General features: G+C 44.0%; 185 protein-coding genes, 1 tRNA gene and 1 riboswitch. Of the genes, 73 read left to right on the forward strand and 113 right to left on the reverse strand.

Going from position 1 to position 229,946, the window contains the following annotated elements; all coding sequences use genetic code 11:
* Nucleotides 1–34 precede the first annotated feature (34 nt).
* Nucleotides 35–1,318: a Y-family DNA polymerase gene (locus LZ23_RS12250; protein WP_045215412.1), complete on the reverse strand. Its 1,284-nt coding sequence runs from the start codon at nucleotides 1,316–1,318 to the stop codon at nucleotides 35–37.
* Nucleotides 1,319–1,788: 470 nt separating this feature from the next.
* Between LZ23_RS12250 and LZ23_RS12255 the strand changes: the two genes are divergently transcribed.
* Together LZ23_RS12255 and LZ23_RS12260 are read left to right on the forward strand one after the other, a co-directional pair.
* Complete coding sequence (locus tag LZ23_RS12255; RefSeq protein ID WP_045214606.1) at nucleotides 1,789–2,436, forward strand: GOLPH3/VPS74 family protein; 648 nt, start codon at nucleotides 1,789–1,791, stop codon at nucleotides 2,434–2,436.
* Nucleotides 2,437–2,444: 8 nt separating this feature from the next.
* Complete coding sequence (locus LZ23_RS12260) at nucleotides 2,445–4,046, forward strand: Na/Pi cotransporter family protein (protein ID WP_045214608.1); 1,602 nt, start codon at nucleotides 2,445–2,447, stop codon at nucleotides 4,044–4,046.
* Nucleotides 4,047–4,204: 158 nt separating this feature from the next.
* On the opposite strand, the gene LZ23_RS12265 is transcribed toward LZ23_RS12260, so the two are convergent.
* Both LZ23_RS12265 and LZ23_RS12270 read right to left on the reverse strand, forming a co-directional pair.
* On the reverse strand, nucleotides 4,205–5,578 hold the full coding sequence (locus LZ23_RS12265) for a heterodisulfide reductase-related iron-sulfur binding cluster (protein ID WP_045214610.1): 1,374 nt from the start codon (nucleotides 5,576–5,578) through the stop codon (nucleotides 4,205–4,207).
* A gap of 74 nt (nucleotides 5,579–5,652) precedes the next feature.
* Nucleotides 5,653–6,771 carry a two-component system sensor histidine kinase NtrB gene (locus LZ23_RS12270; RefSeq protein ID WP_045214613.1) on the reverse strand — a complete coding sequence of 373 codons (1,119 nt, stop codon included), beginning with the start codon at nucleotides 6,769–6,771 and terminating at the stop codon, nucleotides 5,653–5,655.
* A 936-nt stretch (nucleotides 6,772–7,707) separates the two neighbouring features.
* Here LZ23_RS12270 and LZ23_RS12280 point away from each other — a divergent pair.
* From LZ23_RS12280 to LZ23_RS12290, 3 genes are all read left to right on the forward strand, one after another.
* Nucleotides 7,708–8,616 (forward strand): hypothetical protein, encoded by a 909-nt coding sequence (locus tag LZ23_RS12280; protein WP_045214616.1) that lies wholly within the window; start codon nucleotides 7,708–7,710, stop codon nucleotides 8,614–8,616.
* Between the two features lie 1,080 nt (nucleotides 8,617–9,696).
* On the forward strand, nucleotides 9,697–10,545 hold the full coding sequence (locus LZ23_RS12285; protein ID WP_045214617.1) for a PilZ domain-containing protein: 849 nt from the start codon (nucleotides 9,697–9,699) through the stop codon (nucleotides 10,543–10,545).
* A gap of 321 nt (nucleotides 10,546–10,866) precedes the next feature.
* A complete protein-coding gene (locus tag LZ23_RS12290; protein ID WP_045214619.1) occupies nucleotides 10,867–11,085 on the forward strand; it encodes a hypothetical protein in 219 nt (72 codons plus the stop codon).
* Here LZ23_RS12290 and rsmG read toward each other — a convergent pair.
* Nucleotides 11,061–11,687 (reverse strand): 16S rRNA (guanine(527)-N(7))-methyltransferase RsmG, encoded by a 627-nt coding sequence (gene rsmG / locus LZ23_RS12295; RefSeq protein ID WP_052507350.1) that lies wholly within the window; start codon nucleotides 11,685–11,687, stop codon nucleotides 11,061–11,063. The two genes, LZ23_RS12290 and rsmG, sit on opposite strands and share 25 nt — an antisense overlap.
* A gap of 943 nt (nucleotides 11,688–12,630) precedes the next feature.
* Here rsmG and fabD point away from each other — a divergent pair.
* The 6 genes from fabD to LZ23_RS12325 all read left to right on the forward strand — a co-directional run bounded on the left by fabD (nucleotide 12,631) and on the right by LZ23_RS12325 (nucleotide 19,077).
* The gene (gene fabD / locus LZ23_RS12300) at nucleotides 12,631–13,572 is read left to right on the forward strand and encodes an ACP S-malonyltransferase (protein WP_232300487.1); all 942 of its coding nucleotides are present in this window, start codon (nucleotides 12,631–12,633) and stop codon (nucleotides 13,570–13,572) included.
* On the forward strand, nucleotides 13,573–15,228 hold the full coding sequence (gene argS / locus LZ23_RS12305) for an arginine--tRNA ligase (protein WP_045214621.1): 1,656 nt from the start codon (nucleotides 13,573–13,575) through the stop codon (nucleotides 15,226–15,228).
* Between the two features lie 21 nt (nucleotides 15,229–15,249).
* A complete protein-coding gene (locus LZ23_RS12310; protein WP_045214623.1) occupies nucleotides 15,250–15,915 on the forward strand; it encodes an SPOR domain-containing protein in 666 nt (221 codons plus the stop codon).
* Between the two features lie 73 nt (nucleotides 15,916–15,988).
* Nucleotides 15,989–16,543: a pyruvoyl-dependent arginine decarboxylase gene (locus LZ23_RS12315; RefSeq protein WP_045214624.1), complete on the forward strand. Its 555-nt coding sequence runs from the start codon at nucleotides 15,989–15,991 to the stop codon at nucleotides 16,541–16,543.
* 322 nt (nucleotides 16,544–16,865) lie between these two features.
* Nucleotides 16,866–17,732 (forward strand): agmatinase, encoded by an 867-nt coding sequence (gene speB / locus LZ23_RS12320; RefSeq protein ID WP_045214626.1) that lies wholly within the window; start codon nucleotides 16,866–16,868, stop codon nucleotides 17,730–17,732.
* Between the two features lie 259 nt (nucleotides 17,733–17,991).
* Complete coding sequence (locus LZ23_RS12325) at nucleotides 17,992–19,077, forward strand: deoxyhypusine synthase family protein (RefSeq protein WP_045214628.1); 1,086 nt, start codon at nucleotides 17,992–17,994, stop codon at nucleotides 19,075–19,077.
* Between the two features lie 534 nt (nucleotides 19,078–19,611).
* Here LZ23_RS12325 and hisA read toward each other — a convergent pair.
* The 15 genes from hisA to LZ23_RS12400 all read right to left on the reverse strand — a co-directional run bounded on the left by hisA (nucleotide 19,612) and on the right by LZ23_RS12400 (nucleotide 34,478).
* Complete coding sequence (hisA, locus tag LZ23_RS12335; protein ID WP_045214631.1) at nucleotides 19,612–20,343, reverse strand: 1-(5-phosphoribosyl)-5-[(5-phosphoribosylamino)methylideneamino]imidazole-4-carboxamide isomerase; 732 nt, start codon at nucleotides 20,341–20,343, stop codon at nucleotides 19,612–19,614.
* Entirely contained in the window at nucleotides 20,340–20,969 is a 630-nt protein-coding gene (locus LZ23_RS12340; protein WP_045214633.1) for a hypothetical protein, read from the reverse strand. The genes hisA and LZ23_RS12340 overlap by 4 nt, the downstream gene beginning before the upstream one ends.
* Nucleotides 20,970–20,972: 3 nt before the next feature.
* Nucleotides 20,973–21,572, reverse strand: a complete 600-nt coding sequence (gene hisB, locus LZ23_RS12345; RefSeq protein ID WP_045214635.1) for an imidazoleglycerol-phosphate dehydratase HisB — start codon at nucleotides 21,570–21,572, stop codon at nucleotides 20,973–20,975.
* Nucleotides 21,565–22,329: a twin-arginine translocase subunit TatC gene (gene tatC / locus LZ23_RS12350; protein WP_045215417.1), complete on the reverse strand. Its 765-nt coding sequence runs from the start codon at nucleotides 22,327–22,329 to the stop codon at nucleotides 21,565–21,567. Before tatC ends, hisB begins: the two co-directional genes overlap by 8 nt.
* A 53-nt stretch (nucleotides 22,330–22,382) precedes the next feature.
* Nucleotides 22,383–22,718, reverse strand: a complete 336-nt coding sequence (gene tatB / locus LZ23_RS12355) for a Sec-independent protein translocase protein TatB (protein ID WP_045214637.1) — start codon at nucleotides 22,716–22,718, stop codon at nucleotides 22,383–22,385.
* 4 nt (nucleotides 22,719–22,722) lie between these two features.
* Nucleotides 22,723–24,270, reverse strand: a complete 1,548-nt coding sequence (gene guaA, locus LZ23_RS12360; protein WP_045214638.1) for a glutamine-hydrolyzing GMP synthase — start codon at nucleotides 24,268–24,270, stop codon at nucleotides 22,723–22,725.
* Between the two features lie 17 nt (nucleotides 24,271–24,287).
* Complete coding sequence (gene guaB, locus LZ23_RS12365; protein WP_045214640.1) at nucleotides 24,288–25,745, reverse strand: IMP dehydrogenase; 1,458 nt, start codon at nucleotides 25,743–25,745, stop codon at nucleotides 24,288–24,290.
* A gap of 553 nt (nucleotides 25,746–26,298) precedes the next feature.
* Nucleotides 26,299–26,883: a tetratricopeptide repeat protein gene (locus LZ23_RS12370; RefSeq protein ID WP_045214641.1), complete on the reverse strand. Its 585-nt coding sequence runs from the start codon at nucleotides 26,881–26,883 to the stop codon at nucleotides 26,299–26,301.
* Entirely contained in the window at nucleotides 26,876–27,004 is a 129-nt protein-coding gene (locus tag LZ23_RS23590) for a CcmD family protein (RefSeq protein WP_084591049.1), read from the reverse strand. Before LZ23_RS23590 ends, LZ23_RS12370 begins: the two co-directional genes overlap by 8 nt.
* Nucleotides 27,005–27,026: 22 nt before the next feature.
* Nucleotides 27,027–27,716 carry a cytochrome c biogenesis protein gene (locus LZ23_RS12375; RefSeq protein WP_045214643.1) on the reverse strand — a complete coding sequence of 230 codons (690 nt, stop codon included), beginning with the start codon at nucleotides 27,714–27,716 and terminating at the stop codon, nucleotides 27,027–27,029.
* 157 nt (nucleotides 27,717–27,873) lie between these two features.
* The gene (locus LZ23_RS12380; RefSeq protein ID WP_045214645.1) at nucleotides 27,874–28,575 is read right to left on the reverse strand and encodes a heme exporter protein CcmB; all 702 of its coding nucleotides are present in this window, start codon (nucleotides 28,573–28,575) and stop codon (nucleotides 27,874–27,876) included.
* Nucleotides 28,550–29,227, reverse strand: coding sequence for an ABC transporter ATP-binding protein (locus LZ23_RS12385; RefSeq protein ID WP_045214647.1), 678 nt, complete (start codon nucleotides 29,225–29,227; stop codon nucleotides 28,550–28,552). Before LZ23_RS12385 ends, LZ23_RS12380 begins: the two co-directional genes overlap by 26 nt.
* 1,046 nt (nucleotides 29,228–30,273) lie before the next feature.
* On the reverse strand, nucleotides 30,274–32,187 hold the full coding sequence (locus LZ23_RS12390) for a heme lyase CcmF/NrfE family subunit (RefSeq protein WP_045214648.1): 1,914 nt from the start codon (nucleotides 32,185–32,187) through the stop codon (nucleotides 30,274–30,276).
* Between the two features lie 634 nt (nucleotides 32,188–32,821).
* A complete protein-coding gene (locus LZ23_RS12395) occupies nucleotides 32,822–33,271 on the reverse strand; it encodes a cytochrome c maturation protein CcmE (protein WP_045214650.1) in 450 nt (149 codons plus the stop codon).
* A gap of 166 nt (nucleotides 33,272–33,437) precedes the next feature.
* Nucleotides 33,438–34,478, reverse strand: a complete 1,041-nt coding sequence (locus LZ23_RS12400; protein WP_045214652.1) for a hemolysin family protein — start codon at nucleotides 34,476–34,478, stop codon at nucleotides 33,438–33,440.
* A gap of 331 nt (nucleotides 34,479–34,809) precedes the next feature.
* Between LZ23_RS12400 and LZ23_RS12405 the strand changes: the two genes are divergently transcribed.
* Genes LZ23_RS12405 through LZ23_RS12415 form a run of 3 tightly spaced genes read left to right on the forward strand, consistent with a single transcriptional unit; the run spans nucleotide 34,810 to nucleotide 37,443 of the window.
* Nucleotides 34,810–35,400: a D-glycero-alpha-D-manno-heptose-1,7-bisphosphate 7-phosphatase gene (locus LZ23_RS12405; RefSeq protein WP_045214654.1), complete on the forward strand. Its 591-nt coding sequence runs from the start codon at nucleotides 34,810–34,812 to the stop codon at nucleotides 35,398–35,400.
* 29 nt (nucleotides 35,401–35,429) lie between these two features.
* Nucleotides 35,430–36,458, forward strand: coding sequence for a glycosyltransferase family 9 protein (locus LZ23_RS12410; RefSeq protein ID WP_045214655.1), 1,029 nt, complete (start codon nucleotides 35,430–35,432; stop codon nucleotides 36,456–36,458).
* Entirely contained in the window at nucleotides 36,451–37,443 is a 993-nt protein-coding gene (locus LZ23_RS12415) for a glycosyltransferase family 9 protein (protein WP_052507351.1), read from the forward strand. Before LZ23_RS12410 ends, LZ23_RS12415 begins: the two co-directional genes overlap by 8 nt.
* A gap of 27 nt (nucleotides 37,444–37,470) precedes the next feature.
* Here the strand turns inward: LZ23_RS12415 and LZ23_RS12420 are convergent, their stop codons facing one another.
* The 5 genes from LZ23_RS12420 to LZ23_RS12445 all read right to left on the reverse strand — a co-directional run bounded on the left by LZ23_RS12420 (nucleotide 37,471) and on the right by LZ23_RS12445 (nucleotide 46,064).
* Nucleotides 37,471–39,231 carry an ATP-binding protein gene (locus LZ23_RS12420; protein ID WP_045214659.1) on the reverse strand — a complete coding sequence of 587 codons (1,761 nt, stop codon included), beginning with the start codon at nucleotides 39,229–39,231 and terminating at the stop codon, nucleotides 37,471–37,473.
* 601 nt (nucleotides 39,232–39,832) lie between these two features.
* Entirely contained in the window at nucleotides 39,833–40,528 is a 696-nt protein-coding gene (locus tag LZ23_RS24705; protein WP_045214662.1) for a PD-(D/E)XK nuclease domain-containing protein, read from the reverse strand.
* Nucleotides 40,518–41,567, reverse strand: coding sequence for an AAA family ATPase (locus LZ23_RS24710; RefSeq protein ID WP_045214664.1), 1,050 nt, complete (start codon nucleotides 41,565–41,567; stop codon nucleotides 40,518–40,520). The genes LZ23_RS24705 and LZ23_RS24710 overlap by 11 nt, the downstream gene beginning before the upstream one ends.
* Nucleotides 41,568–41,684: 117 nt before the next feature.
* The gene (locus LZ23_RS12440) at nucleotides 41,685–43,490 is read right to left on the reverse strand and encodes an AAA family ATPase (protein ID WP_045214665.1); all 1,806 of its coding nucleotides are present in this window, start codon (nucleotides 43,488–43,490) and stop codon (nucleotides 41,685–41,687) included.
* A 732-nt stretch (nucleotides 43,491–44,222) separates the two neighbouring features.
* Nucleotides 44,223–46,064 carry a UbiD family decarboxylase gene (locus LZ23_RS12445; RefSeq protein ID WP_045214667.1) on the reverse strand — a complete coding sequence of 614 codons (1,842 nt, stop codon included), beginning with the start codon at nucleotides 46,062–46,064 and terminating at the stop codon, nucleotides 44,223–44,225.
* 100 nt (nucleotides 46,065–46,164) lie between these two features.
* On the opposite strand from LZ23_RS12445, the gene LZ23_RS12450 reads away from it, so the two are divergent.
* On the forward strand, nucleotides 46,165–47,133 hold the full coding sequence (locus LZ23_RS12450; protein WP_045214668.1) for a bile acid:sodium symporter family protein: 969 nt from the start codon (nucleotides 46,165–46,167) through the stop codon (nucleotides 47,131–47,133).
* Here LZ23_RS12450 and LZ23_RS12455 read toward each other — a convergent pair.
* The 3 genes from LZ23_RS12455 to LZ23_RS12465 form a co-directional block, all read right to left on the reverse strand.
* Nucleotides 47,121–47,549 carry an FxsA family protein gene (locus tag LZ23_RS12455; RefSeq protein WP_269745184.1) on the reverse strand — a complete coding sequence of 143 codons (429 nt, stop codon included), beginning with the start codon at nucleotides 47,547–47,549 and terminating at the stop codon, nucleotides 47,121–47,123. The two genes, LZ23_RS12450 and LZ23_RS12455, sit on opposite strands and share 13 nt — an antisense overlap.
* A gap of 579 nt (nucleotides 47,550–48,128) precedes the next feature.
* Nucleotides 48,129–49,532 carry an MATE family efflux transporter gene (locus LZ23_RS12460; protein ID WP_045214670.1) on the reverse strand — a complete coding sequence of 468 codons (1,404 nt, stop codon included), beginning with the start codon at nucleotides 49,530–49,532 and terminating at the stop codon, nucleotides 48,129–48,131.
* 357 nt (nucleotides 49,533–49,889) lie between these two features.
* On the reverse strand, nucleotides 49,890–50,816 hold the full coding sequence (locus LZ23_RS12465) for a rhomboid family intramembrane serine protease (RefSeq protein ID WP_052507352.1): 927 nt from the start codon (nucleotides 50,814–50,816) through the stop codon (nucleotides 49,890–49,892).
* Nucleotides 50,817–51,393: 577 nt separating this feature from the next.
* Here LZ23_RS12465 and glnH point away from each other — a divergent pair.
* The 8 genes from glnH (at nucleotide 51,394) to LZ23_RS12510 (ending at nucleotide 64,372) form a co-directional block, all read left to right on the forward strand.
* Nucleotides 51,394–52,155 carry a glutamine ABC transporter substrate-binding protein GlnH gene (glnH, locus tag LZ23_RS12475; RefSeq protein WP_045214674.1) on the forward strand — a complete coding sequence of 254 codons (762 nt, stop codon included), beginning with the start codon at nucleotides 51,394–51,396 and terminating at the stop codon, nucleotides 52,153–52,155.
* Between the two features lie 116 nt (nucleotides 52,156–52,271).
* Nucleotides 52,272–52,928: a glutamine ABC transporter permease GlnP gene (gene glnP, locus LZ23_RS12480; protein ID WP_045214676.1), complete on the forward strand. Its 657-nt coding sequence runs from the start codon at nucleotides 52,272–52,274 to the stop codon at nucleotides 52,926–52,928.
* Nucleotides 52,925–53,653 (forward strand): glutamine ABC transporter ATP-binding protein GlnQ, encoded by a 729-nt coding sequence (gene glnQ, locus LZ23_RS12485; RefSeq protein WP_269745185.1) that lies wholly within the window; start codon nucleotides 52,925–52,927, stop codon nucleotides 53,651–53,653. The genes glnP and glnQ overlap by 4 nt, the downstream gene beginning before the upstream one ends.
* An 11-nt stretch (nucleotides 53,654–53,664) precedes the next feature.
* Complete coding sequence (locus LZ23_RS12490; protein ID WP_045214677.1) at nucleotides 53,665–54,576, forward strand: diguanylate cyclase; 912 nt, start codon at nucleotides 53,665–53,667, stop codon at nucleotides 54,574–54,576.
* Between the two features lie 90 nt (nucleotides 54,577–54,666).
* Nucleotides 54,667–57,798: a hypothetical protein gene (locus tag LZ23_RS12495; protein WP_052507353.1), complete on the forward strand. Its 3,132-nt coding sequence runs from the start codon at nucleotides 54,667–54,669 to the stop codon at nucleotides 57,796–57,798.
* A 775-nt stretch (nucleotides 57,799–58,573) separates the two neighbouring features.
* The gene (locus tag LZ23_RS12500) at nucleotides 58,574–60,502 is read left to right on the forward strand and encodes an AsmA family protein (RefSeq protein WP_045214679.1); all 1,929 of its coding nucleotides are present in this window, start codon (nucleotides 58,574–58,576) and stop codon (nucleotides 60,500–60,502) included.
* A 451-nt stretch (nucleotides 60,503–60,953) separates the two neighbouring features.
* Nucleotides 60,954–62,495, forward strand: a complete 1,542-nt coding sequence (locus LZ23_RS12505) for a mucoidy inhibitor MuiA family protein (protein WP_269745186.1) — start codon at nucleotides 60,954–60,956, stop codon at nucleotides 62,493–62,495.
* 14 nt (nucleotides 62,496–62,509) lie between these two features.
* Nucleotides 62,510–64,372 carry a flagellar assembly protein A gene (locus LZ23_RS12510; protein WP_045214682.1) on the forward strand — a complete coding sequence of 621 codons (1,863 nt, stop codon included), beginning with the start codon at nucleotides 62,510–62,512 and terminating at the stop codon, nucleotides 64,370–64,372.
* A 575-nt stretch (nucleotides 64,373–64,947) separates the two neighbouring features.
* Here the strand turns inward: LZ23_RS12510 and LZ23_RS12515 are convergent.
* From LZ23_RS12515 to LZ23_RS12535, 6 genes are all read right to left on the reverse strand, one after another.
* The gene (locus LZ23_RS12515; protein ID WP_045214684.1) at nucleotides 64,948–65,268 is read right to left on the reverse strand and encodes a hypothetical protein; all 321 of its coding nucleotides are present in this window, start codon (nucleotides 65,266–65,268) and stop codon (nucleotides 64,948–64,950) included.
* 26 nt (nucleotides 65,269–65,294) lie between these two features.
* Nucleotides 65,295–65,735 carry a hypothetical protein gene (locus LZ23_RS12520; RefSeq protein ID WP_045214686.1) on the reverse strand — a complete coding sequence of 147 codons (441 nt, stop codon included), beginning with the start codon at nucleotides 65,733–65,735 and terminating at the stop codon, nucleotides 65,295–65,297.
* A 132-nt stretch (nucleotides 65,736–65,867) separates the two neighbouring features.
* Nucleotides 65,868–66,041: a hypothetical protein gene (locus LZ23_RS24160; protein WP_157493216.1), complete on the reverse strand. Its 174-nt coding sequence runs from the start codon at nucleotides 66,039–66,041 to the stop codon at nucleotides 65,868–65,870.
* A 197-nt stretch (nucleotides 66,042–66,238) separates the two neighbouring features.
* Nucleotides 66,239–66,526: a hypothetical protein gene (locus LZ23_RS12525; RefSeq protein WP_045214688.1), complete on the reverse strand. Its 288-nt coding sequence runs from the start codon at nucleotides 66,524–66,526 to the stop codon at nucleotides 66,239–66,241.
* Nucleotides 66,527–66,528: 2 nt separating this feature from the next.
* Nucleotides 66,529–66,774 (reverse strand): sulfurtransferase TusA family protein, encoded by a 246-nt coding sequence (locus LZ23_RS12530; RefSeq protein ID WP_045214690.1) that lies wholly within the window; start codon nucleotides 66,772–66,774, stop codon nucleotides 66,529–66,531.
* Nucleotides 66,775–67,682: 908 nt separating this feature from the next.
* The gene (locus LZ23_RS12535; protein ID WP_045214691.1) at nucleotides 67,683–68,879 is read right to left on the reverse strand and encodes a YeeE/YedE thiosulfate transporter family protein; all 1,197 of its coding nucleotides are present in this window, start codon (nucleotides 68,877–68,879) and stop codon (nucleotides 67,683–67,685) included.
* Between the two features lie 653 nt (nucleotides 68,880–69,532).
* Between LZ23_RS12535 and LZ23_RS12545 the strand changes: the two genes are divergently transcribed.
* Nucleotides 69,533–69,916: a cereblon family protein gene (locus tag LZ23_RS12545; protein WP_045214695.1), complete on the forward strand. Its 384-nt coding sequence runs from the start codon at nucleotides 69,533–69,535 to the stop codon at nucleotides 69,914–69,916.
* A gap of 370 nt (nucleotides 69,917–70,286) precedes the next feature.
* On the opposite strand, the gene LZ23_RS12555 is transcribed toward LZ23_RS12545, so the two are convergent.
* The 9 genes from LZ23_RS12555 to LZ23_RS12600 form a co-directional block, all read right to left on the reverse strand.
* Entirely contained in the window at nucleotides 70,287–71,120 is an 834-nt protein-coding gene (locus LZ23_RS12555; RefSeq protein WP_045214698.1) for a M23 family metallopeptidase, read from the reverse strand.
* A 349-nt stretch (nucleotides 71,121–71,469) separates the two neighbouring features.
* Nucleotides 71,470–73,557 carry a transglutaminase TgpA family protein gene (locus LZ23_RS12560; protein WP_084591051.1) on the reverse strand — a complete coding sequence of 696 codons (2,088 nt, stop codon included), beginning with the start codon at nucleotides 73,555–73,557 and terminating at the stop codon, nucleotides 71,470–71,472.
* 522 nt (nucleotides 73,558–74,079) lie between these two features.
* Nucleotides 74,080–75,024 (reverse strand): DUF58 domain-containing protein, encoded by a 945-nt coding sequence (locus LZ23_RS12570; RefSeq protein ID WP_045214703.1) that lies wholly within the window; start codon nucleotides 75,022–75,024, stop codon nucleotides 74,080–74,082.
* Entirely contained in the window at nucleotides 75,011–75,919 is a 909-nt protein-coding gene (locus LZ23_RS12575) for an AAA family ATPase (RefSeq protein ID WP_045214705.1), read from the reverse strand. The genes LZ23_RS12570 and LZ23_RS12575 overlap by 14 nt, the downstream gene beginning before the upstream one ends.
* A gap of 6 nt (nucleotides 75,920–75,925) precedes the next feature.
* Nucleotides 75,926–77,329, reverse strand: coding sequence for a YcjF family protein (locus LZ23_RS12580; RefSeq protein WP_045214706.1), 1,404 nt, complete (start codon nucleotides 77,327–77,329; stop codon nucleotides 75,926–75,928).
* A 253-nt stretch (nucleotides 77,330–77,582) separates the two neighbouring features.
* On the reverse strand, nucleotides 77,583–78,914 hold the full coding sequence (locus tag LZ23_RS12585) for a YcjX family protein (protein WP_084591052.1): 1,332 nt from the start codon (nucleotides 78,912–78,914) through the stop codon (nucleotides 77,583–77,585).
* A 207-nt stretch (nucleotides 78,915–79,121) separates the two neighbouring features.
* On the reverse strand, nucleotides 79,122–80,489 hold the full coding sequence (locus LZ23_RS12590; RefSeq protein ID WP_045214710.1) for a sodium:solute symporter family protein: 1,368 nt from the start codon (nucleotides 80,487–80,489) through the stop codon (nucleotides 79,122–79,124).
* An 810-nt stretch (nucleotides 80,490–81,299) separates the two neighbouring features.
* Entirely contained in the window at nucleotides 81,300–81,929 is a 630-nt protein-coding gene (locus LZ23_RS12595; protein ID WP_045214712.1) for a LexA family transcriptional regulator, read from the reverse strand.
* Nucleotides 81,930–82,129: 200 nt separating this feature from the next.
* Complete coding sequence (locus LZ23_RS12600; RefSeq protein ID WP_045214713.1) at nucleotides 82,130–82,924, reverse strand: ion transporter; 795 nt, start codon at nucleotides 82,922–82,924, stop codon at nucleotides 82,130–82,132.
* Between the two features lie 856 nt (nucleotides 82,925–83,780).
* On the opposite strand from LZ23_RS12600, the gene LZ23_RS12605 reads away from it, so the two are divergent.
* On the forward strand, nucleotides 83,781–84,140 hold the full coding sequence (locus LZ23_RS12605) for a hypothetical protein (protein ID WP_045214715.1): 360 nt from the start codon (nucleotides 83,781–83,783) through the stop codon (nucleotides 84,138–84,140).
* 91 nt (nucleotides 84,141–84,231) lie between these two features.
* Here the strand turns inward: LZ23_RS12605 and LZ23_RS12610 are convergent, their stop codons facing one another.
* Nucleotides 84,232–85,515, reverse strand: coding sequence for a diguanylate cyclase (locus LZ23_RS12610; protein WP_045214716.1), 1,284 nt, complete (start codon nucleotides 85,513–85,515; stop codon nucleotides 84,232–84,234).
* A gap of 845 nt (nucleotides 85,516–86,360) precedes the next feature.
* On the opposite strand from LZ23_RS12610, the gene LZ23_RS12620 reads away from it, so the two are divergent.
* The 4 genes from LZ23_RS12620 to LZ23_RS12635 all read left to right on the forward strand — a co-directional run bounded on the left by LZ23_RS12620 (nucleotide 86,361) and on the right by LZ23_RS12635 (nucleotide 90,024).
* The gene (locus LZ23_RS12620; RefSeq protein ID WP_045214719.1) at nucleotides 86,361–87,428 is read left to right on the forward strand and encodes a TRAP transporter substrate-binding protein; all 1,068 of its coding nucleotides are present in this window, start codon (nucleotides 86,361–86,363) and stop codon (nucleotides 87,426–87,428) included.
* A gap of 136 nt (nucleotides 87,429–87,564) precedes the next feature.
* Nucleotides 87,565–88,056, forward strand: a complete 492-nt coding sequence (locus tag LZ23_RS12625) for a TRAP transporter small permease subunit (protein ID WP_045214721.1) — start codon at nucleotides 87,565–87,567, stop codon at nucleotides 88,054–88,056.
* Between the two features lie 4 nt (nucleotides 88,057–88,060).
* Nucleotides 88,061–89,368, forward strand: a complete 1,308-nt coding sequence (locus tag LZ23_RS12630) for a TRAP transporter large permease (protein ID WP_045214722.1) — start codon at nucleotides 88,061–88,063, stop codon at nucleotides 89,366–89,368.
* Between the two features lie 215 nt (nucleotides 89,369–89,583).
* The gene (locus tag LZ23_RS12635) at nucleotides 89,584–90,024 is read left to right on the forward strand and encodes a host attachment protein (RefSeq protein WP_045214724.1); all 441 of its coding nucleotides are present in this window, start codon (nucleotides 89,584–89,586) and stop codon (nucleotides 90,022–90,024) included.
* Between the two features lie 889 nt (nucleotides 90,025–90,913).
* Here LZ23_RS12635 and LZ23_RS12640 read toward each other — a convergent pair.
* Entirely contained in the window at nucleotides 90,914–91,666 is a 753-nt protein-coding gene (locus tag LZ23_RS12640; RefSeq protein ID WP_045214726.1) for an ABC transporter ATP-binding protein, read from the reverse strand.
* A complete protein-coding gene (locus tag LZ23_RS12645; RefSeq protein ID WP_045214727.1) occupies nucleotides 91,663–92,736 on the reverse strand; it encodes a FecCD family ABC transporter permease in 1,074 nt (357 codons plus the stop codon). The genes LZ23_RS12640 and LZ23_RS12645 overlap by 4 nt, the downstream gene beginning before the upstream one ends.
* A gap of 670 nt (nucleotides 92,737–93,406) precedes the next feature.
* Between LZ23_RS12645 and mgtE the strand changes: the two genes are divergently transcribed.
* The 4 genes from mgtE (at nucleotide 93,407) to LZ23_RS12665 (ending at nucleotide 99,475) form a co-directional block, all read left to right on the forward strand.
* The gene (mgtE, locus tag LZ23_RS12650) at nucleotides 93,407–94,840 is read left to right on the forward strand and encodes a magnesium transporter (protein WP_084591053.1); all 1,434 of its coding nucleotides are present in this window, start codon (nucleotides 93,407–93,409) and stop codon (nucleotides 94,838–94,840) included.
* 644 nt (nucleotides 94,841–95,484) lie between these two features.
* Nucleotides 95,485–96,444 carry a TAXI family TRAP transporter solute-binding subunit gene (locus LZ23_RS12655; RefSeq protein ID WP_045214729.1) on the forward strand — a complete coding sequence of 320 codons (960 nt, stop codon included), beginning with the start codon at nucleotides 95,485–95,487 and terminating at the stop codon, nucleotides 96,442–96,444.
* A 323-nt stretch (nucleotides 96,445–96,767) separates the two neighbouring features.
* Nucleotides 96,768–98,984, forward strand: a complete 2,217-nt coding sequence (locus LZ23_RS12660) for a TRAP transporter permease (protein ID WP_045214730.1) — start codon at nucleotides 96,768–96,770, stop codon at nucleotides 98,982–98,984.
* Between the two features lie 17 nt (nucleotides 98,985–99,001).
* Nucleotides 99,002–99,475 (forward strand): universal stress protein, encoded by a 474-nt coding sequence (locus LZ23_RS12665; protein WP_045214732.1) that lies wholly within the window; start codon nucleotides 99,002–99,004, stop codon nucleotides 99,473–99,475.
* A 593-nt stretch (nucleotides 99,476–100,068) separates the two neighbouring features.
* On the opposite strand, the gene LZ23_RS12670 is transcribed toward LZ23_RS12665, so the two are convergent.
* Nucleotides 100,069–100,674 carry a FlgO family outer membrane protein gene (locus LZ23_RS12670; RefSeq protein WP_157493217.1) on the reverse strand — a complete coding sequence of 202 codons (606 nt, stop codon included), beginning with the start codon at nucleotides 100,672–100,674 and terminating at the stop codon, nucleotides 100,069–100,071.
* Between the two features lie 1,243 nt (nucleotides 100,675–101,917).
* On the opposite strand from LZ23_RS12670, the gene LZ23_RS12680 reads away from it, so the two are divergent.
* The 10 genes from LZ23_RS12680 to LZ23_RS12730 all read left to right on the forward strand — a co-directional run bounded on the left by LZ23_RS12680 (nucleotide 101,918) and on the right by LZ23_RS12730 (nucleotide 111,586).
* Nucleotides 101,918–102,652: a hypothetical protein gene (locus tag LZ23_RS12680; protein WP_045214737.1), complete on the forward strand. Its 735-nt coding sequence runs from the start codon at nucleotides 101,918–101,920 to the stop codon at nucleotides 102,650–102,652.
* A gap of 14 nt (nucleotides 102,653–102,666) precedes the next feature.
* On the forward strand, nucleotides 102,667–103,497 hold the full coding sequence (locus LZ23_RS12685) for a FlgO family outer membrane protein (RefSeq protein WP_045214738.1): 831 nt from the start codon (nucleotides 102,667–102,669) through the stop codon (nucleotides 103,495–103,497).
* An 84-nt stretch (nucleotides 103,498–103,581) separates the two neighbouring features.
* Nucleotides 103,582–103,887, forward strand: a complete 306-nt coding sequence (locus tag LZ23_RS24165) for a hypothetical protein (protein ID WP_157493219.1) — start codon at nucleotides 103,582–103,584, stop codon at nucleotides 103,885–103,887.
* A 314-nt stretch (nucleotides 103,888–104,201) separates the two neighbouring features.
* Nucleotides 104,202–104,633 carry an arsenate reductase ArsC gene (locus LZ23_RS12690; protein ID WP_045214739.1) on the forward strand — a complete coding sequence of 144 codons (432 nt, stop codon included), beginning with the start codon at nucleotides 104,202–104,204 and terminating at the stop codon, nucleotides 104,631–104,633.
* A 394-nt stretch (nucleotides 104,634–105,027) separates the two neighbouring features.
* The gene (locus tag LZ23_RS22675) at nucleotides 105,028–105,654 is read left to right on the forward strand and encodes a GAK system XXXCH domain-containing protein (protein ID WP_052507355.1); all 627 of its coding nucleotides are present in this window, start codon (nucleotides 105,028–105,030) and stop codon (nucleotides 105,652–105,654) included.
* A gap of 495 nt (nucleotides 105,655–106,149) precedes the next feature.
* Nucleotides 106,150–107,346 (forward strand): hypothetical protein, encoded by a 1,197-nt coding sequence (locus tag LZ23_RS12710; RefSeq protein ID WP_232300489.1) that lies wholly within the window; start codon nucleotides 106,150–106,152, stop codon nucleotides 107,344–107,346.
* 37 nt (nucleotides 107,347–107,383) lie between these two features.
* Entirely contained in the window at nucleotides 107,384–107,671 is a 288-nt protein-coding gene (locus LZ23_RS12715; RefSeq protein WP_045214744.1) for an amphi-Trp domain-containing protein, read from the forward strand.
* Nucleotides 107,672–109,318, forward strand: coding sequence for a PhoU domain-containing protein (locus LZ23_RS12720; protein ID WP_045214746.1), 1,647 nt, complete (start codon nucleotides 107,672–107,674; stop codon nucleotides 109,316–109,318).
* A 176-nt stretch (nucleotides 109,319–109,494) separates the two neighbouring features.
* Nucleotides 109,495–110,376, forward strand: a complete 882-nt coding sequence (locus LZ23_RS12725; protein ID WP_045214747.1) for a GAK system ATP-grasp enzyme — start codon at nucleotides 109,495–109,497, stop codon at nucleotides 110,374–110,376.
* Nucleotides 110,377–110,392: 16 nt separating this feature from the next.
* The gene (locus LZ23_RS12730; protein WP_045214749.1) at nucleotides 110,393–111,586 is read left to right on the forward strand and encodes a GAK system CofD-like protein; all 1,194 of its coding nucleotides are present in this window, start codon (nucleotides 110,393–110,395) and stop codon (nucleotides 111,584–111,586) included.
* Between the two features lie 756 nt (nucleotides 111,587–112,342).
* Here the strand turns inward: LZ23_RS12730 and LZ23_RS12735 are convergent.
* The 9 genes from LZ23_RS12735 to panB all read right to left on the reverse strand — a co-directional run bounded on the left by LZ23_RS12735 (nucleotide 112,343) and on the right by panB (nucleotide 124,007).
* The gene (locus LZ23_RS12735; protein WP_045214750.1) at nucleotides 112,343–113,899 is read right to left on the reverse strand and encodes a flagellar hook protein FlgE; all 1,557 of its coding nucleotides are present in this window, start codon (nucleotides 113,897–113,899) and stop codon (nucleotides 112,343–112,345) included.
* Between the two features lie 16 nt (nucleotides 113,900–113,915).
* Nucleotides 113,916–114,629 carry a flagellar hook assembly protein FlgD gene (locus LZ23_RS12740; RefSeq protein ID WP_052507356.1) on the reverse strand — a complete coding sequence of 238 codons (714 nt, stop codon included), beginning with the start codon at nucleotides 114,627–114,629 and terminating at the stop codon, nucleotides 113,916–113,918.
* A 101-nt stretch (nucleotides 114,630–114,730) separates the two neighbouring features.
* Entirely contained in the window at nucleotides 114,731–116,773 is a 2,043-nt protein-coding gene (locus tag LZ23_RS12745) for a flagellar hook-length control protein FliK (protein ID WP_045214751.1), read from the reverse strand.
* Nucleotides 116,774–117,004: 231 nt separating this feature from the next.
* A complete protein-coding gene (locus LZ23_RS12750) occupies nucleotides 117,005–118,402 on the reverse strand; it encodes a glycosyltransferase family 9 protein (RefSeq protein WP_045214753.1) in 1,398 nt (465 codons plus the stop codon).
* On the reverse strand, nucleotides 118,395–120,095 hold the full coding sequence (locus LZ23_RS12755) for a CgeB family protein (RefSeq protein ID WP_045214754.1): 1,701 nt from the start codon (nucleotides 120,093–120,095) through the stop codon (nucleotides 118,395–118,397). Before LZ23_RS12755 ends, LZ23_RS12750 begins: the two co-directional genes overlap by 8 nt.
* 355 nt (nucleotides 120,096–120,450) lie before the next feature.
* A complete protein-coding gene (locus LZ23_RS12760) occupies nucleotides 120,451–121,797 on the reverse strand; it encodes a diguanylate cyclase domain-containing protein (RefSeq protein ID WP_045214756.1) in 1,347 nt (448 codons plus the stop codon).
* Nucleotides 121,798–122,198: 401 nt separating this feature from the next.
* Nucleotides 122,199–122,813, reverse strand: a complete 615-nt coding sequence (locus LZ23_RS12765; protein ID WP_045214757.1) for a chemotaxis protein CheC — start codon at nucleotides 122,811–122,813, stop codon at nucleotides 122,199–122,201.
* Between the two features lie 15 nt (nucleotides 122,814–122,828).
* Entirely contained in the window at nucleotides 122,829–123,188 is a 360-nt protein-coding gene (locus LZ23_RS12770) for a response regulator (protein ID WP_045214758.1), read from the reverse strand.
* A 21-nt stretch (nucleotides 123,189–123,209) separates the two neighbouring features.
* Entirely contained in the window at nucleotides 123,210–124,007 is a 798-nt protein-coding gene (gene panB / locus LZ23_RS12775; protein ID WP_045214760.1) for a 3-methyl-2-oxobutanoate hydroxymethyltransferase, read from the reverse strand.
* Between the two features lie 386 nt (nucleotides 124,008–124,393).
* Between panB and LZ23_RS12780 the strand changes: the two genes are divergently transcribed.
* The gene (locus LZ23_RS12780; RefSeq protein ID WP_045214762.1) at nucleotides 124,394–125,089 is read left to right on the forward strand and encodes an efflux RND transporter periplasmic adaptor subunit; all 696 of its coding nucleotides are present in this window, start codon (nucleotides 124,394–124,396) and stop codon (nucleotides 125,087–125,089) included.
* 45 nt (nucleotides 125,090–125,134) lie between these two features.
* Here the strand turns inward: LZ23_RS12780 and cls are convergent, their stop codons facing one another.
* The 4 genes from cls to LZ23_RS12800 all read right to left on the reverse strand — a co-directional run bounded on the left by cls (nucleotide 125,135) and on the right by LZ23_RS12800 (nucleotide 131,371).
* Nucleotides 125,135–126,565 carry a cardiolipin synthase gene (cls, locus tag LZ23_RS12785; protein ID WP_045214763.1) on the reverse strand — a complete coding sequence of 477 codons (1,431 nt, stop codon included), beginning with the start codon at nucleotides 126,563–126,565 and terminating at the stop codon, nucleotides 125,135–125,137.
* A gap of 1,108 nt (nucleotides 126,566–127,673) precedes the next feature.
* On the reverse strand, nucleotides 127,674–128,453 hold the full coding sequence (locus LZ23_RS12790) for a sulfide-dependent adenosine diphosphate thiazole synthase (RefSeq protein WP_045214764.1): 780 nt from the start codon (nucleotides 128,451–128,453) through the stop codon (nucleotides 127,674–127,676).
* A 108-nt stretch (nucleotides 128,454–128,561) separates the two neighbouring features.
* Nucleotides 128,562–128,665, reverse strand: a riboswitch (TPP riboswitch).
* 80 nt (nucleotides 128,666–128,745) lie between these two features.
* Complete coding sequence (locus LZ23_RS12795) at nucleotides 128,746–129,978, reverse strand: Ig-like domain-containing protein (protein WP_045214766.1); 1,233 nt, start codon at nucleotides 129,976–129,978, stop codon at nucleotides 128,746–128,748.
* Nucleotides 129,979–130,078: 100 nt separating this feature from the next.
* Complete coding sequence (locus tag LZ23_RS12800; RefSeq protein ID WP_045214768.1) at nucleotides 130,079–131,371, reverse strand: collagen binding domain-containing protein; 1,293 nt, start codon at nucleotides 131,369–131,371, stop codon at nucleotides 130,079–130,081.
* 62 nt (nucleotides 131,372–131,433) lie between these two features.
* Here LZ23_RS12800 and LZ23_RS12805 point away from each other — a divergent pair, with 62 nt between their 5' ends.
* The 3 genes from LZ23_RS12805 to LZ23_RS12815 all read left to right on the forward strand — a co-directional run bounded on the left by LZ23_RS12805 (nucleotide 131,434) and on the right by LZ23_RS12815 (nucleotide 136,412).
* Nucleotides 131,434–134,430 carry a DEAD/DEAH box helicase gene (locus LZ23_RS12805; protein WP_198145990.1) on the forward strand — a complete coding sequence of 999 codons (2,997 nt, stop codon included), beginning with the start codon at nucleotides 131,434–131,436 and terminating at the stop codon, nucleotides 134,428–134,430.
* 192 nt (nucleotides 134,431–134,622) lie between these two features.
* Nucleotides 134,623–135,669 (forward strand): hypothetical protein, encoded by a 1,047-nt coding sequence (locus LZ23_RS12810; protein ID WP_045214769.1) that lies wholly within the window; start codon nucleotides 134,623–134,625, stop codon nucleotides 135,667–135,669.
* A gap of 107 nt (nucleotides 135,670–135,776) precedes the next feature.
* A complete protein-coding gene (locus LZ23_RS12815; RefSeq protein WP_045214770.1) occupies nucleotides 135,777–136,412 on the forward strand; it encodes a YkgJ family cysteine cluster protein in 636 nt (211 codons plus the stop codon).
* A gap of 1 nt (nucleotide 136,413) precedes the next feature.
* Here the strand turns inward: LZ23_RS12815 and LZ23_RS12820 are convergent, their stop codons facing one another.
* The 5 genes from LZ23_RS12820 to LZ23_RS12840 all read right to left on the reverse strand — a co-directional run bounded on the left by LZ23_RS12820 (nucleotide 136,414) and on the right by LZ23_RS12840 (nucleotide 145,360).
* Nucleotides 136,414–137,439: a hypothetical protein gene (locus LZ23_RS12820; RefSeq protein WP_045214772.1), complete on the reverse strand. Its 1,026-nt coding sequence runs from the start codon at nucleotides 137,437–137,439 to the stop codon at nucleotides 136,414–136,416.
* A 55-nt stretch (nucleotides 137,440–137,494) separates the two neighbouring features.
* Nucleotides 137,495–140,365: a DEAD/DEAH box helicase gene (locus LZ23_RS12825; RefSeq protein ID WP_045214773.1), complete on the reverse strand. Its 2,871-nt coding sequence runs from the start codon at nucleotides 140,363–140,365 to the stop codon at nucleotides 137,495–137,497.
* Between the two features lie 175 nt (nucleotides 140,366–140,540).
* Nucleotides 140,541–141,914 carry a sigma-54-dependent transcriptional regulator gene (locus LZ23_RS12830; RefSeq protein ID WP_045214775.1) on the reverse strand — a complete coding sequence of 458 codons (1,374 nt, stop codon included), beginning with the start codon at nucleotides 141,912–141,914 and terminating at the stop codon, nucleotides 140,541–140,543.
* 165 nt (nucleotides 141,915–142,079) lie between these two features.
* On the reverse strand, nucleotides 142,080–143,516 hold the full coding sequence (locus LZ23_RS12835) for an ATP-binding protein (RefSeq protein ID WP_045214776.1): 1,437 nt from the start codon (nucleotides 143,514–143,516) through the stop codon (nucleotides 142,080–142,082).
* A gap of 662 nt (nucleotides 143,517–144,178) precedes the next feature.
* Nucleotides 144,179–145,360, reverse strand: a complete 1,182-nt coding sequence (locus LZ23_RS12840; protein WP_045214778.1) for a pyridoxal phosphate-dependent aminotransferase — start codon at nucleotides 145,358–145,360, stop codon at nucleotides 144,179–144,181.
* Between the two features lie 241 nt (nucleotides 145,361–145,601).
* On the opposite strand from LZ23_RS12840, the gene LZ23_RS12845 reads away from it, so the two are divergent.
* From LZ23_RS12845 to LZ23_RS12860, 3 genes are all read left to right on the forward strand, one after another.
* On the forward strand, nucleotides 145,602–146,024 hold the full coding sequence (locus LZ23_RS12845; RefSeq protein ID WP_045214779.1) for a 4Fe-4S binding protein: 423 nt from the start codon (nucleotides 145,602–145,604) through the stop codon (nucleotides 146,022–146,024).
* Nucleotides 146,017–147,780, forward strand: coding sequence for an aldehyde ferredoxin oxidoreductase N-terminal domain-containing protein (locus LZ23_RS12850; protein WP_045214781.1), 1,764 nt, complete (start codon nucleotides 146,017–146,019; stop codon nucleotides 147,778–147,780). The genes LZ23_RS12845 and LZ23_RS12850 overlap by 8 nt, the downstream gene beginning before the upstream one ends.
* 200 nt (nucleotides 147,781–147,980) lie before the next feature.
* Complete coding sequence (locus LZ23_RS12860) at nucleotides 147,981–148,412, forward strand: pyridoxamine 5'-phosphate oxidase family protein (protein ID WP_045214784.1); 432 nt, start codon at nucleotides 147,981–147,983, stop codon at nucleotides 148,410–148,412.
* Between the two features lie 170 nt (nucleotides 148,413–148,582).
* Here LZ23_RS12860 and LZ23_RS12865 read toward each other — a convergent pair whose 3' ends face one another.
* A complete protein-coding gene (locus LZ23_RS12865) occupies nucleotides 148,583–149,446 on the reverse strand; it encodes a YitT family protein (RefSeq protein WP_045214786.1) in 864 nt (287 codons plus the stop codon).
* Between the two features lie 626 nt (nucleotides 149,447–150,072).
* Here LZ23_RS12865 and LZ23_RS12870 point away from each other — a divergent pair.
* Nucleotides 150,073–151,359 (forward strand): CBS domain-containing protein, encoded by a 1,287-nt coding sequence (locus LZ23_RS12870; RefSeq protein ID WP_045214787.1) that lies wholly within the window; start codon nucleotides 150,073–150,075, stop codon nucleotides 151,357–151,359.
* Between the two features lie 143 nt (nucleotides 151,360–151,502).
* On the opposite strand, the gene LZ23_RS12875 is transcribed toward LZ23_RS12870, so the two are convergent.
* Nucleotides 151,503–153,140 (reverse strand): glutamate synthase-related protein, encoded by a 1,638-nt coding sequence (locus LZ23_RS12875; protein ID WP_045214789.1) that lies wholly within the window; start codon nucleotides 153,138–153,140, stop codon nucleotides 151,503–151,505.
* A 513-nt stretch (nucleotides 153,141–153,653) separates the two neighbouring features.
* Here LZ23_RS12875 and LZ23_RS12880 point away from each other — a divergent pair.
* Together LZ23_RS12880 and LZ23_RS12885 are read left to right on the forward strand one after the other, a co-directional pair.
* On the forward strand, nucleotides 153,654–153,881 hold the full coding sequence (locus LZ23_RS12880; protein ID WP_045214790.1) for a hypothetical protein: 228 nt from the start codon (nucleotides 153,654–153,656) through the stop codon (nucleotides 153,879–153,881).
* A 402-nt stretch (nucleotides 153,882–154,283) separates the two neighbouring features.
* Nucleotides 154,284–154,544 carry a hypothetical protein gene (locus LZ23_RS12885; RefSeq protein WP_045214792.1) on the forward strand — a complete coding sequence of 87 codons (261 nt, stop codon included), beginning with the start codon at nucleotides 154,284–154,286 and terminating at the stop codon, nucleotides 154,542–154,544.
* Between the two features lie 53 nt (nucleotides 154,545–154,597).
* Here LZ23_RS12885 and LZ23_RS12890 read toward each other — a convergent pair.
* From LZ23_RS12890 to rimI, 20 genes are all read right to left on the reverse strand, one after another.
* Nucleotides 154,598–155,720, reverse strand: a protein-coding gene (locus tag LZ23_RS12890; RefSeq protein ID WP_435050740.1) for an IS3 family transposase whose coding sequence is annotated in 2 segments (ribosomal slippage) — nucleotides 154,598–155,449 and nucleotides 155,451–155,720 — 1,122 coding nt in all. Because the reading frame shifts where the segments join, the coding sequence is not laid out codon by codon here.
* Between the two features lie 601 nt (nucleotides 155,721–156,321).
* On the reverse strand, nucleotides 156,322–158,367 hold the full coding sequence (gene brxL, locus LZ23_RS12905) for a BREX system Lon protease-like protein BrxL (protein WP_045214796.1): 2,046 nt from the start codon (nucleotides 158,365–158,367) through the stop codon (nucleotides 156,322–156,324).
* Nucleotides 158,368–158,664: 297 nt separating this feature from the next.
* Nucleotides 158,665–160,032 carry a BREX-1 system phosphatase PglZ type A gene (gene pglZ, locus LZ23_RS12915; RefSeq protein WP_052507358.1) on the reverse strand — a complete coding sequence of 456 codons (1,368 nt, stop codon included), beginning with the start codon at nucleotides 160,030–160,032 and terminating at the stop codon, nucleotides 158,665–158,667.
* A complete protein-coding gene (locus tag LZ23_RS25670) occupies nucleotides 160,016–160,495 on the reverse strand; it encodes an AAA family ATPase (protein ID WP_052507359.1) in 480 nt (159 codons plus the stop codon). The genes pglZ and LZ23_RS25670 overlap by 17 nt, the downstream gene beginning before the upstream one ends.
* 78 nt (nucleotides 160,496–160,573) lie before the next feature.
* Nucleotides 160,574–161,164 carry an AAA family ATPase gene (locus LZ23_RS25675; protein WP_052507360.1) on the reverse strand — a complete coding sequence of 197 codons (591 nt, stop codon included), beginning with the start codon at nucleotides 161,162–161,164 and terminating at the stop codon, nucleotides 160,574–160,576.
* A gap of 12 nt (nucleotides 161,165–161,176) precedes the next feature.
* Nucleotides 161,177–161,860, reverse strand: coding sequence for a hypothetical protein (locus LZ23_RS12925; RefSeq protein WP_198145991.1), 684 nt, complete (start codon nucleotides 161,858–161,860; stop codon nucleotides 161,177–161,179).
* A complete protein-coding gene (locus LZ23_RS12930) occupies nucleotides 161,835–162,416 on the reverse strand; it encodes a DUF1819 family protein (protein ID WP_198145992.1) in 582 nt (193 codons plus the stop codon). The genes LZ23_RS12925 and LZ23_RS12930 overlap by 26 nt, the downstream gene beginning before the upstream one ends.
* Nucleotides 162,417–162,658: 242 nt before the next feature.
* Nucleotides 162,659–162,744 (reverse strand) — tRNA-Leu (locus LZ23_RS12935).
* A gap of 66 nt (nucleotides 162,745–162,810) precedes the next feature.
* Nucleotides 162,811–163,155 (reverse strand): preprotein translocase subunit SecG, encoded by a 345-nt coding sequence (secG, locus tag LZ23_RS12940; RefSeq protein WP_045214801.1) that lies wholly within the window; start codon nucleotides 163,153–163,155, stop codon nucleotides 162,811–162,813.
* 70 nt (nucleotides 163,156–163,225) lie between these two features.
* Nucleotides 163,226–163,978: a triose-phosphate isomerase gene (gene tpiA / locus LZ23_RS12945; RefSeq protein ID WP_045214803.1), complete on the reverse strand. Its 753-nt coding sequence runs from the start codon at nucleotides 163,976–163,978 to the stop codon at nucleotides 163,226–163,228.
* A 290-nt stretch (nucleotides 163,979–164,268) separates the two neighbouring features.
* Nucleotides 164,269–165,447, reverse strand: coding sequence for a phosphoglycerate kinase (locus tag LZ23_RS12950; protein WP_045214804.1), 1,179 nt, complete (start codon nucleotides 165,445–165,447; stop codon nucleotides 164,269–164,271).
* 236 nt (nucleotides 165,448–165,683) lie between these two features.
* On the reverse strand, nucleotides 165,684–166,949 hold the full coding sequence (locus LZ23_RS12955; RefSeq protein ID WP_045214806.1) for a phenylacetate--CoA ligase family protein: 1,266 nt from the start codon (nucleotides 166,947–166,949) through the stop codon (nucleotides 165,684–165,686).
* A 29-nt stretch (nucleotides 166,950–166,978) separates the two neighbouring features.
* Entirely contained in the window at nucleotides 166,979–167,776 is a 798-nt protein-coding gene (locus LZ23_RS12960) for an ABC transporter ATP-binding protein (protein WP_157493226.1), read from the reverse strand.
* A gap of 315 nt (nucleotides 167,777–168,091) precedes the next feature.
* Complete coding sequence (locus tag LZ23_RS12965; protein ID WP_052507361.1) at nucleotides 168,092–169,255, reverse strand: ABC transporter substrate-binding protein; 1,164 nt, start codon at nucleotides 169,253–169,255, stop codon at nucleotides 168,092–168,094.
* A 27-nt stretch (nucleotides 169,256–169,282) separates the two neighbouring features.
* Nucleotides 169,283–170,329, reverse strand: a complete 1,047-nt coding sequence (locus tag LZ23_RS12970) for a branched-chain amino acid ABC transporter permease (protein ID WP_045214807.1) — start codon at nucleotides 170,327–170,329, stop codon at nucleotides 169,283–169,285.
* Between the two features lie 2 nt (nucleotides 170,330–170,331).
* A complete protein-coding gene (locus LZ23_RS12975; RefSeq protein WP_045214809.1) occupies nucleotides 170,332–171,219 on the reverse strand; it encodes a branched-chain amino acid ABC transporter permease in 888 nt (295 codons plus the stop codon).
* Nucleotides 171,220–171,301: 82 nt separating this feature from the next.
* Nucleotides 171,302–173,191 carry an AMP-binding protein gene (locus tag LZ23_RS12980; protein ID WP_045214811.1) on the reverse strand — a complete coding sequence of 630 codons (1,890 nt, stop codon included), beginning with the start codon at nucleotides 173,189–173,191 and terminating at the stop codon, nucleotides 171,302–171,304.
* A 490-nt stretch (nucleotides 173,192–173,681) separates the two neighbouring features.
* Nucleotides 173,682–174,464 carry an ABC transporter ATP-binding protein gene (locus LZ23_RS12985; protein WP_045214812.1) on the reverse strand — a complete coding sequence of 261 codons (783 nt, stop codon included), beginning with the start codon at nucleotides 174,462–174,464 and terminating at the stop codon, nucleotides 173,682–173,684.
* A 4-nt stretch (nucleotides 174,465–174,468) separates the two neighbouring features.
* Nucleotides 174,469–175,122 (reverse strand): CBS domain-containing protein, encoded by a 654-nt coding sequence (locus LZ23_RS12990; RefSeq protein WP_045214814.1) that lies wholly within the window; start codon nucleotides 175,120–175,122, stop codon nucleotides 174,469–174,471.
* 245 nt (nucleotides 175,123–175,367) lie between these two features.
* Complete coding sequence (gene rimI, locus LZ23_RS12995; protein ID WP_045214815.1) at nucleotides 175,368–175,820, reverse strand: ribosomal protein S18-alanine N-acetyltransferase; 453 nt, start codon at nucleotides 175,818–175,820, stop codon at nucleotides 175,368–175,370.
* Between the two features lie 228 nt (nucleotides 175,821–176,048).
* On the opposite strand from rimI, the gene LZ23_RS13000 reads away from it, so the two are divergent.
* Nucleotides 176,049–176,594 carry an NUDIX domain-containing protein gene (locus LZ23_RS13000; protein WP_045215441.1) on the forward strand — a complete coding sequence of 182 codons (546 nt, stop codon included), beginning with the start codon at nucleotides 176,049–176,051 and terminating at the stop codon, nucleotides 176,592–176,594.
* Between the two features lie 217 nt (nucleotides 176,595–176,811).
* Here the strand turns inward: LZ23_RS13000 and LZ23_RS13005 are convergent, their stop codons facing one another.
* The 4 genes from LZ23_RS13005 to LZ23_RS25110 form a co-directional block, all read right to left on the reverse strand.
* Nucleotides 176,812–177,837 (reverse strand): rod shape-determining protein, encoded by a 1,026-nt coding sequence (locus LZ23_RS13005; RefSeq protein WP_045214817.1) that lies wholly within the window; start codon nucleotides 177,835–177,837, stop codon nucleotides 176,812–176,814.
* 43 nt (nucleotides 177,838–177,880) lie between these two features.
* Nucleotides 177,881–178,834, reverse strand: a complete 954-nt coding sequence (locus LZ23_RS13010; protein ID WP_045214819.1) for a GAF domain-containing protein — start codon at nucleotides 178,832–178,834, stop codon at nucleotides 177,881–177,883.
* Nucleotides 178,835–179,089: 255 nt separating this feature from the next.
* Nucleotides 179,090–179,323, reverse strand: coding sequence for a hypothetical protein (locus LZ23_RS13015; protein ID WP_045214820.1), 234 nt, complete (start codon nucleotides 179,321–179,323; stop codon nucleotides 179,090–179,092).
* Nucleotides 179,316–179,531 carry a DUF6485 family protein gene (locus LZ23_RS25110; RefSeq protein WP_084591055.1) on the reverse strand — a complete coding sequence of 72 codons (216 nt, stop codon included), beginning with the start codon at nucleotides 179,529–179,531 and terminating at the stop codon, nucleotides 179,316–179,318. The genes LZ23_RS13015 and LZ23_RS25110 overlap by 8 nt, the downstream gene beginning before the upstream one ends.
* Nucleotides 179,532–180,053: 522 nt before the next feature.
* Here LZ23_RS25110 and LZ23_RS13020 point away from each other — a divergent pair.
* Genes LZ23_RS13020 through LZ23_RS13030 form a run of 3 tightly spaced genes read left to right on the forward strand, consistent with a single transcriptional unit; the run spans nucleotide 180,054 to nucleotide 183,671 of the window.
* Nucleotides 180,054–181,781, forward strand: coding sequence for a hypothetical protein (locus LZ23_RS13020; protein WP_045214822.1), 1,728 nt, complete (start codon nucleotides 180,054–180,056; stop codon nucleotides 181,779–181,781).
* A gap of 50 nt (nucleotides 181,782–181,831) precedes the next feature.
* Nucleotides 181,832–182,905: a glycine cleavage system aminomethyltransferase GcvT gene (gene gcvT, locus LZ23_RS13025; protein ID WP_045214823.1), complete on the forward strand. Its 1,074-nt coding sequence runs from the start codon at nucleotides 181,832–181,834 to the stop codon at nucleotides 182,903–182,905.
* Nucleotides 182,906–182,927: 22 nt separating this feature from the next.
* Nucleotides 182,928–183,671, forward strand: coding sequence for a 16S rRNA (uracil(1498)-N(3))-methyltransferase (locus LZ23_RS13030; protein ID WP_045214825.1), 744 nt, complete (start codon nucleotides 182,928–182,930; stop codon nucleotides 183,669–183,671).
* Between the two features lie 166 nt (nucleotides 183,672–183,837).
* On the opposite strand, the gene metG is transcribed toward LZ23_RS13030, so the two are convergent.
* The 6 genes from metG to LZ23_RS13065 all read right to left on the reverse strand — a co-directional run bounded on the left by metG (nucleotide 183,838) and on the right by LZ23_RS13065 (nucleotide 189,929).
* Nucleotides 183,838–185,763 (reverse strand): methionine--tRNA ligase, encoded by a 1,926-nt coding sequence (gene metG, locus LZ23_RS13040; RefSeq protein WP_045214827.1) that lies wholly within the window; start codon nucleotides 185,761–185,763, stop codon nucleotides 183,838–183,840.
* A complete protein-coding gene (locus LZ23_RS13045) occupies nucleotides 185,760–186,605 on the reverse strand; it encodes a PSP1 domain-containing protein (protein WP_045214828.1) in 846 nt (281 codons plus the stop codon). Before LZ23_RS13045 ends, metG begins: the two co-directional genes overlap by 4 nt.
* Before the next feature lie 142 nt (nucleotides 186,606–186,747).
* On the reverse strand, nucleotides 186,748–186,996 hold the full coding sequence (locus tag LZ23_RS13050) for a DUF2442 domain-containing protein (protein ID WP_045214830.1): 249 nt from the start codon (nucleotides 186,994–186,996) through the stop codon (nucleotides 186,748–186,750).
* 7 nt (nucleotides 186,997–187,003) lie between these two features.
* Nucleotides 187,004–187,303: a DUF4160 domain-containing protein gene (locus LZ23_RS13055; RefSeq protein WP_232300492.1), complete on the reverse strand. Its 300-nt coding sequence runs from the start codon at nucleotides 187,301–187,303 to the stop codon at nucleotides 187,004–187,006.
* 104 nt (nucleotides 187,304–187,407) lie between these two features.
* Nucleotides 187,408–188,841, reverse strand: coding sequence for an NADPH-dependent glutamate synthase (gene gltA / locus LZ23_RS13060; RefSeq protein ID WP_045214831.1), 1,434 nt, complete (start codon nucleotides 188,839–188,841; stop codon nucleotides 187,408–187,410).
* 254 nt (nucleotides 188,842–189,095) lie between these two features.
* The gene (locus tag LZ23_RS13065; protein WP_045215446.1) at nucleotides 189,096–189,929 is read right to left on the reverse strand and encodes a sulfide/dihydroorotate dehydrogenase-like FAD/NAD-binding protein; all 834 of its coding nucleotides are present in this window, start codon (nucleotides 189,927–189,929) and stop codon (nucleotides 189,096–189,098) included.
* Between the two features lie 128 nt (nucleotides 189,930–190,057).
* On the opposite strand from LZ23_RS13065, the gene LZ23_RS13070 reads away from it, so the two are divergent.
* On the forward strand, nucleotides 190,058–190,426 hold the full coding sequence (locus LZ23_RS13070; RefSeq protein ID WP_045214833.1) for a hypothetical protein: 369 nt from the start codon (nucleotides 190,058–190,060) through the stop codon (nucleotides 190,424–190,426).
* Nucleotides 190,427–190,663: 237 nt separating this feature from the next.
* Here LZ23_RS13070 and alaS read toward each other — a convergent pair whose 3' ends face one another.
* The 8 genes from alaS to LZ23_RS13110 form a co-directional block, all read right to left on the reverse strand.
* Nucleotides 190,664–193,318 (reverse strand): alanine--tRNA ligase, encoded by a 2,655-nt coding sequence (alaS, locus tag LZ23_RS13075; protein ID WP_045214835.1) that lies wholly within the window; start codon nucleotides 193,316–193,318, stop codon nucleotides 190,664–190,666.
* Nucleotides 193,319–193,330: 12 nt separating this feature from the next.
* Nucleotides 193,331–194,401, reverse strand: a complete 1,071-nt coding sequence (gene recA / locus LZ23_RS13080; RefSeq protein WP_045214836.1) for a recombinase RecA — start codon at nucleotides 194,399–194,401, stop codon at nucleotides 193,331–193,333.
* Between the two features lie 345 nt (nucleotides 194,402–194,746).
* Nucleotides 194,747–195,538: a GTP cyclohydrolase FolE2 gene (folE2, locus tag LZ23_RS13085; RefSeq protein WP_045214838.1), complete on the reverse strand. Its 792-nt coding sequence runs from the start codon at nucleotides 195,536–195,538 to the stop codon at nucleotides 194,747–194,749.
* Complete coding sequence (gene nikR, locus LZ23_RS13090; RefSeq protein ID WP_045214839.1) at nucleotides 195,538–195,957, reverse strand: nickel-responsive transcriptional regulator NikR; 420 nt, start codon at nucleotides 195,955–195,957, stop codon at nucleotides 195,538–195,540. The genes folE2 and nikR overlap by 1 nt, the downstream gene beginning before the upstream one ends.
* Nucleotides 195,958–196,000: 43 nt before the next feature.
* On the reverse strand, nucleotides 196,001–196,669 hold the full coding sequence (locus LZ23_RS13095) for a class I SAM-dependent methyltransferase (protein WP_045214841.1): 669 nt from the start codon (nucleotides 196,667–196,669) through the stop codon (nucleotides 196,001–196,003).
* Complete coding sequence (locus LZ23_RS13100) at nucleotides 196,662–197,537, reverse strand: cell division protein FtsX (protein ID WP_045214843.1); 876 nt, start codon at nucleotides 197,535–197,537, stop codon at nucleotides 196,662–196,664. Before LZ23_RS13100 ends, LZ23_RS13095 begins: the two co-directional genes overlap by 8 nt.
* Nucleotides 197,534–198,217 carry a cell division ATP-binding protein FtsE gene (gene ftsE, locus LZ23_RS13105; protein WP_045214845.1) on the reverse strand — a complete coding sequence of 228 codons (684 nt, stop codon included), beginning with the start codon at nucleotides 198,215–198,217 and terminating at the stop codon, nucleotides 197,534–197,536. Before ftsE ends, LZ23_RS13100 begins: the two co-directional genes overlap by 4 nt.
* 195 nt (nucleotides 198,218–198,412) lie before the next feature.
* Entirely contained in the window at nucleotides 198,413–200,656 is a 2,244-nt protein-coding gene (locus LZ23_RS13110; RefSeq protein WP_045214847.1) for a vitamin B12-dependent ribonucleotide reductase, read from the reverse strand.
* A 917-nt stretch (nucleotides 200,657–201,573) separates the two neighbouring features.
* On the opposite strand from LZ23_RS13110, the gene LZ23_RS13115 reads away from it, so the two are divergent.
* Nucleotides 201,574–202,395: an alpha/beta hydrolase gene (locus LZ23_RS13115; protein ID WP_232300493.1), complete on the forward strand. Its 822-nt coding sequence runs from the start codon at nucleotides 201,574–201,576 to the stop codon at nucleotides 202,393–202,395.
* 117 nt (nucleotides 202,396–202,512) lie between these two features.
* Here the strand turns inward: LZ23_RS13115 and LZ23_RS13120 are convergent, their stop codons facing one another.
* Nucleotides 202,513–203,685: an osmoprotectant NAGGN system M42 family peptidase gene (locus LZ23_RS13120; protein WP_045214849.1), complete on the reverse strand. Its 1,173-nt coding sequence runs from the start codon at nucleotides 203,683–203,685 to the stop codon at nucleotides 202,513–202,515.
* Between the two features lie 127 nt (nucleotides 203,686–203,812).
* Nucleotides 203,813–204,769, reverse strand: coding sequence for a sensor histidine kinase (locus tag LZ23_RS13125; protein WP_157493227.1), 957 nt, complete (start codon nucleotides 204,767–204,769; stop codon nucleotides 203,813–203,815).
* 807 nt (nucleotides 204,770–205,576) lie between these two features.
* Here LZ23_RS13125 and LZ23_RS13135 point away from each other — a divergent pair.
* From LZ23_RS13135 to LZ23_RS13165, 7 genes are all read left to right on the forward strand, one after another.
* Complete coding sequence (locus LZ23_RS13135) at nucleotides 205,577–206,305, forward strand: pyridoxine 5'-phosphate synthase (RefSeq protein WP_045214854.1); 729 nt, start codon at nucleotides 205,577–205,579, stop codon at nucleotides 206,303–206,305.
* A 75-nt stretch (nucleotides 206,306–206,380) separates the two neighbouring features.
* On the forward strand, nucleotides 206,381–207,952 hold the full coding sequence (locus LZ23_RS13140; RefSeq protein WP_045214856.1) for a bifunctional ADP-dependent NAD(P)H-hydrate dehydratase/NAD(P)H-hydrate epimerase: 1,572 nt from the start codon (nucleotides 206,381–206,383) through the stop codon (nucleotides 207,950–207,952).
* Nucleotides 207,953–208,048: 96 nt separating this feature from the next.
* A complete protein-coding gene (locus LZ23_RS13145) occupies nucleotides 208,049–208,504 on the forward strand; it encodes a CBS domain-containing protein (RefSeq protein ID WP_045214857.1) in 456 nt (151 codons plus the stop codon).
* Between the two features lie 3 nt (nucleotides 208,505–208,507).
* Nucleotides 208,508–208,978 carry a tRNA (adenosine(37)-N6)-threonylcarbamoyltransferase complex ATPase subunit type 1 TsaE gene (gene tsaE, locus LZ23_RS13150; RefSeq protein ID WP_045214858.1) on the forward strand — a complete coding sequence of 157 codons (471 nt, stop codon included), beginning with the start codon at nucleotides 208,508–208,510 and terminating at the stop codon, nucleotides 208,976–208,978.
* 253 nt (nucleotides 208,979–209,231) lie between these two features.
* Complete coding sequence (locus LZ23_RS13155) at nucleotides 209,232–210,467, forward strand: aspartate kinase (RefSeq protein WP_045214860.1); 1,236 nt, start codon at nucleotides 209,232–209,234, stop codon at nucleotides 210,465–210,467.
* Between the two features lie 18 nt (nucleotides 210,468–210,485).
* Nucleotides 210,486–212,111: a citramalate synthase gene (gene cimA / locus LZ23_RS13160; protein WP_045214861.1), complete on the forward strand. Its 1,626-nt coding sequence runs from the start codon at nucleotides 210,486–210,488 to the stop codon at nucleotides 212,109–212,111.
* Nucleotides 212,112–212,174: 63 nt separating this feature from the next.
* Nucleotides 212,175–213,377, forward strand: a complete 1,203-nt coding sequence (locus tag LZ23_RS13165; RefSeq protein WP_045214863.1) for a replication-associated recombination protein A — start codon at nucleotides 212,175–212,177, stop codon at nucleotides 213,375–213,377.
* Between the two features lie 30 nt (nucleotides 213,378–213,407).
* Here LZ23_RS13165 and radA read toward each other — a convergent pair whose 3' ends face one another.
* The 6 genes from radA to LZ23_RS13195 form a co-directional block, all read right to left on the reverse strand.
* Nucleotides 213,408–214,769: a DNA repair protein RadA gene (gene radA, locus LZ23_RS13170; protein WP_157493229.1), complete on the reverse strand. Its 1,362-nt coding sequence runs from the start codon at nucleotides 214,767–214,769 to the stop codon at nucleotides 213,408–213,410.
* A 6-nt stretch (nucleotides 214,770–214,775) separates the two neighbouring features.
* Nucleotides 214,776–215,606 (reverse strand): DUF3426 domain-containing protein, encoded by an 831-nt coding sequence (locus LZ23_RS13175; protein WP_045214866.1) that lies wholly within the window; start codon nucleotides 215,604–215,606, stop codon nucleotides 214,776–214,778.
* A gap of 31 nt (nucleotides 215,607–215,637) precedes the next feature.
* On the reverse strand, nucleotides 215,638–216,156 hold the full coding sequence (gene hpt / locus LZ23_RS13180) for a hypoxanthine phosphoribosyltransferase (protein WP_045214868.1): 519 nt from the start codon (nucleotides 216,154–216,156) through the stop codon (nucleotides 215,638–215,640).
* A 65-nt stretch (nucleotides 216,157–216,221) separates the two neighbouring features.
* The gene (locus tag LZ23_RS13185) at nucleotides 216,222–216,689 is read right to left on the reverse strand and encodes an N-acetyltransferase (RefSeq protein WP_045214870.1); all 468 of its coding nucleotides are present in this window, start codon (nucleotides 216,687–216,689) and stop codon (nucleotides 216,222–216,224) included.
* Between the two features lie 45 nt (nucleotides 216,690–216,734).
* Complete coding sequence (locus tag LZ23_RS13190) at nucleotides 216,735–217,211, reverse strand: TlpA disulfide reductase family protein (RefSeq protein WP_052507364.1); 477 nt, start codon at nucleotides 217,209–217,211, stop codon at nucleotides 216,735–216,737.
* 104 nt (nucleotides 217,212–217,315) lie between these two features.
* Nucleotides 217,316–219,724, reverse strand: a complete 2,409-nt coding sequence (locus LZ23_RS13195; protein WP_045214871.1) for a homocysteine S-methyltransferase family protein — start codon at nucleotides 219,722–219,724, stop codon at nucleotides 217,316–217,318.
* A gap of 1,022 nt (nucleotides 219,725–220,746) precedes the next feature.
* Between LZ23_RS13195 and LZ23_RS13210 the strand changes: the two genes are divergently transcribed.
* From LZ23_RS13210 to tkt, 7 genes are all read left to right on the forward strand, one after another.
* A complete protein-coding gene (locus LZ23_RS13210; RefSeq protein WP_045214876.1) occupies nucleotides 220,747–221,703 on the forward strand; it encodes a sigma-70 family RNA polymerase sigma factor in 957 nt (318 codons plus the stop codon).
* Complete coding sequence (locus LZ23_RS13215; RefSeq protein ID WP_232300494.1) at nucleotides 221,696–222,451, forward strand: HD domain-containing protein; 756 nt, start codon at nucleotides 221,696–221,698, stop codon at nucleotides 222,449–222,451. The genes LZ23_RS13210 and LZ23_RS13215 overlap by 8 nt, the downstream gene beginning before the upstream one ends.
* Nucleotides 222,452–222,493: 42 nt before the next feature.
* A complete protein-coding gene (locus tag LZ23_RS13220; RefSeq protein ID WP_045214878.1) occupies nucleotides 222,494–224,182 on the forward strand; it encodes a tetratricopeptide repeat protein in 1,689 nt (562 codons plus the stop codon).
* A 16-nt stretch (nucleotides 224,183–224,198) separates the two neighbouring features.
* A complete protein-coding gene (locus LZ23_RS13225; protein WP_045214880.1) occupies nucleotides 224,199–224,963 on the forward strand; it encodes a hypothetical protein in 765 nt (254 codons plus the stop codon).
* Nucleotides 224,964–225,149: 186 nt separating this feature from the next.
* On the forward strand, nucleotides 225,150–225,515 hold the full coding sequence (locus tag LZ23_RS13230) for a hypothetical protein (RefSeq protein WP_045214882.1): 366 nt from the start codon (nucleotides 225,150–225,152) through the stop codon (nucleotides 225,513–225,515).
* Between the two features lie 3 nt (nucleotides 225,516–225,518).
* A complete protein-coding gene (rpiB, locus tag LZ23_RS13235) occupies nucleotides 225,519–225,974 on the forward strand; it encodes a ribose 5-phosphate isomerase B (protein WP_045214884.1) in 456 nt (151 codons plus the stop codon).
* A gap of 593 nt (nucleotides 225,975–226,567) precedes the next feature.
* The gene (gene tkt / locus LZ23_RS13245) at nucleotides 226,568–228,550 is read left to right on the forward strand and encodes a transketolase (RefSeq protein ID WP_045215453.1); all 1,983 of its coding nucleotides are present in this window, start codon (nucleotides 226,568–226,570) and stop codon (nucleotides 228,548–228,550) included.
* Between the two features lie 152 nt (nucleotides 228,551–228,702).
* Here tkt and LZ23_RS13250 read toward each other — a convergent pair whose 3' ends face one another.
* Nucleotides 228,703–229,356 carry a lactate utilization protein gene (locus LZ23_RS13250; RefSeq protein ID WP_045214887.1) on the reverse strand — a complete coding sequence of 218 codons (654 nt, stop codon included), beginning with the start codon at nucleotides 229,354–229,356 and terminating at the stop codon, nucleotides 228,703–228,705.
* Between the last annotated feature and the right edge of the window lie 590 nt (nucleotides 229,357–229,946).

Below are 229,946 nucleotides of genomic sequence, written 5' to 3' on the forward strand. Positions count from 1 at the left end.
TGATCTCTGACCTCTGCCTTCTGACCTCTGACAATCAATTCGCCAGAACCACCGGAACCTGTTTCCAGCAGGTGGTATATCTTGGGGAAAGCATACTGCGCTGCATGGTCCATGATCCTGATTTTTCCAGACCTGCAGCTGCATAGTGAATGGTATTGCTGCCCCACTTGCCATTAATCATGTCCATAGTTTTCATGATCTTTTTTTCTTTCTTTCGTCTTTCAGGTCCGGGACTGAAAAAGGTAAGCTGTACACGTTTGCTTGACTCTATACCAGAAAGCATGACCCCAGCTTTTTTGTAACTATATCCGAATTTGTAAATTTTTTTCAATATATCACGGGCGTATCGGATCAGATCAGGGGTATAGGCAGTGGGATAAGGCATACGCATTGTCTGATGATTTTTATACTGGGGCAGGTCTTTCCGAAAACGATTGGTATGTACAAACACTGACAGCAGGGAACATATGGAACCTTGTGCTCTCAGTTTTTCTGCTGCCCTGGACACATAACAAGCCAGAGCCTCCTCAAGTTCTTCAAGTGACTCAACGCTTTTGCCAAAGGATCTGGAGCTGATAATGCTCTTATTGGTAACTGGAGTCTTTTCTAAGTTAAAACATGGCATGCCCTGCACCTCCAACAGCGTCTGCAAACCGGTTACAGTCATCTTGGACTCCACCCAGTGTCTGGACTGCTCCATAAAATCCAGAGCATTACGCACGCCATAGCTTTTAAGCAGCAGGCTGTACTTGCGGCCAATACCCCAGATATCTTCTATATCTGTCTGACGCAGGTACATTTCGAAATCTGGATTATTGATCAAATCCAGCACACCAGAATGCTCAGGGTGCTTTTTGGCAAAACGGTTGGCAATCTTGGCCAAAGTTTTAGTAGCGCCGATACCTATGGATACAGGTATGCCCGTCCATTTGAATATTTTTTCGGATATGTTCAAAGCGAACTCACGGGGATTTTCCGGCAGATTATTAAGGAGCAAAAAAGCTTCATCAATGGAGTAAACCTCTACATCAGGCACAAGACGACCAAGGGCGTTCATCACCCTGGCGGACATATCTCCATACAGGGAGTAGTTGGAAGAAAAAACCTGAACTCCATGTCTTTTAAACATCTCTTTGTGTTTGAAAGCCGGTGCCCCCATGGCAATGCCCAAAGCCTTGGCCTCGTTGGAACGGGCAATAATACAGCCGTCATTATTGGATAAAACAACGACCGGAATACTATTTAAACCTGGATCAAAGGCCCTCTCGCAGGAGACGTAAAAATTATTACAATCTACAAGAGCAAAAATTGTTCGCATAAAACCTGGCCCTGTGAGCATTAGTTGTGTCTGCCGGTAAAATCATCATCCAACGTAACTATTCACCACTCAGCTAACTTCTGACAAATCGAAATGCAAAAATACAACCTCTGAACCAGGAGCAGAAATCAAGGGTGTTTGAATAGCCATACGCAGTATATGTGGTGAATAATTATCCTTTAGAAAGCTTAAATTGAACACTCCTGCCCAGTTAACAAAAGTAAAAAAGACAGTCAAATAATATTATCTCTCAGGCTGCAGATGATATCATTTGCAGCCTAAGAATGACGTTATACTTGCTAAGGTCAGACAAGTAAGATATCTAACCATATCACAACGATGTGAGCGCATATCAAAGTCAGAGCAATTTCTATCAATCCAAACCTGTCCAGCAGCGATAACTGCCTCAAAAATGGCCAATAATATCCATAAAAATATCGTTGTTGTATAGACTATAAGGGAGAAAATCCATGCTGACCTTTGCCCAGGAAATTCTTTTGCTTGCCTTGGATGACAAAAAAGGCACCATCAAACCCCTGCCCTTTCACAGTCTGCGTTTTGCACTTGCTGGTTCTTTACTTATGGAGCTCGCCTTTTGTGACCGCATTGACACTGATCTGGATTACCTGACTGTGGTCAATTCAGAGCCTACAGGAAGCCCACTGCTGGACAAGGTACTTGCAAGGCTGCAAGAATCCGATAAGCCGCAAAGCACTGAGTACTGGCTGGATGAACTGGCCTGGAACATGGAAAATATCAAGGAAAAGACACTTGAAGAACTGGTGCAGAACAACATTCTCAAGCTTGAAAACCGCAAAATCCTCTGGGTGTTTGAAACTCGCCGCTACCCCTTGATTGATGATGAGGAAGTCAAGGAAGTTCGTTCCCGTCTGCGGGAGATTATTGCCAATAAAGAAGTTCCTTCTCCACGTGATGCTGTACTCATCAGCCTTGTGCATGCGTGTAACCTGTTTCAGGAAATATTCACACCTGAAGAGCTGGAAAAACATCTGATCTGGATAAACAAAATCGCAAAGCTTGATCTCATTGGCCGGGAGGTCAACCAGGCCATCAGCAAAATATATGAAACCATCACTTCTCACAGCATAATGTACTGATTCGCATTATGGAAGCTTTAGGGCATATCATTGGAGGCATTGGCGTTTTTTTTGTAGGCCTCTACCTGCTCAGCACAGCTTTAAAGCTTATGGCTGGCAGAAGTTTTCGCCTGCATTTTGCAAAATGGGTAGGTACGGACCTCAAAGCTACAGCTGTTGGCTTCTGGGGAGGGTTTTTCTGTCAATCCATGTCTGCACTGTCATTTATCATTGGCAGCATGGTAGGGGCTGGGATGCTGCATGTGCGGCGGGGAATGCTCATAATTTTCTGGGCCAATGCCGGTACAGGCATCATGATCGTCCTGGCAGTGCTGAATATCAAGTTAGTAGTGCTGTTTTTGCTTGGTTTTGCCGGCATATCCTTTGCGATGAAAATGCCTGCCAGGCATATTAATATTTCCCAGGCCCTTTTTGGGGGTGCTCTACTTTTCTACGGTCTTATCATGTTACGCGCAGGCGCAGCTCCTCTTGCAACAACACCTTTTTTTGCCCAATTTTTGGAAATGGGGCAATCCTCTTACATGTTATCCTTTATTGCCGGTGCTCTTCTAACAGCCATCAGTCAATCCTCAACAGCAGTTTCTATTCTTGCCATCTCCCTGACTCAAGCAGGTATAATATCCATGGAACAGACCATCATGGTCATTTACGGAGCAAACCTCGGTTCTGGCTTGATCAGCTGGCTTCTGGCAGCAGGCATCAAAGGCAAACCCAAGCAACTCATAATGTCTCAGGTGTTCTTTAACTTTGCAGCTGCAATGGTATTTGTGCCCTTGTTTTACCTGGAACTTTTAACTGGCATTCCAGGGATATATTCTCTTGTAGTCAGCCTGCCATTTCCCATAGAGCAGCAGGCAGCCATGGTTTTTCTGATATTCAACTTTGGTGGAGCAATTTTTCTATCATTGATAGTTAACCATTTCTTCAGGCTCATAGAGCATATCTGGCCGGAAACTGTTAAAGAAAAATGGTCTCAACCCGAATATATAAGAGACGATATCCCTTCAACTCCAGAAATCACCATGGCCCTGATTCATAAAGAACAGCAAAGTATGCTGCAGCGCTTAACCCATTATTCAGCCATTATGATTGGACAGGAAAAAAACAAGGATATCAGTGCAGATGTACTCCACAAATCTTTTTCGGATATTTCTAAGGAGATTAACAGCCATGCTGCTGAAACAGCAAGACAGAACTTATCTTGCGACGGCACACAGCAATTGCTCATTACGCAGGATAAACAAAAGCAAATGGAATCCTTGGAAGAGCTTCTTTATAGCTTGAATCAGAAATATGAGGATCTTTCACAGTCATTAAAATACAAATTCCAGGATACTTTCCTGCAAAGCCTTGATTTTCTTCTCCAAACTCTTATGGAAGCGGAAAAGTCCAGCCAACCCGATGATGCCGGACGCATCATTGAAATGACCAGGGACAAGGGCCAAGTCTTTCAATCCATCAGAAAGGCTTACCTGAGCAAGGAAGCAAGCCTGAGCCATACTGAACGTAACCGCATCTTAGAGCTGACCAGTATATTCGAACGTATCATCTGGAGCATTGGAGCCATAGCAAGGCAACAACATTCTCAGAAGATATCATCCCTGAGTTGATAGTTTGTAAAGATGCAGGCTCTGGTATTTATAAGCTTTTCACCTGGGGGCCCGGGACCGAACCTGCAAGTAACTTATACCCCTCGTTCCCAGGCTCCAGTCTGAGAACGAGGGGCAAAACAATCCGCACCTGCAGCATAGTGAATAGTTACCAAAAATTAGTACTGCATCAACTCCAAAGGATGGGCCTGCTGATAAGGCAGGGCATGGCTGAATTGCAACCTGCAGCTCAAGCAGTCTGTACAAAGAATATCAGGGGCAATTTCTTTGATACTTCTAAACAGAGGATCTGCCATTTCTAAGGATTTGTGATGGTAATCCTTTTTATACCCCATTATCCCTGCCATGCCACAACAAAAATATGGATCATCCAGCACTTTTAATTCTATGCCAGGAATAAGCTTTAAAAGCTTCACGTAAGGCATGCCCGCACCCTGTTCCCGAACATGACATGGTGGAAAATACGCCACTTTGACGGGCATTTTTACAAAATCAGTACTCAATCGTCCGGCATCCAAAAGCTCAGTCAAATATTGCCCGAGATCCCGGGAAGATTCAGAGATGCGGATTCTTTTAAGAGCTGGCAGGGAAGAAAAAGGTCCATCATCTTTAAGAATATTGGCATACATGGACTTATGCAGACGATGATGCTTTCTCAGGCGCGGTGTTGCATAATCATGCTCCACCGGATGAAGAACATAAGGGCCATCTTCTGCCCCGGCCTCCTGCTGATAATCTGACGAGTAATAGGCCTTATGGCTTAAAAGCTTTTTGAATAGATATCCGCAGGTTGGGCAGGAAAATATCAGATCGCGGCGGGACTTTACAGCATCATAAAGCGAGTCAAGGTTATAGCCTGCAAATTCTATTGATAACGGCTCATCACCCTCAAGCAAGGTAGGCATGGAACAGCATTTTTGTGGGGGATAAAAGACATCAACATTATTTCTCTTCAAAAAATGCACGACTGCTTTGGCTACTTCAGGAAAAAAGTGCCTTGCATTGCAACCGGCAAAATAGGCGACCCTGAGCTGGTCAGGCTCTATGTGATCATTGTTATTGCATATCCCATTATCCCTGGCCCAGGTTGAAAATTTACTGACTGGAATTTCAGGCAGACTTCTGTGAGTATGGATGCCTGCAATTTTTTTTAATAAAAACGAGGCGGCCTTGTTTTGCAGTAAAGAGTTGCCCCACCGAGGCGTTCGGCTCAGGTAAGCTGCAAGACTTTCTACATCTTGCAGTATTTTTATAAAGGCGGGCATTCCATCCCTGCTGACAAATGAACTTTTTGCCTGCAATGTTTTAACGCGAATATCTAAGCAGGGACAAAGACCACAAAAATTGCACTGATCAGTCAAATAACGCAATTTTGCAGAAGACACCTGAACTTTAGTCTGTTGTTCCTGGTCATACAAATCATAGAGCTCAGCAAAAAAAGGACATACATCCCGCATTGTATCGCGGCATTGATCACAATCAGCACATTGGTCCAAAACTTCCCTGCTCAATTTTTCCGGAGATTTATTCATTTAGACTCACTCCACCTTGTCGGACAGGGACAAAACCGACAAATGACTTTAAAATACAGTCTCATTGCTGGAAATCAGGACAGACCTTTTTCTGGATCCTGTTGAACATCGCCCAGAAGGTTGGTTCTGATCTTTTTGCGGCGTTCATGAGGGATTTCGATATAAAAGCAGGTCCATTCACCTTCACGCGATTCTACATGCACCTTTCCCTGGTGATTTTCTACAATGCGTTTAAGGATGGATAGATCAATACCTGCTCCATCCGGCTTGGTACTGAAAAAGGGGTGAAAAACATAAGGAAGAACATTGGCTGCTATGCCGCGTCCACTGTCGCTAACGCTGATCCTGCAGACATTGTCCTGCGCATAGGCCTTGATAGTTATCCGAGGAATGCCTGAACAGGATTCAATGGCATTTTCCACAAGAATTCGCAAAGCTCTAATAAGAAATTCAGGGTCAGCCATAAATTCAAAAGGCTCGACATCCAACTCTAAAGCACAGCCTCCACTCTTGATTTGAGAAGCCAATTCCTGATAAACACCATCTGTAATGTCAGTGATGTTGACTTTGCGCATGACAGGGTCAGGCATACCTGCAAAAAACTCAACTTTTTCCACTATGCTCTCAATCTTTTTGAGATTAGAATTGATAAGATTGTAATACTCTTCGTCTTCAACCGAGGCAACACATGACTTGTAAAGCTTTCTAAGAAATCCACCGATGCCCACTAAGGGATTTCTGATTTCATGGGCCACTCCATTAGCCAGTTTTACCAGATCCTCATAATTGATTTGATTAAAAACCTTTTCCATTTTTTTGGTCTTATCAATGTCGATTATGGAAAAAATATTCATTGCTGTCTGAGAATCCCGGCATGAGGTCATACGCATATCTGCAAAAAAACGAACCTGGTTGCGCCTTAAAAGCATAATCTCGTCGTCATAAACCTGACATTGATTGGCAAGGTAAAGAAGATTCGGGTACAGAAAGTTCTGATCTTCGGGAGTAAAAAGTATTGACATGCTTTTGCCGGTAAGACCATCAACAGTATAGCCAAAAACGTCTCTGACCTTGGAGTTGGCATCCAGTATATTACCTTCAGGGTCAGTAATGATTACTGCGCTTTGAACGGTAAGAAGAATATCTCTACTTATTTCTTTATACTTAAATACTGAGTCACAATCTAAGGCCATACATTATCTCCTGTTTATGATATGACTTGTGGGGGTGCCAGTCTTGGCAAGCACTGCAGTGTTTTCTACCTGTTCACTCTATTTATTTTATCCATGCCCTGCAAGCATGTTTTTTGAAGATCTAATGATTAGTGCGTGTTTGAATTCACAGTCAAAAACTGAATTATTTTGGATGGTTACCACTAATGTGGGCTGCGCCTACAGCGTTAAAGGCTGAAGGCGGAAGGCGGAAGAATAGGGGGCTTGGGCATCACTGCTCTTTCAAGTAACTGGAATCGTTTTGATAATAAATTCAAATGGTTACAATTTTCACATTTTTATGATTTTTGCTTATGATTCATGCACATTTGCCAGCAAAGTTCCGTCAAAGATGGGAACTTTGTGCCTGGCACAGCTTCCTGCCCGGAGGCTTACAGCCCGGAGGGGGACTGTCCCTCGCTGTGTAAATTTTGTCATCAAAGAAAATCTCTTCCAGGAACCAATGCAGCATCAATCTTTTTTAAAGTACCTCGCGGGGACTGTCCCAATTTCCAGAAAAGTGACAGTATCCTATAGTTACTCGCAGGTTCGGTCCCGGGCCGCCCGGGTGAGGAGCTTTCAAGTAACTGGAATCGTTTTGATAATAAAATCAGGTTATTATGGCTTTACCATATAGATTGCTTCGGTCGAATAGGCTCACTTGTTGGTGACAGGTTTTGAGCAACTACATCCCTGACACCTCAGGTGTCATTGCGAGCGAGTCTTATTACCTCATTGAATTCACGCAGTGTAGGCGCAGCCATTCAACTGGGGCGAGCGCGGCAATCCTTGTTGCGAGCCAAGCAAAGCAATCTCGCGCTAAGGCTGTTTTTCTTGTATTTTTATGACAGGATTTCAGGAGTAAGTTACTAAAGTAATGCGGTAGATAATCCGATAACAGAATAAGGAGTATATACTATGGCATTAAACGATCTGGAAAGATATCTTATTTTCAATACGCACAATCATCTATGGCAGCAGGATATGCTCATGAATGCCTATTTTCGTGGCTCCAGCGTAGGTGCCAACCTGCGGGAAATGATGATTGGCCGACCGCCTGTTCAACCTTTGACCAATCCCTTTGATGAAGCCATTACTGGGCAATTGCGCTCAGACAGCAGGGCCATCCGCAGAAATGCGGCCAATGTTCAGGAAGCAGCACAGGTTATGGGTGTAGCCTCTGAGGCAGTGAGTACCATGAAAACCGTTCTGGAAGAAATGGAAGAGCTTCTTAAAAAAATCAAGGAAGAAAGAGATCTGTATTATGACGATGAGGAAAATCAAGATAATGGCGATCCTGACGGTACTTTTGAAACCTCTGATGCCAATAAGGAAGATTACAAATCCCTGAAAAACCGGCTCACAAGCATTATTGAATCAACCACATATAACAGCATTCCATTGCTGGACGGAAGCCAATGGCCAGGCACTGAACAGATAGACGATGATGGCAATATTTTTATCAAGGGTCTTCCAGGAAGGGATAATGGATTCAACATTACGTTCAGGGACCTGGACTCCATGCAATGGGATGAACTAGATGAATCAGAACTGGATGATAGTGACAGAGGTGATTGGAAAACAAAAAACGTAGAAAGTCAACTTGAACTGGTCAGCGACCTGCTGGGGGATATCACGCTTACACAGGACCTCTATTCCAGTCGCAAGTCCAGCCTTGAATTTCAATCAGCTTCTCTCGAATCACAGGCAGACCTTCTTGACCAGGCTGTTGAAGCCAGAAGGCAAACCCCTACCTTGTCCTTAGAAGAAATTCTTGTGGATCTCCTGCTCAGATACTCAGGCAATATCATGAATCAGATCGGATAGTTGCGAATCAGCATGCGTATACTTTGCTTTTAGTACAAGTAAATACAATCGTATATGTAATAACATCAGGGCATTATGGTTTTACCATACAGATTGCTTCGGTCGCTTAGGCTCACTCTTGGTGACAAATTTTCAGCAACCACATCCCTGACAGCTCAGGTGTCATTGCGAGCGAGTCTTCGAGCGCGGCAATCTCAAACGTGTTGAGGTTATTACCTCTTTTTTTGTGGCTTAAGCCACATTTCAAAGAAGCGGCTGGAGCCGCAAGAGTAAGACGTCCCCAGGCTGGAGCCTGGGAACGAGGGGTATAAGCTACTCACACGTTCGGTCCCGGGCCGCCCGGGTGAGAAGCTTACAAGCAACTATAGTCGTTTTGCTAATAAAATCAGACGTTTATAATTTTCATATTTTTACGATTTTTGCCTATGATACATGAACATTTGCCAGAAAATTTCCGTCAAAGATGAGAGCTTTGCGCCTGGCACAGGGACTGTCCCTCGCTGTGTAAATTTTTCCATTTAAGCAAATTTCTTCCAGGAACCAATGCAGCATCAATCTTTTTTATAGTACCTCGCGGGGACTGTCCCAATGTCCATAGAGGAGACTCATTTTCAGTTACTCGAAGGTTCGGTCCCGGTCCCTCCGGGTGAGGAGCTTCCAAGTAACTTCAAAAAAAACTGGACCCCGGATCAAGTCCGTGGTGACGGTTAAAGCAAGTTTTTACTCTTTACCGTCATTCCGGCGAAAGCCGGAATCCAGGCTTTGGTATGAAGAAGCGGCTGGAGCCGCAAGAGTAAGACGTCCCCAGGCTGGAGCCTGGGAACGAGGGGTATAAGCTACTCACACGTTCGGTCCCGGGCCGCCAGGGTGAGGAGCTTCTAAACAACTATAATCCTGGACATTCAAGGCGCTAAACAGCCACAAAAAAATTCTACTTAGCTTTGACTTGCAATTAATGCATAAATAATTTAAGTATTATTGCTATTCTAAGTTAGGTACAAATCACATTTTTTTAAAAACCAACCAGCTGACAACTTTTTCACTCTCAAACTAACAAATAGCATTATAGAAACTCAGCCTATGATCAATTCTGCAGAAAAAATCAGAACTTTTCTTAACGCTTCCATGGATCAGCGTTCCAGGTTCATCATTGTATTGCCCAAGGAAACTACAAGTGTAGGAGATCTTGGCGGCTATCTCGTGGACTTTGATGATAACAATCTCAAGTTTGAGCTTGTAAACAAAAATTTCAGTCCAAAGTGGAAAGGCCTGACAGTTACCTGTTACTTCAGAGTTGTTGACATGAAGGGATCACGCAAGGAAGTATTTTTTAACTTTGAGTCTAAAATATTAAAATTTACTTCAGACATATCAGGCCAAACCAGTCTTTTGTTAAGTTTTCCCATGAACATGACAATTGGACAACGCAGAAAAAGCATGCGCATTGGTATGGATATTCGATTGCTTCTTGGATTTTCCATATGGGAAGAAGATAAATTTATCAAGGAATCATCCAACTCAAATCAAAAGTGCCTGTATCCCCCTCTGATCACAGCTAAGTGTATAAACTCAGGAAAAGTAAGGGTTGTAAACATATCTGCCGGTGGACTGAGAAAAGAGATCAATGCCGAATTAATCCAGGAACTGGGAATAAACTGGAAAAAAAATCATCCCTTCATAATATGGATGGTTTTACTTGAGCCAAGTACAGGCAAAAAACAAGATTTATGGCTTAAGGCAAGGATAAAATACAAGCATGAGGATCCTGCTGAAAAAGATCAGTCACTGGGAATTGAGTTTGTAAGTTATGGAACAATCAACTCAAGTAAAAAAATGATCTGGAACCGGGTCAAAAATTTTAATATTGACCAGATTGGGAATTGGACGTATCAGAGGTACCTTGAGGAATTCAGGCAGGAGTGCACATAAAATGATTTATAGTAGTTTACCCCTTTTATCAGGTAAGCAGGAGCCAGGCACTCCAGACCCACTTGAGCATCAACTTATGTTTCCAACGTCTCACTGTTGATGCAGATGAATCCCGTCAAAGTCAGCAGCCGAGCCACATGCAAAAAGCTAAACTTACCACTACAGCGACATTTTATGGAAATTACTGCCTCGGCCATTGGGGACAGGCACTTTTGCCGACCTTAAACCGCAAAACAGCCGGACTATCCGGCAGCAAAAGAGCCAGGCACTTTAAAGCTTCACTACAGTGTTGTTGCAGTGCTACAAATCCAGGAATAAAATATGTTTAATGAAAAGTTTATCAACGAGCTGGAAAAACATCTTATATCAGGCGAGTTGGAAGATATTTTTAAGCACTCATCAGAAGAGAGAAGAGGTGAAATTCTGGATTATTTGGAGAGAATCATGGAACTGGGTGACTTAGCTGATGAAGTAGCTACTAAATTGATTTTTGCTCACTCAGGTCTTGGCAATATTTATAATTCCAGCCCCCACAAATAACGTTTTTTTCCTTTTACCTTGTAAACATGCTCACACTTAAGTCCAAAATCGTCTAATTTTTGCCCACGGTACTTATCAGAAGAAAGTATTATAATTCCTCCTTTTTTGGCCAGCATTTCTTTTGTCTGAGGCAATAGTTCAGACCAGGGCATAAAGGCCCTGCTGATAATTAACCTGGCAGGCAAGATGCTCTTTTCTATTTGTTGAAATCTGCAATTCAGCACAAGTGTGTTATTGAGCCTGACGCTTGCCAGTGCTCTGTTCATAAAGGCAGCCCTTCTGGTTCTACTCTCCACAAGATAATATCTGCCACTGTTCCATACTATTCTTAAAGGAATCCCGGGCAGACCGGCACCCGCTCCGAGATCCAGAACCCTGTCGTCTTCTGCAATCTGATAATTTTCATCAATAAATTTCCAGAGAAAAAAACTGTCCAGAACAAGCTCTTCAAGAACTCTACCCCACTCATAAGGACCTACAAGGTTCATCACCTTATTCCACTGCATTAGAAGATCCAGATATGAGAATAAGCTCTGTATCTGATTCTGATTCAGGTTGAATCCGTAATGCTGCACAACGTCAGCAAGCACATTCTGGTTCATAAATTCACTATTCGTATTTCGCATCTTGTGTAACTTAAAAGCGCCTCACCCGGGAGGACCGGGACCGAACTTGTGAGTAACTTATACCCCTCGTTCCCAGGCTCCAGCCTGGGGACGTCTTACTCTTGCGGCTCCAGCCGCTTCTTCAAAATGTGGCTGGAGCCTGGGAACAAGAAAAACAGCCTTAGCGCGTTTGGGATTGCCGCGCTCGAAGACTCGCTCGCAATGACACCTGAACTGTCAGGTATGTAGTTGCTCAAAACCTGTCACCCACGAAGGAGCCTAAGCGACCGAAGCAACCCCTAAGGTAAAGCTATAAACATCCGATTTTATTAGCAAAATGATTGTAGTTACTTAGAAGCTCCTCACCCGGGCGGACCGGGACCGAACCTGCGAGTAACTCTAAGAGTCTGTCACTTTTTTGGAAATTGGGACAGTCCCCGCGAGGTGCTACAAACAAGACTGATGCTGCATTGGTTCCTGGAAAAAATTTGCTTAAATGATAAAATTTACACAGCGAGGGACAGTCCCCCTCCGGGCTGTAAGCCTCCGGGCAGGAAGCTGTGCCAGGCGCAAGGTTCCCATCTTTGATGGAACTTTTCAGGAAATTGAGAATCAATCATATGTAAAAATTATAAAAATTGTGAAAATTATAACCGTCTGATTTCATTAGAAAAACGATTATAGTTACTTGTAAGAAGCTTAAGGCGCTATACTCGGACGCCCTCGAAGCAAATCAAGATGTGAGGGCGTCTTGGACCGGGCGGTTATTGGGCTAATAAAACTTCTCGACTTTCAACCTGAAAAAGGTTAAATTAAAAAGTTATTTGATTGGACACGAAAAATATTATTTGGCAGATTGTTCATCAATTTCATTTACTTGTATCAAGAAACTTAAAAGCGCATTACCTGAATTTTCAATACATGCCCAGTGGAGGACTACTTGAAACATCAAAACCTTGCAATTCTTTTTCCTGGTCAGGGATCACAGGAAAAAGGCATGGGTCGCGATCTGGCTGAAAAAGACAGCCAGTACATGGAGATATGGAAAAAGGCTGAAAAAATCTGCAGCCATTCCTTGAGAGAAATATTCTGGGATGGTGAGCCTGAGGACATGGCTCAAACTCAAGCATTGCAACCTGCTTTAACTGTGGTCAACCTTAACTTGTGGTTTTACCTGAAAAACCAGTTCAATCCCCAGGCAGCAGCCGGCCACAGCCTTGGAGAGTTTTGCGCCCTTTGTGCTTCTGGTGTTCTTGATTTGGACACAACCCTCAAACTTGTTTCTTTGCGTGGCAAGCTAATGTCTGAAGCCGGCAAAGACTCCAATGGAGCCATGGCTGCTATTCTCAAGTTAGATCAGGATACAGCCAAGGCTATTGCAGCTGATATTGCCCATGAAACCGGCAAAACTATCCTGGTGGCCAATTTTAATACACCGAAACAGTTTGTCATCAGCGGGCACAAGGATGCCATCAAGGCAGCAGAGCCAAAGGTCAAGCAGTGCAGCGGCAGGATGGTTGTACTGCCTGTCAGCGGTGCTTTTCACAGTCCCATGATGCAGGAGGCAGCCGTGGAATTATCAAAATTTATGGAAAAAGTCAGCTGGAAGGAGCCAGACTTTCCTGTTTATTTTAATGCTACTGCCAAACCTGAAAATAATCCCCATGAAATAAAAAAGATTATGCAGAAGCAGATGATATCTCCTGTATTATTTGTACAGCTCATCAACAACCTTTATGATTTTAGCATAAATAGCTTTGTAGAGCTCGGCCCCAAAGGAGTGTTATCCAAAATGGTTTCACAAATCCTCAGTCCAGAAAAAGACTTTAATACTTCGAACATAGGTTCTCTTCAGGATGAGTCAAAAATGGGGGACATATAAATGTATGCCAAAATCCAACTGAAGAAATTACTTCAGGCTGCAATAAGCAAACTTGGTCTATCATGGCCTGAAAAGGCTAATATCGAGCCTCCAAGAGATCTCAAGTTTGGTGATCTGGCCTGCAATGTGGCCATGATGCTCAGTAAAGAGGCTGGAAAAAATCCGAGACAACTGGCCCAGGAAATCAAAGAAATTCTTTCTAACCTGGAATCGCCACTGGAAAAAATTGAAATTGCCGGGCCAGGATTTCTAAACTTTACTTTTAAAAAATTTTACTGGTTGGAAATTATCAACACCATTGCTGAACAAAAAGACAGGTATGGTGCATCAACTTTTGGCAAAGGCGCAAAGGTGCAGATTGAATATGTTTCAGCCAACCCTACCGGCCCCCTGCACATCGGACATGGACGCGGAGCAGCAGTTGGTGATTCTTTAACCAGGATCATGCGTTTTGCAGGTTATGATGTATCAACTGAGTATTATCTCAATGATGCTGGAATACAGATGAATATCCTCGGTGAATCCACCTGGATCAGGTACCAGAATTTATGCGGGGTCAAGGCCTCCCTTGAAGAGCACCACTACCAGGGAGAATACCTCATTGAAACTGCGCGTCAAGTCTTTGAAGAGCACGGACGTGCCCTCCTGGACATGGACCTTGATCATGGGATATCCATTTGCAGGAAAATGGCTATGGACGTAATTCTCAACGGTATCAAGGAAGACTTGAATCTTTTCAGGGTTGAGCATCAGCACTGGTTTTCCGAGTTGAGCCTCATTCAGAAAGACAAAGTTTCTTATACTCTTGAATGGCTTCAGGACAAAGACCTGGCTTATGAAAAAGATGATGCTCTATGGTTTAAAAGTACTGATTTCGGTGATGATAAAGATCGGGTTTTGAAAAAATCTGATGGCTCCCTGACCTACTTTGCTTCAGACATAGCCTATCACCAGAACAAGTTTGACCGAGGATTTGAACTTGCAGTGGATATTTGGGGTGCCGACCATCATGGTTATGTGCCCAGAATGAAAGCAGCCGTCCAGGCTCTTGGGAAAACTGAAAACAGCCTGCAGGTCATTCTGGTCCAGCTGGTTAATCTGCAAAGAGAAGGTCACCAGATAGCCATGTCTACAAGAGCCGGCAAGTTCGTGACCTTGAAGGATGTAATTCAGGAAGTTGGTATTGATGCGTGCCGATTTATATTTCTCAGTCGTAAAAGCGACAGCCACCTTGATTTTGATCTGGAGGTTGTCAAGAGAAAAACTATGGACAATCCAGTCTATTATGTTCAATACGCTCATGCCAGGATATGTTCACTTTTTGCTAAAGCCCAGGAGATGGGCATTACACCTCCGACAGATGATACCCTGGTACTTAACGGTCTTGATACACCTGAAGATATCGAGCTTCTAAAAAAACTGCACGATTTTCCCGAAACAGTATCTTCATCTGCTACAAATTTGAGTCCACACTATATATCGTTCTATTTAATGGATCTTGCCGGATGTCTGCACAAATACTATACTGTGCATTCAGTCCTGAAGGCAGAAAGTTCTGAACTGATTCAGGCCAGAATGACTCTGTTTCAGGCAGTGGCCAGAGTAATCAGGAACGGTTTGAATCTTCTCGGAGTTTATGCCCCGGAAAAAATGTAACATAATGGCTTTATCTTAACTATGGCAAAAGGAAACAGCAAAAAAAGAACCACCAGGAGCAAGAGCAAGAGCAAATTCAAACTGGAGCTTGGTTTTACCAAAACCCTGTCTCTTGGTGCTTTTATTATTCTGGCCATGGTCTGGTCGTTTATTCTGGGTGTTTTTATCGGGCGCGGATATAATCCTGAAGATGTGATCCCTGAAATCGCCCGGGTAATGCCCGACAGTTCACAACGTTCTGTGGAGCGCATATTGACACCGGAAGAACTCGAGTTTCTGGAACAGCTTCGTGCAGGCGATGCTCCACAGGCAGCACCCATAATTGACAGAACTCCTGCCAGAACACCTGACAGAACCACTCCGGAAACTCCGGTTCAGCCAGCACCCGAACCAAGGCCGGAACCTCGTCCTGCACCAGCTGCAGAACCCCAGCCAGCTGTGGAAACTTTTATATACACGTATCAGGTAGGATCATTTCAGACCATTGAGCGGGCAAGCGAGCTGCAGCAAAGTCTTATGCGGGATGGATTCACTGCCAGCATAACAGACGCTTTTGTAGGCAATGAGCCGTGGTATAGAGTTCTTGTTGAATTTGAAACATCGTCAGCCAATGCTGATCAGATGGTAGAGAGAATCCAGAGCCACGGCATAAGCAATCCATTGCTTCGTGGAAAAAGACCATCTTAACTCTGCAGCAAGCAATATAACAGAGAAAACGATACTAAATAGTAAAACACAATTATTATGGAGGATTCAATAAATGTTTCAGGATACTTTTGTTCCCTCAAGAGCTTTCTTCACTCGGGGGATTGGACGTCACAAAAATAAACTTCAGTCTTTTGAGCTTGCTCTGAGAGACGCGGGCATTGAAAAGCAGAATCTGGTTTATGTTTCCAGCATTTTCCCTCCTAATTGTCAGATGTTGTCCTTAGATGAAGGAGTTAAACAGCTTCTGCCAGGACAGATTACCTTCTGTGTAATGGCCAGAAATGCCACAAACGAAAAAGGTCGTCTTGTAGGTTCTGCTGTAGGCATGGCATTTCCTGCTTCCAAAAGCCAATACGGATACATTTCAGAACATACAGCCTTTGGAGCTGATGAAAACGAGATTGGTGATTTTGCTGAAGACCTTGCCTCCACTATGCTGGCGACTACTCTTGGTATCGATTTTGATCCTGAAAAAGATTATGATCAGCGCAGACAAATATATATGATGAGCGGACAAATTGTAGATTCAGCTTCAGCACCGTGTGTTACTACCGGAGTAGCAGGACTTTGGTCTACAACTATATCTGCTGCTGTATTCCTGCCCTGAAGATAAACAGGCAAACGTGAGATTTGCCTTGTTGATTTCTTCATTTAAGCACCCACAGATACGTCTGTTCATTACGCCCGTCTAAGGACTTTGCCCTTAGACGGGTTTACCCATTTTAATAACTTACTGTTTCAATCCTGTAAAAAAAAACAAGATATTTTTTTAACCTTGAAAGAGCAATAATGCCCAAGATACTTATTCTTCAGCCTTCAGCCTGAAAAGTACGGTTTTCGCTCCAACTTAAAGATACTTGTTGAAATTGGGTTTTGGGCACAGCCCGGATTAGAGAATATCTGTTAAATGATACGAGAAAGCTAATAACATGTACAATAATTTTCTGGACCTTGATCCTCGTGATTGTGGTCCCAATATCATTAATGTCTGGCCAGTGCCTTACCAGGGTACAGTCAGCTACAGTCACGGTACCGGGTTAGCGCCCGAGGCTATTCTAAAGGCCAGCTATCACATTGAAACCTATGATCCGGAACTTGATGTGGATATATCCAGGTACTGTACTTTCAATACTCTGCCCTTCCAGAGAGTCAACGTATCAGGTCCGGAAGCAGTCTGCAGTGAAATGACCTCGCTACTACAAAACTATTGTGCGCAGGATTTTTTTCTGACCTTGGGCGGAGAGCATTCCATATCTTCGCCCATTATAAAGTTCTATGCGCAGCAATACCCCAACCTTGCAGTAATTCAGATTGATGCTCATGCAGACCTTAAGGATGAATATGAAGGCAGCAACTATTCTCATGCCTGTGTTATGGCCAGATGCCATGAGCATGACCTGCGACTGGTTCAGATTGGCATAAGAAGTCTGGACGCCCAGGAGATGCGCCTTATTCAAAACAATCCCAAAAGCATGCTGCCTTTCTTCCCATGGGACCTGCCGGATCCTGAGCAGGCAGCGAGGCAAATCCGTAATTTCATTGAGAACAGACCAGTGTACATCACTTTTGATGCCGATGGGCTTGATCCGTCCATCATGCCTGGCACCGGAACTCCGGAACCTGGAGGACTAGATTATAAATGGATTCAGGATTTATGGAAGCACCTCTGGCCTGGTCCTAAACTCGTTGGTATGGATTATTGCGAGGTTGCGCCAGTAGCTGGAAGTGTGGTATCAGAATCAGTTGCGGTGAAGTGCATATTAAGGATTTTAAGCGCTTATTTTTCTAATAAGTAACAATAATCTTTCTTGAGGGCACGCAAAAAGTCGAATACTGAATTTAAATTCTCAGCTTGAGTTTTACAATTATTTGATTTTAAACTTAAAACCTTAACTTTAAACTTAAATCTTAAAACTTTAAACTTTAAACTTAAAACTTTAAACTTTAAACTTTAAACTTAAAACCTAAAACTGAAATCTTAAAACTTAAAACTCAAAACCGCCTGCCAAAATTTACTTTTTGCAGACACATCACACATCAAAACAGGTACATAACATGTGCAAGAAAAAAGACATCAGGTCCATTGAAACTCTGCAGAACCCCGACGATCTTGGCTTAAAACCTTTGGAATCATTAGACCCTGACAAGATTAATGATTTTGACCAACTTCTAACAGCCATGTCCAAAACCTCATTTAACGGCAGAAGTCTTGGAGAGGCTCTTGATGTCATGGAAGAAATGGTGACTGACCCGGACTGTCTTGTTGTTGCCACCTTTTCCGGTGCCATGACCGTTGCTAAAATGGGCTCGATAATCTGCAAGATGATTAATCAAGGATGGATTAACGTAGTAATCTCAACAGGAGCTCTTATGGCTCATGGATTCATTGAATCCATCGGTCTTAAGCATTACAAATATGATCAGCACAGCATGGATGACAATGAACTTTTCAAGCATGGCTTTAATCGAGTTTATGATACTTTGGAGCCTGAGATTAACTTTATTCAGGCAGAGGACATTATACACAAGGTAATGCAGAAAATTGACCGTAATAGCCCGTTGAGTTCTGAAAAGATATGCCGAGAAATTGGAAAATACCTTGCTGAGAATGTACAGGGAGCCGGAATCCTCAAGAGCGCCTTTCAAAAAAAAGTTCCTGTTTATATTCCAGCGTTTACTGATTCAGAACTGGCCTTAGACATCGCGACCCACATGATGCGGGAAAACCTGGATCTTCTTGAAGAAAAATGCCCTGATAATTTACCCTACCCATTTAATCCATTCCTGGATCTGTTTAGTTACACCAGGAAAATTATCAAAAGCAAAAAGATAGGACTATTCACCATAGGCGGTGGTGTTCCAAGAAACTGGGCTCAACAAGTTGGACCATTCCTGGAAATTTCAGGACAACGCATAGAGGAACTCAATCTGCCATCTAAAAAATTTCAATATGGAGTCAGAATATGTCCTGAACCTGTCCACTGGGGAGGGCTGTCAGGATGCACTTATCAGGAGGGTATATCATGGGGCAAGTTTATTCCCAGAAGTCAGGGAGGCAAGTATGCTGAGGTATATTCAGATGCCACCATTGCATGGCCCATCCTCATCAAGGGACTGCAGCAAAGACTGGCCAAAAAATAAACACTGGTCAGGATATTAATGACGTATCTGCTTAGCGCTTACAAGCAACTGGAATCGTTTTGATAATAAAATCAGACGGTTACAATTTTCACATTTTTACGATTTTTGCTCATGATTGATGCACATTTGCCAGTAAAGTTCCGTCAAAGATGGGAACTTTGCACTTGGCACAGGGACTGTCCCTCGCTGTGTAAATTTTTCCATTGAAGCAAATTTCTTCCAGGAACCAATGCAGGATCAATCTTTTTTATAGTACCTCGCGGGGACTGTCCCAATTTCCAGAAAAGTGACAGATTCTTAAAGTTACTCGCAGGTTCGGTCCTGGTCCGCCCAGGTGAGGAGCTTTTAAGGAAAGCAGGGGACAGGCACTCCGGGACCCACTTGAACATCATTTTGTGCTTAAAATCTCTCATTTTTTGGGACAAGTGGGTCCCGGAAGAGCCAGTCCCCCTCCGGGCTGTATGCCTCCGGGCAGGAAGCCATGCCACATGCAAAGCGCTAAACAGATACTTAATGACATTTTTGAATTAAACATTACTGTTGCTGCTGAACCCACTCAAGAGCTGTTTTAAAATCTAAGCTGCCGCTGTAGATAGCTCGACCAGTAATGGTTCCCTCAAGTCCCATGGAAGCAAGAGGATAAATTTGCATAATATCTTCCAGCACGGAAACACCGCCTGCAGCTATGACCGGTTTTGATGTCAATCTAAGCATTTTCTCCATGGCATCAGTATTAACACCGCTTTGCATGCCGTCTCTTGATATGTCTGTATATACAAAGAATGAGGCCCCAAAATTTTCCAGAACAGGAACCACATCTTCCACTTTCATGCCAGTATCAGCCACCCATCCGCGTGATTTGAGCCTTCCGTCGCGCGCATCAAGAGAAACCCCTGTTTTGCCAGGAAACTCCACACACATATCAGCAAACAGACTTTTGTCCTCAAGGGCCATGGTGCCGATAATCAATCGTTCAACCCCGGCATCAAGGTAGGCCCTGGCAGTGGATATATCTCTGATCCCCCCGCCAAGCTGCACTGGAATCTGGACCCGGTCACAAATGGATCTGATTAGTTCCCTGTTGACCGGCTCACCAGAAAAGGCCCCGTCCAAATCCACGAGATGCAACCACTGAGCTCCCAGGCGTTCCCAGTGTTCGGCCATGGCTACCGGATCAGGAGAAAAAACAGTTACTTCATTTTCAAGCCCCTGACGAAGCCTGACACATTGCCCACCTTTAATATCAATGGCTGGAAAAATTATCATAAGCCCAACTCCCTGACTCCCTGTTCAAGACCTTCCCGAGCCAGGGCTCTGGCAGATATCCATTTCCCGCCTCTCTGGAAAAATCGCCCTGCACCGAGAAGGTTCTCCGTTAATGACTGCTGCCGCTCATCAAATTTGAAATGACTCAGTCTAAGTTCAGACAAATCAATAAGATTAAGTTCAATGGTCACTCTGGCTGGCTCATCTACTCCCCAGTCACCACCAACTCGTTCCTGCCATTCAAAAACAAAAGGTACCAGGATGAAATCAGCCGGGACACAACGAGCTACACTTACCCAATAATGAAAAGCATCTCCCGGGTCAGTTCCATGAGGAGTAACAGAGACGCATTGCTGAACTATTGAAGGCGCGACAATATGATAGTTATTGCCTGAAAGTAATGCCCCCAGATCACTGTCCAGCATTTTGAAAATATCCGGATCAAATCTTTTTGCGCCTATGACTACATGGTTGTTTATCATTTGCCAGCGATGGATGGGCTGAGAAAAACCAGCAACAGCAACTGCTGATTCAGCAGGCAGAAAATGATCTGTTTTTTTGGGCGCACAAGCAAAAGAAAGGATTAGACCCAGCATTAAAATAATCAATAAAGTAAATTTCTTCATAATTTAATCCAGTATTCCCTTGGTACTGAGCACACCGGATCTTGTCAGACTTTTAGCCTGCCTGACAGCCAGGCCCAATGCCTTGAAAGATGATTCTAAAAGGTGGTGTGAGTTTGAACCATAATGAAAAATAATATGCATATTCATTTTTGCGCTAAATGCAAAAGACTTAAAAAATTCCCTCCAGAGATCCTTTTCTTCGCCGGCAATTATTTCAGAAAGAAGTTCATGGCCTTGATATACGAGATATGGACGGCCGGAAAAATCTACAACAGCCTCTGCCATGGCTTCGTCCATAGGCACTTTGGCCCAGCCAACCCTGGCAATACCTGACCGATCACCCAAAGCCCGGGAAAAGGCCTGACCAAGACAGATAGCTGTGTCCTCCAGACTGTGATGTGCATCTATATAGATATCACCATCACAACTTACCTGCAACTCAATGTCACCCCAATGTGCCATGAGATCAAGCATGTGATCAGCAAAGCCGAATCCTGTCTGGAGAGAATTATTGATACTTTTTCCATCGAGATTCAAATCAATGGAAATCCTGGTCTCAGATGTATCACGCTCTATTTTTGCTGTTCTGTGCGTCTTACTCATCTTTTTCTTTATCCTTCTCCTGCCGTGCCTTTTTCTTGCGCTCCTTTCTTTCTATTCTCTCTTTACCCCAGATATAAGCTACCAGAATGCCAACCTCATATAAAATTACCAGCGGACCGGACATAAGTACCTGGCTGATGATATCCGGAGGTGTCAAAAAAGCCGAGGCCACAAAAGCCAGTAATATGGCGTACTTTCTCTGTTTGCGCAAGCCTTTGGATGAAACAATACCAAGCCTTGCAAGAAAAAAGATAAAAAGCGGAAGCTCAAAAGCTATTCCAAAAGCAAATAAAAGTTTTAGGGAAAAACTGAGATACTCCCGCAATGATGGCATGGGCTGGATCATCTCAGTTGCGAAATTCATGAAAAAATTAAAACCAATGGGGAAAACAATAAAGTACCCAAAAAGAGCACCGGTTATAAAGAATAAGGCAGAAAAAAATGAAATGGGTATAATAAATTTCTTTTCAGTATCGTATAGTCCAGGACCTACAAATCTCCAGATCTGATAAAAAATATACGGGCTTGCCAGAAATACACCAGCCACAAAAGCCACTTTCAGGTAGGTAAAAAAGGCTTCAGGCAATGATGTGAAAATCATGGTGCTGTCTGGAGGAAGTACCTCTATAAGAGGCTTCATAAGGATGTCAAAAAGATCCTCTTTAAAACCATAACAGGCAAGAAAGCCGATAAAAGCAGCTATAAGAGATCGAAAAAGCCTTTTTCTCAGCTCTTCAAGATGCTCTGTAAAAGTCATGCCTTCGGCAGCATCATGACCATTTTCTGCGGTTTGTTCAGTTTGTTCAGAACTCATTGGCTGGCAGTATCTTTTTTCTGTGGTTCATTTTGGTTGTGTGAAGCACCATTGTCTGCATCTACATCAGGGTAAGTTTCCTGGGGTTGAGACGGCTTACTGTAATGGCCTGATTTTTGAGCCATTTCACGTTTGATACGTTTTTTAGCCTGCTCCTCTTCGTCTCGGTCCACTTCCATTTCTATGGTTCTTTTGACATCTGTGGAAACCCTTTTGAACTCTGCCAGAGTTTTGCCTAAGGACTTGGCTATTTCCGGAAGCTTCTTGGGTCCAAGGACAAGCAGCGCCACAACAAGGATGACTACAAGTTCAGTAGTGCCTATTCCAAACATATGCTTATTCCCATTCTATTGTACTTGGCGGTTTGGAAGAAATATCAAAAACTACTCTGTTTACACCCCGAACCTCATTAATGATCCGGTTGGACATCCTGGCAAGTATCTCGGAAGGAACCCTGCTCCAGTCAGCAGTCATGGCATCAACGCTGTCCACAATTCTTAAGGCAACGACATTTTCGTAGGTTCTTTCGTCACCCATAACTCCTACAGTCTTAAGGGGCAAAAGTACTGCAAAGCCCTGCCAGACTTTCCTGTACCAGTCGGATGTTTGCAGCTCGGCTTGCACAATACGATCTGCCTGCCTGAGAATATCAAGTCTTTCGGCCGTAATTTCGCCTATGATTCTTATGGCCAGCCCAGGCCCCGGAAAAGGATGTCTCCAGACAATGACATCCGGTATGCCAAGCTCAACGGCAACTTTGCGCGCTTCATCCTTAAACAGTTCGCGAAGAGGTTCAACAAGCTTCAGATTCATTTTTTCCGGCAGGCCACCCACGTTATGATGGCTTTTGATTACAGCTGAGGGTCCTTTAAAAGATACGCTTTCTATAACATCCGGATATAATGTACCCTGAGCCAGCCACCTTACCCCTGGGATGGACCTGGCTTCTTCATCAAAGACTTCAATAAAGGTATGACCGATGATTTTTCTTTTTTCCTCAGGATCAACAACTCCTTCAAGACGGGAAAGAAAACGCTCCTGAGCCTGAACGTATTTAAGGTTAAGGTCAAAATGTTCTCGTAAAGTCTCCACAACCTCCTGGCCTTCACCATGCCTCAGCACTCCGTTGTCCACAAGGATGCAATGCAGCCTTTTGCCAATGGCTTTATGAAGAAGAACAGCAACTACTGTAGAATCTATACCGCCGCTGAGTCCGCAGACAACGTGCTCATCACCTATGGCTTTACTCATATTCTGTATAGCGTCTTCAATGAATGACGACATGGACCAGTCCGGTTTTAAGCCCGCAACTTTGAATAAAAAATTATGCAGTATTTTGAAACCATCTTCGGTATGAGCCACCTCTGGATGAAACTGGACAGCGTAAATCTTTCTGTCCACATTACCCATGGCAGCAATGTCCACACCGTCAGTTCTGGCAAGAACTTTAAACCCGGGTGGTGGGGAGAGAACAGTGTCCCCATGAGACATCCATACTGTTAATGTCTTTTTCTGGCTTAAGCTATCCCACAAAAGACAATCTTCTGAAAATTCAAGAGTGGAGCGGCCATACTCCCGATTTGTTGACGGCTCAACCTTGCCGGAAAACTTATAAGCTATCAACTGCATCCCGTAACAAATTCCCAGTATTGGAAGGTTCATGGCAAAAATGGCATCATCAATCCCGGGGGAATCAGTGGAGCCAACACTTGCCGGTCCTCCTGAAAGAACCAGAGCTGAAGGCTCGAGAGCCTTAAGTTCATCCATTGAAACAGTACAGGGATGAATTTCCGAATAAACACCAGCCTCTCTGATTCTTCTGGCTATGAGCTGAGTATATTGTGAACCGAAATCAATAATGATAACTTTATTTTGGACCTGCATACCGTTATCCTGCGAGTTTAGTAGTTTTCAATCCTGTAATTGGGTGCTTCTTTGGTTATGATAACATCGTGAACATGGCTCTCTTTATAGCCCGCAGCAGTCATGCGCAAAAACTGAGCCTTGGCCTGAAGCTCTCTGATATTGGCACAGCCCACATACCCCATGCCGGAGCGCAACCCTCCTATGAGCTGGTAAATTGTTTCACCTGCCTGACCTTTGAAAGGTACCCGGCCGACAATACCCTCAGGAACCAGCTTGTTGGTCTTGTCCTGAAAATAACGATCGCTGCTGCCATCCATCATGGCATCTATAGAACCCATGCCCCTGTATATTTTGTATGTTCGGCCCTGATAAAGAATAGTCTCACCTGGACTCTCTTCAGTACCTGCTAACATACTGCCCATCATTACTGAATCTGCACCTGCCACTATGGCTTTGACCACATCTCCGGAAAATTTTACACCACCATCGGCAATTACGCACCTGTCCTTTTCACGACAGGCCTTAGATGCCTCAATAATAGCAGTAATCTGGGGCACACCCACACCAGCTACAATTCTTGTTGTACAGATTGAGCCTGGACCTATACCTACTTTGACTGTATCAGCCCCGGCATCCACAAGCGCCTTAGCACCTTCATATGTTGCCACATTGCCGGCAATCAACTGACAATCCGGAAAAGTTGATTTTAAACCACTGACAGAATTGATAATATTTTTAGAGTGTCCATGGGCTGAATCCAATACGATAAAGTCAGCTCCGGCCCTTAAGAGCGCTTCAACCCTTTCTGCCTGATCCATGCCGACTCCAACAGCTGCTCCTACCCGCAACCGTCCCATATCATCCTTGCAGGCGTTGGGATATTTTTTGATCTTTTCAATGTCTTTAATGGTGATGAGCCCTTTAAGAGCTTTACCTTCATCAACAACCAGGAGCTTTTCAATCTTGTTTTTCTGAAGTATCTGTTTGGCCTCGTTCAGGGTTGTACCCATAGGCACAGTTACGAGGTTTCGGCTGGTCATGACATCCTTGACCCTGGTAGACATGTCATGAACAAACCTGACATCCCTGTTGGTGACTATCCCCACAAGCTGACCCTTATCTACTACAGGAAGTCCTGAAATTCTATACTCAGACATAAAAGTGATAACACTTTCTACACTATCGTCAGGCTTTACAGTAACCGGATCAACTATCATTCCGCTTTCTGATTTCTTGACTTTTTCCACCTCAATTCTCTGTTTTTCGATTGTCATGTTTTTATGAATGACTCCAACTCCTCCCGCTCTGGCCATCGAAATGGCCATGCGAGCCTCTGTAACAGTATCCATGGCCGCACTGAGCAAGGGAATATTCAAAGAAATTGATGGTGTGAGGATGGTGGAAAGATCTACCTGGTCCGGCAAAACCTCTGAGTAGGCAGGCATGAGCAACACATCATCAAAGGTCAAACCATGACCCCATATTTTATCCATTATCATCCTCCTTCCTTATATGTCATGCTTGTTCAGTAAAAAATTCAGTTACTTACTCTTGAAACCCTGTCATTAAAGACAAGAAATTGTTATCAGTTAATGGTGGGAGCATTACGCATTTCTGAAAAGTCAATTGGGGACAGTCCCGAAGCCAGGGACAGTCCCCGTGCCAAGCCGTCACAATCGGGTTTTAAGTCCAAAATAGCTAAGACATACAGCTCGAATTTATAGTTTTCAGAAATGCGTAATGCTCCCGTTAATGGTTAATTGTTATTTGTTGAAGAATAAAAGCCTGAATTTACTGCCTTACCCTGAAACAATTAACAAATGACAGATAACTGGGTAGCGGGCATGACCCGCATTAGCTATTATCCACCATTGAGCTAACTTTTGGAAAATAGAAAATCAAAAATGGATAATAATTACATATTTTTGATTTGTTTCATGCACAATTTAATAATGTTACTCCTAAGCTCTACTGCCTGTCAAACATATACACTCAGATTCAGGAAGAGTTTATTGGCATTTTTTAAGCCCAAGTGTCGCTACAGTGCTATTCAGTTTCAACAACAGGATTATCAAGCTCATGCTGAATTCGTTGTATCAACTCAGGATCTTCAGGAGCTATCTCAAGGATCCTGTGAAAATGATGTTCAGCCTTCTCCTGATCGTCAAGATAGTATTTGTACATTATGCCAAGATTATAGTGGCTGCGATAATTGTCGGGATCAAGGTCCAGAAGGGCCTGAAAACGTTCTTCAGCTTCTGTAAAGCGCTCCAGTTGAAAAAGTGTAAAACCAGCCTGATTTAATGCCAGCTCATTCTCAGGCTCTATGGCAAGAATCCTGTTCCAGAAGGCATATGAACGTTCCCAGGCATCCATGAGCATGAACAGGTGCGCCAGTTCTATCATGGCAGGTACATTATCAGGATTACGGTCTACCTCAGCCATAAGTCCGCTTATTTCCGCCATCATTGCCTGCTCCTGAGTCCTTTGAGCGCCGGATGTTACAACGGTAATGCTTGGATCTTTTACCCTGCCCATAAGAGAAGATAAAAAAATGGCTATCAAACAGACCACGGCCATTATAGCAACACTTTTCTGCATTGCACTTGGTGAAATCAAAGTATTACTCATTTACTCTCAACTCCAGTTGCCTGACTTTTTGTTCAAGCCTTTTCTGGACTATGGCCAGATAACTTATATATCCGCCGATCCCTAACCAGACAACAATGTTGCTTAAAATTAAATATGTCATTATATTACCCGTCCTTTAATGGCTAATAAGATACGAATACTGAAAGATTTCTGAGCCTGTCCCTGCACTGGAGTTGAGTTGTTCTGAAGATAATCACAGCAGCCGTCAAAAACCCCCAGGCTCCAAGACATACAAATACAGTAGTCAGCATTTCAGGCTCAAGCCCTCCTCCACTGGATCCAAAAACAGCAGGATGAATGCTTCTCCACATCCTGGCTGAAAGAAACACCAGAGGAACATTTAAAAAAGCCACAATTCCCAACACCGCAGATACAGCTCTCATCTTGACCGGATTATCCATGGCCTGACGCAGCACTAAGTATCCTGCATATATAAACCACATCACCAAGGTTGTGGATAATCTTGGATCCCATGTCCACCAGGTATTCCAGGCTGATCTGGCCCAGATAGAACCAGTTGCCAGTGCAAGCGTAGCAAATAAAAGCCCAATCTCAGCAGATGACTGAGCCAGATTGTCCAATACCTGTTTTCTGGTAATGAGAAAGCCAATGCTGGCACAAAAAACAATAAAAAAACTAATAAGTCCCCACCAGGCCATGGGTAAGTGAATATAAAAAATCTTCTGCAAAATACCCATAGTGGCTTCTAAGGGAGCGTATATCCAGATAAAGTATTGGGCCACACAAAGACCCAAAGCTCCTGCAATAGCAAGATATGCGGTCAGATTGACTGATTTTAAGTTATTGGACATATTTTATAATTAAACACCATTAAATGAGTGTTAAATGATATTTAGATTTAAAAGTTAAATAATAGTTTAAACCTTTGAACATGGCACTGGCACTGGCTATCCAATCCCCAAGCCTTCAATCTTAAATCTTAAAACTTAAAACTTAACACGTACAACCTTAGTACTCACGAAACACAAAAGGAAAAAGAATTATTGCCGCACCTGTAAAAATCCCTGCAAAGGCAAAAGCTATTCCAGCCCAGGCATTTATATCCTGAACCGAGCTGTCTCCAAGAAAATATGAGCCAAGCTTGATACCCGCCAGCAATAATGGCACAAGCAAAGGAAAAATAACCACGCTTAAAAGAGATTCCCTGGCAGAACTCCCCTGAGAAACAGCTCCGAGAAGGGAGCCTATAGCCACAAGCCCCCAATCCACCAGCAAAATGACTCCCACAACCAAAAGAAAGGATTCAATATTTTCTTGTCCCAGAAATACAATTATAGCTGGAAAAAAAAATACCTGACAAATTAGAAGAAGGATCAATCCTGTTAAAGCCTTGCTGAACCAGATGGTTTGCAAAGGCACAGGCGAGAGCAGCAGCCCGATTCTGGCCTGGTTGGTCTCTTCGAGAGAGTAGACGCTATTAAATACCAGAATAAGAGCAAAGCTTGTTGCCAGCCAGAAAATTGATGCCGCAGCCTGAGCAGAAACTTCCTCTCCCACTGGTGTGGACAGGCTGAAAACAAATACCAGTATAAGGCCCAATAAAACAGGCTGGATAAGACCTGAAACATCAGCAAAAAAGAGCTTTAAATCTTTGAAAACAATGCTTAGAAAACCAGCACCCACATCAATTATCCTGCTGTTGGTCGACATAATCCCGGGTTAAACCGGAAAAGGCCGCTTGTTTATTATCCAGAAATATTACCTGATCCGTCATTTCAAGATCTTCATCCAAAGTATGACTGACCCAGACCACTGCTGCACCTTTTTGAGAACAGGCAGTTATTTCACGACGCAACATTTCTCTGGAATTTATGTCCAGCCCTGTCCCTGGTTCATCCAACAGCATCAGCTGGGGTTCAATCATGAGTACCCTGGCCAGAGTAAGTCTCTGGGCCATACCCCTGGAAAAAGTACCAGCCTTTTCATAAGCAAAAGCTTTCAGACCAACCTGATCCAGAAAGCTGGTCAACTTTTTTTCGTGGGCCTCCCGATAATATAACCTTGCCCAGAATTTCAGATTATCCAGAGCAGTTAACTGGGGATATATGAAGGTACTATGCCCGAGATAGGCTACCTGCTCTCTGTCAATATTATATTCCACCACTCCGTCTGATGGTGCAATCAAGCCTGAAATAATATTCATGAGTGTAGTCTTGCCAGCGCCATTAGGCCCGGCAATCAGGGTTACAGTTCCAGGCATGACTGTCAAACTAACATTTTTAAATACCAGCCGCAGATCAAAGAAATGAGTAATCTTGATCAACTTTAGCAGGAAATGTTTTTGAGAGCTGAAAGCATTCATTAGTGACTGCCGATTTTAAGCAACTTAAATCTTATATAAGCAAAATCAGATGGTTACATTTTCAAGTTTTTTAAAATTTTTACTTCTAAGTAACTAAAACCAAATTATCAACAAAATCAGACGGTTATAGTTTTCACAATTTTAAGATTTTTACATATGATTGATTCTCAATTACCAGAAAAGTTCCGTCAAAGATGAGAGCTTTGCGCCTGGCACAGGGACTGTCCCTCGCTGTGTAAATTTTTTCATTTAAGCAAATTTTTTCCAGGAACCAATGCAGTATCATGCTTTATTATAGTACCTTGCGGGGACTGTCCCAATTTCCAGAAAAGTGACAGACTCGTAAAGTTACTCACAGGTTCGGTCCCGGGCCGCCCGGGTGAGGAGCTTCTAAGTAACTAAAGCCAAATTAGCAATAAATTCAGAGCATTATGGTTTTACCTTACAGATTGCTTCGGTCGCTTAGGCTCACTTGTGGGTGACAGGTTTTCAGCAACCACTTCCCTGACATCTCAGGTGTCATTGCGAGCGAGTCTTCGAGCGCGGCAATCCTTGTTGCGAGCGAAGCGAAGCAATCTCGTGTTAAGGCTATTACCTCTTTTTTTGTGGCTTAAGCCACATTTCAAAGAAGCGGCTGGAGCCGCAAGAACAAGACGTCCCCAGGCTGGAGCCTGGGAACGAGGGGTATAAGTTACTCACAGGTTCGGTCCCGGGCCGCCCGGGTGAGGTGCTTACAGGTAACTACAATCGTTTTGATAATAAAATCAGATGGTTACAGTTTTCATGTTTTTACGATTTTTGCTTATGATTCATGCACATTTGCCTTAAAAGTTCCGTCAAAGATGGGAACTTTGCGCTTGGCACAAGGTCTGTCCCTCGCTGTGTATATTTTATCATTAAACCCAATTTCTTCCAGGAACCAATGCAGCATCAATCTGTTTTATAGTACCTCGCGGGGACTGTCCCAATTTCCAGAAAAGTGAAAGTTCTTCAATGTGGAGGCGGCTTATCGCAGGTTTGATCCTGCCCCCATGATGAAGGTTTTTCTAAGCTGACTCCATCTCCTGAACCTTACGCACCCTTACTCTGCTCATAATTAATAAACCGGCTACACAGACAATTATACTTCCAATCCATATCCAGTTCACCAGAGGTGTTATATTTATTTTTACTGTAATGGTTTTTTCCTGATTGAAAGCAAGGATGGTTGAGTACAGCTCATTGCCAAGAGTAGGTATAACCGACACCTCAGCGTAAGGTGAATCAAAGTTGTGAAAAAGTTTGCGTTGAGGGGTGAGCATGCCAATTTCCCTGCCATCTTTGTAAGCAACAAGGCGGGCCTCATAGATGGCTAACCCCGGAGACAGTATCTCTTCAAATTCAATATAGTGAAACTCGTAGTTCTGCATGGTCACTCGTTCCCCTTTGGGAATTACAAATTCTCTGCTGTCCTGAAAAGGTCCGGAAAAAGCAACCCCAAAGACAATCATGGCCACACCGAGGTGAAGCAAATAAACATTCCATCCAACTCTTCTTTTTCTGACCTGAGGAGTCAGAATAATATACATAAAAGCAGAAAGCATTCCGGCTACACCTGCAGCAGCGGCTACTACCGGCATGATTACTCGTATTCCACCGATCCACAGACCAATCATCGTACACACAAAGACTATCCCGACGATGATCAAGCTGTTTTTATCCTTAACTCCGCTTTTCCAGTTATACCAGGGACAGATACATAGGATAATCGCCATTAAAGTAAATACAGGCAGGCATACCCTGTTGTAGAAATCCGGACCTAAGCCTATGGGGCTGTCGGTCCAGATCCTGGATATAACAGGCCACATGGTACCCATGGCAACAATTACTGCCAGTGCAAGCAGCAGCCATGTTGTGACAATCATCAATCCCTGTTTGCTCCAGAAATCATCAACCGCACTCTTGTCGCTTTTTCCTGTTAGTGCTACAAAAAATGTAAAAATCAGGCTCACGCCAATAAGAGACACCAGCGGGACACCCACACCGGTTCCGCCAAAGGTATGCAAAGAGTCAATTACATTGCTTCTTACCAGAAAAGTAGCAAAAAAACATGTGATAAGGCTCATGCAGATCAAGATCAGATTGGAACGGTGCAAAGTATTGCGTTGCTTGCCTATCATTGCTGTATGCAAAAAAGCTGTGCTGACCAGCCAGGGAATAAGTGAGGCATTTTCAACTGGATCCCATGCCCAGTATCCTCCCCATCCAAGCTCCATATATGCCCACCAGCCACCAAGCAAAATGCCTCCTCCGGTCAGCATGACCCAGGCAAATAGAACCCAGTTTCGGCTTTGAAAAAGCCATGAACGTTGATCTCCAGTTACCCATCCAGCCAGAGCCAGACAGGCTGGAATGGTAAAACCAGCATATCCCAGAAATGTCATTGGAGGATGAAAAATCATGCCCACATTTTGTAAAAGAGGATTTAACCCGCGACCGGACATGGGAACCGGGTCTAAAATTTCAAAAGGGTTGCTGGGTCCAGTGAGCATCAATAGGAAAAAGGCTTGAATCATAAAGAAAAAACCCCAGAAATAGCCCTTGGTACGTTCTGGTAAGCTTTTGTAAACAGGGGAATATATCCATATAAATCCCATCAGAGCCATTATCCAAAGCCAAAATAGCATTGATCCGGCCTGACCGGCCCAAAAGGCTGACACTCTGTATACCATGGGCAGAAAATCATCAGAATGACGAAATACATAGGAAAATGAATAATCGCGTAGCCAGAAGGCCTGCAAAAGAATGAGCGAGGCCAGAGTAATAATCATAAAGGCCGCTATGTGACTCTTCTCCATCCAGGCCAGAGACCGCAAGCGATCTTTTTCATTAGTGCGTAGTGCTTCCCAGAAAAAAAACAGCCCCATGACAACGTATATCAACAAAGATATGAGTAAAATAAAAAAACCGATATATTGCATGTTATTTCCTGCAGACAATCACTTGAGAGTTAAAAGTTATCAGTTAATTGTTATTTATTATTTGTTAAAGAAAAAATTAACATGATTGCAGTGTTAAGTATCAATCGTGTTAGCTGAGCTGCCCGGGACCGAAGCTGTGAGTAGCTGTCTTTAAAGTGGAGCCTGCATCATGCAGGCAATTTAATTCCAGGCGGCTGGAAGCCCCCTCCACATTGAAGATCAGCCCCATATCTAAAAATTGGGACAGTCCCCGCAAGATACTATAAAAAAGATTGATGCTGCATTGGTTCCTTGTAAAGATTTGCTTTACTGAAACAATTTACTCAGCGAGGGACAGTCCCCCTCCGGGCTGTAAGCCTCCGGGCAGGAAGCTGTGTCAGGCGCAAAGTTCCCATCCTTGACGGAACTTTTCTGGCTAATGTGCATCAATCATAAGCAAAAAACGTAAAAAAGTGCAAACTCTAACTATCTGATTTAGCTACTCATTTGGATTTAGTTACTTAAAAAAAATACCAAACAGTATATAATAAATAAAAAAAGGATGGAATAAACTCCATCCTTTTTGAAACAATATCATTAATTATAAGATGAAAGCTCTGTATCTATTAACAACATTAAAGCAAACAAAATCTAACTAATAAGGGACACTGTCCGGATGCTCTCCAGCCTGATAACCGCCATCTGCTTCATACTTTGAAGCACACTTGGTCATAAGGGTAGAAGCCATAAACATATTCTCTCCGGAGTTTATGCCTCCTTCAACAATAACCTCAACACCCGGAGCAAAAAGATCCGGGATTGCTCCGGTGTATCTGACCCTTATAATCTGACGGGCATCCTCTTTATCATGCAAGTTGAAAGTCACTCCCAGTGCGTCAGCATCACGCTCGAGATCAGCCTGGCCCACCATGCCGAAAAGTCTTGCTCGATCAAGCCTGTCCACATCCATGGCCAATGCCTCAGATACTTCAAGGAAATAGGTGCTGTTCTGACTGATACTGGTAACTATCAAATAGCCTACACCTGAAAAAATCAGACAGAAGGCCACAAGATACATCATTTTGGGGCTTTTTTTGCGAGTCATAAAGATACCTCACTAATAATATCATTGCAAAAATCTGCACTATATATCAGGTTAGCGATGGTGCACCTGACTTCTGACTGAACTGACCACTAAATGATCAACAGATAGTTATACTAATCACAAATAGCCCAATATTCAATAGTTAATTTTCGACACAAATAGTATTTTATTGTTGCCTTTTGTCGATTAGCTGTCGTCTGCGCTGTCTGGCCAGTTCTCGCATATCCACCACTTCATCGGTCTCGTCAACTATTTCCTTGCCCAAAATTTCTTCAAGTACATCCTCAAGAGTGACCAGACCGGCAATACCACCGTACTCATCAATCACAATAAATAAATGCAGTCGTGATTCAAGAAACTTTATCAGCAAACGCTCCAGGTTCATGATTTCAACCACAAAATTTGCCGGACGCATCAAACTTTCCAGCCTGACATTATTCTGATCATTAGCCAGGGCTTCAAGAACTTCTCTTCTGTAGACGACTCCAACAATTTCTTCAGGATCATTGTTTTCATATACTGGTATCCGGCTATGTGGCCAGACAGTCTTGTGCTTTCTTGCTTCAGAAACAGTCATATGCGCCGGGAGGGAAAAAATAACCATCCTTGGTGTCATGATATCCTTGACCATTTTTTTGTCTAACGAAAGAATATTCTGGATGGACATCTCCTCGTAAGGCTTTATGTTGCCGGACTTTCTGGTCATGCTGATCATGGCCAGCAAATCTTCTTCCGAGGCTCCTGGAGAGTGCTTCCTTTTCTCAATCAGGGAAATAATCTTTCTGCATATATATATAATTGGAGCAAGGAACCAGACGAGAAATCTGAGCGGCTCGGCAATGAGAATTGCAATTTTGCGATTGTAGATCACTCCAAGAGTTTTGGGAATGATTTCTGAAAAAATAAGTATTGTAAGAGTAAAGACTATTGTAAAATAAACAAGATTTTGAGCACCGAAGACATGAGCCGCTGCTGCACCGGCGACTGCCGCACCTGCCGTATTGGCAATGGTGTTAAGAGTGAGGATGGCGGCAATGGGCTGGTCTACTTTTGAACGTAGATTATAGAGCACAAATCCAGCTTTGCGCTTTTCCTTTTTAAGTCTCTCAATGTAGCTCCAGGGTACGGAGTACAATGCGGCTTCAGCTATGGAACAAAATGCTGAAATAATCACCGCCAGGGAGAAGGCTATTATCAGCTCCCACATAAGAATTTTATATTAGCAGCAAGATTTAATAGTGGCAAGCATAAAGATAAGAGGCTTTTCAGCTTAATTTTGTTTTCCATTTCCTGGTCATTCCCGCCATAGCAGCTCTGGACTACATTTTTGTTTTATTATAACACTACAGCGACACTTTGCGCAAATTATCGCCCCGGCCACCGGGGACAGGCACTTTTGCCGACCTCAAACGGTAAAACAGGCGGACTATCCGGCGACAAAAGAGCCAGCCCCCTTCCAGCTTAAAAAAAGTGTCGCTGCAGTGATAAAAAACACGCTCAGAACGGTGATCAATACACTTACCTCAAGGAGACTTTACTTGCAAATCACAAACATCTTTCTGGATCGGGATGGAACCATCATTGAAGATAAACATTACCTGTGCAGTCCGGAGAAAATATCCTTCATCCCGGGCGCTCTGCAGATTTTGAGATCCATGGTTGAGCATGGCCTGAAGATTTTTCTTGTCACCAACCAAAGTGGCATCGGGAGGCAATACTTTACAGAATTCCAGTACTTCGAGGTACATAACCAGTTATTGAACTTACTTAAACAATATGGAATAGAGCTGACTGGTTCCACTTACTGTCCTCACAGGCCGGACGATAATTGTCCATGTCGCAAACCTGAGACTGGCATGTGGACTGCCCTGGCAGAAAAACATAAGTTAGACTGTGAACAGTCAATAATCATCGGAGATAAAGTTTCAGACATTGATATGGGATATAATGCCGGTTTCAAAAGTGGAATACTTGTATTAACCGGACATGGAAAGAAAGCCCTCTCACATTACAATGCTGTCTACAATAAAGACAAATGGTATTATCTTCGGCAGGATCAGAACTTCCCAATTATTGCAGCGCAGGATCTTGGAGATGCCTGGAACTGGATTCGATCAAGGTATGAATAACATGAGCTGTCAACCCCAGGATCAGCCACATGACCTATAAACGTATAGGGGTCTGGCAGACCGCGTTTCTTGGAGACACGATCCTGACCCTGCCTTTGCTGCAGACCCTTAAATCCAGCTACCCAGGTTCAGAAATTCATTTCTTTGTAAGAAAAGGCTTAAAAACCCTGTTTGAAAATCAGGCAAGCCTCATTGTTCATGAGTTTGATAAGCATGGACAGGACAAGGGTTTTTCAGGCATTATAAACGTGTCCAATAAAATCAGGAAAATCGGACTGGACCTGTGGATTTCTCCGCATACCAGCTTCAGAAGCGCCTGCGTCTGTTTTTTTTCCAGACCAGGCTTAAGCATTGGATACAGTCAGCCTTTCTTCAACAACTTAATCTATCACAAAACAATTGATCGGCGTTTTCATGACTTGGAAGAAATTGAGCGTCTTTTGCGTCTTGTAAAACCTCTAAACATAAACGCAAAAGAACACTGGCCCCAAATCACTTTATCAGAAAATGATATCAAGCTGGCCCTGGAATGGCGAAAAGAAAATATCTCCGGCAAAGCAATAGGCATTCACCCAGGGTCCACATGGCCCACCAAAATGTGGCCCCTGGAATATTTTGCTCAGTCCATAAATTTGGCCATGAAACTGCCTGATACTCAAATTGTTATGTTTGCAGGTCCAGGTGAAAGTACACTCGTCCAAAACATAATCAGCAAGACTGACAAACCTGATAAAATTATTAATCTCGCCGGACAGTTAAGCCTTGCACAGCTTGCAGCCCGCATAGGACTTTTAGACTGTTATCTGACAAACGACTCCGGTCCCATGCACCTGGCCTGGCCTCAAAATGTCCCTGTAGTGGCCATTTTCGGACCAACAACAAAAGACCTTGGGTTCTTTCCCAGGGGCCCCCAATGTCATATACTTGAATACCCACTGCCATGCAGGCCCTGTGGACTGCATGGACATAAATCCTGCCCACAGAAACATCATGAGTGCATGAAAAAAATTCTGCCGGAAACAGTTTTTGCAAAAATAAAGGAAATACTTGGTGTCTAAAACTTACTTGACTGTACGTCTCAGTTCACTTGGAGATGTTCTTCTGACTACTGGTGTAATGGCCTACTGGCACAAAATTAGACGATACCGTTTTATCATGCTGACCAGAGCTGGTTTTGCTGATCTTTTTAGAGGTCATCCAGCTGTTGAGAGGGTGATTCCAGTCCAACAGAATGATTTAAGTCTGATGCAGTGGTGGGATTTATGTCATATTCTGAAAAAAAAATATCAATCAATGGAAATCATTGATCTGCATGGCAATTTAAGGACCATGCTTTTAAAACATATCTGGCCTCAACAAACTCATACATATGCAAAACTTTCATTTTATCGCAGACTTTTTGCCTTAACAGGCATAAAAATAGCCGGAAAAAAACTGCTTCAAAACAATATACCTCAGCGCTATGCCACAGCACTTGAGAGTTTTCCACCTGACCCTTCTGAAACAACTCCCAGAATATATCTTTCAAATACAGAACTGCTTCAGGCAGAACAAACCCTGAAAAACGTTTCCGGCACTGAGGGTGTTATTGCCATCCATCCCTATGCAACTCACGAGACAAAAACCTGGCCCAGGCAAAACTGGAAGACTCTTACATCCAGTCTGGACCAGGCGAAAATTCCATGGATCATAATAGGCCGGAGCCTGAATCCATTATATCCAGGAGATATGAGAGATCTGACCAACAAAACAGATATAAGGCAGGCTGCCTCCATAATAAAAAAATGTTCAGCCCTTGTAACAGCTGATTCCGGCCCCATGCATATTGGTTCGTCAACAGGCACGCCAGTAATCGCCCTGTTCGGACCCACAAGCAGGGAATGGGGTTTTTATCCCTGTGGACCAGATGATGTTGTGCTGGAAAAAAAACTGCCATGCAGGCCTTGTTCCCTGCATGGCAGATCAAAAATTAAATGCGGGGTCAAGTGCATGGAGAATATCCAGACAGAAGAAGTGATGATTGCAATAAAACGAATTTTATGACAGGGTTTCAGGAGTAAGCCCCTAACCTCACCCATCCCCCAACCATCGCTCATCGGATGTCCAGGCCATATCATGCGCCTTTAGAAAATCCAGCGCCTCAGCCGTGAATCCGGTCAGGGAGAACACGATGTACACGGATTTGGGCACGGGTTCCAGTTCTTTCAGCAATTCTATTTTTTTAAGAAATCCCTCAGCTTCGGCCTTAGAAAATTTCTTGGTGTCCCGGTATTTCACCTCCCCGATGATGGCATACTCCCCTGCCCCGGCCCTTGCGAAAACATCAATGAGCAGGTCCGGTTTTTCAATGGGCGACGACCGGTAGGTCCAGACGCTTTCGTAATCAACGAAGCGAAAATCTTCCGGCAGGTTTGCGGTCATGGCATTGAACGTCTCGTTGTCCCGGAAGGCATGAAAACGGAGCCGGTTGATGATCAGGAACTCGGCATACGCGCCCTTCATACGGTTCAAACGGCCGAGCAGCTGGTGGTATTTGCGTTGATATTCGTCCAAGAGTGCTTTGTATTCGTTGCGAATGTCCTTTTCGTCAAAGGCTTCGATTTCTTTTTGATAAACACTCCGAAAGACCTTGTCGAAAATGTTGTCTTCCACCCCCTGATACTCGAAATTGCTGGCTCCTTCCTCAATGATGTCGCCTTTAACCAGAGCGTGGAGCTTTTTTTCCAGCTCGTAATCCGTCATGCTTAAATCCAGCTTTTCCAAAAGCTCTTTCCGGGTCACCTGACGCTCCCGATTTTTGCACAGATACAGGACGATCTTTTTGGCGTTCTGTTCGTTCACCCGGGAAAACACCGAATGCACGTATTCCATCCAGGTGTTGCGGATATTGCCCTTCTTGTGCCGGGTTTCATATTCCATGACCGCAAGCAGGCCGTCCGGGGTAGCCAGATCCGGTTCCGGACAGGTGGTGGTGAACAAGGCGCTGACGTAAAAGGGGTTGCCCTCGCTGAGTTCCGCGATCATCATGGAGGTTTGTTCGGTGACGGGCATCTCATACATCTGCGCATACTTGAAGACCATCTCGATGGTTTCATCCATGGGCATGTTGTCGTAGCCATATTCGATGAACCGCCCGGGCAGCATCATCATCAGATCGTGGCGCAACCACCCAACCCAGCTTCCGGAAACAATCAACGGAGCGTTTCGGTATTCAGCCGTGCGCATGTAGCCGGCGGCAAAATCGCTAGCCCGACTGGTTTTGCCTTCGTCCCAATAGATCTCACTGTTCAGAAACTGAAATTCATCGATGATCTGCACAATGCATTCGTTTTGGCGGTCGGCGATATTCACTGGAGCTTCTCGTACGATATCCCAGAGATGATCCACATGGCGGCTTCGCAATACGGCCTCGACACCGTGAATCGACTCTGCCAGATAATCCAGACCTTCCATCTGGACAATTTCCAATGCCTTGGAAAAATCCGATCTTCTTGCCGCGGTCAAGAGGATGTATTCGGGTTTGCGTGTCTTGAATGCAATATACTGATAGAGAAATTGCACATAAAAGTCCCAACAGAAATCCACCGCCCATTTGCTGCCCTCGCCAAGCTCGTAATAAAACGGAATCACCCCGTCGTTCTTCTCGTAAGTAAGGTTGTAGAGGCGTTGCAGGAAAGCCGTCTTGCCGGTTTTTCGGCGGGACACAATAGCAGTACTTTTGGAGATTCCTTTTTTGATGCCGTTGATCCATTTCAGAAACCAGTCCAGTTCCTTTTTCCGGCCCGTGAAAAGGTCCGGATTGCCGATTTTTTCTTTAAGGTATGTTTTCAAGTTCTGTCTCCTTTTGGTTTTCATGCCACAGAACGTTTATCCGGAATTTTGCCGTTTGAATAACGGTATCTGTTTAGCGCTTACAAGTAACTACAATCGTTTTGCCAATAAAATCAGATGTTTACATTTTTCACATTTATACGGTTTTTGCTCATGATTGATGCACATTTGCCAGAAAAGTTCCGTCAAAGATGAGAACTTTACGCCTGGCACAGCTTCCTGCCCGGAGGCTTACAGCCCGGAGGGGGACTGTCCCTCGCTGTGTAAATTTTACCATTAAAGCAAATTTCTTCCAGGAACCAATGCAGTATCCTTCTTATTTATAGTACCTCGCGGGGACTGTCCCAATTTCCAGAAAAGTGACAGACTCTTAAAGTTACTCGCAGGTTCGGTCCTGGTCCGCCCAGGTGAGGATCTTTTAAGGAAAGCAGGGGACAGGCACTCCGGGACCCACTTGAGCATCAATTTGTGTTCAAAACTCATTCTTTGGGATAAGTGGTCCCGGAAAAGCCAGTCCCCCTCCGGGCTGTATGCCTCCGGGCAGGAAGCCATGCCACATCCAAAGCGCTAAACAGATACGAATAACGCTGTAACTAAGTGTTCAACGAATCATACTGTTGAGCTTAAACACCCGCCAGTCCTGATTGCCCATACAGTAAATCACATACTGAGAAATTTTGGCCTTCGGATATTCCTGACGCAGGCCTTCCACATAGCCAGCTACTTGCTCAGTGTCTTCAGGCTGCAGGGTAAACTCTTCAATGGTTGTCTTGAACTTCCTGAACTCCGCGTTGGAGTAGTACTTGAACTCGATGACCATGCGGATGCCTGCAAAACATTCGTTGTATTTGCCAACAAATTCAAGATCTGTTCGCCCTTTGGGATACGAGCGCTCCACGTTCCAGGCAAACCACGGGGAAAGGTGGCGGCTGCACAGCTCAAAAAAGGTGGTGCGGTAAAAGTTTTCGTTGACCTGCTGGAAAATGACTTCCGGGAGCTGTGCGACGTAGCGCTCCCAATAGGCCCCGAACAGGGCTTCAAGGTCCAGATCCTGGGTGAAGCGACGCATGGCCTGGCTATATCCGGTGGAAACATCGATGCTGTGCAGCTCGTTGAAGTATTCCGTAAATATTTTGCGCATATTCAGGTTAGGCAGCCTGAGAAGAAAGGCATCCTGTTTGGTGAGCATGCCCAGGTAGTAGAACGAGACGGGGAAAAAGCTTTTCTCGAAAAACTGGGACATGTTGAATTTGGCGGTCAGGAAATTTCTGTCGTAGTCTATGGTGTTATGCAGCATCAATTGATCCACGAACCCCTTGGTCAGCCCCGGATTGGAACCAGTGATCCGCCGCACCCACTCCAGGTCCGTCTTCAGGTTCATGTCCGTGAGATATTCCGGATATTCTGTGCCGGGTAAAATAATCCAGAAAGTAGATGAGAATGGTGGAGTTGTACACTGGTTCGCCGTCCGTGCGGATGAAGTGGTAACCGTTATACTGGTTCTTGATCAGGGCGTCGGTTTCCCCGCGCGTGACCGGATCCATCCCGTAATCCTGGTACACCTCGTCCAGAAGCCTGTTCACCTCGCCCTGGGTGAAGCCCAGCATGTTCTCGTAGGTAGGATCAAGGGTGATGAACGTGGCCACATTATAACCCGAGGCAAGCTCGTCAATGGTGATGGGCAGCACCCCTGTGATGAATACGTTCTGGATGGTCCGGCTTTTGCGGCCCTCCTTGAGGGTCTTGAAAAAGGTCTTCAAAAAGCCCTCGTCGTCCATCAGTTCCTGGAACAGGCGGTCCTTGTGCCGGACAATGAGCTGATTGGCGAAGTTGTCGTACTCGTCGATGATCACAAATAGAGGAGGAAGATTTCTTCCCTGCACTGCATTGAGAACACGTCGGAGGTTAGATGTAGCTGACTGCTCATGATCGATAATTACAGACTGCTCAAACCATTGACGAGAGGTGTTAACCAGGAGCTCGAGCTTAAGGTTGCAAACCTGATCAAAATCCTTAGCGATGGCTTCAATTCCACCTCTTGGTTCGATTGTGGAAAAATCCAGGTGCAGCACGAAGCACGAATTATGCAAATCCGTAGGATTACGCCCGATCCAGGTGTGGCCGAAGAGTTCCTCAAACCGGTGTTTGCGGCGAATGTCGTAGTAACATTCCAGCATGGTGCAGAGCAGGGACTTGCCAAAACGTCGCGGCCGGAGAAAAACCGGGTTATTAACTTGTTCCAATTTTGCAATGTATTCCGTCTTGTCAACAAAATAACCTTTTTCTTCCACCATGGCCTCGTAACTGGCCTCGGCATAAAGTACGCGCTTCTTCATGATTGCCTCCGCTGCAAGTCCATCATCAAAGTTCCGTTCAGGCAGATCTTAACAATGTGCTGCCAGGTGCTGCTCCTTTTGGCTATGCATGTTGTGTAACCTTGATCCTTCATATCATTACCCTGCTGCACACTTCAAACCTCTCTCTCCATCTCCCATCACCTCTTCCATATACACCAACTCCCAGCCGTGAAACACAATAATGGCCTTTTTAAGACGCACCTGCCCATAAGGGGCGAGGGACAGCATCTTGTGCAGATGCTCGTTATCAGCGTAGCGTGCAAGCTGTTTGCGGCTCATGGAAATTTTTTCCTGCAATCGTTTCTCGAGCTTTCTTTTATCGTCGGTTCGGGGAATGTATTTGAACTCAAGCAGATAGGCATAGCCGATGTCCCGGTACTTGATGCAAAACGGCTTGAGGACGATATCCGCATAGCCTTTGTTCAGTTCCTCTTCAGAAAGAGAAATGTAAAAATCGCAGATTCCAAGATAGGCCAGGAAAAAAGCCTGAATAACCTTTTCTCCCTGGATGTAATCCCGCACCCGGGTCTGCCGATTGATCTCCGAGGCCAAAAATTCGAACACCGGCTTGAACTCGCCCCTGTAGGCAAGTTTGCGGAACTTGTCCCGAAGATGATACATGTCCACAGCAAAAACATCCACATCCTCGTAAGACTCCCGGATGTATTCGTACATCATGGTCCGGATCGCCTCGTTGGGGATAGTCAGAACAGGGTCTCCCTCCTGGTACTCGCCCTTGAAGGTCAGCAGCCCGAAAAAATAGAGCAGGGAAATAAAATTGCTCGAATCGGCCAGTTTTTCATATGGAAAGCTTTTGGTGATGTCGGAGACGATACTTCCATTTTCGATGATCTCCTTCAATCGGCTGAAATTACCGTTCAGATCCTGGTCCAAAACGATCAAATGCCTCAGCTTACCATAATCCATCCGGAGGTTGTCGTCGATCAGGTAATCGGGGACATGATTCTTGTTCATGGATTTCCCCATGAAATAGAGAATTGCGTCCGTATTGAAGACTTTGTTCGAGGCTCTTTTGGAAAAGCGGTAGCCGCCGTACCATTTTTGCATCACCTGCAACGCTTCCTGCTCATCCAAATGAAACAAGCCCCGAGAACTGTAATACTCCATGATCTCTCGCACATCTTTGTCCGTAAACCCCAGAGCTTCATGGAATTCCTCATCCATGGACACGTTGTTGCCCACATTGAACCCGCTGGTCACATCATCCATGGTCACCGGGGAAACACCGGTGATGAACATCCTGGCCAGTCCGGCTCCACTACCCGAAGCCATGGCTTTCAAGTTGGTGAAGAATTGCTTGAAATATCCTGCCTCTCTGACAATCTTCCGGTACTCAAGCGGACCGTATTCCGCCAGGAGCGTATTCGTGAAGTTGTCATATTCATCGATCAGCAGGTAGATCTTGAGATCGCTTTCAGCCAGCTCCGACATCAGGACATGCAACTTCTCATGTGCCGTCCTCTCAATATCCATTTTTTTGATCAGAGTGTCAGGAAGATATTTTGCATACTTTGAAACAAATGTGTTCAGCTTTATGGTGCAATAATTGTTGAAATCCTCCTGAACTTTATCCTTATCCTTGATAACGGCGGAAAAGTTAAAATCCAGGACCATATACTTTCCCCGTTCCGGAGTGGGATTGTTCAGGATCCATGTGTCACGAAAGAATTCCTCGAAACGATCATCCTTGGCAATGTCATAGTAGGAATGGAGCATGGACAAAAAAAGGGTTTTGCCGAATCGCCGCGGGCGGATCAGAAAAATATGAGGGCTTTTCTCGACAATGGGAATAAACACCGTCTTATCCACATAGTAATCATTCTGGGCATTGACCGCCTCGAAATCTCCTTTCCCGTAAGGGATTCTTTTTATGTCCTGCATGGTTTATCTCTTTGTTCTTTCTTGTAACTTCAAATAAACTGGCCCCCGGATCAAGTCCGGGGTGACGGTTAAAGCAAACTATTACTCTTTGTCGTCATTCCGACGAAAGCCGGAATCCAAATTTTTTCTTGTTCCCAGGCTCCAGCCAAAAATGTTATAGTTTAACCCATTTTATAGTAAGCTCCTCCCCCGGGCGGCCCGGGACCAAACCTGCGAGTAGCTGAAAAAAACAGCCTTAGCACGTTAGAGATTGCCGCGCTCGAAGACTCGCTCGCAATGACACCTGAGCTGTCAGGGATGTAGTTGGTCAAAACCTGTCACCCACGAGGGAGCCTAAACGACCGAAGCAATCTGTATGGTAAAACCATAATGACCTGAATTTATTGCAGATATGATTCCAGTTACTTGTAAGCTCCTCACCTGGGCGGACCAGGACCGAACGTGTGAGTAACTTTACGAGTCTGTCACTTTTCTGAAAATTGGGACAGTCCCCGCGAGGTACTATAAAAAAGATTGATACTGCATTGGTTCCTGGAAAAAATTTGCTTAAATGAAAAAATTTACACAGCGAGGGACAGTCCCTGTGCCAGGCGCAAAGCTCTCATCTTTGACGGAACTTTTCTGGTAATTGAGAATCAATCATATGTAAAAATCTTAAAATTGTGAAAACTATAAACGTCTGATTTTGTTGATAATTTGGTTTTAGTTACTTAGAAGCAGGGGACAGGCATATCAGATAATACCATAAAGGGGTTGCCCCTTGGCTCCGAGACTGTCCACTCTCTTCTCCACATCAGGGTCATCTTCCAGTACTGGAGGATGGTAAGGCTTAAGTCTGCCATCAATAACTATTCCCATGGTAGCCCCAAAATGCTTGCAATGAACAAATTCTCCTATACCATAAATATCTGTTGCAGGATCTGATCTGGTAAAAACTACCCACAAAAAATTATTCCATAAAGAAGCAGCAAAGTCAGCATCATCTACAACAGTCACTAGCGGAAAACCATCTATACCCGGGGTATGATAAAGTTGTTCTGCAAGTTGTCTCAATACAGGATCTTGGGTATCTCGTTTTTGAGTGCTCACCGGACCTTCAATCAACAGTATACCTGGAGCCATAAATCTTATTTTTCCAAATCCTTCAGGAAGACTCATGTTTTTAGGTAAACGACTGCTTAGATTTCTTTTGATATTACCGGCAGCAGCCATGACAAGCTTGGATCCCTGGTTAAGGCTGATTCCGGAGTAATCAAGAGTATCCATGGTAGTTCTGGTAATAAAGTGCATATCCCTTGAAAAATCCAGCCTCTTGAGCATATGATTGAAAAAACATGGAATATTCTTGGCTGAAAGCCCTGCATCGTCTTCCAGAGCAGCGATAAACAGATACTTTGATAAAGAGGTCTGACTCTGACCCAATAGATTCATAGCACAGGTCAAAAGCTCCTGAGGCTGCCTCTCTCGGGCGTAAGGAACATAGCTCTCCCGACCCACTGCGAGAAGCAAAGGATGTACTCCGGCTGCATCTACAGCATGCACTTCGTGGACACCGCTGAATACAGTTGGAATAAGCTGATGTGTCAATTCATGGATCAAAGTGCCGAAAACAGTATCCTCCTGGGGAGGTCTGCCCACTGTGGTAAAAGGCCAGACCGCATCGGGACGATGATGCACCTGCTCAACCATCATGACTGGAAATTCATGCTTCAAACTGTAATAGCCAAGATGATCCCCAAAGGGTCCTTCAAGTTTCTCACCACCCGGCAGTATATAACCCGAAATGCAGAAGTCAGCCTCTGCAGGTACAGGCAGACCATTAGCTGCTCTGACCATTTTCATCCGATGCCCGCCCAGTGCTCCAGCAAAAATTATTTCAGGCACATTTTCCGGCAAAGGCATTACCGCAGACAATGTCATGGCCGGAGAACCGCCGATAAAAACATTTACTTTCAAAGGCTTTCCCATTTTAAGAGCCAGCTGATGATGATGCCCGATCCCTCTGTGAATTTGATAATGCAGTCCGACTTCTTTATTCATTTCAAAATCGTTGCCAGTCAGCTGCACCCTGTACATGCCGATATTAGAAGCCATCAGACCAGGCCTGTCCGGGTTTTCAGTGTAGACTTGAGGTAGAGTTACATAGGCGCCTCCGTCCTTAGGCCATGATACCAGTCCGGGAAGTTTGGAAATGGCAGTCTGTCTCTGAATTACAGGTCCCTTTCGGACCATGGCGGGCAACACCCTGGCTAACATGGGAAGTACATCAAAATACTTCCAGGGAGCTTTTATGAAAAGCATAGGGTCGATTTTGAGCTTGAAAAGATTATCCATGGTTTTCAGGGTATCGCGAAATATAAACCTGGCTCTTTCCATGGTTCCAAACATGTTGGCCAGCATGGGGAAAGACGTACCCTTGACATCGGTAAATAAGAGTGCCGGGCCCTGATGCTGATAAACCCGACGCTGTATAGCGCCAATTTCAATATATGGATCAACTTCTTTGCTGATCCTGACAAGATCGCCCCGTGCCTCCAAGTCTTTAATGCATTGTCTGGTATTTTGGTAACCCATATTCTGTACTCCGTGGATTAAAATTACTTGCCACCAATAGTTTAATGGTTTAAATTTTCGTACTTAGTTATCGTACTAAAATGGTTAAGGATTTTGCATAATGAAAAAATGGATGCTTCAAAACTGGTTTCTTCTGGGGCTGCTTATTGCAGCCTTTGCTGCCTGGCTGACTCCGGGAATCGGGGCTTCAGGTGGCTTGCTGCGCAGTGAAATAACTACAAAAATGGGCGTGGTTTTGATTTTTTTCTTTCAAGGCCTAACACTCTCTCTTCAAGTCATGAAAAAGGGAATGCTGCAATGGAAACTCCATCTATACACCCAGGCGTTTATTTTTGCTGTCATACCTGCTTTATGCCTTATTTTCATTATTCCCCTGTCAGGCATATTAATGCCTGAACTTGCTATCGGTTTTTTCTTTCTGGCAGCCTTACCCACCACCATTGCCACTTCTGTCGCATATACAGCCATGACCAGGGGCAACGTTGCTGGAGCTGTTTTTAATTCCACCCTGGCAAACCTGGCAGGCATTTTCATTACTCCATTTCTGTTAAGTATATGGATGCAGACAGGGGGTACGGCACTGCCATTAAGCAGGCTTTTTCTGGATATTTCAATGATGCTGCTTGCTCCCCTGCTGGTTGGCCAAATAGTCAGACCCTTTGTCAGCGCGTGGGCAGACCAGCGGAAAAAACTTTTTTCAATGCTGAGCAGCATAATAATTATCTATATTGTTTACGCTGCATTCTGCAATTCCTGGCAAAACAATATATGGGGCAGCCACGGCGCAGGCGTAGCCCTGACAGCCGCCTTTGGCGGACTATTTTTCTTTATCTCCATAAAGTTTCTTGTGTATAGAGGAATAAAGGTTTTAAAATTCAACCATGAGGATGCAATGGCTGCTCTGTTCTGCGCCCCTCAAAAAACTCTGGCTGCCGGAGCTCCCATGGCCAGCCTGATCTTTGCTTCTCAGCCAGGTCTGGGAATTATTTTACTGCCCCTGATGTTTTACCATATTTTTCAACTCTTTATCGGTGGAGTTCTGGTAAACAAGATCAATCAGAGCCTGTGAACATGGACATTGCCCTGACGCATCCACAGATCAATCTTTTTCAGGAGCCAAAACTTGATAGGCTGCCTTGTTGCAGGCACTAAAACAAGAACTCCCAGGATGTCAGTCAGAAAACCAGGAGTCAGAAAAACCAGACCAGCGGCAAAAATAAGAAATGCGTCAATAATATCATTAGCAGGTGGAATCCCCTGCTGAATATTTGCTCTCATCCTCATCATGGTCTGAGCCCCCTGCATCTTAGCAAGAAAAGCCCCAAGGAAAGCTGTGCCAATAACCAGAATTATGGTCCATAGGGGACCGATATAAGTTCCGATCTTAATAAGCACATAAATTTCTAAAATTGGAATAATTATAAATGCCGCAAATAGCTTAAATAATATGGTATACCCTCTTTTAAAAAGCGGTTTTTCCCGCAACCCAACTTAAGCAGGTATTGATAAGTTGGAGGTTAGCAGCAATATTCAGACTTCAGACTTAAGGCTGAAGGCTGAAGGCTGAAGGCTGAAGGCTGAAGATTCAGGTTACTGGACATTATTGACCTTGTCAGTGACAAATATTTTCTTGTTTTTTTCTACATGATTGAAGGGATAAGTTACTTGTTAGCTCCTCAACCAGGCGGCCCCGGACCGAACCTGTGAGTAACTTAAACCCCTCGTTCCCAGGCTCCAGCCTGGGAACGTTTAGTTCTTGCGGCTCCAGCCGCTTCTTTGGAATGTGGCTTAAGCCACAAAAAAAGAGGTAATAGCCTTAGCACGAGATTGCTTCGCTTCGCTCGCAACAAGGATTGCCGCGCACGCCCCAGTTGAATGGCTGCGCCTACACTGCGTGTATTCAACGAGGTAAAAAGACTCGCTCGCAATGACACCTGAGCTGTCAGGGATGTAGTTGCTCAAAACCTGTCACCCACGAGGGAGCCTAAGCGACCGAAACAATCTGTATGGTAAAGCCATAATGCTTTGAATTTATTACATATACGATTGTAGTTACTTGTCAGTTCACTTTCCAGCCTTTAGTTTGTTTATTGTGTTGTTGGGTTGCTGAATTCTGCGACCTCTTCTTTGCGCAAATTTTGTCCAGTCTTTGAACTGATAAAAATAAAGCATAAGCACGGACTGTATCACCATAGAAATCAGCATGGCCAGCCATATACCTGTAGCTTCCTGCATATATATATGACCTAAGTAATAAGCAAGAGGAATTCTAATCAGCCAGGCAGAGCTGCCCATAACAATCATTTGATAAAAAGTAGCCCCCGCCCCTGTAAGCGCCCCTCCGAGAATCATGGATATAAGCAGGAAGGGCATGGCGGCCATATTAAATTTCAGATAATTGATCGCTTCAACGCTGACCTCTGGGTCAGGTGCGATGAAGTGGGATATGGGCTCTATAAAAAGCCACAATATAAGAGTAAACGTACTCACAAGTCCCAGACCAAAAAGCATGACCAGATAACCCATGCGTTTAGCACCCTGGACATCTCCCTGTCCAAGATAATTGCCTACCAGAATGGAAGCAGTAAAGTTAAACGCAAAGCCGGGCAAAAACAGAAGCGATTCCACCCTGATTCCCGCGCTCATTCCAGCAAGCGCAATCACGCTGCCTACAGGCAGGGCTGCGGTAATGGCGTATAATACCATATAGGCTGAATGCCAGACTATCTGCATAAGTCCCGCAGGCCAGGCCACCTTGAAAAGATATGGAAAAGCCTTCCTGATCCAGCGCCATGGAGCAAAGCTTTTAATTTTAAGGAAACCCTGCCTGTAAAGCACAATAAGGCAAAAAAGCATGCCACAAATTATTGAGGCAAAGGTACTCCAGGCCAGACCTTTATAGCCAAACTGAGGAAAACCCCACCAGCCAAGTCCAAAGGCAAAGTCACCGAAAGTATTGACTACAGTCACAATCATCATGGCATACAAGGGGATCATGACTTTTTTCTGGGCCCTGAAAAAGGCATTGGAAACAATGAGCAGATAATATCCAGGAAGGACATACAGGTATACTTTGAGCAAGTAAGCTGCAATATGTGTTATATCCTCAGGGATGTGCAAGAGATCCAGAAATGCGTCCCGGAAAAGCATTCCCAGAATCAAAAAAATCAGCCCGAGAATTACACCTATCTCAAGCCCCAGACCGATATATCGCTGCACTCTGCGCACCAGGCCTGCACCGTATGCCTGACTGATGGCAGCCACACTACCGTTGGCAAGAGCAATGGCCACAACAAGAAAAAAGAACAGAGCCTGGGTAATGATTCCCATGCAGGCCTGAACATCTCTGCCCAGCCTTCCTGCAACCCAGACATCCACAAAACCAATGAGGAAATGAAAAAGCATCATAATCACCTGGGGCCATGCCAGCCTCCAGATGCTTCTATATGAGGAACTCAGTGAATCCAATTGTACGCCTTATATCATTTATGACTGCAACTTCAGCAACTTGCGCTGAAAGTCTGCAAAAATAGTTGTTATCAGTTGGTGATTTACCTTTGCAAGCCTGCCCCCCCGAAGAAAATTCGAAGGATTTTCTGCACAGAATAATTTTTCCGGGATATCAAAAAACAAGAAAGTTGTTTGAAACTAAAAAGACCACTAAGGTCCAATAACTTAAGCCTTCTGCCGTCACTTGTCTGCCTTCACCCTTCAGCCTTCAGCCTTCAGCCTTCACCCTTCACCCTTCAGCCTTCAGCCTTCACCCTTCTGCCTGAAAAAGTTTCAGCTGGATTGCAGCGAAGCCAGCGATAAATCAATACCATATCAGAATGATACCAGAAAAACATCCAGTAACCCTTCTCCAAAAAGAGCGATGAGCCAGCTTTCCACAACGAGCAATATAGCAGTCATCCCGAAAAGAAAGTCCACCTTGCTTACATTTTCCACAGTATCGCGCATAACCATAGCCAGCCAGCCAATTAAAAAACCCGCAAGCAATCCAAATAAGTGTGCTCCAAGGTCAGTGTTTTCTCCACCCACTCCAAGCAAGGCCAGCAATGCCAATCCCAAAACAAAGGCATTGGTCACAGACAGCCTCGAATGCTTGATAGCGGTGATGGCCATGATTCCCACTGCGGCAAAAACTGAAGTGGAAAAACCAATACTTAAATGAGTAGGAGCCATAACCCAGGCATTTACATAATTGCCCAGAGCTCCAGCCAGAATAATGGCCAGCCACCCCAGACCCATTCCAAGATTGGTGCAGACAGTAAGAATAAAAGGAGCTCCAATTATCACGTTTCCAAGTACATGAGCAGGATCACTGTGCAGGGTCAAAGCTGTAACAGTCCTCCATATTTCTCCATCCATAATTCTGGCCGCATCCACACGGCCCTGTTCCAGCCAGGGTAATGTTGACCACTCAGGGCCACCAAGACCTTCATAAACAATGGTAAAGAATAAAAGAAGCAGCGACAAAACAAACAGATTTGCATAAACATTTTGCTGTTGCAATACCGGCAGTGCCTTGGTTTTAGGAAACTGTTTCTCTTCTTCTTCATAAAGCCTGATTTCATCTATGGCTTTAACCGCCTGAGACTTGGGCACCAGCAGTTCACCATCTTCTCCCCAGGCATGGTCAATCCCCATGGCAATAAGTACCAATTCCCACTCTGCTTTTTTTTGTTCATCAGGATGGGCAATACCTGGTATCCTCAGGTCTTCCAAAATATTTCTGAAGTCTTCATTCATAATTCAGTTGTACTAATCATGTATCTGTCGCAGGGTCATGCTGGAAAGAAAGCATCAAGCTTTATCGACAACGGGCTATTGTTAACTGGACAGTTTATAGTTGCTGAGCTGGGGTAGTTAAGCGCTATCAGGTAGAACAATAGAGAGTTCCTTCATTATTGTAAATATCACTTTTTTTCCATGTGACCATCATCTTTCATTTTTGACATAATTCTGGCATGTAAAAAAAATTCTGTAACTATTCACCATGTTGCGAGGTGAGCCTGCATCCTGAGTTGTTTTCTGTTGCTGCAAACTCCCAGCATGAGCCCGTAAGTCAAAACCATTAATTTATTCAAGCAGCCCCAAGGCTGTCCCTGTGCATGATTTTGAGTAACTGGCTCAGGGCTGGTCAAACAAGCAGCAATGGCGAAAACAAACCAGGATGCAGTCATTATCAGAAAGTAGAAAAATGTGATGAACAGATACAAATTTCCAGTCTTTTTAATGCCTTATTGACATTAATGCATGGTTTGTTTAAGAGATTCGGATATGTAAGAGGACCCTTTGTTACAAAAACTTTTTTATGGAGGTTTTAATGATCAGAAAATTTATTCTCACAACTTTGCTTGCAGCCCTGTTGCTTATCACAGGAGTGTTTGCCGGTCCATCTCATGCAAAAAAACTTACGGTCGCAGTTGACACAGCCTTTGTACCTTTTGAATTCAGAGATCCTGACACCGGTGAATATGTTGGATTTGATATTGATCTATGGGCTGCCATAGCAGAAAAAATCGGTGTTGAATATCAGCTTCAGCCTATGGATTTTTCCGGAATTGTCCCTGCTCTGCAAACCGGCAGTGTTGATGCTGCTCTGGCAGGAATTACCATCACTGCTGAAAGAGAAAAGGTTGTTGACTTCTCTCACCCATACTATGACAGCGGTCTGTCCATAATGGTCATGGCTGATAATGACGAAATAGCTGGCCCCGAAGACATTGAAGGCAAGCGTATCGCAGTGCGCACAGGCACCACCAGTGCCAACTATGCCCCAAGACTAAACCCTTCAGAGATTGTTCAGTTTCCCAACATTGAAGCAGCTTACATGGAAGTTCGGGCTGGCAGAGTAGATGCAGCAATGCACGATACCCCCAACGTAATGTACTACATAAATACAGCAGGAGACGGTCAGGTCAAGGCAGTGGGTCCACGCATGCAGGCTCAATCATACGGAATCGGTTTTCCTCTTAATAGCAGCCTGAGAAATGACGTCAATATCGCTTTTCTGCAGCTTGTTGAGTCTGGCAAGTATGCTGAAATATACCGTAAATGGTTTGGAACAGACCCCAACCCCAGATAGTTTTTTCATTGCTCCGCGGGTTGACATTAACCCGCGGAGTTTAGCGTAACCAACTGATTTTCAATCTAAAATTAATCCCCCACAACATATTTTGCATTTTTAGACGGTATAAATATATGGATTTTCAATTTCAATTTGTTTTAAACACCCTGCCCCAGTTGATGAAAGGGGTTAAGCTGACCATTTACATTACCTTTTATGGCTTAGTTGGGGGCATCATACTCGGTACTCTTACCGGACTGATTCTGGCCTACAGAATTCCCCTGCTCAATATTATCGGAGCTGGATATGTATGGATTATCCGGGGAACTCCCATTGTTGTTCAAGCCATGTTTGTCTACTTTGCTCTGCCGCTGGCCATGGGCATACGCCTGACCGGACTTTATGCAGCCATACTTGTTCTGGCCATTAATGCCGGAGCATATATAGCGGAAATAGTCAGAGGCGCAGTACTATCCATCAATAAGGGTCTGGTAGATGCAGGCCTGGCGCTGGGACTGTCCAGATTGCAGGTGACTGCTTCTGTTGTAGGCCCCCTGGCTTTTCGCAGAATGATTCCTCCCCTTGGCAACCAGTTCATTATAGGACTCAAGGATACGTCTTTGTTCATTGTAATTGGGGTCGGCGAGCTCACCCGACAGGGACAGGAAATCATGGCTTCTTCATTTCGCGCCCTGGAAGTTTGGACGGCAGTAGCAATTATATATCTTGTACTGACCACAATACTTGCGCTCTCATTACGCTGGCTTGAACGGAGAATGAAAATAATATGAAAATTGTTGAATGTAAAAAAGTTTGTAAAAGTTTCGGTGAACTTAAGGTTTTACGTGACATTGATCTATCCATAAATACCGGGGAAGTGGTGGTAACCTTAGGACCCTCAGGGTCCGGCAAATCAACCCTGCTTCGCTGCATCAATGTTCTGGAAAAAATTACATCGGGAGAACTGATTGTTGACGGCATGAGCGTTACAGACCCCAAGACTGATATACGCCTCATCAGACAGGAAGCCGGCATGGTATTTCAGCAATTCAATCTTTTTCCACAAATGACTGCATTGGAAAATGTTGCCTTTGGACCAAGAAAGGTAAGAAAATCCTCCAAAAAGGATGCCCACGCTCTGGCCAGGGAACTCCTCGGAAAAGTGGGCCTTGCTGAAAGAGCCAGCTATTACCCCTCCCAGCTTTCAGGGGGGCAGCAACAAAGAGTAGCCATTGCCAGAGCCCTGGCAGTTAAACCAAAACTAATGCTTTTTGATGAACCTACATCAGCACTTGACCCCGAACTTAAGGGAGAAGTGCTTTCAGTAATGCGTTCCTTAGCTGAAGAAGGCATGACCATGATCGTGGTTTCCCACGAAATCAACTTCGCACTTAATGTCGGCAGCAGGCTCATTTTTATGGATGACGGCAAAATCATCCATGACGGCTCTCCGAGAGAACTCTACGAAAATCCTCCTACTGAACGGCTCAACGACTTTCTGCACAACATACAATAGACGGAAAAATAATGTCAGACTCAGGTCGTGCCAAAATACTGATAGTGGATGACACTCCTACCAACATCCAGGTCCTCGCAGAAATTCTCGGCCAGGATTATGAAATATTCTTTGCACTGAATGGATATGAAGCCATTGCAATGGCTGAAGCACAGCAGCCAGATGTCATTCTGCTGGACATCATGATGCCCAAGATGGACGGGTTTGAAGCTTGCAGGAAACTTAAGGAAAATCCGGCCACAAAATCCATTCCGGTCATTTTTATTACTGCGTTGACCATGGAAGAAGATGAAGCCAGAGGATTTGAAATCGGAGCGGTTGATTATATCACCAAGCCCATCAGACCGGCAGTAGTGCGAGCAAGAGTCAAAAATCATCTGGAACTCAAAAGGTACCGTGATTACTTAGAGAATATTTCCATGAAGGACGGTCTGACAGGAGTAGCCAACAGAAGAAGGCTTGACGAATACTTAGACCAGGAATGGCGTAGATCCAAGCGGCAGAAAGAGCATATATCGCTTCTTATGCTGGATATTGACCACTTCAAGCTCTACAATGATAATTACGGCCACTCTGCTGGTGATGAATGTCTAAAAAAAATTGCTACAACAATTGAAAGTTCTTTGTCCAGACCTGCGGACCTGGCAGCAAGGTTCGGCGGAGAAGAGTTCGCATGCGTACTTCCTGAAACTGACCTTGATGGAGCAAAAAATATAGCTGAAAAAATCCATAAAAATATTTTTGATTTGGCCATCCCACATGAGTATTCTCCTGTAAGTTCCATCATAACTATGAGCATCGGCATTGCAGCCACAATTCCAAAAAATGGTCTGTCTGTGGAAAATTTCATCCAAAATGCAGACAAAATGCTTTATGAAGCCAAAAGATCAGGTCGCAACAGCATTAAAGCTCAAGAATTTTGAAAAAATACAATATCTCAGAATAATCACTCCTGGACATAAACACGCAATATTCATTTAAAATGAGATCAGGGTCAGTTACAACTTATACTCATGTCTCGCAACAATAATCTCCAGCACCACACTGCCACAGACACCAGTTGTCCACAACTCGAAGGTTTTGCAGGACTTTTTTTTGATAAACGAGACTACGATCTCCTGAGGCTTGTAAATGATGTTTACAACGAATCGTCTCTATCCCAACAGAAAAAACTGCTGGCCCCTTTCCTGCATCCTCATGGCATTAAAGAGATGGCCGCTTCCAGACCTTTGCGGGTGGCCTATTCTGTAGCCCAGCTTCTGGGATCTCTTAAAACAGGACAGTCATCTGACAGAATCCGTGCGCTCAACTCATTGCGTGATGAGGTTTTATCAACCTCCAGCGGGCCTCTTCGCCTCAACACAGCGAGGGTGCTTGTGGAAATAATGAAAAACCTGGTTCGAAGCCATGGTGACTGCCGCAAACAGCTTGAGCTCGCCCGTGATTTTGCCCAGGTTTCATCAGGAAAACCCAGATTAGTGCGCGCTGAGCTGAAAAAATACCGTCTGTTGGAAATGCCCGAGACCTGGAATCAGACTGCCTTTGATGAACATGTGCATGATGTTAACACTACAGGCAGAAAGTCTCCCACCCATCTCATAATGGACGCCTGGATCAAGGGAATCAGAAGTCTGACTGTAGTCTATTACAATCATGTTCAGAGGGAAGTTGCTGAAGAACTGCTGCGGGCTGCTTCCATTATGGATATTCAAGTCAAAATCGGCTTAGAGTTCATTGTCAGACACAGATCAAAACAAGTAAGAATGATCTGGATGCCGAGAGGGTTCAGTGGCCCCATGGGTTTTATGGAATTTTTAAAGGCCCCGAGAATTGAAGATCTTATGCAAATGGGGCGTGAAGTTTCTAAGCTGAGTCAATCTTATACTCTCAATCTTCTCAAATCCTTCAACGATAACCATCTGGAAACAGTCAATAAAAAATATGCCATCAATCTTGAGAAACTGACTGAGTCAAACTTTCTAAGCTCAGTAGGTCCTGGTCAGGCATCCATTCACCATCTTGGCAAGTTCATTCAGGAGTGTATTGCAAGACAGGCAGGAGCGAGTACCAAGCATGATGATGGATTGCAGCCTGTAAATGAAATCAACTTTGGTGCTGACCAGATATTTGATAGCCGACTATCCATTCCGGATATTTATGATATTATTGAAGACTATCTGAGACCTTCCAAAAATCCAGACATCCAGGAGCTTGTGCATGCTGAAAATCCTCCTGAACTCCTATCTTTAAGCCCTTACGAACTGGTTGCTAAGCTCAAAAGCCTGCACTCCAACTCAGATATTACCCTCAACCTGTGCGATCTGAAGGTGGAGGATGTCATTGAACTGCTTTATGATTGCAAAGGGCTTATTACCCACCTTGAACTACTCAACCTGAAAAATCAGGTCCTGGGACGGGAGTTTGACAAGGAAGAAATAATCAATCTGCAGGCTGCATTGAATTCCGGCAACGTCATAACCCTGAAAAGGTACCTCAGCAGAATGCACGAAAATGCCTGCAGCAAGGAAGGTATAGACCAGGAGCGAATACAGAAACTTATTGATATTTTATGCGACATACCTGTCTTTCAAAATTATTATAAATATCGCCATCTTGGCTCTCGGGTCGGATCCGATTCCACCGGTCGTTCACAAAGGCTTTACGGCATGGGGCTTGTCCTGTCGGATTCTCTGCCCAAAAGCTCCCGCAAGCAGCTTAAAGACCACAAAAACACTGCCTATCACCCTGTAGGAATAGGACTCAGTTCTTTTACACGACATACACTGATTCCTTTTCGAGGCTCCGGACCATTTTCATCAAAGCTATTTTCATTGCTGCGGAAAACCCCTGTACTCAAAAGACTGGGCTACAGAAAAATTACTGACTGGGAAATAAAGGACTACTTTCATTCAACAGAAGATGAAAGCAACATATACACTGTTGGCGGCATCAGAAATGACGATCAGTCTAAGGCATCATCAACAGAACCTCACTCCAGTAACTATTCGTCCATTCCCATAAAATATCTCAACACTAAAACAAAAATCGTGGGAAAAGTCCTGCTGGGCTTTCTGCCTGCTTTTCTGACATTTTACTTCAATCAGGAATGGTGGCTTCTGGCCTATTTCGGGGCCTTGATCTGGTTTGGAATCACAGGAGTCCGCAATATAATCCAGTCTGTTCTGGGATGTGGAGGAATAAATCGTCCCAATCTGGTCAAGTGGAACAGTTACGTCAGCTGGGACAGGCTTGCAGACTCTCTTATGTTTACAGGTTTTTCCGTACCTCTGCTGGATTTTGTCATCAAAACCTGGCTGCTGGATAACACTTTAAACATGACTGTTTCCACTAATCCTGTTCTGGTTTATTCAGTTATCTCTTTAGTCAATGGAGTTTACCTGTCTTCCCATAATCTGTTCCGGGGGTTGCCGCGGGCTGCGATAATCGGCAATTTCTTTCGAAGCATTTTGGCCATACCATTGGCACTTTTTCTCAACTGGCTTGCTGGAGGGACATTGGCGCTGATGGGTGTTATGGCTGTGGACCTGATATTGCAGCAATGGGCAGCCATCATCTCCAAGCTGGCTTCAGATACTGTAGCTGGAGTGATTGAAGGATTGGCGGACAGAGCTCAGTTCATCAAAAAAAGAATTCAGGATTATAGAATCAAATTTAATCATCTCTTCAATACCTATGCTCAGCTGGAACTGCTTTTTCCCTTAGATGACGTTCTTTCCCTGCTTGAATCAACCAAGGAACTGCTTCAGTCCATAGAGTATGAGAAGCGGGATATGGTCAACATAGTTATAGTCAATGCCCTGGACCTTATGTACTTATGGATGTACCAGCCCAGAGCCAGGCTCGTATTGCGCCAGATGTTTAAAACCATGACCAGAGAGGAACGCAAGGTAATACTCCTTTCCCAGCATGTCCTTTTCCGGGAGAAACAGATCAGTCAGCTCCTTCTTGATGGACTTGTTGGAAAAAATTTCTCTAAACCTCTATCGTTCTATCTTGATCACTGGCGCACTTACCTTGAAGAACTGGAATATATGGCAGAAAAATGCCCTCCTCTTAAAAACGAACTGGGCAGAAAAAGCTTCATCAGTGACTTCTATAAACCTGATAATGAGGTTTCTGTCTAAGCGCCTTATTTTTTCTACTTAGAAGCCGCCTCACCCGGGCGGCCCGAGACCGAACCTGTGAGTAACTTTACGAGTCTGTCACTTTTCTGGAAATTGGGACAGTCCCCGCGAGGTACTATAATAAAAAATGTTACTGCATTGGTTCCTGGAAAAAATTTGCTTAAATGAAAAAATTTACACTGCGAGGGACAGTCCCCCTCCGGGCTGTAAGCCTCCGGGCAGGAAGCTGTGCCAGGCGCAAAGTTCCCATCTTTGACGGAACTTTTCAGGCAAATGTACATCAATCATAAGCAAAAATCGTAAAAACATGAAAATTGTATCCGTCTGATTTTGTTAGCAAAACGATTGTAGTTACTTAGAAGCTCTTCTCCCGGGGTCCTCGAGTGACAATCTTAACAGCAGAACAGTGACTGACCTACCTGTAACTTTTTTTAGCTGTAGCCATGAACATCCATACTTTGTGATTGATTGTCATAAATTATAAGGTTAGAAACAAAAAGAAGTCTCTGTTTAACAGCTTACAAAAAAGGCTTGAATTTTTGGGAAAAGCAGACTTTTTTCTGGATCATTTTGTTGAAAAGTGAAAATCAGCATGAATCGCTTAACCAACTGTTTAATCTAAGGAAACTACCTTTCCAAAAAACCATATGCGGTTGCTTTGACAGTTTTTTGCGCATCCATTAAAGTTACAGAACTGACTTATAAATTTTCAAAACTATCAGCTTTGAAACATGAAAAGGGTTATACCGGGAAATTTTCTCAAAGGAAGTGACATATGTTTAAAGTATTTAAAATCGCCCTGATGCTGGCAGGTATATTACTGACCATTTTCATTCTGGCGGCCATACTAATACCCATGCTTATTGATGTTAATGACCATAAAGACAGAATTTCTCAGGAGATTGAAAATGTTACAGGTTATCAGGTTGTCATTGACGGGGATGTGGAGCTTTCCTTTGTCCCATGGATAGGGATTGGGCTGGGACAAACTCATGTCAACAATCCTCCCGGTTTTGACGACACACCCATGGCATCCTTAGAGCAACTTCAAATCAGGATCAAATTCTGGCCACTTTTTGCAGGAAGACTTGAGGCTGAAAAAATCGTGCTCAATGGCTTGAATTTAGACCTGATCAAAGATGAGAATGGTCGGGCAAACTGGCTGTATGCTTTTGATGATGCAGAAAAAATGGTTCAGGAAGAAATACCCCTCAATGATGAATTGCCTGCTGATACTGATGAACAAACCTCTGGCTTTTTCTTTCTGATGCCGGACATTGAAGGCCTTGCTATCTCCAACGCTGGAATTTCTTATGATGATCGGCAGAACAATACAGGATTTTCACTATCGGATTTTCACCTCAGCACCAGCAGAATTGCCCTTGACTTGCCTATTAGTATTGAAGGTGGCTTTAATCTGAAAATTAACGAACCAGACCTTGGCTTCAAAAATAATTTCAGTACAACAATGTTACTGGATACTTCCAGCCAGGTCTTAAGTGGACAAAACTTTGACATGAGTTTCAATATTCAGGGAGATATACTGCCTGAAGATATTACAGATGGACACATTGTCTTTGATGTTAATTACAATTTACAAGAAAATTCAGTTCAAGTACCGGCTTTCCAGTTTGATATGCTTAAGACTGAACTGATGGGTCATTTTGGAGTGAGTGGGATGAACTCGATTCCTGCTGTTTCTTTCAACATTGAAGGTAGAAATATCACTCAAAATATGTTTATGGTTCCAACTGCTTCAGGTACCAAGGCAGAAAATCAGGATTATTCCGGTGACAATAAGCACTCGCCCATGGATCTATCATTTTTAAACGACTTTTCTTTAGATGGAGAGCTGACACTTTATGACACTTTAATTTCCGATGTGACTATAGACCATTTATATCTAAAAATTTCATCTCGAAATGGACGTATGGACATTTCTCCTTTCAATGCACGACTTTATCAGGGTGAACAGACAGCAGAAGTGTCCCTGGAAGATCTGGATGGAGTATTGCAGATAACTGCCCGGCAAACCCTCAAAGATCTTCAGACTGGCCCGTTAATAACCGATATTACACAAAAAAAATTCTTTTCAGGCAAGGCTGATATGGATCTCAGCCTTGTTACATCTGGTCATAACCCCGACGCGTTAATTGCCAACCTTGCCGGCAGTTCCAGTGTGCAGATCACAGACGGTGTCATTAAAGGAATTGATCTGGAAAGGATGATAAGGGATGTATTTGCTGTTTCTGCCGGGGAAATCAACACCCTGACTCAGCGTCAAGGTGAAACAGAATTTACCAGCCTTGGAGCTGACTTTGATATTAACCAGGGCATTGCAAGTTCACAAAATTTGCTGCTCAATTCTCCAGCGATTAAACTGCAGGGCGATATGGTAATCAATTTACTTGAGTCATCCATGATTTCACACTCCCAGGTCAGTTTAGATGGAGCACTCAAGCAGGAAATTGAAGCACGCCACAATACACGTGATCCCAGAATACCGTTAAGAGTACATGGCCCCTTGGACAACCTTTCTTTCGGGCTTGACAATGAAGCAGTCCTAAGAAGCCTTATTTTGCGACATGGAGATGGTGCAGCGCGAAAACTTCTTGATGCTATCACTTCTCCAGACGAGGAACCAGAAACCTCTGAACCACAATCTGATGCTCTCGAGGGGCTGCTGCGCAGAATTATGCCTTGATTTTATTACCCTTCACAAGGCAATCTAATCATATTACCCTGTGAGGAATTATGTTACATTGGTTAATAGCGAATGTAACACTGACTTAAGAGTTTTATATTTGGCTAAACTGTTGCCAATAGAAATCATTTTATGAATAAAGGTGTGACCAGGTAAATTCAGAACTTCCAGTCTCGTAATAGTTTAGCCCATTTTAAGAAAAGAAGCGGACAGGCACTCCGGGACTCTTTTTGAGCAATAACTGATGCTTTAAACGTGTCATATATGTGGCAAGTGCATTCTAAAAGTGACAGTCCCCTTGCCACACACCCAAGCGTCTAAATTAAACCCAGCATGCTGTTTTGTATGAAGGCTCTGAACAAACACTTTTGACACCTTTTAGTTACTCTGAAAATATTCGAGGATTATCATGGAATATAACTTGTCTACTCACTTTCCCCTCCACCGGATTATGAAGTCATTTTTTTGGTCTCTTCTGTTTATTTTGATAAACTGTACCTCAGTTTACTCCACTCCAAAAAAAGTTCTCATTTTTCCCGATTCAGCAAGAGTGTGGGCTGAGGACACCTTAGCCCCTCTGGACCATGAAGGGCGGGTTATTCTGAAATTGTCCCTTCCGCCCCAGGCCCAACCTGAATCCATAATTGTTAACCTGAGTCATGACTCCAGAGCAAATGTCACGGATATTGCATGGAATAGAAGTGATTACGCAGAACTTGATAAAATTATTCAACTACAGCAACAGTTAAAAGAGCTGAAGCACAATAGATCAGAACTGAAGGCCTCCCTGAACTCCACCATAACCGGCAAGGTCTTCTGGGAAGAACAGGCCCGTTTTCAAGCTTCGGATATTTCAGTCATGGAACATATCCAGTCAGCTATATCCTCCAACCTGCACCGTCTGTATATTGATATTGACAAATACGAAGAAGAACTGGAAAAAATTAATGATAAAATTAAAAATATCCAGAACAGACTGCAAGAGGTTTCAGGACCGGACAACAAGAACTGGCTTGTAAAAATATTTCTTGATGAAGTTTCCACAGACAAGAATATTTTTGTAGAATACAACTATATACTTAATAACTGTGGCTGGAAATCTTTTTATCGTCTTGAAGCAGATCCAGGAAATTCCAACATCAATTTTTCATGGGAAGCAGAAGTCTGGCAAGGCAGCGGGACCGACTGGAAAGATGTACACGTCAGTCTAGCGACTTTAGAGCCCATACGCCGCCTGACACCCGGCACCATTCCTCCATGGAGGATTGAACCTGTGCAGGATAAAACACCAGCTCCAGGAAGAATCGCCGCGCGAACTACCATGGAGCATTATTCGGCTGCAGATATGCTCATGAGTTCTGCACCTGCTCCTGAACTTGAGAGAACATCGTCTTTTTCTCAGTGGCGTCTTGGAAATCGAACCATTGAAGCCGGCACTAAGGTAAGGATTCCTCTGGAACAGGAGAACTGGCCAGCTGAATTTACTTACCTGCTGAGACCAAGCATTGACAATCAGGCTTTTATTAGAGCAGAGACTGAGTTTGAACAGGCAAAAGACTTGCCCCCCGGACAGGCAGTGTTTCTCCTGGAAGGTGCAGTAATCGGCAAGAGACATATCCGCATAGCGGGCACAGAGGAAACCCTGTTTTTTGGATCTGATCCCTTTGTAACATCCGAGCTGGTAATTAGAGACAAAAAATCAGGAGCCAGGGGCATAATTGCCAACAGACAGACATTTTTATGGGATTTTTTGATTCGTTTGGAAAATCAGCATCAATATCCCGTATCAATAAGACTGGAAGAGCCGGATCCGATAATTGGAGATGAACGAATCAAGACTTCTTTCGAGTTTTTGCCCAAACCCGATAAACGTGAAGACAATTTAATCATCTGGAACCTTAGCCTTAATCAAAATGAATCATCAACAATGGAAATAATCATCAATATAGAAGCCCCCAGGGATATGGACATAAACTGGGGATGGAGACGGTAGGAGTTTAAAAACATATGAACAAGGCCACTATTGAGCTTGTAGTCACTCAGGATGGACTCATTATCAAGGTGCACAAATACACTCCGCCATCTGGCAAAGGTTCTCCCCTGACGGAAAAACAGATTCTTGCTCAGCTAAAACAAATCGGGATCAGAATGGACATAAACCATGACCTGATCCATGCAGTTGTGGCCAAAGCTGTTTCAGGGTCAGATATTACAGGAATGGCTGTCCTTAAAGGTGTTGCACCCTGTATGAAAGGCGCAGAGTATTTCAAACTGAAAGGCAATCCCGACCTCCCTGTCTTTAAAGGCATGGTTATAGGCAGTATTGAAAAGCATAAAGAAGATATTCCCGGCATAGACGTCTTCAATCAAAAAGTGATGCCGGGGGATAGCCAACAGCCCACAGCAGTAAAAATTGGTTCTGGCTGTGTTCTGAATCAAAAAACCAATAATGTTCTGGCTCGGGGGTATGGTCAAGTACTGTCACATGATCACTCTGTGAGGGTCAAACCTCTTTTTCGCATCAGTCCGGATAAGACCAGAATCACCAGCGTGCTTTTTCACTCAGATTTTTATAATAAAAAGATCACTGTAGAAAGAATTGTTGAAAGCCTGACCGCAATGCAGCTTGGTGAGACCATCGTGCTTAAGACCATTGAAGAGGGGCTGCGCAGGGCGGCAAAAAACAAGTCACCGCAAATTGCTGTCGTTGCCAAAGGCAGGCCTCCCTTAAATGGGCGTGATGGTTATTTTGAGCCTTCAGATGCCATCAAACCTCCTGAAATTGATGAAAGTGATGTTAATATCAAGGTTGACTATAGAGAGCGAGGAATTTTCAGAACAGTTGCGACCAATACAGAACTTGGAAAAATATATCCTCCTGAAGAAGGAACCGATGGATATGATGTTTTTGGCAAATTGCAGGAGGCTAAGACAGGCAAGGAAGCGAAACTGAAACCCGGCAAAAATGTTTCCATGGCCCCTTCAGGCCTTCTGTCATCAACCATGTCGGGTCTGGTTGTTTTTGAGAAAAATACCATTTCTGTTTTAGATTTTATGACCATCAATGGAGATGTGGACTATTCCACAGGCAACATCAGACTGGAAAGCGGGTCAGTTGAAATTACCGGGTCCATCAAGGAAGGCTTTGTAGTGAAAGCCCCTGAGCATATACTGGTCCACGAAAATATTGAAGATGCAAGAGTTTCAGCAGGAGGTAAAGTCGAGGTAAACTTTGGTGTAGTTATGAAAGGCTCAGGCAAGATACAGGCCGGAGGAGCCTTTCGATGTAAATTTGCCGAAAATGCGATGATTCAAATAGGTGAAGACCTGAATTTTTCCAGCAACCTGAATAATTGCCGTATCCATTGCAAGGGTGCTGTTCTTGCGCCTGAAAAAGGGATAATCATGGGTGGAGAGATCAAGGCGGAAAAGTATATTGAAGTCAACCAGATTGGATCGGAATATGGCATAAAAACAGATATTTACGTGGGGCCTGCCAAAAAAAATATTGAAAAGCTTGCCAATGAAAAGGCTGAACTGACAAAACATCACCAGGAAATTAAAAATATCCTCATGAAAAACGCCATGGAAAATAAGTCTGGCAAGCTCACTGCTGAGCAAAAGAAAAAAACCAAGGAACTGATGGAGACATATGCTAAAATTCAGGAAAGAATAAAAAAGATGGACAAAATCATTCGGGAAAAAGGAATCTCACCGGAAGATGCCAGAAAGCATTATGTCAAAGTCAAACAGACGGCTTATCCTGGAACAAATATATACTTTCAAGGTAAATCCCTGAAACTCGTGGAAGCAGTGCATGGCGCAAAGTTTTCTTATGATCCTGCCAAAGATTCTATAATTTGGGGGTAACCAGGAAGCAATGCGCTTTTTCTGGCAACAAGTAATCGTTTAGCTTTTTTATGAAACCAGGGGACAGGCACTAACGGGCCCTTACAAGTAACTACAATCGTTTTGCTAATAAAATCACATGTTTACAGTTTTCTAATTTTGACGATTATTGCTTATGATTGATGCTCATTTGCCAGAAAAGTTCCGTCAAAGATGGGAGCTTTGCGCCTGGCACAGGGACTGTCCCTCGCTGTGTAAATTTTTTCATTGAAGCAAATTTCTTCCAGGAACCAATGGAGTATCAATCTGTTTTATAGTACCTCGCGGGGACTGTCCCAATTTCCAAATATGGGACTGTTCTTCAAGGTGGAGGCGGCTTCCAGCCGCCTGGAATTAAATAGCCTGCAGGATGCAGGCTCCACTTTTAAGACAGTTACCCACACGTTCGGTCCCGGGTCGCCCGGGTGAGGAGCTACTAAGTAACAACCGATGTTGTAAGCGTCTCATTTTTGAGGCAGGCGGTTCCGTAAAAGCCAGTCCCCGTGCACATGCAAAGTGCAAAACTATTACAAACGATCCTATCTATATCTTCCAGGTTAAAATACTACATACCTGTCACACTCTTCTATCATTTCCGCATTTCTTGCCTGTGTTGCAAAATCCTTGAAACCAACTCCAGGTACTTCCCCTGACAGCCCAAGGGCTCTAAAACTCACATCGCAAACTGAAAGCCTGGCTTTACCCAACAGTTTGGCAAAATTTTCATCCTTAGTCAGCATAACTGATTTGCCAGTAAAAAATATCTGCACTTTCACACCTTTTTTATCTGCAGCTGAAGTCAGATTGATCACCTGCTCCAGATACTTATCATCCCTGACAAGTATGCCCATTGTTTTAGATTCACTTGATTTACTCATTCAAAATATTCTCCTATATTTCACTACTAAAAAATTTCCTTGGCCTTTTCCAGAATGATATTTTTTACTTCCTTACTCGTTGAATAATTTAATATCAAAAGGGTCATGGCTTCCTTAAATAGTTGCTCCTGATTTTTGCCCTGATTTTCTTGAATACTTTCTAATACTTTTAATATGTCAAAAATATCTTTATTCAAACTGATTTTCACCTCAACTTGCTCTTGCTCCAGTTTGTCATCCAACGGCGAAATCTCAGATAAAAGATGGTAACATTCTAATATCTTTTCCAAACATTGCTGCTTGAAATATAGAGCCCCAAGAGACTTTACAACATCCTTGGTCGCTTGAATCTGATCAGGAGGCAGTTCATCCTTTATAAGGGCTTTCTTGGCTGCTTCCAGGGCACTATCATAACAATTGCATCTCTCCAGCACTATGGCGGATGCCAAGTCCTTATCCATGTCCATAAATAAGCTCCTTATCTCTACAGCGAATCTTTTTTAATGAATGTAGCAGCGCCAGCCTGCACTGCTGTATCTAAAAATTAGAATTTACCTCAGCAAATTTACTGGTATAACTTCACACTGAATCTTAAAAAACTACCACCAGCATATCACTTTATTATGGCTGAAGATATCGTCCACAAGGTTTTCCCAATCAACGTCAGGCCTGAAAACTTCAACAACCTTACAATCATTTTCATCACAAGTACTTCTAACAATATCTGATACCATTTTTTCAGGTTCGGATTTGAATATATGCAGTACCTTCATAAAATTTTATACTCCTTTAATATATGCAGCCAATTTTTGACAGTGCCGTTAAAAAAAAATAGGGATTAGTGTAAACTTTTGGGCAATAAAGTCTAATTTTCCGACACTCGCTTCAGCAAGTCACTACCAGGGAATCGGAAAAACCAGCTCAAATGAGTGCCGGATCCCAGGTCCACCCATAGTGTATCTGATTCTAACTAAAAAGGGATAACATGCTGCGATTCATTAATCATTGCTGCAAGTTTGTCCTGATCAATAGGCTTAAATCCATATTTTTCAATATTAGCTGGGTTATTTGAATAACGTTCACCCTCCATTTCATCAAGAAAGCCCATGTTATCCTCATAAGCCTCGTTCATATCAGCGATTTCATGGTCCAGCACTACCATATTTACAGTTGCTGCATGTAAAAGCAGACCTAAGCTTGTTCTGAGTCCTTCATATTGCTGGTCGATATCTTTTATAATTACTGTAACCCCAGACATGTTCACCCCTTTTTGATGTAATAATTAGTCGACCCGTCATCTGCATCCTGCAAGCCCAAAAATTCATTGCCATTCTTGTTGCCAAAGTCAGGTATGTCATTCTTAGACCCTGGATCAGTGCCTAAAATGTGAAGTATTTGTCCTGAATCCATGTCTTTCAAGGCTTTTTTAGTCTTCAGCAGTGGCATGGGGCAACTCAATCCGCTTGTATCAAGAAATTTGTCCGCAGTGATGTTTGATAAATCCATGGCTAACCTCCTTTATATATCAGTTAATTAATCATTTGGGTAAACAGTGAACTTAAGTCTTTACACGCAGCCAAAACTAAGGATATCAAATTAAAGTAACTATCGTTTTATTTTAACAAATTCAGATACTTACAAGTAACTATAATCGTTTTTGTAATAAAATCAGACGGTTATAATTTTCACAATTTTTATAATTTTTACATATGATTGATTCTCAATTTCCTGAAAAGTTCCTTCAAAGATGGGAACTTTGCGCCTGGCACAGCTTCCTGCCCGGAGGCTTACAGCCCGGAGGGGGACTGTCCCTCGCTGTGTATATTTTTTCATCAAAGCAAATTTCTTACAGGAACCAATGCAGCATCAATCTTTTTTATAGTACCTCGCGGGGACTGTCCCAATTTTCAGAAAAGTGACAGTATCCTAAAGTTACTCACAAGTTCGGTCCCGGGCCGCCCGGGTGAGGAGCTTCTAAGTAACTAAAATCGAATATGTAATAAATTGAGAGTATTACGGATTTACCATAAAAATTACTTCGGTCGCTTAGGCTCCCTTGTGGGTGACAGGTTTTGAGCAACTACATCCCTGACAACTCAGGTGTCATTGCGAGCGAGTCTTCGAGCGCGGCAATCTCAAACGCGTTAAGGCTATTACCTCTTTTTTTGTGGCTTAAGCCACATTTTGAAGAAGCGGCTGGAGCCGCAAGAGTAAGACGTCCCCAGGCTGGAGCCTGGGAACGAGGTGTATGAGTTACTCACAAGTTCGGTCCCGGCCCGCCCAGGTGAGAAGCTTACAAGTAACCAGAATCGTTTTTCTAACAAAATCAGACAGTTACATTTTTCAAATTTTTACGATTTATGCTTATGATTGATGCACATTTGCCAGTTTAGTTAGGTGAAAATGCAGCCGCACTAAAAAATAACAAACTTTTCCGTTCTTTCGTTCCATATAGCCCAGAACACCCAGGCAAAAAGTATTAGAAGATAGAGAGGCAAGGCAAACTCCCAGCCAAATACTGCCGGCATAAATGTGCCAGAACCTATCATTTCAATCAGTCCGGTATTGTGAACTATTTTATACCCTATGGAATTAAAGATGGAAAAGGAAACCAGAGTGAGCATCAGCTTGGTATGTCCCTCACCAGCCCGCCAAAGCGAACCAGTTCCACATCCACCGGCAAGCAACATGCCAAAGCCAAAGATTACCCCACCAATCAGGCTGCCCAGCCAGAAAGGATGATGTACCCCCATCATATCAGGCTGAAGATAGTTCCACTTAATGACCGCAGACCCCAAACCGTAAATCATCAGACTCATGGCTATAACCCTGATCATTTCTGCATCTCCAGTCATAAATGGTTCACGAAATGCCCTGACAAAACACATTCTGGATCTATGCATGGTTATGCCGATCAACGCCCCAAAAAACAAAAGTCCGCCAATTTGGGTATGACCCTGAGCAGAAAAAATATAAAAAGATGCAATAACGCCAATTAATAGTGCTCCACCAATGAATGGACTAACCTTACCCCAGTCAATGAGGGGCTCTTTCTTTAAATCGTGAACCTTGGGAGGCCGGGCTGCCTGCTGCGGAATATTGCTGATTTCCCAGATTAGAAAGCGCAAACCAAAATATGCACCAACGCCAAGACCAATCATCATGGCATAACCACCCATGGAAAACATGCCGATGGCATTGTAAAAACCTCCGATATTGCAGCCAGCGGCAAGAGCAGCTCCAAGCCCCATGAAAGCTCCGCCGGCAAGACCTTTCAAGTACTCATAGGGAGGCGCCATGCGAATGCGAAACTGTCTTCCCATCAATGCCGAAGCCATAGCACCGACAAAAAGTCCAATATTGGTCATGGACATGGTGCTGAGCCATGGTACAACAGGTCTGTCTGCACTCAAGCCAATACCATACAGTATCCAGTCCCCCCAGTTTCTATAGCCCCCAGTAATCCCCCAGGGACTGTGCCACATAAAAATCATTAGTGCCAGTATTGCGAGAAATATTCCTGCAAGCCATCCAGGCCAGTTGCGTTCGAATACCGCAATATAGTTTTTACGAACCTCTTCCCTGACGCTTTCCCAGAATATGCTAGCCAAAGTAGACTCCTTTACTAATTTAACGAATCCTGATATTTTGCTGATATCCTTTACAAACCATGCTTTGTTGTTTTGCAGGTAAGTATTATTCACCACATATTTTCACTTTTCGTAAAGCTGATATTCTGACTGGTTTTCGCCATTACTATTAGTATCAACAGAAAAACAATCAGGATACAAGCTGCCCTCAGAGCATGGTGAATAAATATTTTTGCAGAAGAACTTTACTTTGAAAGCCTGATTCAGCAACAAAACCTGGAAAAAATTGGCAACCTGTAAAAAACAGGAACAAACGTAACTGTTTAGTTTTTTTGAATAGCAGGGGACATGCGCTTTTGCCGACCTCAAACCCAGCACAGCCGGACTTTCCGGCTGCAAGAGAGCCATTCCCCTTCCAGCTTAAAAAAGTGTCGCTGTAATTCTATCAAGCCAAACTTACTCAAATGACAAATCCATAGCAACCTTTGTTCCAGCTTTAAATAATGATATAATACACTATTATTGTTCTTGTTTTTGATGGCACTTTGCACACATTGACTGTTAGATGATTAATCATATGTAAAAGTTTTATGCTATCTTTTCTCCACATTATTAAGTGTCGCTGTAGTGTTACACGACCTGACAAAACTAAAACTATTATGATAGAGATCAGCATGTTTAGAACAGAATCAGAGCCAACTCATTTTGTAAAACACGAGTCAGACAGCAGAGTTGAAGATGAATACTCAGATAGAGATATCCTGTGCCTGAGCTGCAAAGCTCCAATAACTAAGGAAAGTGAAGCAGTCAGGATAAATGACTCTCACCGGCATGTCTTTGTGAATCCGCATGGACTGGTTTTTGAAGTGGGCTGTTATGGCAATGCTGGCAATGTTCTATGCGTTGGCCAGATTACCTCAGAATTCACGTGGTTTCCAGGATACTCATGGCAGGCTGTGAGCTGTGCGCTTTGTCTGACGCACCTTGGATGGGTATATTACTTAGATGGCAACGAGGCTTTTTTTGGCTTTATTTTAGATCGTCTTGCAAGACAGTAATGATGATGCAACCACAGCTTTTTGCCAGTGATGCACGCTTAAAGAATGTTAAAAAAATGTTATCGTTATTGGTTATTCAGTTATCTTTTTTTACAGGCAAACAAATGTATCCGGTTGGAACGAGGAGAGTCCGGAACTGCAGGATTCTCCTCGTTCCAACCAGGTATATTAACTGTAATAGTTTAGCCATTTGCATGTGGCACGGCTTCCTGCCCGGAGGCATACAGCCCGGAGGGGGACTGGCTCTTCCGGGACTCACTTGTCTCAAAAGTGAGACGTTTAAATTACCGTTGACCCTCAAGTGGGGCCCGGAGTGCCTGTCCCCTGCTTTCCTTAAAAAAGGGCTAAACTATTACTATTAACTGAATTTTCACTCCAGCAATAGCATAGGATCAACTGCCTGACCAAGAACATAGACACCTAAGTGCAGATGCGGCCCTGTCGCCCTGCCAGTCATGCCCACAAGGCCTACAAGGTCTCCCTTAGAAATATACTCACCCTTGTTTACATTGATTTCACTTAAATGCATATAAACAGTCACAAACCCAAGACCATGGTCCAGAATTACAGTTTTGCCTCCAAAGTAAAAATCACCTGTTAAGATCACTCTGCCCGTTTCCATGGCCTTGACAGGTGTTCCCTCAGGTCCTCTTAAGTCCACTCCCCTGTGCGGTGCCCTTGGCTCATCATTAAGAAAACGCCTGACTCCAAAAGGAGAGCTTACGCTTCCTGATGCCGGCCGAACAAAATCAGTTGTCCAATATCTTTCAGGACTGAGAGTGTTCAGGGCATTCACAGTCTTCTCCCGTTCTCTAACTATACGATCGATAACTTCCTGAGGCGGAGTTACCATGGATTCAGGAAGCGTTAGGCGCTGCTCAGGATAGTCCTTGGCGGATATATATACATTAAACTCTTCAACAATCTGCTCATCGCCAAAATCAAAAGAAATAGACAATGGATACTTACCTTTATGATCCAGCCCTGCACTTAGAAGAATGCTCTGTGTTCCGTTGAAATCTACCGGATACTCAACAGTTTTTTCAAGCCATTGAACTGTAAGGGAATCTGGATTTTTATCAGACACAAACTCCACCCAAAACGGTTCACCCTGCCCTACCCTTTCGGGCAAGTTAATGGTTGCTGCTTTGACAGGCAAAACCCATAAAAAGAATACCAGTATGGCCAGCAATGCTCTTTTCATATCTCAACCTCCAATTTTTATTCCATCATAACCTGAATTGACAAACATTATACTCGAATTGTCTGCAGGGACGTATGACCTGCAATTATTCAGGCAGGGACAGTTTCTCTCATGCTATTAACTACCTTAAAAGTTAATATAATCGTATATGCAATAAAATCAAAACATTATGGTTTTACCATACAGATTGCTTCGGTCGCTTAGGCTCCCTCGTGGGTGACAGGTTTTGAGCAACTACATCCCTGACAGCTCAGGTAACATTGCGAGCGAGTCTTTTTACCCTGAATAAACGCAGTGTAGGCGCAGCCATTCAACTGGGGCGAGCGCGGCAATCCCTAACCCGTTAAGGCTATTTCAAGTTACTCGCAGGCTTGGTCCCGGGCCGCCCGGGTGAGGAGCTGACAAGTAAATCTTTTAATGAATTCTCTTTTTCCCGGTCAGGATGTGGACCATACCTCTGCTCGTTATATACTTTTTTAATTCTTTCGACTTTGTCGGGAAAATACAAAGCCCACCATTGCCATATCTTATCCTCAGCACCAGGGGAACTCAAGTTATGTCTGCCCGGTGTTTTTGATGCCAATAGCTTCCAGGCCCTTATCCTGAACTGTTTACCTGTAGGATGGCTCCTCAAGGGAATCAAGCCTGACAGGACAAGTATCATAATCAAACCAGATACAACCAGCCCCACCTTCATCCATAACTTGCCATCCTGGAAAACATTTTTCAGGATATTTTCAAAATCTGAAATTTTAATTCCGGTCCAGGTCTGATCAAAGGATGTCCTGACAGAGCTCCACATTCGTGCCTGCCTGGCAAGGTTTAAATCAATAACCCAATTGGTCCATTGCCACCTTAACCAGTCAACAACACGTACCGAAGGGGAAACCATTTGATCTGCAGGAATACTGTCTGTTGCTCCGTCTTCATCCTGCCCTTCATCCACATTCAAATCAAGGTAACGGGTTGGATCAAGCCTTACCCAGCCTCTGTCCGCAAACCATGCTTCTACCCAGGCGTGAGCCATGCTGTCCCTTATTATCCAGTATTCACCCACAGGATTGTATTCTCCTCCCCAGAAACCAACCACTACCCTTGAGGGGATGCTGTTCAGTCTCAAAAACATCACCATGGCAGCAGCATATAATTCACAGTACCCGGTTTTGGTCTGAGTCAAAAATTCTTCTAATGTCTGTCCATGTTCAAACCCGACTGGCGCCTGCAGACTGTATGAAAAACCCTGAGAGTTGAAATAAAACAGAATGGACTGAGCAATATCCCATGGCTCACTGTCATCTTCAGCAAAAGTGCTGGCAATGTCGTGCACACTTTGACTGATATCATCAGGAATTCGCGTTCCTGCTGACTTTTCTTCAGGGGTCAAAGGCTTTGTATTTTCCATGACTGAATAAAGCTCATATCTGACAGCACTTTCCGGAGCTTCATCAAGCTTCACAGTGCCATCACGGTTATAATTAACTCCGGATAAATTCATAATCCTGCCGGGAAAGTACAGTCCGAACAAATGCTCTGTTCTCCCCGGATTAAGAGTAATAGTCTGCAAAACAACATCCTCACCAACAATTGAGGATCGCAGTGGTGTTGTCTGGTAGTCATGCGGGGCCCCGGGAATCCAACTTGAACCGTCAGTCTGCCATAGAACAGCCCCCCTCCAGTATAGGTGGGAAGAGTGGTAAACCTGATCTATCTGAGCCCTGAAAGCAATCCTGTTAGATTCAGCAATACCTGCAATACCACCAGGAGTCATCTCTGGACTGAATCCAGTTCGAGCTATTTCAAGTCCTGCCCCCAAGTTCAGCATAGGATTGATATTTCTTGGAAAAGCGAAAAAAATCAAAAGCCCCAGCAAAACCGTAATCATGGTCAAAAAAAGAGCAAAACCAGCTAACTTGAGAGAAAAAAACTTGCTCAGACGAAAATTTCTTCCAGACTTAACCGCCTGATCAAAGATGTGCTGCCACAATATCAAAACAAGACCTGTAAAAAAATATGAGAAAATTAAAACTCCAAAACCCAGATCAAATCTGATTATTGAAGCCACTCCAAGTCCCAGAATTCCTAAACCGCAAAACTGAAAGGCATCTCGCTGTTTTTTAAGCTCCATCAGCTTAATGGACAACATAAGGGCAAGGGCCTGGGCCATGACTATCTGCCAGCCCTGATCCCAATTAGTTACTGTGGCAAGACCGCTCAGAGCCAGGACAAGCATTAGCCTTAAACTGTAAGAGAAAACTTCATTTTTTCCCTGAAAGGCATGGACAAACACAAGAATAACTGCCGCAATCCAGAACCAGACTATCCACCAGCTCAAAATGGGGTTCAAGGCAAGCATTACACAAGATCCTGAAATACTTCCCAGGATGGGCGTCCAGTACCTGATGCTGCCAGGTGTTGCGTAAGAAGATAAGTTGTGCATAACTATCTGAGAGTTGGGATAACTTGAAAATAAAAGTTATCAGTAAATTGTTAATAACTGGACAGTGAAAAGTTATCCCCGTCATGCCGGACTTGATGCGGAATCCAGGAATTATCTTAGTGTAAGATCGCCCAGAGTTATTGAGAAGCTCCCCACCAGGGCGGCCCGGGACCGAACCTGCGAGTAACTGTCTTTAAAGTGGAGCCTGCATCCTGCAGGCTATTTAATTCCAGGCGGCTGGAAGCCGCCTCCACATTGAAGAACATTCCCATATTTGGACATTGGGACAGTCCCCGCGAGGAAACGTTAAAAAGTTTGATACTGCATTGGTTTCTGGCAAAAATCGGTTTTAATGAAAAAATTTACATAGCGAGGGACAGTCCCTGTGCCAAGCGCAAAGTTCCCATCTTTGACGGAACTTTTCTGGTAATTGTAAGTGAATCTTAAGGAAAAATCGTAAAAAAATGAAAATCATAAAAGCTTGAAATAATTGACATAAAAATATAGTTACTTAGAAGTTGTTTATAGTTCAGAGTTATGAACCGGCAACGGCTCAACAAGAGCCAGAGACCATAGAGCCTGTTCCAGGTTAAGTTTGCCTGAACCAGATATTTCAACTGCTGGCAGGTTCAACTTCCATGAGGTATTAGACAGAACCATTTCATCCAGCAACGTCCGAAAAAGTGAAAGCCTTTTTTCAGTATCTAAGTGTTGATAAACAGGATCATCCCAGTCCAACACAAGAGCCTTAGATGCTTCATGAGCAAAACTGTGAGCCGGCCATTGCGAATTGTCTGCTCCCATGGCAGGTTTTTGCCAGTCAAGACGACGCCACACAATACTGGACATACTTTCGCCGGGGCGGTATTGCCTGATACCTTTCCATTCTCCCAGACCCTGCCCGGTGTTGAGAGTTTCTGACTGCTTTTCATTCTTTGCAAAAACCTGTTCCATAAGATCATTATCCGGAGCAGGAGAAACCACAATCACAGCCCTGGCATCATAGTATCCTCCTCGAACCACAAAGCCAAAAGGAAAAGACGAAGTTACTTTAACATAAGGTAACGAAACTTTGCCTCGATGCCATGGGGTCCATGGCAGGAAAACTTCACTGGATGCTTTAGAGTTAAGAACGGGTATAACCTGGGTATGGTCTTCCAGGCCAACATCAAGAACAATGGATGCCAGGCGTTTGTTATTTTTAATACTTATCTGAATTAGATTTTGTCTTTGGGCTGTAGGAACTTTGCTGGAATTTGCTTTTATGCTCAGTCCGGAAACATTATAAAGAGCAGTCAGGCCTGAAAGAAAAAGAAGACTCAACAATAAAGAGGTGAGCAGGAATAGAACATTATTATTGCTGTTGACAGCGGCGAGTCCCAATACCATGGTCAAAAGTACATAAATCCAGCCCGAAAGGCTCAGCCTGGCTCTGATTGTACTTACTTTTCTACTATCCCCAGACATCAGAGATAATTTTCCGGGTCAGGGTTTCTCTGTCCTGGGTGGTACGAAAAGTCAATCGGTGGTTCAAAACATTGTATGCTATGAATCGCAGGTCATCGGGAAGAACATAGCTTCTTCCCTCTATCATGGCTGTGGCCTGGGCTGATGACTTGAGGGCGAGCATACCCCTGGGAGATAGTCCGGCCCGAATTTCTTCATTTTTTCTTGTTGCTCTGGTCAGGGTCATGACCATGTCAATTATTTCATCACTCAAAAAAATATTTTGTCGCTCATTTCTTAAACGAGATATTTCCTCAAAACTGGCAGCTGCCTCTAAGTCTAATTCCATGGAAGCTCCTCTCAAAAGCTTTCTCTCAGCCTCCTGGCCTGGATAACCAAGTGTAATACTTAGTAAAAAACGATCCATCTGACTCTGTGGGAGAGAATTTACACCAAATTCTTCAAGAGGATTTTGAGTAGCTATGACCAGAAAAACTTCTGAAAGAGGATATGTTTCTCCATCAACGGAAACTTGTCGTTCAGCCATGGCTTCAAGCAGAGCGGACTGAGTTCTTGGAGAAGCTCTGTTAATTTCATCAGCGAGAATAATGGAATGAAAGATAGGTCCGGGATGAAAACGAAATGCGCTTTTAACAGGATCAAACATGGACACACCCAGCACATCACCGGGCAGCAGATCACTGGTCATTTGAATCCTTGCAAAGTCCAGCCCCAGGACTCCGGCCATACTCAGGGCAAGAGTTGTTTTACCAACTCCTGGAATATCTTCAATGAGCAAATGACCGCCAGCCAGAAAAGAGGTCAATGCCAGCTGGACCTGATCTTTTTTATCAAGGATACATTTATTGATACTGCTGAGGATATTTTCAACAACTATGTCTGTTTTTCTATCCATTAAACCCTACCCACGACCTACAGGCCTGACCATACGCTGAGCCTGCCTGCCCAGTCTCCAGATTAAAAAACCATTCAATGCGCCTTCACTTACCTTGGGAAGCATAAAACGAGTTGCGTCTGTCACTGCAGACATGCCTGCAGCAAAAGATATCTCTCCAAAGATTGACTCATAGTACTCAGAAAAGGCCTCTACCCCTGCCTCAGTCTGTTCACCTATCACTCCGCTCAAATATGCCTGGATTATGGCTCTGAAAAGAACTACCGTACTTTGCCCGGCAGCAGGGCGCAAAGAGTAAATCTGCATAATTTCACTGATCAGTCTGAGAGATGCATACAGTACTATCATCTGGTCAATAAATTTGATGGGAGAGGCCGCTGTTCCTACTGCAACATTTCTTGCATATGCCCTGATCCTTTTACGCGTGGCAAGGTCCAGAGTATAGATAAATGATTCTTCAAATTCCTTAAGCCACTCCGTGGAGTTCATGTAGCCGCTTTTATCCATAAGAGATGTTCTGAAAGCCTTTAATCTTTCCATCTGCTTTTTATCCATGCCCGGTAAACTGTCTTCAGAGTTTACAGTATGATATTCAGTGAGATATTCGGTCAGAATCTTCATAGCCTCATCTTTTTTGTTTTGTGCCAGAAGCTGAAACTCTCGCCTTTGTGCAAGAATATTCAAAGCCTTAATATCTATCCTTGCAAGCTTTCTATATTTTAAGAAACTAAGAGAAATCTTAAACAAAACCCCAAAAAGCAGAGTTAAGAAAAGGATAAAAAAAGAAGAAGCAACGATATTCCAGGGAGCAGTTAGAGAAGACACCTCAGACCAGAACCTGACCATCTGATTCAGCAAAAAAATCCCCATGAAAGCAATGACAAATAACATAAACCACAATACAAACCTGTAAAGGAATGCTGGAATTTTGATTCCAGTTTTTTCAAGTTCTCGTAATTTCTGCTGAAAGAGCTTGGACATATCATCCTGCTCTTGCCTGAGCCTGTTGATTTCTTCGTCATCCACCCATTTCATATTCTTTTTTTCTTCAGAGTCTGGAGCAAAATCAGGCTGCCCAAGTCCGGTATCATTCTCGCGAATAGTCGGGGCCTCTACATTTGTTTTACTTTTATACTCGCTTTTCCCAGCGACAGTGAAACCAGACGAACTTCCATAATTCCGGGCAGACAGACTGGATATCCCTTCATAACTGGAAGGACCTTCCTGGTCTTTGACATGATTTTTATTGGCAGGATTAATATTATGAGTCTTGCTTGTGTCATGTTTCTCAGAGACCAATACATTTGAGGGCACTTCATCACCACTGCCAGGATCTTCTTTCTGCCTGAACGTCCTTATCTCAGGTGGAATATCCAGTGGATCGCCGAGACGTTGATTACCTTTACTCACATTAACACCTTACTTTTGGGGATTATTTCTGTTACTTCTTTTTGGGCGGACTTAGGCCGAACCACTGTAGTCAGCTAAGTGGTATCTTTATATAGCCCTACAGCGAAATTTTATGTCAATTATTGCTTAGACAATTGGGGAAAGGCACTTTTGCCGTTCTCAACCCGCAAAACAGCCGGGCTATGGGGCGGCAAAGGAGCCAGTCCCATCTCAGCTATAATAAAGTGTGGCTGTAGTAATAAAAATTATGTCTTCACTCTGAAATAAATTCAAAAATCCTGTCCAGACCAATATGCCTTGGTGGAAGCAAATAATTTTTTGGAGCATCCGGATATACCTTGTAAAATGGATAGTCACCTGCAGACCAGTTTTCCGGCCATGTTTCAGGAAGAAGCGGCACAGAGTACTCCATAAAATTCTTTTCAGGGTTGTTGTAGATAATTTTACCATTGAGTCTGCGTTCTCCCTGTACAGGAAAGGTGGAATGACACGCACTGCACACAAACCACTTGCACTTCACGTCCGGAAGCATTCCTGCTGCCCGGTGGGTCATCATTTTCAGCAGATTTTCCATTCTCTTATTATCAATATCCAGGGGATGGACCATATCAGCCTTGGCCGCAACAAAAGCAATCCTGCTCAGTGATTCATACAGAAAAGAAAAATACTTAGACAGCAAGGCCCCAATGTCCGACTTAGGACGCAGCAACTCACATAAATCAAGCAATATCCTTCTATTATCATTATAACGCCCAACACCACCTGATAGAAGTGATGGTATATCCACCAGCACAATAATACTATTGGCTTTGGATATTCTGTCAAATAAGGGCATAACCAGCTTTTTCCTATAGTTTTGATAAGTTCTAAACATTTGTTTAGCCACATCAGGATGGTTCGCCCTTGCCTTGTTGGAGAGCGGCGCAAATTCTTCAGCAAATGAAATACCGGCATATCTGCTCGCTGATATTTCCTTCTCTGTGCCTGGTGATGCCGGGCACCCCTTTTGGTCAAGCAGGAAAGTGGATGGAGATATCAGGGGTTTGTAATCCAGAATCATCCTGGCCAAAGCTTCCTTATATCGACTCACAACTTCTTTATGAGTAATATTGGCTTGCGTAAGATAATTCAGATAAGGTCCTGCAGCCCTCGCATAACCGTGGTGATCTGCAAAATGCTTTAAAATATGGTCAGACCATTCGTCATAACTACTAAAGGCTGCAATGGCTGCGTCGGCAACCCGTTCTCCTGGAAAATCAAAAAAAGTCATTTTCTGGGAATAAAGCTTCCAGTCGGAACGTCTGAACCTGCATGTAAATTGCGAACAATCAGTGCTTTTTTCCGGCCAATGCTCTCTGGCCAGTTCCTCACGATACCCGGCATGATTAAATTCAGGGGGCCAGTCATTTTTCAAGGGACAGCGCTGAAAATCACTGATCTCAATCCCCTTGCCAACATGAAAGCCACCTTGTCCAAATTCAGCAAGGTGCGACAAAAGGGAGGTTAGAAATACGGTCTTTCCACCGCCTGCAATACCGGTGACAGCCACACGCCGGTGGTCTCTAAGGTTCATTAAATTCAGCATAATTTAAACTATTTCCAATAGTTCAGCCCTTTGCATGTGGCACGGCTTCCTGCCCGGAGGCATACAGCCCGGAGGGGGAATGGCTCTTCCTGGACCCTCTTGCCTCAGGTATAAGGAGTTTAAAACATGGGTTGATGCTCAAGCAGGTCCGGGAGAGCCTGTTCCCTGCTTTCTTTAAAATGGGCTGAACTGTTACATAATTCAGATCTAACTTGAAGACTCACTGTTATCAGCCAATACAAAACCAGTATAGTTTGCAAAGACTCCCACAACAATTCCGTGGATACCCAAGGGAGAACCAAGTCCATAGTTCCAGATCAACAAAGAAAATATTCCTGCTCCGGCTCCGACCAAAAACTTTTTTTGACTGACCTTTTTCTGCATTACAGCCATTACTAACGGTACCAAAATAATGGGAGCCCAAAAGTTATACGAATATATCAGAATATCAAGTATACTCTCAATGGACAAGGCAAAAATAACAGCAAGTACACCCACCATTAGAGTGACTAAACGCGCCATAAGAACTTCACTTTTATGACTCATTGCTTCTTTTTTCAAGGGTTTCACAATATCATTGCTGAAGCAGATGGCAGCAGCGTTAAGAAAAGAGTCTGCAGAAGACATGATAATAGCGATTACTGCAGCTATGACAATGCCCTGCAATATTGGGGGCAAAGCCTGCTGAATAACAAAAGGCATTGCCAGGTTGGGATTGATTTCAGGATTGAGGACCAGAGCGACAATACCGATAAGACCGGTAACAGCAAAAAATGGAAAGGAAAACAGGCCGCTGTACAATGTACCTTTGGAAACTTCACGGGCATCACGACCAATGAGCAGACGCTGCAGGTAAGGTGGAACAAGAGTTTCACCAAAGACAAAGGTAAGAAAAAGAGATGCCAGCGCAATGAGTGCCAGTGGCTCCACAGGAAGACTAAGGTGCCCTGATGGTACTGTGTTTACAATATGTTCAATTCCGCCAGCGCTTTGAATGCCAAAATAAAGAGTCAGGGGTAAGCCAAAAGCCAGAATGACAAACTGAACAATATCCGTCCAGACGACTGCCCTCATCCCTCCAACCGTTGCGTAGGTAATAACAATACCGCAACCAAGCATTATTCCCCAGAAACGCTCAATCCCCAGAAAAAGATTCGTAACATACCCAATAGCCCCTATCTGAGCCCCAAGTATTCCGGCACACAGTATAAAACCGAAAATTCCCGAAAAAACTTTGGCAGAAACTCCATAATGACTTTTCATAATATCCCCTACGGATATTGCATCGCGATATCTGTCCATTCTTGGGGCAATGTACTTTGCCACAAGAACTTCTTTTAGACTGAACCCCCAAAGAGCTACAATATTTACGATACCGAGCAGGAATACTTTTTCAGCATTGCCCATGGAGAAACCGCCTCCAATGAATGAGGCTGACAGGGTAGCGAAGATCACCATGGATCCATAAGATTTGCCTGCCACTGCATATTGAGAAATATTCTTGATTCCCCTTCCTGCCAGCATTCCGATGATCAAAACTGCAGCAAGGTAAATAAAGATAATTGCATTAGTCATAATTATCTCCGTGTAAAATGTTATTAAAATTCATTATTATAAACCGCAACATAATCTCTTATAGATTAGAGCGACATTTAATACATAATAACTGTTTACCCCTATTTGAAAAAAACAGGGGACAGGTCCCCTGGCCCTGCTTTCCTTAAAAGCTCCTCACCCGGGCGGACCAGGACCGAACTTGTGAGTAACTAAAAAATCAGCCTTAACACGTTAGAGATTGCCGCGCTCGAAGACTCGCTCGCAATGACAGCTGAGCTGTCAGGGATGTAGTTACTGAAAACTTGTCACCCACGAGGGAGCCTAAGCGACCGAAGTAATCTGTATGGCAAAACCATAATGCTTTGAATTTATTACTTATTTGGTTTTAGTTACTTAGAAGCTCCTCACCCGGGCGGCCCGGGACCGAACCTGTGAGTAACTTAACGAGTCTGTCACTTTTCTGAAAAATTGGGACAGTCCCCGCGAGGTGCTATAAAAAAGAAGGATACTCCTTTGGTTCCTGGAAGAAATTTGCTTCAATGGAAAAATTTACACAGCGAGGGACAGTCCCCCTCCGGGCTGTAAGCCTCCGGGCAGGAAGCTGTGCCAGGCGCAAAGCTCCCATCTTTGACGGAACTTTTCTGGCAAATGTGCATCAATCATAAGCAAAAATCGTGAAAATGTGAAAAATATAACCGTCTGATTTTATTAGCAAAACGATTCTAGTTACTTGTAAGCGCTAAACAGATACTATTATTTTAAGCAATTGGATCCAGGCATAGCCAGTTCTAATGATACATGCAAAGGGCTGTTAAATTATTTCTACAATCAGCAATACTCCCGACTACTCCATAAAACCCGCCCGATTACTCGCAAATTATCAAGTTCATCACCTTGTAAAGTAATGGGCATAAAGTTGCGGTTGCTGCTGAGTAAGACTACAAGCCCTGTTGAAGTTTGAACCCGTTTGACTTGAATGGTGTCATCAAGACCAACCACATATAAATTACGGTTGATTATGGACTGCTGACTTTGATCCACAAGAATTGCATCGCCTTCTTCAAGTTCAGGTGACATGCTTTCACCCACAATATCCATCAGCACCATATGCCGCGGACTGCCTTTCTGACTAATCCATTGCAGGGAAAAAGGAATCTCATCAACGATATTATCCTGAATCTCAAGAGAACCAGCACCGGCACACGCTTTAGCGCTAACTTTGGGAACTAAAAAAGAATCCTCACGTCCGGACTGATATATGGGACCCTGACCTGTTTTTATCCAGTTAGGGTTCAATCCAAGGATTGTAGCTACCTGATATGGCCATCCCTTGGGAACACCTCTACTTTTAGCAAGGGTGATGGAAGCAGCCCCCACATTAAGCAGCTCAGCGAGTTGTTTTTGGGTTTTGATATCCGACGCCCTGCAGATTCTATAAAAAAAATCTTGAAAGTCCATACTTGCATCTCCTGGAAACACTGCATTTATTAAAATTGGGAGGACAGTTTGCAGTTACTTATCTTATAATTTACCAAAGTAAACAAAGTTTGTCAATAACACTGCATCGAGATTTTTATGTAAATTATTGCCTCGGTCACCTGGGACAGGCACTTTTGCCGACACCAAACCACAAAATAGTCGCTTAGCGGTATTGCCTGTTACTTCTCTTTTAATAAAATGGACACTTTATCATCTATTGAATCCAGTCTTCGCTCCAGCCTGTTCATTACTACCACAGGATCAAGCCTTGTTCCCTCCTCAAGAGATTTTTCCTCCATGGCGCTTACAATGATTCCCACTACCAGATTTATAACAGTATAGGTGGTGACAAGAATAAATGGCACAAAAAACAACCAGGCGTGTGGATATATTTCCATTACAGGACGAACAATTCCCATGGACCAGCTTTCAAGGGTCATAATCTGAAAAAGAGTGTAAAATGAGGCACCAACGGTGCCAAACCATTCAGGAAAGCATTGACCAAAAAGTTTGGTACTTATGACCGCTCCAACGTAAAATATTATTCCCACTATTCCCGCAACAGAACCTACGCCAGGCATGGCATGAAGCATGGCTGCAACAACTCTGCGCATGGTCGGCAAAATGGAAATCATGCGCATAACCCTTAAAACTCTTAATGATCTCAATACAGATAGTCCTGCCTGCTGTGGAACAAGAGATATTCCAACCACAAGGAAATCAAATATGTTCCAGCCATCTTTGAAGAAACGTCCACGCATGGCATAAATTTTAAGCAACAACTCTCCAACAAAAATTGCAAGGCATAAATTATCTACGGCTATAAGAAAAGATCCTGCAACAGCCATGGCAGCTTCAGATGTCTCAAGCCCCAATACTATTCCATTGATTACAATAACCGTCATTACAAAGTTTTGGAAGCGCTTACTTACCACTATGGCTTCAATTTTGGACCGCAATGAATTGTTTTCCATATTTGATTCCTCATAATCAGGAAGTTTAAAAGTCGCATTGAGTAAATAGTAACATTTTAGCCTGCCTTATGGAAAGGAGGGTGCACGCACTCCGGGACCCACTTTAGTATCAACCGGTGATTTTAAGCATCTCACTCTGGAAGCAGGCTAGTCCGGAAGAGCCAGTCCCTGTGCCACATGTAAGGTATAAACTATAGTATTACAAAAAACAGACGAGAAGCATCAACTACACGCCTGATCATCCCTGGCTGAAACACAAAAACAGTGAAGAGATGCGAATTTATTTCAAAACTTTTTCAGATCATCAAGTAAAATAATGAGGACACGGCAAAAACAAAAAACAGCCAGGCAGAAAATTGCTATGCTACAATTCTTTTGACTTGCAACTGATTTACTAATAGTTAGTTTCAAACCGGACCAGTATGCTTCTAAGTAACTAAAACCAAATAAACAATAAATTCAAAGTATTATGGTTTTGCCATACAGATTACTTCGGTCGCTTAGGCTCCCTCGTGGGTGACAAGTTTTCAGCAACTACATCCCTGACAGCTCAGGTGTCATTGCGAGCGAGTCTTCGAGCGCGGCAATCTCTAACGTGTTAAGGCTGATTTTTTAGTTACCCACAAGTTCGGTCCCGGGCCGCTTGGGGGAGTAGCTTACAAGTAACTTCAAAAAACTGGACGCCGGATCAAGTCCGGGGTGACGGTTAAAGCAAGCTATTTCTCTTTATCGTCATTCCGGCGAAAGCCGGAATCCAGGCTTTACCCTGTTCCCTGGTTTCAGCCTGGGAATATCTTTTTTTAATTTTGAGAAGGGATATCTGAAAGCTTTTAACTTTAAAGACTGGAGGTTTAATATGAAATACTTTTTCATGCTTTCACTGGCATGTCTGATTTTTTTGACAGGATGTGCAGCTTCCAATTCAGTGATCATGCCTCAGGAAGGTGGAACATATCAGATCGTAACTTATGGAAGTTCTGAAAGACAGGCGAATCAGGAGGCCGTTTCTGAAGCTACAAAAGTATGTAATGAGGCTGGCAGGAACATGATCGTCTTAAACCATGCTTCTAAGTATGAAGGTGGACTGGCCAAAGGAGATAAAGAGTTGATTCAGTTAGGATCTCAGATTGCAAGTATGCTGGATGGTAAGATTTCTCCGGTTAACACTTCTTCGCCCAATGACTACAAGGTTGTAATACATTTCAGATGCGAATAAAAAATTTTTTACTTAAGCCCTCAGAGGTCTTCACTCACATCAACTGGCTGTAGAAGTCAGCCAGTTGATGTGAAAAGAGTGAGGGGAACGTCTAAGCAAGAACCTGAATCTGATTACGGCCCTGTGCCTTGGCTTCATAAAGCATCTTGTCAGAAGCAGTAATCATTTCTTCAAGGCTGTCCTGCAGTACGGGACAAACCCCGATGCTCACTGTAACTTTTATGTCATGCTTATCAAAGTGAATAACAGTGCTTTCAATAGAAGAACGAATTTTTTCAAAAACCCTTTTTACGCCCGCGCCGTCCATCCCGGCACATGCAACACAGTACTCCTCGCCCCCAAATCTTGCTACCAGATCTGATTCACGAACACAGGACAAAATAGTCCGGCCAACAAAACGAATCACCTCATCTCCCGCGTCATGACCGAACTGATCATTACATTTCTTGAAGTGATCTATATCCATCATGGCGATAACAAGTCCTTTATTGTCTCTTCTGGCCCTCTCAAACATTTTGTCTGCTATGCCGAAAAAGTACCTGCGATTATAAAGTCCGGTTAAAAAATCCTTTTCAGCCATATTTCTGATGGTTTTGATGTACTCTGTGGTTTCAATGTTATGCCTGACACGACAGTACAATTCCTCGGCAATGAAAGGTTTATGCATATAATCATTAGCTCCGGCCTTGAGAAAATATGCTGAAGTGGTGGCATCACCGACTCCTGAAAGCCCAATAACTGGCAATCTGCTTTTGGAATGGCTGCGACGTATCTCTTTAACCAGATCCACACCATTGAGTTTGGGCATGTTGTAATCAGTAATCAACATACTAATGTCAGGTTCCTGCTTAAGTTTTGCTAATGCATCCTGACCATCTACAGCCTCAAGCACAGTAAAATTCCATACTTCGAGCAAATTCCTGACTATTTTCCGGCTTGTGTTGGAATCATCCGCCACCAGCACTTTCATGCCCATATTTTTCTGAAGGCGCTTAATGGTTTCCATGACCTGGACAACATTTTCCTGGTTTTCTTTAAGCACATAGTCAACAATCTTCTTGGACCACATTCGCTCACGAAGTTTATCAGATAAAGTTGCTGTAAAAACCACAGAAGGTATTTCATACCCGACCACAAGGTCCACCACTTCACCATTGGGTGCATCCGGCAAATGCAGATCTAAAAGTGCAGCAAAAAAAGTATGTGCTCTATTTTCAAGAACTTTTGCAGCCTCACGCAGTCCGGTGCACATGACAGGCTCAATCTTAAGGTGCTCCCTGACAGCATTCTGGAGAATATATGACAGAAAATTGCTGTCCTCGACAATGAGGACCTCTCTGTTTTTATCATGAAGATCTAACGGGGTAATATTCATAATCAATCCTCATTTTTTTATATTGAAAAGTCTTGAAATAAACGGTTATCATAATTTTTTCTTTCTTGACAGTTCAGCTTACTGATAAATCATGCCTGGCAGGTATACTTTGTGAATATTTATTTTTTATGAATATCACTGAATCCCTGAATTGTCCATGATTTCATCACGCTGCAGCGAAAGTCATGCAGTGCCGCCTGAGAGAGAATGAATCTTTTGCCATCGGGATTCCTGAACTACTTGAAATTTGAGATAAATTTTCCAGCCCAGCATTTTTTTGCAAAAATTATGCTTCAAGGACAGCATAACTATCTCAAAGAAAACCAGATCGCAATCTTGCAAAGAATCTTGACTTGCATGTAGACTCGAGATAATCTGAAAAGTTGTAGTAGTATAGTTTCCATCTGGAGAGCCTTTCTTTCCGTGGCCTGGAACTGTTGTTTTTCTTTCCTGAAATGATTTTTGTATCAGGTTAGCGCTTTTAAGGAAAGCAGGGGACAGGCACTCCGGGACCCACTTGATCATCAATTTGTGCTCAAAATGACTCATTTTTGGGACAAGCGGGTCCCGGAAGAGCCAGTCCCCCTCCGGGCTGTATGCCTCCGGGCAGGAAGCCGTGCCACATGCAAAGCGCTAAACAGATACTGATTTTTTATTTTGGCAGGAATATCATGTAATTATGAGGGAAAGTACTTTAATGCTTTAACTGATAGTTGTTTCGATTGGCACAACCAGAAATGAAGAAAACCATTTCGGGATGAAAACTGATCTGAATGTGATATTTTTTATTCCTCTTTGTGGTAAGGCACTGAACAAGCAGCAAATTTTTTATCTGGAGAAAAAAAATGAAGAAATTTCACTATGGCATCATTTTGTTTTTACTAACCCTTTCATTCCTTTTTTCAGGATGTTCTTCTGATGAAAGCGGGGTAGTGCCTGCAGAACATCAGACCTTTAATTTGTCCATGGCCACTTTTTGGCCCTCCACAGCCTTTCAGGTGGCTGAAATGCATAATTTATGGATCCAGGAGGTGGAACACAGAACAGACGGACGGGTCAAAATTAATCTTCATCCTGGCGAAGTGCTTCTTGGCGCAAGAGAAATATACAATGGAGTGGCCAGTGGCGCAGCAGATATTGGGACAACCTGCCCGTCTTACACTCCTGGCATGTTCCCAATGATTGAGGCCTTTGAACTGCCAGGGTTTATTAACGCCAATGCAACAGCAGCCTCAGCAGCCATCAATGAAGGTTATAAAACCATTCGCCAGGAACTGGATCTGGATGAATTTGAAGATGTCAAGGTTTTGTTTCTCTGGGCCACGGGACCAGGTAATATTATGTCCAAAAGACCGGTTAGAACTCTGGATGACATGTCAGGCATGGAAATCCGGGCTGTTGGTGGAACAGTGCCTTCAGTTGAAAGCCTGGGAGCAACAACTCACGCCATGCCCATGTCAGAGTCCTATCTTGCTCTGGATCAGGGACTGGTTAATGGCATCCTTGCCCCCAACGAAACATTGCGTGCCTTCAGACTGGCTGAGGTAGTTGACTATGTCACCAACACCCCTTTTCTATACAATGTAGCATTCATCAAAATCATGAATAAAGATACATGGAATTCACTTCCTCAGGACATTCAGAACATTTTCAATGAAATGAATGAGGAATTCGTTATTACCTACGCCCAAATGATGGATGAATTTTCACAGAATATCCTCGAACAGGCTGTTAATGAATACGGCATTGAAGTTATTGACCTTTCAGATGAAGAACGGGAAAAATGGCTTGCCAGACTGACACCAGTTGTGCAAAACTGGATTGATAGACGCGAACAGCGTGGTCATCCCGCAAGCCTGGTTTATGAAATTGCCCGTGATCTTGATATAAGGTTTTCTGAAAAATACCAGTAATCTGGAAATACAGCTACTTAACTGCTCAAAGCCCTTTTGCGCTGAAAAGATTTCTTCCCCGGATCTGTCGGGTCACCGATGATCCGGGGAATTCTTTTGCAAAGTGAAATCTCTATCAGCCCACAGCACCGCACCCATGAACAGATTGGAAAAAATTATATATACTCTGGCCAAAAAAAGTTCCCAGTTTGCCCAGGCAGCCCTGGTCCTGGTTATGCTGGTAATTGTAGCCAATATTTTAATGCGTGCATGGTGGAAACCCTTACCGGGAAGCTACGAACTTGTAGAAATTCTTGGAGCCGTCATTCTATCCATGGGTGCTGCATACTGTGCGGTTACAAGGGGGCATGTTACTGTCAGCCTGCTTGTGGACAGGCTGTCCAAAAGAAAACAGGCTGTTGTAGATCTATTAACAGGCACAGTGTCATTTATATTTATTTCCATCATCAGCTGGGGCATGATCAAATACGGAAAAATGGTTTTTTCCCGTGGACTTGAAACCGCGTCATTGTCCATCCCTCTCTATCCCTTTTATTTTCTTTTAGCTGCAGGGCTTGTTATGCTTGCCCTTACTGCCATGCTGGAAGTTTTCAAAGCGTTGAACATTCTCATCAGATCAAAGGAATAAAAGAGTGACCCCGATTCAAGTTGGAATCCTGGCCATAGTCCTGGTATTCATCCTTATTGCCGCTCGGATGCCGGTAGCTTACGTCATGCTCATCGTGGGCTTAGCCGGATATGCGCATGTGATTTCACCTGCTGCTGCCCTGTCCATAGCTGCCTCATCCATTTACAACACTTTCGCTTCATACTCCCTGATTGTTGTACCTCTTTTTGTCTGGATGGGTTATATTGCTTATCACGCAGGAATAAGCAGGCGTATCTATGATGCGGCATATAAAGTTATTGGCAGCTTGCCCGGAGGCCTGGCACTGGCCACTATTGGAGCCAGCACGGCCTTTGGAGCCATCTGCGGGTCTACAACTGCCACCGCTGCCACCATGAGTGCTGTAGCTGTTCCGGAAATGAAGCGCTATAAGTATGCCAGATCTCTCGCTACTTCTGTTGTGGCATCTTCTGCAATCCTCGGAGTCATGATTCCGCCAAGTGTAATATTTATTCTGTACGGCATTGCAACCGGAGAATCCATTGCAAGACTGTTTCTCGCTGGAATATTGCCCGGAATTCTGCTCATGTCTCTTTTCATGCTGGTTACCTACATCATGGTCAGACGCAATCCATCTCTCGCACCTGGAGGGCCCAAGGTCAAAATAAAGGAAAAAGTAAAAGCTGTTTTGAGGGGAGGCGTTGAGGTGGTGATAATTTTCCTGGCGGTTATCGGAGGGGTGTTTTCGGGTTACTTTACTCCCACAGAAGCTGGTGCTGTAGGTGCAGCAGCAACACTTGGGGTTGCTGTAGTCAGAAGACAATTGACATGGAGAGGTTTCCTGGATTCACTGCGAGACTCTATCCGTATTTCAGCCATGATTATGTTTCTTGTGGCAGCTGCAACAATATTCGGCAGATTCCTCGCTGTCACCAACATTCCCATGACCATGGCTGTCTGGGCCTCGGAACTTCCAATTCATCCAATCCTTGTCCTTGCCGTAATACTTGGCATTTATTTGATACTAGGCTGCTTTATTGACGCCCTGGCCCTGATCCTTCTAACTATTCCCATTTTCTATCCCGTTGCTGTTCAGCTTGGTTTTGATCCGGTCTGGTTTGGCGTCATTATTGTTCTTGTGGTGGGAATGGGAGTAATCACACCTCCTGTTGGGGCAAATGTCTATGTTGTTGCCGGTATTGTTCATGATACACCTGTCACAACAATATTTCGGGGATCATGGCCTTACCTCTTGACCATTTTAGTCTGTATTGCCATCCTGACCGCATTCCCGCAGATAGCTCTTTTTCTGCCGGGATTTTTCAGTGGATGATGCTGTAGCGCCATCCAGACCCAACTCCGAAAAAAAGTAATAGCTTAGTTCTTTTAAGGTAATCAGGGGAACAAACGCTTTAGGACCCGCTTGAGCAATAAGCAATGTTTTCTACGTGTTATTTATGATGCAAGTGGGTTCAGGAAAAAGCAGCCCCTTGCCACACCCCAGGATCTGAATTATTACTGGAATACTAATCAAAATGGAGGTCGATTATGGAAAAAATATGGGTACTTGCGGCTGACAATGGCCGCGCGAGATTATTTGAGACCACAAAAAGAACAGTGCTTGAAAATGAAATACAGTCTCTCGTCAATCCGGCAGCAAGACAATCAGTCAATGAAATTGTTGAAGACCGCCCTGGAAGGAGCCCACACCCATCTGACGGTGAAAAGCGGGTAGCCTACACCCCAACCTCTGATCCTAAAAAGCATGAAATTCAGCAGTTTGCCCGCTCTCTTGCTGAAACCCTGAATAATGGGGCCAGAGACAACAAGTTTCAAAAGCTGTATATTCTGGCTCCTCCTTCTTTTCTTGGCATGCTCAGGTCTGAACTAAGCAATGCAACTCAGAAAAAGATAGCAGGGGAAATTGATAAAAATCTGGCGCAGCTGAAAATGGAGGAAGTCAGGAAACATCTGCCTGAATACATGTAGACAGCTTAGTCAGGAGGCTCTTATTGATCAAGCAAAGGGCAGGCATCAGGTATCTGCCTGCATAGCATTACTTGCAGGTGCACTAAAAGCCTGCCCTCTGCCCCCTGATCTCTAACCCCTGACTTCTGCCCCCCTGACCTCTGATCTCTGACCTCTGCCCTCTGCCCTCTGACTTCTAAGTAACTACATTTTTATGTCAATCATTTCAAGCTGTTATGGTTTTCAGTTTTTTACGATTTTTCTTTAAGATTCACTTACAATTACCAGAAAAGTCCCGTAAAAGATGGGAACTTTGCGCTTGGCACAGGGACTGTCCCTCGCTATGTAAATTTTTTCATTAAAACCGATTTTTGCCAAAAACCAATGCAGTATCAAACTTTTTAACGTTTCCTTGCGGGGACTGTCCCAATGTCCATAGAGGAGACTCATTTTCAGTTACTCGCAGGTTCGGTCCCGGGCCAGCCGGATGAGGAGCTTACAAGTAACTATAGTCGTTTTTGTAATAAAATCAGACGGTTATAATTTTCACAATTTTTATAATTTTTACATATGATTGATTCTCAATTTCCTGAAAAGTTCCTTCAAAGATGGGAACTTTGCGCCTGGCACAGCTTCCTGCCCGGAGGCTTACAGCCCGGAGGGGGACTGTCCCTCGCTGTGTATATTTTTTCATCAAAGCAAATTTCTTACAGGAACCAATGCAGCATCAATCTTTTTTATAGTACCTCGCGGGGACTGTCCCAATTTTCAGAAAAGTGACAGTATCCTAAAGTTACTCACAAGTTCGGTCCCGGGCCGCCCGGGTGAGGAGCTTCTGACTTCTGATCTCTGCCCTCTGCTCAAACCCTATTCAAGATTTTAACCTTCTGATGCTGCCACAAACAGGGCATTATCTGGGCACAATAAGGATTTGTCCTGCATGTTCAATAATATCAACACTTACGCCATAAACGTGCTCCACCATAGCAGGGTTAACCTCGCATCTCCAGCCATGATGGAAAACCTTACCTTCTTTAAGAAAAAGAAACTTGTCCGTAAATCTGAATGCCATATTCAAGTCATGCATAGTCATCACCGCAGCAATCTCATGCTCCTTCACCACATGGCCTATGGTGCGCATGATTTCCATCTGATTTTTCAAATCCAGACTGCTTGTAGGCTCATCTAACAGAATAACAGTAGGCTCCTGGACCAGAGCCCTGGCAATGCAGACTTTTTGCAGCTCACCCCCGCTCATTTCATCAATGTGACGCAAGGCCAGGTGTTGAAGCCCCATATGCCTGACAGCAGAGTCCACAATTTTCAAATCATTTTCACTTATTTTCCATTTAAGATAAGGCTTTCTGCCCAAAAGAATGGCATCAAAGGCAGTCATCCTTCCTGCTTCACTTTTCTGTGCTACATAACCGAGCCTTCTCGCTATCTCAGCCGAACTCATTCGAAAAACATCTGCATCCTCAACCATGACAGCTCCTTTGCCTGGCTTTAAGATACGGTTGACGCATTTCAAAAGTGTTGTTTTACCTACACCGTTGGGTCCTAATATGGTAAGAATTTCGCCTGGTGCTACGCTAAAATCCAAATTTTCAAGCACAAGACTTTTATTATAGCCGATGCACAGATCTCTAACAGAAAGAATCACCTGATCCTCCTTCTGATTAGCAAATATAGAAAAGTCGGTGCTCCGAGAAAAGCAGTAAGAATGGAAACCGGCAGAACATGTGGTGCAAGCATGAGCCTGGCCACTGTATCAGAAGCAAGAAGCAGAACCCCGCCAGTCAGGCATGCAGCAGGCATCAGAAACCTGTGATCATCGCCTATTATCCGCCTGACAATATGAGGACATATCAATCCCACAAATCCAATAATGCCCAGAAATGAAACAATAGTAGCGGTAACCAGAGAAGCCACAATCATTCCTGTCATGCGCACTATCTGTACCTGCACGCCAAGACCTTTTGCTGTCTCATCACCAGCATCAATGGCATTGTAATTCCAGCGATTATATATAAAATAGAGAACTGAAAAAAAGACAACAATTGCCATAATCCTGATCTCGGTCCACCCTGCTCTCGATACATCTCCAAAGGTCCAGAACACCATGGCTGCCAGCTGAACATCATCAGCAAAATACTGCAAAAACATGGTGCCTGCTCCAAAGAGAGAGCCCAGGGCCACACCGCTGAGCACCATGACTTCAGGAGTAGCACCGCGCATTCTGGCTATAGCCACAATCACCATTGAAGCTGCCATACAGAAAAAAAAGGCAATCATTGTGGTCAAGTATGGATTGGCGATGGTTATCGCTCCTAGCTGGCTGCTCTGCATTACTCCGCTGCCCATAATCATCACAGAGAATGCGGCTCCAAATGCACCTGCCTGCGAAATACCGAGAGTAAAAGGAGAGCCGAGAGGATTGCGTAAAATGGATTGCATGGCTGCACCTGCAGCAGCCAGACCTGCTCCTGCCAGAAAGGCTGCCAGAGCATGTGGAAGACGAATATTTAAAACAATGACGTTATATCTGCTGTCATGAGACTGCCCCAAAAGTGCTTTGACAACATCCCAGGCAGGAATTCTTACCGCACCAAACGAAATGGCAAGAATAAAAAAAAAGCCTGTCAAAAACAGCAGCAGAATTAGAAAAAAAACCTTACGGCCTATATATGTTTTGTATTCAAAGGGGATTTGACCATCATCAAAATGTGACATGGATGGTCAGTTATATTATGTGGGAATTAATGTCAAAATGAAAACAAAAAAAACATCTTTGTAACACGCAGAGCCAGCTTTATATTACTTACCGTGCCTGAAATACTTCAAGACCGAGCACCTGCGCTTCTTTTCTCAAGCCCGAGTAACTGAAATCGCATGGAGGATGCAGACTCCACTTATCAAGGCAGTTTCTCACAGGTTTGGTCCCGAAAGTCTAAATGAGGCACTGCCAAAAGACAATATTCAACAAAAAAATTATATATTATTAAAATTAAATCGCAAAATAGAAAAATATTTTTAGAGCAATATTGACATTAAAAGCATTTATAATCTAAGCTTTGCAAGTTGTACCTAGTACTTCAGGCAATTATATCGCCTGATAAAAAATAAGGCAGCCAGCACCCTTAACCCTTTTGGAAAAAAGCCATATGCCGAAGCCTGGGACAGTCCGGAACTCACTTAACATTAATTAAAACATAAGCGAGGTTTGATTAGAACCATGGACCTTCCGAGTAGTTGTGCTCTGAAAAAAACAATAAACGCTATTACTTCAATTCATAAAGTTGTAATCAACTGTCATCAAATCCGGTTCCATCGGATTCCAGCCTAAATTCATAAGTGGTCTGGTTTCCTTATGCCGCGATTTGAGGCAGAAAGGAGGCAGACAATGATCGATAAAATTCTTCTCGAAGAACAGGATTTTTTAAATGCTGCACTTGAAGGCGACAATTCCAGCCGAAAACTTCTCATCGCCAAACTGGACGAATATCTTCATTCAAGCAATCATGAGATAATTCGCGATTTTTTCATGCGCCTGCACCCGGCTGACTCAGCCCAGGTTATTGAATTTTTCTCCCCTGAAAAGGCATGCGCTTTGATCAAATTTCTTGATATCGAAGATCAGGCCAGAATATTCAATTATCTGCCTGCCAACTTTGAGGCTAGAATGGCCAAAGTATTGGGCAGAAGAGATCTTGCCAAAATTGTCAGTGCCATGTCCCATGATGAACGGGCAGACCTTTTTAACAGGCTTTCTCCCGAACAACAGGAGGAAATACTTCCAGCCCTGGCTCAAGCAGAGAGAGAAGACATTCGCAAACTTTCATCCTATGCAGAAAATACTGCAGGTGCGGTCATGACTTCAGACTATTGCGCCCTGCAACCAGACATCTCAGCCAGCCAGGCCATTGACAAACTTAGAAGGGAGGCCCCTGACAAAGAAACCATTTATCAGTCTTTTGTCATTGATAAGGACAGAAGGCTGCTTGGGGTTGTGTCTTTGCGTGAGTTGCTCGTTGCTTCTCCTTCAGTGAAAGTTAAGGACATTATGAATGCCCAGCCGATTTTTGGAAGTGTTAATGATGAAGCAGAAGAAATTGCGGAAACCATGTCTAAGTATGACCTTCTGGCCATGCCCATCATCAATGGCAACGATAAGCTTGTGGGTATTGTTACCTTTGATGATGTGCATGATATTATTGAGGAAGAGGCAACTGAAGATTTTCATAAGATGGGCTCCATATCAGGACACGGAGAAAGTATAACCGGTGTGAACTTTCTTCAGATAAGCCCCTGGCTTTTGATCCAGAAAAGGCTGCCATGGCTCATAGCTTTGGTATTTGTCAATCTTTTGTCCGGTGCTGGCATTGCATTTTATGAAGACACCATTCAGGCCGTAGTAGCTCTGGTTTTTTTTCTGCCTCTGCTTATTGCCAGTGGCGGAAACGCCGGGGCTCAGTCAGCCACTTTGATGGTCAGGGCCATTGCTACCGGCGATGTTCATGCCAAGGACTGGATGAGGCTCTTAGGGCGTGAAGTTGGAATAGCGCTCATCCTCGGTGGGGGTATGGCACTGGCTGTTTCACTTATAGGTGTATATCGGGGCGGTCCTGAAGTGGCCATAGTTGTAGCATTGACCATGCTGGCTGTAGTAATTTTCGGAAGTCTTGTAGGATGTCTGCTGCCCTTTTTACTGACCCGATTTAAAATGGACCCGGCGACTGCCAGCGCCCCTCTCATTACTTCCATTGCTGATGTGGGTGGCATTCTTATTTATTTCAGCATTGCTACCTGGATTCTGAATATCCATGCCCCGGTCTGAGTGCCGGCAAGGCTGTATTTTAACTCTTGCGACTAAAAAATGATTTTTTTCAATCAAGCATCAGAAATCACGACGAAAAAAGAACCGACTCCCTGAGCCCAAATATAGACAGGCTGCTGAAGTGTTGATTCGGGCGCTTAGTGGAAATCTAAAGCAAACATGCTGGTCGTTACGGCAATTTTAAGTGGAGCTTGCATCCTGCTGGCTTTTTTTTAAAAAAGGCCTGCTGGAAGCAGGCCCCACTTTACAAAGACTTAACAAACAGCTGCCCCGAAGGTGCCACTTTTTCCTTGCAGGGTCGCGGTAGAAGCATAGTAACTTACTGTTTCAATCCTGTAGAAAAAAACAAGAAAGTTTTTTAACCATAGAAAGAGCAATGATGCCCAAGATCCTTATTTTTCATTCTTCAGCCTTGGGCCTTAAATCTTTACCCTGAAAAAGTGCGGTTCTCGTTCCAACTCAAAAATCTTTGTTAAAAATTGGTTGTGAGCACAGCCCGGATTAGTGCCGGTCAAGCTCAAATTAGCCATTCTTAATATTTGACATAAAATCATAAAATAGGATATTATAGGTAAATATGGTAAAGGACCTCTATTATACATTAATTATCAAACCAATTCTTTATCTCAGGAGGTAGGTTGATCATGTTTACGAAAAAAATTTTTATTGCCCTGGCTGTCATTACCATGATGGCTGTGTCTGCTCCTCAGGCCAAAGCCAAACAGGACATCCTCTTTGGTGGTGCTTCCATAGTGGGAGTATATTATCAGGTAGCTCTCCAGATCAGTAACATCATGAACAGACACCAAGGCAGTGATTACAACTACATTGGCCGCCCAACCGGTGGCTCAGTGTTCAACATCAATGCTCTGGAACGAGGTGCTTTTGATTTTGGTGTTGCGCAGTCCGACCGCAACTGGCAGGCCTATAATGGAGCAGCTGAATGGGATGGCAAGCCCATCAAGTCACTGCGCAGTGTATTCAGCATGCATCCTGAAACAGTAATGCTCGTGGCAAGACAGGATAGCAACATCAACAAGGTTGAAGACATTAAGGGCAAGAGAGTGAATATCGGCAACCCTGGTTCTGGACAGCGCGGCAATGCAATGGACGTACTGCGCATTTACGGCATTGATCCGGGTTCTGATTTCAGGGCTGAAGGCCTTCAGCATCATGAAGCAGCCAGAGCTCTGGTTGACCGCAATATTGACGCTTTCTTCTACACCATTGGCAACCCCAGCGCTGCCATTGAAGAACCCGCAACTTCAGTTGACATAAACATGGTTCACATCAATTCCCCTGGCATCAAAGAAATGGTCGCTGAAAGACCATATTACATCATGACCAGCATTCCGGGCGGTACTTACAGAGGCATTGACGAAGACATCGAAACCTATGCTGTGACTGCCACAGTTGTAACCAATGAAAACGTTCCTGACCAGGTTGTTTACGATATGGTCAAAACTGTATTCGAAAACTTGGACGAACTTAAAGGCTCTCACGCAGCTTTTCGTAATCTCAATGTAGAAGAAATGCTCCAGGGTCTGTCTGCACCACTTCACCCAGGTGCTGAAAAGTATTATAAAGAACAAGGCTGGATGTAGCTTATACTGCAACCGGTGTCCGATAACCGGACACCGGTTTTTTTAATATTAACAGTGTGAAAAAGTCCTTATCAGGCAGGCTGTTAAGGGCAAAATCAAAATTCATTTCATAGGCAGGTCCGACTGTTTTATACTTGAATTTACACGATACATTTTACTGTTGATGATTCAGGGGAATAAATTCTGGCTGACTGCAGGAAAACTGCTCCCAAATCCTGAGTCCCACCTCTAAAGTAATGTTCAGGTGCATGATTTTCATATAATAACTCTTCACTGGATAAATCATCCCATCATGACAATTCACATTATACTCAGAGATACCCATGCAAGAAAAATTAGATAAACAAGACAGCACTGAGCCGGAAAGCATAGTTGACAAAGATGATTCCGTAAAAAAAGCAGCCCAGGACCTGGTGGTAATGACCGAGGCCGGGGCAAGAAACCCCCGAAGTGTTGTAGCCAGATATATAATTGTTGCTATCTGTCTGGCCTGGTCCGGTTTCCAGCTTATGATCGCATTCGACCCTATCAATTCCCAGATTGCCCGTGCCTGGCATCTGGCATTTGCCATGACTCTGGCCTTTCTGGCATTTCCTGCCTACAAACAGGAATCCAAGCCAATATGGGTTAACTGGACCCACAAAGTAATCCCCATTCTTTCCCGTCGGACCATAAGAAAGTACATTCCCGTCTATGACTGGATATTCGCAATTCTTGGTGCCGCCTCAGCCCTATATATATGGTGGGACTATGAAAACCTGATTTATCGTCAGGGAATGCCCAACCAGACTGACATTATTATGGGGGTCTTGCTTATTATTCTTCTTCTGGAAGCAGCCAGGAGGACCCTGGGGCCGGCTTTGACCATTCTGGCCGCTCTTTTTCTGGCCTATAACTTTGTCGGACCATATCTGCCTGCTATGCTCAGACATCGCGGACTGCCTCTGGACTTCATTATCAGCGACATGTATCTGACCACAACAGGTATATTTGGAGTACCTCTTGGTGTTTCCACCAGTTTTGTATTTTTGTTCGTACTTTTCGGCTCTCTACTTGATAAGGCCGGTGGAGGAAAATATTTCATTGATGTGGCCTTTTCCGCCCTTGGCACTTACCGCGGGGGGCCTGCCAAGGCTGCGGTCATGGCTTCGGGACTTACCGGCATTGTTTCCGGCTCCTCCATTGCCAATACAGTTACTACCGGCACATTCACCATCCCTTTGATGAAAAAAGTAGGGTTTCCCGCTCACAAGGCAGGGGCTGTGGAAGTGGCATCATCTGTTAATGGGCAGCTAATGCCGCCCATCATGGGTGCAGCAGCATTCATCATGGCTGAAATTATCGGCATACCCTACTTAGACGTTGTCAGGGCAGCCCTTTTTCCTGCTCTGATTTCTTATCTGGCGCTTTTGTATGTTGTGCATATTGAAGCATTAAAAATGGGTGTCAAGGCCATTCCTCGCCTTGACCTCCCGAAATTCTGGAAGACCACCCTGAGAGGTTGTCACTTTCTAATACCCCTTGCCATTCTGATAATCTACCTCGTGGTCCTCAGACGATCCCCTGTTGCTTCTGCTCTTTTTGCAGTGCAGAGCCTGATGATCATAATGATTATCCAGCGCCCAATGATCGCTTTTATTTCTCTGGGGTATCACCGCAGACTCGGGACCCTGGATCCCAACCTCAATCTCAAGCGCTTTATTCTTCATGCCTTTTTTGAAGGTCTCAAAGATCTCTGGGAAGGCTTGATTGCTGGAGCCAGAAATATGATTTCCGTAGGAATAGCTACTGCTACTGCGGGAATAATTGTTGGTGTAGTAACTATTACGGGTCTGGTTAGCAGGTTTGTCAATATCATTGATATTGTTTCCATGGGTAATGTTACACTGATGCTGGTTTTTACAGCCATGACCAGCCTCATCCTGGGCATGGGCATGCCCACTACAGCCAACTACATTATCATGGCCACGCTGACGGCCCCGGTCATCCTCACTCTCGGTGCTGACGCCGGACTGATACTCCCAATTATCGCCATCCATCTATTTGTTTTTTATTTTGGAATTATGGCAGATGTTACTCCTCCAGTTGGCCTGGCCTCTTACGCTGGAGCTGCAATTTCCAGATCTGATCCAATAAAAACTGGTGTTCAGGCTTTTTATTACAGCCTGAGAATAATGATTCTTCCCTTTATCTTTTTGTTTAACACGGAACTGCTCATGATAAGCGGGGTAACAGCAGACGGGCATGCCATCTGGATAGATAACTATCTCCACATCAGCTGGATTTTCTTTTCAGGGCTCATAGCCATGTTTGCTTTTGCTTCTGCGCTGCAGGGCTTTCTTGTGACCAAATGTTCATGGTTTACACGCCTCATTTTATTGGTTAGTTGTTTGACCGTTTTCAGGCCAGGTATATTAGAGTCATATGTTTTTATGGGGCGAATAGGTTTACAGATAATCGGTGTGGCAGTCTTTTTCTCGATATTCTTTATTCAGAAATATAATTATAATAGAAGAAAGCATCTATTACAGAAAAGTTAGAACCGGAGGCAAACTAAATGTTTAAACACATCCTGATTCCCATTGACCTGCAAGAGGAAGATGAACGTCCGCGTACCCTGGCCCTTCACAAGGCTATTGAGCTTTGCCGGGTTTATGATGCCCAGCTGCATGTGCTCACAGTTGTACCTGATGTAGGCATGCCCATCGTAGGTTATTACTTTCCAACAGAAACAGAAGATAAAATTGTTCAAGAATCGGAACGTTTTCTTCATGAACTTATCAATCTGCACATCCCTGATGACATTGAGGTTCAACACCTGGTTGCCCAGGGAACAGTTTACAAACGCATTCTTAAAATGGCGGACAAAGTAAATGCAGACTTGATCATCATGCCCGCCCAGCAAATGAAACTGCAGGATTACCTCATAGGCTCCAACGCTTCAAGGGTAGTTCGCTATTCCAAATGCTCAGTACTTGTGGTAAGATCAGACTTTGATGATAGTTTTGTATGCATAAGTTGCGAAAAGTAAGCAACTTGAGAATTGAAAGTTATTTGTGAATTATTCCTGAAACAATGTCAAAAAATAAATTAAAGTTGAACCGCTATGGCGCTAAGGACTCAAAGCCAAAGACAGTGTAGAGGGTATTTTTTTGAAAACCGGCATTGTTTTCCAAAAAATCTGCCTTTTTGGTTAAATTTCCCATTTAACTAAGCGGGTTTAACTGGATTCCCCGGCAAATGAAAACTTCTTTCTTACTTTGCGTACTTTGCCTGCCCGGTTAAACAACGCTGAAAGCGTTCCTGCGCAGCAGGGTTTAACTTGGAGTTTAGAGTTCGCCCGGTTGAATAGGCCTACAGTCTCATGCAAAGCCTTATTCAACCGGGCAAATCTTATAACGGACGGTTAAAATATCTATTTTGAGATTCCACGAGAAACTCGAGTTAGTAACTTGCTGTTTCAATCCTGTAGAAAAAACAAGAAAGTTTTTTCACCTTGAAATAGCAATGACGCCCAAGCTCCTTATTCTTCAGCCTTCAATCTTCAGTCTTCAGTCTGAAAAGTACGGTTATCGCCCCAACTTAACGGTCCTTGTTTAAATTGGGTTGTGGGCACAGCACTCATTAATTTATATTTCCAGTAGATATATTTGGTGTAAAGTGATGCAAGGTTATGTCTGCACCTGAAAAACCTGCTGGATTTAAAGCCCTTAAATCATAGGGAAGCATGTAATCTGCTGCAGCCAGTGTCAGGCCATCTGCTGTCCTTAATACCTTGGTATGGACATAGACCTGGTTATACACCACTGAATAAGTACCTACAAGAATAGCATTGGCCTTATTGTCCCTGGCGAGCTCTGTCAGTTTTCTGGATAAGGCAAACTCCCCTTCTTTTTCCCTGACGAGAAGGCTCTCAGTTCTCAAGCGCATATCTACAACCTCATAGCCGCATTGAGTCAGTCGTGTACCTATCTGGTGTGGAATAATTCTTCCCAGAGTGCTCGTTTCTGAGAGATTATCTAAGTTGACAAATGAAGTAAGCAGAAATCTGGTGTCCTCAGGCACCCTCCCAGCCATTATGCTTATGAGACTCGTGCCCGCTGCATAGTTAGGGGTAATTATTTCAGCCTGGCGGGACGGAATATTTTGCCCTCTGTCCGGAACCATTCCGGCAATGGAAGAGCAGCCAGCTATGGTTAGAACCAAAATGAGCACAGCGAAATAACTCATTCCCAACGAACACCTGCCTGCCAAATTTTTTTTTGCAGGCTTTGACAGTGACTTGTCCATCAGCCATCCTCCGCTTTTGAGATATATATTTTTTTTAGAATAAGTATCTTGATAAAATAAACTTTATTAACCAGGCTGTAGTTAGACACATTGACACCCTAATCAACATGCTCATTCTTACACCCTTATCTAATTGCACATTTCAGGCCATTTGAGGCGCTGTCCCAGCTGGAGCATCCCAAATCAAAACCAGCAGCAGAAATATGGCTTTACCCCCTGCGAGAATTCGGTTTGCACAAATATGCATAAAAACACATTTTTTAGTACATGTTTAGCGCTTCCAAGTAACTACAATTATTTTGCTAATAAAATCAGACGTTTATAATTTTTACAATTTTTATAATTTTTTCATATGATTGATTCTCAATTTCCTGAAAAGTTCCATCAAAGATGGGAGCTTTGCGCCTGGCACAGGGACTGTCCCTCGCTGTGTAAATTTTTTCATTTAAGCAATTTTTTCCAGGAACCAATGCAGCATAAATCTTTTTTATAGTACCTCGCGGGGACTGTCCCAATTTCCAAATATGGGACTTTTCTTCAAGGTGGAGGCGGCTTCCAGCCGCCTGGAATTACATAGCCTGCAGGATGCAGGCTCCACTTTAAAGACAGTTACTCACAGGTTCGGTCCCGGGCCGCCCGGGTGAAGAGCTTACAAGTAACTACAATCGTATATGCAATAAATTCAAAGCATTACGGTTTTACCATACAGATTGCTTTGGTCGCTTAGGCTCCCTCGTAGGTGACAGGTTTTCAGATACCATTTTTACAATTAGCCTAAACATATTCAAGATATGACCGAATAAAACAATATTGACACCTTTTTTATGAAGCCAATATCGCTTCATCATTTTTTTTACACCGCAGGAGTTCGGTCTTTGGAGACTGGTTACGTATCTTTGATTTTTTTGATCTGTACAATCACTTTTCAAGTCGTATAACTTTCTGTAGTCAGTCCTGACAGGAAAACTGATTTTTCTTAGTTTTACTGCAGGTTACTTGTTATGTTATAGTTTAGACTTTGGATATGGCACAGGAACAAAATCTTCCGGGACCAACTTATTCCATAACCGACACATTATGGACATCAATATTACTCAAGTCGGTCCAGGAATGAGTGTTCTCTGCATACTAAAAAAAATATACTATCCTTTTTTAAAAAAATCGTTCTCACCTGGAGGTGACAATGTCTTTAAAGAGCACAATCATACTGATTATTTGCATTTTTTTTATAGCTGGTTGTGTTGGTTCGCATAGGGGGTATGAGGCACGGATTTCTCAACCGGTTGCTTCGCAGGTTCCGGTTCCAGCTGCTTATCCCTTGAGCACCCAGAATAAAATGCAGGCCATGCATCACTGGAGATTGCTTGCAGAGGATGTAGCATGTCGAATTTCTGAATTCCTCGACATAAGTGTGTTCGAGCGACACCACCCCATTTATGTATCACCCGCAGGAACAACCCCTTTTGAAAAAGCATTTTATGATCTTTTAATCACCAAACTTGTTGAGAGAGGAGCGCAGGTATCAAGACACAGTCGCGAGGCCATGGTTCTTTCATTTGACCTGCAAATGGTCAGGCACAGCAGAGGCAGGACCGTCAGAACACAATCTGGTGTTTATCAATCACTGGCCCCGGGAATGTATGTCCAAAGGCAGTCTCCGGAGACAACCACGCTGGAAGGCCTGCGCCAGGCTGAACTGCATGTAGCTCGTTCACAGATAAATGTTGACTCTGGAATATATACCCATCATCTGCCAAATATTGAAGTAATGGTTACGACATCTTTAACAAGAAATGACAACTACATGATCCGTGACTCATCTATTTACTATATAAACGATGCCGACTGGAGCAACTACAAACAAAATGTCATGTACCAGGATCCTTCGGTAGTTAATTACAGACTCGTTGATCAATAGGATAAGGAGAGGCCATGAAAAAATTTTGTTTTTCGTTATTTTTTGTTCTGATTTTCTACGCAGGACAAGCTCCGGTTTATGCCTGGTCACCGGTTGCCCACCATGGCTTTACGAGAGTGGAGGGTTTTCCTGCGATAGCATATCAGGCAGCTGATGCTCTCGAATACAACCTGAGTGCAGATATAAGCAGAACTTTGCCCATACTGTTTTCAAGTTTTGTGAATTTAAATGACTTTAACTCAACTTCCACGCTGGGAAGAATTTTAGGTGAGCACATTGGTTCAAGGTTTTCCCAGCACGGTTATAATGTAATAGAACTGAGACTCAGAAAGAACTCACTTCATATTAGTGAAAAAACAGGTGAGTTTGCCATGTCAAGAAACATGAATCTTATCAGAGATTCCTGGAACGCACAGGCAGTTATATCCGGATATTACCACATAGTACATGACAGAGCTATTGTTTCAGTCAGGCTGGTTAGCACTATTGATAATTCCATACTGTCTTCACACGACTTTTCCTTTAAGCTTAACAGATATTTAATGGACATGGTTGAGACTGAGACACTGGTCGCAACTGTAGATAAGAAAGAAGAGGAAGCCAGGGTTCCTCCAGGCCCCATATCAACAGGAAGAATTGAACTTAGTATTTCCAGAAGTACTGATGCCAAAATCATCCAGACCAGACTTGCAGAACTGGATCTTTATCTGGACAGAATAGACGGCATTTGGGGAAGAAACTCCAAAATAGCCCTGGAAAGATTCAAGTCAAGACATCAGCTTGCCAGGCCTGACAGGTGGGACATGCCTACTCAGCTTAAACTATTTCAGGGAACCGGGCAATAAAAACACACTAATTTTTACCAAAAAGTGAGCCATTCGGGCTTCAATAAACATGATTTTTTCAAAAATGATATCCAAGGAAGAAACATGAAAGCAGCAAATCATATGATATCTCCAATTCTGTTTGTGCTCATAGCAATCCTTCTCATGGCAGGTTGCGGCGGTGGAAGTTACTGTCAATATGACCCATTAAGATCTGAAGGCTATTTACAGCCTGTTCACATCAGAGGCATTGGCAACAGAGTTATTGAACCGGGAACCCCCTTTGCATGTCCATCATTTAGAACAGAGCCACGTTCATTACCATATAATGTGCGTTACTATGAAATGGTTCCAAGATCGTGCTATCACTACTACGGCTACAGATCATGCGGGTCTTGCTACCCAAGGTAAAACATGTTGCGAGGAGCATTGTCGGTAGCTGATAGCATAGCAATATAGCGGCTTTGTTTAAGCAGTAGGGGGAATGGCTCTTTTGCCGCCGGACAGTCTGCCTGTTATGGTTTGAGGTCGGCAAAGGAGCCTGTCCCTGGTGGCCGAGGCGATAATTTGTGCAAAGTATCGCTGTAGTGGCAGCATTCTTAACAATGCACCTTAAATTGTACCAATATGCCTGACTCTAAAAATTTGACATTAAAATGACACATTGGGTATGTATGCTTTATTGACTTTGCGAAAGCAGATAATCACAAAGCCAGGAGGTGTACATGTCGCAGAAAAACATTTTATTTCTTTGCACCGGTAATTCATGCAGGAGTCAGATGGCTGAAGCCTGGACCAACCATTTACATCCTGAAAAATATAAAGCATATTCAGCCGGAGTCATGAAAACCAGGGTTGACCCCAAAGCAATCAAGGTTATGGCCCAGGCAGGTCTGGACTTATCAGGCCAATATTCCAAGCTTATAGACGAAATCCAGGATATCACCTTTGATTATATCATCACGCTATGCGGTCACGCCCAAGAAAACTGCCCTTTTTTTCCAGGACCCGCCAAAGTTATTCACCAGGGTTTTGACGACCCACCTTCCCTGGCCTTGAAAGAACCTGACGAAAAAAGCGCCTTACAACATTACCTGAGAGTCAGGGATGAAATCAGGCAGTTTGTCCAGAATCTACCTTCAGTTTTAGATCATTAAAAGGATTGTTCAATCAGACAATTGTACAGGGCAGAACACCACACTTTTTTAGGGCAATTTGTCATAACAATAATACGGTTCTATCAAAAACGGGACACTTATATTTTTGCAAAGCGTACCCTGACCTCAACTTATAAGCAAACATCACAGGCCAGCATTTTGAAAAGCTACTTTTCAATGTGCACAGACTGGATTTCTGCCGGAAAACTTTCCTGTTTTTTTTGACAGGCAATCTGCAGTATGAAACTTGTCTCGCTTAACTTATCAAAATGCGCACATGTTTGAGTTCTTATCTTCTTGAAAATGCTACACAGTTGAAAATTGCCGGCATATTGCAGAATATGCGGTCAAAGTATCACTTGCATTGAACAGTTAATTTTAAGGAAATCGAGATATGGAAAAAAAACAGCGTAAATACAATCAAGCCATGAGTATCTCCCAAACTGCTGATTTTTTAAGGAAAATGGCTGATGGTCTGGAGCAAGGTTTTCTGAACTTTGAAAGTGAAACCTTTCAATGGGATGATATCAGCAAAATCAAACTGACATTTAAAAATCATGAAAGCCTGGTTTTGGTCAAAACAAAACTCAAAGGAGAACCTGGTGCTGACATAGAGGTCGAATTGCGTGATTCCGATAAAAGCACTACTGAAGAATATCTGGATGAACTGGATGAACTGGGTGAGTTAGATGAAAATGATGAAAACAGCCTTCAAGTGGAAAATGCGGAACCGGAAATATCATATAAAAAACTCAAAAAAAGGATGAAGAAATCGTTTAAAGCCATTCATGTTGATCTGAAAAACGGTAATATGCCACAGGATCAGGAGATGGAAAGATTCCTCGAAGATTGTACGTTAATGACGAATTATACCGGTTACGGAGATGAATATTATCCTGTTTTCAATGAGGCTGCAGAACAAATGCGCAAGGCCTGGCAGGCTAACTATTTAAATGATCTGACTACAGCCTTTCAGGACATGGTAAAAATCATGAAAGTATGTCACGATCGCTATAAATGAGCTGGCGCTTCTAAGTAACTACAATCGTTTTGTTAATAAAATCAGATATTTACAGTTTTCACATTTTGACGATTTTTGCTCATGATTGATGCACATTTGCCAGAAAAGTTCCGTCAAAGATGAGAGCTTTGCGCCTGGCACAGCTTCCTGCCCGGAGGCTTACAGCCCAGAGGGGGACTGTCCCTCGCTGTGTAAATTTTATCATTAAGGCAAATTTCTACCATGAACCTATGCAACATCAATCTTTTTTATAGTACCTCGCGGGGACTGTCCCAATTTCCAAATATGGGACTGTTCTTCAAGGTGGAGGCGGCTTCCAGCCGCCTGGAATTAAATAGCCTGCAGGATGCAGGCTCCACTTTAAAGACAGTTACTCACAAGTTCGGTCCCGGTCCGCCCGGGTGAGGAGCTTCTAAGCAACTACAACAGTATTGGAAATAAATACAGGTACTTATCCATTAAAAATATATTATCTCAACCAATCAGGAAAGACTTATGCCTAAACAAGCTCAAACAATGTCACTAATAAAATCTGAAGACAAGAACAAACTTTTTGACCCGGAAAAGGTCAGCAAAGAAATTACTGATGATGACCTTAAAGCTTTCCATGAAATAACCAATCTGGAAATAAGCTCCCAACAGGCAGACAGAATTACTACACCCTACGAGGTATTGCTAAGACAAAAGAAAGTTCTGGCAGTACACTGGCATCCAGAATATATACCCATGGACCTCATTAGACAGCGCATCCAAAATACCTTTCCCAACAGGGATGAAGAACTGATTATCCCTACCCAGCATAATCAGATAATGTCTTATGATGGTGAGTATTCCGGGGTGGAGGTAGATTGTTATTCCAGTGGCTTTAAGCGCAAGGTACAGCTGCTGCTGCATTTTAAAAGCAGTAAGCTGGAAAATGCTGATGTTCTTAAGTCTATGCTGGCGCACACCTTTGAATACAGATCAAGCCAGTTATTCGACCTAATGGACACATTGATTGAACCCAAGTGGGATGATTATCGCCAGCTCGCTGCCGAAGGAACCGGGGTAGGAGAAAATGTTATCAGATTTGCCATGATTCAGACTCATAAGCTGCGCACACTACTTGAGCAGCATGAGCACTCAATCAGTAGAGAGGTCTTAAAAAATAAAATCGTACGCAATTTTCTTGATGCACAAAGGCATCTATATCCTGAAAACTTTATTAACAGAGTACAGGTTTTTGTAAAATCTGTAAAAAAGGTCGTTAAGGCCAACTTCAGCCTGACATACTTTTACCGTACATCTGAAATCATTGAGGAGGCGCGGGGAATTGGCGGCGGCATTATTGTTCCTCATCCGGAACAGTTCTGGCCTATCCTGCTATGTGATTATGATATAGACGGCTACGAAGTCTGGAACCCTCAGTCTCAGGAGTACACTGATTTTCTAATCAATGTCATTAATCGTCAAAATAAGTCCAGATCTGCGTCTACCAAAAAGCTTCTTCTTTTTATGGGTGATGACACACATATGTCTGAGAAAATCAAAGACAGCACCCAAATCGAGGCTTCAAAATTTTATCGTGACATAGGTGTCCAGCCTGCCTGGGACGATCTGTCCATCAGGAAATCCCTGATAGTTGGCAGCTTCAGCCGTAAAAAAATGATTGATGAATACAGAGAACGTCTTGAAGGACAACTATCACTTTAAATCCCTTCAATTAAACAGACCAGTGTAAGGATTCACCATGAACACAGATAAAAAATTTGCATTATCATCCATTCAGGACTCAGAAACAATTTGCAAATACCTGGACGAAGTAAAAGAAGGTTTTCAGAAAGGAAACATACAATTCTCATACCAGGGAAATAGCGTGAAGCTCACACCCCATGGACTGGTAAAATTTGAAATAAAGGCCAGGCATAAGGAAGGACAGGTCAAGCTTACCTTGCGTTTCCGCTGGGAAGAGAATGAAGAAAAAAGATTCATGCTTTCATCTGATGAGCAAACCAGGCTCATGTCTCAGGACGAATAAATGAAGTACTTTAAAGAATTAGAAGACAAAATTCACTTTATGGTCCTTGAGGTTACCAGACAGCTCGAGAATACCCAGAAAATAATCCACGACCCCAAATCAGAGCTGGTGGACAAGGTAAAATCCCGTGATGACCATATTGACAATTACAAATCTATCATAGAAAATATGTGTTTTTCCAGAATTCATGGCCATGAAAATCTGCATAAACAGCGCATTGATTTTATAAGAGCTGTCAACATCATCAGCAACAATCTTGAAAGAATAAGTGACTACGCTGTTAATATCGTTGTGCAGCTCGGCTATCTTGAGTCTCAGGACATCTTGAAAGACTATAAATTCAAACCTTACTTTCAGCAACTGCTGGTTGCTCTGGAAAGCCTGACCAACGCCCTTTTCAAAAAAGACCTGAACCTTGCTCTGAAAATCTGCAAGGCAGAGTTTATTATTGATAAGCTTTATAAAAACAACTTTGACACCATAATTCAAGAGTTAGACTACGACAAAAACAAGCATGACCTTGTAACCTGCCTTTTTATCTACCGCTACTTAGAAAGGATGGGCGATGCTCTGCTGAACATCGGAGAAGCCATAATTTTTTCCGTATTTGGAGAAAAACTCAAGATCCATCAGTACCAGGCCCTTAAGGAAAGTTTAGACTCCATAAATTATAATATCCACATTGACGAAGTTGATTTTGAATCCATCTGGGAATCAAGATCAGGCTGCAGAATCGGAAAAATTATTGACCCCGGGATCAGAGAAGGCCGAGGTGTATTGTTCAAGGAAGGAAAGATTAACAAAATTGCAAGGGAAAAGCAGAATATCGAGACCTGGTCCAGCATTTTTCCCAGCCTGGTTCCCAAGATTTTCAGCTACAATCAAGTCAAGGACAATGCCTCAATGCTGCTGGAATTTCTGCAGGGTTGCTCTTTTCAGGAAACACTAACTTTACATGACCCTGAGATTCAGGACAATTCCTTTTTCCTGCTCAAAGAAACACTGTCTTTGATCTGGGAAAAAACCATGCAGAATGAATCAGTAAACGCAAAGTTCATTGCCCAGCTTGTATCCAGAATTGATGATGTGCTCATGATTCATCCAGAGTTTGACTTTTCTGAAGCAAGAATAGGTTCTCTCAAGACCCCTTCACTCAATACATTTATTGAAATGCTGACAGAAATCGAAAACAGCATCGAGGCTCCTTTTTCAGTTTTTATTCACGGAGATTTCAATGCAAATAATATCATCTACAACCAAAAAAATCAGCAAATATATTTTATAGACCTGCACAGATCCTGTCACAACGATTATGTTCAAGACGTCTCTGTTTTTCTGGTATCCAATTTCCGGCAACCAAACTTCGAGCCGCAGTTCAGGTCCCTTAGTAATAAGCTCAATGATGATTTTTATACTTTTGCTGCTGAATTTGCCGCTGAAAACAATGATCAGCTCTTTGATACAAGACTGGCTCTCGGACTTATCCGATCATTTTTCACCTCTACCAGGTTTGAACTTAACCGCGAGTTCGCAGGCAGCATGTATCAGCGCGCCCTTTATCTTGCTGAAAAACTGATCGCACACCAGGGAAGCGCGTGGGAAGATTTTCACTTCCCCAAAGATGTTTTTAAATATCAAAATTTTTGAGGCAAACTTTTCCCACAACCCGGCAACAATTATCCTTGACCGGTATTTGGGACAGTCTCGCAGACAAAATGACAATAACTTCTAATCAAACTGCTAAAGTGAGGCCCCAAGTGCCTGTCCCCTGATGCCCATTAAACGGTCCAAACTATTACAAACTCATAATGAGGAAGTAAATTATGCATAATCTCAAAATAGCTGTCATAGGTAATCCAGGTAGCTGGTCGACTGAGGTGCTGGCTGATGCTCTGGAAAAGAAAACAGGCTATAAATGTGTTGTGGAAATGTCACAGGTAACCATGGACTTCGACAGCAGATCACTTTTTCAAGGTGAGGTTGATCTGGCCTCATTGGATGCTCTGGTTATTAAAAAAATAGGACCTGTTTACTCCCCTGACATGTTTAACAGGCTGGAAATCCTGCGCTTTTTCTGTAAAATCGGTATCCCTGTCTACTCCCGCCCAGAGAGAATTATGGCTGCCATTAACAGACTCAGTTGTACTGTTACTCTGCAAAAAGGGGATATTCCCATGCCTCCAACCGTAATTACAGAGAATATCAACCAGGCAGTCAAGGCTGTTAAAAAATTTGGAAAAGCTGTATTCAAGCCCTTATATTCCAGCAAAGCCCGGGGGATGCTTGTTGTGGAAGACCATGATAACTGCCGTTCTGAAATTGAAAACTTTCAAGCCTCGGGCAATACCACCATGTATATCCAGAAAATGATAGATATACCTGGCAAAGACCTCGGAGTTGCATTTCTTGGAGGAAAATACCTTGGCACGTATGCAAGACGACAAGGCGAATCCTGGAACACCTGTACTTCCAGCGGAGGAAAATACGAACCTTATGAACCATCTCAGGAAATAATTGAGCTTGCTCAAAAGGCTCAGTCACTTTTTGATCTGGATTTCACCTGTGTGGATGTTGTGGAGACTGATCAGGGCCCGATGGTTTTTGAGGTTTCGGCATTTGGAGGTTTCAGAGGGCTGATTAATGCCTGCAGCATTGACGCTGCAGCCCTATATAGTGAATATGTCATTAACGACTTAAGCTCATAGTCTGCTGGGCAAGGTTATGCTGAAAATCAGACTTTCCCGGGCTGTATCAATTCCTGACAAGCTGAAGATGGCCAGGTACCGCAAGGTACCCGAGCTGGGACCAAAGATTCTTTTCTTCAGCGGCGGAACTGCTCTTAATCCCCTTAGCAGGGCACTTGTAGAATATACCCACAATTCCACCCATATAGTAACTCCCTTTGATTCAGGGGGCAGTTCTGCCAAGCTTCGCAAGGCTTTCAAAATGCTGGCAGTGGGTGACATGCGCAGTCGTCTTATGGCTTTGGCCGATCAGAGTGTGAAGGGAAATCCTGAGATCTTCAGCCTGTTTGCCTACCGACTGCCCCAGGATAAAGATGATTACGAACTGAAGAATATATTAAATCTCATGGCTGCAGGGCGACACAAGCTTGTTAATAACATACCTGACCCTTTGCGCAGAATCATCCGCAATCACCTTGCTCTGTTTATTGAAAAAATGCCGGAAAATTTTGACCTTAAAGGTGCAAGTATTGGCAATCTGATTCTGGCATCAGGTTACTTTGCCAACGATAGACATATCGATCCCGTCATTTTTATTTTTTCCAAGCTTGCCGAGGTCAGAGGAACTGTGCGTCCTGTCATGAACAGTATGCTTCACCTGATCTCTCTTCTGGATGATGGATCAACTGTCAGAGGGCAGCATATGCTCACAGGCAAAGAAAATGCTCCCATAAAATCAAGAGTAAAGGAAGTTTATCTCAGCAAAAACTTAGACAATCCTGCTCCTTTCAATCCAGCCATCCGCAATAAGATTAAAAAGCTTATACTTGACGCTGAGCTTATCTGCTATCCCATGGGCAGCTTTTATTCCAGCATCATTGCCAATATTCTGCCGAGAGGAGTCGGCGAAGCAATTGCAGAAAATCTTTGCCCTAAAATATATATTCCCAATACTGCCCACGATCCGGAACAATTTGGCACATCACTGCATCAGCGTGTTGAAATACTGCTGCAATATCTCAGGCAAAGCTCCAACAATCTCTATCCTGACTCAAAACTACTGGATATGGTTCTCATCGACCGAAACCATTCATTATACCAGGGCGGAATTGATCCTGAATATATTAAAAGACTTGGAGTGGATGTTCTTGAAACCAACCTTTGCATAGATCACAAAAATCCTCGATTGGACAACCAGCTTTTGATGGAATGTCTTCTCTCCATGGTATAAATTCCCATAACCACCAAACCAAAGCACCGAGATATCCTGACGGGCTTCGCTGCCTTCTAAGTAACTGGAGTCGTTTTGCCAATAAAATCAGACGTTTACAATTTTCATATTTTGACGATTTTTGCTTTGATTAATGCATATTTGCCTGAAAAGTTCCGTCAAAGATGGGAGCTTTGCGTCTGGCACAGCTTCCTGCCCGGAGGCTTACAGCCCGGAGGGGGACTGTCCCTCGCTGTGTAAATTTTTCCATTGAAGCAAATTACTTCCAGGAACCAATGCAGCATCAATCTTTTTTATAGTACCTCGCGGGGACTGTCCCAGTTTTCAGAAAAGTGACAGACTCGTAAAGTTACTCACACGTTCGGTCCCGGGCGGCCCAGGTGAGGAGCTTCTAAGTAACTACAATCGTATGTGCAATAAAATCAGGTTATTATGGTTTTACCATACAGATTGCTTCGGTCGCTTAGACTCCCTCGTGGGTGACAGGTTTTCAGCAACTAAATCCATGACAGCTCAGGTGTCATTGCGAGCGAGTCTTCGAGCGCGGCAATCCCAAACGCGTTAAGGCTATTTCAAGTTACTCACAGGCTCGGTCCCAAGCCGCCCGGGTGAGGAGCTTCTTTAAAATTGTACCCATTGAATATCCGAAAGCCGGGGCTATCTTTAAACAGCCGCAGACAAGATATCTTAACTCCCCAAAAAAAGGGCCGCACATGGCGGCCCTTTTAAGTGAGAGTAAGCAGGAGATCAATTATGTTATCTCTTCATTTGAATAAGTACATTCAACATCTGATCGGTAGTGGTTATAGTTTTGGAGTTAGCCTGGAATCCTTTCTCAGTTGTAATCATTTTAACAAATTCTGTAGCAAGGTCAACATTGGACATTTCTAATGAATTACCCGCTATAGACCCAAAACTTCCGCTATTAGCCAAACCTGTGAGAGCATCACCAGAACTTCTGGTTTCACTGAAAAGATTTGATCCCTCCCGGCGTAACCCCCACTTATTATTAAAGTCAGCAAGAGTTAAAGCATAAAGCTCAAGAACTTGACCATTGGAATACCTTCCTGTAAGCACACCATCACGATCTATCTCAACATTTTGCAATTGCCCTGGTCCATAACCGTCCTGACTCTGCTGCACTGTGCTTGAAGGCGCACTGTAGCTTGTAGAAGAAAGGGCACCACTTATCCAAGCCTGATCCTGGGCTCCGTTATTATTCTTTATCCCAAAATTCAACTCAACAAGTTGCACTTCGTCAAGACCAGTAACTGGATCAACAGCACCCAAAAAACTCAATCCCATCAGGGGATATCCATTTTGTGAATAGCCATCAGGATTATCCAAATCATCAAATGATGGAACTGTTTGTCCAGGACCTGGAGTAAAATTTTCTAAGTCTCTCATGGCCATCATCTCTCCTGCTGCGTTAAAAACTGCACGGCCCTGCATTACTATACCCTGATTTTGAGCACCAGGAACCGGTCCCCAAGGCCTCTGATCATCTTCTGGAGGAACAGTTACAATAAATTCATGCACCTGATAACCATTGGGAAGGGGTGGGTTTTGACTAGCAAGCCAATTTGTTTCATCATCAGAGTCCATCCTGTCAAAGTATGTAGTCAGGGTATGGGCACCTCCATTTTCATCATATACTTTCATGGAGGTCTGATGAATATACAGCGCAGGATCGATAGGCGGATCCTGAGTTGCATCCCAAGCATCGAAAATTTCAGCTCCAGCACCTGTAGCACTCGGAGCGCTTGAATCCAGATTTACAATCTTGGTAACCCTGCTTGTTTCCTCAGGAGGAGACTGGAAGTTTTCCAGTTGAATGTTTTGCGGCACTCCCTGAATCTGTACCTGTTGCCCCTGTGTAGCAGTTACACCTGGCTGAATAGTTTGCGGCCTTATTTCCCATCCTTGAACAACATTGCCACTTGGATCAACCAGGAAACCTTCTTTATCAAACCTGAAATTTCCTGCCCTAGTGTAGTAGTTTTCTTCGCTTCCTTTTGGACTTACCACAAAAAAACCATCACCACCAATTGATACATCAGTTGCCTCACTTGTTGTTTCCAAAGCCCCTTGTTGAAAATCAGCAAAGACAGCCGCGGTATTTGTCCCCCTTCCCACTTGCCCAACACCACTCGATGTATTGATGTCCTGACTCATAAAATCTTCAAAATGCATTCTTGACCCTTTATAGCCAACCGTACTAACATTAGCTATGTTATTGCCAATAACACCCATTTTCGCACCATGTGCTTGCAGCCCGCTTACCCCTGTATAAAGAGAAGATGACAAACTCATAATTGCCTCCTGTAATTTATTCTTCTTTTTGAGATTCTGCTGACCTTGATTCAACCACTTCACTTACCTGGGCAAAGTTGATTACCCTGCCGTCAGCAAGGCGAAGATAAGACTGCCCATTCATACTTTGAACACCAGAAACTCTTCCCGATACACTCGTATTAACCATAACTGGCTCGCCGTTAAAACCTTCAGCACCTATAGTTACCTTATAGTTACCATCAGGTACTTCTCTACCACTGTAATCTTTCCCGTCCCAGTTAAACTCATATTCTCCAGCCTGCCTGGCCTGCATTTCTACAGTTCTGACCATATTACCGTGTGAATCAAAAATATTGAAATACATCTTAGCAGCTGTATCGTCCATATTGTAATAAAGTGTTGAAATCGTGTTTGCATCCTTACTTACTTGATCGCCTTCAGCCATAACTTCCTTGCCGATAAATCCTACTGCACCAACCATATCCTGCTGAACGCTGTTTTCTTTTATGGCTTTAACTTCTTCAGAAATATTTGTCAGCTGCTCCAGGCTGGAAAACTGAGCCAACTGGGCCACAAATTCCTTGTCATCCATGGGATTGAGAGGATCCTGATTTTCAAGCTGAGTGATTAGGAGTCTTAAAAACTCCTCTTTACCCAGTTGACCATGATTCTCTGCACTGGGTATTTTTTCAGCTTCTCGTTCTCTGTCCCAATCCCCTATCATTCCTGGTGCGCCTGATGTATACATTTCATTCTCCTTAAAGGTGGTGTTTTTATCAAATCAAGTATGAGCAAGCTGCAAAAGTTTTATGTTCTTACTTCAGTCTTCCGCCTTCAACCTTTCACAGTTCACGCAAAAATATCCAAACCCGGACCATCTCTGCTTTCCATGTTAAGTACTGCAGCAGATATTTTTTCATCATCTGATTTTCCTGTCATATCAAGTCCTCTCATCCTGGCAATTCTAATAGCCTCACGCATCCTTTCTCTTGCCTTATTATGCTCTTCGTGGCCTTGCCAGTTCTGCCCGTTATTTTCCTGTGTCTGAACCTGAACTTCTATCTTGTTGACCCTTAGTCCCTGCTGCTCCAGAGTTGCCTTCAATCTTGCCAGGTTTTCACTGACCATCTGGGCTACCTCGGGACTACTGGGTTTAATCAAGGCCCGCACTTCCTGGTTATGCACTTGCAAGACAAGGCCCACTCTACCAAGATTTGGTGGATCTAACTGTAAATTCAGCTGTGTACGGCCATCTTTCAACTTTCTGAGCATTCCATTTTGCACCTGGTCCAGAATCTGACGGGAAATAAATTCCCTGTGCTGAGCCTGAGCTTTACTTCTAACAGCATCCGAACTTCCACGAACTCCGGTGTCACCCATTACTGCATTTCTTGCATCTGAAGAATCTATTGTTCTTATTCTACTGATAAAATCTTTCCAGGGATCATCCTTTTCATTATCGGATTTATCGTTTACAGAGTCCCTCGCCCTTACGCTTTCCTGGAGCTTATCAAAAAGGGACTGCTCATTATGCCGGTTGCCTGATCCCTGGCTATCTTCATCTGGCTTGTGAGATCCATTACCGGAAGCCTCATCAAACTTAGCGTTGTTTTCCAGCCTGGATTTCAAAAAAGACAGTTCTTTCTTTTTATTGCTATCGGAAGAAGACTGACCCTCTTCTTTCAGGGCCAGCCTGGCAATATCTCTTAATAGAGCTTCAACTCCGTTAGCTTTTGCACTTTCTTCCCCAGCCTGAAGCATTCGGGCCAACAAATAATTTTCTCTTGCTGCCCCTGCTTCTTTCTTGAGCAGATTCATGAGATTGGACAAGTCGTTGCCTGAAAGCTCCCGCCCAATAAAAGGGGAAAATTTTTCCATCTTGCCTGCTTCAATACCCAGAGCCTTGAGCAGACTTGCCGCCTGATTTTCCGTCAGTTGCAGTTTTTGATCTGGAGCCATATTATCCAATCGTTTGCTGATAGCTTCCCAAACCTGGGCATGCCTGCCCTGCTGGAGCAAATTCACAAGCTCCTGACTTTCCTTGCTGTTAAACCCCATGGCAGAAAAAACACTTAGCAGATCTGTTTTTTCACCTGGAGAAAGTTTGATATTTTTCGATAAACCTTCAAGTTCAAGCATGGATAATACATCCGACCACTTAAGATCGCCCTGACTATACCTCTCCTCAAGAGCTTTAATCTGCTCACCATCAAAACCGTGTTCAACCAAAAGTTTTTTCAAGGCCTGGAAGTCATCCTTGCTAAGTTTATCACTTAACATTTCAGACATGTCATTTTTGCTACTTTGCAAATGTTTGCTGACTTCTTCCCAGCTTAAGCCATGTTGATCAAACTTATCCTGAAGCTTTGAAATCAAATCCTGGGAATAGCCATTTTCTAAAAGGTGTTGTTTTAGTGATAGAAATTCTTTTTCGCTCAGTCTTTTGGTTTTGTTGTAATATTCACTGCCATGAATATTGAACCTTACAAGACTCTTAAAAGTATCAAACTCATCCCCCATACCAAGCTCTTGCTTGAGCTCATTCCAAGTCAGGCCGTCCTTCTCATATCTTGCCTCAAGCTTCTCTATCTTTTCAGGAGGATATCCGTTTTCTTCCAAGACATCTCTAACAGCGGCAAATTCTTCTTCAGTCAATTGCTTATTTTGCGATTGAGAGTTATCCTGAATTCGCTCAGGTGCTCTTACCTTACTGTCTGCTGGACGATTGTTTTGATTATCCTGAATTTGTTCCCTGGGCGGAGTGTGAACCGCCTGCTCAAAGATATTCTTAAAATCTTCATTCCAGGTCCCAAAATCAGGCCTGTCCCGCGGTCCGGCTTCAAGATAAGGATCAAACATGGAAAACAAATTGTTGGTAGGAAAATTTTGCATGGTATGTACTCCTCTGCTTCATATATATCAATTAGCGTTCCAAAAAAGTTTAATCCTGCAATATAAATGGAACAGTGTCGTTAAGAGGGAATGATGACTCATTTCAGGCTGAAGGCTGAAGATTCAGATCAGTAGCCACTGCCATTGTCAATGGCTAAGGTATCTTGTTCTTTATTGAGAATTGAAGGGGCAGTCTAATGGAGATGGCGGAGTCGTTTTACAGTGAACAATTCAGCGCGTTTCAAGAAATCCCAGCAGGGTTTCAAGCATACGGGTGGAAGCGGCAAGAGATGATGAAGAATAATCCTGATTCTGCCACATGATATGGACAAAACCTGCAAAAGGACGAAAATATGGAGGGGATTGGCGCCAGAAAGAATGATCAGGGATCTGTCCTTTCTGGATAAGTTTTTTCAGTTGAGCAAGAAATAACAGCGTACACTTGAGAAGTTTGTCATGAACAAATGGATAGTGCGTCACCATCAACCTGACCTTTTCCCTCACCTGTGACTTACTGCCAAGACTTGCACTATAAAGCCAGTAACTCTGCCAGAACTCACCAAGATAAAAAGATACAGTTTGTTTTAAGCGGCAGGGATTCAGATTATAAAGACCTTTGCTGCGCGAAGTTTTAAATATATTAACTGCCTTGAACCCGGTTAGTTCAGCATCTTCAAGAGAGCCGTGCATCATTTTTTCCATGATCAGTATAACCTGCCTGATCTTGAATGAATCTGCGCATAGCAAGTCTTTCTGGATACATTCCCAGCATCCTGTACAGCTGATGCTGGAACGAATGATTGCGTGACCTGGCTGATAAGGACCTGTTTCCCACGGGTTAACCGGACCAAGAGAAAGATTCAGGGTTTTCAGGCCGCACCACGCGCTCAAATGCATGGGACCGGTATCCGGCGTTATCAGGAGCTCCAAAGTGCTGAAAACAGAAGCAAGCTGGCTTAGACTCAGCTTACCGGTAAGATTTAGCAGTTTCACAGGGCTGAGTTTGACAATATCTCTGGCCTGTTTTTTATCTCCTGGACCACCAATGAGAATGGGCTGATAATTTCTTCTGATAAGCTCTTTGGCCAAAAGAGCATAAAAATAAGGGCCAGGTCGCTTGTTTTCCTGGCTTGCACCCACAAAAAGTCCAATTTTCCTGGTGCCTGAAGCTCCTCCCGGCTTCTGCCAGACAGTTTTACCCAGAACCTTGCAATCTATTACATCCAGAGCATTGAGTTCTGCCCAGTGAAAACGGTTATATCTGTTATTCTGGACAATACTTGAACGATAAAGCTGCCATTGGCCCTGTATCCTTAAGTTATCACTTTCATCCCTGTAAGGCCCCACGATCTCCCTGGCCTCAACTTTGCCAGCCAGCCAGGCAGCTTCCTTGCGATGACTGAGATTGATGACCATGTCATACTTATGCTTCAGCGCGTGTCCATGACTTTCCCATGGAATATAAAGCACTCTCGGTGACAGATCCACCAACCCCTGATAAAACTTCTGTTCTGCAATTACATGAATGGTTCTCTGCGGATATATCCTGCTCAACCATGAAAAAAGGGGAAATGATAATATCAAATCCCCCATACGCTGCATCTGCAAAATAAGAATGGGTTTAGCCATAAACTTTTTTCATGGTTTCGCACAACTCAAGCAGACGATGATCGTAAGTGTGCTGCTGAAGAATTCTGTTCCTGGCTTTATGGGATATTGCATCACATTTTCCAGGATTTTTGAGGTAATATGTGACAATCTCCTTAATCTCTTCTTCTTCCCGGTAAAAAACCACCTCTGAACCCGGATCAAAGAGATTTTCCATCTGCTTGCGATAGTCAGTAATTAAAAAAGCTCCACAGGCTGGGACATCAAACACCCTTTGATTAACCGCCCCTTTCATTTGTGCACTGGTGGTGTTGAAATTAATCCGGGCATAGGGATAAAATCCTGGAAGATCATCATAGTAGTTGAATTCTGGATGATAAGTCCAATCCTGGCTATGGTCAAAACATTCCAGCCACCCGTCATCACCGGCAATAAAAGGATTAAAGTCCAGAATCTGTTTTACACATGCATTGCGGTAGATCCTGGTGGCTTCCCAGGTAACCAGGGTCTCAAAGTCAAGTTTGGACTCAATGCTGGGCAAAGCGTCAAAAACTTCACGCAATTCAAAAAACTTTTCTTCCAGCAGAGGATAAACCAGATGATGATCAGAATTAACAAACTCCCAGGCAACCTGCTGGTAGCTCTTTGACAACAATCCTCTGTCATCAGCCCTCCTGACCTTTTCCAGCCTGGCCTCCACCTTGTGGACCATGGAATTACCAACAAAAGATACATCTCTGGTTTGACTTTTAAAGCCAGACAGACTCTGCCCCGGAGCAAAACGAATGCAGTCTGTAGCCAGCGGCAGGTAAAATACCTTGTCAAATCCTTTATCTTGCAAACTTTTTAAGTTGTCGGAATCCCATGTAAATATTGTACAGTATGGACTGTTCAGGTTTTCATATAAATAAAGAATCAAATGTGGATTATCAACAAACCAGGAAGCCAGGGGAAGTTCCATCCTGCTTAAAAGGTCCATGAGCACACCTTCGCGGTCAATGCCAAGATGGTTAATGGTAAACACAAAGTCAGGCCTAAATTCAATAACAGCTTTCAAGATGTCTTGAATGAAATCCTCGCAGCCCATTTCCTGGTTTTTCAGACTCAGAAAGTGATGAGGAATGTCTAAGCGCTGGCATGCAGCCATGACTTCACCCATCAAAAAGTAATTAGTAGTAATAAGTAAAAGCCTGGGCTTGTCATTCTTAAATCTGGGATACCTGGTTCTGGACCAGAAATCATACTGGCGACCAGTCTTGAGGGTATCAGCTATCAATTTATAGTAGTCACGATCAATACGCAGATAGGATGGAATAACTATGGGCAGGAAAATTTTGCCGTTATTCTCCCATTGCCAGGCGGTTAAACGGGAGATGGCGTCTTGAGCATTAGATGACTGAATCAGAAGAATTCTTTCATCATTCAGAACGTCATGGCTTGCAAAGGCAGAAATGACGGCCTGTTCTTTGTCAACAAAAGCAACAGGACCTGAAGTATTATCTAAGATAAGCTCAATAAAAGCTCTAGGACCAGTACCAATAACAACCGGCAGGCTGTCAGGATTATTTTGCAGCAGGTTAATGGTATTTTCACAAAAACGAGATGCAAAGCGCCCCATCAGGTCAAATTCACGCTCGTCCAGCCTGACTTTGAGGTCAAAACCCAGGCTGTCGTCCGGCCTGATGGAAACTTGAAGCAAACTATGTGTACTCATGTACTGATTTATAACACTACAGCGACATATTGTGTAAATTATTGCCTGATCCACCGGGGACAGGCACTTTTGCCGACCTCAAACCGCAAAACAACTGGATAATCCGGCGGCAAAAGAGCCAGTCTCCTTCCAACTTGAATAAAGTGTCGCTGCAGTGATAACGCATTATTTGTAATAGTTTAATAACTTACTGCTTCAATCCTGCAGCAAAAAAAAGATTATTTTTGGGCACTGACAAGACCAATAAGGTCCAACAACTTAGATCTTCAGCCTTCAGCCTGAAAATTACAGCCAACCTCAAAACTCAACAATACTTGCTTCATTTGGGTTGCTGGAAAGGCTCTCACTAACCTTTTTAAATGTGATGATATCCGCAACTGTCAGGGTTTTTAGCCTTATACATGGCTTTATCTGCCTGCTGTATAATATCTTCAGCACATTTACCGTCATCAGGATAAACACTGATCCCTATGCTGACTCCAATAACACAACCCTCGGCAATCTCAAAAGGTCTTGCAAGATCACAAGAAATCTTGTCAGATACAGATATGGCATCATCTACAGATTTAATCTCCGGAAGCACCACTACAAACTCGTCTCCGCCAAACCTGGCTACAGTGTCTGAAGCCCTGACAATTTTTGTTATTCTGCTTGCCACTTCCTGGAGCAACAAATCACCTACTCTATGTCCGAACTGATCATTTATCTTTTTAAAACCATTGAGATCCATAAACAATATGCCGAGCTTTTTACTGTATCTGTCTGCAAGGGCCATGTTCTGGGTCAATCTCTCCTGCAGAAGATTCCTGTTGGCTAATCCGGTCAACTCATCATGCATGGCCATGTGCCTGATCTTTTCCTGCATCATGCGCTGATCTGTTATATCTACCCCCGTACTAAGCACAAACTCAGGGCGGCCAATTTCATCGTAAACCAGAGAATTAGACCATGAGATAAGCCTTTGCTCTCCGTCTCTGGCAATCCAGTAAGCCTCATGTTCTTCGGGCATATCCAGCATATCTTGCATGAAGTAAGATGCTATAGTTTTCTGCTCATTAATAGAAATCAGAAAGTCCAGCATTTTTTTGCCTTCAATTTCTCGAGAATCATAGCCTGTAAGCTCTTCGCAGGCACGATTAAATATTATTATGCGGGCTTCTTTATCAAGCAGAACAATAAGAACTCTGGCCGAATCTAAAAGCAGGGAAATAAACCTCTTTTCTTTGCGCAGACGCTTTTCAATTTCCTTTCTTTTTTTAAGCTCATCCACTACCTGGTCTTTCACCTTGCGATACTCAACTATCCTGGTGTTGAGTTCAGTAACATCCTGAATAGTGATAAGAGCCAGATGCTGCCCCTTCATTTCAGGTAACGTTAAAGCCGTGACAGTCGTATTATGAAGTCTGACCTGGCCACTGCTGGTCTTCATTTCAATGAAGTTTCTATGTAAATGCGAAGAAAATATAGCTGGCGGTCCACCTTCAAATATGGTGCTGATTCTCCTGATAAATTTAGGTTTATCCGCCTCAGGAAATCTTTTAAGCAAATTATCTCCAACAATATCACTTTCATGAATGCCTGACCAATCCCTCATGACCTTGTTCCAGAAAAGAACCTCATAATTGCTATTTAATACAAAAATGCCCAGAGGCAGTCGGTTCAATATCCAGAATTGATTATTGGTTTCTTCAATTTTAAGCATTTTTAAGCACAATTAATAGCTTGAGAGTTAAAAGTTATCAGGTCACACTACAGCGACACTTTTTTAAGCTGGAAGGAGAATGGCTCTTTTGCCGCAGGATAGTCTGCCTTTTTTATGGTTTGAGGCCGGCAAAAGCCAGACTCCCGTGCTACATCCAGGGGTCTAAACTTTTACGTTATCAGTTAATTGTTATTAGTTGAAGAAAAAAATCATTATGATTTCGGGCACTTATGACTTGAAGGCGTTTAAATATCTAAAATTATGAAAGGCACCATAAAGCCAGGGTGCTGCACGATAAATTTTGACTGTCCAGTTAATGAGCCTGGTTTTGCTGACCGAAAATTCAGGCTGGCCAATGATGGCTATAGGCTGAATCTTAAACAGGCTGATATTCGCAATATCTATAAGGAATTAAGAACATTATCAATGGCTTCTGTAAGACTTTTCATTGAATCAATACCAAAAAACAGTAAAATATCCCCAGCTATGGCATGTTCTTCCACAACAAAGTGAGTTCTTGCAAGAATTATGGCAAATTCACCTTCAACGTGATTGAGGTTGAATATTTCATTTATGTCGGATTCAAACATAAAGTCCGGAATTGAGTAATCCAGATTAAGCTTCAAAAAATTTGAAAAGTGTCCCATGACTGCATTTAAAACAATATTGCCGATCTCTGTCAGTGCCTCCCCGCGCATGGCATCTAAGTCCATATCCTCAATATTGGATTCTTCAGGCACCAGAAGGTTCACCAGATTGACCGCGCTCTCCGGAGGAAACAATAAAGCTGCCTGCCCGGGAACAGCACCCTCAAACCTCAAGATAACGCTTGCAAGTGATGACCTGGCAAGAAATGCCAGTTCATTCATCACCCTGTCCTGACTGACGATTTTCAACTCGGGTACGCTCAAATCAACATGAGTGTCAAGAATGCTGTTTAGAGAACTTGCTGCTTGCCCTACCCCGATATTCACCACTTCGGTCAACACATCTTTGTGTACATCGCTTAATTGCATCTCACCAATCCTTCTTTATGAGCCTAATACTGATTTTAAAACACTGGAGATTTTGTTTTCATCTACAGGCTTATAAACAATTTGCCTGACCCCGTCTTCCTCACATCTCTGCCTGGTAGTTTCCTGCACATCTGCCGTAACTACCACTACAGGTACAGTACTGTGCTTGCTTTTAAGCACCTTGAGGACCTGAAAACCATTAATATCAGGCATTAGCAGATCCAAAAAAACAAGATCAGGCTGCTTGGCTTCAATCAACCTCAAAGCTTCTCTGCCAGAATCGGCTTCCATAACTTCATGTCCAGCATTACTTACAATACGCTTTATGATTGTCCTTTGAAAGGCTGAATCTTCAACTATTAGTATCTTTGCCATACTTTTTCGTCTCCTTAATATTTAATCCTTATAACAATGATCAGGCCCGGGAAATACGCTGTCTCTAACCTCAGCTGAATAGCTTGAAACAGCTTTTTTGATTTCAGTTGCAAGATTTGCATATGTTTTAACAAATTTAGGTCTGAACCCCTCTGTGATTCCAAGAATATCATTTATAACCAGTACCTGACCGTCACAATGCGGACCTGCACCGATGCCAATAGTTGGAATGCGTAGCCGGGACGTGATTTTTTCAGCAAGTGACGGAGGTACCGCCTCAAGCACAATGCTGAAACAACCTGCCTTTTCAAGCTCCAACGCCTGGGACAAAAGAAGATCTCCAGCCTTGCCTCTTCCCTGAACCTTGTAACCACCCATAACTGCGATTTGTTGGGGATTAAGCCCAAGATGTCCCATGACTGGAATGCCGGTCTGGACCATGGATTCAATCTGAGGCAAAATCACTGATCCCCCCTCAACCTTGACAGCTCCTGCACCAGCCTCCTTGAGAAAACGACCGGCATTGAACACCGCTTTACCAACACTTGTCTGGTAAGACATAAACGGCATGTCAGCTACCACTAAGGCATTGGAAGTTCCACGCACAACTGCCTTGGTATGATGTAGCATATCCCGCATATCCACAGGCAAGGTATCAGCATATCCCAAGGTAACCATGCCCAGGGAATCCCCCACCAGAATGATGTCAATATTACATTGATCAACAAGTCTGGCCATGGTATAGTCGTAGGCAGTTACCACTGTTATCTTGCTGATATTTTTTGATTTCATTATTTTTGGCACAGTTATTTCATTCATAACACTATACTGTTAGTCATAGTTGGAGAGTTAAAAAGTTATCGGTTAATTGTTATTAGGTATCTGTTTAGCGCTTTTAAGGAAAGCAGGGGACAGGCACTCCGGGACCCACTTGAACATCATTTTGTGCTTAAAATATCTCATTTTTTGGGACAAGTGGGTCCCGGAAGAGCCAGTCCCCATGCCACATGCAAAGCGCTAAACAGATACGTTATTAGTTATTAGTTATTAGTTGAAGAAAAAGTTAACATAAGTTCAAATAGTCAGGCTTTGAGAAGTTATTCATATGCTCGGTCCAGTTCGCAACGGACTGAGACGATTACCAATAACAATGAACCGATAACTGATAGCTGATAATTTTACATTTTTAAAAAACGGAAAAAATCATGGATAATAGTAATCTTCCGGTCAGCATCAACCATTCGCCCAGTAATGTCAAAAAACATTTTCTGATTATTGGAGCAATTTTACTGATAGCATTTGCAGGCGGTTTTGTGAGCAAACAGATGTCTCCTCCACCACATGCGGAAAATCAGGAAACTGCTTACAACCATAATATAAAGCTAGCTCAGGATGATACGAGTCACTCAACAGATGAACAGCCTGCCATGCAAAGCCCTCCTTCTTCCTCTGCCATCTTCACAGAAATAACCGGAATAGTCGAGTACATTTCACCTGGTCTGGTTGAAACAGGTAGCGTGCAGAAAGGAGAACTGCTGATCAAGCTAAACACCCGACAGTATATTATTGCGCGCCAACAGGCAATTATTGATGCTTCGCAATTAGAGAGCAGACTGGCGCACTTGGAAAGACGGGCTCTTGCTGAACGTCAGGAATGGTATAGATTTCAGACAAGAAGATACTTTGAACCCGACCCCATGACTCAGTATGAACCAGCGCTGTCACAATTACGGCATGACCTGGCCAGAATTTATTCGCATATAGAACAATTGGATTATCATCTAACCAGATCAGAAGTGCATGCCCCGTTTAATGCAGAAGTGATGGAGATTAAAACTGGCATTGGCCAGCGGGTGGATCCATACCAGCCTTTTGCCGTTATCAGAGAACGCGTCTCCTGAAGATAGTGTTCCGTCGCACAGGTGTTCTGAGTGACACTATCCTGACTATAATAGAGGACTGAATATCTTGACCACTCCTTCAACCATTCTTTTTGGAAGAGGCCGTCTCAACCAGGCCTCAGGTCTTATGGCAGTAGCATGCCCTTTGTAGCAATTCTGCAGCATTCTGAGATTGTAAATAAATTCCGGTTCAAAAATAAAGGTAACCAGTTCAATATTAAGATAAAAAGATCGAATATCAAAATTGGCGGAACCCACCATTGCCATATCATCATCCACTGTCATTATTTTGCTATGAAGCATACCTTCGTTGAACAGGTACACATTACATCCATTCCTGAGAGCCACACCGCAATAATAGGCGCTTGCCTGGTCCACCAGAAGGTGATCGCTGCGATCAGGTACAATGATATCTACCCTTACTCCCCTTGCTGAAGCAAGCCGCAGAGCTGTTATCAAACCTTCACTGGGAATAAAGTATGGAGAGGCAATGGATATTCTGGTTCTTGCAGACTGAATCGATTGGATCAATATATCCTGGAACCCTTCTGTTGGCTGGTCTGGACCGGTGGGCACCACCTGTATAGCGGCACTTCCGTCTCTCGAAGCACCTGGATAAAGATCTGGAAAATCAAGAACCTGATCTGTTTCATAATACCAGTCTTCTACAAATACAGCCTGAAGCTGCCTCGCTGAAGGACCTTTAATCCTGACCATTACATCATGCCATTCTCCGGCCTTTTTATGACCAAAGTCAGAATTTACTATATTTTGTGATCCTGTGTATCCAGTCTGTCCATCGATAATAGCCAGCTTACGGTGATTCCTGATATCCAGTCTGGAAAGCCTGAGTCTTAATGGATTGGCGGGTAAGGCTGGATAGACCTCTACTCCCTTGCTGCTCATCCATCGCCCAAGTTGAGAAAACATTCCTCTCGAGCCGACAGCATCTGCCAGAACCCGACATTCTACACCTCTTTTTCTGGCATCAACCAAGGCTTGTGCTACTTTTTTCCCAGTTTCATCATTTCTGAATATATAAAACAGGAGGTGGACATGAGAACAGGCCTTGCTGATATCCAGCACAAGATGTTCAATAAAATCATCAGTATTAGCAATAAGCAATACCTGGTTTCCGCCAAGCAATGGAAGACCACCGTGTCTCTCGGCCAGATTAACAAGCACCCGGTAATCATCATTCACCTGGCAGCCAAGATAATTGGGACATTCGAGATATTGAGAATTAATCCTGTGAAAATCCTGATGACTTTTAAGTCTGCGACTGAGCCGAGGCCTGCTCAAACCATACTCACCCACCAGCAGATACATGATAAGTCCGAACCAGGGAGCCAGAAAAATAACTGCCACCCAGGCCAGGCTTGTGGTGGGGTCATCCTTACGCATTCCAATAACAGGAATCATACAGATTCTGATAACCCAGCCACCCAGTATCCAGAATAATGAATCAAAAATCATATTTTGTCTGATGAGGTATAATTTATGTTTTCCAAGCTTGAAATAACGACTCAGACGATAAATAGTTGGTTTTTAATCCATAAACAAGTGATTTCTTAACCTCTCCAAGGGCAAATTCTGCCAGAATCCAATGCAGCATCAATGTTATAAATTATTCCTCGCGGGGATTGTCCCAATTTCCGTAGAAGTTGCTCACCTGGGGGCCTGAGACCAAAACTGTGAGTAAGTTAAAATAGCCTTACCCCTCGTTCCCAGGCTCCAGCCTGGGGAAGTTTAGTTATTGAGGCTCCAGCCCTTCTTCAAAGTGTGGCTGGAGACACAAAAAAGAGGTATTCCCAGGCTGGAGCTTTGGAACAAGAAAAAACCTGGATTCCGGCTTTCGCCGGAATGACGGTAAAGAGTAAAAACTTGCTTTAACCGTCACCCCGGACTTGATCCGGGGTCCAGTTTTTTTTAAAGTTACTTGTAAGCTCCTCACGCGGGCGGCCCGAGACCGAACTTGTGAGTAACTTGAAATAGCCTTAACGCGTTAGAGATTGCCCGCTCGAAGACTCGCTCGCAATGACACCTGAGCTGTCAGGGATGTAGTTGCGCAAAACCTGTCACCCACGAGGGAGCCTGAGCGACCGAAGCAATCTGTATGGTAAAACCATAATATTCTGAATTTATTACTAATTTGGTTTTAGTTACTTGTAAGCTCCTCACCTGGGCGGACCAGGACCAAACGTGTGAGTAACTTTACGAGTCTGTCACTTTTCTGGAAATTGGGACAGTCCCCGCGAGGTACTTTAAAAAAGATTGATGCTGCATTGGTTCCTGGAAGAAATTTGCTTAAATGATAAAATTTACACAGCGAGGGACAGTCCCGGTGCCAGGCGTAAAGCTCTCATCTTTGACGGAACTTTTCTGGTAATTGAGAATCAATCATATGTAAAAATCTTAAAATTGTGAAAATTATAAACGTCTGATTTTGTTGGTAATTTGGTTTTAGTTACTTAGAAGGGACTGGCAGTCCAGTTATATTTTTCAACTATATGAAACTTATTGAAAAAACTCCAAGAGAACCAGTCCCCATCAACAAATAAAGAAGATATGCCTTATGCTGAAATCAGCTATCAAGGGCCTCAATGATACTCTGTGCTACTTTACGGCCAGACATAAGCATTCCGCCAAATATCGGCCCCATGCGAAATGATCCGAATGTGGCATTGGCAGACATGCCGCAGACATAAACCCCTGGAAAAGCCTCTTTTGTATTTTCCAGGGTGCTTTGCTCTGCTTTTTCCGCCCACATGGACTTTTCGCCTTCAAGAGCCCCGGATGGGGTATGAAGCTGGGCGTCAATCTTTCTTTGAATCACCTGCATGACCTCTACAGGATGACCTGTTGACTCAACCATATACTTTGTTCTAACAGTCAATGGATCCACATGCAGCCCTGCACTGTCCACCGCAGACCAGTTAATAACCAGCCCTGTTACCCGATTCTCTCTAATCATAACATCTTCAACTGATACCAGATTAAAAAAGTTTGCTCCAGCCTGGCAGGCCTTAGAGCCAATGGTGCAGACCGCCTCAACTGAATCAGCAGTAAAGTATCCCTGCTCGTACTGCTTTGATCTTACACCAAGTTCATCTAGAATGTTTTTGGCCTCTTCCTGAATAACAATCTCATTAAACATCATGCCGCCACCCCACATTCCACCTCCAATGGATAACTTTCGCTCAAAAACAGCTGTTTTCTTACCTGCCTTAGCCAGGTAATAGGCTGCAACCATTCCTGAAGGGCCTGCCCCGCAAATGGCCACGTCCAACTCCAGACAATCCACAAGCTTTTTGGTGTAAGTGTCAATAATTGCTTTGGAAATCACAATCTCATCAAGTGCCATTTCATCCTCCAACAGTTAATTTTTAACCAAAAAAAAGGGCTGTCTTCCCCAATGGAAAACAGCCCTGAAAAATCATGATTCGGTAATATATCAACCTGCATCATTATCTATGAATCAGTGCCACTTTCCTACGCCGGTATTAACCGGATCAGGTTCCAGGGGTCTTCCGGCAAATCCGGAATCTCAGGAAAAAACCTCCCCCAGTGACTAAACTACATGCCCCTTAAAGCGGGCGAATTAAAAGAACTTAAGAGTATCTGATGAAACCCCAAGTGTGGAGAGCAGATACAACTTAATCAATCAAGTCAATTATTTTTACAAAGAAAGAAGCTGACAGTCCTGCTGCTTCAGCTTTGATTTGCTTATCAGTTAAATCATCAACAGATAATTTAAGTAACACTCTACCATCTTCGTCAGTAGTAATCAACCCCTTATCCAAAAGGTCGCCATCAATATAAAAAAATACAGGCACGCCGACAACCGAAGTACCATCTTCACCTGACATTATAACCTGAACAGCATCTTCTAAGTGCTCCATTCGAATTGATGAGACTATGTAAGAAGTACCTCCAACTTGATCTGATGTAGTTGTTATGGATCTCGTGAGTGTTGTCCTCACAACATCAAGAGTAGCACTTACAGTTCCAGAAGAAGCAGTTACCCTTGCGGTATTTACTTCAGGTGGCAGAGTAAAGCTGACTTCAACTACTCCGTTTTGATTTGTAGTAGCTGAGCTTTCAATCTCTCCGGCAGTAATAACAAAATCAAGCTCAGCATCAGGCACAGGCATATCAAGAGCATTCAAAGCAGTTGCCCTTATGTCCCATCCAAACTGCTCCAGCCTGATGCGACTCACGCCGTAGCCAACTGTAATGGTGACAGTAGCTCTGGCTCCACTGGCAAAAGATACTTCAACAACATCAATCCCAGGCTCTGATCCGGCAATATATATGGCGCGAGCCTCATCATTGCCATCAAGGCGCTCATCAATCACATCCAAGTAGGCACCGGAATTGTTGGTTCGAAATGAGAAATTTACAGCCTCAGGAAAATCAGGGGGAAAATCATATTGAGCACTGGCCACCAGCTCAGTTCTTGCTGAAGGTAAAAGTACTGTAGATTCTGCTGTCAAAGAAACAGAAGTTACCGGGTGTCCGACAGTTATGGTGACAATAGCTTTAGCGCCACTCTCAAAAGAAACCTCAACAACATCGATACCCGGGTTGTCTCCAGCAATGTAAACCGCTCTGGCTTGCAGGTTTCCATCCAAACGCCTGTCTATGACGTCAAGACTGGCTCCTGAGTTGTTTGTCCTGAATGAAAATTTTACTCTATCCCAATAAGGATCACTTTCAGGCAGTGCCTGCACTTCAGTAGCGATAAGCATGGCCCTTTCACCTGGAGCAAGCTGAGTTCTGTCAGCTTCCAAAGAAACTGCAGTGACAGAACTGCCGCCTCCGCCACAAGACATTAGCATCAAGCCAAATATAACTATCGTAACAAAGCCAAAATAATACCTGGACATCAGTTATCTCCTGAGAATTAATTTAAAGATATCAATCAATTATTTAAGAGTTTTAAGCATTTGTAAACAAATATGTTTAGACAATCAAATTCCAACTAAATCAGAAGCCTGATTCTCTGGCGTGTGGTATCCAACTATCCTCAAGACCAAGGTCATGAATTACATCCTCAATCTGTGGTGCATAGTAATACAATCTTCCCCCTTTGGAACCAAGATAAGCATCTGAGTCCGGGTAATATCTAATATACCAGCCATCTGTTTGTTGAACATGCAAGTTGGACAGTGGCAAAAGAGCGGGATAAACAGACTCCAGCCAGTTCATTATCCTCACACCTGGCTGAGGCGACTGGTAATAACCTGTCATATTTGATGGGGGGGCGCCCCTGTGAATAGAAACAGCCTTATTGCCAGGTGGCACCCAACCTGGAACAGGCTTAAATTCAACAGTATAAGTACCTTCGGGAAATCCTTTCTCCAAATCTCCACTATGAAGCCAAACATCTGTACCAACCCTTCTCCATCTCGCTCCAAGAAAAGCAGCCGGAGCAGGCTCTATGAACACCCTTAAAGATCCTGTTTCAGTTGAAATCACATACCTCGCAGATTGGAAAGTGGTTGATCCTGCAGTAATTCTGACTGTAATATTTTCAGGTTTAATCCAGCCTGGTATGGCATTAAACTCCATGGTATAAATTCCAGGCCTGAGTCCAAAAATTGTAACCAAATCTTCATCGTACCAACCGCTTGGAAACTTTTCCAAGTCAGGAACGATGCCTGCCAGCCTCCACCCAGCGCCTGCCTCTCTTGCTTCAAGCGGCTCAAGAAAAACCTGTAAGTCCCCACCCTGCTGGTAAGTTACAGATAATACTATGGTCTCATCACCAATAATCGTCACAATCTGATTAGCAGGCCTTAACCATCCTGGAACCCTTGCAAACTCAATTACATGTTCACCTGCTTCAATATCTAATATCGTATCTCCACTACCGTACCATTGATCTGTACCAGTTATTCTCCATTGAGCTCCGGCATCCCTTGCTTCAAGGGGATTAATAATGACAGTAAGCCCTCCTGTTTGCTGAACATAGGTCACATTTAACCTTGCTGTCTCATCGCCCCGGATAGTTACATTTCTGGTTGGGGGGCTATCCCACCCATCTATATCCATGAATTCAACCTGATAGTCACCGGCAAGGAGGTTCGTTTCAGTATAACCACTTTCATTCCAATCAAGCTCGCCCACTCTTCTCCATTGGGCACCAGCATCTCTTACTGCCTCAGGTCCAATTGTTACCTGCAAGTTACCTGTCTGAGCAAAAGAGTTATCAGGCAACATAAAACCGTAAAACAAAAAAAGAACCGCCAGAATAAATGACAATGAAGATATTTTCATATTACTGCTCATCTTGAAATTTAAGATTAAAAGGTTACCCTTGTTTTAATGAGTTGAACTTTTTGATTATTTTTACTATTCAGCCAGTCTTGCAGAGTCCTGACGCCTGGTATGAATATACAGACAAAAACTCTATCAACTATAAAATTGACGTAACTGTTCACAACATTGGCAATAAGACTATTAAAGCAACCTGGATTCCGGCTTTCGCCGGAATGACGGAAAAGGGCAACTACCTGCTTAACCGTCACCCCGGACTTGATCCGGGGTCCATGTCTTTTTATTTGACCTTGCTGAACAGTTACAAATTGACTTTCCCAGGCAACAGTGCCAAATATTTATCGAAATCGCAAACAAAAAATCAGCAGAAAAATTCATTAATGCTTAATATCAGGCTCTCACCCGGCAAAAAACTAATCCTTGATAACGCAACTGTAGAGGACGCTTCAGTAGAGAAGTTTTCCCTGGCCTTTGCCCGTGACTGGCGTGAGGGGATGTTCATGCTTGGCGTGAGAAAGGAACAAACCATATGGTCTGCTTCAGCGCGCTACTGGGCGGAGATTGCAACCCAGTATCTCACAAAACTCTGTCATCTGCCACCTTCTCATACCGACTATCATATTTCCACTCCTGAAAATGAGCAGCTTATATCATGGGCTGAAAAAGCCCCTCCCATGCAGGGGGGAGAGTATTTATCCCCTGATGCTCTGGCACATATCTGGAAAGAGCTTGGCAATTGGGGCACCCAGGCCATTAAATCATGCAACGGGCTGGAAAACTTTCTGGATAAGTATGCCCCTCATTGGAACAAGGTGGGCAGAGTTACATTTCATCTTGCGGAAAACAAAAGCAGCACCGAGCTTCCATTTGCATTCATGGCCAGCTTTTCCACTGGTATTGGTTCATCCGGACAGGTCAAGCATCTGCCTCTCGGCAAAGCTCTGGAACTTTATGCAGGCACAAAAAACAAGCCAGCCCTTATCAGACTTCTGGAGCCGGTCAGCAAGGCTTCCAAGCTTTGCAACTGGGTTAAAGACATGGTTGAAAACGCCAGTATTTACCGACCCATGGCCTGGTCTGCTAACCAGGCCTACAGGATGCTCAAATCAGTAGACAGTTTAGAACAAAGCGGACTTATGGTTCGCCTGCCTGACTGGTGGAAAAAACGCCCCAGACCAACTGTCAATGCAGTCATAGGAGAAACAAAAAAAGGCATGTTTGGCATTGATGCCATGCTGGACTTTCGGGTGAAAGCAGCCCTTGGAGACCAGAATCTTTCCATGGAGGAACTCGAGGAGCTTATGTCGGGCGATTCCGGTCTTATTTTGTTCAAGGGTCAATGGGTGGAAGTTGACAAGGAGCGCCTGCAACAGGCCTTAGATCACTGGAAAGACCTGGAAAAATCATCAACAGGCGGGGAAATATCATTTATTGAAGGCATGAGACTGCTGGCCGGCACAGGACCAAACCTGGCCCATGATGATGCAGACATGGAAGAAGATGTCTGGTCCAGAACCATTGCCGGACAGGGTTTGAAGGAAACCCTGTCCAGGTTGCGCAGTCCTGCACTTCTTTCGGAAAAACTTAGCATCAATGACATTAAAGCAGAGCTTAGACCTTACCAGCTTGAAGGAACAGCCTGGCTCAATTTTCTTACTGAGCTCGGGCTTGGAGCATGCCTGGCCGATGATATGGGCCTGGGTAAAACCCTGCAAGTCCTGGCCATGCTTGGTCATCAATCCGCCTTGGGTCATAATGAACCATCCCTGCTCATTGTGCCCGCTTCCCTGCTTGGAAACTGGCGTTCCGAAGCTCAAAAATTTGCTCCTGGGCTCAAGTTGCTCTTTTATCATCCTTCAGAAATCAGCAAAAAAGATATGCAGGATGTGGAGAAAAAGCCTGAAGTGTGTCTAAAGGGATACCACCTCATGGTCACAACCTATGCCATGGCATCGCGAAGTCCATGGCTCAAAGATTTCAAGTGGCGGGTTGTCATTCTTGATGAGGCCCAAGCCATAAAGAACCATGGCACCAAACAGACCAAATCCGTTAAAAAGATACCGGCCATGGCCAGAATCGCCCTGACCGGAACACCCATTGAAAATCGTCTCGGAGATCTGTGGTCACTTTTTGACTTTCTTAACCCCGGACTTCTGGGCAACGCCAAACAGTTTCAAAGATTTGTCAAATCTCTTGAGGAAGGAAACTCCAAATCATTTGGACCACTTCGCAAACTGGTCAGTCCTTATATCTTAAGACGCCTGAAAACTGACAAATCAATTATTTCGGATCTGCCTGACAAGAGTGAAACAGTGCAGTACTGCACCCTGACCAAAGAGCAGGTCAAACATTATTCCAATGCTGTCAAGACGATGGAGAAGACCCTTAAGGACAAAGAATTTTCAGACCCCATGGTCAGGCGCGGCATTGTCCTTCAGACTTTGATGCGACTCAAGCAGATCTGCAACCATCCAGGTCAGTTTCTTGGAGATGGGGACTACAGCCCGGAAAAAAGCGGAAAGTTTTCCAGGATCGCTGAAATTTGCCGGGAACTGGCCCAGCGTCAGGAAAAAGTATTGATCTTCACCCAGTTTAGAGAAATAATCTCCCACCTTTCAGAACATCTTGAGGAAATTTTTCAAAGACCAGGGCTTCAATTACATGGAGGCACTTCCATCAAAAAACGAAAGTCCATAGTCCAGGACTTTCAAAAAGATGAAGGCCCGCCTTTTTTTATTTTATCCCTCAAGGCAGGTGGTACTGGTTTAAACCTGACTGCAGCATCACACGTTATCCATTTTGACCGCTGGTGGAACCCTGCGGTTGAAAACCAGGCTACTGATCGAAGTTTTCGTATTGGTCAGAAAAAAAATGTACTGGTCCACAAGTTTGTGGTGTCAGGAACCATTGAAGAAAAAATTCATAAACTGATGAATGAGAAAAAAGAGCTGGCTGATACCATGCTTTCAGGTGCAGAAGAGATTAAGCTCACTGAACTGTCAGACAATGAACTTCTGGATCTGGTACAATTGGACATTTCCAAGGCTTCAATGGCTTGATTTGAGAGTTCAGTGTTATCAGTTAATTGTTAATAGTAGAAGAAATAATGATCATTATTTCAAGTGGTTAGGCCACATGCATGTCTGGGCAGCTAAATTTGAGAAAGGTGCACTGAATTCAAGGTATTGCACGATAACTTTTGGATGTTTAGAGGTTAAATTTCAGTTAAAAAATCATAAAGGGAGTATTTAATGTCACGCTGGGGGTTTGCGCCTTATGTGCCGGTGGCCCAAAGAAAGGCCAAGGCCAAAAAGGAAATGGAAAAATTGCGCAAGAAAGGAATGGATATCTGCCCTGTGGACATTGAAGGCAGAACAATAGCCAAAAGCTTTTGGGGAAAAGGGTGGTGTGAACACCTTGAATCCTTTTCTGACTATTCCAACCGCCTGCCCCGAGGCAGAACTTACGCCCGAAATGGTTCAGTATGTCATCTTGGCATAGAACCTGGAACCATAGAAGCCATGGTCAGTGGAACAAAAATTTATAAAGTCAGAATTTCCATCAAAAAACTCAATGTCAAAAAATGGAAGCTCATTAAAAGCAAATGCTTCGGTCAAGTCGGATCCATGCTTGAACTGCTTCAGGGCAAATTCTCAAAAGAGGTCATGATCATAGTCTCTCATCAGCAAAATGGCCTTTTTCCCCTGCCTGATGAAATATCGTTGTCGTGCAGCTGTCCTGACTGGGCAGTAATGTGCAAACATGTGGCAGCAACACTTTACGGCGTGGGCAACCGTCTGGATAATGAACCTGAGCTTTTATTCAACCTGCGTGGAGTCGATGCTTCAGAGCTCATTAATGACAATCTGACCATACCTGATCCTGCCTCCCAGGCTGCGCAGAACACCCTGCACGAAGACAGCCTGGGCGATATATTTGGCATTGATCTTGATGATGCACCATTACCCTCTGATACTGGAAAAAAGCAAAATAAAAACACAAAGAAAAAAACCAGCCAACCAGCCAGCACAGGTAAAAAACAGGCTGCTGAAAAAAGTATTATGCAGTCTAAACCCCAAAAACCATCTGCCGGCAAAAAGGTTTCCAAAAAGTTCAAGCCAACAGGACCTAATATCAAAAAACTGCGCCTTGCATGTGAATTGTCCGTACCCAAATTTGCCGCCCAGGTTGGAGTGTCTCCTGCAAGCATTTACCGATGGGAAAAAACCAGTGGTGAGTGCTCTATTCTAGACAGCTCTCTCAAACAACTGGAAAAAATGCATGCTACGGTTATTTAAAGGCTGAAGGCTGAAGGAAGAAGGCGGAAGGCGGAAGGAAGAGGGCGGAAGGGTAAACTATTTAAGGCTTTCAGCTGTGATTCACCAACTCAAAACCCAGCAGTTTAATGTCTACACTTAATCATACCAGATGCCGCAAATGCGGAACATGCTGCCGCAGCAACAGTCCAGTGCTGCATATTCAGGATCTGCAACTCATCAAAAAAGGTATTCTTTCAGGAAAGCAGCTCATGGTGCTGCGCAAAGGTGAGCCTGCCATGGACAACATCCAGGGGCGTCTGGTTTTATTAAAGTGCGAGCTTATCAAAATCAGGGGCAAAAACCCAAACTTATGGCACTGTCTGCTTCATGATCAGTCCACTAATTTGTGCACCATTCATGAGTCCCGCCCTGCACAATGCCAGGCGCTCAAGTGCTGGGACTCAGAGCAAATTAGAACAACATACCAGGACCAAACCATGAGCCGCAGCCATCTCTTCTCTTCTGGATCAGCCATGGAAGACATTATTCGAATGCATGAAGAAACCTGTCCGGTAGATACGTTTGTAAAGTTTACACAACAGGCATTAAAGGATGATTCTCATGCCATTGGTGAATTAGACACGATGATACAAAGAGATGAAAATATCAGAAAAGCATTCCAGGAAAAAACAGGAGCCAGCCAGGAACTTACCGAATACTATCTTGGCCGGTCATTTCTAAGCCTTAAGGATTGGGTTATTAAATTTATCAGATCATCTTGATTCAGTTGCCGGCCAGCACCTCTTCAGCCCGGTCCAGTGACATTGCAGACAGCATACGTCCGGCCTCAGCCAGGGCCAGCATCGATTCTCTTGAGTAGCCGTCAACCTCTATTCTTCTATAAACCCATTGAACTTCATAAACATAGTCATAACCTGCCTCACGCATATCTGTAGAGGCTACAGCTGATACAATATTTTCCCTGATCTCTTCTCTTTCCGCAATCAGTGAATTAATTTTCCGCCCCAGTCTGTCTCTTTCTTCATTGCCTGCGTCATCTTCCATTTGCCAGTATTCAAAATAGGCTTGTTGCAGTTCATTGACTTTACGTAAATAATCCCGAGTATAAATGATAGTAGGATCATGAACAGAATTTTCAAATACCCGGGAAAGGTATGAAAGACGTTGAGCCAAAAGCCTGAAAAGATCGGCAGACTCTGTTCTGCGCAGCTTTCTCTCTTCAACATCCTGCTCAACAGTTATGATCTTAGTTTTGTTCTTTGTCAGCTCCTCGACCCTGTCCAAAAGCCTTGGACCAAAATAAGCACTCAGAGCACTGATCACACCAGGCTGCAAAAGCTTGGCAAAAACCTGCTGCCTTGCTACAGGAAGGTCTTCTTCAGTTACCTCAAAATCTGACAGATCTGTGGCAAAGTGCATATTGACCTGATTAAGGGAAAGCAGGAGCTGCGACTGTCCGCCTGCACCAGGCAAGTAACTGGCAAAAATAATTTCAGCAAGGGAATTGACCGCCTGCTGGCCGATGAATTCTTCTAATGGTGTTTCTTCCTGATCTTGATGATCTTCTATCAAATCCTCGAGAACAACATCAATGACCTCAGGCTGTTGCTGCTCTTCTTCAGCCTGTCTGGCTTCCATACGGGCTGCAAAATCAATACGTCTGGTTTCTTCAACCCTGTCTGAGTCTTCATGCTGTTTCTGACTGCCGGACTGATAAACAAACCAGCCGGCAGCCCCGGCCAGACCAAGAACTCCGACAACAATCAAAATAATGGTTATTTTTGGCATTCTTCAGCCCTCAATAGTCTATCTTTAGGGTTAAATTTTGTAATTCTGCATCTGTTTACTTCTGCCAGTTTACAGGCAGCCGCACCTTGCTGCCGGCTTTATTCTGATAGATCAGATGCCCATGTTCCAGTCCATACAAATACAAATCCCTGGTTACTGCAACATCCTGAATACAATACTCAATGATTTTGTCCATCTTGCCCTCTTTCCACCATTTAAGAGCCATCAGCCCGTCAGCACTTTTGCCGGCCTTGAGAGTGTGCATTGCCAGATGGTTCAGAGATAAACGGTGCCCCAGTCTTTTTTCGATATGAATCAGGATATCCAGGGTAGGCAAAGAAAAAAAATCGAATTTGGACTGGCCTCTGAGAACTCTGTAATCAAATCGAATCAGGTTGAATCCCACCACACAGTCAAAAGTGCTTAAATATTCACCCAGTTCGTTACTTTGATCCTGCAAAAAGGTTCGAAACTCTCTGGAAATGGAATCATAAACTACAGCACAACTGACACCCATGAGATGAGTGTTGCCCCACCCTCCAACCTCCTGGGCAGATAGCCTTGTTTCAATATCCAGGACCGCAAAAGATGTTTGTGCATCTGTATTGTGCAGAGTTTTGGACTGAGTCTTTTCTTGAGGTGCACAGGCTTCAATTCTTGTAAGAGCACCTGTCCTGGAGCCAGCAATCTTTGCCAGCATGGTCATGGCCGCTGTCTTGTCGAGAGGTCTGTTGCCGGAACCGCATTTGGGAGAATGAACACAGGCGGGACAGCCGTTTTCACAGGAACATAACGACATAATGGACATGGCTTTGTCAAGCAGCTTGTCAATGAGTACAAAGGCCTGGGAACTAAGGCCTATCCCCCCGGGTATTCCATCATAAACAAATACAGCACCCTGCCCAAGCTGTTCATGTGCCGGTGTTGAAATACCTCCAAGATCATTGCGGTCTGTGAGAATAATCATGGGCATGGTACCGATTATACAATGCTCTAAAGCATGAATCCCACCCATGAAATGCATCATCTGGGACTCAATTGTCTGCTTAAGCTGTTTGTCAATGGTCAGCCAGAACCCCTGTGTTTCAAAGATTATGGGTGGCAAGTCCAAAGGTACAGTACTTAGCCTGGTCTGGCCGCGGACCAGCCTTTTTTCATAGGCCACTACTTCTTCTGTTACCTTAAGTCTCCCCCAGCTTACATATCCTGCACTGGTGGTTTTGGTTTCATAAGTTTCGATAATTTCTGTGACCTTTCTCGTGAGTGACTTGGTGTAGTATTTTAGGTTTACTTCTGACACAAAAACTGAAAATGTCTCAATGCTCAGCTCCTGAACCTGAAAAGTTTTGCCCATATGCAGATAAACTGCCCCGGGATGGGTGTCGTGAAACACTCTTGACTGATCTATATCTCCCAGGTGCTCGCCTGTCAGTTTGTCAAATATACCATACTTTTGTCCGGAACCTCTCAGGTCAACATCCTTATGAGGATATTGTTCTTTAGTGTAGTAATAATCCATACTGTTTGCCTGAATAAGCACCCCACTTTCTTGCAGCTTTTCCACACATGATTTCACCTTTTCATTCAAAAAATCTTCATTGCCTCGCAAAGGCAGTTCAGAAGCTGCACAAACAATATGCCTGGCCATAATATTACTATTGTAAGGATTGATGACCGCGCTCTCCGGCTCCATAGCAAAAAATTCCTCAGGATGGCGCAAGAAATACTGATCCAGAGCATCTTCATGGCCAATGAGCACAACCGCGCTGTCTTTGCCGCTGCGGCCAACCCGGCCTGCTCTCTGCCATGAAGCCATGATGGAACCAGGATAACCAACGAGCAGACAGACATCGAGATGTCCTATGTCTATGCCCAGCTCTAAAGCGCTGGTGGAGACCACAGCAAGCAGATCGCCGGAAGCAAGCCTGGCCTCTATATCTCTTCTTTGTTCAGGTAAAAAGCCTGCACGATAAGCACTGATTTTATCTTTATACTCTCCTGCTTTCTCAGCGCTCCATAGTGCAATAAGCTCGGTCATCTTCCTGGACTGGGTATAAACTATGGTTCTCAGTCCCTTCTGCAAGGCCTGATGCAAAAGCTTGATGGTGGCGGCAGCAGCTCCCTGAGTCAAAGGGTCAACCATCATAAAGTGTTTTTTGCCATGGGGGGCACTGCTGCGTCTGATACTTCGGGATTTAATCCCGGTCAGGGCGGCAGCCAGTTCATCCGGGTTTCGGATGGTAGCGGAACTGAAAATAAAAATGGGCGATTGTCCGTAATGAGAGCAAATACGTCTTAAACGCCTGAACACCCAGGCCATGTTGGAGCCCATTACTCCTCTGTAAGTATGTACTTCATCGACTATAATATACTTAAGGCATGATAAAAAGTGGCTCCAGCCGCGGTGATAGGGCAAAAAGGAGCGGTGCAGCATATCAGGATTGGTCAGAATGATATTGGGCGGATCCTGTCTGATAACTCTGCGTAGATTATGGTCAGTATCTCCATCATATATTGCGCTTGAAAACTTGAGTTGGCCGTCTGCAATCCCGGCCATATTGTTCAGGGTCAGATGCTGATCCTGAGTCAAAGCCTTGAGAGGGAAAAGATACATTGCCCGGGTATCAGGGTCGCTTATAATAGATTCCAGAACAGGAAGATTGTAAATCAGAGACTTACCACTGGCAGTGGGAGTGGATACTACAACACTCCTGCCGGACTTGACAGTTTCCACAGCTTTTGACTGATGAGCATAAAGCCTGTCTATTCCGGCCTTGTAAAGAGTGTCCTGCAATACTGGTGATATATGGGATGCTTGATGAAATTCACCTGCTTTTGGAGGCACTGTCCTGTGACAGACAACATTCATACCAAGTTCCTCCTTAGATGAGACCTCCCTGATAAACTCTTCAACCGGTGCTTTCAAAACTTCATCCCTGATTAAAATGTAGAGCTGTCAATACAGCGACATTTCGTGTTGATTATTGCCTCGGCCACCGGGGACAGCTACTTTTTCCGGTCTTAAACCGCAAAATAACCGGACTATCCGGCGGCAAAAGAGCCAGTCCCCTTCTAACTTTACATGAGATGTCGCTGTATTACTATTTACCTTGAATATTATACTTCTTAAGCTTGTACTGAAGTAGACTTTTAGAAATATTTAACAATTCTGCTGCTTTTACCTGTACAAAATTACTTCTGACAAGAGCCCTTCTGATGAGTGCAGCTTCAATTTTTTCCAGAGTTGAGGACAGCTCTAGACTGATGGGCAAAAGATCAACCGCGCTTTTGAACTGAGCCTCCTCATCTTTTATTTCACTGGGCAGATCTTCCACTCCAATAAGATCTTTGGCTGAAAGAACAACACACCTTTCCACAACATTTTCAAGCTGCCGGACATTGCCAGGCCATTCATAGGCGCTTAGATACTCCAGTGCATCAGGCGTAAATTTTTTCTGAACTTGCTCTCCTTCTTTTGACAATTTGGCCATAAAATGCGCCACCAGCAGCGGAATATCTTCTCTTCTCTCTCTTAAAGGGGGAATGTTGATATTAACCACATTGAGACGGTAGTATAAATCTTCCCTGAAAGTGCCCTTCTCCACAGCCTCCTTCAGGTTTTTATTGGTTGCAGCCACCAGTCGGATGTCCACGGAAATATTTTTACTTCCCCCAACACGCTCAAATGACTTTTCCTGCAGCACTCTAAGCAGCTTCACCTGAAGATCTGAAGATAGCTCTCCAATTTCATCCAGAAAAAGAGTTCCACCGTGAGCCAGCTCGAAACGACCCTTTTTCATGGCTGTTGCTCCGGTAAATGATCCTTTTTCATGGCCAAAAATCTCGCTTTCCAGAACACCAGGATTCAAAGACATGCAGTTGACAGAAATAAAGGGGCCGTCCTTGCGCGGAGAGCTGTAATGAATAGCTTTGGCAACAAGCTCCTTTCCAGTTCCGGATTCGCCTGTAACCAGAACAGTGGCCCTGCTTGGGGAAACCTTGGAAACCATCTGCAGAAGATCACGAACAGGCTTGCTTCTTCCCACCAGCTTATGCGGACCGTGCTGTTCAGCAAGGGTCTGACGTAATAGCTTAATTTCCTGTTCTGATTTAGAAAGCATTACCGCTTTTTTTACGGACAACATCAACTCATCATTGGAAAAAGGCTTGGATATATAATCAAACGCTCCGCATTTCATGGCTTCAACTGCCGCGTCAATGCTGCCGTAAGCAGTCATGATAAGTACAGGAATATGGGGATAGTTTTTTTGAATATGTTCCAGTATGTCCTGACCGGTAAGACCGGGCATCTTCATATCTGTAATGACAACATCTACTTCGGACTCATCCAGATATCCCAGGGCCATTTCCGGATCATTCAAAGCTGTAACGCTGTAACCCTCTTCTTCAAGAATAGTCTCAAGAATCAGGAGGTAGTTTTTTTCGTCATCAACAACTAAAATCTGACTGCTCATATAATTTTCATTCCTGGTCTCATGCAGGCTGTGCCCACAACCAAGTTATCTGTTATCTGTTATTTGTTATTTGTTATTAGTTGCAGACTTTCAGCAGTAAGTTACCAAGGTGCATGTTCGCCCCGTATGAAGGTCAATGTTCAGCGTCCCAAAAAAGGTTATTTTTTAAGTCTCAATGCCTTTTGCTGGGAAATAAACTCTGACCTCTGCTCCGCCCTGCTTTTGATTGCCTAAGACCAGCTCTGCTCCATGGTTTTTCAGTACATTTCCGGCAATGGCCAACCCCAGACCGGTCCCTGTATCCTTGGTAGTATAAAATGGTTCAAGATACTTGTCCATCATGGACAGCTCAAAGCCCGGACCAGTATCTGCTACAGTAACTACAGGCCTGTCCGTCCCGGTTATGGTCACATGAATACTTCCTCCTTCAGGCACTGCCTGAATGGAATTGATCAAAATATTGTAAAAAGCCCTGTAAATCAGGTCTTTATCTCCTGCAATAAATACGTGCTCAGGAAGTTCGTACTTGAGCTCAATATTATGTTTCTCCGCCTCAGTCTCAAGAAATGAGAAAACCTCTTGCCAGACCTTGACCAGATCAACTTGAAACATCTTAGGTTGTTTGGGCCTGGCATAATCCAGAAAATCATTGACTATTTGACTGAGCCTTTTGGTCTCATCAAAAATTGCAGCAAGAAGTCTGGTATTGGGCGAACCTTCTTTCTTGGCCCTGCGGTAAAGAATTTCACTGCTGCTTCTGATAATTCCAAGGGGATTCCTGATTTCATGAGCAATACTGGCCACCATCCTGCCCATGCTCGCCAATTTTTCATTCTGGTTCAACTCTTTTTCCAATCTTTGTTTTTCTGTAATGCGCCGGGCCAGAACTTTGTCCGTACGCAATATGATCATGTAAAGCAGGAAAAAAAGTATCAGTGAACTGGTAATGGAGCTGATAATGGTCAACCATTGAAATCGAATAACTTTCTGATAATCAACGGTAATATCCTGAGTGAACTCTAAAATACCCATAATAGTTTCCTCCCGGATGCCCAGAGTTCTTTCAGCCCTTAAAGGATATACAGTCTTCAGAATAATTGATTGAGGCTCCATAGTTATCTGAAACATGGCCTTCCAATTGGAAATATTTCTTTTAAGTTTGAAGTTGTAACTGCCCTTTTCAAGAGCAGCCATTATTTCTGATCCCGCAATTTCCGTTTCACCCACCAGTTCTTTATCAGTAGAGTATGACACACTACCCTCGTTATCATAAATATTAACTTCCATAACATGAAAACTATGGGTAGTGGAGGCAATAACCTGTTCAAGACGCTCATACTGAACTGGCTGGCGCAATTCTATTCTGCCGAAACCCAGCACAGTCGGCAGAGTAAACCTCTGATATATCTGATGGTTTAGATTTTCTGCCAGCAAAAGCGCAAACTCGTGATTTTTCCCGATCATGGTTTCCCTGGCATAATTGGCTATAAATGCCGACAAAGCCAGACTCGAAGCCAGAATAAGAACCAGAGAACTCCAGGAGAGAAACTTTACAAGCTGAAATGGACGGGCCGGATCAGGCCGAAAAAGATGCTTGAGCAAATTCGGTTTTCCTCCTGGATTAATTGAGAGTTCAAGATTCCTGGTTCATTGGGGTTCATTTTTATTGCTTTTTACCCCCCCTCGTTCCCGGGGTGGAGCCTGGGAACGTCTTGTTCTTGCGGCTCCAGCTGCTTCTTTGAAATGTGGCTTAAGCCACAAAAAAAGAGGTAATAGCCTTAACACGTTAGAGATTGCCGCGCTCGAAGACTCGCTCGCAATGACACCTGAGCTGTCAGGGATGTAGTTGCTGAAAAACTGTTACCCGCGAGGGAGCCTGAGTGACCGAAGCAATCTGTATGGTAAAAGCATAACGCTTTGATTTTATTGACAAAACGATTGCAGTTACTTGTAAGCTCCTCACCCGGGCGGACCAGGACCGAACGTGTGAGTAACTTTACGAGTCTGTCACTTTTCTGAAAATTGGGACAGTCCCCGCGAGGTACTATAAAAAAGATTGATACTGCATTGGTTCCTGGAAAAAATTTGCTTAAATGAAAAAATTTACACAGCGAGGGACAGTCCCTGTGCCAGGCGCAAAGCTCCCATCTTTGACGGAACTTTTCTGGCAAATGTGCATCAAACATAAGCAAAAATCGTGAAAATGTGAAAAATATAACCGTCTGATTTTATTTGCAAAACGATTATAGTTACTTGTAAGCTACTCACCCCTTAAGGCTTTTTAAGTAATTGCCGATTTTATGCAGGCAGCCCTTCAGGACCTTCTCGTCAACAGCATAGGAAATCCTGATACATCTGTCATCACCGAAAGCCTCACCTGGAACAAGGGCAATTTTTTCTTCTTCAAGAATCTTTTGGCATAAAATGGAAGAGTTGCTTACTTCCTGGTTATAAAAAGAATCAACACGTGGGAAAACATAAAATGCGCCATCAGGCTTTGGACAATAAGCCTCTTCCCAGGAATTGATGATATCTAAGGTCATGTCTCTTCTTGGAGCGAATGCGGTCTTCATTTCCTTCACAAATTCAAAAGAGCCGGTCAGGGCGGCCAGGGCTCCGCGCTGAGCAAAAGAGCAGATATTGGAGGTAGACTGACTTTGAATTCTGGTCATGGACTTAATCAGATCAATATGAGCCAGTGTATAGCCCACCCTCCATCCAGTCATGGCAAAGGTTTTGGACAGTCCATTTACCACCGCAACTTTTTCCTTGTTTTCCTGCCAGAAAGCACATAAGGATGCCGGTTTGGCAGGTTCATACACCAGTTGATCATATATTTCGTCGCAGATTATGAAAATATTTTTAGACGCTGCCCAGTTTGCCAGATCATTAAGCTGCTCCTGGGAATAATGACAACCAGTGGGATTTGATGGAGTATTCAAAATCAGCACTCTGGTATTATTTGTGACTTTTTTCTCAAGACTTTCAGCCGTTACAAGGAAATTTGCCTCTGGCTCTGTCGGTACAATCACTGGCACTCCCTGGGCAAGCTGAACCAGGGCCGGATAACTCACCCAGTAGGGACCAGGAATAAGCACCTCGTGACCGGGGTCAACCATGGCCTGCAAAATATTATAAAGGCATTGTTTTCCACCATTGGATACCATGACTTCGTCAAAACGGCATTCAATGGCATAATTTTTGGCAAAATAAGCAGCAACAGCCTGACGCAGTTCTGGAATGCCCGGAACAGCAGTATACCTTGTAAAACCTTCATCAAGGGCTGATTTGGCTGCTTGAATAATATGCGCAGGAGTAGCAAAATCAGGCTCTCCAACTGCCAGGCTGACCACTTTTTCCCCGTTTGCCCTGAGCTCTTGAGCCTTGGCATTAATAGCCAGAGTGGCTGAGGGTTTAATACTGGAAATTCTTTGGCTAAAAATCATAAGTTGACCCCCACGTTAAAAAATTTTAAATATTGTCAATAGGTTACAATCTCAATTCATGAATCATTGAAAGGTTTCATCTGGTAACAGTCAGTAATCTTATTATAACTTTCAGATAAGGTAAAACATAAAAAAAGAGCATTACACGTTTCTAAAAAAGCAAGCAAGGCTGCCCTGTCTCGTTTGCAGGAGCGTTAATGCCATTCATAAAAATGCACATTTATATTGGAGGTTTTTTATTGTGAAAATATTAAAAGCCAGCAACATGAAACGCTGCATAGGCTGCTATTCATGTTCCCTGGCCTGCGCACGCAACATCCACAAGTCTCTTTCGTGGAAAAGGTCAGGAATAAGAATTCATTCTTCTGGAGGTATAAGTACAGGTTATGAAGCTACCGTTTGTCTGGCCTGCGATCCGCCCCCATGCGCACCAGTATGTCCCACTGAAGCTCTTCGACCCAAAAAAGGTGGGGGAGTCATTCTGAAGAAAAGTCTTTGCATCAGCTGTTCAGAGTGCGCAACTGCCTGCCCTGTTGACGCAATTTATTTTGATCCTGATAATCAGATGCCTGTATTTTGCATTCATTGCGGACGCTGCGTTCCTTTTTGTCCGCATGATTGTTTAGAAATGGTCGGATCCGCTAAGGAGGTCCCAGATGAATAAGCCTTTCAGGGTGCTTGTTGTCAATTTGACGCAACAAAAATCCAAAGTTGAATTTTTTGACACCAGGAAACAATGGCTTGGCGGCAGCGGACTGGCTGCCGGTCTTTTCGAGAATTATGCTGATTTTGATCAGGATCCGTTTCACCCCAGCCAGCCTGTTATTTTTGCCATAGGTCCTCTAACTGGACTATTTCCTTTGATGAGTAAAACCATTATGAGCTTTATGTCTCCATACAATGGGCAATACGCTGAATCACATGGAGGTGGCCGTTCAGCTCTGGCCTTGAGATTTGCAGGGTATGACGCTCTGGTTATTACTGGAAAGGCCCAACGCCTTACCTGTCTTGGTTTCGGATCCAAGGAAATCAATATCCAGGATGTTCACTTTCTCAAAGGACTGGATATATTCAAAACCGGCAAGGTTCTGCGCACGCTCAAACCCAGAAACCCTGGTCACCGCAGTATATTACGCATAGGTCCAGCAGGCGAAAATCTTATCAGCTATGCCTGTGTAAATGTTGATACTTACAGGCATTTCGGGCGAATGGGTGGTGGCGCGGCCATGGGAGCCAAAAACCTCAAAGGTATTATTATTTCAGGTGACTCAAGCCTTGAATTGCCTTCAGACACGTTGAAGGAATACAATAAAGTCTATCAAAGCATCTACAAAACAATCACTGAGAGCGGTGCAGTAAAAAAATATCATAACCTTGGCACACCTGAAAATCTTATTCCCCTTAATGAATTAAAGGCACTGCCCTGGAGGAACCTGCAAAGCACCCATGATCCGGAAATTGAAGGAATTTCCGGTGAGACCTTCGCCCAGGATCTTTTACTGCGCCAGGTCGCATGCGCAGGATGTCCTGTTGGGTGCATTCACATTGGGCTCTTAAGGGAAAGATTCGGCGACGAACATGAATATCTGTACCGCCAGGTTTCTTATGATTATGAGCCCATATTTGGAGTCGGCTCCATGCTTGGGGTCACTACAGCTTCAGGAGTACTGACTTTACTTGAAGAAGTTGAAAAACTCGGATTAGACGCCATAAGTGCCGGAGTAGCCCTGGCCTGGGCCACAGAGGCTCTGGAAAAAGGCATCGTTACTACAGAACAGACCATAGCTGAGCTTGCTTTTGGCGATGTTCACGCTTATGTTGAAGCACTTGCCTGTCTTTCGGGAAAAATTAATGATTTTTACCTGCACTTGGGCAAAGGGGCCTTAAACGCGGCCTATGTCTATGGTGGTGAAGATTTTGCCTGCGTGTTGGGACAGGAAATGGCTGGCTATGCCACTGGTGAAAACTACTATGTCAGTCAGGCACTGGGTTTCAGGCACTCTCACCTTGACACTGGAGCCTACAGCTTTGACCAGGAGGAGCAGGCCAGGGACATGGAAGTTGCTATTAAATACATGCAGGACCAGGAATATTACAGAATACTCATGTGCTCTGCTGCAGGCTGTCTTTTTGGAAGAAAGGCCTACCCCAGAGAAGTTTTCATAAAGGCCTTGAAATCCATAGGCCTTGAATACTCTGAAGAGGAGCTTGACGCTACAATACTGTCGATTCAGGCTCATCGCTGGGCCATAAAGTTCAGGACAGGCTTTAAACCCGAGGAGATTAAAATTCCCAAAAGATTCAGTGAAGTGGAAACATGGAAAGGAAAAACCGATACTGATTACATGATGAAGTTAAAAGAAAAATATCAGGAAGTATTGCGAGAGGTGGCTGCCAGGCATAAGTTTCAGGAAAAGTAAACCTGCTGACTGTTCACCATGCTTTTTGGATGATCTGTAACAGTTTAGCCTTTTTTGAGAATACAGGGGACAGGCACTCAGGGGCCGGTTGAGCATCAACAAATGTTATTTTTGTTTGAGACAAGCTGGTCCCGAAAGATCCAGTCCCCGGTGCCATAAGCAAAGCTCTAATCTGATACAATAATTTGAGGAAAAACAAAATGCAGGACATAATTTTAAAAATTATGAAACAAAACGACCTGGCTGTTCTAACTACCAGCACTGAAAATCAGCCACATTGCTCACTCATGGCTTTTATTTGTGACGATAAAGGACATAACATCTTTATGTTGACCCAGAAAGATTCAAGTAAGTTCAGAAACATATCAGCCAACCCCAAAGTGGCTGTTATGATTGATACAAGAACACAAAGCCCTGATAGATCATCCATAAAGGCATTAACTGTCAAAGGCACTTGCAGCCCTGCTCAATCCATTGATCAAGACACCCTGAAAGAACAGCTCCTCAAACAACATCCACAATTGCAGGGGCTGGCTGCTCAGCGAGATGCCATTATTTTACAAATTAAAGCAGAGTCGTTTCTGCTGTTGGACGGGGTTAGCGATGCCTACTTCATGGAATGCAATTGTTAAGTGCTCTTGATGCGCTATAACAGCTCAGACTTTTGCACGCTGCGCAATGACTGGCTTTCGGTCCCGACCCCCCCGGGTAAGGAGCTTCATTATAATCAGCCGTCACTATTTACTCTGCACTAAGCCTTGTCGTAGCCATCAGCACGCTGGTTTGAATGTTCACTTAGCTCTTAATATATCTTTCTTTTGTTAAAACTGGATCCCAAAACATTAAATGTATTTTCCACAATAAAAATGGCATTGTCATCATGGGAAAACACTGTCTGTTCCAAACGTTTGAGCATGATATTATTGGTTATGGCCATGATTACATCCTTGTCATGACCGGTATATGCACCTCTGCTTTTAATAAAAGTAGCCCCCATTTTCAGATGATCCATCATCTCCTGGGCAATATCCTTGTTTTTTTCTGATATAATCAAGACCAGCTTCCGCTGGTTGAATGAGGCCATGGTGTATTCCAGCACAATGGACATAATAAAAACCAGAATCAGGGATGCTATGACCAGATCAATATCAAGAACAAGCAGGCTGAAAGAAAACAAAAAGAAATTAAATAAAAAGTAAAGTTTTCCAATCCCGAAATTATATTTCTGATTGAGCATTATAGCGATAACGTCCAAGCCGCCGTTAGATCCGAAAGTTCGCAGTACTATACCACATCCTACTCCACAGACTGCTCCGGCTGCTATGGCTGCATAAAGCTGATCCTTGATACCGAAATTTAGACTAATCAACTCATAAGCAATGGTAGCAACCACCATGGCGTAAAGACTGTAATAAAAAAATCGTTTGCTTACATACATCCAGCCTAAAGCAAACAAGGGAATATTTAATAAAAAATATATCAATCCAGCAGATAATATTGGATTGAAATAATAAAACAGCAATCCAAGGCCAAAGACTCCTCCTGGAATAAAGTTATGGTGTACAGCTATCCCTTTTAAACCTACAGCAAAAATTACAGAACCAAAAGTGATCAGCAGCACGTTCCACCAAATTGCATAAGTAAACTGCTCAATTTTTTTTGGCATAACTGGCTTACCATCCTGTTTTTTTATATTTTAGCGAAATAATGGATTCTACGTCACCATGCTTTAGGCGCTTAGTGGAAATTTCAGACCAACATGCTGGTCGTTACGGCAATTTTAAGTGTAGCCCGCATCCTGCCGACTGTTTTTGAGGGAGCATTACGCGTTTCTGAACCTGGCCTGATGGAAGCAGGCCCCACTTTACAAAGGCTTAGCAAACAGCTGCCCCGAAGGGGCCTCTTTTTCCGTGCAGGGCCCCGCAAAAAGCTTAGTTGTAACGTTTCAATCCTGTAGAAAATAACAAGAAAGAATTTTAACCTTGAAAGAGCAATGATGTCCAGGCTCCTAATTCTTCAGCCTTCAGCCTAAAAAGTGCGGTTATCGCCCCAACTTAACGATCCATGTTTAAATTGGGTTGTGGTTCACAGCCCGCACTACACAGACAAGCAATAACAGTGTCCATTGATTCAAGCATCATCACATCGCAGAGAGCGCTTTACCTTCACTCCATTACTCGGTCAAGAGAAAATGATACTGTGGCTTTATAAAAAGTTTATCCCTTTTTTAAGTTAAGCATATACTGACAAACTCATACTTAACACTGATGCTTTCAGACAGGAGAAGGTATTATGAAAATCATAACCACACATTACAATACTGACTTTGATGCCCTGGCTTCCATGGTAGCTGCCTCTTTTCTATACCCAGACCATACACGGGTTATGCCCACTCAAGCATGCCCCATGGTCAGGGAATTTTTAACCGTGCACTGGGACATGCTCAGACTTGTATCCAGAAAAAATATTGATTTATCAGAGCTGACACACCTTGTGGTCACTGATACTTCAAGCTGGCAACGCCTGGATAAAATGCAGGAATTGGCCGAAAATAAAAATCTGCAGATAGAAATATGGGATCATCATATGGGTCAGTCAGGCATAAAAGCTGGAAGCATGCGCAAGGAAGAAACAGGAGCAGCGGTCACTATTGTGCTGGAAGAAATCCAGAAAAAAGACCTGGCCTTTTCCCCTGTGCATGCAACTCTTTTTTTACTTGGCATCTATGAGGATACTGGATCATTGTCATTTCCCGGAACAACCCACAGGGATGCACGCATGGCCGCCTTTATGCTGGAAAATGGCGCTGATCTGAATGTGGTATCAGCATATTTGGAAGCTTCATTGGACAGTAGACACCTTGAACTATTCAGCAGGATGCTGGCTGATTCAGACATTGTAACAGCAGGCAGCCTGCGTATAGGCATATGCACTCAGCAAGTGGATAAAGGTCTGAACATGCTTCCTTCAGTGGTCAATAAATTTAAGGATATCAAGGGTCTGGACGCTGCATTCGGCATATTTCCCATGAATGCCGGCAAAACAGCTGTCATCGGACGCGGAAGTGCAAGAGCACTGGATATAGGCGCATTAATGCGCAAACTAGGAGGCGGGGGACATCCAGGGGCAGGTTCAGCCATTCTCAAAACTGAAATCCAGCAGGCTCGCGAGGAATTGACTGAAATCATCAGCAGCACAGAGATTATTGAGCTGAAAGTAAGGCAGCTCACGACTCAAACTAACAGTGTTTTGTATTCATCTGATACTCTGGAAAAGGCTGCTCAGGTCCTTAATGAATCAGGTCGGTCAACAATTCCAGTGATTGATGAAAATTCGATACTTTTGGGCATGATAAATAAAAAACCCATAGACAAGATTAAAAACCAGAAGCAGTGGCAGCAGCCAGTGACCTCCATGCTTAACAGAAACTTTCAGGCGGTAAGTCCTGATCAATCTGTCAGACAAGCCCTTGAAATCATGGCTGGATCTGATGCAGGTTTTCTGCCGGTGATTGAAGACTCAGTCCTGACCGGAGAAATTACCAGGTCTTCCATAATACTCTATATGTATGAATTTTGAGTCTGTTCAACCCTTTACATATGCTTAGATAAAATACCAGCTGTCCTCTTTAACATTTTTTTGCTTCCCAGGGGCAAGCGTGAAAGAGCACTGGAGTGTTGGAACATCCATTCTTGTGTCATATGCAAAGGGTCGAACCAAAATTATGAATTCAGAATCTGCCTGGCTTTGTCATCCAGGGCGTCTGTAATAAATGTAATCCCTGTCTCTTTTTCAGTCTCTCTGTTGCCAGCGGCGAGATCGTTTCTTGATATCTCTGACAAAGTAAACTTTCTGGTTCCGGCCAGAAACTGCTGCAATCCGGCTTTGAGCTTGTCAGCCATAGTCCAGAAAGCTATGGCCCCATATGGAATATTTTTTAATTCAGCAGAGCCAATTTTCTTGCGAACATCATAATAGCCAGCAAAAAGTTCGTCAGCCTGCTTGCCAATATCACTGACAGTTTTGGGCAGCTTTTCCCAGTTCCCACCAACTTTATCCCTATTTTTCGGGTTCAGCACTCCCTCAATATTTGAACCAAGAAAACCTGGGATCATCAAGGCCCTTCCCATGCAGACAATCTTGGAGAAAGGCGCACCCAATGCCATGGCTTTAAAAATGTGATCTTCCCGGGCAAAGCCTCCTGCAAATGACAGATCAGGCACATTCTGCCCCTTTTCCTGAAGCATTGAAGCATACTGATAAGCTTTGGAATGCAGCAGAATGGAAGGAACACCCCATGATTCCATCATATTCCAGGGGCTCATTCCAGTGCCTCCTCCAGCGCCGTCAATGGTAAGTAAATCAATTTCGTTTTCACCGGCAAGTTTAATGGCCATGGCCAGTGCCTCCATGCCATAAGCACCTGTCTTTAAAGTAACGCCTTTAAAACCAAGGCTTCTGATATGATCAACAGTTGCCTTGAAGTTTTCTCTGACTTGATCGAACTCTGACAGATCAGTATAGCCCAGCCGGCTGTGCCTGGCAAAAGATTTGATGGATCCATGATTGAATGCTTCCTGAACCTCTTCCAGTTCAGGATCAGGATCAACAATATATCCTCTGTTTTTCAAGAACATGGCCTGCTCAAGATCAAAAACCTCAATTTCACCCCCAATATCTTTGGCCCCCTGACCCCATTTGAGTTCAACCAGCACCTTGTCGCCATATTTTTCTGACAGATATTCCGCTACCTTGTTCCTTGAATCTTCAACATTAAGCTGCACCAGTACAGCTCCATAGCCATCATTGTAACGCAGGTAAGTGTCAATCCTTCTATCCAGTTCTGGGGCCGAAATAATTTTTCCATCAAACATGACGGATTTGGAGTCAACTCCCACTACATTTTCGCCAATAACAATAGGCACTCCAACTAATGAACAGCCAATGGCAAAAGAATCCCAATATGTTTCAGCAATCTTTGTTGAACCCAAAGCTCCAGTCATAATGGGCATCTTAGCTTTAACAATTTTGTGATTTCCAAATGAGGTCTCTACGTTCACATCCGGAAAAGCACAGTTGTCAGGATCATGAGTTTTTCCTTCAGCCAGACCAAGAGAACCATAATTATACCCCTGAATTCGCAGAGAGTTATAAGAAACACCTACATGAGTGATATTATCACTGCCTGCTGTCACTTTTCCATAGCTTCTTGGATATAAAATTTCCCTGCCCCTGAGACTTGACAGCCAGACTTCACACTTACCAGCACAATCAGCACGGCATAGTGTGCAAAGTCCTGATTCAGCAGGATTCCCCCTGTTCACTGTTCCCAATACATCATTGCTTTTAGAAATTTTCACCCTTCCCTCCTGTTTGCATTATTGATAAAAATTACCAGATCCAGTTTCCATTGTCTGTTGAATCATATTCCACAAGTCATACAAGTAACTACAATCGAATATCCAATAAATTTAGAATATTATGGCTTTGCCATACAGATTGCTTCGGTCGCTTAGGCACCTTCGTGGGTGACAGATTTTGAGCAACTACATCTGTAACACCTCATGTGTCATTGCGAGCGAGTCTTCGAGCGCGGCAATCTCTAACGTGCTAAGGATATTTTCCTCTTTTTTTGTGGCTCCAGCCAGTTTTTGAAGAAGCGGCTGGAGCCGCAAGAACTAAACGTCCCCAGGCTGGAGCCTGGGAACGAGGTGTATAAGTTACTCACAGGTTCGGCCCCGGGCCGCCCGGGTGAAGAGCTTCTAACTATAAACTACAACATTTTTGTAGAATAGGGAAACATTGTGATAAATTTCTTTTTTTGATTAGCTAAACACTTTCAGAAAACTGCATTTTAGAGCAATGATTGCAATATGGGCTTTTTTGAAGACCTGGATGCAGGTATTTTTTCGATTGTGTATCTTCTGCTGGAATTCAGTCTGATTATAGACTTTTCACCAAAGGCTGGATTAGAAACAAATGAAGATTCATTTATTTTGAATACTGGCAAATCAAGGCTTGACAATTCAGGCAGGACTGAACTTTTTTCTGAACATGCACGTATAGTCTGCTATACAAAAACCTTCATCTTAACTGCTTAATGTTATGAAGCTCCCATAAGCTGATATGCTACTAATATCTCTCTTCTATCTAAAACTTTCTGTGTTTCCTGGTTCAGTTTGTATCGTTGTGGCTGATGCCTGGTCAATATAGATATTAGACATTTTTGGCATATGAGAATTAATCATATTGATTTTTTAAAAAATCTGTGCAATATTAGTTAGAGAGATAAATTTGTGTCACAAAGCCTACTTTCCAGATAAGTTTTCAGCTTAACCCACATGCCGCTACACATGAAAAACGCTAATCCTATTCAATTTTTTGAGTTCTTCCAGATATGCTCTTCAATTTTTATTAATCATTGTTTATGGCGAGTCTGTTTTAGACAAGAGCATGTAAGTTTTTTGAGCAATCATTTTAAGCACTGTTAAGTTGAGGTGTTAATGCTTGAAATCAGATTTGAACTTGGCGCTCAAATCCATCTGCCAGTAAATTCGAGGATACCGGCATATAAACTGAGAGACAAGCTGCGTTTTTATGATAATCACTTCTGGTTTTTTCAGGAGTCTGTTACGACCTTGGAAGATATTTATGAAAACAAAATCGACGTACTGATTAACAACAGATTTGTTAATGAATTTGCGCTCAGTGATCTGAGGCTTCCCCCATTGGTTGGACAAAAAATGGGTCAAGTTAAGGTGTAGGCCACTGGTTTTTTTCAAGGGCAGGAACCCCCATGGGGGTTCCTGGGATCGCATCAGTTAATTCGTTCTTTGTCAAATAAATATGCATGCTCTGGAGTCCTTTTCCCCAAGGAATCATGCGGACGTTCCTGATTATAAAAGAGAAAATAATTCTTCAAATTTTCGAAGGCACCTCGGCCATCACTGTAATTCTTGAGGTAGACCTCTTCGTATTTTACTGATCGCCAAAGACGTTCGATAAATATGTTGTCCTGGAAGCGACCTCGCCCATCCATGCTGATATTGATCTGGGCATCTTTTAGTCTGTCTGTATGTTTAGGGCTTGTAAACTGAGATCCCTGGTCAGTATTAAAAATATCCGGCTTGCTAATGCTCAGGGCTTCCTCAAGAGCCTCGAGGCAAAAGTAGACATCCAGAGAGTTTGACAGACGCCAGGATAAAACATAGCGGCTGAACCAGTCCATGATGGCCACCAGGTACAGAAATCCTTTATCCATTCTGATATAGGTTATGTCAGCTGCCCAAACCTGATCAGCTCGGTTGATATCCAGATTACGCAACAGATACGGATATACATTATGTTCCGGATGTGGACGACTGGTGTGGGGTCCGGGCACTACGGCCATGATGCCCATCTTGCGCATCAGTCGCTCTACACGCTTGTGATTGACCAGCTCTCCCTGACTGCGTAACCAGTCAGTCATTCTGGGGCTGCCGTAAAACGGACGCCTTGTGTACTGTTCGTCAATCATCCGCATCAGGAGCTCATTGTAACTGTTGTCACGACACTGTTGATAATAATAAGAAGATCTGGGCAGTCCCAGAAGTTCACATTGCCTGCTAACAGGGATGAAACTGTTGTCAGGCTCAATAGCATGGCGCATATACTTAACCGAGCAGGCCAGATTTTTTTTTAAGCCAGTCAAGTTCCACCTTGAGCTGGCCTATTTGCTGGTATAGCTGGGCTTCTATCTCCTCTTTTTCCTTGGTTCTTTTTTTGTGAGAACCATCGAAGAGTTCTGGAGTATTTTCAATGAGCTGCTTCTTCCATTTGGAAATTTGATTTGGATGAACTTTGTACAGGCTGGCCAGCTCAGCCAAGGTCTTTTCTCCCTTGTATGCCTGCAGGGCTACCTGGGCTTTGAAAGAAGCGCTGTGATTTTTTCGTTTGGACATTTTCCCTCCCGATTCCGGACTTGTGGATGTTCATAAAATCCACCTTAACTCCTTGTCCAGTTTTTGGGAGGAACTTCAATCATAACATGAACTTTTCCGGACACCGAGAGGCATATGCAAATTGCATAGTGATTGGACTTGTCTGGGAAAGGGGTTGCGGATGCTATATTTGGAAAAATGCAGTGACTTTTAGTATCAATAAGTTTAAGGTTTCGTATCAGAAGATCACCTTTCAGAACCTGACCCTTATAATTGTTGACACTCTGACTTATGACAATCAACAACCAGATGAGTATATAAATAATCGGGTACAATATACAGACTCGATTTATGTTTTGAAATAAGTGCTTATGAACTTTACCAATAGAAAGCTTGGCAATTTTAGGATCGCTAAACTTCTTTCTGAGTATGTACGTAGGCTGAAACACTTTTAAGAGAGCTGGAAGCCCGTGGACACCACGATATTCACGACATAACCCTTATGGCATTGAAAACTGGTATGCACTTTTCTGAAATTGCAAAGCTTGCCTGGGAGAACATTGACCTGTCAAACCTGATCATTATTATAAATGACTCAAAGAGTGGCGAGGTTAGCAAAACCTCACTCCCTGATAAAAGTCACCTCAAAGGCCTTGCAGGGGCGGTATTGCTGCAGGCGGTTGGCAAAGGTGAAGTGGTCATTCATATCATAGCGCTGGAATATATCTAAGCCCCGGTCCAGGCTGATTTTCCAGCCGTGGTCAGTAACTATGTGCCTGGCATGTATAGAACCGGCAGCATTAAAGTTCCAGGTGAAACTTATCCCTATTGAATCTGCTGACTCCTTGATCTGGTCCAGAAACTGTTTCTGCTGATCCGGCTTTTGATCATCTTCTGAGGTGATAAGATGGACATTGCTTTCCTCTTCCTTGAGCTTGATTCTGGCCAGGGACTCAAGAAATTCCATAAAATTGCGGATCTGAAAAAATGCCCTGATATACGGATCTGTTACTGTAATCTTGCTTGCACCCTTAAGATAGGGGCCAAAAAGCCCTTCATAGGAAATGCCTCGCTGATTTTCCTGGATAACTATGTGCTGCTCAGTAAGTTCCTGCTGGGGAGCCGTATCCTCTTGTGCTGACAGATCAGCAGGATCCCCTGAATCTTCAGGCTGCTCACTGACATCGTTTTCACTCAGGGTGCGGTGATAGTATTTTGGATACTCACGTTCTTCCAGGGTTTTGACTGAATATTTCTTGTTGCTTTCATCTGTATAGCTGAAATTAACCCTGGCGTAAGTGGAGTCAATGCGCATGAGCTGGTCTTTGACCCGCTTGCGGCCCTCAACAGCAAAGTCCAGGATTTCCCGAATTTCTTCAGGAGTTGCCTGGCCATGAGGAAAAATAATCTTCATCAGCCCGGAAAAAGTCTTGTTAATAGCGTCTCTATCCCTGGTGGCTATATCAGACGACAGAGTATAAAGTTGTTTATATCTGTCTGAATAGTCATGGTTGCGCATGGCTCTCAAGATTTCAGCAAGATAATCTACCACGAATCCATAGCCGTCAGAAAACATCTCACCTCTGATTATGTCCACCTCCCAGCCGGGGATATAAAAATGAATCCGGTCCAGAAAAGCTGAATCATGATATTTTTCAGGCAGATCACAAAACAGGGCTTCGTGCTTGAGCATATAGGGAACAGTATGACTGGTATTGCCCACAAAGGTCATGGATGCTTCAGCTCCCAGAGTTTCCACACCTCTGGAGAAGGATTTATTGGCCATGTAGTTCTTCAAAATGTCAACAAGGGCCTTGTTCACCTGTTTCTGCTTCCCGGCAAATTCATCAAAAGCCACTACATCCCAATAGCCTACCAGGCCGATTTTGCCGCTTTGATTGTTGACAAAAAGCTTGGCCACAGTGACTTCACCCCCTGAGATAAGTATGCCATGAGGTGAAAACTCAGAATATATATGAGATTTGCCTGTCCCTTTGGGGCCAAGCTCAATAAGATTGTAATTTCGTTCGCAAAAAGGAATGAGACGAACCAGCTGGGTCAGCTTGCTGCGGCGCCCAAACATTTCAGGATTAAAACCAATGCTTTTCACAAGCAGGTCAATCCATTCCCGGGTGGTAAAATCCTTTCTTGTTTCTATATAATTGTCATAATCAAAATTGGATAGTTGAATGGGCTTGAGACTTGATAAAATCCACGGAGAGATCCTCTGATCTTCGGTAAACACATATTCTACATCAGCTATGCACCATACCCCACTGACCAGAAGCTTGGGATGACTCTTAACAGTCCCGGAATCAACCAGAACCTTTTTGATACCCAGATTAGAGAATTGAGCCTCATAGTTATCTGTCTTATCATTCAGGTCCACGCTGATCTTATCTATAACCTTGTGCCGTCCCTTTTCCTTGATTGTCGAACGGATAAGTCCTGCTTCGTTGCGATGGACATAATGTCTGGACAGAATTTCCCTGACCGTATCAATACCGGACTGAATGCTGGCTTCGTCATCAGTGGCGCAGTACTGACCAAGCAGATATTCCAGAACATAAGTCGGCACAATGGCGTTGCCCTTGACTGTCTTGACCAGATCTTTGCGGACTACAAGACCTGCAAAAAGCTGACTGATTTTTTTATCCAGTTCCATCATAGTTAGTGCCTGTTCCCTGCTTTTCGATTGAAAAGGGATAAATTGTGTAACTGTTCACTATATTGGCAGCCTCTGCCCAATTTGGTTTTCTTTTGTTGCAAACTCCCGGCTTGAGCCCGTAAGCCAAAATCATTATGTTTTCCAATAGCCGGGAGACAGTGTTTTCGCCATGCTTTTGGCTAACGGGCTCAAGGCGGGTCAAACAAGCAACAATGCGAAAAGCCAAACAGGCCAGAGGCTTGATCCAATAAAAAAATGTGTTGAGCAATTACTAAATTGTCATGAAAATACAGATCATCAAAAATCAAAATCGCTGGTAAATGATCTTCTCAGTATGTATCTGAGGGACTTATAGTCTTTGTAATGACTGGTTCCAGAAACTTTTTCCAAAAGCTTGAGTATCACTTCCTGATTGTTAAACTGATCAGCCTTGCTGGTCAGCAGGAAGCGAACCTTTAGTTCCCGATCTCTTGGATTATCCGAGACAATATCAAATGAAAGATCATGAGAATCGGAAATGAGTTCGCATTCAAGGGTATATATACCCGCCCTGAGATTTCTGGGCCGGACTTTGTCACTTACCGGATTTTCCTGATAAAAGCCCACTGCAAGCTGTCCAGAAGTAATGATATTCCCGGCTCCGGCAAGAATATTCACACTTACTGCGGAAATATTGCTTTTACGCTTTTTGTTCACCTTGAGGACAGGCACAACAACTTCCTGCAGGGCTGCACCACCGTGCACAAATCTGCTTCCAGAACCTCTTAAGCGCAGCCGGTTAATGGATCTGGGTATCTGTATCTCCACATCCCCATCAAGCTTCAACAAGGATGATGTAAACTTGTGCAGCCCAGGAGCATCCTTTAGACCTTTACCCAGCACAAATCTTCTGTCCCTGAAAAATATTTCATCACCGCAGGCAGCACTTCCTGAAAAATCACTCTCCTCAATGGGCCGGTCCTGATAGATAAAGCCATGGTCGGCAGTTATGATCAGATTGCTGGCGTTGGCTCCTGTCATCTTTTTTATGAGCCTGATCATGTCCTCCAGGGTTTTTTCAACAGCCTCAAAAACCTGATCTTCTGACTCTCTCTTATCGCCTGCAGCATCTATCCGGTTATGATAAACATAAACAACATCATTTTCCCGGATCAGGATTCTGCAGTCATCACCCTTCATGGCCATAAATTCATCAGCCTTGAGTGCGGCGGCCCGCTTACCCCCCATCTTTGCCAGATGAAGGATTTTTGTTCTATTAACAAGCCCAACAGAACTTTGGCCATCAACCAGCACGGCAGAGGTCTCATTTTCAGCCAAGGCCAGTTTTCTGTGAGGCAGAAGGGCAGCCATACCCATCTGGGTATAGCTTGGGAGCATGGTCAGCATAGGTTCCAGCTCAGCTTCATAGCGGTCCTGCTGACGGATAAGGCTTAAAAGTTCTTCGCCTATTTCGTAGCGCAGGGCATCTGAGATGATTACACAGACCTTGAGATCTTTTTCCAGAAAAGGAACTTCCAGAAAGCGACGGAAAAATTCATCCTGGCGAAAATACGGCCTTGCCTCCCATTGAGAGGCAGCGTCAACATGAACTTGCCACTGATCATTCAGCTTGAGCAGGTAGCCATTGGAGTAAAAATTATCTATCTGTTCAGCCAAATCCTTCATTAATGATGCATGGCCTGGTGGTTTCAAGGCCCATAATATCTTCAAGTATTCTGTCCACATTTTTTCCATATGATTCAGCAGGCTTTTGTGCTGACATGCCTTCCTTATCAAGACTGAGCAGAAAAATATTTTCCGGTTTGACATGGGTCAGTACATGGGGTGAGTGAGTTGAAATAACAAACTGACAGTTGGGGAATGCTTCCGTTAGTCGGGGCACAATAAGGCGTTGCCATTTTGGATGAAGGTGCAGATCAATTTCGTCAATTAGGACGACTCCTTTTCCATGCAGAGGGTCGTCTAAGTTAGGGTTGGCTATGGCCATTCGTCTGGCCAGATCCCCAACCATGGCCATAAGGCATTTTTCACCGTCAGAAAGCTGATTGACAATAAGAGCCTGGCCATTTTTTTTGACTTCCATGCGCAAAGGGTTTCTTCTTACGGCAAGATCTGTAAGCTCAGGCATAAAAATACTCAGGGCCTTTCGTACTGATTCTAATTGACGATCTGGAAATGATAATTTGTTTGGTTCATTAAATACATCTTATATTTCAGGATGGCGTCGCATCTCATTTTCCAGGTCTTCCCTTTCTCTGAACCATTCAAAAAAGGTCCTGAAATTTACCCCGCCTGTGAGAGATTCTTCATAGGCTGCCAGGAGATTGAATTTATGTTTTGATCTGATTCTCAGAGGAATATCCAGTACTGCTCTGTTTACTGGGTAATAGACCATAATGGGCAAATCGGTATTTTCACTTTCCTCAGTTATACGATCTTGTATATGTTTAGTATGTTCATTTAGTTCATTAAAATCAGAACGCTTCTTCAACTTGGAATGTCCCTGACGAGACTTGACAATCTTCCATTTGATATCCTGGCTCTTATCGCTGCATGCAATATTCAAAGAGGCAACAGACTTGCCGTTCATTATATCGCTTTCAGTAATGGGGCGGCCTGATGATCCTGAGTGCTTGACCCGGTTCACAAACCAGGAAAGCATGATCGCAGCCGCATCCAGCACACTGGACTTACCCGAACCATTGACTCCCACAAAGACATTCAGCTGGTCATGAAAGTCCAGACTCAGGGACTCAGCGCCGCGAAAATTGGTCAAAAGCATATTTTTTATATTCATAAAAATGTCCTCTTAAGTTGACAGCCCAGGCACTTTTTTCAAGGCCTTGCCAAACTTGGGATAATTGACCTTAACCCCATCATCAAGGTCGATTTCAATCTTTTCAACTGCCAGGGGATAAAGAATCTTACGTTCGTAATCCTCAAGATCGTTTATGATCTTCTTGATTTTCTCAATTTCATTTATGGCTCTGGTTTTCTCACTTGATGAGGCATTGGTGCTGTTGCTCACACCCTTTAAGTGCTGTTTGCGGGAACTTAACTTGACCAGAAACTCGCGCAGATACTTGTTCAAAACAATACTTGCAGTATCAGGCTGATAGCGGTGCATGTAGATCAGGGCATTAAAACTGCCCTTGGGGCTGGAAAACATCCAGTAGATGGGCCTTTTTTTATAGCGCCGGACATGGTCGTTGTAAAAATCCTTAAGCAGATATTTACGCAGATTTTTGCCCAGAGCCTTTTCAATAAAGCGCAGATTGTCTTCAAAATTCTCCCGGCCAAAGGTGATTTTCAGAAATTCTTTGAACCTCTCTGCCAGGTCATCTGTGAACCAGTCACCATCAAGAATGGGAATGACATTTTCTTTGTCCGGGGCAAAGGTTGGCTCAGGAACCTGCTTCAGATAATCCTCAAAGGTTTCACCCTGATTGGCCAGAATAAGACCTGGCTTATCTAAGGAATATCGGCCGAACATGCAGCAAGTATAAGTCCTGTTTCTGCTGAGCTGCCAATAAATCTGCCAGTTCACTACTGATAATGGCAGGCAATATCTGATGCTGCGCCGTGATCAACTGAGCCTCCCGCATCATCCTGAAAAGTACCTGGCGCAATTTCAGCCTGGTTGCAGGCTTTATTCTGTCTAAGCTGTCATCCCATTCCGCTTTTGCATTAAAAAACATATCAAATTCTTCATGAGGAATATCCGGACGAAAGGTGATATAGCGTTCTCTCAAAATCTCAGTGGCAAATTCACGAATAAATTGATGGGCTCTGCAGACACCCACCCACAGCAGGTATCCTTTTTCCAGGTCAGAAGTATGTCTGAAATATTCAATTTCATTTGATGACAGGGTCTTGAGGCGGGAGCAAATCTGGCCGGATATTTTTTGTGAACTGGCTGACGAACGAAGCTGAAGAAGGTTCTGATCCATTACCTTTTTTCTTACCCTGTCCCAGTCAGGCAGGTCAGAATAAAGGTCAATAAACATGGAGGACTCAAATATAAAAAGCCCCCCAGTGGTAAATGACATGGAATATTTCTTTGGTGGCATTCTTCAGTTTTTAAGCTGTTATATGTTCATTTACAGAATTCTTAGACAGATCACAGAAAATTCTGAAAATCTACATACCTTTAGAGGGAAAAATAGGTGACCATTGCAGGATGATTTTTGTGTGCATTTTTTTATCGTAAAAATACGGGGAGAGAATGGGGAGAGATTGTCATGAAATAAAAAAGGGTTCAAGCTAAGTGCCTGAACCCTTTGAGTTTTTTTGGTGCCGAAGGGGGGACTCGAACCCCCACGGGCGTGGCCCACTACCCCCTCAAGATAGCGTGTCTACCAGTTCCACCACTTCGGCACTATTGGGAAAGTCGAAATAACGAATGCGGTTAATATAATGTCTTTCTGATTTTGTCCAGCATTTTTATTGAGTTGCTGGTGCGGAATTTTCCTCAGTTTCTATGGGAGTCTGCACTGGCAGAGACGGAGTCATTTCATCTCTTCTGGTCTCATCCAGAATAATCGAGCTTGGCTGAGTAGTATGCTTTTTGGCACTCATGTAGGTAAAGGTAAGAGAAGTGCAGAAAAAAACAGCAGCCACTCCTACAGTAAGCTTGGTCAGAATTCCTCCAGCTCCGCTGCTGCCGAACAGGCTGCCGCCGCCCCCGCCAAATATGACACCCATGCCCTGCTGCCCTGACTGCAATAGAACAAGAACAACCAGCGTGATGCAGGATATAATGTGAATTGTTATGATAAGAGTTTGCAAGAAACGCCTCCGTAAGGAAAATTAAAAAAAATGGATCAGTTCAGACCACTAAACAGATCCAAAAAAATACTTAAGCTGTGACAATCTTTGAAAAGGAATCAGCCTTCAAACTCGCACCTCCTACCAGCACACCATCTACATTGTCAAGAGAAATAATAGTAGCGCAATTATCAGGCTTTACACTGCCTCCATATAAAATCCGAATATCCTTGCCTTCTTGCTGGTTCGGTTCAAGCCAGGAGCGAATCAGATCGTGAGCCTGGGCAATGTCCTCAGGTCCGGCAGTTTCCCCCGTTCCAATGGCCCATACTGGTTCATAGGCAATAATAAAGTTTTCGGCCTTGACCTGTCCTGCCCTCGCAAGACCTTTTTCGAGCTGTCCAAGAAGAACCTGTTCAACCAATCCCTGCTTTCGCTCTTCAATGGTTTCTCCAATACATAATATGATCTTTAAATTACTATTAAGACCATATAATACCTTTTCAGCCAGAAAATCATCTCTCTCACCAAGGACATGCCTTCGTTCAGAGTGGCCGACCAGGGCAAAAGAGCAACCACAGTCAGTCAATTGCTGCGGGCTTATCTCGCCTGTATATGCACCCTCCTGCTCCGGATAAAAATTCTGGCCTCCAAGAAAATACCCAGTTTGTCCGGCAAGCATTTCACTTACACCGTAAAGAGCAGTAAAAGGGGGAATAAGCAAAACTTCCCGGTCGTCGGGTAATTTATCGCCTACTGCCACCACCAGCTCCCTTGCTGTGCGGCTGGCATCATCTCTGGTTTTGTACATTTTCCAGTTGGCAGCCATAATTTTTTTTAACATTTTATTTGAACTCCCATATCATACTCATTTAAAAATAATTCTGATCTTAATTTGAATCAGCGGTTTGCCAGGAGGGAGCATTACGCGTTTCTGAAAAGTCAATTGGGGACAGTCCCGAAGCCAGGGACAGTCCCCGTGCCAAGCCGTCGCAATCGGGTTTTAAGTCCATAATAGCTATGACATACAGCTCGAATTTATAGTTTTCAGAAACGCGTAATGCTCCCTGCCGGGATTGATCCCGAACAACTTAAAATAAATCTGTACCTGCTTTGGCCATATTCAGCAACTGCTCAACCTTTCTGCTGTAAAGCCTGGAACCCGGGCAATACTTTGCCTTCGAGAAATTCCATAAATGAACCTCCACCTGTAGAAATGAAGCTGAACTTTTCAGTTATGTTCATTTTATGTATCAAAGCATCAGTATCACCTCCGCCAACTATGGTTTCAGCAGGCAAATCACCCACCAGATCTGCAATATTGTAAGACCCTTGGGCAAAGGTTCTGTTTTCAAATGCTCCCATGGGGCCATTCCAGACGATGGTTCCAGCTTTGGTCAAAACTTCGGCAAATAAAGTGCATGAAGCCGGGCCGATATCTAAGGCCATTTTATCTGAAGGAATGTTTTGAAAAGGAACTACCTCTGCACCGTCCTGAATGTCCACACCATCACCAGCAATAAAGTCAACCGGCAGGTAAAAACCAACTTTTTTATCTCTGGCATTCTGCATTATGACCTGGGCTTCATCCAGTAAGTGATCTTCTACAAGAGATTTGCCTACATCATATCCCATAGCCTTTATGAAGGTATTGGCCATGGCACCTCCAATAATCATGGAGTTAACCTTATCCATGAGATTGTTCAGAACTCCAAGTTTGGAAGATACTTTTGCGCCTCCGGAAATTAATATAAACGGTCTGGCAGGGTCAACAATTCTGGACAGATACTCCCACTCCTTTTTCAGCAAAAGACCACCCATGCACTGCTCAAAATGATCGGTAATGCCTACTACAGAAGCATGTGCTCTGTGGGAAACTCCAAAAGCATCATTCACGTAGGCCTGGCCCAGTTTAGCCAGCTGCGCGGAAAATTCAGAATCATTTTTTTGTTCACCCTCATGGAACCGCAAGTTCTCCAGCATAAGGACCTGCCCGGGTTTCAAAGCTTGGGCCATGGCTTCTGTTTCAGAACCAATACAGTCTGGAGCCAGTGCAACATCTATTTCCAACAGTTCAGAAAGTCTTGCAGCAACAGGTTTCAATGAAAGATCCGGCACTATTTTTCCCTTGGGTTTGCCGAGATGCGAACAAATTATCAGAGAAGCGTTCTTTTCAAGAGCAAGCTTAAGAGTTGGAATGCTGGCCTTAATGCGATTGTCATCCTGAATTTCCTGGTTCTTGATGGGTACATTGTAATCGACCCTGATAAGAAGTTTTTTACCGCCAATATCTTCTGTATCAATAAATTTCATAATATCTCCATATGGTTGATGGTTCTTCATTAACTAATCAAACGGTTATCGTTACTGAAGGTTGTTAAACCATAAAGAATAAAATTTCAACACTGAGTCGACAGTGAATTAAAAAGATTTCGCCTCTTGCGCAAGTGGTTCAGGTTAAAAAAACGAGAAAGGGCGAACACAAGGTTCGCCCTTTTGAAAAAAACGCTATGATCAGGGACAGCTTTTATAAAAATATATAGCCGCATCTACTCCCAGGATCTTTTATCTTCAATACCAGATCCCTTCTCAAACATTTCGTGACCATCCTCCAGCACATGCACCTCGGCCCGTAACTTAATTTTTTCCTGAAAAGTTTTGGAAACCTTCAGGGTATCCGTATCTCTTGAGCAGCAAAGGTATAAACTTATTTTATCCTTTCCACCTGGGTTGGTGGTCACAATTTTCCATGTTTTGATATCAGGAAAAACTGAAAGAGCCTGTGCCACCTGTGCCGGATATACAAACTGTCCTTTGACCTTGACTGTATCATCCACTCTGCCCATAATACCCTGAAGACGCGGGCTTTTACGCCCACAGGGGCATGGATCTTCTGTAATTACAGACAAGTCGCCTGTAGCGAGACGTATGAGCGGATAGTCAGGATTAAATGGAGTAACCACAACCTCACCTGGTTGCCCCGGAGACAAAGGTTTTCTGGTCTCTGGATCACAAACTTCCACATGACACCTGCTTGAAAGATGCATGCCGGACTTCTCCGGACACTCATAGGCAATACAGCCCAGATCAGCAGTGCCATACCCCTGCCTGACCAGCATACCGAAACGTTCTTCAAGTTCGCTTCTGAGAGTCTCTGACAGCTTTTCTGCAGCTACAAAGGCCACTCTTAATTTAAAGTCCTTTTTTAAGTCCAGACCATTTTTTTCAGCCTTATCTGCGATAATCTTGAGAAAACTGGCCATACCAACAAATCCATTAACCCCAAGCCTGGTCATGACGTCAATCTGACCTTCAGTATTGCCTGGTCCGGCAGGAAAAACAGCGCATCCAATCTCATGCAAAGGCTCTTCCATCATCAACCCTGCAGGAGTGAAGTGATAGCTGAAGGTCATCTGTACAACATCCCTACTGCGAAAGCCTGCCGCATAAAATGCCTCAGCAAATCCCCAGAAATCCTTTTTTCTTGCCTCAGGATCCACAATAGGTCCGGGCGACATGAAAATATGGCGCAGTTCTCCTAAATCACAGGCCAGCAAACCACCCAAACGGCTGTCCTGAGTTTGCAGATGCACAAGGTCTTTCTTGGGCAGTACAGGAATTTTGTCCCAGTCACCCAGTCCTTTAATATCTTCAGCATTCAAGCCAGCCTTTTCAAGTCTTTGCCTGAAGGCAGGCGAATAGCTGCAGGCGTGATGCAGCAGTGTTTGAAGATTTTCCCAGACATGCCTCTGACGCTCAGAAGCGCTCTGAACTTCCTGATCATTGTAATAACCTGTTGATCTATCCTTATTCATGTAATCAATCCATTGGTTTGTAAAGGCTGTTATCCAAGCCAGCGTTTTCTACGTCTGTAATGCTTCACATCCCGGTAACTACGCTTTTCTCCAGTTTTGCCGATGCCGAGATAAAATTCCTGAACATCTGGATTTTCAAGCAGGCTCTTTGCCCTGCCATCCATAACTATCCGTCCGTTTTCCAGAATATAACCATGACTCGAAATACTCAGAGCAGCCCTGGCATTCTGCTCAACAAGCAAAATGGTTACTCCCTCTTCACTGTTTACTCTTTTGATAATCTCGAAAATCTCTTCCACAAGCAAAGGGGCAAGCCCAAGAGAAGGCTCATCAAGCAAAAGCAATTTAGGCTTAGCCATTAGTGCCCTGCCAATGGCCAGCATCTGCTGTTCCCCACCGGACAGATATCCGGCCAGCTGCTTTCTGCGCTCCTTAAGCCGGGGAAAATATTCATAGACCATTTCTTTTGATACGGAAAACTCACTCTTAGGGCGAATGAAACCCCCGCATTTGAGATTTTCTTCAACATTCAGGTCTTCAAATATTCTACGGCCCTCCATGACCTGGAAAATGCCGAGACGGACAATTTTTTCCGGCCATAATTTATGAATGGGCTGCTCATCATAAAATATGGATCCCTCGGTTATTTCGCCGTCTTCTGTTGCCAGCAGCCCGGAAATAGACTTAAGAGTTGTTGATTTGCCTGCGCCATTGGATCCCAGCAATGCTGTTATGGAACCCCTTTCCACCTTGATGGATAGTCCTTTAAGCACCAGGACAACATCATTGTAAACAACTTCAAGGTTCTCAACACTGAGTATGTTCAAACCTTATCTCCGTTGATGTTATTATAGTTAATACCGTCAAGCTCCAAAACTTGGAGCTCTATTTTTCTTCTGTCAAAAAAGATGCAATACGCGTTTCTGAAATAAATGAACTGTTTGTTTAGCTGAATCTGTTTAGCTATTGATGACACCTTAGCCCAGAGACAGGCTCTTCAGCATCTTCCAGCCTTCAGCCTTCAGCCTTCAGCCTTCAGTCTCCAGCCTTCAGCCTTCAGTCTCCAGCCTTCAGCCTTCAGTCTCCAGCCTTCAGCCTTCAGCCTTCAGTCTGCAGTCTTCAGCCCAGAAAAAACTATAAAGCTATTTCCCAAGCCAGTCATCACGTCTTTCAAGCTCTTCTTCAGCCAGTAGCTCCATACCATCCTGATGCAGACGATAAATATAAACCGACATATTAGGTCTGTGATCATCAGGATAAAAGCTGACTGCAGGGGTTAACCCCATAGGATCGAAGTCACGCAAAGTCCTTACTGCATCGCGAATGCCAGATCCGTTGAGCTCATCATTCTCCATAGCTATTCTGATGCCCTCTGCCATAACCAGCATGGAAGCAAATCCCCTTATATAATGAGTCATTTGAGGTCTGCCGCCTGTAATCTCCTCGATGACAGCCATTCCAGGAACATCTGCACCGTAAATTACTCCTGTCTGCAGACCAAGGTGCCCGTTTACAGAACTGCCGGCCAGCGACAGCAGCTGCTCATCACTACCCCAGATATTGGTGATGAAAACAGCATCCATATTAAGACGTTCAGCATCTTTCAGGATTACTGCTGTTGAAGAAATGGTCCCACCAACCCATACGTAATCAGGCTTGTTTCTATTTAGTCTGATAAGCTGTGTGGTAGCGTCCATATCCCCAAGGCCAACATTTTCTTCGCCCACTATCTCAAACCCAAGCTCCCGGGCATACTCACGCCCAGCAGGTATGGGAGCCAGACCATAGGGATGGTTTGGATAAACAAAAGCAAGCCTGGGAGCACGATCTTTGTCCCAGTTACGATGCAGATAGTTAAGTACTCCACGCAATTGAGTTGAATAGTCTGCAGCAATAAAAAAATTATACGGAGCAACATTGGGGTCAGTCAGATGGGCTGAGTAAGACGCGGAAAATGTCGGGATGCGGTCTCTTGCCACCTGACGAACAAGCGCTTCAGTGTCAGCTGTTCCCCAGCCCTGCAGGGCCACCATACCCTGGCTCTTGAATCTGTTATAGGCTGCCAGAGCCTGCTGCACATTGTAGGCATAATCCACCTGCATCAAATGAATCTTCTGACCATTAATACCGCCTTGATCATTAATGTATTTGACAGCATCCTTGACTCCATCGGCATAAGGCCTTCCAACATCAGAGGTTGCACCGCTGAGATCTGAAATCAGTCCAATTCTAATCTCTGCCTGAGCGACTCCTGAAAAACAGGCCATTATAGTTGCCAATAAGATAAACTGCATGAATCGTTTCATAACAACCCCCCATAGAAAAGTAAGATATTAATGAGCAAAAGGATGCAGCTTGAAGTATGATTTGGCAAGCTGCCATCGTCTGGCCAGTCCATCCGGTTCAAAAATAAGAAACAGAACCAGAATAAGGCCGAATATACCATCACGCATGGCAAGAAAATATGTGCTGATATTGGGAAAAAAGCCACTCAAATGATCTGCTATAAAGCTTAGCACTTCCGGAAGAAGAGTAATAAAAACAGCCCCGAATACACTGCCCAGTACGCTTCCCAGTCCTCCAATGATGATCATGGCCAGATAACTAATGGAAAGAGTTATTTCAAACTGTTCTGGAGTGATGTACATGGTATAGTGGGCCCACAGACCGCCGGCGATCCCTGCCAGGAAAGAACTTATGCCAAAGGCCTGCAGTTTGTAATAAAACAGATTTATACCTACTGATTCCGCAGAAAGATGAAAATCCCGAATAGCTACAAAAGCCCGGCCTGACTTGGTGCGCAGCACGTTTTTGACCATAATTACGGCCAGCACGGCAAAAGCAAGTGTAAGATAAAACATTTTAAGATCAGTATCAAAATCAAAGCCGAATATTACTGGTGTGTCTAAGCCCATACCAATGGCACCGCCTGTGACACTAGTCCAATGCATGAAAATATAGACAAGTATCAACTGAGCAGCGAGAGTAGCTATGGCCAGATAAATCCCTTTGAGACGCAGGGAAGGTATTCCAAATATCATCCCAACCATGGCTGTAATGCCGCCGGCCAGAATAAGGGCCGGCAGAAAAGGCATCCCACTCAGGGTGAGGACTCCGGAGGCATAGGCTCCTACTCCAATAAATGCCCCATGTCCGAGAGATATCTGGCCGCAGGAACCAGTTAGCAGATTCAGCGATACTGCTCCGATAACCGCAATGTTAATCAGGTTCAGCAGGGACACCTGATAGGAGCTGAGAAAAAAAGGTGATATCAGCAATACGATAAAGAAAATTGCCAGACTGCTTTTTTGGAATCCAGTATGAAAAACCTGACTTTCCCTTGCATAAGTTGTAAAAAAAAGACCGCATTTTCCCTGCATGACTAAACTCTCTCTATCTCATGTGTTCCGAACAAACCATAAGGCCTGATCATAAGAATTATAACCAGAACTACATAAGCTGCCACCTCCCGGAAACCGGCCAGACCAAAAAGTTGCTGGGCCAGACCGTCTGACACATTTTCAAGAATCCCAATAATCAGACCGCCGATGGCTGCACCGAGAAGACTGTCCAAACCGCCGAGAATAACTGCGGGAAACACTTTGAGTCCCAGGTGGCCAAGCTGGGGGTTTATTCCGTTAATGTTGCCAAGAATAATTCCGCCTATGCTGGAAACAACAGCTGCTATACACCAGGACATGGCAAAAATGTTTTTCACCCCTATACCCATGGACTGCGCTGCCTGCTGATCAAAAGCTGTAGCCCGCATGGCAATACCCATGGTTGAGTATTTGAAAAAAAATGAAAAAATTACAAACAAAACAACAGAGAGGCAAAATGCTGCAATGTAAACTGGAGCTACTGGCAACCCAAGAATCCAGACAGGTTCTGTTGGCAATACCTGTGGATAAACTCTGATGGAAGTCCCCCAGAAAAGCTGAATAACCGCCTTCAGCACCGTGGACAGGCCTACCGTAACCATGATTACACTGATAATTGGTTCGCCAATCATGGGCCTTAAAATTACTCTCTCAAGACACAAGCCGAGAATAACTGAAAATATCAAGGTCATAAAAAACGAAATAAGGAAGGGCAGGCCCAGCTGCACAGTCAATGCAAAACATACATATGCTCCAAACATAACCAGTTCGCCCTGAGCAAAGTTTACTACCTTTGTGGCCTTGTAAATAATGACAAAGCCAAGGGCAACAAGACTGTAAATACTCCCTATGACCAGACCATTTAATACCAGATGTAAATAATATTCCATAGTATATTCCAGATGATTACGGAGGTTTAAAGTTCATGTTTCAAATAAAATATAAAAAAAATAAAGAAGCAACCGCCTTATGTCAGGCAACATCCTTAATGGCAATGCTTCCTTTCATTTCCCGGGTACTTCCATCCTGATACTGAATTCTGGCCACCATATCCACCTTGCTCTTATCTGTGTACAGATTGTCTATCAGTTCCTGGTACCTTTCACCAACAACTTTTCGCCTTATCTTTCTGGTCCTGGTGAGTTCACCATCGTCGGCATCCAACTCCTTGAAAAGCAGTGCAAAACGTCTGATTCTGGTATTTTCCGGCAGGGTGGAGTTAATCTTTCTGACTTCTTCAGCAATCAGATTATATACTTCTTTTTTGGCGGCAAGATCCTGGTAAGTAGTGTAGGTAATTAGCTTGCTTTCACTCCATCTGCCGGTAATTTCTTCATCAATACAGATAATGGCTGCTATGTACTCTTTGCCTTTGCCCATGACCACAGCTTCTCTGATATAAGGCGAAAACTTGAGCTTGTTCTCCATGAATTGTGGAGAAAACTTAGTGCCGTCGGCCAGTTCCATGACATCTTTTAGTCTGTCAATAACCACCAGCTGCCCATTATCCTTAAAGTAACCCGCATCCCCGGAAAGCAGCCAGCCATCATCGGACAATGTTTCTGCTGTGGCTTTTTTATCCTTGTAATAACCCTGAAATACTGCATCAGACTTGGATAGAATCTCTCCTTCCTCGGAAATCTTTATCCGGGTCTCAGGAATTGGCTCACCTACAGTATCGAAATCAATATGGCCATCTCTATGAATGCAGGAAATGCCTGCAATTTCAGTCTGGCCATAAATCTGTTTAAGGTTGACTCCCATGGCATGAAAAAACTTGAAAGTATCAGGACCCAAAGCTGCACCGCCAGTTGTGGCAGAACGAATTTTTGAAAAACCAAGGCGATCTCTTAGAGATCGAAATAAAAAAAATTGTGACAAGGCATAGCGGGTTTTCAGACCCAGCCCTGGTTCTTTCCTGCCCAGCCTGCACTCAGCCATCTCAATGCCGATACCCATGCATGTATGATATATAAATCTTTTAAGCCGGGTAGTTTCCATAATGCGAACCTGAATTCTGGCTGCAAGGTTCTCCCAGACCCTGGGGGGAGAAAATATAATATGAGGGCCAATTTCACGGATATCATTCTGAACAGTTTCCTGTTCTTCAGGAAAATTAACACAAAAACCGTACAGCAATGAAGAAGCTACAGCCATCATCTGCTCCCCCATCCAGGCCAGGGGCAAAAAAGAAACAAATTCATCAGTCTGATGCTTGGGATCCACCTGGCCAAGGTTGTAGGCCATGGATAAAAGATTTTTATGGGAAAGCATGGCCAGTTTGGGACGCCCTGTCGTACCTGAAGTAGTGGCAATCAAACATACATCATCAGGGCTGACCTCACTTACCCATTTTTCAAAATCACCACTGCTCTCCTTGCCCTGCTGTCTTACATGGTCAAAGTGCATCAGACCAGGATGATCATACTGTGAAAGTCCCTTGGCATCATGAAAGACTATATACTCAAGATGAGATACTGTCTCTCGAAGAGACAGCATTTTATCAACCTGTTCCTGATCTTCAGCAATAACCAGCTTACACCCAGTGAGCTCAAATATGTATTCAATTTCCTGAGCCTGAACATCCTGATATACACCCAGTGAAATTCCTCCCAGGCTTTGGATAGCCAGTTCAGCCCACAACCATTCAGGTCTGTTATCTCCAATTAGAACAATTACATCGCCTTTGCCCAGTCCGAGTTTTTTTAAACCGGCAGCAAATTCAGCTGTAATTTCAAGATAATCCTGCCAGGAATAGGTCTGCCATATCCCCCATTCTTTTTCCCGCAAGGCTGTGACTGAGCTTAGCTTTCCGGCATTTTCCAGAAGAAGCCGTGGAAGAGTTGTATTGTGATCTGTCATACTATTTTATAATCTTGAAAGTTAAAGATTTAAGACTGAAGTACGATAAACTTGAGAGTTAAAAGCTCCTCACCCGGGCGGCCCGGGACCGAACCTGTGAGTAACTTGAAATAGCCTTAACGCGAGATTGCTTCGCTTCGCTCGCAACAAGGATTGCCGCGCTCGAAGACTCGCTCGCAATGACACCTGAGTTGTAAGGGATGTGGTTGCTGAAAACCTGTCACCCACGAGGGAGCCTAAGCGACCGAAGCAATCTGTATGGTAAAACCGTAATGCTCTGAATTTATTACATATACGTTTGTAGTTACTTGTAAGTGCTCTTAACCATTTGTATTCATTTACAATTATTCTACCTGTTCGTCATTCCGGCGAAAGCCGGAATCCAGTATTTTTTCAAATATAAAACTGGATGCAGGATCAAGTCCGGCATGACGGGGAAAACTTTTGACTGTCCAGTTATTAACCGAAAAAAAACAAAAAGATCAAAGCATCACCTTCCAAGGTAGGCTGCATTTTCTCCACCAAGATAGGCGGCAATAACGTCCGGATCAGACTGCACCTCTTCCGGAGTTCCCTCAGCCAGAACCTGACCGAAATCCAAAACCACAACCTTGCTGGAAATGTCCATAACCACCCCCATATCGTGCTCAACCAGCAAAACAGTGATTTTCCATTCTTCATTGATGTCAAGGATGTAGCGGGCCATTTCTTCAGTTTCTTCCAGGTTCATTCCAGCCATGGGTTCGTCCAGCAGGATAAGTCTGGGGTCAGCAGCCAGAGCACGGCCAAGCTCCACCCTCTTCTGTACACCATAAGGCAAACTTCCTGCTGTTTTATGCCTGTAAGACGAAAGTCCCAGAAAATCTATCACTTCTTCAATTCTTCTGCGGTGCTGGTCTTCCTCATTTCTGGCCCTGCCAAAATATAAGAGCGATGACAGTATTCCATATTTGATCTTACCGTGCCTGCCCACCATAAGGTTGTCCAGAACACTCATACCTTTAAAAAGAGCTATATTCTGAAAAGTTCTGGACATACCTGTTTTCACCCTGGAGTGGGCAGGCAACGCCAGAAGATCCATACCGTCCAGAACAATTGAACCACTGTCAGGATGATACCTGCCGCTTATACAGTTGAGCATACTGGTTTTACCGGCACCATTGGGGCCGATAAGGGAAACAATCTGCCCCTCTTCAACAGTAAAACCAACATCCATCAAGGCAGCAATGCCCTTAAAGGTTAATGTTATATCATTGACTTGCAAAAGAGCCATTCATTTAACTCCATTCCGACCTGAAATCTTCAGGCCCGACAACTTTATATCCAAGTTTAACCAGTTCTTTGACAATGGGTCCCTGATCTTCAGTCTGAACCCTGAAAACAACCATTCTGCTGCTCTTGTGAAAAAAAGTGGCAGTAGATATTATACTTATACCCATATTAAATATCAGTCCTGAAACTTCAGCTATGACCCCTTTGCGGTCCTCAATCTCGAACACTATCCTTGCCCCGCCCTGGGCGAGCCCCATCTCCTCCACGAGCACATCCAGCATTATATCCCGGTTAATGTATCCGACCAGCCTGTCTTTATAGTTCAAGACAGGCAAACCAGCCAGATTCAAGTCAAACATTACCTTGGCGGCAACCTCAATCTCTGCCTCTGGAAGAACTGATGGTACATCCTTTTTGATGATTTTTTCCACAGTCATCTTATTGAGCACATAGTTAAGCTCATGCCTGCTCAAGGTAGTTGCCGGAGAAGGGAGTGTTGCCTGCAAATCCTCTTTTTTGACCGCTCCCTTAAACATGCCATCATCGACCACCATAAGCATCCATAGATTGTGGTCTTTCATAATACGGTCCGCTTCCATCATCAGAGTCTTAGATGTGATGGTGGGAAAATCAGTCGACATTTTCAGTCCCACAAACATTTGATTATCCTCCTGACGTAACAAGAAAAAGTTAAGAAAAAAAACAAGTTATTTCATCGTTTGTTCCGTTAACGGCATATAGTCAAGGTGAGTGGAAATTGAGATGCACTTAAAACAAAAAGCTGAACTCTGCAGCGCAACATAAAAAAGCTTCACGTCTTGTCATGGTTTAGATTTTTGCGTGTGGGATGGGGCCTGGCTCTTCCGGGTCCCGCGTGAGCACCAGCAAAATTTTTATGTGTCATTTAATTAAGTACAAGACTCATGACCAGTGCGTCTTCATGGTTGTCGGGATAGTAATTTTTACGCCGTGCTTTTTCCTCAAAGCCAAGCTGCCTGTAGATTTTCAGAGCAGGTTCATTAGAGGGCCTGACTTCCAAAAAAATTTTCCTTGCTTTTCTTTGTCTGCATATGTTTAAAGTTTCCTGAACAAGCATCATTCCAAGGCCGGCCCCTCGTTCCTCAGGCATTACAGCGATGTTGATTATTTCAGCCTCCTCGTGAAGGTGAAAAAAAGATATATATCCCTTGACAGCATCACTGCGCAATACCATCAAAATGAAAAAATTACTTTTTTGAAGCAGGGCTTTGTATTGATCTAAGGTCCAGGGCTGCTTAAAGCAGGATTGCTCTATATGAACAATATCAATAAGATGGACATCATCCACAGGCCTTATTGTATAAATTGAGTTTTTCACTTGAAGTCTTTTTTAACGGTTGCCCGAGGGGAGTGTTCCAGTATACAAAACGAGACTGGCCCTTAATGTGCAAACTGCCTGCTGCAGCCTGCCTTCAAAAGACTGTATGACGCAGGCTCCACTTATCAAGGCAGTTACTCGCAAGTTTGGTACAGGTCCGCCGAATGGTACGGTTTTAAGGAAAACAGGTAGTCAATGGTCAAGCCAATTTTTTTCTCGGATCAAAATATGAATCAAAAGGTAAAATCTCACTCCGATACTTTAAAAGAAAACTACTTGGAAGTCATGGACTCTGCAGACAGACCCCTGGCTGTTTTGCCTGAGACAGAAATTCACAGGCAGGGTCTTTTGCACAGGTCAATTATTGCCCTGCTTTACGACAGACAATTCAGGCTATTGTTGAAGAAAAGAAGTCTTTTACAAGAACTTTACCCAGGTAGATGGGACTTATCCTCCACAGGTCATGTTCTCACAGGAGAGTCAACCATCTCAGCAGCACTCAGGCAAATGCATACAACTTTTAGTTTTCAGCCAAGAAAGCTGAAACTCATCACCACCCTTAAGGCTGATCTGAGTACAAATTTTGAATTTATCTCAATATTTGACGCTGGAAGAATATTATCGCCTCTGGAACTGAACACCAGGGAAGTTGAAGATATAGTTTATGTCACCAAACAGGACCTCAGGATGATGGTTCGGGAAAGCCCGGAAATTATCACTCCTGCTGTTGTGAGAATCTGGAGAAAAGATCTTCTCTTTCCAAAGTTGGTATGAAAATCTCACCTAACTCCCGACTTAACAATACTTCAATTGGATTCAGGGAAAAGCCCGCATTAGTAATTTACTCCTGAAACCCTGTCATAAAAAACAAGAAATTGTTATCAGTTAATAGTTAATTGTTGAAGAACAAAAGCCTGAATTCACTGCCTTACCCTGATAACAATTAACAGATAACAAACAACAGATAACTGGGTTGCGGGTAAAGCCCGCATTAGTTTATATAAACGTGTCTGTATTTCCTGGCATCGCTAAGAGTCAAACCAGCACCACGGACCACTGTGGTCAGAGGATCAGGGTCAATGTGCACTGCCACCTGGGTCTCAGTGGTAATAAGTTTGTCCAAACCTTTTAGTAACGCCCCTCCCCCGGCTAGCAGCAGACCGTTGTCAGCTATGTCGGATACAAGCTCCGGGGGTGTTTTTTCTAATGCTCTTCTCACAGCCTGGACTATGGCGTTAACCGGCTCCTGGATGCATTCCCTGATCTCACCGTCACTGACTGTAATGGTTTTGGGATTACCATTAACCATATTTTTCCCCATTACATTAAAAGTCAGGGTCTCTTCCATGGGGCTGGCCGTACCAATGGCTATCTTAACTTTTTCAGACATGTTTTCACCAATAAGCAATTTGTACTGATCCTGAATATAGCGCTGAATTGCTTCATTCATTTCATCTCCGGCAATACGCACAGACTCTGAATATCCGACAGCAGACAATAAAATGACAGCTACCTCTGTGGTACCCCCGCCAATATCCACTACAAGGTTTCCAAGAGGTTCTTCAATGGGCAGACCAGCACCAATAGCCGCACTCATAGGTTCTTCAACCAGACTGACTTCTCTTGCTCCGGACTGCATACCGGATTCTATAACCGCCCGCTTCTCAACCTGAGTGATGCCTGTGGGCACACAGATTACAATCCGAGGTTTGATTAGATTCATTCCTTTGATTACTTTCTTGATAAAAAAAGTAATCATAGCATTGGTAACCTCAAAATCAGCAATAACTCCGTCTTTCATGGGGCGGATAGCTACAATCTTCTGAGGAGTTCTGCCCAGAAACTCCTTGGCTTCACGGCCAACAGCCAGTACCCTTCCATCCCTTGAGTCAAGAGCCACAACCGAGGGCTCGTCAAGGACAATTCCATTTTTTGGAGTATACAACAAGGTATTGGCAGTACCAAGATCCATGGCCAGACTTTTACCCATAAGTCCAAACAATTTCTTAAAAAACATTTAACAGCCCCAGGTTAAAAAAATTAATAGTCGCCTCATAGTATCATTTTATGCGGCTTTTGAGGTACAGATTTTCCAGAAAAAGGGCCAGATAATCACCAACCATCTGGACAAACACGCGGGTCTCGTCATTGATATAAATTGAATCAGGATCTGAAAGCACCAGCACGCCCCTGGTCTTGCGATGAACAACAAGAGGCAGACAGATCACAGACTTAAAGTTCATCTGAGTAAATTCTTTACCAAAAAGATGCAAACCGGCAGGTCCATCCTGTTCCCCGGAAAAAACAGGTGTGCCATATTTGAACACCCAGCCTACCAACCCGGCATCAATATTAAACTTATGTACAGAAAAGTCCACTTGCGGCAAAAAATCTCCACCTGTTCCTTCAACAAAATAACCATGTCCCAGCTCATCTCGAGCGGCCATAAAACAATGCCTGAAGCCGGTGGCCTGAACCAGAACATCAAGCAGTTTTTCCAGAAAAACACGCCACCGTGGAAATTTGACCCTGAGATTAAGCACAAGGCTGAGATATCTGTAATAGTCAATGCTTTGTACGCTATGATCAGCACGACCGATGCCGGTCCTGACATCCTCAATGAGTTGCGCGAACTGGTGCAGAATTTTCTGATCCTTGTCACTGAAGGAATAGGTCTTTTTACTGTCTATGCAAAGCACCCCTGAAGCCCCGGGAAGCGATACCCCCATAAAAGCCTTAATCTTGGATTCACCTTCTGAAGGATAATACCCCAGACAGCCCACATTGCGGTCAAACTTGTTAATGAGTAAAGGCTTCTGGTTTCTGATGATCCAGCCTACAAGACCGGCCCCTGGCTTTATGGTTGTACCAGGGTTGATGCTGTCTCCCAGACTAAAGCTGGAGGCAAGTACATAATCATCCCTTTTGTCCTTCAAAAAAAGGACTGCCGAATAACCATCAAAAACGCTGCAGACCAGCCCTAAAATTCTGTCCAACCAGTTAGATCCATACATTTGTAAGCACTTTGGGTAATAGTTTAGCCATTTTAAGGTAAGCAGGAACCAGGCACTACCGGACCCGCTATAACAATAACCGATGTTTTGAACGGGGAGCATTACACGTTTCTGTAAAGTCAATTGGGGACAATCCCGAAGCCAGGGACAGTCCCCGAGTCAAGCTGTCACAATCGGGTTTTAACCCCAAAACAGCTATGACATACAACTTAGATTTAAAGTTTTCAGAAACGCGTAATGCTGCCTTTGAACGTGTCATTCATGAGGCAATGGGTCCCTGAAGAACCAGTCTCCGTGCCACATCCGAAAGTCTAAACTATTACCACTTTGGTAAAAAAGTATCATTTCAGCCCTGCTGCAGGGCAGATCCCGGACAAGCTTCATAAGCCTGATGTTTGCAGAAACATTTGCTTGCTCGCCTTGACAGGGTGTGACCGGCAGGTCACTGAAATCTTGATCAATAATACGCGCCTGCAGGTTATTATGCATTCTTGGTTCTTCTTTGACAATAGAATTCTATAGATCGATTATAAGTTCTTTCTTCTTCAGGAGTGAAATAGCAGGCAGGTATCTCGGAACGTTGACGATGGTAATGAAGGCACTCACAACACAACCCATGTCTCGGACATGAGGCATAAGTGCATGAACAGTGTGTAATGTTTACATCCGACTTTGGACACTTATCAATCTTCTGCATAATTTCATTCCTTTATGACAGTGTTACTTTTTAATTGATATTGTAAGAAAAAAAGGTTATATTTGAATGTTAGAAAATAAGTAACAAATTCACTCTTTGAATTTGGAGCAAGACCTGATTCTTTATAAGCTCCTCACCCTGGCGGCCCGGACCGAACATGCGAGTAACTGTCTTTAAAGTGGAGCCTGCATCCTGCAGGCTATTTATTTCCAGGCGGCTGGAAGCCGCCTTCACCGTGAAGAACAGTCCCATAATTGAAAATTGGGACAGTCCCCCGCGAGGTGCTATAAAAAAGATTGATACTGCATTGGTTCCTGGAAGAAATTTGCCTTAATGAAAAAATTTACACAGCGAGGGACATTCCCCCTCCGGGCTGTAAGCCTCCGGGCAGGAAGCTGTGCCAGACGCAAAGTTTCCATCTTATTACCAACACGATTCCAGTTACTTGTAAGTTACAGTCTTTAATAGACGGCTGATTATCTCCTTGATGACGGCAAAGACTGTGTAAACATAGGAAAATACATGAAAAAATGGTACGATTATTTTACTGAGTCACAGTCTTACGACTGGTCTGACAAAATGTTACCTGTTCCAAGGTTCAAAATCAATAATATATTCGGGCTTAAAAAGTACTTGGATCTAATTCATATTAAAATGTGTTTAATCAAGCCTTTTCTTGAAACAAAAAAATATCCCCTTGTAGAGGCTAGAGAGCTGTTGCCCTCATTTGAGTCTGACCTCTTTGAGTATGAAGATCTTCCTGGCTTCAGCCTTGTGGCCTTTGCCAGACCCATTGAATATTTTAATGAAATTTTTCAATTCGATATTATTCATAACTGTTGGGAAAACATTGATGGTTCAGAAGGAGATTCCTGTCCTTTGTTCAACCCTACTCACTTGAGTAACAAGGCTGTCTTCCAGAGCAGGCTGCCTAAAAACCTTCAAGAATCATTCAGGGAGTGCTTCAGTAAAAGAGATGTTTCAGAATTGACCAACTACCCCTGTACCCTCGAGTACATTCTTGAAATGGATCGTGGCCATGTTATGGGCATGAATGCCAGAAATGATTTCTACCTGGCCGGAATTTATGCCTCCTTTCCCTCAGAGCTGGACCCGGAGCTCAAAAGATTCGGGCTGAAAATTAAAAAATTCAAACCCAATGACAATCTGGGCTATGAACTTAACCGTACCTTTGTGTATCAATTCCTTATGGAACTTTATGGTTATCCTGTTGTATCTGAACGAAGGACGTCAGCTGCCCTTTTTGCAAGAAGACTTTTTAAGACAGGCGAGCATTTTCTCATCCGCGCTCTTGGACAAACCGACCGAACTATTACAACACTTTATTCCACAGGCGACCAAAAATTCTATCCATCCCTGGAAAAACTGGCACTGGTGCGAGTTGAAACCAAAAAGAAAGATACAATTAAATTTTTAAAGGATAATAAATATTTCATCGATGAACGAAAAAAAGCAGTTATACTAAGGGTAAAATACAAACAACACAAATATGACCCTAACAATGTACGGGAAGAAAGGGCCCTGTCCATTGAAAGACAGGACGTGATTCACCCCATGACCGGTGAGGCCTGCTCCACCCTGAATATAGTCAATGATACCTCTTATATGACCCTGAAGCTCAACGATATTGTCAAGGGTGAATTTAGCGGACGAATAAAATATAAAAGGGAAATCATCGAGAATACAGACACCCATGAAAAGAGGCTCAAATTTCTTTTTGCCTGGTTGAGCAAGCACCAGCGAAGAATTATTGGGTATTCAGATGAATTTTACGCTGATGTTAACAAAGTTATGGAAAATTACCTGCTGGACGCCAAACATTATGATACTTTTAACGATCTTTACAGATTATATCAGGAAGTATGGAATAAATACAGCTACATCAAGCAGGCCCGAAAAATCAGGATCTTGCAGGAACTTCTTCAGAAGCAGTACTCGGGCCGAAAAATCAACTATCTCGAGATGCTTGATCATACCAACAAGCTTCTCAACGAATTAAAGTTTGAACTGGTCAACTATTTTGATGACATTGTTGCCAGAACCATAAATATTGTTGAAAAGATTTCCAACGACTACTACCTTATCCATAATTACATCCAGTATAAGGAAGAAAAAGATCTCACCGAGTATGGCCGTGATGTCCGTAAAAGCTATGGCCGCATGGTTTCACTTCTTGATGAGCTAAAGTCCATAAGAAAGATTAAAATGGACAAAAATTTTACTAATTGATTTATAAGCAAATAACGTTGACACCTTTGCAGATGCCTTAAGGAAAAATTATGACCACTATAAAAAGCCCGCTTGACCATGAACATAATCAGGCAGGAGCCAGAATGACCCTGTTTGCCGGATGGATGATGCCCATTCAATACAGCGGCATTCTTGATGAACATAAACATACCAGAAACGCCGCTTCAGTGTTTGATATAAGCCACATGGGCGAACTTCTCATCACCGGCAAGGGTTGCAAAGACGAATTGAGCAAGCTTCTCACTCATGACTTTTCTGCCTCGACACCAGGCCGTTGCTCTTACGGATTCATCCTTTCTCCCACAGGAACCATCATGGATGATCTAATTGTCTATCCCCTTGAAGATGACAAATTCATTCTGGTAGTCAATGCTTCTCAAAAAAAGGAAGATCTTGTTCATCTGCAGAAAAATCTCTCCTCAAAGGTCAAAGTCACGGATATGACCATGGAAATGGCCAAACTGGACCTGCAGGGACCGGAATCAATCCATGTTCTTGAAAGCATAAGCAACCAGAACTGGAGAGATCTGTCATATTTTCACTTTAGACATGCCAGTTTCTGTGGTCAAAAAATACTGGTCAGCAGAACCGGATATACAGGTGAACTGGGATATGAACTATATATTCCGGTCAAAGGAGTAGAAAAGGTCTGGCAAGAACTGCTACGGGATAAACGGGTAAAGCCTGCAGGGCTTGGAGCCAGAGACACTTTGCGACTTGAGGCTGGTCTTCCGCTTTACGGACAGGATTTGGATTTAAACCATACACCTGCAGAAGCTGGGTATGAATTTGTGCTCAAGTCCGCATCACGCTACCAGGGCAAGGGTCACGCCTTGAAGATTTCAGAGCGCCTTACGGGGTTGACAATTAAGGGCAGAAGGACTCCAAGGCATTCAGACAGAGTTTTTGTTCACGATAAAGAAGCCGGCATTGTAACTAGTGGCTCTTTTGCTCCCTCCCTGGGGCATTGTATTGCTCTTGCTTACATCAGGCGGGAGTTTGAATCCGAGGAAAACTTTACCATTAGAAAAGGCAATGTCAGCCTTGAGGCCCATAAGACTGAACTGCCGTTTTACAAGGGAACAGCAAGAATAAAACTGTAGTGATGTCTGCATTGAATTAAACATGTATAAAAAGATCCACAACTTTTATCTTGCGCCAGATCAGTGGCATGAGCCCTATCTGCTCAAGGACCAGGAAGCCAGGCATCTGTCAAAGGTGCTGCGCATAAAAGAAGGTGTGCAGGTCAGACTCATAAATGGCGAGGGACGCACCGGGCTGTTTATTGTACAAAGTATTTCCAAAAATCAGGTGCTTCTGAAACCTGTAGAATTTTTTAAATTCGATCCCCCAGTAGACAGAACAGTCCTTGCCCTGGCCTGGAATAAAAGCTTCAGACGCTCATGGATGATGGAAAAGGCAGTTGAACTGGGGGTTTGGAAAATTCTTTTATGGCAGGCAAGACACAGCCAGGGAAGTATAAAAGATGCAAGATCTGAAAACTGGCAGGGCAAAATCATAGCTGCCGGCAAGCAATGTGAAAACCCCTGGCTGCCCCAACTGAGCTTTCTTCCCGATGGTGCTTTGGAAGTCATTGATACTGCAAGGGCAATCCAGAGCAAAATACTGCTCTGGGAAGAAGAAACAGAAAACAGCCTTGTTCAGTGTTACCAGGATTTGAAACCAATGGAAAAAATCGTGGTGGTAGGTCCTGAGGGCGGGCTTGACCCTTCAGAGGTTGAAGCTTTTATTGATGCTGGTTTTCAGGCCGTATCACTTGGACCAAGAGTGCTCAGGTGGGAAACTGCTGCTCTGGCTCCACTATATCTGGAAATGCTTTTTAACTCCAGCAATACTTGGAAAGCTTAGTATCTTGTATACGCGCCCCCCCCTTGACTGTATTACCTTTTTGACTCCTGCCCCTAACCTCCGACTTCTCTGCCCCCTGACCTCTGATCTCTGACTTCTGATCTCTGACTTCTGATCTCTGACTTCTGACCTCTGACTTCTGACCTCTGATCTCTGACTTCTGACCTCAACTTATCTTCAAACCAGGTTTTGTTCCCGGTTCCGCCTTAAGCAGTGACATTTTTTTGCCATGGCGAACCGCAAGCACCATGCCCTGGGACTGGACTCCGCGAATTTTTTTCGGTTCCAAGTTGGCCAGCACAACAACCTCTCTTCCTTCAAGGTCACTGACAGCGAAAAAGTCGGCAAGACCAGCAACAATCTGCCTTGGCTGATTCTCACCGATTTCAACTTCCAATTGAAAAAGCTTATCAGCACCCTTAACTTTTTCAGCGCTAAGCACTTTTCCGGTAACAATATGCATGCGCTTAAAATCATCAAAACTGATGGTGGAAATTTTATTGTCATCTGCAGTCGATGCAGGTTTACTTTGAGTGGCCTGTTTCTTCTCCTGATCAGTGGTCACATCCACCCTTGGAAAAAGATTGGATTTTTTTGCTACCAGTCCTCCCGGCACAAGACCGTTCCACTTACTCCATTCCGCATGCAGATCAACCTCTTGCAAATCAAAGCCTGAACCAACCTGTTCAAGCATTTGTTCTGCTGTACCAGGCATAACCGGCCACATGTGCAAAGCTATCTTGCGAATGCCCTCCAGAAGGATATACATTACAGTCTGCAGGCGATCATTTTTTCCTTCCTTGTAAAGCATCCATGGAGCGGACTGATCAACATACTTGTTAAGATGACTGACAAAAACCCAGAGCCTGGCCAGGGCTTTGGCAAAATCAAATTTTTCAAAAAGCTCCACATAATCCTTGAAACAGCTGTACCCAAGCTCCATGGTATGCTCATCTTCTTGCTGAGTAGCTGAAATTTGAGGAACTACTCCTTTGAAATATTTATGGGTCATGGCCAGCACACGATTGGTCAGATTTCCGAGATCATTGGCCAGATCCGCGTTGAGCCTGCCAACTAAGGCCTCCTCAGAAAAAGAAGCATCAAGACCGAACTGCATTTCCCGAAGAAGAAAATATCTGAAAGGAGCGAGTCCATACTTGTCCACCATGGACATGGGTTCTATTACATTACCCAGACTCTTGGACATCTTGGTTTCTTTTACAGTCCAGTAGCCATGAACCCGGAGTCCTTGGTACAAAGGAATACCGGCTGACATGAGCATGGTAGGCCAGAATACAGCATGAGGCTTCAGTATGTCCTTGGCAACAATATGATGAGCCCCGGGCCAGTACTTTTTGAACCCTTCTCCATCAGGCCATTGAAGAGCTGTAATATAATTTATCAAAGCATCAAACCATACATAGGTCACATACTGATCATCAAATGGCAGTTCTATACCCCAGGTAAGCCTGGTTTTCGGCCTTGAAATGCAAAGGTCGTTCAGTTCGTCTCCCAGCATGCCCAGCACTTCATTGCGGTACCGTTCAGGTTTAATAAAATCTGGGTTGTCCAAAATATGCTTTTTAAGAGGCTCTAAGTATCTGGTCATACGGAAAAAATAATTTTTTTCCTGAATAAAGTCCGGCTTTTTCTGATGGTCGGGACACAACCCGTCAACAAGCTCTTTTTCTGTGTAAAAACGCTCGCAACCAAAACAGTAGTGGCCACCGTATTCTCCAAAGTATATATCCCCGTTGTCATAAACCCTTTGCAAAATCTCCTGGACGCATTTTTTATGCTGACTTTCAGTTGTGCGGATAAATCTATCTGGAGCAACTTCCAGCCAGGGCCAGGCGTCCTTGAAAAGTTTGCTGATCTTCTCTACATATTCTTCAGGAGTTTGCTGATGGGCCTGGGCAGCTTCAACGATTTTATCACCATGTTCATCAGTGCCGGTAACAAAAAAAGCAGGGTCATTGCCGAGCTTTTTCATTCTATAGATACTGTCGGCCACTATTGTAGTATAGGCATGGCCTAAGTGAGGTCTGGCATTAACATAATATATGGGTGTGGATATAAAGAAAGGGTTCAAGATTTTGCCTCCTGCCTGCCTGGCTTGTTCCTGCTTTGTCTCTTAATTAGTTCGTTCCATTCCTGGAGAGGAAGCTCCTTTTCAACTCCATCTTCATTCAGCACAGTTAGAGAGTCTCTAAACATATTGGCCCTGATTACCCTCAGATAGCCCTGATCTGTTTTGTATCTCTTACCCAGTTTGGGAATCTTTTTCTGAAATCTGGCATAGTTTGCCTGCTCAAAATTCAGACAGCACAACAGACGCCCACAAACTCCGGAAATTTTGGCTGGATTGAGAAATAGATTCTGATCCTTGGCCATTTTAATGGTCACCGGCTCAAATTGGCGCATAAACCTGCGACAGCAGCATACCTGGCCGCAATTCCCCAGACCTCCCACCATCTGAGTTTCATGACGAACCCCTATCTGACGCAGCTCAATTCTGGTTTTATAAATCTTGACCAGGTCCTTTACCAGTTCCCGAAAATCCACTCGACCGGGGGCAGTAAAGAAAAAAATCATTTTGCTCCGGTCAAAATAGACATCCACATCAACCAGCTTCATATCCAGGCCTCTATTCTTAATGCATTCCTTGCAATACCTGAATGCTTCCCGGGCCAGAGTGAGATTTTCCTGCTGGCTGACCAGATCATCTTCATTGGCAAGCCTGAATATTGGCTTGAGCTGTTCTTTGGTAAAACCATCTGGAATGGTGTCTCTGACCAGAATTACATAGGCCAGACCCAACCCCTCTTCAGTCTTGACTATGACTGAATCACCAGATTCCACTACAAACGGGCTGGCCTGAAAGTAGTATACCTGGCCCTGGTCTTTGAATTTAACACCGATAACTTGTGTCATAAGATCCTTTAATGACTTGCTTATTAGAGCCTGTTACAGAGAAAATGATTTCCGACGCAGTCCCTGGCTCGGATGACAAGTTCCTCCAGCCGTTTCCCAAGCTTCTTGGACAATAAGTATAAACTGCCTTGCACAGATCGTGTTAATCCTTATGGGTTGCGCGCTTGCTTGCTAAATACAGAGTATCAGGACAAAAATCCTGTCCATGTTTCCATTGTATACTACCCAGGACAGGCTTTACTGATTTGAACATATTGATATCTCTTAGTTCTTTGAATATTCCTTTATCCAAATATGGCGAAACATTAAACACACGTTCTTCACCATTATCGAATAATAAATTAAGTGTATAGTCGTCATTAGGACGAACATCCTTGACTCGTGGATTCATGTTTTTCTCATCTCAAAGGTTCAATTTTAAATATTTCCTGCCCATTTATCGCCAGTTCCCAATCGGCCAAAAGTTCATCTCTATGGATTTCGATCCACGCCTGAACCAGCCTCATTTTGCTGGTCTTCAGTTTTCCAGCAATCATCTCTGCATCGACTATGGAAAACACAGCCTCGTCATCTTGGTATTTGACATGAATATGCGGTAGCTTGTGCTGTTGGTTGTCAAAGAAATACATCGAAATGATGATTCCGTAGAACATGGAAATTATCGCCATTTTATTATTCTCTTTCTGGTTTTCCTGCATTTATTGCAACCAGTAAGCAGTTAGTATATATATTGTTATCTGTTATTGGTTATCAGTTATCTAATTGTTTCGTAATCATTTAGCCTTTTTTTAAGGAAAGCCCTTTACTCCTGAACTGCCTCAGGCTTAAGGCGTCTGAGTATTTCCTTGGCTGCAATCCTGCCTGCACCCATGGCTTCCACAACTGTAGCCGCTCCAGTTACAATGTCACCCCCGGCAAATACATTGGCAATACTGGTTTCCCCAGTCAGGGAGTCAGCTTCGATATTGCCCCATTTGTTCAGTTTAAGGTCAGGAGTTGTCTGGGTCAGTACTTTATTAGCTCCAGTTCCCACAGCAATAATGGCCAGATCAGTCTCCATCTCAAAAGTATCACCCTCAATGGGCACCGGTCTTCTTCTACCGCTTGCATCCGGTTCTCCAAGCTCCATCCTTTGCAGCACAACCTTATTGAGGTTTTTATGCTCATCACCGCTAAAAGATAGCGGTGAGGCCAGAATCTCAAGATCTATACCTTCTTCCAACGCATGTTCAAGCTCTTCCCGGCGAACAGGCATCTCACCCTTTGTTCTGCGGTAGACTACTGTAACTTTGGATGCTCCAAGACGATAAGCAGTCCTTGCCGCATCCATGGCCACATTGCCCCCTCCAACCACAATAACCCTTTTGCCTTCAGGTACAGGTGTGTCATATTCAGGAAACTTATAGCCATGCATAAGATTAACCCGGGTCAGGTATTCGTTGGCTGAATATACCCCTACCAGATTCTCACCAGGCAACTTCATAAACCTGGGCAGCCCGGCTCCAACCCCGATAAAAACTGCCTTATACCCCTCAGAAAACAACTCATCTATAGTCACGCTCATGCCGCCTACAAAATTACACCTGAAATCAACTCCGAGATGTTTCAGGGATTCAACTTCCCTTTTTACAACTGACTTGGGCAGCCTGAACTCGGGTATACCATAAACCAGAACCCCTCCAGGTTCATGCAGAGCCTCAAACACCGTAACCTTGATCCCACGAGCTGCAAGATAACCCGCCAGGGTTAGACTGCTCGGTCCTGCACCAAATGCCGCAACCTTGAGGCTTTCGTCAGGCAGCATACATTCCATGAACCCGGTTTCTTCCTCGCAGGAGTTGCGTGCGTAAAAATTATCAGCTACGTATCTTTCCAAACGGCCAATTGCTATGGGCTGTCCTGTAGGCCTGAGCTTGCAGGATCCCTCACACTGATTCTCCTGTGGACACACTCTGCCGCAGATAGCCGGGAGGCTGTTAGTATCCTTTATGATCCTGAAAGCTTCTTCAAACTGCTCCTGAGCAACCAGATTGATAAATTTTTTGCAGTCAACCTCCACAGGACATCCTTTCCGACATGTATCCTTTTTACATTGAAGACACCTTTTTGCTTCTTTTACAGCATGCTCCCGCTCATACCCCAGGGCCACTTCTGAAAAAATCTTGCCCCTTTCCACAGCATCGCGCATGGGCATCCCAACCCTTGGGACAATTTTACGTTTTCGTTTTTTAGTCATAAAGATTTACCTTTTGTGTATCTATTGGCCATTATTTTTTTGTGAAGCACATCAGATGTTATTATATTAAGCTTTAGTAACTTACTTCTGAAATCCTGTCATAAAATACAAGAAATTGTTATCAGTTAATTGTTAATTGTTGAAGAACAAAAGCCTGAATTCACTGCCCTACTCTGATAACAATTAACTGATAACTGACTTGCGGGCACAGCCCGCGTTAGTACATGAAGCTGCGCGACTTGCAATGAAAAGGGCTATTGCCTTTTCTCAAATAATGCCATTGACTGTTTTTCCTGGGACTTGAAAGCATTCAGCCTCATCATGAGTTCATCAAAATCCACATGCGCAGCTTCAAATTCAGGTCCGTCCACACAGGCAAAAAAAGTTTCACCCTTGACGCTGACTCTGCATGCACCACACATCCCAACACCATCCACCATTATGGAGTTAAGACTGACAATGGTCCGTACATCAAAAGGTGCAGTTACGCCTGCTACAGCCTTCATCATGGGCACAGGCCCCACAGCTACAACCTCATGCACATCATTATTATCCTCAAGATATTTCTTAAGTACTTCAGTTACAAAACCTTTATGTCCGAGACTGCCGTCATCAGTGGCCACCAGCACCTGAGCTGAGATCTTTTCCAGTTCCGGCTTAAAAAGCAAAAGATCCTGACTTCTGGCTCCAATGACTGATATAACCTGGTTGCCGGCTTCGTAATTACCCTTGGCTATATGATGCATGGCCGCAATACCTGTCCCTCCGCCCACACAAAGCACCTTGCCGGAACGGGTTATGTGCGTTGGTTTCCCCAGGGGACCGCAGAGATCAAGGATAGTATCCCCCTCTGCAAATGTATCCAACAAAGCGGTTGACTTGCCCAGCACAAGATAAACAATGAGAATGGTGCCCTGCTCAGGGTCTCTGTCAGCAATGGTCAGGGGTATGCGCTCCCCGGTGGGTGTAAGCCGCAGGACAACAAAATTTCCAGGCCTGGCGTTTTTGGCGATATGCGGGGCATAGACCGTCAATTCACTGACTTTATCAGGAATAAGAATCCTTTTTTTTAATATTTTGTTGATCATAACATCCAGATTTTCAGACAAACCATTAAAGAAAAAGCTTGCCCTTTGCGGTAAAAGAGTTATATAATTTAATTATAGGCACAACATGTCAAAAACATGAATTCGACACAGTCAAGGATTTGAACTCAATGAACAGCATTACTGCTTCCAGCCTTAATAACCCTGTTCAGCAATATGCCAGCATCCAGAACAAAACATCTTCTGGAAAGAGCCATTTACCGACAAGGGTTGAATCAGTCCAGAAAAGCTTTGGCTTTAAATGGAAAAGCTTTGGAATTGAGTACCAGTCTGAAGACATCAGCATCGAAGAACCTGCAAGGCTGTCCAAAAGCTTTATGCATGAACTCAGAGAAGCATCTCAAATAAATTCCCTTCCAGCATACGAAACCAACTCCCATTATGGTCCATTGCAACCCAAATCAGCTGCTTCAGCTTATGCCAGACAATGGCAGGCTCCTCTGGAATACATCCGCCCCATGATCAACGTGGCAGTTTAGTGACTAACTCGGGCCGCACCCGCAACCACAATTTAAAAATGGATCGTTTAGTAATCTACTCTTGAAACCCTGTCATAAAAAACAATAAATTGTTGTCAGTTATCAATTAATTCTTGAAGAACAAAAGCCTGAATTCACTGCCCTACTCTGATAACAATTAACTAATAACAAATAACTTGGTTGTGGGCACAGCCCGCATTAGTTCAGGCGTTGAGTGGATTTTTCAACCATTCCCCTTCAGCCTTCAGCCTGAAAATCCTTTAACAACGTTTCAAACTTCAAGAGCGCAGAGTCAATACCCTGAATATCTGAACCTCCTGCCTGAGCCAGTTCAGGTCTTCCTCCTCCACTGCCTTTTACCTCTGCTGCCACTTCCTTGATTAGTGAAGGAGCAGTATACTTGCTGTGCAAATCTTTACTTACATATAATAGCAGCATGGGCTTTTCATTGATTACAGCAGCCAGCATCACAGCCCCTGAAGGCATCTTGGACCGGATATCGTCCATCAGTTTTCGAAGACTGTTCATGTCAGGGCTGTCAACCTTTCGAGCAATAACTCTAATTCCGCCTATATCTTTTGCTGATGCAGCCAGTTCCTTGCCCGCTCCAGAAGATAATTTTTCCTGCAACGCCTTGCTTTCCCGTGTTGCCTGGCGCAACTCCTCCACTAATGTCTGAACTTTATTCACAACCTTTTCTGGCCTGGATTTAAGTAAAGCTTGAAGCTCCCTGATAATAGCCCGGTTACTCTGCCACAACTTCAAAGCCTCCCATCCAGTAACAGCTTCTATACGACGAACACCAGCAGCTACTCCACCTTCACTAAGTATGCTAAAGCTTCCTGCCTGACCTGTAGACTGCAGATGAGTCCCACCGCAGAGTTCCATGGAGACATCTCCTAATGAAACCACCCTGACCTGGTCCGCATACTTTTCTCCAAACAAGGCCAGTGCCCCTTTCTGAACTGCCTGCTCATGTTCCATTTCATCGGTCTCAACAGGGATATCCGCAAGGATGGAAGCGTTGACATCATCTTCAATGCGCTGGAGCTCTTCACTATCAAGGGCCTTCATATGGGTAAAATCAAATCTGAGTCTGTTCTCATCCACAAGAGAACCTGCCTGTCGAACATGATCCCCCAATACCCGGCGAAGTGCAGCATGAAGCAAGTGAGTAACTGTATGGTTTCTGGCAACAGCAACCCTTTTTCCATCATCAACAGTCAAATCTATGGCTTGATCCTGGACAATGCTGCCCTGAGAAACTTTAACTCTGTGGACAATCATGCCACTTAAAGGCTTAAGTGTATCAAGCACTCTTGCTGTACCTGTCTTGGAAATTATCCTGCCGTTGTCCCCAACCTGCCCTCCTGACTCAGCATAAAACGGGGTGGTGGTGGATACAATCCACCCTTCTTGATCCTGCTTAAGTTCTTTGATAATTTCACCGTTGGAAAGAAGCAGAAAAGCTGCCCTGCCCTGCGATTTCAAGTGGTCGTAGCCTACAAAATCGACCTCAAAACCATCTCCTGCAGCCTTGGACAGAGCTTTAAACAAATTTTCAGCATCAGCGCCTTTCCATGAGGCCTTGGCTCTAATTTTCTGTTCGTCCATCAGGGCATTAAAACCTTGTTCATCAACAGTCAGCCCATTTTTCTCGGCAATATCGTTTACAATATCCAAAGGAAAGCCATAGGTGTCATAAAGTTTAAATGCAGCTTCCCCGGAAATCTGATCCTTACCTGAATTAATCACTAAGCTTATTTCATCTTCGAGAATGGAAAGTCCTTTTTCTAAGGTTTCGGCAAAACGTTCTTCTTCCTGTTTAATGGCTTTTTCCATGAATTCCCGGGTTTCCAGGAGTTCCGGGTATGCGTCCCCCATAGTTCTGGCGACTTCTGCTGCTACCTTATAGAGAAAAGGCTTTCGCATGCCGATACTGCGACCAAATCTGTAGGCTCGACGAATCAGCCTGCGCAGAATATATCCCCGGCCTTCATTGGATGGAAGAATGCTGTCGGCCACCATAAAGGCTCCGGCGCGGGCGTGATCAGCAATGACCCTCAAGGCAACATCACTGTCCTGATCTTGTCCGTACCGTATAGAGGCAAGCTGTGCCATATGATCAATAAGCTTGCGAAAAAGATCTGTATCATAATTGGAAAATACACCCTGACACACTGCACTGATTCTTTCCAAGCCCATACCAGTGTCAATGCTTGGCCTTGGAAGAGGATTAAGATTGCCCTGGTTGTCACGATCATACTGCATGAATACCAGGTTCCAGATTTCAAGGTAACGATCGCAGTCACATACTCCAATGGCGCACTCATCGCCACAGGACATGGCCTGCCCCTGGTCGTAAAGGATCTCTGAGCAGGGACCGCATGGTCCTGTATCACCCATAGACCAGAAATTATCTTTTTCCCCAAGGCGAAAGATGCGATTTTCAGGCACCCCTGCAATTTTGACCCACAAATCTCTTGCCTCGTCATCATCTTGAAAGATGGTTATGTACAGCTTCTCGCTGGCCAGTCCCAGTTCCCGGGTCAAAAAATCCCAGGCCAGTTCTATGGCCCTGGCCTTAAAGTAATCTCCAAAAGAAAAATTGCCCAGCATCTCAAAAAAGGTATGGTGTCTTGCTGTTCTGCCCACATTCTCCAGATCATTATGCTTTCCACCTACGCGCAGACATTTCTGGGAAGTTACTGCCTTGTCATAATCTCGCTTTTCCTGCCCCAGAAAAACAGACTTGAACTGCACCATCCCGGCATTAGTAAACAGCAGGGTAGGATCATTTTGTGGAACTAAGGAAGAGCTGGACACTAAGGAATGCCCGTTATTTTCAAAAAAACTCAGAAACTTGTCTCTGATTTGGGATGCGGTCAGCACAGGTATTTCTCCTTACTTTGATTCTTTTTTCGGTCCTTCCTCTAATGCTTTATCTTCAGCCTTGTCAGGCTCTTTTATACCCATATGCACCAGCAGATCATGTTCGATGGACTGAGCAATTTCAGTATTTTCCTGCAAAAAAGCCCTGACATTTTCCTTGCCCTGACCAAGACGCTCTGAACCATAAGCAAACCAGGCACCACTTTTGTCAACAATACCATGCTCCACGCCAAGGTCCAGGAGTTCGCCAACTCTTGATACTCCCATGCCGTACAGAATATCAAACTGAGTCTCCCTGAAGGGCGGGGCCACCTTGTTTTTAACCACTTTAACTCTGACGCGGTTGCCTACAATTTCATCTTTATCTTTCAAGGTCTGAATCTTGCGAATATCCATGCGGATGGTGGCATAAAACTTCAGGGCATTACCTCCGGAAGTGGTTTCCGGACTTCCGTAACCCATGGCTCCTATCTTCATTCTTATCTGATTTATGAACACCAGAGAAGTTTTGGACTTATGGATAGTTCCTGTCAGCTTGCGCATGGCATGAGACATTAATCTCGCCTGTCCCCCTACCTGGGTTTCGCCCATACTTCCTTCAAGCTCAGCCTGGGGTATCAGGGCTGCCACTGAATCCACAACAACCACATCCACTCCACCGGAGCGGACCAGCAGGTCAGCTATTTCCAGGGCCTGTTCACCATAGTCAGGCTGAGAAATGAGCAACTCCTCGGTGTTTACCCCCAGCCTTCGTGCATAACTGACATCTAATGCATGCTCTGCATCAACAAAGGCAGCTACGCCTCCCTTTTTCTGTGCTTCGGCTATAATATGCAAGGCAAGAGTGGTCTTTCCTGAAGATTCAGGGCCATATATCTCTGTGACCCTGCCTCTCGGAATACCGCCCAGCCCAAGGGCAAGATCAAGTCCAATGGAACCTGTAGGTATAAAGGGAATGGATTGATGAGCGTCATCGGAAAGCCGCATGACAGAACCCTGTCCATATTTACGCTCAATGGTGGTTATGGCTGTTTCCAGGGCCTCTTTACGTAACTCTTGTGGGGACAAACCTTTTTTGGCCATTGGTATCTCCAGAAATCATATCAGATTTTTGTAAAAGAATATGCTGACTGCCCTGTGTCTGCTGATCTTCCACTTCAGGAGGCTAAGTCACAGGCTGTACATGGACGTCCTTTGTCCTGGAGTCAGCGGTTCAGCATCAGACAAAAGATTACATGATACTGCTAAAATAAAATAAAATCAAACATGTTTTAAGGCCGTGAAGCTCCTGAAATGCCAGACTTTGGAAAACCTTGCAGTGACTTTCTTCCTGATGGGGGCTGTACCCGCAACCCAAAAAAAGATATTTGTATATGTTTAGCGCTTTTAAGGAAAGCAGGGGACAGTCTCGAAAAGTTACTCACTGGTTCAGTCCCGGCCACCCGGGTGTGGCACTTTAGAATCTATCCGAGCATATGCGCTATGATTATGAATGGACTCAAAACTTTCCACATCAACCTCATACCATCTGATTAAATGATGTCGGTCCAGACTTCTCGCAGCACGCCGCACCACATCTTCAACAAATGACGGCCTGGCAAAGGCTGCATCAGTTACATACTTTTCGTCTTCACGCTTCAACAGAGGATAGACAGGTGATGAGCCTGATTCAGAAGCAATATCAATCAGTTCTTCAAGCCAGAGTAATCCTTTAAATCCGCATTTAATCCGGACATTTGCTCTCTGGCTGTGAGCTCCCATTTTGCTGATGGCAAGAGAACAGGGGCACACAGTCATTACAGGTACTTCCACCCCGAGAGTCATGCGCACTTCTTTATCTTCCAGTTCACCGCACAAAAATGAATTAAAGTCCATGACAAACTCATTTCTGCTCATTGGTGCAGTGCGCACATAAAAATAGGGAAAATCGAATCTGACAACCGCCCGTTCTGCTTCAAGTCTGTGCCTGACACTTTCCAGGAGTTCCTTGAAGCTGTCATAGTCCAGCACTTTGGACCAGGCACTCAATACCTCAAGAAACCTGCTCATGTGTGTGCCTTTAAAACGGGCTGGAAGATCAACGCACAAATCGACCTGGGCCACTGTATGTTGACTGCCCTTGGAACGATCCTGAATCAGAAGGGGAATCTGCAGATTCTTAACCCCTACCCTGTCAATGGACAGAGGTACTTCCGACGGACCATTCTGGATGTCTTCCATCAGACAATATCCTTTCCGGTGGTGGTCAAATTCAGCTTGCCATGTTTGACCCCCTTTGTTGAAATGAGTCTTTGTGCAGTCTCTTTTATGTTTTTTCCGGTTCCACGCAGAATTAACACCTCAAGGCAGTTATGGTGATCCAGATGTATATGTAATGATGTGACTATTTCGTCCAGAGCTTCGTGTTGTATCTCTGTCAACTTTTGAGACAGATCACTCTGGTGATGGTCATAAACCAGAGACAGTACTCCCACGGTCTCCAGAGAATCATCCTGCCATTCTTTCTGCACCAAGGCACCGCGAATCAGATCCCGGATAGCCTCAGACCTTGTCTGGTAACTGCGTTCCTCGCAAAGATCGTCAAACTTTGTCAGCAGATCAAGATCCAAGGAAACACCAAAACGAATCGTCTTGCCCATACGGTCCTCCCATATATTGTTGCTATCCTGTTCAATGGACTCATCAATTCAATGATATTTCCATCAAGGTTACTAAAGCTGTGTTACAATTAACACTCACACTTTCCTGTTTAAGTTCTGTGATTGTAAAATTATTCTGTTGAAATAACTTCCAGACCTCTGCAGAAACATTTCTGCGGGGATCAGCTATCCAGATCACACCATGGGGCTTGAGGCAATGTCTGAAAAGGTCTATCAATGGGTAGCAGAAGCGCTTTTCATACAAAACATCTGCTGCCCATATAAAATCAAATGTTTTAGCCCTGAATCCGGGATGCCTCCAGTCCATCTGCACCCTGTTTAATCTGCCGGTCTTGTTCTGGTGTGCATTAACTCCAGTAAAATAAAGAGCATCCCACATAATATCCATGGCAGTAATATCAGCAAAGTTGCGGCTTGCAATTAAAGAACTTAAACCAAGACCACACCCAATATCAAGGCAGCGCCGGCCTCTGATCCGCCCGGACATGGAATTGATGTGCTCAGCCAGGACCATTGCTGCGGGCCATAACTCGGTCCAGTATGGAATATGATCCTCATCTTCTGGATTGTCCCCGGTCATCTGATCCCATAAATCTTCAAGATTGCCTGCCCTGTCAAGGATCCACTCTTCCTTAGATAACTTTACCAGGATTCTGGAAGAATTTACCATGCTGCTTTCTGATTCAGGCATGATCCCTGCCCGCAGGCAGGCTGCTGATAATTCCTACCATGGTTAGTGCGCCCACGAGGCCGAAAACATAACTTACCGGCAAAAAATCTATCCTGACCCACAAAGGGGCAAAATATAATATATCCTTAACCAGCAAATGACCGCCTTTGAGCAGCAAAACCGACAATATTCCTCCGCACATACCCTGAACAGCACCGGTAATAATCAAGGGCAGCCTGATATATCCTGAGCTTGCTCCAATCAGAGAAAGAATTTCCACTTCTTCCTTTCTGTTGATCTGATTGAGCTTTAAGGTATTGGCCACCACAAGCCCGGTAATGACAAACATCAGACCGATCAGGGGAACAAAAATTCTGGAGACAATATTCAGCCAGTTTCTGGCCATATCCATCTGCAGAGGATTATAGCTGATTCTGTCAATGCCTGGCAATTGCTGGAGATCATTATAAATTGACCTGGCCCGATTATCAGAATCGGATGATGCAAGAGAAAACTCGATCAAGGCTGTTGACGGGAGAGGGTTGGACTTACTCAGATGACCGGGATCAAAATCACTCCCCATGGAATCCACGAGAAGCTGCAAAGCCTGTTCTGGAGTAAAGGTTTCCACGGAGTCTATATCCCATTCAGCAATGAGTGCCCACTGCTCTTCTACTTCCTCCATGGGATAGCCATGTTCCCAGTAGACCTGATATTCTATCTTGTCTTGAGTGGTAGTCACTATGACATTGAAATTATAAAGAAGAAGCAGAAACAGTCCTGCCAGAAAAGACACAAATGTGACCGCACTCAGGGTAAAAATCTGAGCCCATTTGTTACGTCCCAGATTGAGCAGGCCCTGAATAAAAAGGTGAAAAAATATTCTCATGGGTTATTATCTTCAAGCGACCAGTTGGCGTCCACAATACTCCCATCTTTCAGGCATAGTGTCTTGGCGCTGTTCAGACTTTTGATCAGATCCTCGTTGTGAGTGGCAAACACTACAGTAGTGCCATGAACATGAAACTGTCTGAAGACTTCCATTAGCTGCCAGGAAAGCTTGGAATCAAGATTGCCCGTGGGCTCATCAGCAAGAAGTACCTGGGGGTTTACTACAACAGCCCTGGCCACAGCCACGCGCTGCTGTTCTCCTCCGGAAAGTTCCCTGCACAGGCACCATGATTTTTTGTCAAGCCTGAGACCACGCAACACCGCCCTTACCCTTTTCTGGACTTTATTTTTGACCATTCCCCTGACAATCAGAGGCAGGGCCACATTTTCCCAGACAGTGCGATCAGGCAAAATTTTGAAATCCTGAAACACTATTGCCACCTGCCGTCTGAGAAGATGCAGCTTTTTCTTGGGTAATGATTTAAGCTCAAAACCGGCTATGGATGCTGCTCCTCGCTGAAGGGGCAGGCTGCCATGCAATATGCGCATAAGTGTAGTCTTCCCGGCCCCGGAAGGTCCTGTAAGAAATAAAAAGTCACCCTTATTGAGAACAAAGGAAATATTCTTGAGGGCCCAGTAACGCCCGAAAGAGTGTGAAAGATACCTGGTATTAATCATATTGCAAATCAAATGATACAAACGCTGGTTGTGCCCGCAACTCAGTTATCTGTTATTTGTTAATTGTTATCAGGGTAAGGCAGAAAATTAAGGCTTTTGTTCTTCAACAATTAACTATTAACTGATAACTGATAACAATTTATTGTTTTTATCTACAGGATTGAAGCGGGTAAGTTACTAACGCGGGTTCTGCTTTTACCCACATTTGGTATAACCGCAGCTATTGCATACAAAACAGCCCTCCTGAAAGACCAGCTCACCTGAACAATCAGGACAGACCGGTTTATGCAGGCTCTTATAGTCACTGCCTTTCATTTTCTTGTCCTGAAGGTACCTGTTCTCAAGAACCCAGCCTACGGCATCAGGAATAGATAACAACAAACCTTTCTTTTGAAATACAGGATGTTCCCCGCCGATGCCCTTGATCTGTTTCACTACATCCCGGACATCAACCCCGGAACGAAGGGCCAGCGAAACCAGCCTGCCAATGGCCTCTGCCTTGGCTGTAATGGACCTGCCTGAACGGCCAATGGTGGCAAATACTTCAAAAGGCTTACCATCCACCTCATTTACTGTCAGGTATAGTTCGCCAAGTCCAGTCCTGACCTTCTGGGTAAAGCCGTAGACAATGTCCGGGCGCTCTTTGACTCCGGCACTGACAGTCTTTTCCTTGCTATCCTTGGCTTTTTGTCCGTCACCAGTACATAATACCTGTGAGCTTTTACATCCGTCTCTGTAGACTGTCACTCCCTTACAGCCCATTTCATAGGCCATCCAGTAAATACTCCATATGTCTTCAATCGTGGCTTCATGGGGCAAATTGACAGTTTTGGAAACTGCATTGTCAGTATATTTCTGAAAAGCTGCCTGCATCTTAAGGTGATACTCAGGAGAAATATCCATGGCTGTTACAAACACATCACGAAGAGACCGGCTCAAAAAGTCCATTTTACTGATGCTGCCCTTGCGGGCGATACTCTCCATTAACCCCACGCTGTGATCCTGAGATTTTTTCAGGGCTGCTTCAAGATGAGGATTCACCTCCACCAGCCTTTCTCCATCCATGACCTGACGGGTGAAGCTCAACGCAAACACAGGTTCAACGCCTGACGAACACCCTGCAATGATGGACAATGTTCCTGTAGGAGCAATGGTTGTGGTGGTAGCATTGCGATAAGGACCAAAATTCTGTCTGGCATAAACCGAATCATCATAACCAGGAAAAGGTCCTCTCTCAGAAGCAAGAATCTTGGATGCGGATTTGGATTCCTTTTCAACAAACTCCATAATCTTTTCAGCCAGAACTAATGCTTTATGACTATTATAAGGTATCTCAAGCTGAAACAAAAGATCTGCCCAGCCCATAACACCCAGCCCGATCTTGCGATTTTTCCGGACCATTTCAGTAATTCTGTCCAGCGGATATCTTGAAGCGTCTATAACGTTATCCAGAAAACGCACACTCAAATGAATTGTTTGCTTAAGTCCCTGCCAGTCAACTCCATCACCAGACTCAGGGGCATAAAATTTATCAAGATTGATGGAACCAAGATTACATGCTTCGTAAGGTAGCAATGGCTGCTCGCCACATGGATTTGTACTTTCAATCTCACCCTGCTCAGGAGTGGGATTGTCCCGATTGATACGATCCAGAAATATAATCCCGGGATCTCCACTTTCCCATGCCTTGTGAACCAGCAAAGAAAATACATCCCTGGCCTTAATTCTGTCTTTTTCCTTTCCAGTATGTGGAGCAATTAAAGGATATTCATCATCATTTTCCACCGCCTGCATGAAAACTTCTGTAAGACCGATGGAAAGATTAAAATTATTCAGATCACCGTCCCTCTCCTTAGCCCTGATAAAATCGATAATATCTGGATGATCCACTCGCAGAATACCCATATTGGCTCCACGCCGTGTTCCACCCTGTTTGACCTGTTCTGTGGCAGTATTGAAAATTTTCAAAAACGAAATAGGACCTGATGCAATGCCCCCTGTCGAGCCCACTCGGCTGGCTTTGGCTCTGAGCCTTGAAAAAGAAAAACCAGTGCCTCCTCCGGATTTATGTATCAAGGCAGCATACTTGATGGCATCAAAAATTTCTTCCATGGAGTCGCCTACCGGCAAAACAAAGCAGGCAGCAAGCTGACCAAGTTCTGTTCCAGCATTCATCAGGGTAGGTGAATTAGGCAAAAATTTAAATTCAATCATCATGTCATAAAAAATTCTTGCCAGTTCTTCTGCATTTAACGATGACTGCTCATATTTCTGTTCTTCGTTGGCTATGCTGGAGGCAACGCGCCAGAACATGGCTTTATAATCCTCGAGAGGCTGTCCATCCCCACCTTTTTGCAGGTATCTTTTATTTAAAACTGTCTTGGCATTATCGTTTAATATCGGCACCTTCAGGTCTGCCGGTAATGGGCTGGGCTTCATGTAAATCCTCTTATAATGGTTTTTTGTTCAAATCGACTGTATTTTTACAATACCTTTGTTCAGAAAAAGCCTTGCAATTCTTTATCACCTGGTTTTGAAATTGCGGTCATCCCCAAAATTTTACAATAATTCTCCAGGATATTCCAGAAAAAAAACAGAGACAAACGTATACTGTTTACAGCTTTTTATAAAATAAATATCAATGACTTGGCCAAAAGTTGCGGTTATGGTAGACTCAAATAATTTATATCAGTCACTATTACAGGCGCTTACAAGTAACTGGAATCATATTGGAAATAAAATCAAAGCATTATGTTTTTGCCATACAGATTGCTTTGGTCGCTTAGGCTCACTCTTGGGTGACAGGTTTTCAGCAACCACATCCCTGACACCTCAGGTGTCATTGCGAGCGAGTCTTCGAGCGCGGCAATCCCTAACGCGCTAAGGCTAATCTTTAGTTACTCACAGGTTCGGTCCCGGTCCGCCCGGGGGAGGAGTTTACAAGCAACTACAATCGTTTTGCTAATAAAATCAGATGTTTACAGTTTTTACATTTTTACGATTTTTGCTTATGATTGATGCTCATTTGCCTGATAATTTCCGTCAAAGATGAGAGCTTTGCGCCTGGCACAGGGACTGTCCCTCGCTGTGTAAATTTTATCATTAAGGCAAATTTCTACCATGAACCTATGCAACATCAATCTTTTTTATAGTACCTCGCGGGGACTGTCCCAACTTTCAGAAAAGTGACAGACTCGTAAAGTTACTCACAAGTTCGGTCCCGGTCCGCCCGGGGGAGGAGCTTCTAAACAATTGATACTATCTGAAAACGTAACATCTTTTCCTTTCCAGCCATGAAAAATGCATGAGCACTCTGGTTAATCCCAATGCTCAAAAAAATCCATAAGGTTTAAATTGTGAAAATTATTGTATCATTCATCAGCGTCCTGCTCTTCTTATATCTTGTCATACTGGGGTATATGTACCTGTTTCAACACAGGATGATATATATACCTTTTTCTCAAATTGAATCTGACCCGGAACAGATCGGCCTGAGTTATCAGGAAGTATACCTGGACTCCCAGGGGAAGGAGATCCATGGCTGGTTTATTCCGGCAGAGAATGAACGTGGCGTAATACTATTCTGTCATGGCAATGCAGGCAATATCTCTCATCGCCTGCAGACAATTTCCATATTTAACTCCCTGAATATGTCCACATTTATATTTGATTATCAGGGATATGGGAAAAGCAGCGGAAGGCCCGGGGAAAAAGCTACATACCAAGATGCTCTTGCTGCCTGGACATATCTGACCGAAACCCGAAACATCCAGGAGAACAGAATATTCATTTTCGGCCGCTCCCTTGGAGGTGCTGTTGCAGCCGAGCTTGGAGCACGCAAGTCTCCTGCAGGAATTGTTTTGGAGTCAACTTTTACCAGCGTTCCTGATCTTGGGTCTGAGCTTTTTAGATTTCTTCCAGTAAGACTTCTGTCGCGCTTCAAGTATAACACCTTAGAAAAAGTGGAAAGCTTTTCCGCTCCAGTTAAGATCATACACAGCCAGGATGACGAAATAATCCCTTTCCATCATGGGCGCACTCTTTACAAGGCTTCCCCGGAACCCAGATATTTTACTGAAATTTCAGGAGGGCACAATACAGGCTTTATGGAGAGTATTGAGGAATACACCATGGCTCTTGATGAATTTTTCGAAAGATATCAACCATCAGCAGAATGAGTGGTCAATATCCCGCACCTCATTCATAGAAAATGCCTGACAGATAATAAAGCCAGCACTCCGAAATCCTGAGCACTCACACTGATTGAATTAAAACAATCCACTCATAATTCTGGTCTATGGCTTGTCCTCATCAGAGCCGATATAGCAAGTCTGGTCTTCAGGTTTTTGTGCTGATTTTAAAGACTGCTCTGTAAAACCGTTAATGGGACCAAGGTACCTGCGGTCTCGTTCTGCCACAGGCGGACTCTGCATGTAGACCGTCATTAGATGTGCCAGAGATTCCATGGACCCAAGATGAGTCCTCTCGTAACCATGAGATGCATCTACACCAAAGCAGGTCAGCGCAGTTCTCAGATCATTGCCTGCTTCAATGGCTGAAGCGGCATCGCATCTATAGTAACGGAATACATCCCTTTGATGAAGAATCTTGTGCCTATGACAAAGTTCAATGAGCAGGTGTGTCAAGTGATAGTCAAAAGGTCCACTGGAGTCTTTGATACATATTGTTACGCCTTTCTCAAATCTGTTACGGCCTTCTACAAGAGGGGCATTATCAATACTGACCATTTCCGCCACATCACCATGCAAAATACCGGAAGCACCTGAACCAACCTCTTCAGAAATGGTAAAAAGCAGATGGCAGTCTATGGGCAGAGTGATCTCAGCTTCAACAACTGCATGCGCTGCAGCAAGCAGCACAGCCACCCCGGCCTTATTGTCGAGATGCCTGGCATTGACATAACCACCTGGGCTGATCTCTAAAGGTGAGTCAATGGATACCCAGTCCCCCACGTTAAAACCAAGTTCCACAAGATCATCAACACTCAAAGAGTCTTCGTCCACTCTGACCTCTAATTGATCCCAGGTGACAGGCTGAGTGTCAATTTCCTGGTCATAAGCATGTCCTGATGACTTAAGAGGCAAAATAGTCCCTCTACGGGCACCAAAATCGGTAAAAATACTGACTCTTGCACCCTCAGCAAACCGGCTGGACCAGGTTCCAATGGATGTTATGGACAAACGTCCATTACTCTTGAGCCTTGTAACCATGGCCCCCAAAGTATCTAAATGAGCTACCACAGCCCGGTCAGGAGATGATTTATGCCCTTTGATATCCGCCCTGATAGCTCCTCTCCTGGTCAACTCATAGCTGATGCCAAGATTCTCTAATTCATTACAGGTAAAATGAACAATTTTATCAGTGTAACCTGTGGGACTGGGAATATTCAAAAGTTTACCCAGTATTTTTTTCATATAATGCATGTCAATTGACAGTTTACTTTCCATTTACTTTTCCTTGATAATATTTCTGTAGCTGGTAAATCGACGAGTAACTTATACCCCTCGTACCCAACCTTCAGCCTCCAGCCTCTTCTCCAAATTGTAGCTGAAGCCACAAACAACAGGTAAGACACTAAGCCTGTCTCGGCATAATAATATCCACTCTTGTGCCCTGACCTTCCTTAGAAGATATCCAGAATCTTCCGTTAAACTGCTTTGTTACGCAATAAGCCTTGGTCAGGCCAAAGCCGCCTCCCATGGTTCTGCGCTCAACAGTGTTGGAAGCCCTGAACCCAAAGTCCACTACCCTTTGAACTTCTTCTTCCGGGATGCCCATACCTGTATCTTCAACGGAAAAGCGCAGATTCTGACCATCATCAAGCAGACCGGCTAAAACTTTTCCCCCGGGATCAGTATATTTACGTGCATTGGCTATGAGATCGCGCATTACATCCTGAAAAACCGGTGGCATGAAAATATGGTCTCCGTCTACACTTTCCATCTGAAAGGCTACAAAATAGTCCTTTGGAGTCCAGGCCGCAATATTATATACAAAACCGTATCTGCCCTTGCTGTTTCTGGCTATTGCTTCGAAAACATCCAGAAAATTCTGTTTAAGCTGACTCAAATCATGCTTTTCCCACTTATTCGGGGCTTTGTACCTGGCAAGAATCTCCTGAGCTCTGACTTTAAGTATATTCAATACAGAATTAATATTTTCTACCGACTCTCTGGCATCATCCTCATTTTGCAAATGAGGGTGGCTACTCAGCAGTTCCTGGACACGTTTCAAAATAAAATCAAGATGTTCATCAATGTTTTGGGCATACTCAACAATCTTGTCAGAATCAGTCAGACCATCCTTTATTTTAAAGCACAGACCAACACAATCCTGCATGCACTGATCCTGACCTGATAACATCTCAAGTATCTGCAATTCTCCCGAAATAATATTGATTACGTTGTAAAAACTGTGCATATCCAGCATAATACTGTCCTGGGGACTCATGGGGACATCCTTAATTATTTCCATGCTCATTCCTCCTTCAATGATTTTCTGCTTGTGCCGGGTACCTGGCTGTTTTGCCATGTCCACCTGTTTCACCTTTCAGTCACGCATAACTATCACACATGCTAACAGTTCAGCCCTTTGCGTATGGCACGGGATCTGGCTCTTCCGAGAACTACCTGTTTCAAAAATGATACTTTTAAACCATTGGTTGATTATCAAGTGGGCCTTAAGTGCCTGCTACCTGCTTTCCTTAAAAAAGCTAAACTGTTACCATACATAAACTGCATCAGCATAAAAGACAATGCTTTCACTTTGTCCCTTAAGAAAAAAGTCACTTTCATGATGAATAATCAAGCTTAGATAGCAGGATCGCCTGAAGGCAGGCTTGACTTTTTACTGTTCATAAGAGAATAATTACAATTTTTCGTTACAGTTTAGTTCATGACAGTTATGACGGAAGAGGTCTCCCGGAACTGATTTTTTATCTGTAAGCCTTGACCAGACTTAATCAAAAAACCGAAACTTGCCATAGCTGAACATTCAAACTGTAATAACTCTAACATCTTAGCCCTTTGCATGTGACACAGGGACTGATTCTTCCGGAATCCTATTGTCTCAAAAATGAGACGATTAAAACACTGGTTGATGCTCAACCGGGGCCCGGAATGTCTATCCCCTGCTTTCCTTAAATACAGCTAAGCTATTACTAACTGGACAGTCAAAAGTTCTTATGCAACTCTTTGGGTTTATTGCATTTTACAAGCTTTAGATATCCAGACGTTTACAAAGCCTAACTATTTGAAATCATAATATTTTTTTCTTAAACTAATAACAATTAACTGATAACTTTTAACTCTCAAGTTACTAAGAATCCAGGAGTTATTTATGCCGGTATTGGTAGTCAATGTTGATCATATAGCCACCATTAGACAGGCCAGAATGGGCAACGAACCTGACCCTGTGACTGCAGCCCACCTGGCGGAAATGGCCGGCGCAAGAGGGATAATTGTTCATCTGCGTGAAGACCGTAGACATATTCAGGACAGAGATGTAGAACTTTTGCGGTCCACCATCAAAACCAACCTTCACTTTGAAATGGCCGCGACTCGGGAAATGCAGGAAATAGCGCTTAAGACCATGCCGTACATGATATGTCTTGTCCCGGAAAAACGCCAGGAACTGACCACTGAAGGCGGACTGGAGTGCACTGGTCGTGAGAGCTTTTTGTCTGATTATCTTGCGCCCTTTCATGAAAAAAATATTCGCAGCAGCCTGTTTATTGATGCTGATCTTCATCAGATAGATGCTGCAGCAAAAGCAGGAACAGAATATATTGAAATCCACACAGGGCGATACTGCGATGCCGGAAATCACTTAGAGCAGCGCAAAGAACTGGACAGAATAATTGCAGGTATCACCCATGCCCGAAAAATTGGGCTCAAAGTCAACTTAGGACATGGGCTCAATTACCAGAACATTTTTGGATTTCAGCATGTACCTGGCATACATGAATACTCTATTGGTCACAGCATTATTTCCCGCGCTGTTCTTACAGGCATGTCCGAAGCAGTAGGAAGAATGGCGGACATTATCTCCGGGTTTAATAACACATAAATAAGCAGCTGATTTCAAGCATGTTGCAGGAGCTTAAAACCAGGTTTATCAGCTGCATCGCTAACAGGGGTTGTTATGTATCTGCCTTTGCCTACGCCCGGCGAGATGGGCGCATGGGACAGAATGGCCATGAATGAAGTGGGCATTCTTCCTGAAATACTAATGGAAAATGCCAGCCGTGAGGCCTTGAACGTAATTAAATTTCGATTTAACAGCTTCAAAGGAGGCTCAGCTCTGGTTTTTGCAGGGTCTGGCAACAATGGCGGTGATGCCTTTGCTTTGGCCAGACACCTCTGGAATCATGATGTCAAGGTTATGATTCTTCATTCCAAAAGGCTTAAGGAGTACCAGGGGGCAGCGGGGTACCATCTATCCCTGGTCAAAACTCTTAACATTCCCCTCATGTACCTGCACGAGTACAATCTGGATTTTTTAAAAGACGTTGACATTATCGTTGATGGTCTTTTGGGTACCGGATTCAGCGGAGAGTTGCGCCAGGACTATGTGGACTGGATTAAAGCCATTAACAAGCTCGGTTGCAAAAGCTATGTTATTTCACTTGACATTCCGTCCGGCATAAACGGCATTACCGGCAAGCCTAACCCGGTAGCAGTCAAAGCTGACGATACCATTACTTTTGAAGAAGCCAAGCTGGGACTGCTTCAAGCTGATGCCAGAGAATTTACCGGATGTCTGTCAGTTGGAAAAATCGGAATACCCAAAAAAATCAAGCGCGACAATCCTCCTCAGCACTTTGGCATGACCGTGCAGGTTCTGGAACAGCTGGCCTTCCCCAAAAAGACCATGCACAAGGGCCATGGCGGACATGTTCTAATAATTGGTGGCTCATCAGGAATGTCAGGAGCTGCACTGCTCAGTGCCCTTGGAGCTCTACGTTCAGGTGCAGGACTGGTTACCATTGCCTGCCCCGCAGGATTGACCGGAGACATCCGATCCTGCTGGCCGGAAATAATGCTTTTACCTCTTGGCAATGCTAAATCATGGAGCCAGGAACTTATGGACGAACTTACCCCTGAGCTTCACCGTTTTACATCAATTGTAATCGGACCCGGTATGGGAAGAGATGAATCAACCCGAGATTTTATCAGATCTTTTGCACGCCAGACTGCCAATAAAATTATTTTTGATGCTGATGCTCTATTTCTTTTAGCATCTGATCAAGAACTGATAAAAACTTTGCCCGATAAAAAAAATGCTGTCTTTACACCTCATCCAGGCGAGATGGCCAGATTTTTCAACGTGCCTGCTTCAGATATCAATCTGGACCGCACAAAATTTGCCAGAGAATTTGTACAGAAATTTCAGGTAAACCTTGTACTCAAAGGAGCAGGAACAATCATTGCCAGCCCGGATTCACCTTTTTATGTGTCTCCATTTGCAGCTCCAAACCTCGCAGTCGGAGGATCAGGCGATGTCCTTGCAGGTGTCATAGCCAGCCTTATGGGCCAGCAACTTTCTCCTGTTGATGCCTGCAATATTGGAGTATACTGGCACGGCCTTGCAGGTAAGGAGCTTGAAAAAAAATATCCCCTTAGAGGGAATCTGGCCAGAGAAATTGCAGATTATCTGCCTGCAGTGCTGGCAAAAGTCCGCGAAAACGAAAACAAGACTTGCCTCACAGACTGAAATTTCATCATTGGTTACAGTTCTGCCCACTGACAGCACCCTGCTTTCCTTAACACGGCTAAACTGATAACTTCACAGGAAAAAGGAAGTAAAAATATGATAACAGCTCAGGATATAATGACCCCTGACCCCATCACGCTGACCCCTGAAACAGAAATCCCTGAAGCCGCAACCCTGCTGCTGGAAAAAAATATCAACGGCATTCCAGTTGTGGATAAGGATAACCAACTCATTGGAATAATCTGTCAAAGCGATCTGGTGTCATTGCAGCGCAAGTTCCCTCTTCCCTCAATCTTTACTGTTCTTGACAGCCTGTTTCCATTGTCATCCACCACAAAACTGGAAAGAGAAATAAAAAAAATTGCAGCTGCCAAGGTTGAAGATGCCATGACAACCAAACCCAAGTCTGTCTTAAAGGACACTACGCTTGAAGAACTGGCTGAGATTATGGTTGTTCGTAAATACCATACTTTACCAGTGGTGGAGGACGGAAAACTGATTGGGGTGGTAGGCAAGGCTGATGTTCTGAAAACTCTTATGAAACAGGAATAAACATTGACTGGTAGATCATTTCTGCTTTCAGACGAATCTGCAACCATAAGGCTTGGCCTGTCTATAGGCTCCACAATGCTTCAGCACGGGCTTTTTCCGCCTGTTCTCCTCAAAGGACCTTTGGGAGCGGGAAAAACCTGTATTGCAAAAGGAATTGTGAAAAGTTTACCCGGCAGCAAGGATGCCGAAGTCAGCAGTCCCAGTTTTAATATTCTGAATATTTATCCCACTAAGCCCCCAACAGCTCATTTTGACCTTTACCGCTTAGAAGGAGCATATCTCGATCCGGAAAGCGAGGATATCATACTGAGCAATAAAATGCTTGTGCTTATTGAGTGGAGCGAATATTTACCACCGGAAATTGTCTTCAAAGATGCATTGAATATAATTTTCAGATCATTGGACCCTGGCAGAACGGTAGTTATTGAAAGCACCAGTCCGCTTGTTTCATATATTGAAAGCTTGACAGGTTGACAGCTGTTTGTGAATGATATTTTGTCAGGTGTCTAATGTGAGCTGTGCCCACAACCTGCTGATGGCTGATAGCTGGTGGTTGATTAAAGCACGGACTACTCCCCTCCTTTTCAATGAGGGGGTTGTTGTTTTCTTGTTCACAGGCTTCAGCCTGGGAACACCTCTTTTTTAGTAAAACAAAAGACAGACACTCAAATGACACAAGTAACAAGCTAAGCTTTTACAAATACCCATTTTTAAGGAGAAAACTTGGATGCGAATTTTGGTCCAGAAATACGGTGGAACATCAGTTGCTGATTACGAATGCATGAGTCAGGTCAGGGACAAGGTCCTTGGAAACCTGGATAAAGGATACAAGGTTATTGTTGTCCTCTCAGCCATGTCCGGAGAAACCAACCGGCTTATCGAACTGGCCTCAAAATGGTCTAAAAGGCCTGACCCATGCGAGATGGATGTTTTATTATCCACAGGCGAACAGACTTCCATTGCCTTGTTTACCATGATGCTCAAGGATTATGGGATTAAGGCCAGGTCTTTTCTGGGTTTTCAAATCCCTATTCAGACTGATAAAAGCTTTGGTAAAGCCCGTATTCTGGATATAGACAAGGATCGGGTGGAAGAAATACTTGAGAAGTATGATGTTCTTGTGGTTGCAGGTTTTCAGGGGTGTGACTGTGAGCAGCGCATAACCACTCTCGGCCGTGGAGGGTCTGACACGTCTGCTGTTGCCATGGCCGCAGCCTTGGATGCAGAGGTCTGTGAAATTTATACTGATGTTGACGGCGTCTACACTACTGATCCAAATATTTGCCCCCAGGCTAGAAAGATCAATAAAATCGCTTATGATGAGATGCTTGAGATGGCCAGCATGGGAGCTAAAGTGCTTCAAATCAGATCAGTGGAATTCGCTAAAAAATATAACGTTCCCATTCATGTTCGCTCCACTTTTTCAGCTGAGCAGGGAACACTGGTAGTTCAGGAGGATATAAGCATGGAATCAGCAATGGTATCGGGTGTGGCATACGATAAAGATCAGGCCAGAATTACTCTGGTTGATGTCTATGATGAACCAGGCGTGGCGGCCAAAATTTTTGAACCAATATCTGCAGCTAATATTGTTGTGGATATGATTGTTCAGAACCCCAGTCGTGAAGGCAAGACTGACATGACCTTTACCGTTCCCAAAAGCAATATTGAAGAAACCCTGAACATTCTAAAGCGTAAAAATGAAGATATTGGCGCAAGAGCCATCCTGCATGATGCAGATGTAGCCAAGGTTTCAGTCATTGGTGTAGGTATGCGCAACCATTCAGGAGTTGCTGCCATTGCGTTTTCCGCATTGAAAAACGAGAATATAAATATCATGATTATCAGCACTTCAGAAATTAAGATTTCCTGTCTGATAGAAGAAAAATATACAGAACTCGCAGTAAGAACTCTCCATGAAGCCTTCGGGCTCGACCAGGAGCCACCCAAACAGGTCTGCTGATTATCCAGGGAAAATGAAATGAACAAAATACAGATATATGATACTACTTTAAGAGACGGTTCCCAGGCTGAAGACGTTCACTTTTCTACTGAGGACAAAATAAGAATCGCCTGCAAGCTGGATGAACTGGCTGTGCACTACATTGAAGGGGGGTGGCCCGCTTCAAATCCCACTGACCAGAAATTTTTCAGGGAGATCAGAAACTACGCCCTGAAAAATTCCAAAATTACTGCTTTTGGCAGTACCCATCCAGCTAAGCGCACTCCTGAAAGTGACCCCAACCTGCAGTCATTAATTGCTGCAGAAACTGATGTATTAACAATTTTTGGAAAAACCTGGGACGTGCATGTTCATGATGCTCTCCGAACCACCTTAGAAAGAAATCTGGAGCTGATATACAATTCCCTTGCTTATCTTAAGCCCAAGGTTAAAGAACTTTTCTTTGACGCAGAACACTTTTTTGATGGGTTCAAGGCCAACAAAGAATATGCCTTGAGCTGTCTGCGCAAGGCACTGGAAGGTGGAGCCCAGATGGTTATCCTGTGCGATACCAACGGTGGCACCACGCCCATGGAGATTAAGGAAATAATAGATACAGTCAAGGCCGAGATCCCTGATATTCCTTTTGGCATTCATACCCACAACGATTCTGAGCTTGCAGTAGCCAACGCTCTTATTGCTGTGGACCTTGGTGCCAGACAGGTTCAGGGAACCATCAACGGCTATGGAGAAAGATGCGGCAATGCCAACCTGTGTTCCATTATTCCCAATCTGCAGCTGAAAATGGGCATGGAGTGCATTCCTCAGCAAAATCTAAGTATTCTTACCTCAGTGGCACACTATGTTGCTGAGATTGCCAACCTGGGCGCTTTTCATCGTCAACCTTACGTTGGAAGGTCTGCATTTGCCCATAAAGGCGGCATCCATGTCAGTGCTGTGCAGCGAAATGCCAGAACTTACGAACATATTGTTCCGGAACTGGTAGGCAACAAACAGCGCATCCTTTTGTCCGATCTGGCCGGACAGAGCAATATTTTATTCAAAGCCAAACGATATGGATTTCACTTGGACAAAGATGATCCTTTTGTTCTGGATCTGCTCTCCAAGCTGAAAAACCTTGAAAGCCAGGGCTATGAGTATTCAGCAGCAGAAGCTTCCTTTGAACTCCTGCTCAATAGAACTCTGGGCCGTGCCAGGAAATACTTTTCCTTAGACTCATACCGGGTTCTGGAGTCCAAAAGAGGACGCGAGGAAGAACCAATTTCTGAGGCTACTGTCATGGTCCGTGTGGGCGGCATGATGGAGCATACTGCTGCCAACGGAAAAGGTCCGGTTAATGCGTTGGACAACTCACTGCGCAAGGCATTGGAACGTTTCTATCCCTCATTGTCTGAAATGCATCTTGTGGATTTCAAGGTTCGAGTTTTTTCCATTAACGATACTGGAGATTTTGCCGGCACAGCATCCAGAGTAAAGGTGCTCATTGAGTCTGCGGACAAAATCAGCCAGTGGGTTACTGTGGGAGTTTCCTTTAATATTATTGAGGCCAGTCGCCAGGCCCTTGAAGACTCCCTTAACTACAAACTTTTCAAGGACGATCAGGCCAAACTGACCAAAGCCATCAAAGATGCCGAAAAAGGTTAGCTTGAGGGCATCAGCCTGAATCCTGCAGGCTGATGCCCTGAATAACTTTGAAGATAAGCCACTATGCACAAGCCCTTAGCTGAACAGCTCCGGCCTCAAACCATGGAAGATTTTGTTGGCCAGGATCATCTCAAAACAAGAATCAGGGCCATGATCAGCAGCCAGCGACTGCCCAGCATTCTTTTTTTTGGTCCACCCGGATGTGGAAAATCCACGCTGGCCATGATTATTGCCCGTGGCCAGGGCAAGGACTTTATCAGAGTGAGCGCCCCTGAAATTGGTCTTGCCGAACTTAGAAAAAAGATTGCTTCCACCCAGGTTCTGATACTTGATGAATTGCATCGCTTTTCCAAAGCCCAGCAGGATTTTTTTCTGCCACTTCTGGAAACAGGCGAAATAATTCTCCTGGGCACTACTACTGAAAATCCTTCCTTCAGCGTTACCCGCCAGCTTTTATCAAGAATGAATGTTTTGAGGCTAAGGTCATTAACCAGGGATGAGCTTCTAAGTATTGCCCGCCGCTCTGGAGAAGTAATTGATTCAAGAATGCCTGAAAAAAGCTTAGAAATGCTGGCCACTCTCGCTGGAGGAGATGCCAGAAGTTTTTTGAATCTTCTGGAGTATGTTCGCGGACTTGATCAGAAGGAACTTGAACCGGACAGGCTTAAAATGGCTCTTCCTGAAGCGGTCATTCGCGGGGATCGAGCAGGTGATTCTCATTATGAACTGGCTTCAGCCCTGATTAAATCCATAAGAGGCAGTGATCCTGACGCAGCTTTGTATTATCTGGCCTGCCTGCTGGAATCTGGGGAAGATCCACGTTTTGTCTGTCGCAGGCTGATTCTTTCTGCTTCTGAAGATATTGGTCTGGCTGAACCAATGGCCCTGCCCATGGCTGTTTCATGTCAGCATGCTGTGGAGTTTGTAGGTATGCCGGAAGGTTTTATCCCCCTTGCAGAAACAGTGGTCTACTTAGCTCTTGCTCCAAAGTCCAATTCTTCATATGCTGGCTATCTCACCGCACAAAAAGAGATACGCCTCAATGGAGCTAAGCCGGTACCTCTGCACCTGCGCAATCCATCCACCAGCCTGCACAAAGAGTGGGGCTACGGTCAGGGATACAAATATCCCCATGCCTTTCCCGATGCCTGGGCAGACCAGGACTATCTTCCGTCTGACATCAAAGGCAAAAAATTCTATCATCCCAAACAACAGGGTTACGAACCTAAACTGCTGGCCTGGCTAAAAAAAAGAAAGAAAGTCTGAGACGTACTGTACACTCAACCTGATTACCAGCTATCTATCTGCAGATTGCTGAGCTGAACTGTCTGCAGTCATAAGTACTTCACTTAATTCCATTATAGTACCAAGACCTGCTGAGGATTGACCTGACCTGGGGCAGACTATTGGTTTGTAACCCAGTTTTCCAGCCTGCTTCATACGCAGGTCATGCCCGAGAACAGGCCTGATCTGACCGTTGAGATCCACCTCTCCCCAGAATACCGAACGTTCAGGAAGACTTACATTATGAAATGACGACAGAACAGAAGCCACCAGACCAAGATCCATGCCCGGATCTGTCAGCCTCAAGCCTCCGCCAATTTTTGCATAGATATCAGATTGAGCCAGATTGATACCAAGCTTTTTTTCCATGACTGCCAGGAGCAGGTGGAGTCGATTGATATCAAAACCCAAAGCGGTCCTCCTTGGTATGGCCAGAAAACTGGCTCCTGCCAGAGCCTGCACCTCCACTGCAAATGGTTTTTGTCCATCCACAGCCATGACAATGGAAGATCCGCTCAATTCAGGGTCACGGGCCTGGAGAAAAAAGGTGGAAGGATCCTGTACACTGCTTAGTCCGGAACTGGTCATCTCAAACATGACCAGTTCATTAGCCGGACCAAACCTGTTTTTCACCACCCTTAATATCCGAAAGAGATGCTCTTTATCCCCTTCGAGATAAAGCACTGTATCAACCATATGCTCCAGAAGCTTGGGTCCGGCTATCTGTCCTTCTTTTGTGACATGCCCCACCAGTATAACACAGGTTCCGGTATCTTTGGCCCTTTGAATAAGCTTGGAGGTCACTGAGCGAATCTGGGATGGTGTGCCTGGAATTGAATCAAGCTGTGCAGAAGCAACGGTCTGGACTGAATCTACAATAATCAATCCAACTCGTCTCGCCTGTTCAAAGCAGATCTGAATATCCTCTAAGGCGTTGGTGGCAATGACCTTTATACCGCTGTCCAACAGTTCAAGCCTTTCTGCTCTGGATCTAATCTGGGGAAGCGATTCTTCACCGCTTACATAAAGCGCTCCATGACCCTTCTGGGCCATAGCAGCGCAGAGTTGAAGCAGCAGGGTGGATTTTCCGATTCCTGGCTCGCCACCCACCAGGATGACCGAACCAGGTACCACTCCACCTCCCAGAAGATCATCAAACTCCGGCATGGCAGTGTTTAAAAAATCTGCTGAATCAGTACTGACTTCTTTTATGTCCTGGGGATGATTGTCTCTTGAAGACAGTGATGTGGATTTGACCTGTTCCAGATTGCGCGATTCTAAACTGTTCCATTCACCGCAACGGGGGCATTGCCCCTGCCAGCGCGGAGACTGGGCACTGCAGAATGAACAGATATATACGCTTTTGGACTTCATCAAGAACTACAAGGCAGGATTATGAGCTTCAATAACTTCAAGTCCGAATTCCTGTACATTTTCCGGTGGATCATAAAATACCACCATAAATGGGGTGTAACTGCCCGGATCAACATGCTTGTTAGTGGTCAGTACTCCCAGCCTGGCCTGAAGAGTTGATTCCAGTTCCTCCCGATTAGAAACTTGAAGCTGGAATAATGAGGCCACGTTACCGCAGAGAAACTCCTTTTCCACAACAACATTACCCTGGGCATCATAAAGAGAGGCCCGGAGCTTGATCATGGATTTTGGTTCCTGAAAGTTATTAACAGCCTGACCTTCAATCACAAACAATTGCCCAATTTTGTCATTGGTGACAAAGTATTGACGAATATTTTCCAGAGAGATATCTCTAACATCTTCTTCAGTGAACTCGGTCTGCCGTTGAACCTCATCTTGTTCGTCTTCTGGAGCAAGAAAAGGAATACTGAGGCCACTGAACCTCGGAGCCACAACAAAGAGTAACAAGCCAAGCACAACGAGAGCAGTTGCCCCCATAACTGCTGCCATGATTTTCTTGCGTCTTGGCATGGGAGCAGCAGGAGCAATGTCAACATTCATATCATCAGGGTCCCACTCTGGTTCATCTGGAGCCTGACTCTCTTCTGAAGCTGACTCACCCATGGAAAAATCATCAGAATATTCATCAGAAAGGTCGCTTAGAAAATCATCATCTTCATTCAAAGCAGAGAGCTTGAATACGTGCTCACACCTGGTACACCTGACTTTAATTTCATCCTTGAACTTGGACTCATCAAAATTATACTTGGTGGAACAATTGGGGCATTGGACTATCATGACTGATCTCCGGTTATATGTCCGGTATTTATCATTCGGGAATTAACTCAAATATTCCCGTCAGATTTCGATATTTTTCTGCATAATCCAGGCCATAGCCTACGAGAAATCCACTTTGCAGAACAAATCCGGGATAGTCAACCCTGACCTCCACCTGACGACGTTCATGCTTATCCAATAAAGCGCACACAGCAATGGACAGTGCCCCCCTCGTCTTAAGGACTTGTGACAGATAGTGAATGGACAGGCCTGTATCCACAATATCTTCTATAATAAGTACATGCTTATTGAGGACGGAAAGTTCCATATCCTTGGAAAACTGAACCTTTCCAGAACTCTGAGTGCCATCTCCATACGAAGACATACGCAAAAAGTCCATTTCCGGATCAATGGTCATGCTCCTCAAAAGATCAGCATAAAATATGAAGGCACCTTTAAGCACACATACTGTTATTAATGGTTTATCCTTGTAATTTAATGAAATTTCTGCACCCATTTCAGCAACACGCTGCTGTATTTCCTTGCTTGATATTCTCTCTATGAGCTTCATAATCAATCTCGCTGGTATCAACTTCTCTTAAAACTTCATGTGGTAAGGGATACGAAATATTAAATTTACATTTCCATTAACATGGCGGTCTCGTCACAGTCTGGAAACTTGGGGCAGCGAAGACAGTCAGCCCAAACCTTTTGTGGCAGCACGTCCTTGCCAATTTCTTCAAAGCCCAGCTTCTGGAAAAAAACCGCCTGATAAGTCAAGGTAAAAACCTTGTAGATGCCAAGGGTCACAGCCTCACTTAAACATGATTCCACCAGTTTGCTGCCCCACCCTGTTCCCCTGGCGCGAGTAACAACAGCAAGAGATCTTATTTCAGCCAGATTATCCCATACAATGCTCAGAGCACAACAGCCCAGAATTCCTTCTGCGCCCTCTTGGCAAACTACATAATAGTCCCGCAGATGACCATATAAGTCACTGTAGGATCTTGGCAAAAGAAGTTCCTGCTTGGAGCATTCCATCAAAAGGGCATGAATCCATTTGACGTCGCCCATTCTGGCTTTGCGTAAAATATTTTTTCCCACCCTGTTTATCTTCCACCCGTAATTATTGCTCGTGACAGTAATAATTCAAGACCCATTCTTAATCAACTCTTCAATGATCTCAATAAGAATTTCGGTTTCAACCAGTTCATAGAATTCATGAGTCTTATTGCCGCTGCGGTCAAAAATCAATGTATAAGGTATCCGCTCAATTTCATAATCATTCATAACTTGATCCAGGGCATGCACTACCTTATAGTTTAAACCAATCCTCTCAACAAAAGGGGATATAACCGAAGGATCAAAATCCAGAGACGGGCCGATGATGGTCAGATCATCGTGACTGTACATTTCCCTGATCTTGATCAGTTCAAGAATCTCTGCTCGACAGGGAGCGCACCAGGTAGCCCAGAAATTCAAAAGTACAACCTGCCCCTTTTCCTGCTCAATAAGCTCATTAATTCCATCGGAATCCACCCTTGGATAAGTTTCATGCGCCTGGACAAAATTAATGTGCAAAGCCATAAAAAATAAAATAAGCATAACTGGTAATCTTGATTTCATCTTCTCTTTCTCTTTAAATTTGAAATGCCACAAAAAACAAAGGCTCAGATCATTGAAACTTTGCCCAGCCTGACCAGCCAGACAAGTCAGACCAGTCCGACTTGTCAGACAACTTTAACAGACTCACAAAGCTGCCGGGCAACCTTCACTGCAGAAACAGCATCAGGCGCATAACCGTCAGCCTGAATTTTATCGGCATATGCCTGGGTGACAACTGCCCCGCCCACCATTACCGAACACTTGAGTTTCTGCTCTTTTATGAGCTTGATGGTCTCTTCCATTTTGACCATGGTGGTGGTCATGAGAGCTGAAAGACCTATTAAACTTGCCTTATTAGCTTTTGCTGTGTCAACTATATCACTTGCTGAAACATCCTTGCCCATATCCACAACATTAAATCCGTAGTTTCGCAACATGAGACAGACAATATTCTTTCCAATGTCATGGATGTCACCTTCTACAGTAGCCATAATTATTGTGGAGCCCACATCCTGGTCATCCTTCTTGAGCATGGGACGCAGGAACTCAAAACCTGCCTTCATGGTTTCAGCGCTTAAGATCAATTGAGGCAAAAAGTACTCTCTCTTTTCATACTTTTCACCCACAAGATTGATGGCCGGAATCATTTCATCGTTAACAAGACTGAAAGGCTGCTTCCCATTTGCCAACGCTTCCTTGAGCAAATCCACAATTAATTCTTTTCTGCCCTTTACAACTGCTTCTTTCAGACTGGAACCAAAATCTTCAACTTGCAGCGCAGCCTGATGTATGTATTCTCCAGAGGGTTTCCAGCCTGAATACTTGCTGACAAATTCTTCCGCCATATTGTCTTTTCCGAGGACAACATTGGACGCAGCCATGACTTCCCTTATTCGTGCAGACCCAGGATTAGCAATCAGAGAGGTCATTCCCGCAGCAAGACACATGGCCAGAAAGGTTGAATTAATCAGTTCCCTTGCGGGTAGTCCAAAAGAAATATTGGAAAGACCCATTATTGTCCCAAGCCCCCACCTTTTCCGACACTGTCCAATGACCTCAAGACAGTCTAAGGCAGCACTGGAGTTGGAGGATATGGTCAGGGCCAGAGCGTCCACTATAATCAGCCTTCTCGGAATATTGATTTCTTCAGCTTTTATCAAGAGCTTCTCAATAATGTCCAAGCGCTGGGCCGCAGTAGCAGGGAGTTTGCTGCCCTCTAAGGGCAACAGAATAAACGGTGCTCCAAATTCCCGACAAAGCGGGCCCAGTACATCCATTTTATCCTGTTCACCACTGATGGAATTGACCAGAATGCTGCCTGGATATTCAAAAAGCGATTTTTTTATGGCTTCAGGATTACTGGAATCAACACACAAAGGAACATCAAAACGCGCTGTCAATTCTCTAATCAGGGACGGCAGAACTTTTTCTTCCTCCACCATGGGAGCACCCACATTGACATCCAGCACCCCGGCACCATAGGCAATCTGTTCTTCAGCAAGCTGCAGTGCTCTCGTGAATTCAAAACCCTGCAATTGTGCGGTAAGATCTTTTTTTCCTGTAGGGTTGATTCGCTCTCCCACGAGAACAGGTTTGTAATTAAAGCCCAAACAAGCCTTTCTGCTCCTGGAAGTAAGCACTATGCAAGGCTTGTTCTGATTAGACGGCTGCTGTACAGATAAATTTTGTGCCATCTGCTTCAAGGCCCTGATATGATCAGGGGTTGTGCCACAACACCCACCCACCAGCTTGACCCCCATGGAAATAAAAGGAACAAGCTTTTCCACAAACTCTTCCGGACCCAGCTTGAAAACTGTTTTACCATCCTCTAATACTGGCAGACCGGCATTGGGCTGCACCAGTAAAGGAGTATCAAGATGATCCAGCATGGATTCCACAAGGGGAATAAAATCCTCAGGACCTGAACTGCAATTAATACCCACAATATCCACACCCAGATTCTGCGCAGCGTCAAGATACACATCAGGTGAAGTGCCGGTAAGACTTTGCCCCTGCTCAAAAGTCATGGAAATAGCTACAGGCAAATCACAGACTTGCCTTGTAGCAATGATCACAGCCCTGGCTTCAGCGAGATCGAAATGGGTCTCCCCGATTATCAGGTCAACCCCTCCACGAACCAGTCCAGTTATCTGTTCCCTGAAGACAGAAACTATCTCAGAAAATTCCATATCTCCAAGAGGGGCAAGCATTCTGCCAGTGGGGCCGACACTCCCTGCCACCAGAGCCTTGCCATGAGCTGCGCTTCTCGCTAACACAGCCATGCGCTCATTGAAATCCGTGGGATTAATTTCAGAGCCCAGCTTAAATCTTGATCCACCAAAGGTATTGGTTGTAATAAAGTCAGCACCTGCTCTTACATAAAGCTCATGTGCCTGCCTGATAGCTTCTGGATTTTCCAGTCCGAGCTCTTCTGGAGATTGACCAGGTTTTAGACCTTTGGACTGAAGCAGAGTGCCCATCCCTCCGTCGAAAACCAGCACCCTGTTACTGTTGATCAATTGCTTAAATATCATGATGGTAGTTCCAGTTTATATTTGATACCTGTAATTCTTGTAAGAGCATCACCCCAAAGCGGCTGGGTGACGACGAAATAATAAAAAACCTGAAAGCACTAAGAAAAAAAACACTGATGAGACAAAGCTGGTCAAAAAATCTGTCTGTATTATGTTTGATAATCAGCAAAGAAAAGGGCATACTGAAATTTATTGAAAAGGACAAATAAAAACTATAAGCTAAAAAACTTGCCGGAAATAGCTGACTTAGATGGTTTCCATCCGGAAAGTCTTTCTTTCCAGATGTTGAAGCTGCTGGTTTTCTTTACGGAAACGAGGATTTTTTTCTTTTGGCAAGGAAATTAAGCAATTGTGAGGATGCGGATTTTAATACGTTGACCAATAATTGTGCAGATTGACGCCGATAGAAGGAAAAAGAACCGTTTCCGGATGAAAACTAGCTGGTATCTGCTTAGCGCTTTGGATGTGGCACGGGGGACTGGCTCTTCCGGGACCCACTTGTCCCAAAAAATGAGATATTTTAAGCACAAAATGATGTTCAAGTGGGTCCCGGAGTGCCTGTCCCCTGCTTTCCTTAAAAGCTCCTCACCTGGGCAGACCAGGACCGAACCTGTGAGTAACTTTAAGAGTCTGTCACTTTTCTGAAAATTGAGACAGTCCCCGCGAGGTGCTACAAACAAGACTGATGCTGCATTGGTTCCTGGTAGAAATTGATTTAATGATAAAATTTACACAGCGAGGGACAGTCCCTGTGCCAGGCGCAAAGTTCCCATCTTTGACGGAAATTTTCTGGCAAATGTTCATGTATCATAGGCAAAAATCGTAAAAATGTGAAAACTGTAACCGTCTGATTTTATTGGCAAAACGACTCCAGTTACTTGTAAGCGCTAAGCAGGTACACTAGCTGAAACATTCATATCTGTTAGAATGACATTCGCCATGCCATCAATAGACGGATTCTCTGCTTATATACAGCAAAGTGTCTTAAAACAGACAACCCGACTGAGGCTTGTTATAAAATTATGAAAAAAAAAGATAAAAAAGTGACACTTACTGCTGAGCAGAAAAAAAAGGCTCAGCAGATTTGCAAGGATATCTGCACCAGGCCCAATTCATCTCCTTCTGTAACTGACCCGCTTAAAATATATATGCGGGAACTGGGCAGCTTTCCGCCCCTGAGCGCAGAGGAAGAATTTGAACTGGCCAGAAAATTCAGAGAAAACGACGACCGCGACGCAGCACTGAAGCTGGTCACTTCCAACCTGCGTCTTGTGGTTCGCATAGCCATGGAATTTCAGCGTAAATGGATGAAAAACGTCCTGGACCTTATCCAGGAAGGCAATGTCGGCCTTATGAAGGCATTGAAAAAGTTTGATCCGGACAAAGGCATCAAGTTCTCATACTATGCTTCTTTCTGGATCCGGGCATATATACTCAAGTTCATAATGGACAACTGGCGCATGGTTAAAGTAGGAACCACCCAGGCTCAACGCAAGCTTTTTTACAACCTTGGCAAGGAAAAACAGCGATTGGAGTCCCTCGGCATCTCACCTGATTCTGACACCATTTCGCAAAACCTTGACGTTTCAGAGTCTGATGTAGTGGAAATGGGGCAAAGGCTTGGTCAATATGATCTTTCTCTCGACATGCCCCTCGGCGATGATTCTGAACTGACGCCCATGAATTTCATCCCGGCCATTGGAGATGGAGCAGAAGATATTCTGCTGCAGGAAGAAACAGCTGAAATCCTGAACACCAATATTCAGGAGCTTTTACCTAATCTGAATGAAAAGGAAAAGGACATCATTGAACTGAGACTCCTCGCGGAAACTCCCATGACCCTCCGAGAAATTGGAGAGAAATACAACATCACAAGAGAAAGGGTCCGCCAGATTGAAGCCCGTCTACTGGAAAAAATCAAAAATCATATAAAAGGCAACATTTCAGACTTTTCCAAGGAGTGGCTGCAAGATGACTGATGAGATGACAGACAAACTGACTTATGTGCGGGAAAAGTCCCGGGAAATGGCGAGACAGTGCAATCTGGATTTTTATATTGATTTTGCAGCTGAGCATTCTCTTGCCAAGGAAATTTTCTTCACACACCCCCTGATGGTACGATTGCGAGAAGATGTACTGCCATTTCTTAACGACGGATACGGACATGGTATTAAACATTCCAAACTGGTTGCCATTGACGCAGGCACCCTTGGCATCATTGAAACCAAAACAGTAAATAACCCTGCTGAAAGCAAGAAGTTCTGCATTCTGGCCCAGATGTGCGGACTGTTGCATGATATCTGCCGTCTTGAAGACGATCATGCCGTTAAGGCTGCTGAATTCTCGGAAATTATTCTTAAGGACTACCCACTTTCAACCGAAGATAAAAACAATATTGCTTTTGCTGTACGCACTCATGAAGCCTTTAAAACCTGGCCCCGGGGGGATACGAGCTCAAGCAGGCTTCTAAGTGCTGCACTTTATGACGCAGACAAGTTTCGCTGGGGGCCTGACAACTTCATAACCACCCTGTGGGAAATATGCTACTACGAAGAGTGGACTTTACAGGAAATTATTGAAAGATTTCCTGCAGGTCTGCAAATGATGGAAAAAATCATAGACACTTTCCGCACACCGACAGGCCGTATTTATGGACCTGAATTCATCAGATGCGGACTTGAAATCGGCTCTGGTGTTTACAGACTTTTGAAACAGGACGTTCCTTGAAAAGTACCTGATAATTTTTAACTCGCAAGCTCTCAAGTTATTATGAATAAACCACATTTCTATTTTCTATCAGTCCTTCTGCTGCTCTCTGCATGTGCCCCCAAAACCCCTGTGGTTCAAGAGGAAGTACACTGGAGATTGTCCCCTGAAGCAAGCCTGACTTACTACTACCTGCGCGCCAGGGATGAACTGGCCCTTGGTAATTTCTACCAGGCTGGAGCTTTGCTGGACAGAGCCCTTGCACACCACCCTGATCCTGATCTTTACATGGAGGCAGCCAGGGCATACTGGCGGGCGGGAGAAAAGGACAAATCCCTGACCAGCATGGAAGAAGCCCTTGATAAGTTTCCTGACAAAGCTCAGCTTTATATTGTCCTCGCAGAACTGTACCTCCTGGAAAACCGTGAGGACGAATCCATGAATGTTCTTGAGAGGTACAGAAGAAATTTTCCTGATGATCTCGATATATATCAGGACCTGGCATCATTTTATATTGAAATGGGCAAATATCCGGAAGTCGTGGATTTGCTGCAGGAAGTTCCATTAGAGCTGAAAACTCCGGAAATGCTTTATTATATCGGACGAGCAAGCAATATGATAGGAGACAGGTCCAAGGCCTTATCGTATCTGCGTCAAGCCACTGAACAAAGACCAGACTTTTTCCAGGCCTGGGCCGAACTTGCATTCATATACGAGCAGGACAGGAATTACCTCAAAGCCATTGAAATTTATAAAAAGCTGCTGCAGTCTGGTCAAAGAAGTCCTGATTTGTATCTGCGTCTTGTTGAACTCCACCTTAAACTCAACAACCCGGATAGTGCTCTCGAAATTTTAGAACAGGGCCCAATAGATTATCAGTTTCGATTAGATGCTGCATATCAGTTTATTCAGAACAGCTTCTATTCCGGGGCCCAGCAGATCTTAGAACAAATCATGGATCGAGGAGCTTATCCTCCCACAGTATACTTTTATCTTGCCCTGACCGCATATCAGGGATGGTCTGACCCGGACAGAGCACTGTCCTACCTCAGTGCCATTCCTGAAGACGACTACTATCATATGCAGTCATTATCCTTCAGCATTCAGATATATTTTGAACAGGAGCAGTATTTTGAAGCTTTGGAACTGTCTGCTTTAGGACAAACACTGCACCCGAGAGAGAGAAGTTTTATTTTATTTGAGGCCATAATACTTGAAACTCTCGAAGAGTATTCAGCTGCCTTGAATGTACTGGAACACGGTCTTGGAAAATGGCCCATGGATACAGATTTTTTATTCAGAAAAGGTGTGGTATGGGATAAAAAAGGCAACAGGGAAAAAACCATTGAGCTCATGGAGAAAATAATAACCATTGACCAGGATCACCATGAAGCCTTGAACTATGTAGGCTATACTCTTGCAGAAAAAAACCGCGACCTTGAAAGGGCACTGGTTTTAATCAACAGGGCCCTGCAATATAGACCATCAAGCGGTCACTATATTGATTCCCTGGCATGGGTCTATTACAAAATGGGTAAATATTCCAAAGCTTGGACAGAAATTCAAAGAGCTGTAGAGTTTCTTGATGATGACCCTATTGTGTGGGAACACTACGGAGACATTGCCCTTGCCTTAGACAAGCCGGACCTGGCTATCTACGGCTACAAGAAAGCCCTGGAATATGATCCTGAAAATCCTGAAGAAATTATGCAAAAAATTGAAACCCTGCATCAGCAGCTTTCCAACAACTAAAGCTGAATGATCCGCAATGAATCATCTTAAACGACTGATAATTCTGATTGTTCTGCTTACTCTGAGCATGGCCTGCGCACCCAAAACAGTCACTTTGGAGCGGCCGGCCCATTTTGTCTGGAAAGATATGCACAACAGAATTCAAACTCTCCCTGAGGATCAGCCATTTCTCATTAACGCATCCATTACCTATATATCTCCTCAAGACAGAAATCGACTACAGGCTGCTGTGTGGGGCAGGCTGGATTATCCCGTCCGGATGGATCTCAGTGCCGGATTTGGACAGACTGTGACCATGTGGTACGAGGATCCTTTTGAATGGCAAGCCTATTTCCCTGGAGAAAACACCAAATACCACCACTACGATGGTCGCATTGGGGCATCATACATTGGGTATGCCAGCCCGTTTAATCTGAGGACCACTGCCAGAATTCTTCTTGGCGATCTGCGGGGCCTTATACCTTCTGAGTATTATGGATTCAGCCGCTGCAACGGATGCTGGGAGTACAGCTTTCAGGACAGCTGGATACAGAGCTTGACCGTGTCCATGAATGGAGAGCTGCTCTCCATGTCCGGTCACGACTGGAAAGTAGAATTTACAGGTTATACTATTGTAGACCAGGCTGCGTATTATTCAAGACTTGAAATGCATCTTCCCGGAGACGAAAAGATCATGATACGCATCAGATCGGTAAAGTTAGAAGAATTAGAGTGGGAACCAGGGCAATTGGAACTTAAAGCCCCTCCGCAGGCTGAACATGTATACCTTCCGGGACTGTAATTTTCTGGTATCTGTTCAGTGCTTAGCTTATGGCACGGGAGCTGGTTCTTCCTGAACCCGCTTATCCCCGATAAATGAAATTTTTGTACAAAAAAATATGTTCAGGTGGGTCCAGCAGTTATAGTGCCCTGCCTCACTAAAAAATCACTATTTTTTCACTCAAGTGACAGTAACGAGGAATTTTTTATGAAACCAGACAATACACTTTGTCACAATTTTAAACACAGCCTGACGCCGCTTCAGCTCTTCGGTGTAGCCTGGAAGCTGATATTAACAGAGATGAAGTGGTCTTTCACCTATTACTTCCATAGATGGGAAACAAGACAGCTTCGCAAACGTCTCAGGCAGGAAGAGGAAAGGCTCGGCACCCTTTTGCTGAAACATGCCCAAACGAATGATACAGCTTATGACAAAAACACCGAATTAGGCCTTGCTTTGGAACAGGCAGGCATGCTTAAAGACGAAATAATTTATCTACAACAAGAATACCAGGCCAGAAGAGATCTGTTCGTCCAGGAACGTGGATACAGATACCTGGATTCCAAGGACTAATTTATGCAAAACGAGGCAACAACTAAACAGCTTTTTTTTGGATCAGATCACGCTGGATATGAACTCAAACAATTTCTTATGAATCTATTCAGACAGGAATATACTGTTATTGATGTAGGAGCTATGGATAAATCAAGCTGTGATTATCCTGTTTACGCCACAAAGCTGTGTGACTCCGTACTGGAGCATGAAGCCCCAGGCATTCTCATCTGCGGTTCAGGCATTGGCATGTCCATGACCGCCAACCGTATAAAAGGCATCAGAGCGGCTCTCTGCCTCAATGAATATATGGCTGTCATGTCCAGAAAACACAACAATGCCAATGTGTTATGTCTTGGTGAGAGAATTATCGGCATTGACCTTGCCTCTGCCATTGCCAGGGCCTTCCTGTCTGCCCGGTTTGAAGGCGGCAGGCACTTGAAAAGAATTGAACTTATTGACGAACTGGTGCCAACATAAGACCCTTTGCGCATAAAAGTCATCACTTACAGTTAACTACAATTTTTTTGCTTATAAAATCAGATGTGTACAGTTTTCACATTGTGACGATTTTTGCTTATGAATGATGCACATTTGCCAGAAAAGTTACGTCAAAGATGGAAACTTTACGCCTGGCACAGCTTCCTGCCCGGAGGCTTACAGCCCGGAGGGGGACTGTCCCTCGCTGTGTAGATTTTTTCATCAAAGCAAATTTCTTCCAGGAACCAACGCAGTATCAATCTTTTTTATAGTACCTCGCGGGGACTGTCCCAATTTCCAAATATGGGACTGCTCTTCAATGTGGAGGCGGCTTCCAGCCGCCTGGAATTAAATAGCCTGCAGGATGCAGGCTCCACTTTAAAGACAGTTACTCGCAGGTTCGGTCCCGGGCCGCCCCAGGGGAACAAATATGTGACAGTTCTTCAAGGTGGAGGCGGCTTCCAGCCGCCTGGAATTAAATAGCCTGCAGGATGCAGGCTCCACTTTAAAGACAGTCACTCCCAAGTTCGCTCCCGGCCCCCCCGGGCAAGGAGCAAATAATTAACTTTTAACCCAGTTTAATGGAAACTTTTATGACAAACCAAATTGATCAACAAGCTGTTAATGTAATTAAAGGCCTGATAATGGATGCAACCCGCAGGGCTAATTCCGGCCATCCCGGCGGGGCCATGTCTTCAGCTGATTATCTGTACATTCTTTACAAGGATTTTCTCAAATTTGATCCTGAAGATGACCAATGGTTTGACCGTGACAGGTTTGTTCTTTCTGCAGGACATGAATCAATGCTCTTATACAGCCTTCTTTGCATGAGCGGATTCCTCACTCTTGATGATTTAAAAAATTTTCGCCAGTGGGGAAGCAAGACACCCGGCCACCCTGAACATCATATGACCAGAGGAGTTGAAGCTACCACCGGCCCTCTCGGCCAGGGTTTTGGAATGGGAGTTGGCATGGCTGTGGCTGAATCCTTTCTGCGCTCAAAGCTTGGTGCGGACATATGCGATCATTTTACTTATGTGCTGGCTTCCGACGGTGATCTACAGGAACCTATAGCACTTGGCAGCGCAGCCCTGGCTGGCGGATGGGGCCTCAGCAAGCTCATAGTGTATTATGACAGCAATAAAATACAGCTGGCAGGACCTACAGACAGAGCTGACTGTTCAGATTACAAAAAAATATTTGATGCCTTTTGCTGGCAGGTACTTGAAATCGACGGCCATGACCATGATCAGATCAAAAAGGCAATTAACGCTGCCAGACTTGAAGACCAGAGACCCACTCTTATTATCGGGCACACCACAATGGCTAAAGGAAGTGCCACCATGGAAGGTAGCGAGGATACCCACGGTGCTCCTTTTTCTGCTGAAGAAATCAACAAAACAAAAGAAAACCTTCACTTGCCCTCAGATAAAGAATTTTACCTGCCATCTGAAGTAGTTGATCATTTTCAGCACAGATTTTCCAGTCTGAGTGAAAAGGCTGATGCCTGGAAACGCAAACTGGATGATCTTTTACAGACCAATGAAAACCTTAATCAATTCTGGCAGGTAATCAACTCCCCTCTTGATGTTGACAAAATAAAACTCCCTGAGTTTGAACCAGAAAAGGCAGTTGCTACTCGCAAAGCTTTTGGCGCTTGCCTTAACTCATTAATGCATGATCTGCCTAATCTCCTGGGAGGATCAGCAGACCTTGACCCATCCAACCAGACTGTAAAATTCAGAGAAACAGCAGGAATTTTCCACAACATCAACAATCCCTCAGGCAGATATCTCCCCTTTGGTGTACGAGAGTTTCCCATGGCCGCCATTCTAAATGGAATGGCATTGCACAAAGGTACTATCGGCTTTGGAGCAACTTTTCTGGTTTTTTCAGATTACGCCAGAAATGCTTTGCGCATGGCTGCCCTGCAGATGTTGCCCGTAATTCATATTTTCACTCATGACTCTTTTTATGTAGGCGAAGACGGGCCTACCCATCAGCCAGTAGAGCATATAAGTTCACTCAGGCTTATACCCAATATGCATGTCCACCGCCCGGCTGATGCTCAGGAAACCAGAATCTGCCTGAAACTGGCTCTGAGCCAGACTGAGACTCCCAGCGCTGTCATGCTCACCAGACAGGGTGTGCCAACCTTGGACATGGCCCAATATCCCCATTTGGAAAAAGGTGTTAAGCGTGGAGCTTATATTTTAAAAGATGCACAAGACCCTGAAGCCATAATCATAGCCACAGGCTCTGAAGTGCACATTGCCCTGGAAACTGCAGAACGACTCAGGCCTGCCCGTATCCGTGTAGTCAGCGCCCCCTGCTTAGAAATCTTCCAGCAGCAGGATGATGATTACAAAGAACAGGTATTGCCCAGAACTGTCAGAAAAAGATTTGCCATAGAAGCCGGTAAAGGCGACATCTGGTACCGTTATGTGGGATTAGACGGACATGTATACAGTCTGGAAAGATTTGGAGAGTCAGCTCCAGGAAAAGTGCTGGCTGATGAGTTTGGCTTTACAGCAGATAAGTTTACCCGGTATGTTCAGGAAGAACTGCAGAAATAAGCATAAAATTACTACCTGACAGTTTAGCTGGCCTCCTTACGTTCCTTTAATAAAGTGCTTACAATTAAGTTATTATCTTCCACAAATATGAATATGCCCGTCCGGGACTTTACCCGGACGGGCAATATGAAAGCATGTCAAAACTTAAATTACTACAACCCCATGTCCTCATTAATAAGCACAACAATTATCCTTCCTTTGGGAAAAGATTTCTCAGTAATAGTCCAGACATTGCAAATACGATCAGGACTGTTGCAGTCATGGCAATATGCTGTTTTGGCACAGGGAGTCTTCTTATCTAAGCGCATGGTGTTGGCTGGAGCAGCATAATCCTTAATGCGATCCATGGCTTCGTCAATGTCAGCCACTACTTTGTTACGCCCCGTTAAAATCAGTACATTTCGCGGTCCAAAGGCAATGGCTCCCACCCTGTTTCCAAACATGTCCAGATTGACGAGAAAGCCCTGCTCTGTAATAGCATTGGTCCCGCAAACAAAAAGGTCGCTCAGCAAAGCCTGTCGTCGCAGCTCATAGGCAGCTTCAGGCCCTGCAGATTTGTCATAGGTATCCATAACACTGCATTCCTGATTTGACCTTAAAGCTTCATACAGACCCGTATCCTTAAAAGTAACCGATCCTCCCCAGCTTATAGTCTCAGGCTTTAACCCCGGGATAATGGAGTTCAGGACCAGCTCCTTTGCTTCATACCTGTCCTGGGCAAGAAAGCATTCAAAATTATTTTCCTCAAGATTCTCCTTAATCCGTTCCAGCTTGATATTCCAGAATTTCTTGACTTCACTACTCATTTTTTCTCCTTTTTTCGTGGTATTTGATCAGCGAGTTATAATCTATTTCCGCAAATGTTACAAAGCATCAAATACAGAGATTCGCTGTTTGCAGGTTTTGGCGATTTTCACGGAAGATTCATTCACAACATAACAAAAGGGTACCTTCAAAAATCGAAACTATGCGCTTGCAAATCTTCTGCTTCACCAGTACTTGTGCCCTTACCGTAACCACCAACATGCTGGTTGGCAACTCTTAACACTGCATAGAAACTTATTTCATCGTAATAGTTTAGCCATTTGCATGTGGCACGGGGACTGGCTCTTCCGGGACCCACTTGTCTCAAAAGTGAGACGTTTAAATCATCGGTTGATCCTCAAGTGGCGCCCAGAGTGCCTGTCCCCTGCTTTCCTTAAAAAGGGCTAAACTATTACATTTCATCTATCCGCAGAAAGGGATCTGGCTTCTTTGCTGCCTGGTTTATAAATTCCTTGAACCTTTTTCGCAGCAATGATAACTTCTAAGTAACTAAAATCAAATTATCAACAAAATCAGACGGTTATAGTTTTCACAATTTTAAGATTTTTACATATGATTGATTCTCAATTAC

Origin of the sequence: Desulfonatronovibrio magnus (assembly GCF_000934755.1) — a bacterium.
Taxonomy (GTDB): Bacteria; Desulfobacterota; Desulfovibrionia; order Desulfovibrionales; family Desulfonatronovibrionaceae; genus Desulfonatronovibrio; species Desulfonatronovibrio magnus.

Bases quoted from the DNA above. Each gene is read 5' to 3' on its own strand.
- LZ23_RS13145 (WP_045214857.1), top strand. From the start codon at position 208,049: ATGATAACAGCTCAGGATATAATGACCCCTGACCCCATCACGCTGACC.
- mgtE (WP_084591053.1), top strand. From the start codon at position 93,407: ATGATCGATAAAATTCTTCTCGAAGAACAGGATTTTTTAAATGCTGCA.
- LZ23_RS13095 (WP_045214841.1), bottom strand. From the start codon at position 196,669: ATGCCTGAATCAGAAAGCAGCATGGTAAATTCTTCCAGAATCCTGGTA.
- LZ23_RS13065 (WP_045215446.1), bottom strand. From the start codon at position 189,929: ATGATCAACAAAATATTAAAAAAAAGGATTCTTATTCCTGATAAAGTC.
- LZ23_RS12780 (WP_045214762.1), top strand. From the start codon at position 124,394: ATGGATAATAGTAATCTTCCGGTCAGCATCAACCATTCGCCCAGTAAT.
- LZ23_RS12810 (WP_045214769.1), top strand. From the start codon at position 134,623: ATGTCACGCTGGGGGTTTGCGCCTTATGTGCCGGTGGCCCAAAGAAAG.
- argS (WP_045214621.1), top strand. From the start codon at position 13,573: ATGTATGCCAAAATCCAACTGAAGAAATTACTTCAGGCTGCAATAAGC.
- LZ23_RS12750 (WP_045214753.1), bottom strand. From the start codon at position 118,402: ATGGCTAAACCCATTCTTATTTTGCAGATGCAGCGTATGGGGGATTTG.
- LZ23_RS12250 (WP_045215412.1), bottom strand. From the start codon at position 1,318: ATGCGAACAATTTTTGCTCTTGTAGATTGTAATAATTTTTACGTCTCC.
- LZ23_RS12800 (WP_045214768.1), bottom strand. From the start codon at position 131,371: ATGAAAATATCTTCATTGTCATTTATTCTGGCGGTTCTTTTTTTGTTT.
- LZ23_RS12290 (WP_045214619.1), top strand. From the start codon at position 10,867: ATGTTTAATGAAAAGTTTATCAACGAGCTGGAAAAACATCTTATATCA.
- tatB (WP_045214637.1), bottom strand. From the start codon at position 22,718: ATGTTTGGAATAGGCACTACTGAACTTGTAGTCATCCTTGTTGTGGCG.
- LZ23_RS12965 (WP_052507361.1), bottom strand. From the start codon at position 169,255: ATGAAACGATTCATGCAGTTTATCTTATTGGCAACTATAATGGCCTGT.
- hisB (WP_045214635.1), bottom strand. From the start codon at position 21,572: ATGAGTAAGACGCACAGAACAGCAAAAATAGAGCGTGATACATCTGAG.
- LZ23_RS12955 (WP_045214806.1), bottom strand. From the start codon at position 166,949: ATGAATAAGGATAGATCAACAGGTTATTACAATGATCAGGAAGTTCAG.
- LZ23_RS12925 (WP_198145991.1), bottom strand. From the start codon at position 161,860: ATGTTCGGCCGATATTCCTTAGATAAGCCAGGTCTTATTCTGGCCAAT.
- LZ23_RS12980 (WP_045214811.1), bottom strand. From the start codon at position 173,191: ATGACAGATCACAATACAACTCTTCCACGGCTTCTTCTGGAAAATGCC.
- LZ23_RS12870 (WP_045214787.1), top strand. From the start codon at position 150,073: ATGAAAATCATAACCACACATTACAATACTGACTTTGATGCCCTGGCT.
- LZ23_RS12525 (WP_045214688.1), bottom strand. From the start codon at position 66,526: ATGTCTGGGGTTACAGTAATTATAAAAGATATCGACCAGCAATATGAA.
- brxL (WP_045214796.1), bottom strand. From the start codon at position 158,367: ATGATGGAACTGGATAAAAAAATCAGTCAGCTTTTTGCAGGTCTTGTA.
- LZ23_RS12790 (WP_045214764.1), bottom strand. From the start codon at position 128,453: ATGGCACTTGATGAGATTGTGATTTCCAAAGCAATTATTGACACTTAC.
- LZ23_RS13020 (WP_045214822.1), top strand. From the start codon at position 180,054: ATGAAAAAATGGTACGATTATTTTACTGAGTCACAGTCTTACGACTGG.
- recA (WP_045214836.1), bottom strand. From the start codon at position 194,401: ATGGCCAAAAAAGGTTTGTCCCCACAAGAGTTACGTAAAGAGGCCCTG.
- LZ23_RS12970 (WP_045214807.1), bottom strand. From the start codon at position 170,329: ATGCAGGGAAAATGCGGTCTTTTTTTTACAACTTATGCAAGGGAAAGT.
- LZ23_RS13005 (WP_045214817.1), bottom strand. From the start codon at position 177,837: ATGTTTTTTAAGAAATTGTTTGGACTTATGGGTAAAAGTCTGGCCATG.
- LZ23_RS13190 (WP_052507364.1), bottom strand. From the start codon at position 217,211: ATGAAATCAAGATTACCAGTTATGCTTATTTTATTTTTTATGGCTTTG.
- LZ23_RS12690 (WP_045214739.1), top strand. From the start codon at position 104,202: ATGTCGCAGAAAAACATTTTATTTCTTTGCACCGGTAATTCATGCAGG.
- cimA (WP_045214861.1), top strand. From the start codon at position 210,486: ATGAACAAAATACAGATATATGATACTACTTTAAGAGACGGTTCCCAG.
- LZ23_RS13165 (WP_045214863.1), top strand. From the start codon at position 212,175: ATGCACAAGCCCTTAGCTGAACAGCTCCGGCCTCAAACCATGGAAGAT.
- LZ23_RS12490 (WP_045214677.1), top strand. From the start codon at position 53,665: ATGTCAGACTCAGGTCGTGCCAAAATACTGATAGTGGATGACACTCCT.
- LZ23_RS12270 (WP_045214613.1), bottom strand. From the start codon at position 6,771: ATGGCCTTAGATTGTGACTCAGTATTTAAGTATAAAGAAATAAGTAGA.
- LZ23_RS12830 (WP_045214775.1), bottom strand. From the start codon at position 141,914: ATGAGCAGTCAGATTTTAGTTGTTGATGACGAAAAAAACTACCTCCTG.
- tpiA (WP_045214803.1), bottom strand. From the start codon at position 163,978: ATGTTAAAAAAAATTATGGCTGCCAACTGGAAAATGTACAAAACCAGA.
- LZ23_RS13225 (WP_045214880.1), top strand. From the start codon at position 224,199: ATGAATCATCTTAAACGACTGATAATTCTGATTGTTCTGCTTACTCTG.
- LZ23_RS13220 (WP_045214878.1), top strand. From the start codon at position 222,494: ATGAATAAACCACATTTCTATTTTCTATCAGTCCTTCTGCTGCTCTCT.
- LZ23_RS12315 (WP_045214624.1), top strand. From the start codon at position 15,989: ATGTTTCAGGATACTTTTGTTCCCTCAAGAGCTTTCTTCACTCGGGGG.
- LZ23_RS12865 (WP_045214786.1), bottom strand. From the start codon at position 149,446: ATGCCAAAAAAAATTGAGCAGTTTACTTATGCAATTTGGTGGAACGTG.
- LZ23_RS24705 (WP_045214662.1), bottom strand. From the start codon at position 40,528: ATGCTGCATAACACCATAGACTACGACAGAAATTTCCTGACCGCCAAA.
- speB (WP_045214626.1), top strand. From the start codon at position 16,866: ATGTACAATAATTTTCTGGACCTTGATCCTCGTGATTGTGGTCCCAAT.
- LZ23_RS13000 (WP_045215441.1), top strand. From the start codon at position 176,049: ATGAATCAAAAGGTAAAATCTCACTCCGATACTTTAAAAGAAAACTAC.
- glnQ (WP_269745185.1), top strand. From the start codon at position 52,925: ATGAAAATTGTTGAATGTAAAAAAGTTTGTAAAAGTTTCGGTGAACTT.
- LZ23_RS24165 (WP_157493219.1), top strand. From the start codon at position 103,582: ATGAAAGCAGCAAATCATATGATATCTCCAATTCTGTTTGTGCTCATA.
- LZ23_RS24160 (WP_157493216.1), bottom strand. From the start codon at position 66,041: ATGAAGGTACTGCATATATTCAAATCCGAACCTGAAAAAATGGTATCA.
- LZ23_RS12645 (WP_045214727.1), bottom strand. From the start codon at position 92,736: ATGTCACATTTTGATGATGGTCAAATCCCCTTTGAATACAAAACATAT.
- LZ23_RS12715 (WP_045214744.1), top strand. From the start codon at position 107,384: ATGAACACAGATAAAAAATTTGCATTATCATCCATTCAGGACTCAGAA.
- LZ23_RS12445 (WP_045214667.1), bottom strand. From the start codon at position 46,064: ATGGGTTACCAAAATACCAGACAATGCATTAAAGACTTGGAGGCACGG.
- LZ23_RS12325 (WP_045214628.1), top strand. From the start codon at position 17,992: ATGTGCAAGAAAAAAGACATCAGGTCCATTGAAACTCTGCAGAACCCC.
- LZ23_RS12600 (WP_045214713.1), bottom strand. From the start codon at position 82,924: ATGGAAAACAATTCATTGCGGTCCAAAATTGAAGCCATAGTGGTAAGT.
- LZ23_RS12765 (WP_045214757.1), bottom strand. From the start codon at position 122,813: ATGCAATTAAGCGATGTACACAAAGATGTGTTGACCGAAGTGGTGAAT.
- LZ23_RS12770 (WP_045214758.1), bottom strand. From the start codon at position 123,188: ATGGCAAAGATACTAATAGTTGAAGATTCAGCCTTTCAAAGGACAATC.
- LZ23_RS12500 (WP_045214679.1), top strand. From the start codon at position 58,574: ATGTTTAAAGTATTTAAAATCGCCCTGATGCTGGCAGGTATATTACTG.
- LZ23_RS12725 (WP_045214747.1), top strand. From the start codon at position 109,495: ATGCATAATCTCAAAATAGCTGTCATAGGTAATCCAGGTAGCTGGTCG.
- LZ23_RS12665 (WP_045214732.1), top strand. From the start codon at position 99,002: ATGTTTAAACACATCCTGATTCCCATTGACCTGCAAGAGGAAGATGAA.
- panB (WP_045214760.1), bottom strand. From the start codon at position 124,007: ATGAATGAAATAACTGTGCCAAAAATAATGAAATCAAAAAATATCAGC.
- LZ23_RS12255 (WP_045214606.1), top strand. From the start codon at position 1,789: ATGCTGACCTTTGCCCAGGAAATTCTTTTGCTTGCCTTGGATGACAAA.
- LZ23_RS25670 (WP_052507359.1), bottom strand. From the start codon at position 160,495: ATGCCTGAGCTTACAGATCTTGCCGTAAGAAGAAACCCTTTGCGCATG.
- LZ23_RS12545 (WP_045214695.1), top strand. From the start codon at position 69,533: ATGTTTAGAACAGAATCAGAGCCAACTCATTTTGTAAAACACGAGTCA.
- hisA (WP_045214631.1), bottom strand. From the start codon at position 20,343: ATGATAATTTTTCCAGCCATTGATATTAAAGGTGGGCAATGTGTCAGG.
- LZ23_RS12635 (WP_045214724.1), top strand. From the start codon at position 89,584: ATGGAAAAAATATGGGTACTTGCGGCTGACAATGGCCGCGCGAGATTA.
- LZ23_RS12815 (WP_045214770.1), top strand. From the start codon at position 135,777: ATGTCTACACTTAATCATACCAGATGCCGCAAATGCGGAACATGCTGC.
- LZ23_RS12660 (WP_045214730.1), top strand. From the start codon at position 96,768: ATGCAAGAAAAATTAGATAAACAAGACAGCACTGAGCCGGAAAGCATA.
- LZ23_RS12975 (WP_045214809.1), bottom strand. From the start codon at position 171,219: ATGGAATATTATTTACATCTGGTATTAAATGGTCTGGTCATAGGGAGT.
- LZ23_RS12520 (WP_045214686.1), bottom strand. From the start codon at position 65,735: ATGGACATGGATAAGGACTTGGCATCCGCCATAGTGCTGGAGAGATGC.
- LZ23_RS12310 (WP_045214623.1), top strand. From the start codon at position 15,250: ATGGCAAAAGGAAACAGCAAAAAAAGAACCACCAGGAGCAAGAGCAAG.
- LZ23_RS12885 (WP_045214792.1), top strand. From the start codon at position 154,284: ATGCTTGAAATCAGATTTGAACTTGGCGCTCAAATCCATCTGCCAGTA.
- LZ23_RS12730 (WP_045214749.1), top strand. From the start codon at position 110,393: ATGCTGAAAATCAGACTTTCCCGGGCTGTATCAATTCCTGACAAGCTG.
- LZ23_RS12860 (WP_045214784.1), top strand. From the start codon at position 147,981: ATGCAGGACATAATTTTAAAAATTATGAAACAAAACGACCTGGCTGTT.
- LZ23_RS13135 (WP_045214854.1), top strand. From the start codon at position 205,577: ATGCCGGTATTGGTAGTCAATGTTGATCATATAGCCACCATTAGACAG.
- glnH (WP_045214674.1), top strand. From the start codon at position 51,394: ATGATCAGAAAATTTATTCTCACAACTTTGCTTGCAGCCCTGTTGCTT.
- LZ23_RS12985 (WP_045214812.1), bottom strand. From the start codon at position 174,464: ATGGCTCTTTTGCAAGTCAATGATATAACATTAACCTTTAAGGGCATT.
- LZ23_RS13175 (WP_045214866.1), bottom strand. From the start codon at position 215,606: ATGATAGTCCAATGCCCCAATTGTTCCACCAAGTATAATTTTGATGAG.
- ftsE (WP_045214845.1), bottom strand. From the start codon at position 198,217: ATGATTAATACCAGGTATCTTTCACACTCTTTCGGGCGTTACTGGGCC.
- LZ23_RS12465 (WP_052507352.1), bottom strand. From the start codon at position 50,816: ATGAATGAAGACTTCAGAAATATTTTGGAAGACCTGAGGATACCAGGT.
- radA (WP_157493229.1), bottom strand. From the start codon at position 214,769: ATGAAGTCCAAAAGCGTATATATCTGTTCATTCTGCAGTGCCCAGTCT.
- LZ23_RS12735 (WP_045214750.1), bottom strand. From the start codon at position 113,899: ATGAGTTTGTCATCTTCTCTTTATACAGGGGTAAGCGGGCTGCAAGCA.
- LZ23_RS13045 (WP_045214828.1), bottom strand. From the start codon at position 186,605: ATGACACAAGTTATCGGTGTTAAATTCAAAGACCAGGGCCAGGTATAC.
- tatC (WP_045215417.1), bottom strand. From the start codon at position 22,329: ATGACTTTTACAGAGCATCTTGAAGAGCTGAGAAAAAGGCTTTTTCGA.
- LZ23_RS13055 (WP_232300492.1), bottom strand. From the start codon at position 187,303: ATGCAGGAAAACCAGAAAGAGAATAATAAAATGGCGATAATTTCCATG.
- folE2 (WP_045214838.1), bottom strand. From the start codon at position 195,538: ATGGAAGACATCCAGAATGGTCCGTCGGAAGTACCTCTGTCCATTGAC.
- LZ23_RS12395 (WP_045214650.1), bottom strand. From the start codon at position 33,271: ATGACTCGCAAAAAAAGCCCCAAAATGATGTATCTTGTGGCCTTCTGT.
- LZ23_RS12385 (WP_045214647.1), bottom strand. From the start codon at position 29,227: ATGAATGCTTTCAGCTCTCAAAAACATTTCCTGCTAAAGTTGATCAAG.
- LZ23_RS13050 (WP_045214830.1), bottom strand. From the start codon at position 186,996: ATGAATCCACGAGTCAAGGATGTTCGTCCTAATGACGACTATACACTT.
- LZ23_RS12840 (WP_045214778.1), bottom strand. From the start codon at position 145,360: ATGATTTTTAGCCAAAGAATTTCCAGTATTAAACCCTCAGCCACTCTG.
- LZ23_RS12380 (WP_045214645.1), bottom strand. From the start codon at position 28,575: ATGTCGACCAACAGCAGGATAATTGATGTGGGTGCTGGTTTTCTAAGC.
- LZ23_RS12570 (WP_045214703.1), bottom strand. From the start codon at position 75,024: ATGTCTGGGGATAGTAGAAAAGTAAGTACAATCAGAGCCAGGCTGAGC.
- LZ23_RS24710 (WP_045214664.1), bottom strand. From the start codon at position 41,567: ATGAAGAAGCGCGTACTTTATGCCGAGGCCAGTTACGAGGCCATGGTG.
- LZ23_RS13125 (WP_157493227.1), bottom strand. From the start codon at position 204,769: ATGGCAAAACAGCCAGGTACCCGGCACAAGCAGAAAATCATTGAAGGA.
- LZ23_RS12280 (WP_045214616.1), top strand. From the start codon at position 7,708: ATGGCATTAAACGATCTGGAAAGATATCTTATTTTCAATACGCACAAT.
- tkt (WP_045215453.1), top strand. From the start codon at position 226,568: ATGACAAACCAAATTGATCAACAAGCTGTTAATGTAATTAAAGGCCTG.
- LZ23_RS12530 (WP_045214690.1), bottom strand. From the start codon at position 66,774: ATGGATTTATCAAACATCACTGCGGACAAATTTCTTGATACAAGCGGA.
- LZ23_RS13215 (WP_232300494.1), top strand. From the start codon at position 221,696: ATGACTGATGAGATGACAGACAAACTGACTTATGTGCGGGAAAAGTCC.
- LZ23_RS12340 (WP_045214633.1), bottom strand. From the start codon at position 20,969: ATGAAGAAATTTACTTTATTGATTATTTTAATGCTGGGTCTAATCCTT.
- LZ23_RS25110 (WP_084591055.1), bottom strand. From the start codon at position 179,531: ATGCAGAAGATTGATAAGTGTCCAAAGTCGGATGTAAACATTACACAC.
- LZ23_RS12560 (WP_084591051.1), bottom strand. From the start codon at position 73,557: ATGCACAACTTATCTTCTTACGCAACACCTGGCAGCATCAGGTACTGG.
- LZ23_RS12605 (WP_045214715.1), top strand. From the start codon at position 83,781: ATGAAATACTTTTTCATGCTTTCACTGGCATGTCTGATTTTTTTGACA.
- LZ23_RS12440 (WP_045214665.1), bottom strand. From the start codon at position 43,490: ATGCAGGACATAAAAAGAATCCCTTACGGGAAAGGAGATTTCGAGGCG.
- LZ23_RS12400 (WP_045214652.1), bottom strand. From the start codon at position 34,478: ATGTGGGAGCTGATAATAGCCTTCTCCCTGGCGGTGATTATTTCAGCA.
- LZ23_RS12880 (WP_045214790.1), top strand. From the start codon at position 153,654: ATGGGCTTTTTTGAAGACCTGGATGCAGGTATTTTTTCGATTGTGTAT.
- LZ23_RS12370 (WP_045214641.1), bottom strand. From the start codon at position 26,883: ATGAGTAATACTTTGATTTCACCAAGTGCAATGCAGAAAAGTGTTGCT.
- LZ23_RS12990 (WP_045214814.1), bottom strand. From the start codon at position 175,122: ATGTTTGTGGGACTGAAAATGTCGACTGATTTTCCCACCATCACATCT.
- LZ23_RS12760 (WP_045214756.1), bottom strand. From the start codon at position 121,797: ATGCTTAAAATTGAAGAAACCAATAATCAATTCTGGATATTGAACCGA.
- LZ23_RS12515 (WP_045214684.1), bottom strand. From the start codon at position 65,268: ATGAGTAAATCAAGTGAATCTAAAACAATGGGCATACTTGTCAGGGAT.
- LZ23_RS12720 (WP_045214746.1), top strand. From the start codon at position 107,672: ATGAAGTACTTTAAAGAATTAGAAGACAAAATTCACTTTATGGTCCTT.
- LZ23_RS12585 (WP_084591052.1), bottom strand. From the start codon at position 78,914: ATGCTGAATTTAATGAACCTTAGAGACCACCGGCGTGTGGCTGTCACC.
- LZ23_RS13195 (WP_045214871.1), bottom strand. From the start codon at position 219,724: ATGATATTTAAGCAATTGATCAACAGTAACAGGGTGCTGGTTTTCGAC.
- LZ23_RS13015 (WP_045214820.1), bottom strand. From the start codon at position 179,323: ATGCATAATAACCTGCAGGCGCGTATTATTGATCAAGATTTCAGTGAC.
- gcvT (WP_045214823.1), top strand. From the start codon at position 181,832: ATGACCACTATAAAAAGCCCGCTTGACCATGAACATAATCAGGCAGGA.
- rpiB (WP_045214884.1), top strand. From the start codon at position 225,519: ATGCAAAACGAGGCAACAACTAAACAGCTTTTTTTTGGATCAGATCAC.
- LZ23_RS12590 (WP_045214710.1), bottom strand. From the start codon at position 80,489: ATGACTAATGCAATTATCTTTATTTACCTTGCTGCAGTTTTGATCATC.
- LZ23_RS13110 (WP_045214847.1), bottom strand. From the start codon at position 200,656: ATGAAGCCCAGCCCATTACCGGCAGACCTGAAGGTGCCGATATTAAAC.
- LZ23_RS12285 (WP_045214617.1), top strand. From the start codon at position 9,697: ATGATCAATTCTGCAGAAAAAATCAGAACTTTTCTTAACGCTTCCATG.
- LZ23_RS13120 (WP_045214849.1), bottom strand. From the start codon at position 203,685: ATGGAAAGTAAACTGTCAATTGACATGCATTATATGAAAAAAATACTG.
- LZ23_RS13070 (WP_045214833.1), top strand. From the start codon at position 190,058: ATGAACAGCATTACTGCTTCCAGCCTTAATAACCCTGTTCAGCAATAT.
- LZ23_RS12265 (WP_045214610.1), bottom strand. From the start codon at position 5,578: ATGAATAAATCTCCGGAAAAATTGAGCAGGGAAGTTTTGGACCAATGT.
- LZ23_RS12755 (WP_045214754.1), bottom strand. From the start codon at position 120,095: ATGAGTACACATAGTTTGCTTCAAGTTTCCATCAGGCCGGACGACAGC.
- LZ23_RS12390 (WP_045214648.1), bottom strand. From the start codon at position 32,187: ATGCAATATATCGGTTTTTTTATTTTACTCATATCTTTGTTGATATAC.
- LZ23_RS12670 (WP_157493217.1), bottom strand. From the start codon at position 100,674: ATGAGTTATTTCGCTGTGCTCATTTTGGTTCTAACCATAGCTGGCTGC.
- LZ23_RS12495 (WP_052507353.1), top strand. From the start codon at position 54,667: ATGTCTCGCAACAATAATCTCCAGCACCACACTGCCACAGACACCAGT.
- LZ23_RS12620 (WP_045214719.1), top strand. From the start codon at position 86,361: ATGAAGAAATTTCACTATGGCATCATTTTGTTTTTACTAACCCTTTCA.
- LZ23_RS12260 (WP_045214608.1), top strand. From the start codon at position 2,445: ATGGAAGCTTTAGGGCATATCATTGGAGGCATTGGCGTTTTTTTTGTA.
- LZ23_RS12685 (WP_045214738.1), top strand. From the start codon at position 102,667: ATGAAAAAATTTTGTTTTTCGTTATTTTTTGTTCTGATTTTCTACGCA.
- guaB (WP_045214640.1), bottom strand. From the start codon at position 25,745: ATGGATAAAATATGGGGTCATGGTTTGACCTTTGATGATGTGTTGCTC.
- LZ23_RS12375 (WP_045214643.1), bottom strand. From the start codon at position 27,716: ATGTCCAATAACTTAAAATCAGTCAATCTGACCGCATATCTTGCTATT.
- LZ23_RS22675 (WP_052507355.1), top strand. From the start codon at position 105,028: ATGGAAAAAAAACAGCGTAAATACAATCAAGCCATGAGTATCTCCCAA.
- LZ23_RS13010 (WP_045214819.1), bottom strand. From the start codon at position 178,834: ATGTATGGATCTAACTGGTTGGACAGAATTTTAGGGCTGGTCTGCAGC.
- LZ23_RS13250 (WP_045214887.1), bottom strand. From the start codon at position 229,356: ATGAGTAGTGAAGTCAAGAAATTCTGGAATATCAAGCTGGAACGGATT.
- LZ23_RS12745 (WP_045214751.1), bottom strand. From the start codon at position 116,773: ATGCAAAATTTTCCTACCAACAATTTGTTTTCCATGTTTGATCCTTAT.
- LZ23_RS12710 (WP_232300489.1), top strand. From the start codon at position 106,150: ATGCCTAAACAAGCTCAAACAATGTCACTAATAAAATCTGAAGACAAG.
- LZ23_RS12505 (WP_269745186.1), top strand. From the start codon at position 60,954: ATGAAGTCATTTTTTTGGTCTCTTCTGTTTATTTTGATAAACTGTACC.
- LZ23_RS12930 (WP_198145992.1), bottom strand. From the start codon at position 162,416: ATGTCATTTACCACTGGGGGGCTTTTTATATTTGAGTCCTCCATGTTT.
- LZ23_RS13210 (WP_045214876.1), top strand. From the start codon at position 220,747: ATGAAAAAAAAAGATAAAAAAGTGACACTTACTGCTGAGCAGAAAAAA.
- LZ23_RS12820 (WP_045214772.1), bottom strand. From the start codon at position 137,439: ATGCCAAAAATAACCATTATTTTGATTGTTGTCGGAGTTCTTGGTCTG.
- LZ23_RS25675 (WP_052507360.1), bottom strand. From the start codon at position 161,164: ATGAATATAAAAAATATGCTTTTGACCAATTTTCGCGGCGCTGAGTCC.
- LZ23_RS12795 (WP_045214766.1), bottom strand. From the start codon at position 129,978: ATGTCCAGGTATTATTTTGGCTTTGTTACGATAGTTATATTTGGCTTG.
- LZ23_RS12655 (WP_045214729.1), top strand. From the start codon at position 95,485: ATGTTTACGAAAAAAATTTTTATTGCCCTGGCTGTCATTACCATGATG.
- LZ23_RS13230 (WP_045214882.1), top strand. From the start codon at position 225,150: ATGAAACCAGACAATACACTTTGTCACAATTTTAAACACAGCCTGACG.
- LZ23_RS12555 (WP_045214698.1), bottom strand. From the start codon at position 71,120: ATGAAAAGAGCATTGCTGGCCATACTGGTATTCTTTTTATGGGTTTTG.
- LZ23_RS12680 (WP_045214737.1), top strand. From the start codon at position 101,918: ATGTCTTTAAAGAGCACAATCATACTGATTATTTGCATTTTTTTTATA.
- LZ23_RS12740 (WP_052507356.1), bottom strand. From the start codon at position 114,629: ATGTATACATCAGGCGCACCAGGAATGATAGGGGATTGGGACAGAGAA.
- LZ23_RS12595 (WP_045214712.1), bottom strand. From the start codon at position 81,929: ATGGACTTTCAAGATTTTTTTTATAGAATCTGCAGGGCGTCGGATATC.
- hpt (WP_045214868.1), bottom strand. From the start codon at position 216,156: ATGAAGCTCATAGAGAGAATATCAAGCAAGGAAATACAGCAGCGTGTT.
- LZ23_RS12450 (WP_045214668.1), top strand. From the start codon at position 46,165: ATGAAAAAATGGATGCTTCAAAACTGGTTTCTTCTGGGGCTGCTTATT.
- LZ23_RS13030 (WP_045214825.1), top strand. From the start codon at position 182,928: ATGTATAAAAAGATCCACAACTTTTATCTTGCGCCAGATCAGTGGCAT.
- cls (WP_045214763.1), bottom strand. From the start codon at position 126,565: ATGATTTTTGATTCATTATTCTGGATACTGGGTGGCTGGGTTATCAGA.
- gltA (WP_045214831.1), bottom strand. From the start codon at position 188,841: ATGACTAAAAAACGAAAACGTAAAATTGTCCCAAGGGTTGGGATGCCC.
- LZ23_RS12625 (WP_045214721.1), top strand. From the start codon at position 87,565: ATGAACAGATTGGAAAAAATTATATATACTCTGGCCAAAAAAAGTTCC.
- LZ23_RS12950 (WP_045214804.1), bottom strand. From the start codon at position 165,447: ATGAAATTTATTGATACAGAAGATATTGGCGGTAAAAAACTTCTTATC.
- nikR (WP_045214839.1), bottom strand. From the start codon at position 195,957: ATGGGCAAGACGATTCGTTTTGGTGTTTCCTTGGATCTTGATCTGCTG.
- rsmG (WP_052507350.1), bottom strand. From the start codon at position 11,687: ATGAACCAGAATGTGCTTGCTGACGTTGTGCAGCATTACGGATTCAAC.
- LZ23_RS12575 (WP_045214705.1), bottom strand. From the start codon at position 75,919: ATGGATAGAAAAACAGACATAGTTGTTGAAAATATCCTCAGCAGTATC.
- LZ23_RS13155 (WP_045214860.1), top strand. From the start codon at position 209,232: ATGCGAATTTTGGTCCAGAAATACGGTGGAACATCAGTTGCTGATTAC.
- LZ23_RS12410 (WP_045214655.1), top strand. From the start codon at position 35,430: ATGACCTATAAACGTATAGGGGTCTGGCAGACCGCGTTTCTTGGAGAC.
- LZ23_RS12610 (WP_045214716.1), bottom strand. From the start codon at position 85,515: ATGAATATTACCCCGTTAGATCTTCATGATAAAAACAGAGAGGTCCTC.
- guaA (WP_045214638.1), bottom strand. From the start codon at position 24,270: ATGCAGGTCCAAAATAAAGTTATCATTATTGATTTCGGTTCACAATAT.
- LZ23_RS12510 (WP_045214682.1), top strand. From the start codon at position 62,510: ATGAACAAGGCCACTATTGAGCTTGTAGTCACTCAGGATGGACTCATT.
- glnP (WP_045214676.1), top strand. From the start codon at position 52,272: ATGGATTTTCAATTTCAATTTGTTTTAAACACCCTGCCCCAGTTGATG.
- LZ23_RS23590 (WP_084591049.1), bottom strand. From the start codon at position 27,004: ATGACATATTTAATTTTAAGCAACATTGTTGTCTGGTTAGGGATCGGC.
- LZ23_RS13100 (WP_045214843.1), bottom strand. From the start codon at position 197,537: ATGAGAATATTTTTTCACCTTTTTATTCAGGGCCTGCTCAATCTGGGA.
- LZ23_RS13140 (WP_045214856.1), top strand. From the start codon at position 206,381: ATGTATCTGCCTTTGCCTACGCCCGGCGAGATGGGCGCATGGGACAGA.
- pglZ (WP_052507358.1), bottom strand. From the start codon at position 160,032: ATGAAGGATTTGGCTGAACAGATAGATAATTTTTACTCCAATGGCTAC.
- LZ23_RS12850 (WP_045214781.1), top strand. From the start codon at position 146,017: ATGAATAAGCCTTTCAGGGTGCTTGTTGTCAATTTGACGCAACAAAAA.